The 230,686-nt window shown below is 63.7% G+C and carries 185 protein-coding genes and 6 pseudogenes (2 of these 191 running past the window's edge); 105 read left to right on the plus strand and 86 right to left on the minus strand.

Features of this window, described 5'->3' with window-relative positions; translation table 11 throughout:
* Both ACZ1JV_RS03890 and ACZ1JV_RS03895 read left to right on the plus strand, forming a co-directional pair.
* Nucleotides 1-14,568: the 3' portion of a hypothetical protein gene (locus ACZ1JV_RS03890; protein WP_465149671.1), read on the plus strand. 3,615 nt of this gene lie to the left of the window's left edge; 14,568 of the gene's 18,183 nt are visible here — the last part of the coding sequence; the start codon falls outside the window, past its left edge; the stop codon is at nt 14,566-14,568.
* Nucleotides 14,569-14,682: 114 nt separating this feature from the next.
* Nucleotides 14,683-20,109, plus strand: coding sequence for a hypothetical protein (locus tag ACZ1JV_RS03895; RefSeq protein WP_465149672.1), 5,427 nt, complete (start codon nt 14,683-14,685; stop codon nt 20,107-20,109).
* Nucleotides 20,110-20,176: 67 nt separating this feature from the next.
* Here the strand turns inward: ACZ1JV_RS03895 and ACZ1JV_RS03900 are convergent, their stop codons facing one another.
* The 12 genes from ACZ1JV_RS03900 to ACZ1JV_RS03955 form a co-directional block, all read right to left on the minus strand.
* Nucleotides 20,177-21,412 carry a ComEC/Rec2 family competence protein gene (locus ACZ1JV_RS03900; protein ID WP_465149673.1) on the minus strand — a complete coding sequence of 412 codons (1,236 nt, stop codon included), beginning with the start codon at nt 21,410-21,412 and terminating at the stop codon, nt 20,177-20,179.
* Complete coding sequence (locus tag ACZ1JV_RS03905) at nt 21,412-23,235, minus strand: hypothetical protein (protein ID WP_465149674.1); 1,824 nt, start codon at nt 23,233-23,235, stop codon at nt 21,412-21,414. Before ACZ1JV_RS03905 ends, ACZ1JV_RS03900 begins: the two co-directional genes overlap by 1 nt.
* Before the next feature lie 86 nt (nt 23,236-23,321).
* A complete protein-coding gene (locus tag ACZ1JV_RS03910) occupies nt 23,322-23,738 on the minus strand; it encodes a Dabb family protein (protein WP_465149675.1) in 417 nt (138 codons plus the stop codon).
* A gap of 28 nt (nt 23,739-23,766) precedes the next feature.
* The gene (locus ACZ1JV_RS03915) at nt 23,767-24,804 is read right to left on the minus strand and encodes a LacI family DNA-binding transcriptional regulator (RefSeq protein ID WP_465149676.1); all 1,038 of its coding nucleotides are present in this window, start codon (nt 24,802-24,804) and stop codon (nt 23,767-23,769) included.
* Nucleotides 24,805-24,883: 79 nt separating this feature from the next.
* Complete coding sequence (locus ACZ1JV_RS03920) at nt 24,884-26,566, minus strand: GMC oxidoreductase (RefSeq protein ID WP_465149677.1); 1,683 nt, start codon at nt 26,564-26,566, stop codon at nt 24,884-24,886.
* 23 nt (nt 26,567-26,589) lie between these two features.
* A complete protein-coding gene (locus ACZ1JV_RS03925; RefSeq protein ID WP_465149678.1) occupies nt 26,590-27,426 on the minus strand; it encodes a sugar phosphate isomerase/epimerase family protein in 837 nt (278 codons plus the stop codon).
* Between the two features lie 2 nt (nt 27,427-27,428).
* The gene (locus tag ACZ1JV_RS03930) at nt 27,429-27,995 is read right to left on the minus strand and encodes a gluconate 2-dehydrogenase subunit 3 family protein (protein WP_465149769.1); all 567 of its coding nucleotides are present in this window, start codon (nt 27,993-27,995) and stop codon (nt 27,429-27,431) included.
* Nucleotides 27,992-28,819: a 3-keto-disaccharide hydrolase gene (locus ACZ1JV_RS03935; protein ID WP_465149679.1), complete on the minus strand. Its 828-nt coding sequence runs from the start codon at nt 28,817-28,819 to the stop codon at nt 27,992-27,994. The genes ACZ1JV_RS03930 and ACZ1JV_RS03935 overlap by 4 nt, the downstream gene beginning before the upstream one ends.
* 16 nt (nt 28,820-28,835) lie before the next feature.
* Complete coding sequence (locus ACZ1JV_RS03940) at nt 28,836-29,756, minus strand: hydroxypyruvate isomerase family protein (RefSeq protein WP_465149680.1); 921 nt, start codon at nt 29,754-29,756, stop codon at nt 28,836-28,838.
* Nucleotides 29,753-31,057 (minus strand): MFS transporter, encoded by a 1,305-nt coding sequence (locus tag ACZ1JV_RS03945; protein ID WP_465149681.1) that lies wholly within the window; start codon nt 31,055-31,057, stop codon nt 29,753-29,755. Before ACZ1JV_RS03945 ends, ACZ1JV_RS03940 begins: the two co-directional genes overlap by 4 nt.
* Nucleotides 31,058-31,136: 79 nt before the next feature.
* Nucleotides 31,137-32,180: a sugar phosphate isomerase/epimerase family protein gene (locus tag ACZ1JV_RS03950; protein ID WP_465149682.1), complete on the minus strand. Its 1,044-nt coding sequence runs from the start codon at nt 32,178-32,180 to the stop codon at nt 31,137-31,139.
* A gap of 14 nt (nt 32,181-32,194) precedes the next feature.
* Nucleotides 32,195-32,575 carry a c-type cytochrome gene (locus ACZ1JV_RS03955; RefSeq protein WP_465149770.1) on the minus strand — a complete coding sequence of 127 codons (381 nt, stop codon included), beginning with the start codon at nt 32,573-32,575 and terminating at the stop codon, nt 32,195-32,197.
* Between the two features lie 117 nt (nt 32,576-32,692).
* Between ACZ1JV_RS03955 and ACZ1JV_RS03960 the strand changes: the two genes are divergently transcribed.
* The 12 genes from ACZ1JV_RS03960 (at nt 32,693) to cobA (ending at nt 50,839) form a co-directional block, all read left to right on the plus strand.
* Nucleotides 32,693-33,835, plus strand: a complete 1,143-nt coding sequence (locus tag ACZ1JV_RS03960; RefSeq protein ID WP_465149683.1) for a Gfo/Idh/MocA family protein — start codon at nt 32,693-32,695, stop codon at nt 33,833-33,835.
* A gap of 175 nt (nt 33,836-34,010) precedes the next feature.
* Nucleotides 34,011-34,532: a 2Fe-2S iron-sulfur cluster-binding protein gene (locus ACZ1JV_RS03965; protein WP_465149684.1), complete on the plus strand. Its 522-nt coding sequence runs from the start codon at nt 34,011-34,013 to the stop codon at nt 34,530-34,532.
* Nucleotides 34,529-35,515 (plus strand): FAD binding domain-containing protein, encoded by a 987-nt coding sequence (locus ACZ1JV_RS03970; protein ID WP_465149685.1) that lies wholly within the window; start codon nt 34,529-34,531, stop codon nt 35,513-35,515. The genes ACZ1JV_RS03965 and ACZ1JV_RS03970 overlap by 4 nt, the downstream gene beginning before the upstream one ends.
* Entirely contained in the window at nt 35,512-37,845 is a 2,334-nt protein-coding gene (locus ACZ1JV_RS03975) for a xanthine dehydrogenase family protein molybdopterin-binding subunit (protein WP_465149686.1), read from the plus strand. Before ACZ1JV_RS03970 ends, ACZ1JV_RS03975 begins: the two co-directional genes overlap by 4 nt.
* Nucleotides 37,846-38,085: 240 nt before the next feature.
* Nucleotides 38,086-42,312, plus strand: coding sequence for a molybdopterin-dependent oxidoreductase (locus ACZ1JV_RS03980; RefSeq protein WP_465149687.1), 4,227 nt, complete (start codon nt 38,086-38,088; stop codon nt 42,310-42,312).
* A gap of 70 nt (nt 42,313-42,382) precedes the next feature.
* Nucleotides 42,383-42,964, plus strand: a complete 582-nt coding sequence (locus ACZ1JV_RS03985; protein ID WP_465140024.1) for an ANTAR domain-containing response regulator — start codon at nt 42,383-42,385, stop codon at nt 42,962-42,964.
* A complete protein-coding gene (locus ACZ1JV_RS03990; RefSeq protein ID WP_465149688.1) occupies nt 42,961-44,175 on the plus strand; it encodes a CmpA/NrtA family ABC transporter substrate-binding protein in 1,215 nt (404 codons plus the stop codon). Before ACZ1JV_RS03985 ends, ACZ1JV_RS03990 begins: the two co-directional genes overlap by 4 nt.
* Nucleotides 44,176-44,385: 210 nt before the next feature.
* Entirely contained in the window at nt 44,386-45,648 is a 1,263-nt protein-coding gene (locus tag ACZ1JV_RS03995; protein ID WP_465149689.1) for a nitrate/nitrite transporter, read from the plus strand.
* 74 nt (nt 45,649-45,722) lie between these two features.
* On the plus strand, nt 45,723-46,952 hold the full coding sequence (locus ACZ1JV_RS04000) for a hypothetical protein (RefSeq protein WP_465149690.1): 1,230 nt from the start codon (nt 45,723-45,725) through the stop codon (nt 46,950-46,952).
* A gap of 220 nt (nt 46,953-47,172) precedes the next feature.
* Nucleotides 47,173-49,701 carry a nitrite reductase large subunit NirB gene (gene nirB, locus ACZ1JV_RS04005; RefSeq protein WP_465149691.1) on the plus strand — a complete coding sequence of 843 codons (2,529 nt, stop codon included), beginning with the start codon at nt 47,173-47,175 and terminating at the stop codon, nt 49,699-49,701.
* Between the two features lie 5 nt (nt 49,702-49,706).
* Entirely contained in the window at nt 49,707-50,042 is a 336-nt protein-coding gene (gene nirD, locus ACZ1JV_RS04010; protein ID WP_465140019.1) for a nitrite reductase small subunit NirD, read from the plus strand.
* The gene (gene cobA, locus ACZ1JV_RS04015) at nt 50,039-50,839 is read left to right on the plus strand and encodes a uroporphyrinogen-III C-methyltransferase (RefSeq protein ID WP_465149692.1); all 801 of its coding nucleotides are present in this window, start codon (nt 50,039-50,041) and stop codon (nt 50,837-50,839) included. Before nirD ends, cobA begins: the two co-directional genes overlap by 4 nt.
* Before the next feature lie 122 nt (nt 50,840-50,961).
* Here the strand turns inward: cobA and ACZ1JV_RS04020 are convergent, their stop codons facing one another.
* From ACZ1JV_RS04020 to ACZ1JV_RS04030, 3 genes are all read right to left on the minus strand, one after another.
* Complete coding sequence (locus tag ACZ1JV_RS04020) at nt 50,962-51,639, minus strand: Fe2+-dependent dioxygenase (RefSeq protein WP_465149693.1); 678 nt, start codon at nt 51,637-51,639, stop codon at nt 50,962-50,964.
* 72 nt (nt 51,640-51,711) lie between these two features.
* The gene (locus tag ACZ1JV_RS04025; protein ID WP_465149694.1) at nt 51,712-54,018 is read right to left on the minus strand and encodes a catecholate siderophore receptor Fiu; all 2,307 of its coding nucleotides are present in this window, start codon (nt 54,016-54,018) and stop codon (nt 51,712-51,714) included.
* Between the two features lie 366 nt (nt 54,019-54,384).
* The gene (locus tag ACZ1JV_RS04030) at nt 54,385-55,653 is read right to left on the minus strand and encodes a phospholipase A (protein WP_465149695.1); all 1,269 of its coding nucleotides are present in this window, start codon (nt 55,651-55,653) and stop codon (nt 54,385-54,387) included.
* Nucleotides 55,654-55,914: 261 nt separating this feature from the next.
* Between ACZ1JV_RS04030 and ACZ1JV_RS04035 the strand changes: the two genes are divergently transcribed.
* From ACZ1JV_RS04035 to ACZ1JV_RS04045, 3 genes are all read left to right on the plus strand, one after another.
* Nucleotides 55,915-56,886, plus strand: a complete 972-nt coding sequence (locus ACZ1JV_RS04035) for a hypothetical protein (protein ID WP_465149696.1) — start codon at nt 55,915-55,917, stop codon at nt 56,884-56,886.
* Nucleotides 56,887-56,978: 92 nt separating this feature from the next.
* Nucleotides 56,979-58,409: a basic amino acid/polyamine antiporter gene (locus ACZ1JV_RS04040; protein WP_465149697.1), complete on the plus strand. Its 1,431-nt coding sequence runs from the start codon at nt 56,979-56,981 to the stop codon at nt 58,407-58,409.
* A 34-nt stretch (nt 58,410-58,443) separates the two neighbouring features.
* The gene (locus ACZ1JV_RS04045; protein ID WP_465149698.1) at nt 58,444-59,685 is read left to right on the plus strand and encodes an arginine deiminase; all 1,242 of its coding nucleotides are present in this window, start codon (nt 58,444-58,446) and stop codon (nt 59,683-59,685) included.
* 8 nt (nt 59,686-59,693) lie between these two features.
* Here ACZ1JV_RS04045 and ACZ1JV_RS04050 read toward each other — a convergent pair whose 3' ends face one another.
* On the minus strand, nt 59,694-60,329 hold the full coding sequence (locus tag ACZ1JV_RS04050; RefSeq protein ID WP_465149699.1) for a helix-turn-helix domain-containing protein: 636 nt from the start codon (nt 60,327-60,329) through the stop codon (nt 59,694-59,696).
* 97 nt (nt 60,330-60,426) lie between these two features.
* Between ACZ1JV_RS04050 and ACZ1JV_RS04055 the strand changes: the two genes are divergently transcribed.
* Both ACZ1JV_RS04055 and ACZ1JV_RS04060 read left to right on the plus strand, forming a co-directional pair.
* A complete protein-coding gene (locus ACZ1JV_RS04055) occupies nt 60,427-60,618 on the plus strand; it encodes a hypothetical protein (RefSeq protein ID WP_465149700.1) in 192 nt (63 codons plus the stop codon).
* A gap of 69 nt (nt 60,619-60,687) precedes the next feature.
* On the plus strand, nt 60,688-62,931 hold the full coding sequence (locus tag ACZ1JV_RS04060) for a TonB-dependent siderophore receptor (RefSeq protein ID WP_465149701.1): 2,244 nt from the start codon (nt 60,688-60,690) through the stop codon (nt 62,929-62,931).
* A gap of 87 nt (nt 62,932-63,018) precedes the next feature.
* Here ACZ1JV_RS04060 and ACZ1JV_RS04065 read toward each other — a convergent pair whose 3' ends face one another.
* Entirely contained in the window at nt 63,019-64,716 is a 1,698-nt protein-coding gene (locus ACZ1JV_RS04065; protein WP_465149702.1) for a GGDEF domain-containing protein, read from the minus strand.
* Between the two features lie 82 nt (nt 64,717-64,798).
* On the opposite strand from ACZ1JV_RS04065, the gene ACZ1JV_RS04070 reads away from it, so the two are divergent.
* Together ACZ1JV_RS04070 and ACZ1JV_RS04075 are read left to right on the plus strand one after the other, a co-directional pair.
* A complete protein-coding gene (locus ACZ1JV_RS04070) occupies nt 64,799-65,116 on the plus strand; it encodes a hypothetical protein (protein WP_465149703.1) in 318 nt (105 codons plus the stop codon).
* A gap of 12 nt (nt 65,117-65,128) precedes the next feature.
* The gene (locus ACZ1JV_RS04075) at nt 65,129-65,785 is read left to right on the plus strand and encodes an RpiB/LacA/LacB family sugar-phosphate isomerase (RefSeq protein WP_465149704.1); all 657 of its coding nucleotides are present in this window, start codon (nt 65,129-65,131) and stop codon (nt 65,783-65,785) included.
* Between the two features lie 67 nt (nt 65,786-65,852).
* Here ACZ1JV_RS04075 and bglX read toward each other — a convergent pair whose 3' ends face one another.
* The 8 genes from bglX to ACZ1JV_RS04115 all read right to left on the minus strand — a co-directional run bounded on the left by bglX (nt 65,853) and on the right by ACZ1JV_RS04115 (nt 75,325).
* Nucleotides 65,853-68,171 carry a beta-glucosidase BglX gene (gene bglX, locus ACZ1JV_RS04080; protein WP_465149705.1) on the minus strand — a complete coding sequence of 773 codons (2,319 nt, stop codon included), beginning with the start codon at nt 68,169-68,171 and terminating at the stop codon, nt 65,853-65,855.
* Between the two features lie 52 nt (nt 68,172-68,223).
* On the minus strand, nt 68,224-69,390 hold the full coding sequence (locus ACZ1JV_RS04085) for an acyltransferase family protein (RefSeq protein WP_465149706.1): 1,167 nt from the start codon (nt 69,388-69,390) through the stop codon (nt 68,224-68,226).
* A gap of 65 nt (nt 69,391-69,455) precedes the next feature.
* Nucleotides 69,456-70,484 (minus strand): LacI family DNA-binding transcriptional regulator, encoded by a 1,029-nt coding sequence (locus ACZ1JV_RS04090; RefSeq protein WP_465149707.1) that lies wholly within the window; start codon nt 70,482-70,484, stop codon nt 69,456-69,458.
* A 91-nt stretch (nt 70,485-70,575) separates the two neighbouring features.
* Complete coding sequence (locus ACZ1JV_RS04095; RefSeq protein ID WP_465149708.1) at nt 70,576-71,193, minus strand: pyridoxamine 5'-phosphate oxidase family protein; 618 nt, start codon at nt 71,191-71,193, stop codon at nt 70,576-70,578.
* 73 nt (nt 71,194-71,266) lie between these two features.
* Nucleotides 71,267-72,244, minus strand: a complete 978-nt coding sequence (locus ACZ1JV_RS04100; protein ID WP_465149709.1) for an alpha/beta fold hydrolase — start codon at nt 72,242-72,244, stop codon at nt 71,267-71,269.
* 127 nt (nt 72,245-72,371) lie between these two features.
* The gene (locus ACZ1JV_RS04105) at nt 72,372-73,250 is read right to left on the minus strand and encodes a LysR family transcriptional regulator (RefSeq protein ID WP_465149710.1); all 879 of its coding nucleotides are present in this window, start codon (nt 73,248-73,250) and stop codon (nt 72,372-72,374) included.
* A 114-nt stretch (nt 73,251-73,364) separates the two neighbouring features.
* The gene (locus ACZ1JV_RS04110; RefSeq protein ID WP_465149771.1) at nt 73,365-74,639 is read right to left on the minus strand and encodes a dipeptidase; all 1,275 of its coding nucleotides are present in this window, start codon (nt 74,637-74,639) and stop codon (nt 73,365-73,367) included.
* Nucleotides 74,639-75,325, minus strand: a complete 687-nt coding sequence (locus ACZ1JV_RS04115) for a helix-turn-helix domain-containing protein (RefSeq protein WP_465140000.1) — start codon at nt 75,323-75,325, stop codon at nt 74,639-74,641. Before ACZ1JV_RS04115 ends, ACZ1JV_RS04110 begins: the two co-directional genes overlap by 1 nt.
* A 128-nt stretch (nt 75,326-75,453) precedes the next feature.
* Here ACZ1JV_RS04115 and ACZ1JV_RS04120 point away from each other — a divergent pair, with 128 nt between their 5' ends.
* From ACZ1JV_RS04120 to ACZ1JV_RS04155, 8 genes are all read left to right on the plus strand, one after another.
* Nucleotides 75,454-77,520, plus strand: a complete 2,067-nt coding sequence (locus ACZ1JV_RS04120; RefSeq protein ID WP_465149711.1) for a serine hydrolase domain-containing protein — start codon at nt 75,454-75,456, stop codon at nt 77,518-77,520.
* Nucleotides 77,520-78,518 carry a dipeptide epimerase gene (locus ACZ1JV_RS04125; protein WP_465149712.1) on the plus strand — a complete coding sequence of 333 codons (999 nt, stop codon included), beginning with the start codon at nt 77,520-77,522 and terminating at the stop codon, nt 78,516-78,518. The genes ACZ1JV_RS04120 and ACZ1JV_RS04125 overlap by 1 nt, the downstream gene beginning before the upstream one ends.
* The gene (locus tag ACZ1JV_RS04130; protein WP_465149713.1) at nt 78,515-79,807 is read left to right on the plus strand and encodes a peptide MFS transporter; all 1,293 of its coding nucleotides are present in this window, start codon (nt 78,515-78,517) and stop codon (nt 79,805-79,807) included. Before ACZ1JV_RS04125 ends, ACZ1JV_RS04130 begins: the two co-directional genes overlap by 4 nt.
* A 93-nt stretch (nt 79,808-79,900) precedes the next feature.
* Nucleotides 79,901-82,126 carry a TonB-dependent receptor gene (locus tag ACZ1JV_RS04135; RefSeq protein ID WP_465149714.1) on the plus strand — a complete coding sequence of 742 codons (2,226 nt, stop codon included), beginning with the start codon at nt 79,901-79,903 and terminating at the stop codon, nt 82,124-82,126.
* A gap of 27 nt (nt 82,127-82,153) precedes the next feature.
* The gene (locus ACZ1JV_RS04140) at nt 82,154-83,197 is read left to right on the plus strand and encodes a DUF1611 domain-containing protein (RefSeq protein WP_465149715.1); all 1,044 of its coding nucleotides are present in this window, start codon (nt 82,154-82,156) and stop codon (nt 83,195-83,197) included.
* A gap of 13 nt (nt 83,198-83,210) precedes the next feature.
* Nucleotides 83,211-84,311, plus strand: coding sequence for a YkvI family membrane protein (locus tag ACZ1JV_RS04145; protein ID WP_465149716.1), 1,101 nt, complete (start codon nt 83,211-83,213; stop codon nt 84,309-84,311).
* Nucleotides 84,308-85,900, plus strand: a complete 1,593-nt coding sequence (locus ACZ1JV_RS04150; protein WP_465149717.1) for a serine hydrolase — start codon at nt 84,308-84,310, stop codon at nt 85,898-85,900. The genes ACZ1JV_RS04145 and ACZ1JV_RS04150 overlap by 4 nt, the downstream gene beginning before the upstream one ends.
* A complete protein-coding gene (locus ACZ1JV_RS04155) occupies nt 85,897-87,621 on the plus strand; it encodes an N-acyl-D-amino-acid deacylase family protein (RefSeq protein ID WP_465149718.1) in 1,725 nt (574 codons plus the stop codon). The genes ACZ1JV_RS04150 and ACZ1JV_RS04155 overlap by 4 nt, the downstream gene beginning before the upstream one ends.
* Before the next feature lie 12 nt (nt 87,622-87,633).
* Here the strand turns inward: ACZ1JV_RS04155 and ACZ1JV_RS04160 are convergent, their stop codons facing one another.
* Entirely contained in the window at nt 87,634-88,371 is a 738-nt protein-coding gene (locus ACZ1JV_RS04160; protein ID WP_465139991.1) for a FadR/GntR family transcriptional regulator, read from the minus strand.
* Between the two features lie 202 nt (nt 88,372-88,573).
* Entirely contained in the window at nt 88,574-89,674 is a 1,101-nt protein-coding gene (locus tag ACZ1JV_RS04165; RefSeq protein ID WP_465149719.1) for a family 43 glycosylhydrolase, read from the minus strand.
* Between the two features lie 171 nt (nt 89,675-89,845).
* Here ACZ1JV_RS04165 and ACZ1JV_RS04170 point away from each other — a divergent pair, with 171 nt between their 5' ends.
* From ACZ1JV_RS04170 to ACZ1JV_RS04185, 4 genes are read left to right on the plus strand one after another with little or no spacing between them, the layout of a single operon-like run.
* Nucleotides 89,846-91,441: a sodium/sugar symporter gene (locus ACZ1JV_RS04170; RefSeq protein WP_465149720.1), complete on the plus strand. Its 1,596-nt coding sequence runs from the start codon at nt 89,846-89,848 to the stop codon at nt 91,439-91,441.
* Nucleotides 91,438-92,307: a 2-dehydro-3-deoxygalactonokinase gene (locus ACZ1JV_RS04175; protein ID WP_465149721.1), complete on the plus strand. Its 870-nt coding sequence runs from the start codon at nt 91,438-91,440 to the stop codon at nt 92,305-92,307. Before ACZ1JV_RS04170 ends, ACZ1JV_RS04175 begins: the two co-directional genes overlap by 4 nt.
* On the plus strand, nt 92,304-92,936 hold the full coding sequence (locus ACZ1JV_RS04180; protein ID WP_465149722.1) for a 2-dehydro-3-deoxy-6-phosphogalactonate aldolase: 633 nt from the start codon (nt 92,304-92,306) through the stop codon (nt 92,934-92,936). Before ACZ1JV_RS04175 ends, ACZ1JV_RS04180 begins: the two co-directional genes overlap by 4 nt.
* Nucleotides 92,936-93,973, plus strand: coding sequence for a glycoside hydrolase family 43 protein (locus ACZ1JV_RS04185; RefSeq protein ID WP_465149723.1), 1,038 nt, complete (start codon nt 92,936-92,938; stop codon nt 93,971-93,973). Before ACZ1JV_RS04180 ends, ACZ1JV_RS04185 begins: the two co-directional genes overlap by 1 nt.
* A 90-nt stretch (nt 93,974-94,063) precedes the next feature.
* On the opposite strand, the gene ACZ1JV_RS04190 is transcribed toward ACZ1JV_RS04185, so the two are convergent.
* The 5 genes from ACZ1JV_RS04190 to ACZ1JV_RS04210 form a co-directional block, all read right to left on the minus strand.
* Nucleotides 94,064-95,083, minus strand: a complete 1,020-nt coding sequence (locus tag ACZ1JV_RS04190; RefSeq protein WP_465149724.1) for an SGNH/GDSL hydrolase family protein — start codon at nt 95,081-95,083, stop codon at nt 94,064-94,066.
* Nucleotides 95,084-95,098: 15 nt separating this feature from the next.
* Nucleotides 95,099-95,254: a hypothetical protein gene (locus ACZ1JV_RS04195; protein ID WP_465149725.1), complete on the minus strand. Its 156-nt coding sequence runs from the start codon at nt 95,252-95,254 to the stop codon at nt 95,099-95,101.
* Nucleotides 95,255-95,294: 40 nt separating this feature from the next.
* The gene (locus tag ACZ1JV_RS04200; RefSeq protein WP_465149772.1) at nt 95,295-96,389 is read right to left on the minus strand and encodes a cellulase family glycosylhydrolase; all 1,095 of its coding nucleotides are present in this window, start codon (nt 96,387-96,389) and stop codon (nt 95,295-95,297) included.
* A 67-nt stretch (nt 96,390-96,456) separates the two neighbouring features.
* Nucleotides 96,457-97,581 carry an aldose epimerase family protein gene (locus ACZ1JV_RS04205; RefSeq protein WP_465149726.1) on the minus strand — a complete coding sequence of 375 codons (1,125 nt, stop codon included), beginning with the start codon at nt 97,579-97,581 and terminating at the stop codon, nt 96,457-96,459.
* Nucleotides 97,582-97,649: 68 nt separating this feature from the next.
* A complete protein-coding gene (locus ACZ1JV_RS04210; protein WP_465149727.1) occupies nt 97,650-99,428 on the minus strand; it encodes an IlvD/Edd family dehydratase in 1,779 nt (592 codons plus the stop codon).
* Nucleotides 99,429-99,674: 246 nt separating this feature from the next.
* On the opposite strand from ACZ1JV_RS04210, the gene ACZ1JV_RS04215 reads away from it, so the two are divergent.
* The 3 genes from ACZ1JV_RS04215 (at nt 99,675) to ACZ1JV_RS04225 (ending at nt 103,584) form a co-directional block, all read left to right on the plus strand.
* On the plus strand, nt 99,675-102,383 hold the full coding sequence (locus tag ACZ1JV_RS04215; protein WP_465149728.1) for a TonB-dependent receptor: 2,709 nt from the start codon (nt 99,675-99,677) through the stop codon (nt 102,381-102,383).
* A 191-nt stretch (nt 102,384-102,574) separates the two neighbouring features.
* Nucleotides 102,575-103,198 (plus strand): MarC family protein, encoded by a 624-nt coding sequence (locus tag ACZ1JV_RS04220; protein WP_465149729.1) that lies wholly within the window; start codon nt 102,575-102,577, stop codon nt 103,196-103,198.
* A 65-nt stretch (nt 103,199-103,263) separates the two neighbouring features.
* Nucleotides 103,264-103,584, plus strand: coding sequence for a hypothetical protein (locus ACZ1JV_RS04225; RefSeq protein ID WP_465149730.1), 321 nt, complete (start codon nt 103,264-103,266; stop codon nt 103,582-103,584).
* Nucleotides 103,585-103,675: 91 nt separating this feature from the next.
* On the opposite strand, the gene ACZ1JV_RS04230 is transcribed toward ACZ1JV_RS04225, so the two are convergent.
* A complete protein-coding gene (locus tag ACZ1JV_RS04230) occupies nt 103,676-104,620 on the minus strand; it encodes a pyridoxamine 5'-phosphate oxidase family protein (RefSeq protein WP_465149731.1) in 945 nt (314 codons plus the stop codon).
* A gap of 276 nt (nt 104,621-104,896) precedes the next feature.
* Between ACZ1JV_RS04230 and ACZ1JV_RS04235 the strand changes: the two are divergent.
* From ACZ1JV_RS04235 to ACZ1JV_RS04245, 3 genes and pseudogenes are all read left to right on the plus strand, one after another.
* Nucleotides 104,897-105,289 (plus strand): annotated as a pseudogene (locus tag ACZ1JV_RS04235) (TonB-dependent receptor plug domain-containing protein); the annotation flags it as partial.
* A 551-nt stretch (nt 105,290-105,840) separates the two neighbouring features.
* Complete coding sequence (locus tag ACZ1JV_RS04240) at nt 105,841-107,028, plus strand: TonB-dependent siderophore receptor (RefSeq protein ID WP_465149732.1); 1,188 nt, start codon at nt 105,841-105,843, stop codon at nt 107,026-107,028.
* 338 nt (nt 107,029-107,366) lie between these two features.
* A complete protein-coding gene (locus ACZ1JV_RS04245; protein WP_465149733.1) occupies nt 107,367-108,695 on the plus strand; it encodes a glycoside hydrolase family 1 protein in 1,329 nt (442 codons plus the stop codon).
* 53 nt (nt 108,696-108,748) lie between these two features.
* Here the strand turns inward: ACZ1JV_RS04245 and ACZ1JV_RS04250 are convergent, their stop codons facing one another.
* Nucleotides 108,749-109,345: a TetR/AcrR family transcriptional regulator gene (locus tag ACZ1JV_RS04250; protein WP_465149734.1), complete on the minus strand. Its 597-nt coding sequence runs from the start codon at nt 109,343-109,345 to the stop codon at nt 108,749-108,751.
* Nucleotides 109,346-109,443: 98 nt separating this feature from the next.
* Between ACZ1JV_RS04250 and ACZ1JV_RS04255 the strand changes: the two genes are divergently transcribed.
* Nucleotides 109,444-111,771: a TonB-dependent receptor gene (locus ACZ1JV_RS04255; protein ID WP_465149735.1), complete on the plus strand. Its 2,328-nt coding sequence runs from the start codon at nt 109,444-109,446 to the stop codon at nt 111,769-111,771.
* Nucleotides 111,772-111,803: 32 nt separating this feature from the next.
* Complete coding sequence (locus tag ACZ1JV_RS04260) at nt 111,804-113,102, plus strand: metallophosphoesterase family protein (protein WP_465149736.1); 1,299 nt, start codon at nt 111,804-111,806, stop codon at nt 113,100-113,102.
* Between the two features lie 87 nt (nt 113,103-113,189).
* Here ACZ1JV_RS04260 and ACZ1JV_RS04265 read toward each other — a convergent pair whose 3' ends face one another.
* Entirely contained in the window at nt 113,190-113,783 is a 594-nt protein-coding gene (locus ACZ1JV_RS04265; protein ID WP_465149737.1) for a TetR/AcrR family transcriptional regulator, read from the minus strand.
* Nucleotides 113,784-113,832: 49 nt separating this feature from the next.
* Here ACZ1JV_RS04265 and ACZ1JV_RS04270 point away from each other — a divergent pair, with 49 nt between their 5' ends.
* Nucleotides 113,833-114,678 (plus strand): oxidoreductase, encoded by an 846-nt coding sequence (locus ACZ1JV_RS04270; RefSeq protein ID WP_465149738.1) that lies wholly within the window; start codon nt 113,833-113,835, stop codon nt 114,676-114,678.
* A gap of 127 nt (nt 114,679-114,805) precedes the next feature.
* Here the strand turns inward: ACZ1JV_RS04270 and ACZ1JV_RS04275 are convergent, their stop codons facing one another.
* Nucleotides 114,806-115,558 (minus strand): SDR family NAD(P)-dependent oxidoreductase, encoded by a 753-nt coding sequence (locus ACZ1JV_RS04275; RefSeq protein ID WP_465149739.1) that lies wholly within the window; start codon nt 115,556-115,558, stop codon nt 114,806-114,808.
* Nucleotides 115,559-115,719: 161 nt separating this feature from the next.
* Between ACZ1JV_RS04275 and ACZ1JV_RS04280 the strand changes: the two genes are divergently transcribed.
* Nucleotides 115,720-115,797: a hypothetical protein gene (locus tag ACZ1JV_RS04280; RefSeq protein WP_465149773.1), complete on the plus strand. Its 78-nt coding sequence runs from the start codon at nt 115,720-115,722 to the stop codon at nt 115,795-115,797.
* A 60-nt stretch (nt 115,798-115,857) separates the two neighbouring features.
* Here the strand turns inward: ACZ1JV_RS04280 and ACZ1JV_RS04285 are convergent, their stop codons facing one another.
* A complete protein-coding gene (locus tag ACZ1JV_RS04285) occupies nt 115,858-116,658 on the minus strand; it encodes a FadR/GntR family transcriptional regulator (RefSeq protein WP_465149740.1) in 801 nt (266 codons plus the stop codon).
* Between the two features lie 93 nt (nt 116,659-116,751).
* Here ACZ1JV_RS04285 and manD point away from each other — a divergent pair, with 93 nt between their 5' ends.
* A complete protein-coding gene (manD, locus tag ACZ1JV_RS04290; protein WP_465148596.1) occupies nt 116,752-117,960 on the plus strand; it encodes a D-mannonate dehydratase ManD in 1,209 nt (402 codons plus the stop codon).
* A gap of 57 nt (nt 117,961-118,017) precedes the next feature.
* Here the strand turns inward: manD and ACZ1JV_RS04295 are convergent, their stop codons facing one another.
* Nucleotides 118,018-119,538: a GH39 family glycosyl hydrolase gene (locus tag ACZ1JV_RS04295; protein ID WP_465149741.1), complete on the minus strand. Its 1,521-nt coding sequence runs from the start codon at nt 119,536-119,538 to the stop codon at nt 118,018-118,020.
* Between the two features lie 32 nt (nt 119,539-119,570).
* Entirely contained in the window at nt 119,571-122,252 is a 2,682-nt protein-coding gene (locus tag ACZ1JV_RS04300) for a glycoside hydrolase family 2 TIM barrel-domain containing protein (protein ID WP_465148504.1), read from the minus strand.
* A 686-nt stretch (nt 122,253-122,938) separates the two neighbouring features.
* Between ACZ1JV_RS04300 and ACZ1JV_RS04305 the strand changes: the two genes are divergently transcribed.
* Nucleotides 122,939-124,243: a cation:proton antiporter gene (locus tag ACZ1JV_RS04305; protein ID WP_465148505.1), complete on the plus strand. Its 1,305-nt coding sequence runs from the start codon at nt 122,939-122,941 to the stop codon at nt 124,241-124,243.
* Nucleotides 124,244-124,320: 77 nt separating this feature from the next.
* A complete protein-coding gene (locus ACZ1JV_RS04310) occupies nt 124,321-125,829 on the plus strand; it encodes a tryptophan halogenase family protein (protein ID WP_465148506.1) in 1,509 nt (502 codons plus the stop codon).
* Nucleotides 125,830-125,905: 76 nt separating this feature from the next.
* On the opposite strand, the gene ACZ1JV_RS04315 is transcribed toward ACZ1JV_RS04310, so the two are convergent.
* Nucleotides 125,906-127,663 (minus strand): chloride channel protein, encoded by a 1,758-nt coding sequence (locus ACZ1JV_RS04315; protein WP_465148507.1) that lies wholly within the window; start codon nt 127,661-127,663, stop codon nt 125,906-125,908.
* A gap of 87 nt (nt 127,664-127,750) precedes the next feature.
* Here ACZ1JV_RS04315 and ACZ1JV_RS04320 point away from each other — a divergent pair, with 87 nt between their 5' ends.
* Both ACZ1JV_RS04320 and ACZ1JV_RS04325 read left to right on the plus strand, forming a co-directional pair.
* Nucleotides 127,751-128,155, plus strand: a complete 405-nt coding sequence (locus ACZ1JV_RS04320) for a MarR family winged helix-turn-helix transcriptional regulator (RefSeq protein ID WP_465149774.1) — start codon at nt 127,751-127,753, stop codon at nt 128,153-128,155.
* Between the two features lie 98 nt (nt 128,156-128,253).
* A complete protein-coding gene (locus tag ACZ1JV_RS04325) occupies nt 128,254-128,505 on the plus strand; it encodes a hypothetical protein (protein ID WP_465139967.1) in 252 nt (83 codons plus the stop codon).
* Between the two features lie 45 nt (nt 128,506-128,550).
* Here the strand turns inward: ACZ1JV_RS04325 and ACZ1JV_RS04330 are convergent, their stop codons facing one another.
* Nucleotides 128,551-130,131 (minus strand): winged helix-turn-helix domain-containing tetratricopeptide repeat protein, encoded by a 1,581-nt coding sequence (locus ACZ1JV_RS04330; protein WP_465148508.1) that lies wholly within the window; start codon nt 130,129-130,131, stop codon nt 128,551-128,553.
* A gap of 109 nt (nt 130,132-130,240) precedes the next feature.
* On the opposite strand from ACZ1JV_RS04330, the gene ACZ1JV_RS04335 reads away from it, so the two are divergent.
* Nucleotides 130,241-131,122: a class I SAM-dependent methyltransferase gene (locus tag ACZ1JV_RS04335; protein WP_465148509.1), complete on the plus strand. Its 882-nt coding sequence runs from the start codon at nt 130,241-130,243 to the stop codon at nt 131,120-131,122.
* Between the two features lie 53 nt (nt 131,123-131,175).
* On the opposite strand, the gene ACZ1JV_RS04340 is transcribed toward ACZ1JV_RS04335, so the two are convergent.
* Nucleotides 131,176-131,424, minus strand: a complete 249-nt coding sequence (locus ACZ1JV_RS04340) for a hypothetical protein (protein ID WP_465139965.1) — start codon at nt 131,422-131,424, stop codon at nt 131,176-131,178.
* Nucleotides 131,425-131,613: 189 nt separating this feature from the next.
* Here ACZ1JV_RS04340 and ACZ1JV_RS04345 point away from each other — a divergent pair, with 189 nt between their 5' ends.
* The gene (locus tag ACZ1JV_RS04345) at nt 131,614-132,135 is read left to right on the plus strand and encodes a hypothetical protein (protein ID WP_465148510.1); all 522 of its coding nucleotides are present in this window, start codon (nt 131,614-131,616) and stop codon (nt 132,133-132,135) included.
* Nucleotides 132,136-132,154: 19 nt separating this feature from the next.
* On the opposite strand, the gene ACZ1JV_RS04350 is transcribed toward ACZ1JV_RS04345, so the two are convergent.
* Both ACZ1JV_RS04350 and ACZ1JV_RS04355 read right to left on the minus strand, forming a co-directional pair.
* Nucleotides 132,155-132,376, minus strand: a complete 222-nt coding sequence (locus tag ACZ1JV_RS04350; protein ID WP_465148511.1) for a DUF1214 domain-containing protein — start codon at nt 132,374-132,376, stop codon at nt 132,155-132,157.
* A gap of 150 nt (nt 132,377-132,526) precedes the next feature.
* Nucleotides 132,527-133,408: a VOC family protein gene (locus tag ACZ1JV_RS04355; RefSeq protein ID WP_465148512.1), complete on the minus strand. Its 882-nt coding sequence runs from the start codon at nt 133,406-133,408 to the stop codon at nt 132,527-132,529.
* 348 nt (nt 133,409-133,756) lie between these two features.
* On the opposite strand from ACZ1JV_RS04355, the gene ACZ1JV_RS04360 reads away from it, so the two are divergent.
* The 4 genes from ACZ1JV_RS04360 to ACZ1JV_RS04375 all read left to right on the plus strand — a co-directional run bounded on the left by ACZ1JV_RS04360 (nt 133,757) and on the right by ACZ1JV_RS04375 (nt 137,826).
* Nucleotides 133,757-134,254: a TetR/AcrR family transcriptional regulator gene (locus ACZ1JV_RS04360; protein WP_465148513.1), complete on the plus strand. Its 498-nt coding sequence runs from the start codon at nt 133,757-133,759 to the stop codon at nt 134,252-134,254.
* A gap of 113 nt (nt 134,255-134,367) precedes the next feature.
* A complete protein-coding gene (locus tag ACZ1JV_RS04365) occupies nt 134,368-135,135 on the plus strand; it encodes an SDR family NAD(P)-dependent oxidoreductase (RefSeq protein WP_465148514.1) in 768 nt (255 codons plus the stop codon).
* A gap of 25 nt (nt 135,136-135,160) precedes the next feature.
* Entirely contained in the window at nt 135,161-136,366 is a 1,206-nt protein-coding gene (locus ACZ1JV_RS04370) for a cytochrome P450 (protein WP_465148515.1), read from the plus strand.
* A 143-nt stretch (nt 136,367-136,509) separates the two neighbouring features.
* Nucleotides 136,510-137,826, plus strand: a complete 1,317-nt coding sequence (locus ACZ1JV_RS04375) for an MFS transporter (RefSeq protein WP_465148516.1) — start codon at nt 136,510-136,512, stop codon at nt 137,824-137,826.
* Between the two features lie 42 nt (nt 137,827-137,868).
* Here ACZ1JV_RS04375 and ACZ1JV_RS04380 read toward each other — a convergent pair whose 3' ends face one another.
* The 7 genes from ACZ1JV_RS04380 to ACZ1JV_RS04410 form a co-directional block, all read right to left on the minus strand.
* Nucleotides 137,869-138,807: a DMT family transporter gene (locus ACZ1JV_RS04380; RefSeq protein WP_465148517.1), complete on the minus strand. Its 939-nt coding sequence runs from the start codon at nt 138,805-138,807 to the stop codon at nt 137,869-137,871.
* Between the two features lie 262 nt (nt 138,808-139,069).
* Nucleotides 139,070-140,425 carry an MFS transporter gene (locus ACZ1JV_RS04385; RefSeq protein WP_465148518.1) on the minus strand — a complete coding sequence of 452 codons (1,356 nt, stop codon included), beginning with the start codon at nt 140,423-140,425 and terminating at the stop codon, nt 139,070-139,072.
* Between the two features lie 78 nt (nt 140,426-140,503).
* Nucleotides 140,504-140,851: a cupin domain-containing protein gene (locus ACZ1JV_RS04390; RefSeq protein ID WP_465148519.1), complete on the minus strand. Its 348-nt coding sequence runs from the start codon at nt 140,849-140,851 to the stop codon at nt 140,504-140,506.
* An 11-nt stretch (nt 140,852-140,862) separates the two neighbouring features.
* Entirely contained in the window at nt 140,863-141,105 is a 243-nt protein-coding gene (locus ACZ1JV_RS04395; RefSeq protein WP_465148520.1) for a hypothetical protein, read from the minus strand.
* A complete protein-coding gene (locus tag ACZ1JV_RS04400) occupies nt 141,102-142,526 on the minus strand; it encodes an aldehyde dehydrogenase family protein (RefSeq protein WP_465149775.1) in 1,425 nt (474 codons plus the stop codon). The genes ACZ1JV_RS04395 and ACZ1JV_RS04400 overlap by 4 nt, the downstream gene beginning before the upstream one ends.
* The gene (locus tag ACZ1JV_RS04405) at nt 142,523-143,704 is read right to left on the minus strand and encodes an aromatic ring-hydroxylating oxygenase subunit alpha (RefSeq protein WP_465148521.1); all 1,182 of its coding nucleotides are present in this window, start codon (nt 143,702-143,704) and stop codon (nt 142,523-142,525) included. Before ACZ1JV_RS04405 ends, ACZ1JV_RS04400 begins: the two co-directional genes overlap by 4 nt.
* 72 nt (nt 143,705-143,776) lie before the next feature.
* Nucleotides 143,777-144,670, minus strand: coding sequence for a LysR substrate-binding domain-containing protein (locus tag ACZ1JV_RS04410; RefSeq protein WP_465148522.1), 894 nt, complete (start codon nt 144,668-144,670; stop codon nt 143,777-143,779).
* Nucleotides 144,671-144,824: 154 nt separating this feature from the next.
* Here ACZ1JV_RS04410 and ACZ1JV_RS04415 point away from each other — a divergent pair, with 154 nt between their 5' ends.
* The 18 genes and pseudogenes from ACZ1JV_RS04415 to ACZ1JV_RS04500 all read left to right on the plus strand — a co-directional run bounded on the left by ACZ1JV_RS04415 (nt 144,825) and on the right by ACZ1JV_RS04500 (nt 161,655).
* Nucleotides 144,825-146,162 carry an NAD(P)/FAD-dependent oxidoreductase gene (locus ACZ1JV_RS04415; RefSeq protein WP_465148523.1) on the plus strand — a complete coding sequence of 446 codons (1,338 nt, stop codon included), beginning with the start codon at nt 144,825-144,827 and terminating at the stop codon, nt 146,160-146,162.
* A gap of 2 nt (nt 146,163-146,164) precedes the next feature.
* Nucleotides 146,165-147,106 carry a PDR/VanB family oxidoreductase gene (locus tag ACZ1JV_RS04420; RefSeq protein ID WP_465148524.1) on the plus strand — a complete coding sequence of 314 codons (942 nt, stop codon included), beginning with the start codon at nt 146,165-146,167 and terminating at the stop codon, nt 147,104-147,106.
* A gap of 242 nt (nt 147,107-147,348) precedes the next feature.
* Nucleotides 147,349-148,695 (plus strand): hypothetical protein, encoded by a 1,347-nt coding sequence (locus tag ACZ1JV_RS04425; RefSeq protein WP_465148525.1) that lies wholly within the window; start codon nt 147,349-147,351, stop codon nt 148,693-148,695.
* 242 nt (nt 148,696-148,937) lie between these two features.
* Nucleotides 148,938-149,360, plus strand: coding sequence for a c-type cytochrome (locus ACZ1JV_RS04430; protein ID WP_465148526.1), 423 nt, complete (start codon nt 148,938-148,940; stop codon nt 149,358-149,360).
* A gap of 1 nt (nt 149,361) precedes the next feature.
* Nucleotides 149,362-150,165, plus strand: coding sequence for a COG4315 family predicted lipoprotein (locus ACZ1JV_RS04435; RefSeq protein ID WP_465148527.1), 804 nt, complete (start codon nt 149,362-149,364; stop codon nt 150,163-150,165).
* Between the two features lie 71 nt (nt 150,166-150,236).
* Nucleotides 150,237-151,388: a hypothetical protein gene (locus ACZ1JV_RS04440; protein ID WP_465148528.1), complete on the plus strand. Its 1,152-nt coding sequence runs from the start codon at nt 150,237-150,239 to the stop codon at nt 151,386-151,388.
* Nucleotides 151,385-153,076 (plus strand): DUF1588 domain-containing protein, encoded by a 1,692-nt coding sequence (locus tag ACZ1JV_RS04445; protein ID WP_465148529.1) that lies wholly within the window; start codon nt 151,385-151,387, stop codon nt 153,074-153,076. The genes ACZ1JV_RS04440 and ACZ1JV_RS04445 overlap by 4 nt, the downstream gene beginning before the upstream one ends.
* Before the next feature lie 16 nt (nt 153,077-153,092).
* On the plus strand, nt 153,093-154,433 hold the full coding sequence (locus ACZ1JV_RS04450) for a DUF1552 domain-containing protein (protein ID WP_465148530.1): 1,341 nt from the start codon (nt 153,093-153,095) through the stop codon (nt 154,431-154,433).
* Entirely contained in the window at nt 154,430-154,921 is a 492-nt protein-coding gene (locus ACZ1JV_RS04455; RefSeq protein ID WP_465148531.1) for a VOC family protein, read from the plus strand. The genes ACZ1JV_RS04450 and ACZ1JV_RS04455 overlap by 4 nt, the downstream gene beginning before the upstream one ends.
* Complete coding sequence (locus ACZ1JV_RS04460) at nt 154,918-155,241, plus strand: high-potential iron-sulfur protein (protein ID WP_465148532.1); 324 nt, start codon at nt 154,918-154,920, stop codon at nt 155,239-155,241. Before ACZ1JV_RS04455 ends, ACZ1JV_RS04460 begins: the two co-directional genes overlap by 4 nt.
* Nucleotides 155,238-155,897, plus strand: a complete 660-nt coding sequence (locus ACZ1JV_RS04465) for a cytochrome b/b6 domain-containing protein (protein ID WP_465148533.1) — start codon at nt 155,238-155,240, stop codon at nt 155,895-155,897. Before ACZ1JV_RS04460 ends, ACZ1JV_RS04465 begins: the two co-directional genes overlap by 4 nt.
* Nucleotides 155,894-156,439: a MarR family winged helix-turn-helix transcriptional regulator gene (locus ACZ1JV_RS04470; RefSeq protein ID WP_465148534.1), complete on the plus strand. Its 546-nt coding sequence runs from the start codon at nt 155,894-155,896 to the stop codon at nt 156,437-156,439. Before ACZ1JV_RS04465 ends, ACZ1JV_RS04470 begins: the two co-directional genes overlap by 4 nt.
* Nucleotides 156,440-156,704: 265 nt before the next feature.
* Complete coding sequence (locus tag ACZ1JV_RS04475; RefSeq protein WP_465148535.1) at nt 156,705-157,688, plus strand: 3-oxoacyl-ACP synthase III family protein; 984 nt, start codon at nt 156,705-156,707, stop codon at nt 157,686-157,688.
* Nucleotides 157,689-157,717: 29 nt separating this feature from the next.
* Nucleotides 157,718-158,689 carry an NAD-dependent epimerase/dehydratase family protein gene (locus ACZ1JV_RS04480; RefSeq protein ID WP_465148536.1) on the plus strand — a complete coding sequence of 324 codons (972 nt, stop codon included), beginning with the start codon at nt 157,718-157,720 and terminating at the stop codon, nt 158,687-158,689.
* On the plus strand, nt 158,682-159,527 hold the full coding sequence (locus tag ACZ1JV_RS04485; RefSeq protein ID WP_465148537.1) for an MBL fold metallo-hydrolase: 846 nt from the start codon (nt 158,682-158,684) through the stop codon (nt 159,525-159,527). The genes ACZ1JV_RS04480 and ACZ1JV_RS04485 overlap by 8 nt, the downstream gene beginning before the upstream one ends.
* The gene (locus ACZ1JV_RS04490) at nt 159,524-160,621 is read left to right on the plus strand and encodes a DUF3419 family protein (protein WP_465148538.1); all 1,098 of its coding nucleotides are present in this window, start codon (nt 159,524-159,526) and stop codon (nt 160,619-160,621) included. The genes ACZ1JV_RS04485 and ACZ1JV_RS04490 overlap by 4 nt, the downstream gene beginning before the upstream one ends.
* Nucleotides 160,622-160,710: 89 nt before the next feature.
* A pseudogene (locus ACZ1JV_RS04495) lies at nt 160,711-160,845 on the plus strand (Rieske 2Fe-2S domain-containing protein); the annotation flags it as partial.
* A 69-nt stretch (nt 160,846-160,914) separates the two neighbouring features.
* Nucleotides 160,915-161,655, plus strand: a complete 741-nt coding sequence (locus ACZ1JV_RS04500; RefSeq protein WP_465149776.1) for a hypothetical protein — start codon at nt 160,915-160,917, stop codon at nt 161,653-161,655.
* Here ACZ1JV_RS04500 and ACZ1JV_RS04505 read toward each other — a convergent pair.
* Nucleotides 161,646-162,929: a F390 synthetase-related protein gene (locus ACZ1JV_RS04505; protein WP_465148539.1), complete on the minus strand. Its 1,284-nt coding sequence runs from the start codon at nt 162,927-162,929 to the stop codon at nt 161,646-161,648. The genes ACZ1JV_RS04500 and ACZ1JV_RS04505 overlap by 10 nt on opposite strands.
* 103 nt (nt 162,930-163,032) lie before the next feature.
* On the opposite strand from ACZ1JV_RS04505, the gene ACZ1JV_RS04510 reads away from it, so the two are divergent.
* Nucleotides 163,033-164,103 (plus strand): DUF3419 family protein, encoded by a 1,071-nt coding sequence (locus ACZ1JV_RS04510; protein WP_465148540.1) that lies wholly within the window; start codon nt 163,033-163,035, stop codon nt 164,101-164,103.
* Nucleotides 164,100-165,197 (plus strand): hypothetical protein, encoded by a 1,098-nt coding sequence (locus ACZ1JV_RS04515; protein WP_465148541.1) that lies wholly within the window; start codon nt 164,100-164,102, stop codon nt 165,195-165,197. Before ACZ1JV_RS04510 ends, ACZ1JV_RS04515 begins: the two co-directional genes overlap by 4 nt.
* Nucleotides 165,198-165,322: 125 nt before the next feature.
* Here the strand turns inward: ACZ1JV_RS04515 and ACZ1JV_RS04520 are convergent, their stop codons facing one another.
* From ACZ1JV_RS04520 to ACZ1JV_RS04540, 5 genes are read right to left on the minus strand one after another with little or no spacing between them, the layout of a single operon-like run.
* A complete protein-coding gene (locus tag ACZ1JV_RS04520) occupies nt 165,323-166,093 on the minus strand; it encodes an energy transducer TonB family protein (RefSeq protein WP_465148542.1) in 771 nt (256 codons plus the stop codon).
* Nucleotides 166,090-166,389, minus strand: coding sequence for a hypothetical protein (locus ACZ1JV_RS04525; RefSeq protein ID WP_465148543.1), 300 nt, complete (start codon nt 166,387-166,389; stop codon nt 166,090-166,092). Before ACZ1JV_RS04525 ends, ACZ1JV_RS04520 begins: the two co-directional genes overlap by 4 nt.
* Nucleotides 166,386-166,679, minus strand: coding sequence for a DUF3325 domain-containing protein (locus ACZ1JV_RS04530; RefSeq protein WP_465148544.1), 294 nt, complete (start codon nt 166,677-166,679; stop codon nt 166,386-166,388). Before ACZ1JV_RS04530 ends, ACZ1JV_RS04525 begins: the two co-directional genes overlap by 4 nt.
* Nucleotides 166,676-168,241, minus strand: coding sequence for a PepSY-associated TM helix domain-containing protein (locus ACZ1JV_RS04535; protein WP_465148545.1), 1,566 nt, complete (start codon nt 168,239-168,241; stop codon nt 166,676-166,678). Before ACZ1JV_RS04535 ends, ACZ1JV_RS04530 begins: the two co-directional genes overlap by 4 nt.
* 4 nt (nt 168,242-168,245) lie before the next feature.
* The gene (locus ACZ1JV_RS04540; protein ID WP_465148546.1) at nt 168,246-169,829 is read right to left on the minus strand and encodes a TonB-dependent siderophore receptor; all 1,584 of its coding nucleotides are present in this window, start codon (nt 169,827-169,829) and stop codon (nt 168,246-168,248) included.
* Between the two features lie 70 nt (nt 169,830-169,899).
* Here ACZ1JV_RS04540 and ACZ1JV_RS04545 point away from each other — a divergent pair, with 70 nt between their 5' ends.
* Nucleotides 169,900-170,382 (plus strand): hemagglutinin repeat-containing protein, encoded by a 483-nt coding sequence (locus ACZ1JV_RS04545; RefSeq protein WP_465148547.1) that lies wholly within the window; start codon nt 169,900-169,902, stop codon nt 170,380-170,382.
* A 26-nt stretch (nt 170,383-170,408) separates the two neighbouring features.
* Here the strand turns inward: ACZ1JV_RS04545 and ACZ1JV_RS04550 are convergent, their stop codons facing one another.
* Nucleotides 170,409-170,636 (minus strand): hypothetical protein, encoded by a 228-nt coding sequence (locus tag ACZ1JV_RS04550; protein WP_465148548.1) that lies wholly within the window; start codon nt 170,634-170,636, stop codon nt 170,409-170,411.
* 75 nt (nt 170,637-170,711) lie between these two features.
* Here ACZ1JV_RS04550 and ACZ1JV_RS04555 point away from each other — a divergent pair.
* Nucleotides 170,712-171,529 (plus strand): annotated as a pseudogene (locus tag ACZ1JV_RS04555) (IS5 family transposase).
* 400 nt (nt 171,530-171,929) lie between these two features.
* On the opposite strand, the gene ACZ1JV_RS04560 reads toward ACZ1JV_RS04555, so the two are convergent.
* Complete coding sequence (locus ACZ1JV_RS04560; protein WP_465149777.1) at nt 171,930-172,289, minus strand: EndoU domain-containing protein; 360 nt, start codon at nt 172,287-172,289, stop codon at nt 171,930-171,932.
* Nucleotides 172,172-173,749, minus strand: coding sequence for a hypothetical protein (locus tag ACZ1JV_RS04565; RefSeq protein ID WP_465148549.1), 1,578 nt, complete (start codon nt 173,747-173,749; stop codon nt 172,172-172,174). The genes ACZ1JV_RS04560 and ACZ1JV_RS04565 overlap by 118 nt, the downstream gene beginning before the upstream one ends.
* A gap of 227 nt (nt 173,750-173,976) precedes the next feature.
* On the opposite strand from ACZ1JV_RS04565, the pseudogene ACZ1JV_RS04570 reads away from it, so the two are divergent.
* Nucleotides 173,977-174,794, plus strand: a pseudogene (locus ACZ1JV_RS04570) (IS5 family transposase).
* 517 nt (nt 174,795-175,311) lie between these two features.
* Here the strand turns inward: ACZ1JV_RS04570 and ACZ1JV_RS04575 are convergent.
* The gene (locus ACZ1JV_RS04575) at nt 175,312-176,328 is read right to left on the minus strand and encodes an IS110 family RNA-guided transposase (protein ID WP_465149778.1); all 1,017 of its coding nucleotides are present in this window, start codon (nt 176,326-176,328) and stop codon (nt 175,312-175,314) included.
* 260 nt (nt 176,329-176,588) lie between these two features.
* Nucleotides 176,589-177,296: a DUF899 family protein gene (locus ACZ1JV_RS04580; RefSeq protein ID WP_465148550.1), complete on the minus strand. Its 708-nt coding sequence runs from the start codon at nt 177,294-177,296 to the stop codon at nt 176,589-176,591.
* Between the two features lie 140 nt (nt 177,297-177,436).
* Between ACZ1JV_RS04580 and ACZ1JV_RS04585 the strand changes: the two genes are divergently transcribed.
* The 4 genes from ACZ1JV_RS04585 (at nt 177,437) to ACZ1JV_RS04600 (ending at nt 179,793) form a co-directional block, all read left to right on the plus strand.
* Entirely contained in the window at nt 177,437-177,925 is a 489-nt protein-coding gene (locus ACZ1JV_RS04585) for a VOC family protein (RefSeq protein WP_465148551.1), read from the plus strand.
* A gap of 409 nt (nt 177,926-178,334) precedes the next feature.
* Nucleotides 178,335-178,628, plus strand: coding sequence for a hypothetical protein (locus ACZ1JV_RS04590; RefSeq protein ID WP_465148552.1), 294 nt, complete (start codon nt 178,335-178,337; stop codon nt 178,626-178,628).
* A gap of 24 nt (nt 178,629-178,652) precedes the next feature.
* On the plus strand, nt 178,653-179,264 hold the full coding sequence (locus tag ACZ1JV_RS04595; RefSeq protein WP_465148553.1) for a hypothetical protein: 612 nt from the start codon (nt 178,653-178,655) through the stop codon (nt 179,262-179,264).
* A gap of 265 nt (nt 179,265-179,529) precedes the next feature.
* Nucleotides 179,530-179,793 (plus strand): hypothetical protein, encoded by a 264-nt coding sequence (locus tag ACZ1JV_RS04600; protein WP_465148554.1) that lies wholly within the window; start codon nt 179,530-179,532, stop codon nt 179,791-179,793.
* Nucleotides 179,794-179,946: 153 nt separating this feature from the next.
* Here the strand turns inward: ACZ1JV_RS04600 and ACZ1JV_RS04605 are convergent, their stop codons facing one another.
* The 6 genes from ACZ1JV_RS04605 to xth form a co-directional block, all read right to left on the minus strand.
* Nucleotides 179,947-180,123, minus strand: coding sequence for a hypothetical protein (locus ACZ1JV_RS04605; RefSeq protein ID WP_465148555.1), 177 nt, complete (start codon nt 180,121-180,123; stop codon nt 179,947-179,949).
* 80 nt (nt 180,124-180,203) lie between these two features.
* The gene (locus ACZ1JV_RS04610; protein WP_465148556.1) at nt 180,204-181,148 is read right to left on the minus strand and encodes a TIGR03557 family F420-dependent LLM class oxidoreductase; all 945 of its coding nucleotides are present in this window, start codon (nt 181,146-181,148) and stop codon (nt 180,204-180,206) included.
* 170 nt (nt 181,149-181,318) lie between these two features.
* Complete coding sequence (locus tag ACZ1JV_RS04615; protein WP_465148557.1) at nt 181,319-181,492, minus strand: hypothetical protein; 174 nt, start codon at nt 181,490-181,492, stop codon at nt 181,319-181,321.
* A 70-nt stretch (nt 181,493-181,562) separates the two neighbouring features.
* On the minus strand, nt 181,563-182,072 hold the full coding sequence (locus ACZ1JV_RS04620) for a hemerythrin domain-containing protein (protein WP_465148558.1): 510 nt from the start codon (nt 182,070-182,072) through the stop codon (nt 181,563-181,565).
* Nucleotides 182,073-182,247: 175 nt separating this feature from the next.
* Nucleotides 182,248-182,718: a cupin gene (locus ACZ1JV_RS04625; RefSeq protein ID WP_465148559.1), complete on the minus strand. Its 471-nt coding sequence runs from the start codon at nt 182,716-182,718 to the stop codon at nt 182,248-182,250.
* Between the two features lie 9 nt (nt 182,719-182,727).
* Nucleotides 182,728-183,531 carry an exodeoxyribonuclease III gene (gene xth, locus ACZ1JV_RS04630; protein WP_465148560.1) on the minus strand — a complete coding sequence of 268 codons (804 nt, stop codon included), beginning with the start codon at nt 183,529-183,531 and terminating at the stop codon, nt 182,728-182,730.
* A gap of 757 nt (nt 183,532-184,288) precedes the next feature.
* On the opposite strand from xth, the gene ACZ1JV_RS04635 reads away from it, so the two are divergent.
* Together ACZ1JV_RS04635 and ACZ1JV_RS04640 are read left to right on the plus strand one after the other, a co-directional pair.
* Entirely contained in the window at nt 184,289-184,495 is a 207-nt protein-coding gene (locus ACZ1JV_RS04635) for a hypothetical protein (RefSeq protein ID WP_465148561.1), read from the plus strand.
* A 32-nt stretch (nt 184,496-184,527) separates the two neighbouring features.
* Nucleotides 184,528-184,824: a plasmid stabilization protein gene (locus tag ACZ1JV_RS04640; RefSeq protein WP_465148562.1), complete on the plus strand. Its 297-nt coding sequence runs from the start codon at nt 184,528-184,530 to the stop codon at nt 184,822-184,824.
* 79 nt (nt 184,825-184,903) lie between these two features.
* On the opposite strand, the gene ACZ1JV_RS04645 is transcribed toward ACZ1JV_RS04640, so the two are convergent.
* Both ACZ1JV_RS04645 and ACZ1JV_RS04650 read right to left on the minus strand, forming a co-directional pair.
* Nucleotides 184,904-185,161 carry a hypothetical protein gene (locus ACZ1JV_RS04645; RefSeq protein WP_465148563.1) on the minus strand — a complete coding sequence of 86 codons (258 nt, stop codon included), beginning with the start codon at nt 185,159-185,161 and terminating at the stop codon, nt 184,904-184,906.
* 59 nt (nt 185,162-185,220) lie between these two features.
* Nucleotides 185,221-185,721, minus strand: coding sequence for a DUF4126 domain-containing protein (locus ACZ1JV_RS04650; protein WP_465148564.1), 501 nt, complete (start codon nt 185,719-185,721; stop codon nt 185,221-185,223).
* A 375-nt stretch (nt 185,722-186,096) separates the two neighbouring features.
* Here ACZ1JV_RS04650 and ACZ1JV_RS04655 point away from each other — a divergent pair, with 375 nt between their 5' ends.
* Nucleotides 186,097-186,264 (plus strand): DUF1328 domain-containing protein, encoded by a 168-nt coding sequence (locus tag ACZ1JV_RS04655; protein WP_207080913.1) that lies wholly within the window; start codon nt 186,097-186,099, stop codon nt 186,262-186,264.
* A gap of 282 nt (nt 186,265-186,546) precedes the next feature.
* Here ACZ1JV_RS04655 and ACZ1JV_RS04660 read toward each other — a convergent pair whose 3' ends face one another.
* The gene (locus ACZ1JV_RS04660) at nt 186,547-186,816 is read right to left on the minus strand and encodes a hypothetical protein (protein WP_465148565.1); all 270 of its coding nucleotides are present in this window, start codon (nt 186,814-186,816) and stop codon (nt 186,547-186,549) included.
* Between the two features lie 120 nt (nt 186,817-186,936).
* Between ACZ1JV_RS04660 and ACZ1JV_RS04665 the strand changes: the two genes are divergently transcribed.
* Entirely contained in the window at nt 186,937-188,139 is a 1,203-nt protein-coding gene (locus ACZ1JV_RS04665) for an IS256 family transposase (protein ID WP_465149753.1), read from the plus strand.
* A gap of 5 nt (nt 188,140-188,144) precedes the next feature.
* Here ACZ1JV_RS04665 and ACZ1JV_RS04670 read toward each other — a convergent pair whose 3' ends face one another.
* On the minus strand, nt 188,145-188,684 hold the full coding sequence (locus tag ACZ1JV_RS04670; protein WP_465148566.1) for an SDR family NAD(P)-dependent oxidoreductase: 540 nt from the start codon (nt 188,682-188,684) through the stop codon (nt 188,145-188,147).
* A complete protein-coding gene (locus tag ACZ1JV_RS04675; protein ID WP_465148567.1) occupies nt 188,681-189,127 on the minus strand; it encodes a pyridoxamine 5'-phosphate oxidase family protein in 447 nt (148 codons plus the stop codon). The genes ACZ1JV_RS04670 and ACZ1JV_RS04675 overlap by 4 nt, the downstream gene beginning before the upstream one ends.
* 56 nt (nt 189,128-189,183) lie before the next feature.
* Here ACZ1JV_RS04675 and ACZ1JV_RS04680 point away from each other — a divergent pair.
* Nucleotides 189,184-190,277 (plus strand): annotated as a pseudogene (locus ACZ1JV_RS04680) (zinc-binding metallopeptidase family protein).
* A 137-nt stretch (nt 190,278-190,414) separates the two neighbouring features.
* On the plus strand, nt 190,415-190,594 hold the full coding sequence (locus tag ACZ1JV_RS04685) for a hypothetical protein (RefSeq protein WP_465139655.1): 180 nt from the start codon (nt 190,415-190,417) through the stop codon (nt 190,592-190,594).
* Nucleotides 190,595-190,698: 104 nt separating this feature from the next.
* On the opposite strand, the gene ACZ1JV_RS04690 is transcribed toward ACZ1JV_RS04685, so the two are convergent.
* Nucleotides 190,699-191,880, minus strand: a complete 1,182-nt coding sequence (locus ACZ1JV_RS04690) for an NAD(P)/FAD-dependent oxidoreductase (protein ID WP_465148568.1) — start codon at nt 191,878-191,880, stop codon at nt 190,699-190,701.
* Nucleotides 191,881-191,927: 47 nt separating this feature from the next.
* On the minus strand, nt 191,928-194,078 hold the full coding sequence (locus ACZ1JV_RS04695; protein ID WP_465148569.1) for a catalase: 2,151 nt from the start codon (nt 194,076-194,078) through the stop codon (nt 191,928-191,930).
* Between the two features lie 302 nt (nt 194,079-194,380).
* On the opposite strand from ACZ1JV_RS04695, the gene ACZ1JV_RS04700 reads away from it, so the two are divergent.
* The 9 genes from ACZ1JV_RS04700 to ACZ1JV_RS04740 are packed head-to-tail and all read left to right on the plus strand — an operon-like array spanning nt 194,381 to nt 204,843.
* On the plus strand, nt 194,381-196,243 hold the full coding sequence (locus tag ACZ1JV_RS04700) for a methyl-accepting chemotaxis protein (RefSeq protein WP_465148570.1): 1,863 nt from the start codon (nt 194,381-194,383) through the stop codon (nt 196,241-196,243).
* Between the two features lie 4 nt (nt 196,244-196,247).
* Nucleotides 196,248-197,660 (plus strand): chemotaxis protein CheW, encoded by a 1,413-nt coding sequence (locus ACZ1JV_RS04705; RefSeq protein ID WP_465148571.1) that lies wholly within the window; start codon nt 196,248-196,250, stop codon nt 197,658-197,660.
* A 2-nt stretch (nt 197,661-197,662) separates the two neighbouring features.
* Complete coding sequence (gene cheB / locus ACZ1JV_RS04710) at nt 197,663-198,781, plus strand: chemotaxis-specific protein-glutamate methyltransferase CheB (RefSeq protein WP_465148572.1); 1,119 nt, start codon at nt 197,663-197,665, stop codon at nt 198,779-198,781.
* Nucleotides 198,774-199,625, plus strand: a complete 852-nt coding sequence (locus ACZ1JV_RS04715) for a CheR family methyltransferase (RefSeq protein WP_465148573.1) — start codon at nt 198,774-198,776, stop codon at nt 199,623-199,625. The genes cheB and ACZ1JV_RS04715 overlap by 8 nt, the downstream gene beginning before the upstream one ends.
* Before the next feature lie 8 nt (nt 199,626-199,633).
* On the plus strand, nt 199,634-201,586 hold the full coding sequence (locus tag ACZ1JV_RS04720; protein WP_465148574.1) for a chemotaxis protein CheA: 1,953 nt from the start codon (nt 199,634-199,636) through the stop codon (nt 201,584-201,586).
* Nucleotides 201,583-201,849, plus strand: a complete 267-nt coding sequence (locus ACZ1JV_RS04725; protein ID WP_465148575.1) for a hypothetical protein — start codon at nt 201,583-201,585, stop codon at nt 201,847-201,849. The genes ACZ1JV_RS04720 and ACZ1JV_RS04725 overlap by 4 nt, the downstream gene beginning before the upstream one ends.
* 35 nt (nt 201,850-201,884) lie before the next feature.
* Entirely contained in the window at nt 201,885-202,268 is a 384-nt protein-coding gene (locus ACZ1JV_RS04730) for a response regulator transcription factor (RefSeq protein WP_465139646.1), read from the plus strand.
* Nucleotides 202,265-202,909 (plus strand): chemotaxis protein CheX, encoded by a 645-nt coding sequence (locus ACZ1JV_RS04735; RefSeq protein ID WP_465148576.1) that lies wholly within the window; start codon nt 202,265-202,267, stop codon nt 202,907-202,909. Before ACZ1JV_RS04730 ends, ACZ1JV_RS04735 begins: the two co-directional genes overlap by 4 nt.
* Nucleotides 202,909-204,843, plus strand: a complete 1,935-nt coding sequence (locus tag ACZ1JV_RS04740; protein WP_465148577.1) for a hybrid sensor histidine kinase/response regulator — start codon at nt 202,909-202,911, stop codon at nt 204,841-204,843. Before ACZ1JV_RS04735 ends, ACZ1JV_RS04740 begins: the two co-directional genes overlap by 1 nt.
* A gap of 479 nt (nt 204,844-205,322) precedes the next feature.
* On the opposite strand, the gene ACZ1JV_RS04745 is transcribed toward ACZ1JV_RS04740, so the two are convergent.
* On the minus strand, nt 205,323-206,243 hold the full coding sequence (locus tag ACZ1JV_RS04745; RefSeq protein ID WP_465148578.1) for a LysR substrate-binding domain-containing protein: 921 nt from the start codon (nt 206,241-206,243) through the stop codon (nt 205,323-205,325).
* 96 nt (nt 206,244-206,339) lie between these two features.
* Here ACZ1JV_RS04745 and ACZ1JV_RS04750 point away from each other — a divergent pair.
* A pseudogene (locus ACZ1JV_RS04750) lies at nt 206,340-207,209 on the plus strand (aldo/keto reductase family oxidoreductase).
* A gap of 34 nt (nt 207,210-207,243) precedes the next feature.
* Here ACZ1JV_RS04750 and ACZ1JV_RS04755 read toward each other — a convergent pair.
* The gene (locus ACZ1JV_RS04755; RefSeq protein ID WP_465148579.1) at nt 207,244-207,888 is read right to left on the minus strand and encodes an alpha/beta hydrolase; all 645 of its coding nucleotides are present in this window, start codon (nt 207,886-207,888) and stop codon (nt 207,244-207,246) included.
* 367 nt (nt 207,889-208,255) lie between these two features.
* Between ACZ1JV_RS04755 and ACZ1JV_RS04760 the strand changes: the two genes are divergently transcribed.
* Both ACZ1JV_RS04760 and ACZ1JV_RS04765 read left to right on the plus strand, forming a co-directional pair.
* On the plus strand, nt 208,256-209,239 hold the full coding sequence (locus ACZ1JV_RS04760; protein ID WP_465148580.1) for a hypothetical protein: 984 nt from the start codon (nt 208,256-208,258) through the stop codon (nt 209,237-209,239).
* Nucleotides 209,236-209,964, plus strand: coding sequence for an ATP-binding cassette domain-containing protein (locus ACZ1JV_RS04765; RefSeq protein WP_465148581.1), 729 nt, complete (start codon nt 209,236-209,238; stop codon nt 209,962-209,964). Before ACZ1JV_RS04760 ends, ACZ1JV_RS04765 begins: the two co-directional genes overlap by 4 nt.
* 295 nt (nt 209,965-210,259) lie before the next feature.
* Here ACZ1JV_RS04765 and ACZ1JV_RS04770 read toward each other — a convergent pair whose 3' ends face one another.
* Genes ACZ1JV_RS04770 through ACZ1JV_RS04785 form a run of 4 tightly spaced genes read right to left on the minus strand, consistent with a single transcriptional unit; the run spans nt 210,260 to nt 215,926 of the window.
* Entirely contained in the window at nt 210,260-211,507 is a 1,248-nt protein-coding gene (locus ACZ1JV_RS04770) for a TolC family outer membrane protein (RefSeq protein WP_465148582.1), read from the minus strand.
* Nucleotides 211,500-213,920, minus strand: a complete 2,421-nt coding sequence (locus ACZ1JV_RS04775) for an ABC transporter permease (protein WP_465148583.1) — start codon at nt 213,918-213,920, stop codon at nt 211,500-211,502. The genes ACZ1JV_RS04770 and ACZ1JV_RS04775 overlap by 8 nt, the downstream gene beginning before the upstream one ends.
* Before the next feature lie 11 nt (nt 213,921-213,931).
* Nucleotides 213,932-214,609, minus strand: a complete 678-nt coding sequence (locus ACZ1JV_RS04780; RefSeq protein WP_465148584.1) for an ABC transporter ATP-binding protein — start codon at nt 214,607-214,609, stop codon at nt 213,932-213,934.
* A gap of 15 nt (nt 214,610-214,624) precedes the next feature.
* On the minus strand, nt 214,625-215,926 hold the full coding sequence (locus ACZ1JV_RS04785) for an efflux RND transporter periplasmic adaptor subunit (protein ID WP_465148585.1): 1,302 nt from the start codon (nt 215,924-215,926) through the stop codon (nt 214,625-214,627).
* Between the two features lie 24 nt (nt 215,927-215,950).
* Here ACZ1JV_RS04785 and ACZ1JV_RS04790 point away from each other — a divergent pair, with 24 nt between their 5' ends.
* Nucleotides 215,951-217,249, plus strand: a complete 1,299-nt coding sequence (locus ACZ1JV_RS04790; RefSeq protein WP_465148586.1) for a sigma-54-dependent transcriptional regulator — start codon at nt 215,951-215,953, stop codon at nt 217,247-217,249.
* Complete coding sequence (locus tag ACZ1JV_RS04795; RefSeq protein WP_465148587.1) at nt 217,191-218,402, plus strand: sensor histidine kinase; 1,212 nt, start codon at nt 217,191-217,193, stop codon at nt 218,400-218,402. The genes ACZ1JV_RS04790 and ACZ1JV_RS04795 overlap by 59 nt, the downstream gene beginning before the upstream one ends.
* Before the next feature lie 100 nt (nt 218,403-218,502).
* Here ACZ1JV_RS04795 and ACZ1JV_RS04800 read toward each other — a convergent pair whose 3' ends face one another.
* Nucleotides 218,503-219,135, minus strand: coding sequence for a tyrosine-type recombinase/integrase (locus tag ACZ1JV_RS04800; RefSeq protein ID WP_465139753.1), 633 nt, complete (start codon nt 219,133-219,135; stop codon nt 218,503-218,505).
* A 330-nt stretch (nt 219,136-219,465) separates the two neighbouring features.
* On the opposite strand from ACZ1JV_RS04800, the gene ACZ1JV_RS04805 reads away from it, so the two are divergent.
* The 3 genes from ACZ1JV_RS04805 (at nt 219,466) to ACZ1JV_RS04815 (ending at nt 222,447) form a co-directional block, all read left to right on the plus strand.
* Nucleotides 219,466-220,611 carry a DJ-1/PfpI family protein gene (locus ACZ1JV_RS04805; protein ID WP_465148588.1) on the plus strand — a complete coding sequence of 382 codons (1,146 nt, stop codon included), beginning with the start codon at nt 219,466-219,468 and terminating at the stop codon, nt 220,609-220,611.
* Complete coding sequence (locus tag ACZ1JV_RS04810) at nt 220,604-221,611, plus strand: GlxA family transcriptional regulator (RefSeq protein ID WP_465148589.1); 1,008 nt, start codon at nt 220,604-220,606, stop codon at nt 221,609-221,611. Before ACZ1JV_RS04805 ends, ACZ1JV_RS04810 begins: the two co-directional genes overlap by 8 nt.
* Nucleotides 221,612-221,680: 69 nt before the next feature.
* Nucleotides 221,681-222,447, plus strand: a protein-coding gene (locus ACZ1JV_RS04815; RefSeq protein ID WP_465148590.1) for an IS5 family transposase whose coding sequence is annotated in 2 segments (ribosomal slippage) — nt 221,681-222,002 and nt 222,002-222,447 — 768 coding nt in all. Because the reading frame shifts where the segments join, the coding sequence is not laid out codon by codon here.
* Between the two features lie 2,963 nt (nt 222,448-225,410).
* On the opposite strand, the gene ACZ1JV_RS04820 is transcribed toward ACZ1JV_RS04815, so the two are convergent.
* From ACZ1JV_RS04820 to ACZ1JV_RS04830, 3 genes are all read right to left on the minus strand, one after another.
* Entirely contained in the window at nt 225,411-227,168 is a 1,758-nt protein-coding gene (locus tag ACZ1JV_RS04820; protein WP_465148591.1) for a TolB-like translocation protein, read from the minus strand.
* Between the two features lie 313 nt (nt 227,169-227,481).
* Nucleotides 227,482-228,531 carry an NAD(P)H-dependent amine dehydrogenase family protein gene (locus ACZ1JV_RS04825; protein ID WP_465148592.1) on the minus strand — a complete coding sequence of 350 codons (1,050 nt, stop codon included), beginning with the start codon at nt 228,529-228,531 and terminating at the stop codon, nt 227,482-227,484.
* Nucleotides 228,532-228,616: 85 nt separating this feature from the next.
* A complete protein-coding gene (locus ACZ1JV_RS04830; protein ID WP_465148593.1) occupies nt 228,617-229,369 on the minus strand; it encodes an SDR family NAD(P)-dependent oxidoreductase in 753 nt (250 codons plus the stop codon).
* A 255-nt stretch (nt 229,370-229,624) separates the two neighbouring features.
* Between ACZ1JV_RS04830 and ACZ1JV_RS04835 the strand changes: the two genes are divergently transcribed.
* Complete coding sequence (locus ACZ1JV_RS04835) at nt 229,625-230,437, plus strand: SDR family NAD(P)-dependent oxidoreductase (protein WP_465148594.1); 813 nt, start codon at nt 229,625-229,627, stop codon at nt 230,435-230,437.
* 60 nt (nt 230,438-230,497) lie between these two features.
* Here the strand turns inward: ACZ1JV_RS04835 and ACZ1JV_RS04840 are convergent, their stop codons facing one another.
* Nucleotides 230,498-230,686, minus strand: the 3' end of a protein-coding gene (locus ACZ1JV_RS04840) for a FadR/GntR family transcriptional regulator (RefSeq protein ID WP_465148595.1). 612 nt of this gene lie beyond the right edge of the window; the window shows 189 of its 801 coding nt (coding positions 613-801); the start codon falls outside the window, past its right edge; its stop codon occupies nt 230,498-230,500.

The following is a 230,686-nucleotide window of genomic DNA, read 5'->3' on the forward strand; positions in this document are numbered from 1 at the left end:
AACGGCGGCTTCTCGGCGGCGATTTCCGGCGGCGGCATTGCCGCGGCGGGCCTGTCGATGGGCGGCGCGGGCGCCAATGGCGGCGATGGCGACGACGTTTCGGTCACTTCGGACGGTGGCATCTGGACGCAGGGCGCGGCGGCGGCCGGCATTCTGGCGCAATCGGTCGGCGGCGGCGGCGGCAATGGCGGTCTGGCGATTTCGGCCAGCGGCGGCTGGGCCGGCGGCGCCTCGCTGGCGTTCGGCGGCGGCGCGGGCAATGGCGGCACGGCCGGCAAGGTCACGCTGGTCAGCACCGGCAATATTCTGACCGAGGGTGACAGCTCGCAGGGCCTCTTTGCGCAGTCAGTCGGCGGCGGCGGCGGCAATGGCGGCGGCGCCATCGCGGCATCGGGCGGCCAGGGCGGCGGCATCTCCGCCTCGTTCGGCGGCAAGGGCGGCGACGGCGGCTCTTCGGGCGATGTCAGCATCGACAGCACCGGAGACATCCAGACGCTCGGCAACAATGCCGATGCGATCTTCGCGCAGTCGCTGGGTGGCGGCGGCGGCAACGGCGGTTTTGCGATTTCGGCGGCGGGCGGCCAGTTCGGTGCGGTCAGCCTCTCGATGGGCGGCACCGGTGGCGTAGGCGGTTCGGCGGGCGACGTTTCGGTCGATTCCGATGGCGACCTGACGACTTCGGGCGACTTCTCGGCCGGCGTGCGCGCGCAGTCGATTGGCGGCGGCGGCGGTAACGGCGGCTTCGCGATCTCTGCATCGGGCGCCCAGTTCGGCGCCGTTGCCCTCTCCTTCGGCGGTGACGGCGGCACGGGCGGCGCGGCGGGTGACGTCACGCTCATTTCCACCGGCGATATCTGGACCGAGGGCAACTATTCGCAGGGCCTCTTCGCGCAGTCGGTGGGCGGCGGCGGCGGTAACGGCGGCTTCTCGGTCAGCGCGGCGGGCGCGCAGTACGGTGCGGCGGCGATCGGCTTTGGCGGCAAGGGCGGCACCGGCGGTGCGGCGGGCGACGCGGACCTGACCAATACCGGCGACATCGTCACCAAGGGCGACTTCAGCGCGGGCGCGCAAGTCCAGTCCATCGGCGGCGGCGGCGGCAATGGCGGCTGGAGCGTCAGCGCGGCGGGCGGCCAGTACGGCGCGGTTGCCATCGGCTTCGGCGGTAATGGCGGCGCGGGCGGCACGGCGGGCGACGTAACGCTCACTTCCACCGGCCAGATCGCCACGCAGGGCGACCAGTCGAGCGGCCTTGTCGCGCAGTCGATCGGCGGCGGCGGCGGCAATGGCGGTTTCTCCGCCAGCGTCGCGGGCGCGCAGTACGGCGCGGCGGCCCTGTCGTTCGGCGGCACCGGCGGCACCGGCAACGACGCGGGCACCGTCACCCTTGCCAACACCGGCGACATCTATACCGAAGGCACGCTGTCCAACGGCATCTTCGCCCAGTCGGTGGGCGGGGGCGGCGGCAACGGCGGCTTCTCCGTCGCGGTTGCGGGCGCGCAGTACGCCTCTGCAGCACTGGCGCTGGGCGGCAAGGGCGGCTCCGGCGGCAAGGGTGAGGCGGTTTCGGTCGTCTCCGCAGGCAACATCACCACGCTGGGCGATCAGGCGGACGGCATTCTGGCGCAGTCGATCGGCGGCGGCGGCGGTAACGGCGGTTTTGCCGTTTCCGGCACGTTGACGGCCAGCAGCGACGGCATTTCGGCCTCGGTCGCCGTGGGCGGCCAAGGTGGTTCGGGCGGCGAGGCGGGCGACGTCTCGCTGATCAGCACCGGCGATATTTCGACGAGCGGCGCCAGCTCGGTCGGGCTCTTCGCGCAGTCCGTGGGCGGCGGCGGCGGCAATGGCGGCTTCGCCGGCGCGCTCTCTCTCTCGGTCGGCAATGCCGTGGCCGTGGGCATCGGCGGTTCGGGGGGCACCGGCAATACGGCCGGCAACGTCACCCTCGGCTCGACCGGCAACGTCTACACTTCGGGCAACCTTGCGGCGGGCATCCAGGCCCAGTCCATCGGCGGCGGCGGCGGTAACGGCGGCTTCAGCCTGACCGCGTCGGCCACGGTAGAGGGCCAGTCCATCGGCAGCAGCAGCGGCGGCACTGGCGGCAGCGGCGGCCTTGCCGGCAATGTCGATGTGACCAGCCTCGGCACCGTGCAGACCACCGGCGAAATCGCGAATGGCATCTTCGCGCAGTCGGTCGGCGGCGGCGGCGGCAATGGCGGCTTCTCGATCAGCGCCAGCCTCTCGGCCAAGGGCGATTCCGATACGCAGAGCGTCGGCGGCAATGGCGGCACCGGCAACGATGCCGGCACGGTCAGCGTCTCGGCCACGGCGGGTGCCAATGCAGGCATCGCGGACTATTCCGTCGTCACATCGGGAACGGGTTCCAACGGCATCCTCGCGCAGTCGATCGGCGGCGGCGGCGGTTCCGGCGGCTTCTCGGTCGGCGGCGCATTCTCGGGCGAGGGCGATGCGTCCTCCAACCAGGTGGGCGGCAGCGGCGGCGCGGGCGGCAATGCGTCGACCGTCGATGTCGTCAACGTCGGCAAGATCCAGACCACCGGCAATATCGCCAACGGCATCTTCGCACAGTCTGTCGGCGGCGGCGGCGGTAACGGCGGCTTCTCCGTCGGCGCGGGCGTTTCGATCAAGGGCGACGCGGAATCGAGCGTCGGCGGCGGCGAAGGCGGCGCGGCGGGCAATTCGGACGATGTCAGCGTAGACACCACCGGCGCGATCTACACCGAAGGCGCCGCGTCCAACGGCGTGCTGGCGCAGTCGGTCGGCGGCGGCGGCGGCACCGGCGGCTTCTCGGTCAGCGCGGGCTTCAGCGCGGAAGGCGATTCCACCAGCGACAGCGTTGGCGGCGGCGGCGGTTCGGGCGGCAACGCCGGCAACGTCACGGTCGTGGCGCGCGAAGGCATCACCACCAAGGGTGACGGTTCCAACGGCGTCTTCGCGCAATCTGTCGGCGGCGGCGGCGGCTCGGGCGGCTTCGCCGTGGGCCTCGACGTATCGCTGAAGGGTGATGCGGAATCGAATGTTGGCGGCGGCGACGGTTCGCTGGGCGGCACGGCGGGCGACGTTTCGGTCACCACCGAAGGCACGATTTGGACCGAAGGCGCAGCGGCAGCGGGCATCTTCGCCCAGTCGGTGGGCGGCGGCGGCGGCAATGGCGGCTTCTCGGTCGGCGCGGGCTTCTCCAGCGAGGGCGGCTCGTCCTCCACCAGCGTCGGCGGTGCCGGTGCGGGCGGTGCGACGGCGGGCAACGTCACCGTCCATGCCGACAGCGACATCCAGACCAAGGGTACCGGATCCAACGGCATCTTGGCCCAGTCCATCGGCGGCGGCGGCGGTAACGGCGGCTTCGCCGTGGGCCTTGGCGTTTCGATCAAGGGCGACGCGGATTCCAAGGTCGGCGGTGGCGGCGCGGGCACTGGCTCGGACGCCGGCGATGTGACCGTGACCGGAACCGGCACGATCGTCACGCTGGGCGACCAAGCCAACGGCGTCTTCGCCCAGTCGGTCGGCGGCGGCGGCGGCAACGGTGGCTTCTCGGTCGGCGCGGGCCTCAGCCTCGATGGCGCGGCGACCAGCGACAGCGTGGGCGGCTCCGGCGGCGGCGGCGGCAATGCCGGTACCGTCACCGTGGACCGCACGGGCGACATCGGCACCAGCGGCGCCAATGCGAACGGCATCCTGGCCCAATCAGTGGGCGGCGGCGGCGGCAACGGCGGCTTCGCCGTGGGCCTTGGCGCATCCATGAAGGGCGACGCGGAATCGAGCGTTGGCGGCGGCGAAGGCGGCACGGCCGGCGACGGCGGGGACGTGTTCGTGTCCGACGTGGGCACGATCGTCACCAGCGGCACCAATTCGAACGGCATCTTCGCGCAGTCGGTCGGCGGCGGCGGCGGTTCGGGCGGCTTCTCGGTCGGCGCGGGCTTTAGCCTCGAAGGCGGGGCGACCAGCACCAGCGTCGGCGGTTCGGCCGGCGCGGGCGGCAGCGCCGGCACGGTTTCCGTCAGCCATGACGGCGATATCCAGACCACGGGTGCATCGGCCAACGGCATCTTTGCCCAGTCTGTCGGCGGCGGCGGCGGTGTCGGCGGCTTTGCCGTGGGCCTTGGTGCGTCGATGGATTCGGATGCCAAGTCCAGCGTCGGCGGCGGCGCGGGCGGCGCGGCCGGTTCGGCTTCGGACGTTACGGTGGACCAGACTGGCACGGTGATCACTTCGGGTGCAGCAGCCAATGGCGTGCTGGCCCAGTCGATCGGCGGCGGTGGCGGTGTGGGCGGCTTCTCGGTCTCTGCAGCGCTCTCCTCCTCGGGCGGTGCGGCTTCGGATTCGACCGGCGGCGCGGGCGGTTCCTCGGGCGATGCCGGTTCGGTCAGCGTTTCTGTCGATGGCGATATCCAGACCGACGGTGCGCAGGCGCGCGGCGTTGTTGCGCAGTCGATCGGCGGTGGCGGCGGTTCGGGCGGCTTTGCCGTCGGCGCCGGTGCCTCGATCGAAGGCGATGCGGAATCGGCGACCGGCGGCGGCGCCGGTGGCTCCTCGGGCAATGCGGGTAACGTCAGCGTTGCGGTGGACGGCAATGTCGTCACCAAGGGCGCGGCATCGGTGGCGCTGCTGGCGCAGTCGATCGGCGGTGGCGGCGGCGCGGGCGGCTTCGCCGTGGGCGCGGCGCTGTCCAGCAGCGGCGGCGCCACGGCGGAATCGACCGGCGGCGACGGCGGCTCGGCAGGCGATGCGGGCGACGTTTCGGTCACTCACACCGGCGGGATCGAGACGTTCGGCGCGCAATCGGGCGCGATCCTGGCGCAATCGATCGGCGGCGGCGGCGGTTCGGGCGGCTTCTCGGTCGGCGGCGCGCTGAGCGTTGAGGGTGAGGCGAACTCCACCATCGGCGGCGGCGCGGGCGGATCGGCCGGCAATGCCGGCACCGTGGACGTAGCCAATACCGGCGACATCTTCACCCACGGGGCCAATTCCACCGGCATCGTCGCCCAATCGATCGGCGGCGGCGGCGGTAACGGCGGCTTCTCGGTCTCCGCGGGCCTTGCGCTTTCGGGCGCGGATGCGGTTTCCAGTTCCACCGGCGGCGCGGGCGGATCGTCCGGTTCGGCCGATGATGTGAGCGTGACCTCGATCGGCAACATCAAGGTCGATGGCGATCACAGCCGCGGCATCGTCGCGCAATCGATCGGCGGCGGTGGCGGCACCGGCGGCTTCTCGGTCTCCGGCGCGATTGCCGCCAAGGGCTCGGGCGCTTCCGACAGCGTTGGCGGCGCGGGCGGCGCGGGCAATGCGGCGGGCAATGTCACGGTCGTTTCGGCCGGCCAGATCCTGACTTCGGGCGATGCCACCAATGCGGTGCTGGCCCAGTCGATCGGCGGCGGCGGCGGCGCGGGCGGCTTCTCGGGCAGTCTGGCGGCGGCGCTGGGCGGCGGCGCGGCGGTCAGCTCGGTCGGCGGTGCGGGCGGCATCGGTTCCGACGCGGGCAATGTGGACCTGACGCTCAGCGGCGCGCTCGGCACGCTGGGCAACGGCTCGGCGGCGGTGGTCGCCCAGTCGATCGGCGGCGGCGGCGGCGTGGGCGGCTTCTCGCTCGGCCTGGCGGCAGCATCGGACGGTGAGGGCGCCAGCGCCGTCACCGGCGGTTCGGGCGGCGACGGCGGCGTGGGCGGCAATGTCCTCGTCTCCACCAGCGCGCTGATCCAGACGCACGGCGCCCTGTCGGACGGCGTATTGGCGCAGTCCATCGGCGGCGGCGGCGGTTCGGGCGGCTTTGCCGTGGCCGGCACCTTGGCGCTGGGCGAAAAGGCGGCCTCCAGCGCCACGGGCGGCGCGGGTGGTTCGGGCCAGAACGCCGGCACGGTTACCGTGCAGAACACTGGCGACATCTACACCTTCGGCGCGGCGTCGAACGGCGTCGTGGCGCAGTCGATCGGCGGCGGCGGCGGCGTGGGCGGCTTCTCCGGCTCGCTCTCGATCTCCTCCACCTCGGAATCCGTGGCCAACAGCCTTGGCGGTTCGGGCGGCGTCGGCGGCGATGCCGGCGCAGTGAAGGTGGTGACCACCGGCAATATCCAGGTGCTGGGCGATCGTTCGATGGCGATCGTTGCGCAGTCCATCGGCGGCGGCGGCGGTTCGGCTGGCTTCTCGCTGGGCGCGTCCGCTTCCAAGGCGGCATCGGCTAGCGACGCGGTGGGCGGCAGCGGCGGCGCGGGCGGTGACGGCGGCACCGTGGAAGTGGCCAATGGCTCGACCGGCACGGTCGTGACCACCGGCAACTTCGGCTACGCCATTCTTGCCCAGTCGATCGGCGGCGGCGGCGGTTCGGGCGGTTTCGCCACGGGCGGCGCGCTCTCGCTGTCCGAAGGGGCAACCTCCTCGGTCGGCGGCGGAGCTGGCGGCGCGGCGGGTGACGGCGGCAATGTCGGCGTCAACAACTACAGCCTGATCCAGACCAGCGGCGACGGCGCCGTGGCGGTCTTCGCGCAGTCGATCGGCGGCGGTGGCGGCTCCGGCGGCTTCGCGGTGGGCGCGGGCCTTGCGGGCGGCAGCGACAGCACGCTTTCCAATGCCATCGGCGGCGGCGCGGGCAGCGGCGGTTCGGCCGGCACGGTCTCGCTCTACAACGACGGCACGATCCTGACGCAGGGCGCCAACGCGACGGCGGTGCTGATGCAGTCGATCGGCGGCGGCGGCGGCAACGGCGCCTTCGCGGTCAGCGGCGCGCTGGCCAAGGGCGGCGCGGCGAACAGCTCCATCGGCGGAGACGGCGGCACGGCGGGTTCGGCGGGCGACGTTACGCTGGTCAACTCGGCGAACGCCACGATCGTCACCGAAGGCGCGATGTCCATCGCGGTGCAGGCGCAATCGATCGGCGGCGGCGGCGGTTCGGGCGGCTTCTCGGTCGGTGCGGGCCTTGCCCTCGAAGGCGATGCCAGCTCCACTGTGGGCGCGGGTTCGGGCGGCGCGGGCGGTTCGGCCGGCGTAGTGTCCATCGACAACGCGGGCGACATCGGCACACGCGGCGACGGCTCGCTGGCGGTACTCGCACAGTCCATCGGCGGCGGCGGCGGTTCGGGCGGCTTTGCCGTTTCGGGCGGCCTCAGCGTCAAGGGCGGCGCGGCCAGCAATGCCGTGGGCGGACAAGGCGCGGGCGGCGGTGACGGCGGCCTCGTTTCGGTTACCAGCAGCGGCACGATCCAGACGCTGGGCGCCAATGCGACCGCGATCCTGGCCCAGTCGGTGGGCGGCGGCGGCGGCGCGGGCGGGTTCTCCGCCGGTGCGGCAGCGGCCAGCGCCGATGCGGCCTCCAACCTCGTCGGCGGAAGCGGCGGCGCGGCAGGTGCGGGCGGCGACGTCACGATCGCCAACAATGGCGGCACGATCACGACCGATGGTGACTTGTCCTACGCGGTCTATGCGCAGTCGGTCGGCGGTGGCGGCGGTTCGGGCGGCTTTGCAGCCGGCGCGGGCCTCAGCCTCGAAGGCGATGCCGAGTCCGGTGTGGGCGGCGGCAGCGGTGGCGGCGGCGGCGCAGGCGGCCTCGTCAGCCTCGACAACACCGGCACGATCGCGACCAAGGGCGCAGGCTCCGTGGCAGTCTTCGCCCAGTCGGTGGGCGGCGGCGGCGGTGCCGGCGGCTTCGCGGTGGGCGCGGGCCTGACCGCACAGGGCGGCTCGGCTTCGGACGGCGTTGGCGGTTCGGGCGGCGCGGGCGGTGCCGGCGGCGTGGTTTCGATCACGACCGATGGCCTGGTCCAGACCGAAGGCGCCAATGCGACCGCGATCTTCGCGCAGTCGGTCGGCGGCGGCGGCGGCAAGGGCGGCTTTGCCGTGGGCGCCTCCGCATCGAAGGCGGACAGCGCCTCGACCGTGGTCGGCGGCAGCGGCGGCGCGGGCGGTGACGGCGGCGAAGTCTCCGTGGCCAATGGCGCGAACGGTGCCGTTATCACGCTGGGCACGCTGTCCTATGCGGTCTTTGCACAATCGGTCGGCGGCGGCGGCGGTCAGGGCGGCTTCTCGGCCGGCGCGGCGCTGAGCCTTGAGGGCGATGCGAATTCGTCGGTCGGCGCGGGCGACGGTGCCGGCGGCGGCATCGGCGGCGTGGTTTCGCTGAGCAATGCCGGCAAGATCGGCACGGCCGGAGACGGCTCGATCGCGGTCTTCGCCCAGTCTGTGGGCGGCGGCGGCGGCGCCGGCGGCTTCGCGGCGGGCGGCGGCCTCACGATCGAAGGCGGCGCGGCTTCCAACTCGGTTGGCGGCGTCGGCGGCGCGGGCGGTGCCGGCGGCGTGGTGTCGCTGGTCAACACCGGCTCGATCCGCACCGAAGGCGCCAATGCCACGGCGGTCTATGCCCAGTCCGTGGGCGGCGGCGGCGGTGCCGGCGGCTTCTCGGTCGGCGCCAGCGCCTCGAAGGCGGACAGCGCCTCGAACGCGGTGGGCGGCAGCGGCGGAGCCGGCGGTGACGGCGGCGAAGTCTCCATCGGCAACGGCGCGGGCGGTTCGATCACCACACTGGGCGACTTCTCCTACGCGGTCTTCGCACAGTCGGTCGGCGGCGGCGGCGGTTCGGGCGCCTTTGCGGCTGGCGGCGCGCTCAGCCTTGAAGGCGACGTGGACTCCAGCGTCGGCGGCGGTTCGGGCAGCGGCGGCGGTATCGGCGGCAATGTCACGCTGAGCAGCCTCGGCGCGATCCAGACGGCGGGCGAGGGCGCGATTGCGGTCTTCGCGCAGTCCATCGGCGGTGGCGGCGGTGCGGGCGGCTTTGCAGCCGGCGGCGGTCTCTCGGCCGAAGGCGGCGCGACCTCCAACACGATCGGCGGTTCGGGCGGCGCAGGCGGTTCGGGCGGCACGATCACGCTGGAGAACGGCGGTTCGATCCTGACGCAGGGCAGCAATGCCACGGCACTCTTCGCCCAGTCGGTGGGCGGCGGCGGCGGAGTCGCCGGCTTCTCGACCGGCGGCGCGGCGTCCAAGGCCGGCGCGGTTTCGCAGGCGGTCGGCGGAGACGGCGGCACGGCGGGTGACGGCGGTGACATCACCGTCAGCAACGCGGCCGGCGGCAAGATCGAGACCGATGGCGCGATCTCCTACGGCGTCTTCGCGCAGTCGGTCGGCGGCGGCGGCGGTGCGGGCGGCTTCGCGGCCGGCGGCGCGCTGGCGCTGGGTGACGACGTGGAGAACGGCGTCGGCGGCGGCATCGGCGGAGCCGGCGGCCTTGGCGGCACGATCGCCATCGACAATGCGGGGCAAGTCGTCACGCTGGGCGACGCCTCGATCGCGATCTTCGCGCAGTCGATCGGCGGCGGCGGCGGTGCCGGTGCCTTCGCGGCGGGCGGTGGTTTCTCGGCCGAGGGCGCTTCGGCCAGTTCGTCGGTCGGTGGAGCCGGCGGCGACGGCGGCGCAGGCGGCAATATCACCGTTAGCAACAGCGGCCTCGTGGCGACGGCGGGCGATCAGGCGGTGGCGATCCTTGCCCAGTCGGTCGGCGGCGGCGGCGGCGTCGGCGGCTTTGCCGTCGGCGGTGCGGCTTCGCAGATGGATGCCGCGTCCGACACGATCGGCGGCAGCGGCGGCGCGGGCGGTATCGGCGGTGACATCACCGTAAACACCAGCGGCGCGGTCTACACCGAGGGCGCCTTCGCCTATGGCATTCAGGCGCAGTCGATCGGCGGCGGCGGCGGTAACGGCGGCTTTGCGGCCGGCGCCACCGTGGCGCTTACCGGCGATGCGCAGTCGACCATCGGCGGCGGTGCCGGCGGTGGCGGCGGTCTTGGCGGTGCGATCACGCTGACCAACAGCGGCACCATTGAAACGCTGGGTGCCGGGGCCGTTGCGGTCTTCGCCCAGTCCATCGGTGGCGGCGGCGGTGCCGGCGGCTTCGCAGGCGGTCTGACCGGATCGGGCCAGGGTGCCTTCGGGTCGACCATCGGCGGGGCCGGTGGCGATGCCAGCCAGGGCGGCGATATTACCGTCAGCAACAGCGGCCAGATCCATGCGGCCGGTGCCAATGCGGCGGGCGTTTTCGCCCAGTCCGTGGGTGGCGGCGGCGGCCTTGGCGGCTTCTCGCTGGCGGCGAACGGTGCGGTTTCCAGCATCTCCAACACGCTTGGCGGTTCGGGCGGAGCCGGCGGTAACGGCGGCGCGATCAGCGTCACCAATGCCGCGGGCGCGACCATCGTGGTCGATGGCGATCTGTCTTACGGCGTCTTCGCGCAGTCCATCGGCGGCGGTGGCGGTTCCGGCGGCTTCGCGGTCGATGGGACCATTGCCACCGGCGGTGCGGTCAATTCGACCCTCGGCGCTGGTTCCGGCGGCGGTGGCGGCAATGGCGGCGCAATCACGCTGACCAATGCCGGCAACGTGCTGGCACAAGGTGCGGGTTCGGTCGCGGTGTTCGGCCAGTCGGTCGGCGGCGGCGGCGGTTCGGGCGGCTTCGCGGGCGGGCTTTCCGTCGGCGCAGGCGGCGCGATCAGCCAGAGCATCGGCGGCGCAGGTGCCGGCGGCGGCAATGGCGGCGACATCGCGGTGACCAACAGCGGCGTGATCCAGACGCTGGAAGCCAACTCGATCGGCGTCTTCGCGCAGTCGGTCGGCGGCGGTGGCGGCCTTGGCGGCATGTCCATCTCCGGCTCGCTCAGCACCGGCAGCTCCACGACGACGAGCCTTGGCGGTTCGGGCGGCGCAGGCGGCGACGGCGGCACGATCACGGTCAGCAACAGCGGCGTGATCGATGCCAAGGGCGATCTGTCCTACGGCGTCTTCGCGCAGTCCATCGGCGGCGGCGGCGGCACGGCGGGAATGGTCGTTTCCGGCACGCTCAGCACCGGGCTTGGCGGCATGACCTCCGCACTCGGCGGCAGCGGCGGCGCGGGCGGCAATGGCGGTGACATCACCGTTACCAACAGCGGCACGATCCTTGTGGAAGGCGCGGCCTCGGTCGGCATCCTGGCGCAGTCGATCGGCGGCGGCGGCGGTGCGGGCGGCTTCACCGGCTCGCTGGCGGTCACCGGCGGCTCGCTGAACACGCAAGTGGGCGGCACCGGCGGTGCGGGCGGCGATGGCGGAGACGTTACCGTCACTTCCACCGGCAGCATCGTCACCCTCAAGGACGATTCCATCGCGGTCCTCGCGCAGTCCATCGCGGGCGGCGGCGGCCAGTCGGCCTACGCCATCGCCGCGCAGGCGGGCGCCTTCGACGGCGTGAACCTGACGCTGGGCGCGCAGGGCGAAGGGATCAGCGGCAAGCAGGGCAAGGTCGTCGTCAACCTCTCGGGCGGTGTGCTTCAGACGGCGGGCGCGCTTTCCTACGGCCTGCTGGCCCAGGCCATCGGCGCGGGCGGCGGCAACGTCGCGCTCTCCGTGCCCGATCCGCTTGAAGTCGGCTCGAACGGCCTGACCCTGCAACTGGGCAGCACCGGCGGCGTCGCGGGTGACGGCAACGTCATCGATGTGACCAACGCCAACGAAGTCCAGACCAAGGGCGCAGGCGCCATCGGCTTCGCGGCGCAGTCCATCGGCGGCGGCGGCGGTACCGAGGGCGTTACCGGGGACGTGGTGTTCGGCAGCGGCGATGCCGGCTGGTCCACCATTGTCGGCGGCAGCGGAGACTCGGCCGGTTCGGGCGCGGCAGTGACCATCGCCAATAGCGCGACGATCGTTACCGAAGGCGACGGGGCCCTTGGCCTGCTCGCCCAGTCGGTCGGCGGCGGCGGCGGTGTCGGCACCATGGCGCTCGGCCTTGCCGACGGATCGCTGGCGGGGGCTTCGCTCACCGTCGGCGGTGCGCAGACGACGGCGGGCAACGGTGGGGACATTACCTTCACCAGCTCCACGGGCGCCATCGGCACTTCGGGCAATCTCGGCTCGGCCCTCGTCGTGCAGTCGATCGGCGGCGGCGGCGGTGTCGCCACTCTGTCCTCGATGGAAGGTGGCGCGCTGGGCGACATCACCCTTGCGGCCGGTGCGACCGGCGGTGCGGGCGGTGACGGCGGCAACATCGTGCTCGACCAGAAGGCGGATGTCGTCACCAGCGGCACCGGTGCCAATGCGGTGCTCGTGCAATCGATCGGCGGTGGCGGCGGTCTGGCGACCCTCGACAATACCGGCGGTACCGGCACGGTCACGAACGTGGACCTTGGCGGCGCGGCCAGCGGTTCGGGCGGCACTATCGACTTTACCCTCGATGGCCGTGTCCAGACCACCGGCGCGGGCGCGGCGGGTGTCGTCGTGCAGAGCATCGGCGGCGGCGGCGGTTACGTCAGCGCCGTGGGTGCCAATGCGGACGGCCCGCTGACCCTGGGTGCATCGAACGGCGCGACCGGCAGCGGCGGCGACGTTTCGGTGGCGATCAACAAGACGATCACCACCACCGGCGCGGGATCGACGGCCCTCCTGGTGCAGTCGATCGGCGGCGGCGGCGGCGCGGCCACCGTGGTCGGCGCGGACGGCACGGTCCAGACGCTGGACGTGGTGGATGCCGGTGCGGTCAGCACCCTGCGTGCGGCGCGCATGGCCTCCATCGCCCAAACGGCGGCGATCACCAACGGCGTCGATGCCGGCGTGGTGGACGTTACCGTGGGCGCGGCGATCCGCACCAGCGGCGCCAATGCCAACGGCGTTGTTGTCCAGTCGGTTGGCGGCGGCGGCGCGGCCGTGGGTTCGGGCACCGGCGTGCTCGGCAGCTCCGGCATCGGCAATGCGGTGAACCTTACCGTGAACGCCGATGTGGTGACCACCGGCGCGGGCTCCAGCGCGCTCGTCGCACAGAGCACCGGCGGGCTTGGCGGCAGCGCAATCGCGCTGAACATCGGCGCGGTCAACGTCGTCGGCGGTCTGGGCGGCCATGCCGTCTCGCTGCTGGGCGGCGCGGACAACACGGTGACCACCTCCGGCAACCTGCAGACCATGGACGGGCAGGAAGGCCTGGTCATCTATGCGGAGGGCGGCAACAACACGATCGTCAACTCCGGCACCATCGTCGGCTCGATCGACCTGGGTGACGGCGTCGGCAGCTTCACCAACGTCAATGGCGGGATCTTCCTGGCCGGTTCGCTGGTCAACGTGGGTTCGGGCTCGTTCGTGAACTCGGGCATCCTCAATCCGGGCGGTGGCGGCGTCGTGTCGCAACTGGCGGTGAGCGGCGGCCTGACCCTGACGGCGCAGAGCGAATACAACCTCGACCTTGATATGAAGTCGAACACTGCGGACCGGGTCGTCGTATCCGGTGCGGCAGTGCTGGCGGGCAAGGTCACCACCAATCTCCTCAATCTGGGCTATGCCCGGACCGGGGCGAACGAGGCGGTGATCCTGGAAGCGGCCGGCGGCATCACCGGGCAGGATTCGGTCACGCTGGTCGCGCCGAATTCGGCGGTGGCAAGCTTCGCGCTCGACTACCCCTCGGCCACGCAGCAGGCGATCCGTTACACGATCGAATTCGCACCGGCCGGGCTCAGCGCCCGCCAGTCGATGATCGGCGGCGTGCTCGACCAGATCCAGCAGACCCCGACCGACGCCTTCGCGCCGACGGCCGCCGCGATCATCTCGATCCCGACGGTGGGCGCGCTGGGCACGGTCTACGACAGTCTGACCGGCGAAGGCGTGGTTGCGGCGCAAAGCGCGGCTTTGACCGCAGTAGGCAACAACCACGATGTGATCGACAACCAGATCGTCAGCCGCGTGGGCACTTTCGCCGCGCCCTGGCGCAAGGAACCGCTGGGCAACTTGTGGATGTCGGCACAGGGCGGCCGCCAGCGGCTCGACGGGACCGATGGGGCGCATGATACGCGCACCGACGGCTATGTCGTGCAGGGCGGCTGGGACTATCGTCCGGACGCGCGCAGCGTGATCGGTGCCAGCTTCGGCTTCGATCCGCAGAGCTTCTCGGTTCCGGGGGCAAGCACCTCGGGCAAGGCGAAGGTCTACACCGTGGGCGCCTATGGCGGCTTCCACCCCGGTGCCTGGACGCTCAGCGCGGACCTGCTCTACAGCGTGGCCAACACCGACTACTTGCGCGACATGTGGCTCTATGCCGACGGAAACGTGCAGGCGCGGGGCAGCTTCAAGATGCACGCATGGTCCGGCCGTGCCCAGGTTGCCCGCCAGTTCGGCAATGGCAATGTGGTGTTCCAGCCGTTCGCCGCCATCGAGGCCACCCGCCTGTCGCTGCCGAACTTCGTCGAAAGCCATGGCGAGGATCAGGACAACGCCACCTTGGGCCTGGCCTTCTTCGCGAAGGACTGGACGCGCGTACGCAGCCTGCTGGGCACGAACGTGGCGAACCGCGTCGATCTGTCGCCGGGCAAGGCGCTGGTCACCACGCTGCGCGCGGCCTGGGTCCACGACTTCGATCCGGATCGTTCGATTACCGCGGCTTTCGACGGGGCGACGAACTACCGCTTCACCACTTCGGGTGCACAGGCGGCGGCCAATACCGGGCGGATCGACCTGCGATCGACGTTGCAGATGCGCAATATCGACCTGCAGGCCAGCATCGGGGCCGATCTGGGCAGGGGCTACAACGACGTGACGGCCATGGTCGGCGTCCGGTTCCACATGTGATCCGCGACGTCAGGACTGCGGCCGTGCCCACGCCTCTTTCATTCCACTTTTCACCGAATTCGGCCGGGTCTGCGCAGACCCGGCCCACGATACTGCGCTAACAGGAGAATTGCCTTGAAGACCAAGCTCATGGCCGGCGCGTCGGCGCTGACCCTCGTTATGTTCGCACCCGGCGTCGCCCACGCGGTGGTGCCGACCAGCTGCGGCGTGCCGAACACCTCGGCCGATCCCAATGTGGCCTCGTGCATCAGCGACAGCACCGATTTCGCCAACGGCATCAGCTACGATCAGACGACTTATGGCACGCCCGCCAATCTGAAGATCGACATCTACGCCACCGCCGTCGTCAATGCGACGGGCACGACGACCGCCGTCTCCATCAACGGATCGGTGGATCACAACGCGCTGATCGGCGTGCGCAACGGGGCGAAGATCAGTGGCACGCAGACCGGCCTGGAGGCGCAGACCTCCGGCACGGGCAACGCTGACATCATGAACCACGGCACGGTCAATGCCGGCGCTCTGGGTGCCGTGGTCGCCGCAACGGGCACCGGTGCGGCCACGATCACCAACGCCGTAGATGGCACTGTCACCGTGACCCAGCCGTCGAGCGCAGGCTCCACTGTCGGCGCGGGTCTTGCCATCACCGGCACGAACGGCAGCATCGTCAATCTGGGCAAGGTCACGGTCAATTCGGCCGGGGCCGGTCAGTTCTTCGGCCTTCGGGCAGAAGGCCTCGGCGGCGGCACGCTGACCGCGACCAATTCCAACCTCGTGACCGTCAGCACGGACGGTGCCGACGCGGTGGGCATCGGCACCCTGCCGAGCGCCGGCAACTTCGTCTTCACCAACAACGCGGCGCTCACCGTATCGTCGAACACCGGCAGCGCCACCGGCCTTGCCGTCACCGGCAACGGTTCGGCTGGCACCAGCACGCTGACGAACACCGGCGCGCTTTCGGTTACCTCCACCAGCGGCAGCGCCACGGGCATGTCGGTCGATCAGGGCACCGATGTGACGATGGCCGCCACGCGGGCCAATGCCGGCAGCACCTTTGCGGTTACCGGCGCCGATGCGACCGGCTTTGCGGTCACCAACGCCACCGGCGCGGTGAGCGTGACCGGTTCGGGCCAGGCTGTCGACGTTAACGGCGCAACCTCGGCCACTGGCGTTTCGGTTTCCGGCGGCACCACGCAGACGGTGGCCTTCGCACCGGCGACGGTGAGCGGCACCGCCTATCTCGGCGACCTGAACGTCCAGGCCGCTGGCGATGCCAGCGGTGTTGTGCTCAGCGGGGCTACGGATGCCGTCTCGGTCGGCTTCACCGGCGCCAGCCTCAAGGTCACCAGCACGGCAGGCGGTGCGACCGGCATTCAGGTGAGCGACGGCACTTCGGTGGAAATCGCGGTGAGCGGCACCGGCGCGGCGCTGACGGTTTCTGCTGCGGGCGGGGATGCCACCGGCGTCAGCACCTCCGGCGCGAGCGGCGCGCAGGATGTGAGCTTCGGCAATCGCCTGAACGTGACCAATTCGGCAGGTACGGCCACCGGCGTCTCGTTGGCAGACGGCACCGACCAGACGGTGACGCTGACCAATGGCGCGACGATCGTCGGCGCGACCGGCGCCATGGGCGTAAGCCTGGAAGGCGGCAGCGGCGCGCTGTCGGTAACCGGCACGGGCGCGCTCACTGTCGATGGCGGCGCCGGGCAGGGCAGCGGCGTTTCCCTGACCGATGGTGCCAGCCAAGCCGTTACTCTGAATGGCGCGCTGACAGTATCCGGTGCCGGGCCGACCTACGGCGTGCAGGCGCAGGGCAGCCAGGGCAATGTCTCGATCGACGCCGCGGATGCCTTCGCGGTAACGAGCACGGGCAATACCGCCATCGGTGTCGCAGCGTCGGGCGACGGCGATGTCGCGGTGAATTTCGCAAAAGGCCTGAACGTTCAGGGCGGCACTTATGCTGCTGGCGCCTTCGTGAGCGGCAACGGCGCGCTCTCGCTGACTTCGGCGGATGACGTCTCGGTCACCGCGGGCAGCAACCTGGTCTTCGGGACTTACATGATGGGCGGCACGTCGCAGGACGCGCGCTCTGACGGCGATCTGGCCGTCTCCAGTTCCGGTGGCGGCTTCGGCATCCTGCAGGTCGATGCCACCGGCCCCGTCTCGCTGACCGTCGCGGGTGATTTCACCGGTACGGAACTCCAGCAGGGATTCGTGCAAAGCGAAGGTACGGTGCAGACCATCGATCTCGACGGTGCCTTCGATCTGACGGGAGCATCGGGCAGTCTGGTTGGCGTGCAGCAGGTGGCCGCGTCGGACAGTTCCAGCCTCAACGTCGGCGGCACCTTCACCGTGGCCGCCACGGGTGGTTCGGCCTCCGGCGTGATGCTGGACGGCAATGACGCCGCCGTTTCGTTCGCGAAGAACGTGACGGTTTCGGCCAACGGCGCCGATGCCACCGGCCTGACCGCGAACCTTGCGAGCGATGCGCAGATTGCCTTCGGCGGCGCCCTGAGCGTGACCAACGATCCCGCGTCCGCCGCCGGCACCGCCACGGGCGTGGCGATCGCCAGCACGGGCGCGCAGACGGTTTCGTTTGCCGGTCCGGTCACCGTTTCGGCATCCGGCGCGGCCACCGGCATCGATCTGGCGGGTGACACCGGCGCGATCGAGCTGACGGCGAACGCCCTCGTTTCCGTAACCAGCGCCAGCGACACCGCATTCGGCCTTTCCATCGACGGCGGCACCGACCAGAGCGTGACGCTGACCGGCGGCCTTGCCTTAAACGGTGCGGGTAGCGCCACGGGCGTCGCGTTCGGCAACGGCTCGGGCACGGCCAGCCTCGACCTTGGGGCCGGCCTCACCGCCACCAGTGCCATTGCGGATGCCACCGGCATTTCGGCAACCAACGGCGCGGGGCTGGCTATCGACGCCCTGACTGGCGTGACGGTTTCGGCAACGGGCAATGCCACCGGCGTCCAGTCCAGCGGCATGACCGGCGTGCAGACCGTGCAACTCGGCAATGTCACGGCCAGCGCCACGGGCGGCCAGGTTCTTGGCGTCAGCCTGTCGGGCAGCGGCGCAATCACGCTGGCGGACACCGGCTCGGTTGTCGTCGACGGCGTCGGCGGCGCGGGTGTTTCGGTTGCCGGCACCGGCAATGGCGCGATTTCGGTCTCGCTGGCCAATGTTCAGGCGTCGGGCGATAATGTGGCGGGCGTGACGCTCGCCCAGATCGGTGCGGGTTCGAATGGGAACCTGACCGCCAGCCTCGGCACGGTCACCACCCAGGGCACGGGCGCCACGGGCGTTTCGGTGCAGGGATCGCAGTCGGGCTCGACGTCGGTTACGGTAGGAGCCAGCACGGCGCCTGTCGCGGCCAGCGTCACGACCGCCGCCGCTGCCGTGACCGGCGGCGTCTCCACCCAGGGTGACAATGCCAATGGCGTCACCTTCGCGGTCGTCGACGGTGCGGGCACGCTGACCAATCTCGGCACGATTTCGACCAGCGGCGCCAATTCGCTGGGCATTGCGGCCAGCGCCAGCGGTGCCGGATCGATCACCATCAACAGCGCCAGCGTCGCCACCAGCGGGGCAGGTTCGGATGGCGTGTCCGTCCAGACCGGATCGGGCGCGCAGACGCTGACCGTAAGCACCGTTGCGGTTACCGGCGCGGGTTCGCGCGGCGTTGTCGCCACGTCGGACAGCGGGGCGATCGCGCTGACCGCCGGCAGCGTTTCGGCGGCATCGGGTGATGCCATCAGCCTGACGTCGACCAGCGGCAATGTCTCGGCCACGCTGGCAAGCGGCGGCATCGTTGTCTCCAAGACGGGTGCGGGCCTTGCCATCACCACCGGCGGCACTGCCACGGTGGCGCAGGGCAGCACGGGCAAGCTGCAAGGCGCAACTTATGGCTTGGTTTCGGATGCGGCCGGTGGCCAGACCATCGTGCTTTCGGGCACGGTGGGTGCGGACAGCAACCATGCCGTCGCGCTTTCGGGCGGTGCGGCCACGCTGACCAACAATGGCACGATCAACGGTTTCATGACCTTCGACACGGCCTCCACCGCGCTGACCAACGGCGGCACCTGGAACGCGCAGGGCGGCGACAGCACCTTTGCTGGCAATGCCACGGTGACCAACAGCGGCACGCTGAACATCAACGCAGCGGCTGCCGCTGCGGCGACCATGAAGCTGACCGGTGTCACCACGTTCCGCAACAGCGGCACGATCAGCCTTGTCAACGGCCACACCGGCGACGTGCTCGATCTGGGCAACGCGGCCTTCGTGGGCAGCGGCAATTCGCGCGTTGTGCTGGAAGCAAACCTCGGCTCGACGGCAGTCGGCGCCAGCGCGGCACAGTCGGCAGATCAACTGAATGTCGGCGCCGTTACCGGCACGACCACGATCGCCATCAAGGACCTGAGCGGCGCCACCGGCGCGAAGTTCAACTTCGACGGTATCCGTCTGGTCAATGCCGCATCGATCGCCAATGGCGCCTTCGTTCTTGAAGGCGGCGCGGTGAACAAGGGCTTCGTCGATTACCAGCTGGTCACTGACGCGGCGGGCAACCTGGACCTTGTCGGCGTGCCCAGCACGCAGGCCTTCGAACTGGTTCGCACCGGTGCCGAAGTGCGCCATTACTGGCGCCGTTCGGGCGATGCCTGGTCGGAACAGATGCGCGCGCTTTCGCCGCAGCAGGGCATCGCCCTCTGGGGTCAGGTGCTGGGCGGCAGCGAGACCAACCGCTCGCGTCCGCTCTATTCGGCAACCGTGCTGGGCACCGCGACCAGCTTCGCACCGAATCTGGACGTGCGGGACACGTGGTTCGGCGGCCAGTTCGGCCTCGACTGGGGCCGTTCGGCAGCCAACGGCACCGGCTGGGGCCTGGGCGTGACCGGCGGCTACGTCTCGCAGGACGGCAAGGTGAAGTCGACGGGTGACAAGATCAAGCTGAGCGGCGGCAACGTGGGCCTCTATGCCCGCTACCGCAGCGAGGATGGCCTGTTCGCCCACGCGCTGGCCAAGCTGGATCGCTATTCGCTGAAGTACGACCTTGGCAACGGCGCCAGCGCGCCGAAATCGAACGGCACCAGCTACGGCGTGGAGATTGAGGCGGGCTACCACATCCGCACCGGCACCATGTTCGTGGAGCCTTCGGCCAGTGCCTCGTGGACCAATGCCGATCTTGACGGCTTTGCCGCGACCGGCGGCGTCGGCGCGAAGTTCGACCATGTTCAGAGCTTCTACGGACGCGGCGGTGTGCGTGCAGGCATCGAGACGCAGGCCGGCGACTGGGCGCTGCAGCCCTACGTCGGCGTGAACTACGAAGGCGAACTGAACGGTCGCCCCGGCGCCACGCTGTCTTCGGGCGGTGAGGACCTCTACTTCCGCGATGCTTCCGAAGGTGGCCGCGCGCGTTGGGAAGCGGGCATTCAGGGCTCTTCGCAGGGCCTGTCCGCCTTCGCCAAGGTGGAAGGCGTGACGGGATCGGGCTCCAGCGGCGTTGCCGGCCGTGCGGGTGTCGCCATCCGCTGGTAATTCGCGGAATCGCAACAGGATGGGGCCGGCGCACTTAGGTGCGCCGGCCCTTTTCCGTTTCAGATCGTCAGAACGGCACTTCCAGCACGATCACATCGGTATCGGCGCTGTCGACGCCCTGTGCTGCCGCCGGTTGGTCGCTGCGGATCACGTTCATGGTCCGCGGGCCTTCCATTTCGTCGACCAGACCCTTGTAAGGCACATTCGAATAGGCGGCGGGATCGACAGAGATCATCGCCGGTATGTCCTTGGGCAGCAGCGTGTCGATCAGGGTAACGGGGGATGCGTTGTGGCTAGCGTGGTGGCCCACTTTCAGGAACGTGGTCTGGCGGAGCAGGTCGCACCAGTGCGCATCGGCCAGGATCGACTTCCAGTTGCCCCACTGCGCATCGGCGCAGAACAGCAGCCGCGCGCTGCCGATCTCGATCATGATGACAAGGCTGGTGTTGTTGATCGCCGCGTCGATCTCGGCAGCCAGTCCGACAAGGTCCACCTGTTCTGAAAAGCCCTTGATCGTCGCCTTGTCCTTGTCCGACAGGCGCGCGGCCAGCGCCTTGCGCTGCGCCAAGGGAAGGGCGGCGGGGTCCAGCCGCAATTGGGGCGGGAACGGCGTGAGCGTGTCGGTTTCCGCGCTGTCCTGCGCCAGGGCAAGGCGGCGGAAGGTTTCGGCGCGGGGCGGATCCATCACCGCCAGCGCGGCGGCATCGCGGGATGGGCCCATCACGTGCAGCCGCAGTCCGGGGCAGCCCGCCAGCCCCAATGGCTCGGCCGGGGCGGCGGGATTGGGCAGGTAGCGGCGCACCGGATTGCCGGCAAACCCCGAATAGAGCGTGTCCATCGCCGCCTCGTTGCTGAGCGCCAATGAGAGCATGGCATTGGCCGCCGCCAAAGCCCCGCTATCACGGGCCGGCGCGGCGGCCAGAGCGGGGGAGAGGGCCAGACTGGCCAGCGCGGCGCTGCGCACCTGCCGTTCCGCAATGCCGCGCGCGGCGGGATCGCGCGGGTTTTCCGTCCACGGCATCCACACTTCGCCGACCTGCACCTTTTCCCAGCCGGCAGAGGCAAAACCGCTGACATGATCCTTGTGACGATGCGTGCCGACCACCAGATCGATCCGCGCGACGCCGTCTCCATCGGTGGCGGCGGCGATCACGCGGTCCGCCAGTTTCTGGTTCTCCACTTTGCCGCCCTTGTGCCGTCCGCAATCGAACAGCACGCGGCAGACCTTGTCCCCCGTGGGGATGGCGACAAGGAAGCAATCGCCAAAGCCGACGTTGAACATCGAGATTGCGATCCGGTCCATCAGCTTTCTCCCGCGTGCAGCGCGCGCAGGCTGGTGCGGGCCATCATGCGGCCCGGTACTTTTAGCGGATCGCGATAAGTGCTCATCGGATCGGCCAGATCGCACTGCTCCACGAAACCGGCGATGGCTGCCACCCGCCGCGCGCCGGGATCGTCGGGGCCCTTCGCATCGGGTTCCGGCAGGCGTTTGCCGATCACGTATCGGATCCGCCCGTCCGCACTGGCAATCACCGTGCAGCCGCCGCGCACAGGCAGCCCGCCGAAGCGTGGATCGGCGGCGGCATCGGCGTCCTGCTGTTCGAGGCGGAAGACGATCTCGTTCAGGATGCGCCCGTCCTGGCTGACGCGGGCAACGCGGTGGAAGCTGCGCACTGCCACCGGCAGAGTGGGATGCAGGCCCAGTTCGGCGCGGACCCGGGCGGTATCGGCATAGGCGTGGATCGCCTTGGCCGCCTTGGTCTGCAAATCCTCATAGCGGGTGTCGCGCACATGCTCCGTACTGTCTGCCTGATCGCGCGAACGCTTGCGGCGGAGGGGATCGAGGCTGGAATAGACCGCGTCGTAATGGAACCAGTCCAGCGCGTCGGTCAGGTCGATCGGCGTCAGCGCCGGATCGGCGAGCGGCCAGGTGACGGAGCCTTCGGACAGCGAGAGCACGCCTTCGGGATAGATCGCGCGGGCACGGAATGCCTCGATCAGCGCGGCGCGCAGGCCAAGCCGGTCGTCGGGCGCGACGGCCGCGTGCGAGGTGACGGTGGCACGCAGGAAATCGCCGAAGGTCATGTCCATCGGCGGCATGTAGTCGAACGCGCGCACGATCATCGTCAGCGTCTCGTCCGCGATGCGCGCGGCGGCTTTGGCTAGTTCGTCCACCAGTTCGGGATGAAGCTCGCCCGCAGGCAGGATGCCGGTGCCGCCGGTTGCCAAACGAACGAGCGGCCCGGTTGCCTCCACATAGGCGGCCTTGAAGGCATCGAACACCGCCGCCAGCAACACGCCGCCGCGTGCGTGCGGCTCGGCAATGGCGGGCGAAAGCTTGATGTCCGGCGCGCGCATTGCCGAACGCAGGGCGTTGCCGGTGCGCGTCGCCTGCCCGAACTGCACCGCGATCTGGTTCAGGATCGAATCCGCGCCCACATCGCCGCGCGCCTGCCGCACCAGCGCGCGCAGCGTTACCGGATAAGTGAAATGCTGGAACAGTGCGACCAGATCGGCGAAGCCTTCGTGGAACGCCAGGATATCGGCATTGGTCGGCTCCAGGAAATGCGGGCGCAGGCGGTGGATCAGCGCGTGAGTCACTTCATGGACGATGATGTCGTGCGACAGGCAGGTGAAGATCACCTGATTGGGCAAGTTGGCGCCCGGATCCTGGGGATCGGCGCGGAAATAGCCGAAGAGCACGGCGTGCAGCGCGGGATCGTAGAAGGCATTGGCGCCGACGAAGGCATGGGGGATCAGCTTCAGCTTGGGCTTCGTCCGGTCCCGATAGAGTTTCAGCCGGCGGCCCAGCGCCTTGTCGAACGTGCGCACCGTGCGCATCGCCACGGCATAGACCATCTGCTGGTGGAATTGCGGATTGGCTTCCGAGTGGGCCAGCCCGCCCTGCATCAGCACCGAGGAATCGTCCAGATTGCAGGGCTGGTAAGTGCAGTCGTTCCCGCCATCGTAATCGACCACGACCACCCGGTCCCCCTCCGGACCGGGGCCCAACGGTTCGAAATCGACGTCGATCGAGGTCTTGTTGCCGGGAAAGCTCGTGAATTGCGGATCGAGCGCAAAGATCTTCAGCGGCCGCGTTGCGGGCATGTCCTGATTGGCGGCCATCTGTTCCCCTTCTTCGACGCATGGAGAGATGTTCTCCATGCGCAGGGTACTATGGTTTTGATCGCAAGTCTTTTGAAGGACGCCCGCTATTCGGGAACGACGGCCATGTCGTATACCACGACCTTCGCCCAAAGGGGCTCACACGCCTTGACGAAGGCCTTGTGGATGGGGTGATCCTGATAGGCTTTCTGATCCTCCACACTGTCGAAGAACATCAGTTCCGAAACGTCGTAGCTCGCATCGACGACGTCGCGGTTCTCGGTGCTGGCGGGTATCCCGATTTCCAGCCGGCGGATGACCGGAACCTCCCGCAGAGTGCGCAGGCCGGCAATCAGCTTTTCACGGTCGGCCTGTGATCCGGGCTGCTTCAGCCAGAAAAAGACGTGATGGACTAGCCGGGGTTGCTCGGGCGCAGGCGGGGTGCCGGCCTTTGCCGAGGAAACGGCAATGCCGGCGCTTCCCAGCGCGATCATGGCGGCCAATTCGCGTCTGCTTGCTTCCATGGTGCAACTCCGTTTGATGGGTAGATTGTCAAAGCCCGCCGAATTGTGCGACGGATTCGCGCTCTATGATCGCGTGATCGAAAATTTCGTCGCTGACTCCGCGCTCTTCCTTGCCCAGGGCGGCGATCAGGCATTGCGCGGCCCGAAAGGCCATCTCCTCGACGGGTTGCCGAACCACGGTCAGCGGCGGCCAGATGCGCGAGGCCAGAATGGTGTCGTCGAAGCCCGTTACCGTCAGTTCTCCGGGCAGTTGCAGGCCAAGGCGGTTGGCCTGCGCAACCACGCCGGCGGCAAGATCGTCGCTGCTGCAGATGATCGCAGTGGGTCGGTGCCGACGGGACAGCAGCGTCCGGGCGGCCGCCTGGCCCGATTCATAGTCGAACTCTCCGTGCCGGACGATCAGGTCTGCGTCCTCGGCCAGCCCGGCCTCTTGCAAGGCCGCCCGGAACCCTTCGAGGCGGGCCGCCACCACGCTGTAGTGGTCGGGCCCGGCGACATAGGCAATGCGTCTGTGGCCACGGGCGATGACCTGCCGGGTGATGGATAGCATCGCGGCGCGATTGTCGATCCGGACGGTCGTGACGTCAGCCATCGCGGTTCCGGTGGCGATCGCCGCCAGAGGCACGCCCAGCGTGGACAGCACGCCCGATCCACTGAGCTGTTCGGCGAAGGGGGGGATCAGCAGCAGGGCGTCGGCGCCGGACCGAACGATTTCCTGTGCCATGCGCTCCGCTTCGTCCCGGTTGGCGCCGTCTCCGTCGCGCAGGATCAGTTGCAGGCCGTGCGCATTGGTCGCCCGCAAGGCGCCCACCAGCACGGCGTCGAGAAACGGCGTGCGCCGGTCGCTGTAGAGCAGGCCCACGGTCGTCGCGCGTGATTTGGCCAGCCGCCGCGCGGCCAGATTGGGCACATACCCCAGCTCCGCGATCGCCGCCTGCACCGTCGCCACCGTGGCCGCGCTGGCCCGCCCGGCACCGTTGAGGACATTCGATACGGTCATCGCCGATACCCCGGCACGCTGCGCCACCGCGCGGATCGTTACGCCGTTTTCGTTTCGTCTCGCCATCAGGTTGTGGTCCCCATATCTCCTGATAGCGCGTTTCCAGCGCCATGATAGCGCTGGAAACGGCGGTTTTGCGCCTGCGTCAGATCGCGCCCGACTTCATCGCTTGGACGGCGTGATCCACCGCGCGCGCGGTGAGGGCCATGAAGGTCAGCGACGGATTGACGCAGGAGATGGAAGCCATTTGCGCGCCGTCCGTTACGAACAGGTTGGTGGCATCGTGCGCCTGGTTCCACTTGTTGAGCACCGATGCGCGCGGATCATTGCCCATGCGTGCGCCGCCCATTTCGTGGATGGCGTCGCCCGGCACGTGCTCCTTCACCTTGCTTTCGATATTCGTCAGCCCGGCCGCGCGCAGCATCTTTTCGCCCTGTTCGCGGGCGTCCGCCATCATGCGCATTTCATTGTCGCGGAAGGTGACGTTGAACTGCATCAGCGGCACGCCGAAACGGTCCGATTTGCTCGCGTTGAGGGCGACATGGTTGTCTTCGTAAGGCAGGCATTCGCCGAAAGCGCCCATCTGGAATTTCCAGCCGCTGTACCGGCGCATCCCTTCCTTCATCGACGCGCCGAAGCCCACCGGCTTTGACGGTTCGCGATAGGCGCCGCCCTGATAGCCATAGCCGCGCCGGAAGCCGAGACCTTCGTCCTTGCCGATATTGCGGAAGCGCGGAACATACGTGGCGCCGGGGCGGCGGCCGTACTCGACGAACTCCTCCATGCCGGGAATGTCGCCCTTCACACCGACGCGGAAGATATGGTCCATGACATAGCGGCCCAGCGTGCCGCTGCTGTCGAAATGGCTGCGATCGCTGCCCTGCGGGCGCGAGTTCATGAGGATCTGCAGTGAGCCCATCGTCGAAGCGTTCAGGAACACTGCCCTGGCGCTGACAACTTCCGCCTGCCCGGTCTTGGCATCGATGAAGCGAACGCCGGTGACTTTCTTGGTGGCGGGATCGTATTCCAGATTGGTGACGACCGCGTCGGAGCGAACCGTCAAACGCCCGGTCGCACGGGCAGCGGGCAGGGTGACCGCCTGCGTGGAGAAATAGGCGCCGAACGAACAGCCGTTGCTGCACTGGTTGCGGAACTGGCACTTGGTCCGGTTCTGCTCCGGCTTGTCCTCGGTCATGTTGGAGAGGCGCGCATTGATCAGCTTGCGTCCGGGAAACGCCGATTCCAGCCGCGGCTTCATCCATTTTTCCGCGACGTTCATCGGCATCGGCGGCTGGAATTCGCTGTCCGGCAAGTAATCGAGGCTTTCGCGCGATCCCGATACGCCGATATACTTTTCGACATAGCTGTACCACGGCGCCACGTCGTCATAGCCGATCGGCCATTCGCCGCCGATACCGTCGCGCTTGTTCGCCTCGAAATCGGCGGCGCTCCAGCGGAAGCACCACCGGCCCCAGATCAGCGACTTGCCGCCGAACGCACCGGGACGGATCCAGTAGAACTTGCTGCCTTCTCCGAAGTCGTAGGGGTTCAACCGGTCGTTGTTGTAGAACGACTGGTTGCTGGGGGTGACATAGCCGTGCTGCGCGATGAAGTAGTCGCTCTCACGCAGTCCATCCGGCATGATGTTGCGCGCGGGTACCTCATAGGCGGGCTTGCCGTCATAGGTGTAATCCTCGCCATGCTCGACCATGTGGCCACGGTCGAGCATCAGCACGCGCATACCCTTTTCGGTCAGTTCCTTCGCGGCCCAGCCTCCGCTGATGCCCGAGCCGATAACGATTGCATCGAACCTGTCCGTAGAAGCCATGGTAATCCTCTCCCGGTCGATGATCAGAAGCGCAGGGCGCTGAGCGTCTGGAAGCTCTTGGTGATGTCCGGCAGGAAGGGGGCGGGGGCCTGGTCGTTTTCGACGTAGAAGTGCCGCGCGCCGGAAATGCCGTTCAGCTTGAAGATGCTGGCGAAGTCGATCTTGCCGGATCCTACCGAGGTCATGCTGCGATCAGGGCGCATGTCCTTCACGTGATAGGCATAGATGCGGCCCGGCAGGCTGCGGATCAGCGCCTGCGGATCCTGTCCCGCATAGATGGCCCAGTAGAGGTCCAGTTCCAGCTTCAGCAGCGCCGGATCGGTGCCCTTCACCAGCCGTTCGTAAAGGCTGACGCCATCCGGCTTCACGGTGAATTCGAAATCGTGATTGTGGTATGCGAAGCCCATGCCGGCCGCTTTCAGCTTTTCGCCGATGCGGTTGATATTGGCGATCGCGGCATCCCAGGCCGGGCCGTTGCGGTGCTTGTCGACCATATAAGGCAGGATCACCGTTTCGGCGCCCAGCGTCCTCGCCATGGTCAGGCTGGCGTCGAAATTGTCCAGCAGGGCGTCGTAGCCGACATGGATGGACGGGCTTTTCAGGCCGAGGCGGTCCATGGTCTTGCGCAGCAGCGCATGGTCCATGGTGTCATAGCCGCCACCGCCATATTCAACCTCGCGATAGCCGATCTTGGCGACCGCTTCGAGGGTCGCAACCGGGTTGGCGGCGAAGAGTTCGCGCACGGTGTAGAGCTGCAGTCCGATGTTGCGGATCTGCGCGGCGCGGGCGAGCCCGGCAAGGAAGGGCTGCGTCGCCAGCGCGGCAACGCCGCCGGCCAGCATCATGGAACGACGATTCATGTTCATGCTGAATAGACCTTGTTGACCTGAGAATAGGGGAAGGCGCCGTTGTATTCGCCGGGAACAGGCAAGTATTCGCGTTCCTGCGTCATGCCGATTTCGGACGTGTAGTAGCCGACGATGACCATCTGCCGGAACGCCTCGAAGAACTCTTCTCCGTCCGGAAGTTCGTCATGCATCGCCAGCGTCAGCAGCGCGTCCTGCTGTTCTGGTTTGGCCTGCACGGCGGGCACCTTGTAATCCTGCCGGCTGCGGGCATCGATTTCGGCAAGGCCGGACAGGATCGGCAAGCGGTCTTCCGCAACCGCCCAATCGGCCAGCAGCTTTTCGACATAGTCCGGCACGCCGGCGGCGATAGCCCCGGGGGTGTCGGTCGTCGGGATGACCCGTTCGCACAGCGCCGTCATCAGCGCGCGCTGCTCCGGCGTGAAGACGCGGACACTGGGCGCGCCCTGATCGATCACCGGAATGGCGGCCGGGGCGAGCCCTGCGGCACGGGCGAGCGGGGCGAAAATCTGGGCGCCGAACAGGGCGACCATGCCGGCAAGCGCGTTTCTGCGGTCCATTATCGTGCGCCCCCTTTCAGATCCTGCGCGATGGCCTCTTCCGGAAGCGGGCGAACCCAGATGTTACGGAAGGAAACCGGGGAATTGTGATCCTGCAACTGGATCGGCGCCTTGTCGCCGTGCGCCTGATATTGCGCGACCTTGCGCCAGACCGTGGTGCCCAGCATGGCCTGATGGTTCTGCACCAGCACGCCGTTCAGCAGCACGGTGGCGTAGGCCGGGCGGACCAGTCCGCCCTTGGCATCGAAGCGCGGGCGTTCGAAGACGATGTCGTAGCTCTGCCATTCGCCGGGCGGGCGAGACGGATTTACCAGCGGCGGCTTCCACGCATAGACCGCGCCCACGGTGCCGTCCGCATAAGTCGGGTTCTGATAGCCGTCGAGGATCTGGACCTCGTAGCGCTGCATGAACCAGATGCCGCTGTTGCCGCGATCCTGCGACGTCTTTTCGGGCGGGTTGGGGGAGCGGAATTCGAGGTGCAGCTGCACATCGCCGAATTCCTGCTTTGAGATCAGATTGTTCTCTCCGCCGCTCTGTTCGCGCGAGGGAATGGTCATCACCCCGTTCGCGACCGTCCACGGCGCACGCTCGCCATGCCAGGCATCGAGCGAGGTGCCGGAGAACAGCACTATCGCATCGGACGGCGCCCCGCCCGGAGCGGATGCGGGCGTAACCACGGTCGGTGCCGGGCGGTCAGGATCATGAACGTGCCAATTGCCTCCCGGCAGGATGGGCGTGTCCTTGAAACCCGGCTTGTCTTCGGCCTGGACGAGCGTGCCGGTCAGGATAGCCCCCGCCATAAGCACGCCGATCGGGATGTACTTCATCCTCTCGCTCCCCTTCTTATGTTCTGTCGATGGTCCGATAAGCGGCGATCAGCCGCTCCTCACCCTCTCGCCCGTCTATCGAGTTGCCATGTTCCATGCCGATCACACCGCCGTAGTTTCGGGCGCGCAGCCAGCTGACGATATTGGCGAAGTTGATTTCGCCGGTTCCCGGCTCCTTGCGGCCGGGATTGTCACCGAACTGGATGTAGCCGATCTCCGCCCAGCAGGCGTCGAGCGTCGGGATCAGGTTCCCGGACTGGATCTGCTCGTGATAGAGGTCCGCCAGAATCTTGACGCCCGGGCTGTTGGCCCCGCGCGCCACGGCATAGCCCTCGGCAATGGACTGCATGAACACGCCGGGGTGGTTGGTGCGCGTATTGAGCGGCTCCATCACCAGCGTCAGCCCGTGCGGCGCCACGATGTCTCCGGCGCGGCGCATGCAGTCGATGATCCGCCCCGTCTGGATCGCGACGGGCACCTTGCGGTCCATGAAGCCGGTAACGACCGTCATGTGCCTGGCATTAAGCCGTTTCGCGACTTCGATCGAAGTGCGAATATCCGCCAGAAAGGCATCGCGATCGGCATCGTCGTTGCTGCCCAGCACGGGACGGAAATCCGACCACTTGGGCATGCTGGCAACGAAGACGCCCATGGTCATGCCGCGCTGCGCCAACGCGCGGGCCATGGCTTCCTGCTGTTCGACCGGCCGCTTGCGCGCCTCATTGTCTTCCCAGGCGCGAAAGCCCTGATCGGCGGCGAAGGCGATCTGTTCCAGCAGATCCCCGCGACTGGCGAAGCTGCCCTCATGCGGCGCATAGCCAAGCGAGAAGTGCGCGGCGTTCGAGCCACCCTTGCCTGTGCCCGTGGCCGCCGAGAGCGCCGGCGCTGCCGCGACTGCCAGCCCGGTGGCGATCACCGAGCGTCGCGACATGCTCATGCGACGCCCTCCGCAACGCGGTTCGCCTTGCGGCCGGCGCGGCGTTCGGCCAGCCAGATCAGGCCGAACACGATCAGCAGCGTCAGCGGCACGAAAGTCAGTCGCGCGAAGGACTGCGAGGCGGCGGCATCTTCCACCGCGCGCAGTGCGGCGCCGCTCAGCTGCGTGAAGGCTTCGGGTCCGCCGGCAATCTCCACTTTCGCCTGATCGAACATCTCACCCAGGCGCGGCAGCACGAAGAAGCTGGCCAGTGCGCCGGCCGATCCCACCAGACCCAGCGCCCAGGAGTCGCCGCGCGGATAGCGTTCGGCAACGGAAGCCAGCATCGTCGGCCACATGGCGCAGACGCCCAGCCCCCAGACGGTCGATGCAAGGATCGCGGACATCGGCGACTGGGCCTGAGACAGCAGGAACAGGCCGATGGCGGCGAGCAGGCTCGATACCCAGAGCAGGCCCGGATTAGACAGCCGCCCGGCGATCCGCCCGGCGAAGTGGCGGAACACGAACATCAGCGCGCTGACGTAGACCAGCAGCAGGATACCGCGCATTCCCACGCGGTTGGTGAGGGCGACGTCGATCCACTGGCCGGGGGCCAGTTCGGAGGAGGCGGTAAGGAACATGGCGCCGAACCACACGAAGAAGCTGGGGCGGCGAACGACTTCCAGCATCATCTCCTTCATCGCGCGGCCACCGGCCGTGGCGGGCGGTTCGGGAAACCGGGTTGTCGCGGCGATCACGATCACGCCGATGGCGGGCAGGAACACCAGCGCCATGATCGCCTGCCAGGGCAGCAGCGGGGCCAGGAACACGCCGGCGAGCCCGCCGACGATTAGCCCGCCCGGATACCAGGCGTGGAGCACGTTCAGCCGATGCGTCGTGTCTTCGGGGTAAAGCCGCGCCGTCAGCGGATTGATCGAGGCTTCGGCAAAGCCCCAGCCAAGGCCGCTCAGCAACATGCCCAGCCACACCAGATGGTAGACCGCCATGCCGGTGGCGAAAACGCCGGCGCCCACGATCAGCGTGGTTCCAATCAGAAAGGCGACGCCGCAGCCGATCAAGACGCGGCGGATACCCACCCGGTCCAGCACGGCGCTGACGACGAAGACCGTGATCGAGAAGCCAAGGAACGCAGAGCCGAGCGCGGCCCCGATCATTTCACCCGCCGAAATCGGCGCGATGGGATCGATCCATTGCGCCTTCAGGCTGCTCGCAATCGCCGCGCGTAAGGACGCGCTCATGGACGCTGTGAAGAGCGCCAGAACGCTCAGCCAGAATAGCCTTTTCCGGTTAATGCCCGTCATGCCCGCTCCTCTACCCCTTTGCCCCGTGCGATGTTTGTTATCGGGGTCGTTCGTTATCGGGTTCGTTGTGCCGCTGCTGTCAGGTCAGACCCAGCCAGCGCCGGTTGTTGGCGGGATCGCCGCCCCCTGCGAAATCGTCGAATGCCCGTTCCGGCCGGCGGATCATGTGCGCCTCGATGAAAGGAGCCCCTTCACGCGCGCCGTCCTCCGGATGCTTCAGGCAGCATTCCCATTCCAGCACCGCCCAGCCGTCGTAGCCGTACTGCGTCAGGCGCGAGAATATGCCGGTGAAATCGACCTGACCGTCACCCAGCGAACGGAACCGGCCGGGGCGATCGACCCAGTCGGCATAGCCACCATAGACGCCGGCGCGACCGGTGGGATTGAGTTCCGCATCCTTCACATGGAACATCTTGATGCGGTCGTGATAGATGTCGATGAACTGGAGGTAGTCCATCGCCTGCAGCACGAAGTGGCTGGGGTCGTAGAGAATATTGGCCCGCGCATGGCCGCCGACGGCGTCCAGAAACCGCTCGAACGTCAAGCCGTCGTGCAGGTCTTCACCCGGATGCAGTTCATAGCAGAGATCGATACCCTCTTCGTCGTAGGCATCGAGGATCGGCTGCCAGCGGCGTCCCAGTTCCGCGAATGCCTCTTCCACCAGCCCTGCCGGACGCTGGGGCCACGGGTAGAAGAACGGCCATGCGAATGCTCCCGAAAAGGTTGCGCAGGCCGTCAAACCCAGTCGCCGGCTCGCCTTGGCTGCAAGCTTCAGCTGATCGACCGCCCAGACTTGCCACTCTGCCGGTTTGCCGCGCAGTTCGGCCGGTGCGAAATTGTCGAACGCCGCGTCATAGGCGGGGTGAACGGCAACCAGCTGCCCCTGCAGGTGGGTGGAGAGTTCGGTGATCTCCACGCCCGCCTCGCGGCAACGCCCGGCCAGCTCGTCGCAATAATCCTGGCTTTCCGCCGCGAGCGAAAGGTCCATGCAGCGGGGATCGTTGCTGGGCACCTGAATACCCTTGTACCCCGCCTGCGCCATCCACCGCGCGGCATTGTCCAAAGTGTCGAACGGGGCCGCGTCGCCCATGAACTGCGCCAGAAAGATTGCCGGACCGCGCATAGCCGATTGTCCCGTCACTTCAGGCTTTTGAGATAGGCGATGATCGCGGCGCGCTTGGCCGGATCGGGCGTGGCGATCGGCATGCGGGTGCCGGGCACCTTTTTCGCCGGAGCCGCCAGGAAGGCGTCGAGCGTCTGGTCGTCCCAGCTCAGCTTGGAGCCCTTGAGCGCCGGGGAATAGTTGAATCCGGGGGCCGATGCCGCCTGCCGGCCGGCAACGCCGTTCAGATTGGGGCCGATGCCGCTCTTCCCGCCCTTGTCCACGCTGTGGCAGGCGCGGCAGGCGTTGAACGGGGCGGGGGCCGTCTGCGCCATGGCCGACTGGGCAGTAAGGGGTACGGCAAAAATCACCGCCGCCGCAGCAGCGATAGGTGTCAGGCTGAGGCTTGCTGTCATGCGCATCCTCGACTCTCCATCTTATTTCTTATTGCCTTACGTTTACCGGTAAATCATATCGGATCAAGACCTGAATTTATGGCTTTATCGCCAGCAGAAAAAACAAGGAGAGCGGTGATGAAACGGACCCTGCGCCTCGCCATGGTCGGAGGCGGCGAAGGCGCCTTCATAGGCGCCATCCACCGGGCGGCAGCCGCCCTTGACGGCGATTGGCGGCTTGTGGCCGGCGCGTTCAGCAGCGACCCGGAACGCAACCGGCGCTCCGGCGAAATGCTGGGGATCGCGCCCGAGCGGACATATGCCTCGCTGGGTGCATTGCTGGCGGCGGAAGCGGCCTTGCCGGCCGACCAGCGAATCGATGCGGTGTCGATCGTGACGCCCAACCATCTGCACGCGCCCATGGCGATTGCGGCATTGGACGCGGGCTTTCACGTGTTCTGCGAAAAGCCCATGGCGCTCGACATGGAAGAATCGCGCCTGATCGCGCAGGCAGCGGCGCGGTCGGGATGCCAGTTCGGGCTTGCCTTCACCTACAGCGGCTATCCGCTGGTGGAAGAGGCCCGCGTTCGCGTGGCGCGCGGCGATTTCGGAAAGATTCGGCTGGTGCAGGTCGAATATTCGCAAGGCTGGCTGAGCCAGGCGATCGACCGGGATGGCAACAAGCAGGCGGAATGGCGCACCGATCCGGCGCGCGCCGGTTTGGGCGGGTGCCTTGGCGACATCGGCACGCACGCCTTTCATCTGGCGGAGCATGTCTCCGGATTGCAGGTGCAGGAACTCTGCGCGGATCTTGCGACCCACGTGCCCGGCCGCCGGCTGGACGATGATGTCAGCGTCCTGCTTCGCCTGAACGACGGCGCGCGCGGGACGCTCAAGGCGACGCAAGTGGCGGCGGGTGACGAGAATGGGCTGAAGCTGCGCATCCACGGCGAACACGGCGGGCTGGAATGGGCCCAGATGGAGCCCAATACGCTTACCTTGCGCTGGCTGGATCGCCCGGCCGAGATCATCCGCGCCGGTGGACCGGGGCTGGCCGATTCCACCCTTCGCCGCCTGCGGACCCCTTCGGGGCACCCGGAAGGCTATATCGAAGCCTTCGCCAACCTCTATCGCGCCTTCGCCAGCCGGATCGCGGACGGTGAGAGTGAATATGGCACATATCCGTCCGTCGAAGCCGGGCTGCGGACGATGGCCTTCGTCGAGAGCGTCGTCGCCAACGCCGCATCGGACCGCAAATGGACGGCGCTCGCCGGCGGGTAGGTCCCGAACCTGATCCGGAAACCGGAGGCTGCATCTCGCGGCCTTCGACGAAACGATCCCTGTGCCCGATGACCGGCGGCGGTCATCGGGCACTATGTGGCGGTGACCGAGTTGACCTGTAAGTGCGCCGGTCCGATTGGCCCGATCTGACCTTGCGCCTGAAAGGTCGATAGCCATGAGCCTGACCGTAAACGGCACCCTTGTAGACATGCCGCAGGATGCGCGTGTTTCGCTTCTCGATTATCTCCGCGAATATCTCCATCTGACCGGCACCAAGAAGGGGTGCGATCAGGGCGCGTGCGGCGCCTGTACCGTGCTGGTGGATGGAGAGCGGATTCTCTCCTGCCTGGCGCTGGCGGTGCAGTTCGGCGGGCGATCGGTCACCACGATAGAGGGGTTGGGCCAGCCGGGCCGCCTGCATCCTTTGCAGCAGGCTTTCGTGGACCATGACGGTTTCCAGTGCGGCTACTGCACGCCGGGCCAGATCTGCTCTGCGGTGGGCATGGCGGCGGAGATCGCGCGCGGCGTGCCCAGCCATGTGACGGCCGATCTGAATGCGGAGACCCTGACACTCACGCACGATGAGGTGCGCGAACGCATGAGCGGCAACTTGTGCCGCTGCGGCGCCTACAACGGCATCGTCGCCGCTGTGACCGAGACCTATGCCGACGAAAATCTGCAGGAGGCTGCGGAATGAACCCGTTCGACTACGCCCGCGCTGCCGATGTATCGGATGCGGTTCGCCGGGGCGCCGCCGGGGGCGCAAGATATCTTGGCGGTGGCACGAATCTGGTCGACCTCATGCGCGAGACGATCGAAAGGGCGGACAGTCTCGTCGATGTGACAGGGCTGTCGAACACGATTGAGGAATTGCCGGATGGAGGGCTGCGGATCGGGGCCGCGGCGCGCAACACGGCGGTGGCCGAAAACCGGCAGGTGCGCCGGCGCTATCCGCTGCTTGCCCGGGCCATAGTGGCAGGGGCCAGCGCGCAGATCCGGAACATGGCGACCGTGGGCGGCAATCTTCTCCAACGCACGCGCTGCGCCTATTTCTACGACGATCAGGGATCGCGCTGCAACAAGCGCAAGCCGGGCGCGGGGTGCGACGCGGTTGCGGGTTTCAATCGCAACCACGCCATTCTGGGCGCATCGCCCGCCTGCGTTGCGGTGCACCCTTCCGACATGTGCGTCGCTCTCGCCGCGCTGGATGCCGTCGTCCATATTCAGAGTGCCGGCGGCGCGCGCCGCCTGGCGTTCAATGATCTTCATCGTCTGCCGGGAGAGCGGCCGGATATTGAGACCATGCTCGAACCCGGCGAACTGATCACGGCGGTCGATCTCCCCCCGCTTTCGTTCGGCGCCCGGTCCGCCTATCGCAAAGTGCGCGACCGTTCGAGCTATGCCTTCGCGCTGGTTTCGGTTGCCGCGGCGCTGGATGTCGAGGGCGGGCAGGTGCGCGATGCGCGCATTGCCCTGGGCGGTGTGGCGCACAAGCCGTGGCGCGCGGCGCGGGCCGAGGCGGTGCTGCGAGGCGCGCCGGCGTGCGCGGAGGCATTTGCGGCGGCGGCCGACGCCGAACTGGCCGATACCCGGCCGCTGTCCGGCAATGCGTTCAAGATCGAGCTTGTGCGCCGCACGCTCGTTGCCGTGCTTGCGCAACTGGCGGGAGAGCGCGCATGAGCATCGTGAACGATGCCAAGAATGCGGTGCAGGGCGCCCTTCAGGGGGTGATGGCCAAGGCCGTTGCTCTCGCTCCCGACAGCTGGATCCCCGGCGGCGAGCCCGATCCCCTGATCCGGGAGCGTTACGGCCACGTCGGCAAGCCGCTTTCGCGTATCGACGGTCCGCTCAAGGTGGCCGGGCAGGCACGATTTGCGGCGGAATTCCCGATGGAGGGGATGGTTTACGCGGCGCTGGTGTTCAGCACGGTTGCCAGGGGCCGCATCGCCGCGATCGATACGACGCAGGCAGAGAATGCCCCCGGCGTCGTGGCAGTGATGGATCATCGCAACGCACCCCGTCTTGCCCCGCCGCCCGTCTTCATGTCGGCCCCCAAGGCCGCAAACGGCGATAGCCTGCCGATCCTGCAGGACGCCGAGATCCACTGGAACGGGCAGCCGGTGGCGGTGGTTCTTGCCGAAACGCAGGAGCAGGCCAATCATGCGGTCTCGCTCGTCCGGGTGGAGTATGAAGAGGCACCCGCGCTCACATCCCTGGAAAAAGCGCGAGGAGGGGGCACGCGTCCAGCCATGTTCATGGGGCAGCCGCTCCATGACGAGCGCGGCGATGCCGAAGCGGCGCTGTCCCAGGCGGACGTTGCCGTGGACGCCACCTATCGGACGCCGCGACACAATCACAACGCCATCGAATTGCACGCCGTCACCGTCGCATGGCAGGGCGATGTCCTGCGCATCCACGATGCGTCGCAACTGGTCGCGCATACGGCCTGGTCTATCGGCAAGATGTTCGACATGCCGGAAGACAAGGTCGTCGTCACGTCCCCCTTCGTGGGCGGCGGATTCGGCGGGAAATGCCTGTGGCAGCATCAGGTGCTGGCGGCGCTGGCCGCCAAGCTGTGCGATCGGCCGGTGCGTCTCGTCCTCTCGCGAGAGGGGGTCTATCGCCTGGTCGGCGGGCGGTCGCTCACGGAACAGCGCGTCGCCCTCGGCGCGGATCGGGACGGGCACCTGAAGGCACTGATCCACACGGGCCTCACCGTGAAGACAGCCACCAATGCCATGCCGGAACCGTTCATTCTCCCGACGCGCAGTGCTTATGCGTCAGAGACGATGAAGCTCGATGTGCAGACGGTGGAACTGGACATGCTGGCGAACACCTTCATGCGCGCGCCGGGGGAATCCGTCGGCACTTTCGCGCTGGAAAGCGCGATGGACGAACTGGCTGCGGCGCTGGGTATCGATCCGATCGAACTGCGTATCCGCAACGAGCCGGAGAAGGATCCGCTTTCCGGTCTGCCGTTCTCCTCCCGCCAGATCGTCGAGGCATGGCGCGCCGGTGCGGTGCGCTTCGGCTGGGACCGGCGCGATCCCCGGCCGCGAATGCGGCGTGAGGGGGAATGGTGGGTGGGCATGGGCTGCGCCACGGGGACTTATCCCTATTACCGTATGCCCGGCGGCGCTGCGCGGATCACACTGACCGCGGAAGGACGGGCCGTGGTCGATATCGCCGCGCACGAAATGGGCATGGGCACCGCTACCGCCCAGACCCAAGTGGCGGCCGAACGGCTGGGCCTGCCGATCGAGGCCGTCGCGTTCAATTATGGCGATTCCACGCTTCCCGGCGTCGTTCTGGCGGGGGGATCGCAACAGACGGCGTCGATCGGTGCGGCAGTGGGCGCGGCGCACCGCGAACTTGTGAAGGCGCTGCTCAAGCTGGCCGGCAACGATTCCCCTCTGGCGGGGCTCAAGCCGGATGAGGTTATCAGCCGCGACATGGGCTTGTGCAAAGCCGGCGATCCTGCCCGCCACGAAAGCTATGCGTCCATCCTGTCCCGCGCGCGGCAGGACGCGGTAAGCGTCGTGGCCGAGGGCCCCCCGCCGCTGGAGACGATGCACTGGTCGATGCACAGCCATGCCGCGATGTTCTGCGAAGTGCGGGTAAACGCCGTGACCGGCGAACCACGGGTCAGCCGCTTCCTCGGTTCGTTCGATTGCGGCCGGATTCTCAATCCCAAGACCGCGACCAGTCAGTTTCGCGGCGGCATCATCATGGGGCTGGGCCTTGCGCTGATGGAAGAAACGCAGTTCGACGAGCGCACGGGCCGCGTGATGAACCCGAGCCTTTCGGAGTACCATGTGCCCGTGCACATGGATGTGCCGGAGATCGACGTGATCTGGACGGACGTACCGGACCCGCACGCCGCGATGGGGGCAAGGGGGATCGGCGAGATCGGGATCACCGGCACCGGCGCGGCGGTTGCCAATGCGATCTACAACGCCATCGGCACGCGTGTGCGCGACTTGCCGATCACGCTGGATAAATTGCTTTAGCGCCGTGAAAGCGCAGCGGCCAAGCCGCTTCCGGCCGGTGTGGCGGGAGCGATTGTGCAGCGCAAAAAGCCTCTTGCGAGTCCCGGCCTCATCTGAGTAATGTACGCCTGACTGAGGGCCGGCCCGCAACGACGCGGGGATCGGTTTCCCGGATTATCATCATTTCAAAGTGGCAACGGCGCCATCGATCCATCCGTGCGGGTGGTGATCGATGGCGCTTTTTTCGTGCGGAAGGCAGGCGTGAACCGCAAGACCGTCAAAAGCGTGTGCCCCTATTGCGGCGTCGGCTGCGGCATCGTCATGGATGTCGCCGATGGCCGGATCGTCAAGGTAACGGGCGACAAGAGCCACCCGACCAACTTCGGCCGGCTCTGCACCAAGGGCGCCAGTTGCAACGTCCCCGTCACGGCACCGGGGCGGGCCGACGCGGCCTATATCCGTATTGCCGGCAGCACCGATCAGGGCGTCATTCCCATGGCGGAAGCGATCGACCGGACGGCCAGCGGCCTGCGCGCGATCATCGACAGGGATGGCCCCGATGCGGTGTCTTTCTACGTTTCCGGGCAGATGTCGCTGGAAGCGCAATACCTGGCCAACAAGCTTTGCAAGGGATTCATCGGCACCAACAATATCGAGAGCAATTCGCGGCTCTGCATGGCAAGCGCCGCCAGTGGCTACAAGCTGTCGATCGGCGCCGACGGTCCGCCGGGATCCTATCAGGATTTCGACAAGGCGGATCTGTTCTTCGTCATCGGCGCCAACATGGCGGACTGTCATCCGATCCTGTTCCTGCGCATGATGGACCGGGTGAAAGCCGGCGCGAAGCTGATCGTCGTCGATCCGCGCCGCAATGCCACGGCCGACAAGGCGGACTTGTTTATGCAGGTGCGGCCGGGCACCGATCTTGCACTGCTCAACGGCCTTTTGCATCTGCTGGCGGTCTCCGGCCGGATCGATACCGACTTCATCGATCAATTCACGCAAGGCTGGGAGGCGATGCCGGATTTTCTGGCGGACTACGCGCCCGACCGCGTCTCCGAAATTACCGGCATAGCCGAGGCGGACCTGCGCCGGGCCGCCGAGTGGATCGGTGCTGCGGGCGAGTGGATGACCTGCTGGACCATGGGCCTGAACCAGAGCACCCACGGCACCTGGAACACCAATGCGATCTGCAACCTGCATTTGGCGACCGGCGCGATCTGCCGGCCGGGCAGCGGGCCATTCTCGCTGACCGGGCAGCCGAATGCGATGGGTGGGCGCGAAATGGGCTATATGGGACCGGGCCTTCCCGGCCAGCGGGCGACCACCAGCGAAGCCGACCGGCATTTCGTGGAGGATGCCTGGGGCGTGCCCCGGGGGACGCTCCGCACCGAAACCGGCGCGGGCACGGTCGCGATGTTCGAGGATATGGCCGCAGGGCGCATCAAGGCGTGCTGGATCATCTGCACCAACCCGGTAGCCAGCGTCTCCAATCGCCAGACGGTGATCGCGGGCCTGCAGGCCGCCGAACTGGTGATCAGCCAGGACGTCTACATCGACACGGAAACGAACCGCCATGCCGACATCATCCTGCCCGGCGCGCTCTGGGCCGAGGCGGAGGGGGTGATGATCAATTCCGAGCGTAATCTGACGCTGATGCAAAAGGCTGTCGATCCGCCGGGAGAGGCGATGGCGGATTGGCAGATCATTGCCCGCGTGGCCTGCGCCATGGGTTACGCCGATGCCTTCACATACGCCTCTGCCGCGGAGGTTTTCGAAGAAATCCGCCAGTTTCGCAATATGAGAACGGGCTATGACATTCGCGGCGTCAGCCACGAACGTCTGCGGCAGGGCCCGATGCAATGGCCCTGTTCGCCGGAGGTCGATAGCGATCGCAATCCGATCCGCTACCTCAATGACGGCGTCTCTCAAGCCCTCCGTGTGGAGCCGGATGGCACGCGGCCGCGCATCGCTTTTCCCACGGAAAGCGGGAAGGCCCATTTCCTGCTCCGGCCCCATATGTCGCCCGCCGAGATGCCGGACGATGACTATCCGCTGGTGCTCAACACCGGCCGTCTGCAGCACCAATGGCATACGCTGACCAAGACCGGGAAAGTGCCCACGCTGGGCAAGCTCAATCCCGGCCCCTTCGTCGAAATCCACCCCGAGGATGCGGCATCGTTGGGAATTGCAGAGCGCGATCAGGTGGAAGTGCGCTCGCGCCGCGGCCGGGCCGTGCTGCCGGCCGTGGTCACGGACAGGGTTCGCCCCGGCAATTGCTTCGCGCCGTTTCACTGGAACGACGTTTTCGGCGACGATCTTGCCATCAATGCGGTCACCAGCGATGCGGTGGACGCGATTTCCCTGCAACCGGAATTCAAGTTTTCCGCCGTGGCGCTGATGCGGGTTTCCGGCCCGGCCGAGAGTGCGGCCGCAGAACAGCCATCCGAAGGGCAAAGTGCCGATCTGGCGCCTTCGCCATCGCTTTCGGGGTATTCACCCATGCATCAGGCCGCCGTCGATGTGTTCGAACGCGTGATGGGGCTGGCGGTCGCCCAGCCGCCGCGTCTTTCCGATGAGGAAAGGGCCTATCTTACCGGCTTCACGTCGGGCCTGCGTTCATTGGAAACGATGCCGGCGCGCGAAGTGCCTCTGGTTCCGCAAGGTTCGCCGTTCGATCCGGAGCGACGGCACTATGTGAACGGATTGCTGGCCGGCCTTTTCGCGCGGGCACCGCTTCCCGATGGCGGCGGAGCGATTGTCGCCTCACCATCGGTGCATTCGCCCTCACGCGAAATCCTGCTGCTCTGGGCCTCGCAAACGGGGAATGCCGAAGCGTTTGCGGAGGCTTGCGCTGACGCGTTGAAACAGGCGCGGTACGATGTTCGGCTACTGGCCATGGATGCGGTGAAGCCCGCCGAACTGGCAAGTGCCGATGCGGTGCTGCTGATCGCCAGCACATTTGGAGACGGCGATGCGCCGGACAATGGCGGGCAATTCTGGTCGGCCTTGACCGATGCAGCGGCTCCGCGCCTTGAGGGCCTGCGCTATTCCGTTCTGGCGTTTGGAGATTCCAGCTACGATCAGTTCTGCGGCTTCGGGCGCAAGCTGGATGCGCGGCTGGAGGAACTGGGGGCGGCAAGACTGGCCCCGCGCATCGATTGCGAACCCGATTATGAGGACACCGCTGCGACCTGGATGGCAAGCGCCCTTTCCGCGCTTCAACCGGATCCCGGCGGCGGACAATACCCGGTCGCGCAATCCCCGGTCGCGCAATCCCCGGCCGCACAATCCCCGCCCGCACAATCCCTGGAAGTGGCGGCGGCCGATCATGCCCCGATCGCGGCGGCAGCCACGACGCCGATCGCCGCCTATTCCCGAAAAGCGCCGCTTCGCACGGCGCTTTCGCGAAATGTGCTGTTGAGCGGGGCTGGTGCGACAAAGGAGGTGCGCCAGCTGGGTTTCGATCTGGCCGGGCATGATTTCGCCTACAAGGCCGGGGATTCGCTGGGCGTCTGGCCGGTAAACTGCCCCGCGCTGGCCACGGAGATACTGGACGTTCTCGATCTCTCCGCCGATGCGCCGGTCACCGTCAAGCAGGTCGGCGAGATGACGCTGGCAGAGGCGCTCATGCGCCATTGGGATATAGCCCGTCTCAACCGCAATATTCTCGAACTGATCGCGGAGCGCTGTCCGGACGCGGCCTTCGCGCCGCTGCTCGATCCGGACCGCAAAGCGCAATTCGACCAGTGGCTGTGGGGGCGCCAGATTGCCGACGTTCTGCACGAGACCGGCGTTCGTCTGAGCCCGGGCGATCTGGGGCAGGTCATGCGCCCGCTGCAACCGCGCTTCTATTCGATCGCGTCCAGCCCCCACGCGCAGCGGGACGAAGTGCAACTCACCGTCTCGACGGTTCGATATTCCTGCCAGGGTCGCGGGCGCCACGGCGTATGTTCGGCGTTCATGGCCGACCGGGCGCAGGATGCCGACGTTGGCATCTTTCTTCAGGCGGCGGCCCATTTCCACCCGCCGGCCGATCCGGCGCGCGGCGCGATCATGGTTGGGCCGGGCACCGGCATCGCGCCTTTTCGCGGTTTTCTGCATGACCGGCAGGCCCGCGGCGCCAAGGGGCGCAACTGGTTGTTCTTCGGCGAGCAGCACGCGGAGACCGACTTCTATTATCGCGACGAGATCGACGAATGGCGCCGGAACGGCCATCTCGACCGGCTCAGCCTGGCGTTCTCGCGCGATCAGGCAGAGAAAGTCTATGTCCAGCACCGGATGCTGGAGGAAGGCGCGGAACTCTGGCGGTGGCTGGACGACGGCGCCCATTTCTACGTCTGCGGCGAGGCTGGCAGGATGGCCAAGGATGTCGACAGGACGTTGAAGCAGATCGTTGCCCGGCATGGCGGAATGAGCGGCGAGGACGCTAACGACTATGTCGCGCAGATGCAGAGCGAAAAGCGTTATGTCCGGGATGTCTACTGATCCGCGCGGTCCTCGTTGACATGGCGCGCGCACTCAACGATCAGCGACGGCGCTATGCCGGGGGCGGGAAATGAGAATCGTCATCATCGATGACAGCGGCCTGCGCGCCACCGTCCTTGAGGAAGGGCTGCGCGAGGCCGGCTACGACGATATTCACATCGTCCCCCCGCGCGGCGCTTTCGTCGCGCGGTTGGAACGCATGGCGCCCGATGTCGTGCTGATGGATCTAGGCAGCCCCAGCCGCGACACGCTGGAGGAAATGCTGTCGGTCAGCCGCGCGCTGGCGCGGCCCATCGCCATGTTCGTCGACCAGTCGGACGAGGCGATGATCGGCGCCGCCATAGATGCGGGCGTTTCGGCCTATGTCGTCGATGGCCTGCGCAAGGAGCGCGTGAAGCCGGTGCTGGAACTGGCAGTGCGGCGCTTCAACGCATTCTCCAGAATGCAGACCGAGCTGGAGGAAGCGCGCACCGCGCTGGCCGACCGCAAGGTGCTCGACCGCGCGAAATCGATCCTGATGAACCAGCGCGGCCTTTCCGAGCAGGACGCCTATGGCCTGCTGCGCACCAGCGCGATGAATCAGGGCAAGAAGATCGTGGACGTGGCGCAGGCGCTGATTACCGCCAGCGACCTTCTGGGAGGCGGACTATGACGACCAACCTTCGCATCGCCTTCCTGCCGCTGAACGATGTGGCCGTGCTGGCGGCGGCGCGCGAGCGCGGTTTTGCCGAAGAAGAAGGCATCGCGCTCGACCTCGTACGCACGACGAGCTGGGCTACGCTGCGCGACCGTCTGGTCTACGGGCAAGTGCAGGCCGCGCACATGCTGGCGCCGCTCGCAGTGGCTGTGACGCTGGGGCTCAGCCAGCAGCCGGCCGCCTTGGCCGCGCCGTACAAGCTGGGCGTCAACGGCAACATGCTGGTGATGGCACGGGATTTTGCTGCCGCGCTGGAGCCCGATCCGGCCCGGCGGCTTGCCGATCCTGTCGCGACTGCCCACGATTTCGCCTCAGCCATCGGGTTATGGCGGCGCAAGCCGGTGATCGGCGTGGTGCACCGCTTCTCCAGCCATGCCCTGATGCTGCGATACTGGTTGGCGAGCGCGGGCATCGACCCGGACCGTGACGTGGTGCTGCGGGTACTGCCGCCTTCGCTCACCGTCGAGGCGATCCATGCCGAAGAGATCGATGGGTTTATCGCCGGCGAACCCTGGGGCAGTGCGGCGATCGATTCCGGCCGAGCCGAGGCCGTCGCCATCGGGGAGCGGATCTGGCAGCGCGGGGTGGAGAAAGTGCTGGCTTTCCGCGAGACATGGCTGGACGAGAACCCCGAAACCGTCGATCGCCTGCTGCGCGCGCTGGCCCGAGCCGCCGCCTGGTGCGACGAGCCCGCCAATCATGAGACGCTCGCCGATCTGCTGGCCGACGCGCGCTATGTGAACCAGCCTGCCGATCTGATCCTGCGCGCTCTGTCGGGCCGGATCATTCCGCGCGCAGGGGATACTGCGGTCGACGCCCGCGATTTCGTGCTGTTTTCGCGCGAGGCGACGTCCTTCCCCTGGCGCAGTCAGGCGCTATGGATCTACTCCCAGCTGGTTCGCTGGGGCATGGTCGAGCATTCTGCCGAAAACGCCGCGAAAGCCGGGGCGGTGTTCCGCCCCGACGTGTTCCGCCGCGCGCTTGCCGGCAGCGATGTGCCGATGCCGGGGGCCAGCATGAAACTGGAAGGCGCGGTGGCCAGCCCGCTGGCCGTCGGCTCCCGCAAGGGCGACCTGACCTTGGGCGCCGATCGCTTCTTCGACGGGCGCGTGTTCGATCCCGACCGGATTGACGAATATCTGAAGGGCTTTTCGCAGTCGCACTGAAAGCGGCCGAAATTTTGTGCCTTGCAACATGAGCCGAATCGGCTGATGATGCAGATCTCACGCGAAGGCGCGTGACCATATTCGGATGCGCTGCTTCAACGGTGGAGCGCCATCCTCACCGAAATTCGCAGCAAAGCCGCTGACCGGTCTCACCCAAGGGTGACGTCCGGCCTGCGGCTTTTTTCGTGTCCGTTTTACGGGGGACTTACGATGGCAACCGCTTACTGGGAACGTGACGGAGAGGCCGCTTCGGCCGAAAATGCACCTGCGGCAGCGCCCGCGACCAGCTTCTGGAAAGCCGGCCATGTGCCGACGCTGATCGCAGCCTTTCTCTATTTCGACCTCGCCTTCATGGTCTGGGTCTTGCTGGGCCCGCTGGCGCCGGAGATTTCCAAGACGCTTGGCCTGACGCCTGCCGAAAAGGGCCTGATGGTCGCCCTGCCGACGCTTGCCGGTGCGGTACTGCGGGTGGTCAACGGGCTGCTGGTGGACCGCATCGGGCCCAAGCGTTCGGGCGCGATCAGCCAGCTGATCGTGATCGCGGGATTGTTCACCGCATGGCTGGTGGGCGTGAACAGCTTCGGCGGGACGCTGGCGCTGGGCGTCATCCTCGGTTTCGCAGGCGCCAGCTTTGCCATCGCCTTGCCGCTCGCCAGTCGCTGGTACCCGGCCGAGCATCAGGGCAAGGCCATGGGGCTGGCCGGTATGGGCAATTCGGGCACGGTGCTGGCATCGCTGTTCGCGCCGATGCTGGCGAAGATGTTCGGCTGGAACGCGGTGCTGGGCCTTGCCTGCATCCCGCTTTCGCTAGTCTTCGTCGCCTACCTGATCCTGGCCAAGGATGCCCCGAACCAGCCCGCGCCGCGCCGGCTGGTCGATTATTTCGAGCCGCTCAAGCAAGCCGACGCCTGGTGGCTGATGGCGTTTTACGCGGTGACGTTCGGTGGTTTCGTCGGCCTTGCCGCCTCGCTGCCGATCTATTTCACCGAACAGTTCGGGCTGACCACGATCATGGCCGGCTACTGCACGGCGGGCTGCGTCTTTGCAGGATCGCTGGTTCGCCCGATGGGTGGGGCCCTGGCTGACCGCATCGGCGGGGTGAAGGCGTTGATGATGGTCTACGCGTTTGCCGCCTTCGCGCTCGTCGGCGTGGCGCAGGCGCATTCGCTGCCGGGAGCGCTGGGCATGTTCGTGCTGGCGATGCTGGCGCTGGGCACTGGCAATGGTGCGGTCTTCCAGCTCGTACCGCAGCGCTTTCAGGCGGAGATCGGCGTGATGACCGGGCTTGTCGGCATGGCAGGCGGGATCGGTGGGTTCTACCTCGCCAGCTCGCTGGGCCTTGCCAAGCAGATCACCGGAAGCTTTGCTCCCGGTTTCCTGATTTTCGCCGGGCTTGCCGTGGCCGCGCTCACTGCCGTGGCCTGCGTCAAGACACGCTGGCGCGCGAGCTGGAAGACGGCCGCGCGGATCTGATTGGAGAGGAGGCGGCGGCCGGATCGAGAGAGATCCGGACCGCCGCTCAAATCTGGTCGCAGGGGGATTTTCAAATGCGGTATAGGATTGGAACGGCGGCCGGGCTGGCCGCTGCGATGCCATGCGTCGGCGTCGCGCATGCCGAAGACGTGGTGCTCAAGCCCGTGGTCGAGGCGCGTGCCCGCTATGAACATGTCGATCAGGATGGACTGGACCAATCCGCCGATGCCCTGACACTGCGGGTTCGCGGCGGGGTTTCGGCAGCGAGTGGCCCCTTGAGCGCCACGATCGTTGCGCAAGGTACATTGGCGGCCATCGACGATTACTACGACGGTTTGCACGGCGCTGTAACGCGGCCGCTGGTGGCCGATCCGCAGAATGTGGCGCTCTATCTTGCGCAGCTGCAGTACCGGAGCCCGGCCATTGCCCTCACCGCCGGGCGACAGAAACTGGCGCTGGATGACGAGCGCTTCGTCGGCAATGTCGGCTTTCGCGACAATGCGCAGACGTTCGATGCAGTACGGGCCGAAGTCACGCCGCTCAAGGGGTTGAAGCTGGATCTGGCCTATGCGTGGAGCGTGCGCACGATCTGGGGCGTGGACGGGCACGGCGCGCGGCAGCAGGCGGTGGACGGAAACAATGTGTTCGCGAACCTGTCCCTGGCGACACCTGTCGGGACATTGACCGGCTTCGGCTACCTTATCGATCAGGATGAGGCGGCCGTGCAGGGATACAGACTTTCCAGCCAGACTTACGGCGCACGGTTGGCGGGCAGTCGTGCCCTTTCCACGGCGGTGAAACTCTCCTGGCAGGCAAGTTACGCCCGCCAGTTCGATTGGCGTCGCAATCCGAACGACTATCATGCCGATTATTGGCTGGCGGACGCCACGCTCGATGCGAAGGGCTGGAAACTGAATGCCGGATACGAAGTGCTCGGCGCTGGCGGCGGTCCGGATGGCGGCAAGCCCTTCACCAGTTTCCAGACCCCGCTCGGCACCAATTTCAAGTTTCAGGGCTGGGCGGACAAGTTCCTGACCACACCTGCGAACGGCGTGCGCGATCTCTATTTCGGCGGCGGTTATGGCTGGAAGCAGTTTGGCCCGCTTTCGGCCGTCACTTTGCAAGGTACCTGGCACCGCTTCGACAGTGACCGGCTTGGCCAGCACTACGGCAACGAGCTTGATCTTCTCGCATCTGCGAAGCTGCGCAGGACGGCGATTTCGCTGCGCTACGCCCGTTACGATGCCCGGGAAATGGCGACCGACACGTCCAAGTACTGGATTCAACTGGATTGGGCTTATTGATCGACAGGCGTGACGGAATCGCTTGAGCCCAAGCGCGTTTCCCCATATGGTGCAGTGCAAAGGACGACGTTGTCCTTCTTACATCACCGAAGCGACCCATTGGCGGGTTGCGGAGGCCCGAACGATGGCAAGGCCGCCATCCAGACTTTCGGTTTCGAACCGAGGGTCCGGATGGCGGCCTTTTCTCGTTTCTCCCTTTGCTTTTTGCGGAGTCTCGCGAATGGAATTTCAGGACGGGATCGAACCCCAGCAAGCCACGGCGGTGGATTACGACGACGCCCTTGTCGTGCCGTCGGACGACGTGCGCGAGCATCTTGTCGTCGTCGGCAACGGCATGGCGGGCTGCCGCGCGGTGGAGGAACTGCTGGCGCGTGACGCCGGGCGTTATCGCGTCACCATTTTCGGCGCCGAACCGCATGTGAACTACAATCGCATCATGCTGTCGCCGGTGCTGGCGGGAGAGAAGACGTTCGACCAGATCGTCATCAATCCGCGCGCGTGGTACGACGATAACGGCATTACCCTGGTCACTTCGGACCCGGTCGTCGCCATCGACCGCGCGGACAAGACCGTGACGTCGCAGTCGGGGCGTAAGGTCCGGTACGACCGGCTGCTGATCGCCACCGGTTCCGACCCCTTCATCATTCCAGTGCCCGGCAAGGATCTGCCCGGCGTCATCTCCTTCCGCGACATGAAGGACGTGGATACCATGCTGGCGGCGGCCGATGCAGGCGGCGATGCCGTGGTGATCGGCGGCGGTTTGCTGGGCCTGGAAGCGGCGCATGGCCTGACGCTGCGCGGCATGAAAGTCACCGTGATCCACCTGATGCCCACGCTGATGGAGCGCCAGCTGGACGAGGCAGCGGGTTGGCTGCTCAAGACCGCACTTGAAGCGCGCGGCCAGACGATCCTGACCGGCGCGGACACCGCCGAAATCTATGGCGAGGGCAAAGTCGAAGGCGTGCGGCTGAAGGATGGGCGGGAGATTCCGGCCAGTCTGGTGGTGATGGCCGTCGGCATCCGCCCGTCCACTGCGCTGGCGCGCGATGCCGGGCTCGATGTGGGCCGCGGCATCAAGGTGGACGATCACATGGTGACGAGCGATCCGCATGTCCTCGCGGTGGGCGAATGCGTCGAGCATCAGGGCAATGTCTACGGCCTTGTCGCGCCGCTCTGGGACATGTGCCGCAGCCTTGCCGATGGGCTGACCGATCGGCACAGCGGCTATCGCGGCTCGGTCACTTCCACCAAGCTCAAGGTCGCCGGGCTTGACGTGTTTTCCGCCGGTGACTTTTCGGGCGGAGAGGGCTGCGAGGATATCGTGCTGCGCGATGCGTCGCGCGGGGTCTACAAGCGGGTCGTCGTCAAGGACGGCAAGATCGTCGGCGCCGTGCTTTACGGCGATACGGCCGATGGAAACTGGTACTTCGATCTTCTGCGCAAGGGTGAGGACGTATCGGAAATCCGCGATAGCCTGATCCTGGGGCAAGCCTTTGCTTCGGGCGGCAGTGCGGATCCCTTGGCGGCTGTCGCGGCAATGGCGGACGATGCGGAAGTGTGCGGCTGCAACGGCGTATCGAAGGGGCAGGTCGTCGCTTCGATTGCATCGGGCGCGTGCAGCCTCGATGCGGTGCGGGCCACATGCAAGGCCTCGGCAAGCTGCGGCTCCTGCACCGGGCTGGTCGAGAACCTGCTGGCGCTGACCCTGGGCGATGAGGTCAAGTCCGGCCCCAAGACGATGTGCAAGTGCACCAGCTTCACCCATGACGATGTGCGGCGGGAGATCGTGGCGCAGGCGATGAATTCGATCCCCGAAGTGATGCACAAGTTGCACTGGTCCACGCCCGATGGCTGCTCCTCGTGCCGCCCGGCGCTGAACTACTATCTGCTCTGTGCGCTTCCGGGCGAATACGAGGATGACCAGCAGAGCCGCTTCGTCAACGAGCGGATGCACGCCAATATCCAGAAGGACGGCACCTATTCGGTGGTGCCGCGCATGTGGGGCGGCCTCACCAACCCGCGCGAACTGCGCGCCATCGCCGATGTCGTCGAAAAGTACGATGCGCCGATGGTGAAAGTGACGGGCGGGCAGCGGCTCGACATTTTCGGCATCAAGAAGGAAGACCTGCCCGCCGTCTGGGCCGATCTCAATGCCGCAGGGATGGTCTCCGGCCATGCCTACGGCAAATCGCTGCGCACGGTGAAGACTTGCGTCGGCTCCGAATGGTGCCGCTTCGGTACGCAGGATTCCACCGGCCTTGGCGTGAAGACCGAGCGGATGACCTGGGGATCGTGGATGCCCCACAAGTTCAAGATCGCGGTTTCCGGCTGCCCGCGCAATTGTGCGGAAGCGACGATCAAGGACTTCGGCGTCGTCTGCGTGGATTCCGGCTACGAACTCCATGTCGGCGGCAATGGCGGTATCCACGTCCGCGCTACCGATTTCCTCTGCAAGGTCGCTACCGAGCAGGAGGCGCTCGATTACTGCGCCGCCTTCGTCCAGCTCTACCGGGAGGAAGCGCGCTATCTGGAACGCACCGCGCCGTGGATCGAACGTGTCGGCGTCGAATACGTGAAGCAGCGGATCGTCGAGGATGAAGTCGGCCGCGAGGCGCTGCGCGCCCGGTTCCTCTATTCCCAGAGCTTCAGCCAGGAAGATCCCTGGGCCGAACGCGCGGCCGGGCAGCAGGCCGAACTGCACCAGCACCTTGAACCTCTGGCACCCCAGGACATGATCGCAGCGGAGTGAATGACATGAACGACTGGATCGATATCGGCACCCTGTCCGACATTCCCTTGCGCGGCGCGCGCACCGTCCGGCTGGAGGGTGAGAAGGAGATCGCCGTGTTCCGCACCGGCGACGACAAGGTCTTCGCACTCGTCAACGAATGCCCGCACAAGAAAGGCCCGCTCAGCCAGGGCATCGTCCATGGCCATTCGGTGTCCTGCCCGCTGCACAACTGGAACATCGCGCTTGCGAACGGAGAGGCGCAGGGCGAGGACAAAGGCTGCACGCCGACGATCGCGGTGAAGCAGGACGGGGATCGGATCCTGATTGCCCATCCGCAGACCCTGCAGGTGGCCGCTTGACCGCGCCCCGACCGCTTCGTCAGGCGCCAATTGCGCCGGGCGAGGTCTGGCTGGTGGGGGCCGGGCCGGGTGATCCCGACTTGCTCACGCGCAAAGCCGAAAGGCTGATCGAAGCGGCGGATGTGGTGTTCTACGATGCGCTGGTGGGCCCCGGTGTGCTGGAACTGATCCCGCCCGGTGTAGAAACCGTCAGTGTGGGCAAACGGTCCGGCCGGCATAGCAAGGCCCAGGGATCGATCAACGATCTGCTGCTGCAGGCCGCACTGGCCAGCAAGCGGGTGGTACGTCTGAAGGGCGGCGACCCTTCCGTGTTCGGCCGTTCCGCCGAAGAGATGGACCATCTGGTGCAGGCGGGCGTGCCGGTGCGGGTTTGCCCCGGCGTCACCACGGCCAGCGCGGCCGCCGCCAGCGCCAATGCCTCGCTGACGCTGCGCGGTGTTACCCGTTCGATCACCTTGCTGACGGCGCACGCCCGCGCTGGCGAGGCGCTGGACTTGGACTGGGAGGCGCTGGTCAGGGCAGGCGGCACTCTTGGGGTCTATATGGGCCGCGCGGCGGCCGGCGAAATCGCCCGTTCGCTGATCGCGGCGGGCTGCGATCCCGAAACCCCGGTGATGGTGGCTGTGGAAGTGTCGTTGCCCGGGGAGCGGCTCATTCGCGGCCCCCTGTCGGCACTGGCGTTTCTGGTCGCCGCGGTGAGCGACGACGATCCCACCCTTCTGCTGATCGGCGAGGCGGTTGGCCAGCATCGCCGGGCCCATGCGTCCGCCTCCGCTTTCGCACAGGGCACCGTATGACGGGATCCGGCCCTGCGGCCTAGAGCGGTTTCCGATCCGATTGCATCGGATCGACCGCTCTAAGTTTTTGGTTTGTCGCATTTTCCGAGTCATCAGGTGATTCCACCTGATTAGAAAATGCTCTAGATCTCCGACCAGCGACGCAGGAGGTTGTGGTAGACGCAGGTGAGCTGGAGCACGGCGTCCTGATCGGCGTTGTCGAGCGTCAGCTTCTGGATCGAGGTATCGAGTTCGAACAGCATCCGCCGCTCCGCATCGTCGCGGACCAGGCTTTGTATCCAGAAGAAGGAAGCGATACGCTCCCCCCGAGTCACCGGCTCGACCCGGTGCAGGCTGCTGGACGGATAGATCACGGCATCGCCCGCGGGCTTGGCCACGACATGTTCGCCGTAGGTATCGCTGATGACGAGCTGGCCGCCATCATAGTCTTCAGGGTCGTTGAGGAATACCGTGCACGAGATGTCGGAGCGAAGCTGATCGTCGCCGCCCAGGCTCATCACCGCGCCATCGACATGAAATCCGTATTCGCCGCCGCCTGCATACCGGTTGAAGCGCGGCGGCAATATCCGCCGCGGTAGGGCGGCTGCAAAGAACAGCGGACTGCGCTTCAACGCCCGCAGCAAGGCATCGCCCAGTTCCGCCTTGAGCGGCGAATCGTCCCGCAGCTGTTCGTTGCGTTTGACCTTGGCGCCCTGTGCACCGACGGTTTCCCGCCCGTCCGTCCAGTCTCCCCCATCCAGCCTGCGCCGGAATTCGGCCACTTCGTCCGGAGTGAGAACCTGGGGTATGTGCAAAAGCATGGCGAAAGTCCGCTGGTAAAAAACTGACGGCGGGAGTCGAAACTCCCGCCGTCCGGATGTGGCCGACTTTGTTTAGAACTGGAAGTCGGCGCTGAACAGGAAGGTCTGCGGTGTGCCCGGGGTATAGCGGTAGCCGCTCTTGTTGATCGCCTGCACGTAATGCTTGTCGAACAGGTTGTAGGCGTTGGCGCGGAGCTTGATGTTCTGCGTCAGCGCGTAGGACAGGATCGCGTCCACCACGGTGTAGCCGTCGGTCTTCACCGGGGTGCCGACAGCACCGTCGGTGCCGCGGTGCAGGCCGCTGACATAGCGGACGCCGCCGCCGGCCTGGATACCGAACGGGAAGCTGTAGGTGGTCCACAGCGTGGCCGCGTTCTTCGGCGTGTAGGTGATGAAGTTGGTGCCGTCCTGCGCCACGTTCGGGCCATTGATGACCTTGGCGTCCTGATAGGTGTAACCTGCCGAGAGCTGCCATTCGGGCGTGAGGTTGCCCACCGCCGAGAGTTCGACGCCCTGGACCCGCTTCTTGCCGGTCTGCGTCGGGTTGCCGTTATCGTCGAGATCGCTGCTGTTGATCTCGTTGCTGATCTTGGTGCGGAACACGGCGCCGTTCAGCGCGAGGGCACCGTCGAATGCGCTCCACTTCACGCCGGCTTCGAAGGTATCGGCCTTCTGCGGGTCCATGTTCGGATTGGCCGCGTTGTTGAGTGCCGAGCTGAGCGTGAAGTTCGCGCCGCCCGGAGGCTGCTGCGAAAGCGCGTAGTTGACGTAGAGGCTGACCGCCTGCACCGGCTTGAACACGGCGCCCAGCTTCCAGTTGAAGAGGGTGTCCTTGTCCTTAAGGTCGGTCGTGGTGAGGATCGTCCCGGTCGGCGACGTGCCGCAAGCGGCCGCGGTGGCGCAGGGCGCGTTGACGAAATAGGTCAGCTTGTAGTGATCGACGCGGACACCGCCGGTCACCAGCAGCATGTCATCGAAGAACTTCGCCGTGTCGAACGCATAGAACGACTGGGTATTGGTCTTACCCTTGGAGTGCCCGCCCGTGTACGAGGCGACATAGCTGTTCGCATCGTTCCAGTTGGGATCGTAAAGGCTGGCGCGCGGCAGGGTGCCGGTGCCCGCCATCGTGCGCTGGTACTGCTGCTCGCTGGTGAATTCGACGCCGACGCTGAGGTTGTGCTCGATCGATCCGGTCGCGAAATCGGCGCGCAGGTTCAGCTGGTCGGTCAGGATCTTGTTGGAGATATCCTTCAGCGTCGCGTTGCTGCGGGCCATCGTGTAGGTCGACAGATCGTTGATGTCGGTCCACTTAATGTTGGCCGCCGTCGTCATGAACGAGGTGAGCTGGTAATCCTGATCGGTGCGGCCCCAGCGCGCGCTATTGGTGAGCTTCACCGAGTCCGAGAAGTCGTGCTCAAGGATGAAGGTGGCCATCTTCGCGGTCACATTGTCATGATCCTGACGCGTGCCGTAGAAGTTGGTGGAATCCACCGGATGGCCGGCAAGCTGCTCGATGCCCGCCTGCGGTTCCCAGTACTTGATGCCGATGGTCGGCACGAAGCCGTCCGGAATGTTGTTCTGATCGACATACATCAGGTTCAGGTAGGCGCGGGTCGAAGTGCCCAGGCCGAAGCCGAACGAGGACGCAATGCCGACGCGGCTGTTGTTGACATGGTCGCGGCCGGCAACGTCGCTGTCCTGCCACATCACGTTGAAGCGGACGGCGGCGTTGGGAATGCCGCCGATCGCCTGGTTGAAGTCCGCCGTGCCGCGCTTCTGGCCGTCGGTGCCGACCGTGGCGGTTCCGGAAACCGCCGTGTCCATATTGGCGCGCTTGGAGACCATGTTGATCGAACCGCCCGCCGAAGTGCGGCCGTTGTCGGTGCCCGCGGGGCCCTTTTCGACTTCGACCTGTTCGGTGTTGAAGGTATCGCGCGAGATCGTGCCGATGTCGCGAATGCCGTCGACGAAGATGCTGCCCGAGCTATCCACGCCGCGCATGTAGATGGCGTCGCCGGTCGAGGTATTGCCGTTCTCACCTGCGTAGAAGGTGCCGACGCCGGGGCTGTTGCGCAGGGCTTCGGTCAGCGTGGTCGCGCCCTGCTGGTTGAACAGCTCCTTGCTGATGACCTGGATCGTCTGCGGCGTATCCTGCAGCGGCTGGGTGAACTTGGGCGAGGCGACATGGTCGACCTTGATGCCGTCATCCTCGACCGCCGTGTCGGTGACGGTCACGCCGCCAAGACGGGCAGGCTTCGCGGTGCTTGCTGCGTCCTGCTCCTGAGCGAGGGCGGGGGAAGCAGCAAGGCCAAAACAGCTGAGCGCGAGATAGGCGGGCGAGGCGCTGGCCAATGAGCCGCGCAGACGTGAGATGGACATTATTTCCCCCTTGTTTCCGAAGAGTGGCTTAATTCGGAGGCGCTAATGCGACTGATTCGCGATAGCCGCAAGGGGCGGGTCAAGATTTTCGCATAGTGTTGCAAATGCATCGCACTTGCGACGTTTGTCACAGGGCTTGCTGCATATGGAAGGCCTAGCCGATCCAACCGTCTGATATGCGCGATATTTCACGGGATTTTCAGCGCCGCCCGCTCGCCCGGCCGTGGCGGGATCTGGCGGCGGTGTATTCGCATGCGTGGTTCACCGGCGCGTGCCAGTCGGCTTCTCGTCCTGCCAGAAGCCGGACCAAGGCGCGATGGCGGCCGGGCGGAAAGGCGCGACGAATTTCGCCTCTCGCCTCGCTGGTCAGCGGATCAGCGCGAATCCGACCCGCAGCCGCGTGATGGAACGATTGTAGTCGAGCAGATTCTCGCCATAGCCCGCGAAGCCCTGGACGATCAGATAGAGGTCGGGGCCGCCCCCCAGCAGACGGGGCAGGGGGTAGGACACCTCTGTATTGATGGCGCCCTTGCCGGAAGAGAAATTGAAGCGGGTGTTGGTGGAGGCGCGAATGCCGTCCGGATCGCCGACTTGCAGGAAAAGCCCGGCGTGGCCCCGATAGCGGACGATGTCGGGATTGTCCGACTTGTCGCCGATGTAGAAGGACAGTCTTGGCGCCACCAGCACGCGCCAGTCGCCGCGCAAGGGAATGGCGGCCATCGGCGCGATGTAGAACGAATTCACGCTGCGGGAATCGTCGCCGTCGCGGCCGTTCGATTCGTGGCGCAATCCGCCCTGTAGGGCGGCCGTCATGCCGTTGTCCCAGGCCTTGGCGGGCGTGACGTAGATGAGTTCCGGCTGATAATCGATATTGCGGAACGGCTTGGATGCGGCCCGCAGATCCCAGAACATGCGTTGCGTGTAGGCCAGATGCAGCCCGTCACGCCAGGATGAGGGCAGGTCGTGGGCGCTGCGTGATCCGAACAGACGGTACTCGAAGCTGATCTGTATCCGCGCCTCGGTATTGGTGCCGGGGCCGTAGACCGCGTAGATCGGCTCGTAGGGGGCAAGATTGCCGACAAAGGCATTGCCCACGCTGCGATCCGCCGGCGGACCTTGGTTCGGTTCCGCAGGCATCGGCTGCGCGGACGCGGCGACCGCCGCGACGGGTCGAACGGACTGGCCGGGCTGGGCGGGCGCCTCGGCCAGTCTGACATCCGCAGGGCCGTGCAGCGCGATCTCGGCGGTGCGCCATTGCGGGATGGACAGGGTCATGTCCTTCGGCGCGAAACCGGGCGGCAGGCGGTAACGCACCCGGGCGAAGCCTTGCGGGGCGAGGATGATCGACCTCGGGATCTCCGCCGAACGATCGAGCGGTACGGTTTCCGGGTTCCCCGAGCCTGCCAGCCTTGCCGCCACTTGCTCCGGCAAAATAACCGTGGCGGGTGACGTGCCGGGATTCAGAAACCGCAGTTCCACGGAAATCCTGCCATCGGCATCCGGCGCGGCCAGCCCGGAGATCAAGGTTTCCACCACCTCGTCCGCGTGTGCCGGGGGCGATGCCAGCAGCAGGCTCAGCGCCGCCAATCCCAGCATGGGGCGGCAGCGGAGCCGCGTGGGGAGAGCATCCATCATCGTTCCATTCCCGTGGCGACTTTGCTTCGCATGCTGAACGGCCGCATCTATGGCGTTTCGGCAATCGTTTGAACAGCTAAAGCCCGCAAGTGTAACTACCTTGGCGCACGGGTTTTTCCCGATATGCCGCGCCGGAAAACGGGCGCACCATTCCCTGACAGTCCATTCCGGCGACCATCACAGTGATGAGGGTGGCGGGTGAGGGCCTTCTATGGTTTTTATAAATATCTAATAATAAAGGAAAAATAAGTTCCGCAAGTGTTGGGTGAGGCTGCGGCAAACCTGTTCAGCTTCCGGGTTCAAGCGGAGGGTTCAGTGAAATATCGGGCAATCCGAGCGATCGGATTACTGTCAATGGCTGTTTCACCTCCCGTTCTGGCGGAGCCACCGGCCCCTGCACGCGATGAATCCCAAACGTTCCAATCCGATATGCGTGGGCCGCAGGACGAGATCGATCGGCTGCATATTCCCGGTTACGACGGAACGGCCGTTGGCGCGTCGGCGATCGAGTTGGAATTCGCTCCCGAAATCGCCTCGCACAATCCGCTGGGTTCGAATTCGCGCACAAGCACATCCACAAGCACGGCGCTGACGTTCGTCACCACCCAGCCCTTGTCCGACCGGCTGGAAATGGAATTCGATGCCGGCCCTTCCATGCTTCTGGAGCACGGAGACATCACGGAATCCGCCGTTGCCGCTTCGCTTGAGCTGCGAACGCATCAGAGCGCATCCGGTTTTGCCGGCTTTGCGCGCTACGAACTGGCTCATGTGATGGACAATTTCTTCGGCAGTGGGCTGGCCACCGACCAGACCCTGACGGCAGGGATACGGTACGGCGCGCAAGTCGGCGCCGGACAGGTCGGCGTCGAACTGGCCCCGCGGTGGCTGAATTCCAGCGATAATGCAGACGATTACCTTGCGACCGAGCTTTTCATCGACGCCTACTACCCCGTGCTGGATGACGGCATCGGGCTGATCGGCGAAATCTCGATCGATCGCCGGTGGTACCGGCAGGACGATGGCGCCGTGCCGGGCAAGCGCAGGGATTGGCGCTTCGAAGGCTTTGCGGGGATGGATATCGCGAATTTGCTCGCCCCGCCGCCGGGCCGTTTCAACCCGCTGCGTGCGCTGGGGGTCGGGGTGCTCTGGCTGGAAGTCGATTCCAATCTGAAAAGCGCGGACCGATCCGCATTCAAGGTGCTTCCCGCAATCACGCTTCGCGCGGATTTATGAGGGGAAACGCGGAGTCCAGATGATCGGGCCCCCGATTATCAAGTGAACGCGCAAGTCGCCTGCCACCGAAGTTATCATGCCGGGAGACCTAGATGACGAGCCAGGATAACAAGATCTCGCTGTTTTCGCTCACGTCGATGGTCGTCGGCTCGATGATCGGGGCGGGCATCTTCAATCTGCCGGCTCGGTTTGGGACTGCGACGGGACCTTTCGGGGCGATCATCGCTTGGTTGATCGCCGGTTCCGGCATGTACGCGCTGGCCCGCGTCTTCCAGGCGCTGGCGGCGCGCAAGCCGGATATCGATGCGGGCGTGTTCGCCTATGCCAAGGCCGGCTTCGGGGACTACATGGGTTTCCTGTCCGCCTTCGGCTACTGGCTGGGCTCCATTCTCGGCAATGTATTCTACTGGGTGCTGATCGGCGCGACGCTCGGCAAGTTCTTCCCGATCTTCGGCGACGGCAGTTCGGCGGTCGCGATCGTCGTCTCGCTGATCGGCATATGGGCTTTCCACTTCATGATCCTGCGCGGGATCGAGCAAGCCACCTTCATCAACTTCGTCGTCACCATCGCCAAGATCGTTCCCATCGTTACGGCCTTGCTGCTTATGCTGCTGGCATTCCACTGGGATACTTTCGCGGCCAACTTCTGGGGCGGGGAGGGGATGCCGGAGAAGACATTGGTGGCGCAAGTGCGCGACACCATGCTGATCACCGTGTTCGTCTTTCTCGGGATAGAGGGCGCCAGCGTCTATTCGCGCTTCGCAAAGACACGCGCCGACGTGGGCACGGCAACCATCCTGGGCTTCGTGGGCGTGACCGGTTTGATGGTCGCGGTGACGCTGCTGCCCTATGCGGTGATGCCGCAGGCAGATGTCGCCGGGCTGCGCCAGCCTTCGCTCGCCAGCGCGCTCGCCGCTGTCGTGGGGCCGTGGGGCAGCGTGTTCATCTCGATCGGGGTGCTGGTCTCGGTGCTGGGGGCCTATCTCGCCTGGTCGCTGATCTGTGCCGAAGTCCTGTTCGCGGCCGCCAGGTCGCACGACATGCCTCGGCTCTTTTCGGGAGAAAATCGCAATCGGGTGCCGGCGAATGCGCTTTGGCTGTCCAACATTCTCGTCTCGCTCTTCGTCATTTCGACATATTGGTCGCAGGACGCCTTCAATCTGATGCTGGACCTGACCAGCGTCAGCGCCCTGCTACCCTATCTGCTGGTCGCCGGTTACGGCGTGCTCATCGCCCGCCGCGGGGAAGGCTATGAAGCCGCGGCGGGTGAGGCCAGACGCGATCAGGTCATTGCCTGGGTAGCCGTGCTCTACTCCCTCGTGATGTTCGTTGCGGCAGGACTGGAGCACGTCATGCTCGTGGCCATCCTGCTGATCCCTGGAACGGTAGTTCTCTACGTCTGGGCCCGGCGCGAACGGGGCGAGCGGCTGTTCAATGCCGTGGAGCTGGTGATTTTCCTGGTCGTTCTGGTCGCCGGCCTGCTGGGGCTGGCCGGGCTGCTCAGTGGCCGCATCGTCGTGTGATTTGAAAAATCGGGCTATTCAGAAGGAGTGCCGCATGTCCACAGACATCCCATATGGCGTCTATTCCGAAGTCGGCAAATTGCGCAAGGTCATGGTCTGCGCGCCGGGCCGCGCGCACCAGCGGCTCACGCCGTCCAATTGCGACGACCTGCTGTTCGACGATGTGCTCTGGGTGGATGCGGCCAAGCGCGATCATCTCGATTTCCAGCAGAAGATGCGCGACCGCGGCGTCGATGTCGTCGAGATGCACGACCTGCTGACCGTGACGGCCGGCATCCCTGAGGCGCGGAAGTGGATTCTGGATCACCGGGTGACCGAAAACGAAGTCGGTCTGGGCCTGCTGACCGATGTGCGCAGTTATCTGGAGGGCTTACCCAACCGCGAACTGGCGGAAATCCTGATCGGTGGCCTGTCGGTGGAGGAGTTTCCGGAAAGCCACTCCGGCGCGCTGATGGAACTCATTCGCGAGACTCACGGAATCGGGCAATATCTCATCACCCCTTTGCCCAACACGCTCTACACGCGCGACACCACCTGCTGGATCTACGGCGGTTGCACGGTCAACCCGCTCTATTGGCCCGCGCGCAAGGACGAGACGCTGCTGACCACGGCGATCTACAAGTTTCACCCCGATTTCGCCGGCAAGACCAAGATCTGGCACGGCAACCCGGAAGAGGATCACGGCCTTGCCACGATCGAGGGCGGCGATGTCATGCCCGCGGGCAATCGCACCCTGCTGATCGGCATGTCCGAACGCACGTCGCGCCAGGGCATCGCCTTGCTGGCGCGATCGCTGTTCCAGCAGGATGTCGTCGATCAGATACTGGTAGCGGGGATGCCCCGGCTGCGCGCCGCCATGCATCTCGATACGATCTTCACGTTCGCCGATCGGGACTGCGTGCTGATCTATCCCGACATCGTCAACACCATCACGCCCTACATGATCCGGCCTGGGGCGAATGGCGGATTCGATGTGCGGCAGGAGGAAGGCGGCTGGGTTGCGGCAGTCGCCCGCGCGCTGAAAGTCGATAACATGCGCGTGGTGGAGACCGGAGGCACGCACTACATGCGTGAGCGCACGCAGTGGGATTCCGGTGCGAACCTCGTTTGCCTCTCGCCAGGCGTGGTGATTGCCTATGACCGCAACGTCTATACCAACACCCTGCTGCGCAAGGCCGGGATAGAGGTCATCACGATTTCCGGCGCCGAACTGGGCCGGGGCCGTGGCGGCGGCCATTGCATGACATGCCCGATCATTCGCGACGCTGCCGATTAGAAACCGCTCTAACTGCCGGTCCGAAAGGGCGCATCGGACGACAGGCTGTGCGCCCCGAAAGCGCGATTGTAGGCGCGGCCAAGGCTGGAAACGCCGCTGTAACCCAGCTGGAATGCGGCTTGTTGCAGCGACAATCCCTGCGTCAGCAGACCATCGACATGATGCATCCGCAATTGCTGGTGCCATTTGCCCGGCGACAGTCCGGTTTCTTCGCGAAAGGAGCGCGTAAAGCTTCTTCGGCTCATCCTCGCGTCGGCAGCCCAGGCGTCGAGGTCCAGCGGGCTGGCTGGATCCATGTAGAGGCGGTCGCACAGCGTTCGCAGACGGGCGGACTGCGGCATCACAGGTGCGGTGGCGCCGATATCGGCCGATCGCTCTATTTCATCGAGAATGAGTCCGGTCATACGCGCATGACGCTCGGCATCGGCCAGGGGATCTTCGTCCAGCAGGCATTCCACCAAAGCATGAAGCAAGGGCGAAACGGCGATCACGCGCACGTCCGGCAGTTGCGGCGCGGCCATGCGGTCGACGTAGAAGGCATTGTAGGCTGCCGGTCCGCGGCAAGTCACTTCGTGAACGACGCCGGCGGGAATCCACACCCCGCGTCCGGGCGGCAGGAAAATGCGCCGTCCGGGCGCCTGCACGATCGAAAATCCTTCGATACGATAGGAAAACTGGCCGCGATCGTGCGTGTGCGGTGGGTCGTATTAGCCGTCGCTCTGGCGGCCCCGGAACGCGACGATGGCGCTGTCACGCTTAAGGCTGGCGCTTTTGATCGCCACGGCAGGCAGGTGGTCGGCTCTGGATTTCGCGCGGTTCATGGCAATCGTGAAATGGGCCTGGATGGGGGACTTGCTGCCCGATCGGGCCAAAGAAGTGCCGATCGGGCCAAACCGGCATCGCATTATTGCGAATGCCTCGCAAGATAAATAAGGCGCAGCTGATCCCCGCCGGTGCGACATGGCGGGGCGGCGACAGCACAATTTCCCAACAGGAGGACCGATGTTCACAACGATGAGGCGCGTCATCGCGCCCGGCAGCGCCCTGATCGCGCTTGCCGCGTCCAGCGCTTATGCACAGACCGGCGACCGAACCGGAAAAGCGGAAACGGCAGAAAGCCACATCGACGAAATCCTCGTCACCGGCCAGAGCGACGGATACCAGACCGGCGACACCAATACGGCCACCAAGCTGCCGTTGACACTGCGCGAAACGCCGCAATCGGTCACTGTCATTACCCGTCAACGGATCGAGGATTTCAACCTCATCACCGTGCAGGACGTGCTGGAACAGACGCCGGGCGTCTCTGTCCAATCCTACGACAGCAATCGCACCCGCTTCCAGGCGCGGGGCTTCACCATCACGAATTTCCAGCTCGACGGCGTGCCATCGAACTTCAACGTCGGTGCCAGCGGCAACAGCGTCATGCCCGATACCTCGATCTTCGAGCGTATCGAAGTCGTGCGCGGCGCCGCGGGTCTCGTCACCGGGACGGGCGATCCTTCGGCCACGATCAACCTCGTGCGCAAGCGGCCGACCAATGACCTGAAGGCGAACGTCAGCCTCAACTACGGTTCCTGGGACTATGTCCGTGCAGAGGCCGATGTCGGCGGCCCGGTGATTGCCGGCGGCAGGATCCGCGCCCGCGCCGTCGCGGCCTATACCAGCCGGGACAGCTACCTCGATTTCCAGCACGACACCTCTCCCAGTCTCTACGGCGTCGTCGAGGCGGACATTACCGAAACGACCCGCCTGCGCGCCGGCGTCGATTATCTCAAGACGGACAGCGAGGGCGGTTCCTGGAGCGGCGTCCCGCTGTTCTTCAGCGACGGTACGCGAACCGACCTGCCGCGTTCCTACAGCGCCGCCGCGCGTTGGAACCGCTGGGAGCGCGAGAATACCAATGCCTTCGGGGTTCTTGAGCAGGAAATCGGCCGCTGGGTTGCCCGCGCCGCCTACAATCACCGCTGGACCGATACGGAAAGCCTGCTGGTGGCCGGTTCCAACAGCACGTTCTTCCCGGATCGCGAGACGGGCCTCGGCCTCAATGTCGTCAACACATACGGCATCTCGCATACGCGTGAGGATTCGTTCGATGGCTATGCCACCGGCCCGCTGCGCCTGCTGGGCCGCGACCATGAACTGGTCTTCGGTGTCAACCACTACGACCGCGAACTGGAAACCGTGGCGACCACGCTGACGCCCGCTTACGGTCTGTCGACCTTCAAGGTCGGCACCACGACCTACACGGCATTCCCCAGCATCTTCAGCTGGGACGGCGCCGTACCGCGCCCCACCACCACCGATCGCGGCTTCCCGTCGAGCACCGATCGCACGCGGCAGACCAGCATTTACGGTGCTGTGCGCCTGAACCCCTTCGATGGGCTGAAGGTCATCCTCGGCGGTCGCTATACCGATGCCGACACGACGACGCGCACCTACAACACCACGACCAATCCCGGCGCGCTCACGCGCACGGCGAACAGCGGAGGCAACAAGTTCTCGCCCTACGCCGGCGTGGTGTGGGATCTGACATCGCAGATATCCGCCTTCGCCAGCTATGCGCAGGTCTTCACCGTGCAGAGCCAGCGCGACGTCAACAACGACCAACTCGCGCCGCTGACCGGCACCAATTACGAATTCGGTTTCAAGGGGGAGTTCTTCGACAAGAAGCTCTATGCCGCGCTCAGCGGTTTTCACATGAAGCAGGACAATGTCGCCGAACTGCTGACCGGCGCGGCGCCGCTACCGGACGGCAGCACGCCGTACCGGGCGGTCAGCGGGGTCAAGACCTGGGGCGCGGAACTGGAGATCGCCGGTTCGATCACGCGCGATTGGCGGGTCGCCGGCGGCTATACTTACGTGCACAGCGAAAATGCGGACGGCAGCCGCTTCTCGCCCGACACGCCGGAGCATCTGGGCAAGCTGAACACCACCTACAAGATCGGCGCGCTGACTTTGGGCGGCGGCGGAACCTGGCAAAGCCGCATCTATCGCGCCATGCCGATCCCCACCGGCGCCTTCCAGGCGAACGGGCAGCCGGTCACCGCGACCGGCAATGTCTCGCAGAGCAGCTATTTCCTGCTCGACCTGCTGGTGCGGTACGACCTTTCGCCCAATGTCAGCGTGGGCGTGAACGCCACCAATGTGCTGGACAAGACCTATTACCGTAATGTCGGGTTCTTCAACTCGGGCTGGTACGGTCAGCCGCGCCGGGTGCTGGGCAACTTGCGCTGGCATTTCTGATGGTGCCGCTTGCCTGCGCGCGAGGTGCGCAGGCAAGCGGTTTCGACGCATGGCCGGGGTGTGAGCCCCTGCCTTGCTCTCCGCCGATCAGTCCCCCAGCGCATCCTGGTCAAGATCGTCGGCGCAAGGTTCGGGTGCGTCCAGCAGGCGGATCGCAATCTGATTGCGTCCGCCGCGCTTGGCTTCGTAAAGCGCTTCGTCGGCCAGACGATAGAGCGCGCGGAAATCGGCACGCGTTCCGGTTTTCGCGATCCCGATGCTGATCGTGACCTGGCGGTTGTCTATGACATCGCCGTGCGCGTAGCCGCTTACCTGCTGACGCAGGGAATCGGCAAAGCGCATCAGTTCGAAGCCCTCCAGCCCGGCGACCATCATTGCAAATTCTTCGCCGCCAAGCCGGGCCACGGTGCAGGACGGGCTTTCGTAAGGCGCAATGCAGCGGGCAATCGCCGCGAGCACCACATCGCCCGCTTCGTGGCCGAAAGCGTCGTTGATCGACTTGAACCAGTCCACGTCGATCAGCAGCAGGGCCACGACCTGACCGTTGCCCTGCGCATTAAGGACAGCGCCGACCCGTTCGATGAAACCGCGCCGATTGGGCAGCCCCGTCAGGGCATCGCGGCGTGCCAGTTCATGTGCCTGCGCCTCGGCCTGGCGCGCCATGTCGCGTTCCACCCGCAGGCGGCCATGCGAGCGCGAAGACGCAACGGAAAGCCACAGCGTCTGCCACGCTGCCGCGAACAGCACGAGGACCTGCGACCCACCGCCCCAGAACATGGAATCGGCATCGAAGAAACTGGTAGATGCCAGGACGATCATCGGCACCGCCCACGCGCCCGCGAAGCTGCGCGCGTCGCTGCTTCCGCGCCGCCAGGCCTGCCCCATGCACAATGCCACGGCCACCAGATTGGCGAGAACCAGGATGTTCAGCGCGCTGCCGAGCACGTCGATCGGCCCGTAGCGCATCATCGAAAGCGGAATGCCGAGCGCGAAGACGCAGGCCGTCAGCCAGAGCGTGGCGCGCCTCAACCAGCGGCTGACGTAGCCTTCCTCAAGCGCGGTGACGGCGCTCAGCGTGGCGAGCGAGATGGCAAGGCAGGAAAGGCCGGTGCAGATCTGCGCGGAAACGGCGCCCGCCATGGCGGGAAAGAAGAACAGATGGAGCTGCGACCAGCATGCGCCCCATGCGAACATGCACGCGGCCCATGCCGCCTGCCAGGCCGAGAATTGTCGGCGCACGGCAAGCGCCAGCGAGGCATTGTAGATTGCGCCCGCCAGCAGCAGCACGAGCGCCGCACCGATGGAGGTGGCCAGTCCCGTGGTCTGCGTGCTTTCCTCGCCCCGCCCGACCAGCCTCATCCGTAGCAGGCGTGCGCTTGCCACGCGGTCGAACCGCATGGTCACGCCGGTCAGCGCCGCGTCGCGGTGCGGTGCCCGGAACGCGAGTTGCCCGCCAGCCCGCCAGTGCGTGCCGAAATCGCCGCTGCGCACCTCCTGCCGTTCCATCGCGCCGTCGGCGTAGGAGAATGTGACGAGCAGGCGATCGAACCGCGAACTGTGGACGATCAGGGAGAGATCGTCGTGCCCGTCCGTTCCCGGCGCCAACTGCGCGTGAAGCCAGAGCGTGCCCTTCTGGTAGCCCACCGGCTCGCCGTTGCAGACGAACGCGGGATCTTTGCCACCGTCCTCGGCCACGGTCCGGCTGACCGAATGGCAAAGCGAGCTTCCGATCCGCAGAACCTCTGCAGAGGCAGGTGCCGACCAGCCGAGCCCGACCAGCCCCATGCACACCATCAGGCAAGAGGCGATCAGGACCTTTCGCAAAAGGTGCAGATATGGCGATTCGCAAACCATTGCGGCGCGGCCTATGGCACAAATGCAATCCTGCGATAAACAATCAAAAAGCACCGCGCCGCAAAGCTTCGGTGCAATTGCGCGCAGATGGCCGAGATGCTTTTTAAATTGCAAATCACGTGTTTTAGTGTTGCCGGCGGGGCTGGCGCATGCGGTAGTTCTCGACCTGCTCGGCGCTATTCGGATTCCGCATCCGCCGCGCATTTCGTGGACGTTTTGCGCCATTTCGGCCGCCCCATGGATCCACTCATGGATTTTTGCCGCCATTGCGACGGCGTCCCTATTGTGGATCGTGGTAACCGGTGTCAAAAGGCTGGCGATCAGGGCTTGAGAGGAATGCCAGATGAAAATTGCACTTGTGATCGAGAACAGCCAGGCCGCGAAGAGCGAGACCATCCATTCCGCGCTGACCGCCGTGGCAGAGCCGCTGGGCCATCAGGTCTTCCATTATGGCATGTACACGCCCGAGGATAAGGCCTCGCTCACGTATGTCATGAACGGGCTGCTGACCGGCATTCTGCTGAACTCCGGCGCGGCCGATTTCGTGGTTACGGGCTGCGGCACGGGCATGGGTTCGATGCTGGCCTGCAATGCCATGCCGGGCGTGTTCTGCGGGCTCGTGATCGATCCCACGGATGCCTTCCTGTTCGCGCAGATCAACGATGGCAACGCGATTTCGATGCCCTATGCGAAGGGTTTCGGCTGGGCTGCGGAACTGAACCTGCAGGACGTCTATGCCAAGCTGTTCGAGGGTGAGCGCGGGCTCGGCTATCCGAAAGAGCGCGCGCAGATCATGGCCAAGAACCGCGGTATTCTGAAGGGCCTCAAGGATGCGACCTGCAAGGACATGGTTACGGCGCTCAAGTCCGTGGATCAGGACCTGCTGAAGGCGGCGATCGCGGGCGATCGCTTCAGGGACTACTTCTTCGCCAATGCGCAGGATGCGGCCATCCGCGATTACATCGAAAGCGTCCTGAGCGCGGTCCCGGCAGAGGCCTGAGCAGGCGCCGCCGGGCGTATATCCGGATGATGCCTGGCGCATCATCCGGAAAACGGCAGCGCAAGCGTCAGTCGGTCACCTCGAACGAGCTGGCAAGCGAAGCGGTGGAACTGTCGCCGGCATAGATATCGAACGTGCTGGCATCCTGCACGAAGCTGCGCGTCGATGCCGCCCAGTAGGTCAGGTCTTCCGGACGCAGCGTGAAGCGCACGGTCCGGGTCTCGCCCGGCTCCAGCGTCACGCGTTCGAAGCTCTTCAGTTCCCGTACCGGGCGGGCGGCCGTGCCGTAACGCTGGTGGATGTATAGCTGCGCCACTTCGTCCGCCCGGCGAGTGCCGGTGTTGCGGACATCGACCGAGACCGGCACCGCTTCGCCCCGCGCCACGCGGGCCTTCTCTACCTTGAGGTTGGAGAACGCGAAGGTGGAATAGCTGAGGCCGTAGCCGAAGGGATAGAGCGGCGTATTGGATTCGTTCCAGTAACGCTCCTCCACCGTCTTGGGCTGATGCGTGGTCAGATGCGCATAAGGCAGGGGAAGCTGGCCGATGTTGCGCGGCCAGTTGTAGGGCAGCTTGCCGCCTGGCGAGACTCTGCCGAACAGCAGGTTGGCCACCGCCGTTCCGCCCTGCGTGCCGGGATACCAGATGTCCATCAATGCGGCGGGCTTGCTGCCCTTGAGGTCCAGCGGACGCGCGCTCATCAGCAGGACGACGACCGGCTTGCCCGTGGCGATCACCGCGTCGAGCAGTTCCTGCTGGCGCCCCGGCAGATCGAGCGAGGAGCGCGAGGCATTCTCGCCCACCATGATCTGGCCTTCGCCCAGCACCAGCACGGCCACGTCGGCATCCTTGGCGAGCGCCACCGCGCGCTGGATTTCAGGCGTATCATCGACGTTCTGCGCCTTGCCTGCCGCGAATTGCGCGTCGGACTGGAAGATCGATTTGTTGACGCGCGCCGGCATCGTCACGCCCGGCGAATAGGAAACCTTCACGCCGCTGCCGGCTTCGGCCTTGATGCCGGCAAGTACGGTGACGGTTTCCTTGTCGTCCTGATCGAACACCCAGGGCCCGACCGTATCGCGCGCAGAATCGGCCAGCGGGCCGATCACCGCGATCGACTTGAGCGCGCCGCGGCTGAGCGGCAGCGTGCCGCTTTCGTTGCGCAGCAGAACGGCGGTGCGTTCGGCCGCCATGCGGGCAACCTCGCGGTGCCGGGGATCGGCCAGAACGCGCTTGGCTTCCTTCAGGTCGACATAGGGCTTTTCGAAAAGCCCCATGCGGATCTTGGCTTCGAGGACATGGCGCACCGCATCATCGAGTTGCGCGGTGGAGATCTTCTCCGCCGCCAGCGACTGCGGAAGGGTCTTGAACGCCGAAATGCCAAACGGCGGCGCCATTTCCATGTCCGCGCCGGCAGTGAGTGCACGCACGCCTGCATCCTCGTTGCTGGCGGCGAAGCCGTGGGTCAGCAGGTCATGCGCGGCGCCGGCGTCGGTGACGACGAAGCCCTTGAAGCCCCAGGCCTTGCGCAGAACATCGGTGAGCAGCCAGCGATTGCCCGTCGCCGGCACGCCGTTCACGCCCATGTAGGCGCTCATGATGTTGCCGGCACCGGCATCGACGGCGGCCTTGAAGGGCTTCAGGTAGACGTTCCAGAGTTCGCTGTCCGAAAGGTTCACCTCGTCGTAATCGCGCCCGCCGATCGAGGCGCCGTAACCGGCGAAGTGCTTGGGGCCGGAAATGATGTGGCCGGGGCTACCGATGTAGGCGCCCTGGAAACCGCGCACTTGCGCTGCCGCCATGGCGCTGCCGAGGTAGGGATCTTCGCCCGCGCCTTCGATCAGGCGGCCCCAGCGCGGATCGCGCGCGATGTCCAGGTTGGGTGCGAAGGCCCAGTGGATGCCCACGGCGCGCGCCTCTCGCGCGGCGACGGTCTGTGCCTGCTGCGCAACGCCCGGATCCCAGCTGGCGGCGACGGCGATCGGTACCGGCATGATCGTGCGCAGGCCGTGAATGACGTCATAGCCGAACAGCAGCGGAATCTTGAGCCGGGTCTTCTCGACGGCGATGTGCTGCAGCCGGTCGAGTTCGGCGGGATCGTGCACGAACAGCAGCGAACCCGCCCGGCTTGCCGCCATCTCGTCGATCACGCGCTTCGATTCTTCGGGAGAGTCGGAGAAGTTGAAGTACTGGGTGATCTGGCCGGCCTTTTCCTCCGGCGTCATCTGGGCAATCAGCGCATCGGCGCGGGCGCGGACCACGTCATCGCTGAGCGGCGTGCCGGACGCGGCCTTGCTCTGCGCCATGGCCGTGCCGGACGCGGCCAGCGTTGCCGCCAGCGCGGCGCCGGTGAGCGCCTTGCGGCGGAATGTGCGTTTCGATGTCATCGGGTATCCCTGATCGGTTTTGTGGGGGAGAGGATTCGAAGGAGCCTGCGGGCTAGGCCCGCTTCAGAAAGGTGGCGCGCAGACGGCTGCGGATGGGTTCATCCCAGAACTTGTACGCTGCCCAGGCGACCAGAATGAGGAACGGCACCAAGGCCACGCCGATGGCCGCCATCCGTGCCGGAGAGGGTTTCTCGTTGGCGACGTAGTTCATCCAGATGTAGAGAAACGGGAAGTGGGTGATGTAGATCGGGTAGGATATGCGCCCGCTGGCTTTGCACAGACCCATCATTCCGGGGCCGGCGCTGGAATGACTGCCCGCGTGAACGATCAGCGGGAACAGCAGCACGACGCAAGACGCTTCGTAAAGGCCGTTAAGCGGGATGCCGCCGATGGGCTTCAGCGTCGGGAATGCGGCAATGCCAATCAGCAGCACGGACAGCGGCACCCATCCCAGCCGGATCGCAGGCAGGCTATCGCGGACGCGGTAGAGCCACAGTCCGGTCACGAAGGGAAAGCACAGGCGAACCGGCGCCATCCAGAGTGATGGCCAGGCCGACCCCTGATCGATACTGTCCAGCATGGCGGTGCAGACCACCAGCAGGGCGCCGCTCAGCACTGCCACTATCCCCAGTGTACGTGCGCGCATGTGGCGCAGCGCGAAGGCATAGGCCAGATTGCCGATGTATTCCTGCAGGAGGCTCCAGCACGGCCCGTTGAACGGATGCGTGTCTCCCCAGCGATTGGGCAGCATCGGTGAGGGCAGCAACAGCAGCCCCAGCGACAGCGCAACCAGCAACTCGCGAAGAGGGACGTTCTGCGCGGTGCCGGCGAACGGGTCGATCAGATAGCTGATGAAACCCAGCAGCGTGCCCAGAATGACCAGCGGATGCAGCCGGATCAGCCGCAGCGTCATGAACTGTTTCGCGGTCATCTGGTCCCAACGGTCGTCATAGGCATAGCCGATCACGAAGCCGGACAGCATGAAGAAGAAATCTACCGCCAGGATCGCGTGGTGCAGGATGATCCGCGCCCCCTCCCAGGATACGGTGATGCCCTGGATGTGGAACAGCACTACCAGCATGGCAGCCGTTCCGCGCAGGCCGTCCAGAACTTCGAAATGCTGCTTCCCGCTTGCCGTTCTGTCGTTGGTCGCGCCCTGATCCGCACCGTTCCGCTCGATCGGCGCGCCCACCGCATCCAGCCTTGCAGCTTGCTCCACTCACCCACTCCCAATTTCGCTGCGGCACGACTGGGTGATTTATCGTTAAACCACAAGGCCGAATTTTACACCGATCCACGCTCTACCACTTCGAATGCAAGCACCGTGTCCAGCGGCTCCGTTGCCTGCTGCGGGTGCCGCACCGCGCCTGCCAGAAATTCCATCGCGGCTGCCGCCATCGCGCGAACCGGTTGGCGCACGGTGGTCAGCGGCGGCCAGACGCGCGTGGCCAGCACGGTATCGTCGAAGCCCGTCACCGAAAGATCGCCGGGCAGGGCAAGGCCGCTGCGATGGGCGATCCATAACACCGCCGCGGCCATGTCGTCGTTGCCGGCGATGATTGCATCGGGTCTGTTCTCGAGGTCCAGCAGGTGCTCGGCCGCGGCCAGGCCGGACTGGAAGGTGAAATCGCATTCGATGCACAGCGCCGGATCAATAGGCAGGCCGCTTTCGCGCAAGGCATCGCGATAGCCCTCCACGCGGGCGACACTGTCGGAATGGCCCAGCGGCCCGCTCAGAACCGCGATCCGGCGCCGGCCATGGGCAATGACGCGCTTGGTCATGGCCTTGGCGGCAGAGCGATTGTCGATCCGGATGGTGGCGATATGGGGCAGGGCATGGGCGGTGGCGATGGCCGCGATCGGCACGCCGAGCGAGGCCGCATCGGGATCGCTTCCCAATACTTCGGCGTAAGGGGGAAGCAGAAGCAGGGCCTGCGCACCCTTGGCCACGAGATCGCGGGCGAGGTCGATCGTGGCCTCTGCCGACAGCTTCTCGGCCGATCGGATCTGCAACTGAACCCCGCACTCCGCCGCGACGACCGCCACGGCCGCCAGCGTCATTTCCACGAACACACTGTCGACATCGGCGCAGATCAGCCCCACGCAGGCGACCCCGGCGCCCATCAGCCGGCGGGCCGACTGGTTGGGAACATAGCCCAGTTCCTCGATGGCGGAGAGAACCCGCTGGCGGGTGTCCGCGCTGGCGCGCCCGGTGCGATTGATCACGTTCGATACCGTCATCGCGGAAACGCCGGCGCGCGCAGCCACGGCATGAAGCGTCATGCGGCTGCGGTCATTGTGCCGACGGCTCATGAAGAGGGCGCTTGCTGGCAGTGCATGCGCCCTCATGATCGACCGCAGGATCGTGTGCAAGCGCCCTCGGATGAAACCGCGTTTCTCCGTTTCACCCGTGGAGTTGACCGCGCAAGGCGGCATTTTCCGCTTCTAGTTCCGCCACGCGCTCATGCAGCGGGCGAACCGCCTGTTCGATCTCCCGTTCGGTGAAGCGGGGGGTGATGTGCTGGGGGCAATTCCAGTCGAACGCCTTCAGCCGCAAACGGAAGATCCGTTCGGGGCGCGCTTTGTAGCCGGCGTCCAGAACGCGTTCGGCCAGTGCCGGATCCGCGTCCATCGAAAGCTTGTCGACATGGGCGTAGATCTTGAGCCGCATGCGCCGGGGATAGTCCATCAGGATCAGGCAGGCCCGGTCGTTGGCCGCGAAATTGCCCGTGCTGATGTACTGGCGATTGCCGCGATAGTCGGCGAAGGCCAGCGTGCCGTCATCCACCACCTTGAGGAACCCCGCCGGGCCGCCGCGGTGCTGGACATAGGGCCATCCGTCTTCCGATACCGAACCGATGTAGAAACTGTCGCGCGCGGAAATGAAGGCGGCCTCGTTCGCGGTGAAGCGATCGAACTCGCGATCGCCCTCGAAATGGGCCCATTGCCGGTCCGCGCCCATCTCCGCCTGAGCCGCGCGGACGCTGGGCGTCATGGCGATATCCAGAAATCCATAAGACATGATGCATCTCCGATATTGGGTCCGATATTGGGTCCGATAGGGGAGGCCGTGGCGCGGCCTCCCGATCAGTCGGTCAACGCGGCGCGACTTTGCGATCCAGGAAGTCGCGAATGAGCGGCGCCATCTCGTCCAGCTTGTCCTCGAGAGCGAAATGCCCGGTGTCCAGGATATGGAGTTCGGCCTCGGGCAGGTCGCGCAAGTAGGGGTGGGCGCCCGGTTCCGGGAAGATCTTGTCGTTCTTGCCCCAGACGATCAGCGTCGGCGGCTTGCGCTCGCGGAAGAACTGCTGGAACTGCGGGTAGAGCGGCACATTGGTGCGATAGTCGTAGAACAAGTCCAGCTGGATATCCTTGTTCCCCGGCCGATCGAGCAGGGCCTGGTCGTGCACCCAGTTGTCCGGGCTGATGCGCGACAGATCGCTGACGCCGTCGGCATATTGGAATATGGTGGCCTTTTGCGTCACCAGCCAGGCCTGCGCCTCGCGGTCCTTCGCCGATCCGCTTTTCCAGTAAGCCTTGATCGGGTCCCAGAAGGCGCCGAGCCCTTCGTCATAGGCATTGCCGTTCTGGACGATGAGCCCGCTCACCCGTTCCGGATGCTTGATCGCCAGCCGGTAGCCGACAGGGGCACCGTAATCCATGACGTACATGGCGTAACGCTGCGCACCGAGCCGGGACATCAGTTCATCCACCATGTCGGCATAATGGCCGAAGCTGTAAACGAACTGCTTGTGGTCGGGCGCATCGCTTTGGCCGAAGCCGGGATAATCGGGCGCGATCACATGATAGCGATCGGCCAGAAGCGGGATCAGGTTGCGGAACATGTGCGAACTGGTGGGAAACCCGTGCAGCAACAGCACGACCTGGCCGTCGGCCGGGCCGGCTTCGCGATAGGCCATCTTCACGCCGTCGATCGTCGCGCTGCGGTAGTGGACCGTTACCGGCGCGGTGCTGGTGGCCGCGCTGTCATGCGTGGGGGCCGCCATCGCGCTGGCCGGTGCGGCGATGCCGGCAGTCGCCAGCATCAGGGAAAGGATCAGTTGCTTGGTCATGTCTTCCACCCTGTTCAGTGCCGCCGCGCCATCTGCGTCAGCCTCTGGTGGAAGATGTAATTCCTACGCGCGTTCTCGTTAACTCACTCGTTTTGGAAGTCATTATTCCTGTCGTTGGAATAATCCGTCACTGCAGAAGGCTGTTGGCGCGCAGGCGTTCGGCGGCGAGATCGACGAAAGCCCGCACTTTTGCGGTGGCGTGTCGCCCCTCGGCATGAACGACGTGAACGGGAATGGGGCTCTCCTCGTGGTCATCCAGGACCGATTGCAGCCGGCCCTCCGCCAGCGCCGGCGCGATCTGGTAGGATAGGACGCGGGTAATCCCCCATCCTTGCTCGGCTGCCGAAATGGCCGCTTCGTTCGTATTGCACAGCAGGCGCGGATGCACGGTGACGCTGGTTCCGCCGTCCGGGCCGAAGTGCCATTCGGGGGACACCCAGGCGCCGGTCGGCATGATCACCCGGTGATCGGCAAGATCGCCGGGCGAACGGGGCACGCCGTGCTTTTCGAAATAGGCCGGCGATCCGCAGATCGTCCTGCGAACCCAGCCGACCCGCGTGGCGCTGAGGCCTGAAGGCGGGAGGTTGCCGATCCGGATCGCGACATCGATGCCTTCCTCGATGATGTTTACCGGCCGATCGACGAACAGGGTCTGGCCGGTCACGTTGGGAAAGCGGTCAAGATATTCCAGCAGCACCGGCAGCACATGCATCTGCCCGAACATGACCGGCCCGGTGACGGTCAGCATCCCGGCGGGGTTGCCGTGCGATCCGGCTGCCGAGGCTTCGGCATCGGCAATGTCGGCCAGGATGCGGCGGCAATCTTCGAAGTAGCGCTGTCCCGCCTCGGTCATCTTTACCGAACGGGTCGTGCGGGTGAGCAGCCTGACGCCGATCTCGTCTTCCAGGAAGGAGATCGCCCTTGTCACCGCCGGCGGGCTGAGGCGCATCTGGCGTGCGGTTTCCGCAAAGCTGGCAGTCTCGGCCACCCGCACAAAGATTTTCATGGATTGCCAACGGTCCAATCCCGCCCCCTTCAGGCTGCAAATTACAGGGGCGACACTGGGCGAAAACGGCTTTCCCGGTCAATGTCGGGCAAGGCTTTGGATCGTCCCGCCGCTCTATCCGGGCCTGCGGGCCTCACCTGCGACTTTTTCGGCGGCTTCCATCACCCGCAGCACATTGCCCCCGGCCAGCTTGGCGATATCGGCATCGCTCCAGCCCCGGCGCATCAGTTCCGCCAATAGGGCCGGATACGTCGAAACATCCCCAAGCCCGACCGGCAGTTCGTTGCCCACCCCGTCATAGTCCGAACCGATGCCGACGTGGTCGACGCCGGCGATCTTGACGATGTGCTCGATATGATCGGCCACTTCGCCCAGAGCGACCGGCGGCTTCGGGTGGGCCTTCAGCCATGCCGCATAATCGGCCGCCGCCTTGTCCGGCTGGCCGATGTCGAGCCCGCCGTAGGGCGGCGAATTGAGGCGGATCTTCTCCGCCGCCGCATCCGCAGACCAATGGCGATAGGCGTCCGAAACGTAGAGCGAGGCGTAGTTGACCATGACCACGCCGTCATGCGCGGCGATCAGGCGCAGGACATCGTCGGAGACATTGCGCGGATGGTCGTTCACGGCGCGTGCGCTGGAGTGGGAGAAGATCACCGGCGCTTTCGATGTGGCGATGGCATCGCGCATGACCGCCTCGCTCACGTGGCTGACGTCCACCAGCATGCCGAGCCGGTTGAGTTCCAGCACGACTTCCTTGCCGAACGGCGTCAGCCCGTTGTGTTCCGGATTGTCGGTGGCGGAATCGGCCCAGGCGATATTGCGTGAGTGGGTCAGCGTCAGATAACCGGCGCCGAGCGCGGCATAGCTGCGCAGAACGGAGAGGCTGCCGTCGATCTGGCCGCCGCCCTCAACCCCGATCATAGAGGCGATGCGCCCCGCCGCATGGGCCTTGCGCACATCCTGAGCCGTGCGGGCCAGCGCGAAAGTGTCCGGATAGCGCGCGACGATGGAGCGGACGAGGTCGATCTGCTCCAGCGTTTCCAGCACCTGCCGGTCCCCCGGCAAGTCCGGTGAAACCCAGACCGACCAGAACTGGCCGCCCACCATGCCCTTGCGCAGGCGAACGACGTCGGTGTTGTAATGCGCCGGGCTGGCCGAAAGGTCGCGCAAGTCCATCGTCCAGCGCTTGTCGCCTTCGGTTTCGCGCAGCATTTCCGGCCAGTCGTTATGGCCGTCGATCAGCGGGGTGGTCCGCAGAACCTTGGCGACCCTGGCGGCATAATCGGCGGAAGGCTTTGCGGCGGTGTTCGCCGGAGCCGCGGAAGCGGCGCCGGAAATAGCAGTGGAGGCAAGCAGCAGGGTCGCGAACAGGGCATTTGCAGCGCGCATCATTTCACCTTCTTGGTGCGGGAGGGACGGGCGGGAGGGGCATCCTCGTTCGCCGCGTTTTGCCGCTGTTCCTCGTGGATATGCAGCATGGCTTCCATCAGGGTGTCATCCGAACTGGACATTACGCCCAGCACTTCGGCCTCCTCACACCCTTCCGCCGCCAGATAGGCGTGGCCCATGCTCGAATCGATGTAGAGCGACTGGCCGGCCTCCAGCGTGATCGGATCGTAGAATTCGGTTTCCACGACGATACTGCCGCTCAGCACGTAGATGAATTCCTCGCCCGAATGGCGCACCAGTTCGCCGAACTGCTGCGCCGAACGCGCGCGGATCTTGGTGATCACCGGGATCATCCGCTTCCGCCGCAGTTCCGTGCAGAGGTAGTAATAGTCGTAGTTCGCGGTTTCGACCCGAACCGACTGTGCGATGTCGCCGATGCTGCGCCGCGCGGTGACCGGCTGGGCGGTATCCTCGCCTTCCTCGGCAAAGAGTTCGGACATGCGCATGCCCAGCCGCTGGCCCAGCAGCTGAAGCTTGTCGTAGGTCAGCGTAAGCCTGTCATGCTCTACCTTGGAGAGGGTGGAGACGGGGATTCCGCTCCGCGCGCTCATTTCCTTCAGCGTCCAACCTTCCCGTGCCCGCAACCCGCGCAGCAGGGTTCCAAGCGTCGACGGCGTATCGGGCAAACTGGATTCCTTTCAGCCCATTGACGAATTTTCCAATCAGGATAACAATCACCCGATTGGAGAAACTTTCCCCAACTGTATCGACGCATCGCGTCGCGCGCAACGGGGATACGAAAAGGGTGGGGCCAATGAACCGGGGACGTACGAAGGGAATTCTCGCAGCAGGGCTGATCGCCGCGCTTGCCGCCGGCGGCGCGATGGTGACGGCGCAAGTGCCTGAGACGAAAAGCGGGCTGCCTGTCGGCAAGCCGGCCCTGCCGACGGACGGCGCCACATCGGCCGCATTGCCGTCCGCACCGATCGTGATGCCCCCTGCCGGCCCGACCGGCGCGCGCGATCTGAACGCCGCCGATGTCGACGCCTGGCTCGATGGCTACATGCCCTTCGCCTTGCGCAGCAATGACCTTGCAGGTGCCGTTGTGACCGTCGTCAAGGACGGTCAGGTCATCTCTGCGCGCGGTTACGGCTATGCCGATATCGCCCATCGCAAGCCGGTCGATCCCGCCACCACGCTGTTCCGCCCCGGCTCGGTTTCCAAACTGGTTACCTGGACTGCGGTGATGCAGCAGGTGGAAGCGGGCAAGATAAACCTCGACGCGGACATCAACACCTACCTCGATTTCAAGATCCCGCCCCGCAATGGCAAGCCGGTCACCATGCGCCAGATCATGACGCACACGGCGGGCTTCGAAGAGGCGATGAAGGACCTCATCACCGACAAGCAGGACGGCCTGATCCCGCTGGGCGCCTACCTGAAGCGCTGGACGCCGACGCGGATCTTCGATCCCGGCACCACGCCCGCCTATTCCAACTGGGCCACTTCGCTGGCCGGTTACGTGGTGGAGCGCACGTCAGGCATGGCGTTCGACGATTATGTCGAAGCCCATGTCTTCAAGCCGCTCGACATGAAGACCGCCAGCTTCCGCCAGCCGCTGCCGGCCAGCCTGAAGCCGCTGGTGGCAACCGGTTATCCGCGCGCTTCCAAGGATGCGGAGCCGTTCGAAGTGGTAATCCCGGCACCGGCCGGCTCGCTGTCCGCTTCCGGGCTGGACATGGCCAAGTTCATGATCGCCCACCTGCAGAACGGCAGGGGCCTGCTGAAGCCGGAAACGGCAGCGATGATGCACAACAGCCCGCTCGACAAGGTCAATCCCGTCTCGCTGGTGCCGCCGCTGAACCGCATGCAGTTGGGCTTCTTCCAAACCAACATCAACGGCCGCGAAGTCATCGGCCATCTGGGCGACACCAACAATTTCCACACGTCCCTCCACCTGTTCATGAAGGAGGGCGTGGGCTTCTACGTCTCGTTCAACAGTGCCGGCAAGGAAGGCGGTGCACATAACGTGCGCCTGCAATTGTTCCAGGATTTCGCCGACCGCTATTTCCCTGCGGCACCAGCCGCGAAGGCCGCAAAGGTCGATGCTAAGACCGCCGCAGAGCACGCCAGATTGATTTCCGGACTGTGGGACAGCAGCCGCCGCGGTCATTCCAACTTCGTCGACGTGCTGAACCTCTTTGGCCAGACCGAAGTCGGCGTGGACAAGGACGGCGGCCTGCTGGTGCCTTCGCTGAAGACCGCCGGCGGCGGGCTTGAGAAGTGGGAGGAGGTCGAACCCTTCGTCTGGCATGAGCGGGGCGGCCACGATCGCCTTGCCGCGCAAGTGGTGGACGGCAAGGTCGTGCGGTGGAGCTTCGATCTGGTTGCGCCCTTCACCGTGTTCGATCGGGTATCCGCATGGCGGTCCTCCGCCTGGCTGATGCCGGCAATCTACGCCAGCCTTGCAATCCTGCTGCTGACCTTCCTGTCGTGGCCGGTTACCGCCTTTACGCGCTGGCGCTTCGCCGCGCCGCTGAAGGTGGCGGGCAAGGCCCGCATGGCCTACCGCGCCACGCGGCTGGGCGCCTTGCTGACGCTGGCTGCGGTCGGCGGCTGGACCGCCTTCATCATCAGCGCCTTCTCCGACCTTTCGGTGCTGAGCGCCGCCAGCGACGGCATCCTGTGGTTCCTGAAGGGTGCCAGCGCACTGGCCTTCTTCGGCATGGTTGCCGCTGCCGTGTGGAATGCCGTACTGACTTGGCGCGACGGCCGCCGCTGGCCGGCCAAGACCTGGAGCGTGCTGGTCGTCCTGGCCGCACTGGTTCCGCTCTACGTCGCGTTGGTCTTCCACCTCCTCGTACCCTCGGTGATGTACTGATGCTTCGGCTTGACGTCGAAACCGATACGCTGCGGCTGGCCGAACCGTTCCGCATCGCGGGCTATGTCTTCGAGACGGCGGACGTCCTTGTCGTCACGCTGGGCGACACCACGCATCGCGGGCACGGGGAGGCTGCCGGGGTCTATTACCTCGGCGACGATCTGGCCCACATGCGCGGCCAGATCGAGGGCGCGCGGGCGGCGATAGAAGCCGGGCCAAGCCGCGAGGAATTGCGCGCGATCCTGCCGCCCGGCGGCGCGCGCAATGCGGTGGATGCGGCGCTCTGGGATCTGGAAGCGGCCCGCGCCGGAAAGCCCGTCTGGGCACTGGCGGGGCTGGACGAAGCGCCCCGCCCGATCGTCACCACTTTCACGGTCAGCGCCGATACGCCGGAGGCGATGGCCGCCAAGGCGAAGAGCTATGTCGGCGCCCGTTCGATCAAGGTCAAGCTGACCGGCGAAGTCGAACTCGATCTGGCCCGCGTCGCCGCGATCCGCGCCGCGCGGCCGGATGTCTGGCTGGGCGTGGACGGTAATCAGGGCTTTGCGCGCGGCGATCTTGACGCTTTGGTCGCCGGTCTTGTCGAGCACGGTGTTTCCCTTCTGGAACAGCCGCTGCCGCGCGGCGCCGAGGCGGAACTGGAGGGCTTCGTCTCGCCCGTGCCCATCGCCGGGGACGAGAGCCTGATCTGCCTTGCGGACGTGGCCGGCGCAAAAGGCCGCTTCGATGTCGTCAACATCAAGCTCGACAAGTGCGGCGGGCTTACCGAAGGGCTGCTGATGGTGGCGGAAGCGCGCCGCCTTGGCCTTGGCGTGATGGTCGGCACCATGGTCGGCACCAGTCTGGCGACGGCGCCCGGCTTCGTGCTGGGCCAGATCGCCGATCTTGTCGATCTCGACGGGCCGACTTTCCTGGAGCAGGATCGCAGGCCCTCGGTGACTTATGCTGACGGCACGCTTTTCGCCTCCGAAGACGTCTGGGGCTCCGGTCGGGCATGACGGGGGCGGGAACGGGGGCGGTATCAGGGCCGGGGGCAAAGACGCGCACATGGTTCGGCCAGCCGCGCGGGCTGACCGTGCTGTTCCTCACCAATATGTGGGAGCAGTTCTCCTACTACGGCATGCGCGCGCTGCTGGTCTATTACATGACCCGCGAACTGCTGCTGGGGCAGGAAAAAGCCTCGCTGATCTACGGAATCTACACCGCCTGCGCCTACTTCACGCCGATCGTCGGCGGGGTGGTGGCGGACCGTTACCTCGGCAAGCGGCGGGCCATCGTCATCGGCGGCTCGATCATGGCGCTCGGCCATTTCATGATGACGTTCGAGCCGCTGTTCTACCTTGCGCTCACCACCATCGCGCTGGGCAACGGGCTGTTCCTGCCCAGCCTGCCCAGCCAGATCGACGACCTGTACGAGCCGGGCGATCCGCGCGTGGGATGGGCCTACAACGTCTACTACGTCGGCGTGAACATCGGCGGTTTTCTGGCGCCGCTGATCTGCGGCACGCTGGGCGAGCTTTACGGCTGGCACTGGGGTTTCGGCGCGGCCGGGATCGGCATGGTGCTGGGCCTTTGCATCTACCTCTGGGGGCAGCGCCACTTGCCCGAGCAGGCGCGGCATCCCGTGGTTGAACGCCACGCGCTGCCGCGCGCCCGGTTTCCGCGCGGCACTTTGCTGCTGCTCCTGTCCGTTGCGCTGTCTGTCACCGTGTTTCGCGGCGCTTACGAGCAAGTGGGCAATACCGTCGCGCTCTGGGCCGACAGCGGCGTGGACCGACGGTTAGGCAGCTGGACCATCCCGATGACCTGGTTCCAGTCGCTCAACCCGCTGCTGGTTATGGCGATGACGCCTTCGCTGCTCGCCTTCTGGCGCCGCCGCGCGCAGGCGGGGGGCAGTGAGCGTCCCGTCCGCCGCATGGCTGCCGGCGCACTGATCGTGGGCGGGGCCTACCTGCTGCTGGCCGGAATCGCAGCCATGGGTGGCACGGCCTATTGGCTGTGGCTGGCGCTGTTTTTCGTCATCCTGACCTTGGGCGAACTGTTCATTCTGCCGACCGGACTGGGCCTGTTTGCCCGGCTTGCGCCGGAAGGGCTGGGGGCCACCACGGTTGCCGCCTGGTACCTGGCGACATTCGCGGGAAGCCTGTTCGCCGGGCTGGTCGGCACATTGTGGAGCGGCATGTCGCACGCGCTCTATTTCCTGCTGTTGGCGGCCCTTGCGGCAGCGGCGGCGCTGCTGCTGGCAGCGATCGATCGGCGGGGGAACCGCTTTATCGAATCTGTTTGACAATTTTCTGAATGAGACAATAATTTTCTAATTGAGATCATTTGCACCGGCGCGGCCGGGCAGGGCATCAGGGTTCTAGGGGGAACACAGGCAATGAAAACCGTTCGGCTCGTTCTGTCGATGTCATGCAGTGCTGCGGCGCTGTTCGCTGCAAGTGTCGCCCATGCCGAGGAAGCGCCCGGTGCAACGGACGATCCCGGCGAAATCATCGTCACCGCGCAGAAGCGCGCGCAGAACCTGGTGGACGTGCCGCAGGCTGTCTCCGTCGTCACCGGTGACGCGCTGGATCGCAATGGGGCGGTGACCTTCCAGGACTATCTCAAGCTGGTCCCCGGCCTGCAGGTTTCGCAGAGCAACCCCGGTGAGGCGCGCGTGGTGCTGCGCGGCATCAATACCGGCGGCGCCACTGCCACGGTCGCCACCTATGTCGACGAAACGCCGTTCGGTTCCTCCAGCGGACTGGTGAATTCGGCCATCCTGTCCGGCGAACTCGATACTTTCGACGTCGCGCGGATCGAGGTTCTGCGCGGTCCGCAAGGCACGCTCTACGGCGCCAGCTCGCTGGGCGGCGTGATGAAGTTCGTGACCACCGAACCGCAGACAGACGGCTTCGCCGCGCGCGCCCGGGGCAGCGTGGAAAGCACCGACGGCGGCAAGGCGTCCTACATGGGATCGGCCCTGATCAACGTGCCCGTCTCGAACAATCTGGCGATCCGCGCCTCCGGCTTCTATCGCAGCTATGGCGGCTTCATCGATTCCATCGGCACCGGCGGTTCCGATCTGGCGAAGAACATCAACGATTCGAAGAGCTATGGCGGCCGCGTTTCGGCACTGTTCAAGCCGAACGACGGTTTTTCGGTGCGCCTGACCGCGATCCTCCAGAATCTGGACAGCGACGCCGCCAGTGTGGTGGAAGCGGATCCGGCGCGAATGAAGCCGCTCTACGGTGGGCTCACTCAGTCGCAATTCGTGCCCGAATTCACCAATATCGCCTACCGGCTCTACAACGGCACGATCAGCGCCGATCTTGGCTTCGCGGACCTGCTTTCGACCACCAGCTACAGCACGCTGAAGGAGCATCTGCGCGACGACTACACAGTGCAGTACGGCACGCTGCTGGGCCTCTACGACCCGGTCGCAGGGGCGGCGGCCGACATCGGGCTGGAACAGAACACCAATGTGAAGCGCGTGACTCAGGAACTGCGCCTGTCGTCGAAGGGCGAAGGCATGTTCGAATGGATGGTCGGCGGCTATTACAACCACGAAAAGGGCGCGATCCTGCAACTGTTGCAGGCTTACGACGTCGGCACCACGACGCCGATGGCCGGCTTCCCCCTGCTCGCGGACATCTTCCTGCGTTCCAAGTATGAGGAATTTGCTGGCTTCGCGAACGGCACTCTGCATCTGGGCGAACGTTTCGACTTCACGTTCGGCGGACGCTACAGCCACAACGACCAGAGCGCCTCGCAAGGCGGAGAGGGTCTGCTGGCGGCCGACGCCCTCAGCGCCAAGTCGAAGGAGGGCGTGTTCACATGGTCGGCCGCGCCCAAGTTCAAGCTGAGCAAGAGCGCATCGATCTACGGCCGCGTCGCCAAGGGCTTCCGCCCCGGCGGCCCCAACCTGATCCCGCCGGGCGCACCGGCCGGCACGCCGTCCACTTACGATTCGGACTCGCTGATCAGCTACGAACTGGGCGTGAAGGCGGAAACGGCGGACCGGACTTTCGCCATCGACATTGCCGCCTTCCACATCGACTGGAAGGACATTCAGTTGCTGGCCGTGATCAACGATTATGGCGTCAACACCAATGGCGGTTCGGCCAAGAGCGACGGCTTCGAATTCACCGCCAGCATGCGCCCGGTACGCGGGCTGACCTTCTCGCTGAACGGCGCCTATACCCACACCCGCCTTACCGCCGATACCGATCCGCTGCTGGTCGGTGGCAGCAAGGGCGATGCGCTGCCCTTCGTTCCCAAGTGGAACGTGAGCCTCAACGGCGATTACGAATGGACGGTGGGCGCCAATGCTTCGGCTTTCGTGGGCGGATCGATCCGCACGCTCAGCCAGCAGAGCGGCAACTACAACCCGGCCTACCTTGCCACCTTCGGCCGCCAGATCAGCCTGCGCGCCTATGACGTGATCGACTTGCGCGCCGGTGTCGATTTCGGCCGCTTCTCGGTCACCGCCTATGCCAAGAACCTTGGCAACAGCCATGGCCTGATCAGCGCGGACTATACCGGCGGCTATCCTAATGGTGCGGCCGGCGTGGGCGTGATCCGTCCGCGCAGCTTCGGGCTCACCCTTGACGCCACGATGTGAGATCGAAGTTCCATGGTGAATTCCGCAATGTCCGTGGGGGGCCGCGAGGGGAGTGCCGCGCTGACGCACGCGCTTCCCTCGCCTTACCTCCTGTTCCTGGGTGATACGACCATCGCCGGGTTCGCCAAGACCGCGTTCGGCCTGCGCGACTGGGCGGGCGAGCGCTGCATCGGTGAGTATGCCTTGCCCACCGCCACCGTCAGCACCGGGCTTACGCCGCTCACGCCGCAAGAAGCGGCGGCGCGCGGGGCCGGCGCGATGGTGATCGGTGTCGCGAATCAAGGCGGGGTGATCCCCGATAGCTGGATGCCGGCACTGCTGGACGCGCTGGAGGCGGGGCTGGACCTCGTGGCCGGAATGCACGCACGGATGGCCGATATTCCCGCGCTGCGCGATGCGGCGGCGCGGCTGGGGCGGAACCTGCACGATCTGCGTACACCCCCGCCCGGGCTGCCGATCGCCAGCGGGCACAAGCGTCCGGGGCGCCGCATCCTGACCGTGGGCACGGACTGTGCGCTGGGCAAGAAGTACACCGCGCTCGCCATCGCACGCGGCCTTGCCGCACGCGGTCTGGACGCCAGTTTTCGCGCCAGCGGTCAGACCGGCATCATGATTGCCGGCGAGGGGTTGGCGCTGGATGCGGTGGTGGCTGACTTTGCCGCCGGTGCCGCCGAATTGCTCAGCCCCGCCGCCGCGCCCGATCATATCGACGTGATCGAGGGGCAGGGGTCGCTGTTCCACCCAGCCTATGCTCCGGTCTCGCTGGCGCTGCTGCTGGGCAGCCAGCCCGATCTCTTCGTGGTCTGCCATGAGCCGGGCCGCACCGCGATCCTGGGTCATGCGCACTATCCGGTGCCGTCGATCGCCGAAGTGATCGAGCAGACGGTCATGGCGGGCAAGCTGACCAATCCGGCGATCCGCTGCGCCGGGATCAGCCTGAACACCGGCACACTGTCCGAAGCGGAGGCGGCCCGCGTCATTGCCGAGACATCGCAGGCACTGGGCCTGCCGACGGCGGATCCGATGCGCGGGGGCGCTGCCTTCGAGCAATTGCTTGACGCCTGCAAATGATGGAGATGCAGGAGTGAGCCGCGCCGCCGATCGCTTTCGCCGCTTCCTCCTGCCCGGGCTGGCCTTCAAGGCGGTGATTATCGGCGGCGGCTATGCCACGGGGCGGGAAATCGCCCAGTTCTTCCTGCCGGCAGGGCCATGGGGCGGGCTGGCGGCGATGGCATTGGCGATGGCGATCTGGTCGCTGGTCGCTGCTGCAACCTTCCGTCTGGCCCATGCGATCGGCGCGCGGGATTATCGCCATTTCTTCGAAGCACTGCTGGGCCGCGGCTGGGTGCTGTTCGAGATCACGTATGCAGTGTTCATCGTGCTGATCCTTGCCGTGTTCGGCGCGGCGGCGGGCGCCATCGCGGCGGCCACGCTGGGCGTGCCGGCGATCCTGGGCACCTTGGCCCTGATGTTCGCGATCGTCGCCTGCGTCGCTTTCGGCAACCGGGGGGTGGAGCGGGTCTTCCTGTGGGTCTCGATCCTGCTCTACGCGACATATGCGGTGTTCTTCGTGCTGATCCTGTCCGGCACGGGTGAGCGGATCGGGGCGGCCTTTGCCCATGCCTCCGGGCCGAGTGGCGATTGGGCCACCGGCGGCGTGATCTATGCCGGATACAACATCATCGGCGCGGTGATCGTATTGCCGGTCACGCGCCATTTTCGCAAAGGCAGCGATGCCGTGGTCGCCGGTCTGCTCGCCGGCCCGCTGGCGATGATCCCGGCGCTGATCTTCTTTCTGGCGATGACTGCCTTCCTGCCGGGCATCGCCGATGCGGTGCTGCCTTCGGACTACATGCTGACGCGGATCGGGCATCCGGCCTTCCATATCCTGTTTCAGTTCATGATCTTCACCGCCCTGCTGGAAAGCGGCACCGGCGCGGTTCATGCGGTGAACGAGCGGATTGCGCGCACCGGTATCGTGCTGGGCCCATGGCTGCGTGCCGGCGCGGCGCTGGCGGTGCTGGCGCCCTGCATGTTGATCGCGGACCGGGTCGGCCTCGTGACCCTGATCGCCTCCGGCTATTCCGCGCTCGCATGGGCCTTGATCGCTCTTTACGTCGTTCCGCTGCTGCTGGTGGTCCTGCTGCGCCGCCGGCCTGCCGCCCCTTTGGAGATCGCCCAATGACATTCAGATATGCCGCCGCATTGGGCGGATTGCTGCTCGCCGCCCAGCCGGCCCTTGCCGCGCCGCCACCGAACCTGGACGCGCGGATCGAGGAGATCCGCGAAAAGTCCGGCACGCCGGGCATGTCGGTGGCGATCGTCGAGCATGGGCAGGTCGTCTTCGCCAAGGGCTTCGGCGTCCGCAAGCTGGGATCGCCGGAGAAAGTGGACGCCGATACGCTGTTCATGATCGGTTCCACCGGCAAGGCCTTCACCAGCGCCGCACTGGCCCGGCTGGTCGATGCGGGCAAGCTGAACTGGGATGACAAGGTGATCGATCACCTGCCCGATTTCCGCATGTACGATGCCTGGGTCACGCGCGAAATGACGGTGCGCGATCTGCTGGTCCATCGCAGCGGGCTGGGCCTTGGCGCGGGCGACCTGCTGATGGTTCCGCGCGGCAAGCTGTCGCGTGCGGAGATCGTCAAGCGGTTGCGCTATATCAAGCCGGCCACCAGTTTCCGCTCGGCCTATGCCTATGACAACATCCTCTACATCGTCGCGGGCGCGGTGATCGAGGCGGTGAGCGGGCAAAGCTACGAAGACTTCATGCGGGACAATGTCTTCAAACCCGCCGGCCTGCCGGATGCGACGGCCGACATGGCGCTCCAGCTTTCCGCGCCGGACCGCGCGCACCCTCATGCCCGCTATGGCGAACTGGTGCGCGGCACCGGGCCGATGAAGCTGCTGGACGAGCATGACCGGCTGGGGCAGGCCGGCGCACCGGCGGGGCTGCTGGCCGCCAGCGCCAACGATCTGGCACGCTGGCTGCAGATCCAGCTTGCCCACGGCGCGCTGCCGGACGGCAAGGGCCGCCTGTTCAGCGAAGAGGCCGCGAAAGAGATGTGGACGCCGGTAACGCCGATCCCGATCTCCCCCATGCCCGCGCCGATTTCCGGCATCACGCCGGGCTACGATGCCTATGCACTGGGCTGGGAAGTGCGCGACTACAAGGGGGCAAAGCTCGTCTGGCATTCGGGCGGCCTGTTCGGTTTCACCACGATCGTCGTGATGATCCCGGACCGCGACGTGGGCTTCTCCATCACCGTCAACAGCGAGGAACTCGAACCCCGCATGGGCCTGATGTTCGAGTTGATCGATCACTATATCGGCCAACCCGCGCAAGACTGGCCAAGCCGCTTCGGCGAATTCCGCCGCACCCGCATCGCCGGCGCGCAAGCGGCAGTGCAGCAGAAGGGCGCCGCGCCGGCAAAGGTCGGCCCATCGCTGCCCGTGGCCCGCTATGCCGGCAGCTACGCCGATCCCTGGTACGGCACGCTGAAGGTGGCGCCGGTCGGCAAGGGCCTCTCAGTCGATTTCACGACGACGCCGGGGATGACCGGCAAGTTGACGCATTACCAATACGATACCTTCATCGCGAAGTTCGACGATCCGGCGATCGAGCCGGCCTATCTGACCTTCAATCTCGATGCGGAGGGGAAGGTTTCGCAGATCACCATGAAGCCGGTTTCCCCCATCGCCGATTTCAGCTTCGACTATCAGGACCTGCTGTTCACGCCGCAAGCTGCCTCCCCGGAGGCCGCCCGATGAAGCGGCCATTGCTGGCCCTCGTCCTTTCCGCCGCCTCGATCGCCCTGATCGGTGCTGCGCCGCCGGAAGCGTACGACCTGATCGTCCGGAACGGCACGATCTACGACGGTTCGGGCGGCACACCCTACCGGGGCGACGTCGCCATTCGCGGTGACCGCATCGTCGCGGTGGCGGCGCATGTGGACGGGCCGGCGAAGGCGGAACTTGACGCGAGCGGCAAGGCCGTGGCGCCCGGCTTCATCAACATGCTCGCCCATCCCGAACAGAGCCTGCTGATCGACGGCCGGGCGCTGTCCGATCTGGCGCAAGGCGTGACGCTGGAGGTCATGGGCGAAATCTCGATGGGCCCGCTGAGTCCGGCGATGAAGAAGGACATGACCGACCAGCAGGGCGACTATCACTACGATGTCGACTGGACGACGCTGGGCGAATACTTCAAGCGGCTTGAGGCGCGGCCGATCGCGCCCAACGTCGCCTCGTTCGTCAGTGCGGGCACGGTGCGCGAAGCGGTGCTGGGCGCCAATGACGTGCAGCCCGACGCGGCGCAGATGGCGACGATGGAACGCCTTGTGCGGGAAGCGATGGAGCAGGGCGCGCTGGGGCTTACCGACGCGCTGATCTACACGCCGGCGACGTTCGCGCATACGGATGAGTTGAAGGCGCTGGCCAAGGTCTCGGCCCAATGCGGCGGCATCTACACGGTGCACATGCGCAGCGAGGGCGACCGCATCGAACAGGCGGTGCAGGAAACCATCGATATTGCGGAATATTCGGGCGCACCTGCCGAAATCTATCACTTCAAGCTGGCCGGCCGCGACAACTGGGGCAAGTTCGACAGCGTGGTGGGCATGATCGAGGCGGCGCGGGCGCGGGGCACGCGCATTTCCGCGAACATGTACAACTATACGGCAGGCGCCACCGGCCTCGACGCCGCAATGCCGCCCTGGGTACAGGCCGGGGGCTATCAGGAATGGTCGGCGCGGCTGAAAGATCCCGCCACGCGCGCCAAGGTCGCCGCCGAAATGCGCACCGCACACCCCGCCAGCTGGGAAAACCTCTATGCCGGGGCGGGGGCGGAAGGCACGATCCTGCTGGCCTTCAAGAATCCGGCGCTTAAACCGCTGACCGGCAAGAGCCTTGCCGAAGTGGCCAGGATGCGTGGCAAGAGCCCGGAAGAGACGGCGATGGACCTCGTCGTCGAAGACGGCACGCGGGTCGGCGTCGCCTATTTCCTGATGAGCGAGGACAATGTCCGCCGCTCCATCAAGCTGCCGTGGATGAGCTTCGGCTCCGATGAGGAAGCGCCGGCGCCGGAAGGCGTGTTCCTGCTCTCCAAGCACCATCCGCGCGCCTATGGCAACTTCGCGCGCCTGCTGGGGCATTACGTGCGCGATACCAAGGACCTGACCTTGGCGGAGGCCGTGCGCCGGCTGACCAGCCTGCCGGCGGATAACCTGTCGCTTACAGACCGCGGCCGGCTCAAGACGGGCATGTTCGCCGATGTCGTCGTGTTCGATCCCGCGACGATTACCGACCATGCGACTTACGACCAGCCCGAACGACTGGCGACGGGGGTGAGCGACGTGATCGTCAACGGCGGCTTCGCTCTGCGCGGCGGCAAAGCAACGGGCGCCGGCACAGGCCGCGTCCTGCGCGGCCGTGCGGGGCAGGCTGGCGGCAGTTGCCGGGCCGCCGCCGCCGACTGGACATGGAGTTCCTGAGGAAGTGCAGGCTCACTCTTCCAAAGGCGAGCGATCCTCGATCAGGACGAGCACGTCCCCGATAATGCGGCGCATCGCGACCCGTGCGGCCTGGGGATCGCGCGCGGCGATCGCATCGCGGACTTTGGCATGCTCCGCCACATCCGCCGTGCGGCCCTTGATGCGGTTGGTGAAGCGAATGGAGGTGCGTAGCGCCGTGCTCACAACGTCGCGCAGCTGAATGTAGAAAGGGTTTTTCGACGCGCGCAGCACGGCCACGTGAAACGCGATGTCCGCATCCAGCGCTTCGTCGAGCCCGCGTTCGGCCGCCTGCATGCGTTGAAGACCTTCGTCGATCCGCTTGATGTCGTCCTCGTCCGCCACTTGTGCGGCCAGTGCGGCAGCCTCGGGCTCGACCGCGACACGCAGTTCGTTGAACTGGCGAAGCAGGTCCACCGAAAGCTGCCGTTCCAGCATCCAGCGCAGCACATCGGTGTCGAACAAGTTCCAGGAAGAGGTCGGCTGGATCGTGGTTCCCTGCCGTGGCCGCGCGCTTAGAAGGCCCTTCGCCGTCAGCATCTTCACGGCTTCACGCGTAACCGAGCGGCTGACGCCGTGCTGTTTGGCAAGTTCCGCTTCGGTGGGAAAGACAGCGTTGTCAAACTTGCCCGTCACGATCGCGCGCCCGATGCTGTCAAGCAGACCGTAAGTAAGGTTGCGACCGAGCTGCGACGCCGGCTCGTCGATGATGAAAGGAGAAGGGGCTACCAAAACGCTGTCCTTAACTTGAACTGCCCGATCGCCACAGCGGGTCAGGTGAGTGCCGCAAGTCCAGACAAGGGCGTTTCGCGGCCCAAGTCAATTCATATGATAATTCCTATAGACCGATTACACGGAATTCATGCGGCAGTGGCGGCCCGGCCCACCCTGCGCCGCACTGCCTGCGGAGCAAGGCGGGCCGGGCCGATGCGGGTCATTTCACGCCCGGAAACGCCTTCAGCAGCGCATCGTACTGCGCCTTGCTGATTTCGATCATGGAGCCGTGGCGAAGCCCTGCGGGCATCTCGTAACGGTTCCATTCGGGAACGCCGGAATTGCCCGAAACCTGGAACCACGGCCCGGCCAGGCGCGGCGCCTTGGACAGGCCGTAGCTGGTTCCGGCATATTGCTCGTAGTACATCAGCCAATCCTCGCCGTTGGGCGCGCGGATGACGGTCGGCGCTTCGCGGAAGTTGGGGCTGATCGGCGGGCCCGGCGGGGGATAGGGGCCAAGCAGGTCCTTCGCGCAGGAAATGCGCACGGTCTTCCCGGTCGTCCAGTTATAGCTGGGGTAGCGTTCATCCTTGATCACGGCGCAATAGCCGCTGCCATCGGCTTCGGGCTGAATGAACGTATCGATCGTCGCCATGTCCCAATCGAACAGGCGGCGCGGTGCCTTGTCGAAGCGCTTGAGATCGGGCGAGAGGGCATAGAGCGTGCGCTGACTGGCCCAGTAGCGCTCAGGATCTTCCGGCACGCCGGGTACGGTGGCGGTGTGCCAGGTCAGCAGGAACTGGTTCGATCGTTTGTCGAAGAACAGCTTCGGCGCGCCGATCCGCTGCATCGCATGCGGCAGGCCGGGAATGTTCGAAAGGTCCGGGCGATAGGTGCCGTAAGGCTTCCAGTTGACCAGATCGTCCGAGACCCAGAAGCGGATGAACGGATCGTCGTCGCTCTTGTTGCCGACCAGGTAATAACGGCCGTCACCGCCGCGCGCGATCGATGCGTGGCCGTGGTAGTCTGCGGACACCGGATTGCCGCCGTTGATCTGCTGCCAGTGCAAGCCGTCGCGGCTGACCGAATAGTAGAGCACGCCGTAGTGCTCCTTCGTCATGTGCGCGAAAAGGTATGCCTTGTCGGGATCGACGTAGGGCGTTTCCGGCGCCCCCGGCACCACTTCGGCGCGTGGCGCCTGCCCTGCCGGCGCTTGCTGGCCCTGCGCTATGGCAGGCGTCTGCAGCAACGAAAGCATCGCGGCAGCCGATGCCGCCGCAAGCCTCGCCGTGGCGGCGAAGCGCGATTTGCCCCGAACCAAATTCCTTCTCCCTTTGGTACTTTGTTGGCCCCAGCAGATCGCGTTCGACCCTCATTGTCAAGATTGATATTATAAATAGGTGTTTTATGGATAGGCCAACGGGCGAGGTCGGATCGGCGCGATTCGGACCTGCGCTGCCCGGCGCTCAATAGCCGGGATCGGGGAGAGAAGATGGAACTGGCGACGATCGACATAGCCGTGGTCGTGATCTACGCGATCGGAATTTTCGGCCTTGCTCAATGGGTAAGCCGTGAAAAGGCGGGGGCCGGGCCGAAGAATTCGACCGACTATTTCCTCGCATCCAAGAATCTGCCGTGGTGGGCCATCGGGGCATCGCTGATCGCCGCGAACATTTCTGCAGAACAGATCGTAGGCATGTCTGGGTCCGGCTATGCGATCGGGCTGGCCATCGCGTCCTACGAGTGGATGGCGGCGGCGACTCTGCTGATCGTGGGCAAGTTCTTCCTGCCCATCTTCCTGCGCAACGAGATCTACACGATGCCGCAGTTCCTGGAGCGGCGATACGGCCCGGGCATTCGCACCTTGATGGCGGTGTTCTGGCTGGTGCTCTACGTCTTCGTGAACCTGACGAGCATCATCTGGCTGGGCTCCGTTGCCGTGACCAAGGTGGCGGGCGTGGACCAGAACGTGGCCCTGATCGCGCTGGGCGTCTTCGCGCTGCTCTATCAGCTGCGCGGCGGCCTGAAGGCGGTGGCGCTGACGGATATCGTGCAAGTCACGCTGCTGGTGCTGGGCGGGCTGGTCATCGCGGTGCTGACGCTGGGCCAGATCGGCGAAGGGCAGGGCGTTATTGCCGGCTTCTCGCGCCTGATGGCCCGGGCGCCCGATCACTTCGAAATGATCCTGGACAAGAGCAATCCCCACTACATGGACCTGCCCGGACTGTCGGTGCTGATCGGGGGCATGTGGATCGCCAACTTGTCCTACTGGGGTTTCAACCAGTACATCATCCAGCGCGCGCTGGCGGCCAAGTCCATCGACGAGGCGCAGCGCGGGATGCTGTTCGCGGCGTTCCTCAAGCTTATCATGCCGATCATCATCGTGCTTCCCGGCATCGCGGCAGTCGTGCTGGCCCCCGATCTGGCCAAGCCGGACGAAGCCTATCCCACGATGATGCGGATGCTGCCGCCCGGGCTGCTTGGCCTCGTGTTCGCGGCATTGGTGGCCGCGATCGTCGCTTCCACTGCCTCCAAGATCAATTCGATCGCCACGATCTTCACGCTCGACGTGTGGAACAAGTTCCGCAAGGCGGCAGATCAGGAGGACGATCAGGCCAGGGGGGCGCAGGAGCGCAAGCTGGTGCTGGTGGGCCGCGTGGCCGCTGCAGTGGCGATCGTGCTGGCCATCCTTACTGCCCGTCCGCTGGTGGGTTCCAGTGCCCAGGCATTCCAGTTCATCCAGGAATTCACCGGCTTCTTCACCCCGGGCATCACCGTGATCTTCCTGCTGGGCCTGTTCTGGCGCCGCGCCAACGAGCCCGGCGCCATCGCCGCCGCCATCGCGTCCGTGGCGCTTTCGTGGGCGTTCAAGGTATGGACCCCCGGCATCCCCTTCATGGACCGCATGGGCATCGTGTTTCTTGCGGCCCTGGCGCTGGCCATCGTGGTATCGCTGGCCACGCCGGCGCGGCGTGACAGGGACACGATCTCTACCGGCGACGTGCGCTATGCCACTTCGGCGGGGTTCAATGCGGGCGCCATCGCGGTCGTGCTGGTGCTTTGCGTTCTCTACGCGGTGTTCTGGTGAGCGGGGCTGCCTTCATTGCGGTTGACTGGGGAACCACGAACCGCCGCGCCTACCGGATCGAACACGGGCAAGTCGTCGCAACCGAGCGCGACGATCTGGGCATCCTTTCGGTGCGGTCGGGACGCTTCCTCGAACTCGCGGCGTCGCTGCGTGGGCGGTACGACGGCCTGCCGATGCTGCTGGCAGGCATGGTGGGATCCAATCGGGGCTGGAAGGATGCCGGCTACGTTGCCGCGCCCGCCTCGATCGCGGACCTTGCCGCGCGGCTGGTGCCGGTGGCGGACGGAATCGCCATCGTTCCGGGCGTCTGCCGTGACAGCGGCGGGCGGCAGGACGTGATGCGGGGGGAGGAAGTACAGCTTCTTGGCGCCGTGGCGGCAGGCCTGGCGCCGGGCGACGCGCTCCTGTGCCAACCGGGCACGCACGCCAAGTGGGCGACCATGCAAGGCGGGGCACTGATCGATTTCACGACCGCGATGACCGGCGAGATGTTCGCCCTGCTCAAGGCCCATGCCCTGATCGGGGCTGAGATGGCCGGAGAGGTGGACGCGGATGCGGATTTCCACGCCGGTGTCGAGGCCAGCGGAGACCGGGACCTGCTGGCCGCGCTGTTCGGCGTGCGCGCCGCGTCCGTGCTGGGCAAACGTCCGGCTGGCGCGGCGGCAGCCTACGTCAGCGGGCTGTTGATCGGTTCCGACTGCCGCGCCCGCATCCGGCCCGGCCAGACAGTCTACCTGCTGGCCGACGGCCTTCTCGCACGGCTCTATTCCGCCGCCATCGCCATCGCCGGGGGAGAGGCTGTCGTGGTCGATAGCCATGCGTCCTTCGTCGCCGGCATCACCCGTATCTGGGACTTAGCTTCATGATCGATCTTGCCACTGCACTTGCCGCGCTTCCGCTCGTCGCCATCTTGCGCGGCATCCGGCCCGATGAGGTGGAGGCCGCCGCCGACGTCCTTGTCGAAGCCGGTTTCCGCCTCATCGAGGTGCCGCTGAATTCGCCCGATCCGCTGAACAGCATCGAGAAGCTGGCGCGCCGCGTGGGTGAGGCGGCGATCGTCGGCGCCGGCACCGTCCTGACCACCGCGCAAGTGGCACAAGTGCAGGATGCGGGCGGCGCGATGATCGTTTCGCCCAACACCGACGTGGCCGTGATTGCCGAAAGCGCGCGCCGCAACATGGTCTCGCTGCCCGGCTACTTCACCCCGACCGAGGCTTTTGCCGCGCTGGCGGCGGGGGCAAGCGGTTTGAAACTGTTCCCCGCCGAGGCGGCGACACCGGCCGTGGTCAAGGCGCAGCGCGCGGTGCTGCCCAGGGAAGTGCCGCTGCTGGCGGTGGGCGGCATCGCGCCGGACAATATGGGGCCGTGGCGCGCGGCGGGCGCGGACGGTTTCGGTCTCGGCTCCGCGCTTTACCGCGCCGGTGCGACGACAGAGGAAATTGCCGCAAACGCCCGCGCATTCGCGAAGGCCTGGGCAGAGATGGAGGTGCGCTGATGATCGCCAAGATGAATACCCGGATTTTGTCCTCCGCAGCGCTGGCGCTTGCGCTCGCAGGCTGCGCGACGACTGGCACCAAGACCGCAAGCACACCGGCCATGCTGACCAATCCGCTGCTCACCAGCGGACCCGATCCGTGGATTGTCCATCACGGCTCCACTTTCTATTTTCTGGGCACCAAGGGCGATCGCATCGCGATCCGCCAGACCGACGATCTTGGAAAACTGGCCGAGGCGCCCGAGCATGTGATCTGGACGCCGCCGGCAACCGGGCTCAACGCGATCTCGATCTGGGCACCGGAACTGCACCGGCTGGATGGCAAATGGTATGTCTACTACACGGCGGCAGAGGCCGGGCATGACGACGACGCCCATCGCGGCGTCTTCGTGCTGGAGAATGCCAGTCCCGATCCGCTCAAGGGCGAATGGATCGACCGGGGGCGCATTAACACGCGCATGACCGGGCTGGACGGCACCGTTTTCGAGCATGACGGCAAGCGCTACTTCGTCTATTCGGCCTATGACGGACCGGACAGTGTGCTGGCGATTGCGCCGATGACGAACCCGTGGACGCTGGGGCCGGGGGAAACCGTGATCGCCCGTCCGGACCTTGCCTTCGAACGCCAGGGCGGCCGCCAGATCCTTGAGGGGCCGGAGTTCCTGCCCGGGCCCAACGGAGACCTGTTCCTTTCCTATTCGGCCAGCGCCTGCTGGTCGGACGACTATGCGCTGGGTCTGCTCCACGCGAAGCCGGGCAGCGATCCGCTTTCGCCGGAAAGCTGGACCAAGTCGCCGCGCCCGGTGCTCGCCAAGGCGCCGCAGAACAATGTCTATGCCACCGGGCACAACGGCTTCTTCACCACCGATGGCGGCAGGAAGACCTGGATCGTCTATCACGCGAACGATGGAGCGGACCAGAAGTGCACCGCGGCGCGTTCGCCGCGCGTGCAGCGCATGGATTGGGCCAAGGACGGCACGCCGGTGTTCCCCGTGCCCTCGCGCGCCGGCGATCGTGTAGAGGCGCCGAGGCCGTAACGACTGCCCTCCGGATCTCCCTCCTATCAGGGGGATCCGGCGGAGCCGGGCGGACGGAACCGTCTGCCCCGGCCCTATCTGGGCGGGGCCCTATCTCGCCGGGGCTAGCAGCGACAGGTTCACGGCATCGCCCATTGCGCGCAGGCCTGCATCATTCGGGTGCAGGTGATCGCCCGGGTCGAATTCGGGCCTGAGGTCCGTGGGCGCGGTCGGATTGCGCACCGCCGCTTCGAAATCGACGACGCCGTCGAAGATACCGCCGCTGCGGATCGCCGTGTTGACGGCCTGCCGGGTGCGTTCCTTGGCGGGCGACATGTACCCGGCGTGCAGGGCAGGGGTCATGGTCCCGCCGATCACCTTGATGCCCAGCGCATGGGCGCGCGCCACGAACTGGCGATAGCCCTGAATGAGCTGCTCGGGCGTGACGGCATCCGCGCCTTGCTCCGCGCCGGCGCCGATATCGTTGATGCCTTCCAGAAAGATCACGTGGGTAACGCCCGGAACACTGGCGACATCGCGCCAGAAACGGTCCAGCGCGGGCGTCGCGCGGCCCGGTTTCAGAACGCGATTGCCGCTGATGCCCATGTTGACGACACCGCACCGCTGCGAAGCGGGCAGCGCGGCCATGCGTTCCGCCAGACGGCCCGGCCAGCCGCGCGTCACGGGCGAGAGGCCGAGGAAGCCGTCGGTGATCGAATCCCCGAACGCCACCACCGTACAGGGCGCCCTTGAAGTGCGGACTGACACGAGCGAGAGATAGGGGCGCACCTTGATCGGCGTGAATGTCGGGCTTGTCCCGGCCGGCGCGAACGCCATTTCAAGGCCAAGGTTGGTTTGCCCCGGCCGCGTGGGCGTTGCGAACGTGACGCTGACGATGACATCCTGCCCGATGCGGAAGGGGGCGGCCAGAGGGTCGCTCAGCAAAGTCTGCCCCTTGGCGAGGGCAAATCCGGGCTTGCCCGAAAAACTCACCGCATGGATCGAATCCGCGGCGACTTCGGTGCCGCTCGGGCCGGAGGGACTGGCCACGCTCACTGTCGATACGGCAAGGGGCGTCGCGCCTTCCGCATTGCTGATCGTCAGCTGCAATGCGTCACCGGCCTGGGTCAAGCGGACGCGATAACGCTAGGTGCCGGCCGGCTGTTCGGGATCGCCCGAACCGCTGTCGGCAGGGGCATAACCCCATGCTCCCGCCCAGGCCGAGGCGGCCTGGGCGGGAACCGCAAGAGTAAGGCCGCTCAGCGCGGCGCAGAAGGCGACAGGAAACGTGAGGTTACGCATGACGCCTCTCTTGTCGGAGTAAAAGCCGGGTTGTCCAGCCTTACTTCTTGGCGGCCGGCACCACGCCCTTGGGCGCCTTGGCCAATGTGCGGATCAGATCGACCTCGGCCTGGCGATACGGCGTGCCGTCGCCCCGGAACACCTCGTGGAACCAGATCGTCGGTTCGTCCATCGTGTAAGGCTTCTTCCACGAATCCCACGGCAGGCGGGTCTGGGTCTTGCCGTCCACGAAGCCCCAGTTGATCATCGCCACGTTCTCGCGCTTGCCGATCGGCAGCGAGCCATCGAAGGTCGAGCCGTTGCCGCGGGCCATGAACTCGGTGCAGAGGATCGGGCGGCCGTAAATCTTCAGCTGGTTGACGCGGCCCTGGAAAGTCTCCGGCCAGTTGTAGTCGTGGAACGAGATCACGTCCGACTGGGTGAGCTGCAACTTTTCCATGGGCGAAAGCTTGGCTTCCGTTGCCCAATCGTCATGCTGCCAGACGCCTGACGTCAGCGGCTGGGTCGGCTCTGCGGCGCGGGCCCAGTCGAAGGTTTTCGCCAGCAGGGCGCGGACCAGCGGTTCCTTGCCTTCCTGTCCCCGGTACTGGTCGGCGCCATTGTCCGGCTCGTTCCAGAGATCCCAGCCGAGGATGCGGTCGTCCTTTGCGAAGGCGCCGATGACGCCCTGCACATAGGCCTTCAGGCGCGGTTCCTGCGAAGGATCGCGCAAGGCGGGCAAGCCGGGGGCCTGCACCCAGCCCGAGTTGTGGACGCCCGGAATCGGCGGACGCTGCGGGCCGAGCACGGGATTGGGATCCCAGCAGCTGTCGAACAGCACGAACAGCGGCTTGATCTTGTGCTTGGCGGCAATCGTCAGGAATTCGTCGATCCGCTTCTTGAAGCCTTCCGGATCCTGCTGCCACAGCTGATCGTGCAGGAAAACGCGCATGGTGTTCATGCCGATGTTCTCGGCAAGACCCAGTTCGTAGTCGATCCGCTTGGGATCCCAGGTAGCTTCCTGCCACATCTCCATCTGGTTGATCGCGTTGGCAGGGGCGTAGTTGGAGCCGACCAGCCAGGGCTGTTTGGCGTACCATGCCTTTGCCTCTGCCGGCGTCCACTGGGGGCGGGCTTCGGCCGGAACGGCGGTCATTGCGGTGATGCCCAGAGCGGCAGTAACCAGCAGGCGGGTTGCGAAGGCTTTCACAGGATTTCTCCCCTTATTCTGCGATGAAGAACTTGTAGGTCATGACATTCAGGTAGGTCTTGCCCGGATCGAGGCGTACCGACGGGAACTGCGGCTGGTTCGGGCTGTCCGGAAACAGTTGCGGTTCGAATACGAGCGAGTCGCCCTGACGGTAGATCTGGCCGGACTTGCCGATGATCGTTCCGTCCATGAAATTGCCCGAATAGAACTGGAGTCCCGGCTGGTTGGACCAGAGTTCGAAGCCCCGGCCGGAAGCAGGATCGGATACGCGGGCCATCAGGTGCTGGTCGGGCGTGACGGCATTGCCGATCACCCAGTTGTGATCGTAGCCACGTCCATAGCGGATCTGCGCATCGCTGCCTTTGCGCACGCGCGCGCCGACGGGGGTCGGCTGGCGGAAATCGAACACGGTTCCCGCGACGTTCTGGTGTTGCCCCACCGGAATCGAGGTTTCATCGGTTGGGGTGAAGCGGTCGGCGGGGATGGTCAGGACATGGTTCATCGCCGTCTGACCGGGCCCTGCCAGGTTCCAGTAGGCATGGTTCGAGATGTTCACCACGGTCGGCTTGTCGGTGCTGGCCGTGTAGGTGATCGTCAGATTGTTCTGTTCGTCCAGTGCATAAGTCGCATCGGTGGTCAGCGTGCCGGGATAGCCCATGTCGCCGTCCGGGCTGACATAGCGCAGGGTCACGCTGGCCTTCTGGCCCTGCTTCACGTCACGCACGGCCCAGACGACCTTGTCGAAACCCTTGGTACCGCCGTGCAGCGAGTTGGGGCCGTTGTTGATCGGGACCGAATAGTCCTTGCCGTCGAAAGTGAACTTGCCCTTGGCAATGCGATTGGCCACCCGGCCGACGGTGGCACCGAAGAACTGGCCATCCTTCACGTAGCCGTCCAGATTGTCGTAGCCGACGGCGATATCCACGGTCTTGCCGTCGCGGCCGGGCATCATCACCGACTGGATCGATGCGCCCAGCGTCATCACGCGCACGGACATGCCTTTCGCGTTGCTGAGCGTGATCGCTTCCACGGCCGTGCCGTCGGGCATCCTGCCGAAGGGTTCGCGCTTCGCTTCCGCAGCCAACGCGGACGTGGATACCGTGCCCAGCAGGGCAACGGTGGCTATGGTCCTGAGCATCGTCTCTCCTCTCGAAACTTCAGTCTTTACAGGCTGCTGGGCTGGCCTGCAGGGTATCTTCGACCGCATCAATGGCTGTCGCGCGGCAAGCCGCGCGTCTGGGCAATGCGCTGGTACTTCTCGGAGCCTTCCAGGATCGCCCCCGTCGCGAACTGACCGACGAGGCCGCGCTGGATCTCCTGCCACGGGGTTTGCGATTCCGGTGTGACAGCGCGCTCGATCTCTGCCAGATCCGCGCGGCGCCGGGCCACTTCGGCGTCGTCCACAAGCATGTCGGCGCGGCAGTTGGCCAGATCGATCCGCACCCGGTCGCCGGTGCGGAGCAGGGCAAGGCCGCCGCCCACCGCCGCTTCGGGCGAGGCATTGAGGATCGACGGGCTGCCCGAGGTGCCGGACTGCCGCCCATCGCCGATGCAGGGCAGCGCGTGAACGCCGGCACGGATCAAGGCGGCCGGCGGGCGCATGTTCACGACCTCCGCCCCGCCCGGATAACCAACCGGGCCGGCGCCGCGGATGACCAGGATGGTATTCTCGTCGATGCCGAGATCGGCGTTGTCGATGCGGTGATGGTAGTCTTCCGGACCGTCGAAAACGACGACGCGGCCTTCGAATACATCCGGCTGTTCGGGATTGGACAGGTACCGGCTGCGAAACTCTTCGGAGATCACCGAAAGCTTCATCACCGCGCCATCGAACAGGTTGCCGGTGAGCACGGTGAGGCCGGCCGCCTCTTTCAGTGGCCGCTCGAAGGGGCGGATGACGTCTTCGTCGACGATCCTGGCATCCACGAGGTTTTCGGCCACGGTGCGGCCATTGGCCGTTAGCGCGCTGCCGTCGATCAGCCCCGCCTTGTTCAGTTCGGCCATGACGGCGGGCACGCCGCCGGCCCGGTAGTAATCCTCGCCAAGATATTCGCCGGCCGGCTGGAGATTGACCAGCAGCGGCACGCTGGCCCCATGCTGCTGCCAGTCCTCCAGCGTCAGTTCGACGCCGATATGGCGGGCGATGGCATTCAGGTGGATCGGCGCATTCGTGGAGCCGCCGATCGCGGAATTGACCCGGATCGCATTGAGGAAGGCCGAACGGGTCAGAATGTCGGAGGGTTTGCGATCAGCCGCTACCATCTCCACGATCGCGCGGCCCGTTTCCCACGCGCATTCCTGGCGATCGCGATAGGGCGCGGGGATCGCGGCAGAACCCGGCAGCGACATGCCAAGCGCTTCGGCCAGCGAGTTCATCGTCGTGGCCGTGCCCATCGTATTGCAATAGCCGGTGGAAGGCGATCCGGAGGCGACCAGCTTCAGGAAACCCTGATAGTCCAGCTCACCCTTGGCCAGCATCTCGCGCGCTTTCCAGACGATCGTGCCGGCGCCGGTGCGCTTGCCTTCGTGCCAGCCGTTGAGCATGGGGCCGACCGACAGCGCGATCGCCGGGATGTTCACGGTTGCCGCCGCCATCAGCGCGGAAGGCGTGGTCTTGTCGCAGCCGATCGTCAGCACCACCCCGTCCAGCGGATAGCCGTAAAGCAGTTCGACCAGGCTGATATAGGCAAGATTGCGGTCCAACCCGGCCGTCGGCCGCTTTCCGGTTTCCTGCAAAGGATGGCTGGGAAACTCGACGGGAATGCCGCCGGCATCGCGAATGCCCGCCTTGATCCGTTCGGCCAGTACCAGGTGATGGCGATTGCAGGGCACAAGATCGCTGCCCGATTGCGCGATCCCGATGATCGGACGCCCCGATTGCATCTCTTCTATCGAGAGGCCGTAGTTCAGATAGCGTTCCAGATAGAGCGCGGTCATGTCCGGATGGGTGGGGTCATCGAACCACGCGCGGGAGCGCAGCTTCATGGTGCGGCCGGCGCTGGCGTCTTCAGCGGATGATATGTTCGCCTCCCCATAGTTTGCCCGATGCCTTCGCGGGTGCCGCAGGAAATGTGCGGATCCCGCGCGGGGGCGTTGCCTGGATGCCGCTACCATCGGGCATTTTAACGTGCAACCTATTTATCGTACAAATATGTCTTGTCGGACAACATTGCCGGAGTTATGAGCGCTTTCAAGGCTCGCTGAAGGAGCCGGTTGTTGTGAGGGAGGATCATGAACCACTTTACCCGCTCGCTCGTCCTGTCGTCGTCGGCGCTGGCATTCCTTGCCTGTGCGCCCGCCTATGCGCAGGAAAGCATTTCGCCGTCGCCGGAAGATGCCGGCAACGAGATCGTCGTCTCCGGCCAGCGCGCCAGCCTTGAAGCCGCGCGCAACATCAAGAAGAATTCGGACAACGTCGTCGATTCGATCGTCGCGGAAGATATCGGCAAGCTGCCGGACACTTCGGTCGCCTCGGCGCTTCAGCGCGTTGCCGGCGTGCAGGTGCAGAACGGCTTCAACAACGAAATCCAGTCCCCGATCATTCGCGGCATCGGCGATATCCTGACGACCCTGGACGGTCGCGAGATCTTCACCGGCGTGGGCCGTGGCTTTTCGTTCCAGGATCTGCCGGCGGAAGCCGTCAGCGGCATCGACGTCTACAAGTCGAACACCGCCAACCTGATCGAAGGCGGCGTTGCCGGCGTCATCGACATGAAGCTGCAGAAGCCCTTCAACTTCGACAAGGGCCTTACCGTTGCCGCCAACGGCCGCGTCTATCACGGCACCGTGTCCGATGAGACCAGCTATACCGGCGGCGTTCTCATCTCGAACCGCTGGGATGCGGGCGACGGCGAAATGGGCCTGCTGGTCGATGCGTCCTATGGCCGCAACAACTTCAGCCGCCCGATCTCGTTCAACTGCGATCCGCGTTCGAGCAACCACGGCCCGGCCGGCGCCGCCGACATGGTGCTGCCGACTTGCGTGGGCGGCCTGACCGACACCGGCCACAACACCCGTCCGCAAGTCAATGCCGCGTTCCAGTGGAAGGTGACGCCGGAACTGGAAGTCTATCTTGACGGCCTTTACACCGGATACCGTTCGAAGTTCGCCACCAACTTCATCTTTGGCGACCTGTTCGCGGGCAATTCGATCACCAACGCGGTTGCCGGCAGCGATTGCTTCTCGGCTTACGTGGACGGCGCAGGTTTCGCCAATCCCAACCCCGGTCCGAACGATGTGCCGGAGAACCTGTGCATCGGCCAGTCCGCGACGTTCAACGGCGTCGATGCGCTGACCAGCACCCAGGCGAAGAAGCAGAGCACTGACCAGTATGTGCTGGGCGGCGGCGTGAAGTGGAACACCGACACCATCCACCTCGTCTTCGATGGCAGCTACATCCAGTCGAAGAACGCGAACCGCGCGATCATCGTCGACATCGCCAAGCACGGCACCTCGATGGACGTGCTGGTGAACGACAATGGCCACGGCACCACCGTGATGCAGGGCGATCCGCTCAGCACGCCGGATGGCTTCGTGTTCGCCAACACGTTGTTCCAGGACCTCAACAAGTCCAACAGCCGCCAGTACGCGTTCAAGCTGGACTCCACCTTCGACATCGACAGCAACTTCCTGCGCGAAGTTCAGATCGGCGCTCGCTATTCGGACCGTGCCGGCACGTTCCGCGCCGTCGCCGGTGGCCCGGCTTTCCCGGGGCCGGATCGCGGCACGCTGGTCTCTTCGGTCGCCGGCCTGCCTTCGGACTTCCTGGTGCGTTCGCCTGACTCGATCCCGTACATCAACAACGGATCGCACTGGTACACGCCGAATCCGGACTACCTGCTCAACAACACGGACGAACTGCGCGCGCTTTACGGCGCCCCGGCGGGCGACCCGGCTTGGGATCCGACCCGCAACTACGACGCCAAGGAAAAGACCTTCGCGGCGTACATGCAGGGCAAGTATCAGGTCGATCTGGGCGCTTCCTCCATCGACGGCCTTGTCGGCCTGCGCGTCGTGCGCACCAACCGCACGATCGATGGCACCTCGCAAGTGGGTAACGTCTTCATCCCGGTGACGCGTGATACCACCGACGTTTACGCGCTGCCGAATGCCAGCATCCGCTTCCGTGCGACGCCGTCGCTGCAGTTCCGCGGTACGTACGCCAAGACCATGTCGCGCCCGGCCTTCGGGGATCTCAACCCCGGCCTGACGCTGGCCTCGCCTGTCGGCAATCCGAACATCCGTTTGGCGGGTTCGGGCGGCAACCCCGATCTCAAGGCGCAGATTTCGGACAATTTCGACCTGACGGCCGAATACTACTTCGGCCGTTCCAGCTACATCACCGTGGCGGGATACTATCGCAAGCTGAAGGATCGCGTGGCGCCGTCGACCTCTATCCAGGAGATCAATGGCTACACCTACCTGATCACCCAGCCGCGTAACGTCGGTTCCTCGAACCTGAAGGGCGTCGAAGTCGCCGGCCAGGTGTTCTTCGACTTCCTGCCCGAGGGCTTCGACGGTCTGGGCGCGATCGGTACCTTTACGCTGGCGGACAGCAAGGTCACCACTCCGGACGACCCGCTGGAAGGCAAGAATCTGCTGGGCGTTTCGAAGTACAGCTACACCGCCGGTGCGCTTTACGAGAAGTACGGCATCACCGCGCGCATCGTTTACACCTGGCGATCGGGCTACAACGAAACGCTGTTCGGTGTCGGAACGCTTACGGGTTCGGACTTCACCAGCCAGTTCAACAAGGTCAAGTCGAACGGCCGCCTCGATTTCTCGATCGGCTATGACGTGACCCCGAATATCACTGTCAGCGTGGACGGCGTGAATGTGAACGGTTCGAAGTACTACAGCTACTTCGACCGCCCCTCGTTCCCGCATGACATTCGCATCGACGACAAGTTCTACGGTGCAAGTGTCCGCGTGAAGTACTGATACCTCCGGGGGTCCATCCCTCCTCCAGGATTCCCGGACCCATGGGGCGGGGCGGCTGCGGCCGTCCCGCCTTTTTTTGTGCCTGAAAGTTCGCCTGGCCATTCATGCGCGGTCAGCGGCAGATGCGGGGCGCGCGCCGCGGCCGGATTGCGGTATAGTCCGCCAGGACCGGATCGAAGGGGACTGGTGCGATGCTTCAGGATTACCTGCTGCTGATCACGCAATTGACCACGCTGTGGGCGGTGATGGATCCGATCGGCCACGTGCCGCTGTTTCTGGGCGCCACCGCCGGTCTGAATGCGGCCGAACGGCGCCGCGTGGCGCTGATCGGCGTGGGTGTGGCCTATGGCCTGCTCGCCTGCTTCGGGATGCTGGGCCAGATCATCCTTCACGCCATGGGGATTTCGCTGCTGTCGTTCCAGATCGCAGGTGGCCTCATTCTCTTCGTCTTCGCGATCACGATGGTGCTGGGAGGCCATGCACCACCTGTGACGACGGGAGACGGCGACCTGTCCGTCGCGATCTATCCGGTGGCGACGCCGATCATCGCCGGGCCGGGATCGCTGCTGACGATCGTTCTGCTGATCGATAACCAGCGCGGCCACTTTTCCGCTCAACTGGTGACGCTGCTGGCACTCGCCGTGATCTGCACTCTCCTGCTGTGCGCCTTGCTGATGAGTTCCTTGATCCACCGCGTTATCGGCACGGGCGGCGCCAATCTGCTGCGGCGGGTGATGGGGCTGATCCTGGCGGCGCTGGCGGTCAACATGGTGCTGAGCGCCTTGGCCATCTGGCTGCATCTTCCCGAGATTTGAAGTGCCAGCCGATCCTCTTGTATGCAAAACTGTATGCAAGACTGCCAGGAAGCTGGGAATTGCCGATGTCCGATCCGAAACTTGACGAGCGTACATGCCGGATGATCTGCCCGATCGCGGCGGCCATGGTGGGCGTCTGCCTTACCGCCATCGGCATCCTGCAAATCAAAATCGCGGTTCAGGGCACGCAGACGTTTGCCGACGATCTGCTCTCCCTCGATGCCATCCTGTTTCTGGTCGCCACGCTGTTCGCCTACTTTGCTCTCCGGTCCGTGCCCGAACGCCGGCTCCACGTATTCGAGCAGATCGCAGACGTAAGCTTCATATTGGCGATGGCGCTGATGGTGGGCGTGTGCCTGTTCATGACTTATGCGATCAGCATGTAAGGGGTGAAATTGCCGATCCCATGATTTGTCCAAGGCGCAGTGGATGCACGATGAGGCGGTTCATGGCTATACTGGGCTGCCGAAGATCAGGTCAGTACAGGTTGTCCTTGTAGTCCTGATCCAATCCCTTTTGCATCAACCCCTTCATCCCCGGCACGCCCATGGTGGCCCGTGCCAGAGCGGCGCCGATGCCTTTGGTCTTGTTGAGTTTTATATGCTCGACGAACAGGTCCGTCGGCTTGATGCCCTCTTCGGGAGTGACGGGCCATAATGCCGCGCGCGACAGCGCCGGGCTCCGGTAAAGCTCAAGGTCTTCGATATCGACACCGATGGCCAGCAATGGCGTCTTTCCCTGAACGGCAAAACGATCTCGAACGACCGGGTCGGTCGAAAGACGCGCGCGTCCATGCGCACGGACGATCGTTGCGGAGCCCGGTACCAGAAGCGCCAAGGCGACACGCGGCTGTTCGATGATATTGCGAAAGCTGTCCACGCGGCGATTGCCCGGGCGATCGGTGAACCATAGCGTGTCGCCATCCAACTCGGCCATTCCGCCTGCAGGATCGCCTTTCGGGCTAAGATCGGCCCAGCCTTGCCCGCTCATGGTTGCCAGCGCGACGAAGCGGGACGCATCGACGAATGGTGCCGGCATGTCGGGCGTGTCGATGGGCGCCGCGTTCCAGAACTGTGATCGGATCATCGCCTTCGCACAGTGGCCGTAGCATTCATGCACGGCGATGTGCGCCGTTTCTCCGTCGACGGCCGTCGCTCTGCCGTTCACGCGCAAAGTCTCGCCCACGCCGGGCAGCAAGAACAACGCGCCCATCGCAGTGCCGGGTATCGCCAGAGCCGGATTGTCGAGCATAGCAAGCGGCAGGCGCAATTCATGCCGATCGCCGCCGCCAAATCCCGCCGCTCCGCCGCCTGTCGTGATCTGCAGCCGATCCCCGCTGCCAAAGCCGGCAAAGACCACCGGCGAGCGCGAGATCCACCGGAGGGCGCCCGCATCGAGGTGGTCGATCACCTTGAGATGCATGGCGGGCGGCGTCGTGCCGACTACGGCTTCAAGCGCGGCGACCGTCTCTATGTGGCCTGGAAAGGTCATGATCTTGCCCCGATTGCGATGCGCATTTTGCCGCTCTCCAGCTGATCGGCATCCAACGCAAAACGCGTCTTGCCGTCAAACCCGGCGCCGCGGCCTTCCCAAGCTGGCGGAAATCCGCGGCGGTGAGGGGGCTATCCTAGCGGCGCTCGCCATTATTGCAATTAATTCGCATTACCTGTAACGAGCTGGCAAAAATGAGGGGAAGTCATGAAATATTTAGCTCTGCTCGGCCTGTCCGCATCTGCGATCGCGTGCGCATCGGCTGCCCACGCACAGGAAGCGGACTCAAGCGAGCGTGGGTCCATCCTGGTGACCGGCACGCGCCTCGATGCGCCTGTCGAGGCGGGCAAGAGCGACATTCCGCTGCTGGAAACGCCGCAGGCCATTTCGGTCGTCTCCGCCCAGGACATCGAAGCGAGGGGCGTCACTCGCCTGTCCGAAGCGCTCCGCACCGTCGCCGGCGTATCGCGCAGCACGACGTACGGGTTCTATGACGCCTACACGATCCGCGGCTTCGACGCGGCCTATGGCAGCGTCTATCTTGACGGGCTGATCAACGAGGCCGGTGTCGGCCTGAATCAGGAGCTGTCCGCGGTCGAACAGATCGAGGTGCTGAAGGGCCCATCCTCGATGCTCTTCGGGCAGGCTCCGCCGGGCGGCCTCATCAATCTGGTCAGCAAGCGTCCGCAGAACGATGCCTTCGTGAAAGCGACCGTCTCGACCGGGTCGTGGGATCTGATCGAAAGCACGGTCGACGCCAATGCCCCGCTCAACAGCAGCGGAACCCTGCTGGCACGCATCAACCTGACATATCGCGATGCCGACAGCTTCGTGCGCAATTCCGGCATCAACCGCATCTTCGCCGCCCCCGCCGTGACCTGGAAGCCCGGGCCGGACACGACGCTGACCGTGCTGGGACGCTACCAGCGCGACCACGACAATCCGATATCGCCGGTGCCCGCCTACGGCACGGTACTGCCCGGCGTGGTTCCCATTCCCGAAGACTTTTCGATCAACAACGCCGGCAGCCAGCGCGTCGTCAACAATCGCAACCGGTACCAGATCGGCTACATCTTCGATCACCGGTTCAGCGATGCCATCAGTTTCTCGCAGACGCTGCGTTACACGCATCGCAAGGAGTACTGGAACCGATGTTCGCCGCCGGGTTCATCGATGCGGACGGCAATTATTCCGACGCGCCGACCGACACCATCGGCCGCTACTTCTACGGCCCCTATAACGCCACGGACAAGGATTTTGCGGTCGACAGCCGCCTCAAGGGCACGGTCAGGACCGGTGGGATCACGCACGAATGGCTCGCTGGCGTGGACTATCGCCAGAATCGCAGCACCTACTTCAGCGCAGGCGATTACGATTCCACCCACTTCCCGTTGAACATCGCCAATCCCGATTACGACCAGATCCTGGACACCAGCTTCGTGCAGGGCGCTCCCGGCGGCAGCAAGGCCCATCAGACCGGGATCTACTTGCAGGATCACCTGAAATTCGGCGATCTCGCCACCCTTACGCTCGGCGGCCGCTATGACTGGGCCGAGGCGTCGGGCCAGAAGGACCACGCTTTCAGCCCGCGCATCGGCGCGACGGTAAAGCTGACGGATGGCGTGAATGCCTATGCCAGCTGGTCCAAATCGTTCGTGCCGCAGCTCTACAGCCAGCAGGTCGTCGGCTTTGACGCCAATGGTAATCCGATCGGTGGCCCTGTACCGCCAGAGCGCGGGAAGAACATCGAACTGGGCCTGAAGTTCGCGCCGAAAGGCACCAGCCTCAGCGGCAGTCTGGCCATCTATCAGCTTACCCGCCAGAACGTGACGACGGCCGATCCGGTCTATCTCGACTTCTCCGTGGTCACCGGCGAGCAGCGATCGCGCGGTGTCGAGGCGGAGCTGCAATGGCAGCCCTTCACCGGGTTCAGCCTCAACTTCGCCTACACTTACGTCGATGCGAAGGTGACGAAGGACAACTTCTTCACGGTGGGCGCGCCGCTTTCCAACGTGCCGAAGCACAACATCGGCGCCTTTGCCCAGTACGAGGTGCCCGAAGGTCCGCTGGCCGGGCTTGGCGCGACCTTGGGCCTGACCTACAACAGCAAGCGTAATGGCGACATCTATTCGATGCAACCGGACGGCTCCGTGCTGCTCTGGCTGCCGGAATACACGCTGGTGGATGCCGGCCTGTCGTACAAGCGCGACGGCTGGGGCGTCCAGGTCACCGTCGCCAACCTGTTCGACAAGCGCTACTTCCCGGATACCGGCGGGATCGATCGCGTAACCCCGGGTAATCCCCGCAACTGGCGCCTGACGCTATCGCGCGAGTTTTGAGCCGCATACGATGCTGGCCGGTACACGCTGCCCTTCTGCGTGATTTTGCGCGCAGAAGGGCAGCGTGTACCGGCAGCTCAGCGCGCCATTGCGGTTATTCTCGGTCCCTATGCGACAGCTAGAGCATTTTCCAATCAGATGGAATCATCTGATGACTCGGAAAATGCGTCAAACCAGAAGCTTAGAGCAGTTGATCCGATGCAATCGGATCGGAAACTGCTCTAGAAAGTGGCCGGTCGAGGATGCCGAGAGCGCCGTTGTCCGGCTAGACAGAATTAGAAATATTGTTCTAGTATGGTTGTGAGAGCCGATATGGCCGAACAACGGGAGAGACCTTTATGGACCGTCGCGCCGCGTTAACGGCCGCTGCAGCAACCGCCGCAAGCATGATCGCGTCAGCGTCCAAAGCCGCACCGCTCCTGCCGCAGGGCGGAAGTTTCCCAAACGGCTTTCTCTGGGGCGCGGCAACGGCGGCGCATCAGGTCGAAGGCAACAACGTCAACAGCGACGTCTGGGCGATGGAGCATGCGACGCCGACGGTCTATGCCGAGCCGTCGGGCGACGCGGCCAACAGTTTCATGCTGTGGCGTACCGACCTCGATCTGGTGAAGGGCCTGGGACTCAACACTTATCGCTTCAGTCTGGAATGGGCGCGGATCGAGCCGGTAAAGGGCCAGTTCTCCATTGCGATGCTCGATCACTACAAGGCGATGATCGACGGGTGCAGGGCGAGAGGTCTGACCCCCTTCGTCACCTTCAACCATTTCACCACGCCGGCATGGTTCGCGGCGCAAGGCGGCTGGTCGAATGCGGAAGCTCCCGCACTGTTCGGGCGCTACTGTGAAAAGGCTGCCCGGCACCTTGCAAGCGGCATAGGCTATGCCACCACACTTAATGAGCCCAACCTGAGCGGACTGCTCGACGTCGTGCTGCCTGGCGATATCGGCCAACGCCTGCTTGGCGCGGATCGTGCCATGCAGGAAGCCGCTGCAAAGGAACACGCAGTCGCACGGTTTCTGCCGGGCAATCCGCTTTATGTCGCCGATCCTCAGGTTGTGCAGGCGAACCTGCTGGCCGGTCACAAGCGGGGCCGCGAGGCGATCAAGAGCGTGCGCGGCGATCTTCCTGTCGGCGTCAGCCTTGCCATCATCGACGATCAGGCGGCCGGGCGTGACAGCCTGCGCGATGTCATGCGCGGCAAGCTCTATCGGCCCTGGCTGGAAGCGGCGCGCGGTAACGACTTTGTCGGCGTTCAGAACTACGAACGCGCGGTCTGGAACCAGAAGGGACGCCTGCCTCCGCCGGCAGGCAGCGAGACCAACGACGCGGGTGCCGAAGTCTATCCGCCATCGTTGGCGGGCGCCGTGCGATATGCGCATGAGGTGAGCGGTGTGCCGGTGATCGTGACCGAGCACGGCATAAACTCCGCCGATGATCGCAAGCGCGTGGCGCTGATCCCCGCAGCGCTGAGCGAGCTGAAACGCGCGATGGACGACGGCGTGCCGGTGCTCGGCTATATTCACTGGTCGCTGGTGGACAACTTCGAGTGGGTCTTCGGCTACAAGCCCCAGTTCGGGCTGCACAGCCTGGATCGCACGACGTTTGCGCGAACGCCAAAACCATCAGCGAAGGTGCTTGGCCTTATCGCGCGCAACAACGCGGTCTGATTTGCCCGCCCGCTCCCCCAAAATTCGCGTTTCGCGAATTTTCAAACGGTCTCTCATCCCGGCTCCATGTCCAGCAATGTCAGCGCGCCGTCGACGAGGCGGATGATCTGCCGCTCGGTCGGTGTCGTGCGCAATACGGCGACATGAAAGATGATCGCGCCGATCAGCGTATTGAAGGCAAAGTCGCGGACCTGCTCGCAAGTGCCCGGTCGCGCGCGTTCGAGTTCGCGCAAGTAGAAGGCCTGCTCATTGGCCCCATGCCGGGCCAGCGCGGCGGAGAGATCGTGATGGTGTTCGGCACTGACCGACATCATCAGCATGGCGGGCCCGCGCACGCCCGCCATATAGGTGCAGAGCGCGCTTGAATGCGCGATCAGCACCTCGCGCGGGGTCATCGTTTCATCGGTCTTCGGCTCGATCCGCCGCGAGGTCTGGCCCAATATCGCTTCGACCAGTTCGGCCTTGTTGGCAAAGCGCCGATAGAGCGTGGAGCGGCTGCATCCGGCCAATTCCGCCACGCCTTCGAAGGTTAGCCCTTCATACCCTTTTTCCGCCAGAATCCGCCATGTGGCCTCGGCAATGGCCACATCCTTTTCCTCGTCACGCGGGCGCCCGCGGCCACGCGATTGCGTTTCCGTTTCATTCGTCATCGCTTCCCCCTTTACGCGATCCAGTCTCACAAATCTGTCACAGAATAACGATACACGCTCGTCCCGTATTTCGGAATTGTAAAAAGGGGATTCGGGTCGTGATCGGAAAATTCGCCGTGTTTTCAAGTTTCCTAGCCCTGAGCGTGGGCCAGGCTTACGCCGAGGAGGCGCCTGCGGCGCCCCTTCCGGCCGACAGTGGTTCCGGCGGCGATATCGTCGTCACCGCGCGTAAGGTGAAGGAGAAGATCGGCGACGTTCCGCTCGCCATCACGGCCATCGGCGGCGACGATCTGCGCCGCAACGACCATATCCGTCTGGAGGACCTCAACCAGCTCGTCCCCAGCACCAATGTCGTCGTCACCAACGGCCACCAGACCAGCATCTCGATCCGCGGTGTCGGCAACAATCCCGGTAGCGACGGCCTGGAGAACAGCGCGGGCGTCTTCATCGACGGCGTTTATCTCGGCCGCCCGGGCATGGCGGCCACCGACCTGATCGACATCGCCCAGGTCGAAGTGCTGCGTGGCCCGCAGGGTACGCTGTTCGGCAAGAACACGACTGCCGGTGCGATCAACATCACCACCGAACTGCCGCAGTTCGATTGGGGTGGCCGCGCGGCAGTGACCTACGGGCGCTTCAACTACCAGCAATATCAGGGCACCGTCACCGGTCCGATCAGTGACAATCTCGCCTTCCGGCTGACCGGGTACGACACCACGCGCGACGGTATCGTCCGGAACATCACCAATGGCGAGAAGGTCAGCGATCTGGGGCGGCGCGGTGCGCGTCTGCAGCTTCTCTACAAGCCCTCTGCCGATCTCAGCATCCGCCTGATCGGCGAATATGCGCGTGAGCAGCAGAGTTCCGGGGCGGTCACGGTGATCCCGAGCTGGGGCCTCACCCCGTCCGCGATCAAGACCAAGCTGGACGCCACCGGCGCCACTCTCGCCATCGATCCGGACGGCCTGACCACCGCGGCCGGCGGCCCCTACAGCACCGGCACCCGTCAGGCCGCGGGTTCGGCCGAGGTCAACTGGAACTTCGGCAGCGGCTTCACGCTGACCTCGCTCACCGCCTATCGCTACTGGCAGTACGACAGCGCATCGGACACCGAAGGCAGCAGCGCCGATGTCATGTACGGCGGCTATCACATCAAGAACGACCAGTTTACGCAGGAAGTTCGGCTGGCCTTCCCGCGCATGGGTAACTTCGATGCGGTGGCGGGTGCCTATTACTTCTACCAGAAGGTCGATACCACGCAGTACGTCTCCTATGGCCAGGATGCTGCCGCGTGGCTGGCGGGCATGCCGACTGCGACGATCAGGGCCTATGCGCCTTACTCGGCCGCACTGGCCACTCTGCTTGCCTACAACGGTACGCGCTGGGACACGCATGCCGCGCCGGAAACCAACAGCATTGCCGGCTTCGGTCAGGTCAACTGGCACGTGACGCCGCAGTGGAACGTGACCGGCGGCCTGCGCGTGACATACGAGACCAAGCAGGAGGAGGTGACCCGCCCAGTGCCGGTCAGCACGGCGACCGGCGATCCGGTTGCCGCGCTCGCATCGCAGGCGGCGGGGCCGATCCATGCGCGGATTTCCAACACTGCGCCGTCGTTCCTGATCAGCACCGACTACCGCTTCAACCCCGAGGTGATGGTCTACGCGCTGGTTTCGCGCGGACAGAAGGCGGGCGGCCTCAACACCACGCTGCCGCCTTCGGGACTGGGCGCCGACGCGCTCAAGGTGAAGCCGGAGACGGCGACCAACTATGAAGCCGGCATCAAGGGCGATTTCCTGAACCATGCCCTGACCGTCAATCTCGACGTGTTCCGCACCGATATCCGCAACTATCAGGCAAACGTGCTGATGGAAGTGAGCGGTCAGGTCGTTCAGCTTCTGACCAACGCAGGCAGTGCCCGGACGCAGGGCGTGGAAGCCGAAGCGACGCTGCGGCCGGTGCAGGGTTTCACGCTCCACGGTTTCGTTGCCTACAACGATGCCAAGTACCGCGAATATACCGAAGGCCCATGCCCGGTGGAAACGACCGGACAGGCCACCTGCGACCTTTCGGGCCGCCCGATCGCGGGCGCGCCGAAGTGGACCGCCGGCATCAACGGCTCCTACGAGCATGAGATCGCATCCGGCCTCGTCGGCTATGCCAGTGCCGAATACTCCTATCGGTCGAAGTACTTCGGTTCGCTGGACGATTCCGCGCTGACCCGCACCGGCGGCTACGGCCTGCTCAATCTGCGCGCGGGTGTGCGCCTCAACGATAACTGGGATCTCTCGGTCTGGGGTCGCAACGTCACGGACAAGAAGTACGCCACCAACTACTTCAACTACGGCTCTGTCCTGCCGGGGACTTACGTCGCGTTCTTCGGCGATCCGGCGACTTACGGCGCGACGCTGCGCTTCTCGTTCTGACATTTCCTGACATGCATCGGAGCCATAGACTCATGAACACGCTTTCCCGCCTGCTCGCTCTTTGCACCTGCCTGACCGGCGTCGCCCTTACGTCCGCGCCCGTTTCGGCTGCGGACAAGGCCGACGACAGCTTCACCATCGCGGTGATCCCCGACACGCAGAACTATGTCGATTACACGCATCAGACTGGCGCAGGCTTTGCGTTCGATGCCAGCAAGCTGTTCCTCGACCAGATGGCTTTCGTTGCTGCCAACCTGAAGAGCGCCGGCGGCGATATCGCTTTCGTCGACGGGCTTGGCGACAATTGGCAGCACCAGTCGCTGATGATCGATCCGGACCACGCCGCACGCGGTTTCAAGCGCGCACCGAACCCGATGATGGATGCGCACTTCGCGCCGACGGAAAAGGTCCATACCGTCGAAATGCCGACCGTCGGGCAGGGCTGGGACATGATCGCGGGCAAAGTGCCGTTCTCGGTCGTCCCCGGCAATCATGACTATGACGCGATGTGGACGGATTCGAACCATCCGCCCGCCGCGCAGGTCCGCAGTGCGGCCGATGTGGGGATGCTGCATTCGGGCGGGCTGTCCAACTGGAAGAAGGTGTTTTCGGACCAGTCGAAGTACTTCAAGGGCCAGTCCTGGTACGTCGCCAGTCATGACGACGGTGCCGACAGTGCCCAGATCTTCACGGCGGGCGGCTATCGCTTCCTGCACATCGGCCTCCAGTTCGATGCGCCCAATGACTCGCTGAAATGGGCGGCGGAGATCATCAAGCGTTACCCCGGCCTGCCGACCATCGTGTCGATGCACGACTTCCTCGATACCGCCGGCAACCGTCTGCCCAATCCGATCATCGACAATGCGGCGGTGGACCCTGAAGACAACAGCCCGCAGATGATCTGGGACAAGTTCATCAGCCAGAACGACCAGATTTTCATGGTTCTTTGCGGCCATGAACACGCGCAGGCTTTCCGGACGGATGCCAACCGGTTCGGCCATCCGGTCTATCAGGTGCTGGCGGACTATCAGGACCGCGCGCAGACCGCCAAGGCCGCCGGAGCCAAGCTGGAGCCCGGCATGGGGATCGGCGACGGCTGGTTGCGGCTGATGACCTTCGACATGGGCGCCAAGGTACCCCAGGTGAAAGTTCGGACTTATTCGACGCACTACAAGGTCAACAGCGTCGACGCGCCAGACTACGCCAAATGGTACAAGGCAGAGGAAAAGCCTAAGCTGACCGACGCCGAATATATGAAGGCCGACGATTTCACGATCGACCTTACCGATTTCCGCACACGCTTCCGTAAATCCGGGGGAGCCGCGAAGTAAGCGATCCGCAAGCGTGATGAGCAGCGAGGGCGTGCGAAACCGCAATCGCCTGCCCATCACGCGCGTTCCGGGGAAGGGCGTCTGGCCTTATTGACGAACGAAGCGGGACAGCAATGTATCGGCCAAATCCTCGGCCTCCCGGCTGAGAGCGTCATCCGCCAATTCCCCTGCGGTCCAGAACGAGAGGACGCCGCGAAACGCGAAGGCAAGCTGTCGCGGCAGCAGACGCAGTGCTTCGTCCTTGCCTTGCGTGGGCATTCCTTCGCAGGCGCCCAGCGCCAGTGTCCAGAGAGCCGCCGAATTGGCAAAGACCCGCCCCGGCGAAGGACTGGCGGTGCCGATCCAACTCATCACGCCGCGATTTACGGTCGGCTCCTCCAACATCACGGCAGCGGCGGTCCTGGTGGCAAGCAAAACTCTGTCCCGAACGTCTTCGAGGGGCGGCGCCTGGCGGAAGCGCTCTATCATCGTGTCGATCCTGCGCGCCGAAAGGGCATGCATGATCGCCACTTTGCTGCCGAACTGGTTGAACGGCGTGGCAAAGCTCACTCCGGCCTCGGCCGCGAGATCGCGCATCGAGAAATCGGCCTTTCCTTCGCGCATCAGGCGTTCGGCAGCATTGAGAACGCGGTGACGCAGCGGTTCGCCTCTCAGGGGCGAGGGGGCCTTGATATCGGTCATGGCAAATTTATATCATGATATAGTTGATTCGAACAGTCTGGAGTGAACGATGGCAGATGCCCGCAACAAAACCTTCCTCATCACGGGTGTCAGTTCCGGTCTGGGGCAGGCGTTTGCCGAGGCCGCGCTGGAAGCGGGCCACCGCGTGATAGGCACCGTCCGGCGGGATGAGGATGCCGCGGCATTCGGAGCGCTCGCAGCTGATCGCGCATTTCCGTTGAAGCTGGATGTTACGGACCTCGCGGCGATCCCCGCAGCCGTGCACGAGGCCGAGCAGATGGCCGGGCCGATCGACGTATTGGTGAACAATGCCGGCTATGGCCACGAAGGCGCGCTGGAAGAATCCTCCATGGACGATCTTGAGCGCCAGTTCGCGGCGAATGTCTTTGGCCCGGTCGCCTTGATGAAGGCCGTACTGCCAGCCATGCGAGAGCGGCGCAGCGGCCATATCGTCAATGTCACCTCGATGGGCGGCTTCATCACGATGCCGGGCCTATCGTTCTATTGCGGGAGCAAGTTTGCGCTTGAGGGCATTTCCGAGGCGCTTGGCAAGGAAGTGACGGGCTTCGGGATCCGGGTAACCACGCTCGCCCCGGGACAGTTCCGTACCGACTGGGCGGGGAGGTCGATGGATCGCACGGCACGCAGTATTGCCGATTATGACTCCATGATGGATCCGCTTCGCACCGCTCGCCAGGCAAAGAGCGGCCATCAACCCGGTGATCCGGTCAAGGCTGCGCAGGCATTGCTGGCGCTGGTCGCTGCCGAAAACCCGCCGGTACGCCTGTTCCTGGGAGAAGATGCGCTGGGTCTGGTCGAGCGCAAGCTGGACGATATCAAGGCGGAAATGGGTGCCTGGGATCAACTCTCGCGATCGACCAGCTTTGCCGCTTGAACGCTAATGGAACAGGCGCTGTCCGATGCGAAACGCGTCAGCGCGGCGGAGTCACGGCAGCGGGCGTGAGGACGGCCCCCGGCGAGGCGAGCGGCCTTGCCGGGGTGCTATCGCCGGAGACCCGCCTTTATCCGATGAACATGCCGCCATTGACGGCGAGTACCTGGCCAGTGACGTAGCTGGCGCCATCCGAAGCGAGATATTCGCAGGCCGCTGCAATGTCGTCCGGCGTACCGGGTCGCGGGATCGGGATGTGCTGGGAAATGACTTCCAGTGGCGGGAAGGTTCCGGCTGCAATACCGGCCTCGGCCATCGGCGTGGCGACGACCGAAGGGGGGATGGTGTTGACGGTGATACCCTGGCCGGCGAATTCGCGGGCAAGGGAACGGGTCAGCCCGATCACGCCGGCCTTGGCGGCGGAATAGTGCGCGCGGTCTGATGCCCCGGACTGCGCCGCCTGCGACGAGATGGTGATGACACGGCCCCAACCGGCATCGACCATGTCGGGCAAGGCGGCCTGAACCGTATGGAAAACGCCGGTCAGGTTGATGTCGATCATGCGCTGCCAGGTTTCGACCGTCACGTCCTGAAAGCGAATGCTTTCGGAAATGCCGGCATTGGCGACCACGATCGCGATCGGGCCCAGTTCTTCGCGAACGGCGGCGTAGGCGGCGTCCACACTCTCCCGATCGGAAACGTCCACCTTTCGCGCGACAATACGCCCGCCTTGCGCCCGAAGCGCTTCACTTTCGCGCTCCAAAGCTTCTTGCTGGACGTCGAGCATCGCCACCGGGTGGCCCTTGCTCGCGAATAGCCGCGAGACGCCGAGCCCGATACCCGACGCTCCGCCCGTGACGACGACGACGCGATTGGCAACCATTCCTTCCCTCCCATTTGTGGCGCTCGGCAAGAGTTCGCCTGCCTTTTCGTGCCCGGCAACCGATCTTCATCGCGCTAGTTTATGAGACATTGTGGCGCATAAGCTGAAGCCTGTCCAGCCGGCTGGGCCGGGTCAGCTTCGCTGATGACATCGCCCAGGCCATTCTTTTCTGCGCATCGGACATGGCCATGTTCATGACCGGCAGCACATTGCTGCTCGACGGCGGAATGGCGGCCTGAATGGTGGCGGGTCCCGGAGCACAACGCATCTGGGGCCCGCAGTTCGGAGAATTGATGCGGCTACACTTCCTTGGCGGAGCGCAGGAACCGTTCGCGCGTGGCGGCAACCGACTGGCGCGCAGCAGCGACCGCCTCTTCCTCGACAGCGAAGAGAAGGTGCTGAAGCACGGCATTGAGGTGCGCGTGCATGGCCTCACGCGCGGCGACGGGATCGCGCTGTCGCAGCGCGGTCAGGATGGCGCGGTGTTCCTCTACGACCGGCTTAACATTGGCCGTCCGGGCTTGCTCAAGCAGCAGTCGGCATTCCGGCGAGGTGGACCGCAGGGTCCAGAGCTGTTCGACAGTCCGGGCAATGGCACTGTTTCTGCCGGCCCTGGCGATCGTCATGTGAAAGGCCATGTCGGCATTCTCGCCACCATTTTCCTCGGCGTTCTCCTGCTGGATGGCTTTGACGAGTTCTTCCAGTCGCTGGAGTTCCTCATCGCTGATATGGCGCGCGGCCAGCGCCGCAGCCTCGCCCTCGATGAGCAGCCGGGCTTCTACTAGTTCGAATGGGCTGACCGCGAATTCCGGTTCATTGTCGATTTCGCCGGGAAGGCGGATCACGAATGTGCCAGCACCCAGCCGGGCCTCGACAAGGCCCAGTACTTCCATCGCGAGCATGGCTTCGCGCACGACGGGCCGGCTTACGCCCATGCCGATGGCAATATCGCGCTCCGCCGGCATACGGTCGCCCACGGCATAAGTTCCCGATTGCAGTTCGGCGATCATCGCCTTGGCCACGCGGCGGTATAGCCGACCGTCATCGTCGGCCGCCGGATCCGCTCCAAGCGGCGGCTTCGCCCCCATGATACCTGCCATAGCTTTCCACCTTATCGTTGTGGTAAGACCAATATTATCTAACTGGTCAACGCAATCTAGCGTGCTTTAACCTAGCCGGGATCAAGTCGACACATGAAAATTCAATCGGCCAAAGTGATCGTCACGTGCCCGGGGCGCAATTTCGTCACACTCAAGATCGAGACCGACCAGGGCGTCTACGGGATCGGCGATGCCACGCTGAACGGGCGTGAGAAATCGGTGGTCGCCTATCTTGAGGATCACGTGGTGCCCTGTCTGATCGGCATGGACCCGCGCCGGATCGAGGATATCTGGCAATATCTCTATCGCGGCGCCTACTGGCGTCGTGGCCCGGTGACGATGCGCGCGATCGCGGCAGTGGATGTGGCTTTGTGGGACATCAAGGCCAAGATGGCGGGCATGCCGCTCTACCAGCTGCTGGGCGGCCGCAGCCGCGACGGCGTGATGGTCTACGGCCATGCCAACGGCAGCGACATCGCCGAAACGGTTGAGGCGGTGGGCCAGTATATCGACATGGGTTACAAGGCGATCCGCGCCCAGACCGGCGTGCCGGGGATCCGCGATGCCTATGGTGTGGGCCGGGGCAAGCTCTACTATGAGCCCGCCGACGCGGCGCTGCCTTCGGTAACCGGATGGGATACACACAAGGCGCTGAACTACGTGCCGAAGCTGTTCGAAAAGCTTCGCGAAACATACGGGTTCGATCATCACCTGCTGCATGACGGGCATCATCGCTACACGCCGATGGAAGCCGCGCGGCTAGGCAAGGCGCTGGAGCCGTTCCAGCTGTTCTGGCTGGAGGACTGCACCCCTGCCGAAAACCAGGAAGCCTTCCGGCTGGTGCGCCAGCACACCACGACACCGCTGGCCGTGGGCGAGATCTTCAACACGATCTGGGACGCCAAGGACCTGATCCAGAACCAGCTGATCGACTATATCCGCGCCACGATAGTCGGCGCCGGCGGGCTGACGCATCTGCGCCGGATCGCCGACCTTGCGGGCCTCTACCAGATCCGCACCGGCTGCCATGGCGCCACCGACCTCTCACCCGTCACCATGGGAACGGCGCTGCACTTCGATACGTGGGTGCCCAATTTCGGCATCCAGGAATACATGCGCCACTCCGAAGAGACCGACGCGGTGTTCCCGCACGACTACCGCTTTGAGAAGGGCGAGCTGCTCTGCGGCGAGACCCCCGGCCACGGCGTCGACGTCGACGAGGCGTTGGCAGCGAAGTATCCGTACAAGCCGGCCTATCTTCCCGTGGCGCGCCTTGATGACGGCACGATGTGGAACTGGTGAGATGAAGCGCCTTCCCCCGGCACCATCCCTTCGCGGGCCGATGCCGGGGCGCACGGGTCAGGCGAGTTCGACGAGGGCGAGACCTTCAGGAGGCAGTTCGAGCGTGAGCGTTCCGTCCGCATTGAGGCGGCGGGTTTCCACGACCGGACGAGAGACCTGACGCAACTGCGCGATCTGGGGGCGCGAGGGATAACGGGGCGAGCCCATCGCCCGCCAGGTCGGCATCGGTGATCCGCGCTCCCAATCGACGAACCGGACTTCGGCCGTCTTGCGGCCCTTGATCCCGTCAAGCTGCAGCGTCAGCCTCTTGGGGCCTCCCGTGATCTTGCGCTCCGAGGTCATGCCCGGGATTCCGCCCGGCTGGTCGACTTCGGCAAGGTTCCAGACGAGTACGGAAATCCGCCCGTTCTTGTCCTTTGAAGCCAGTGCCGGCCCCTTTGCAGCAAGGCGCTCTGTGCCGAGGCGATGCAGCAGGCGATAGGTGTTGAACGAGGGCTTGGCGATGCCGTCGATCATCATGCTCCATCCCATAGAGCCTTCCTTGAGCATATAGTCGTCGACGCCGAGTTCCTCGTACATGCCGCTGAGGGTCCACTGCGACATGCCGGCGCAGTGGACCATGCTGTTGGCGATGACGTGGGCAATCATCGCCGGGCTATCGGACGACCATTCGGACAGCCACATCGGCTTGCCCGCGAATGGCCCGGCATCGATCGTGCGCCGGGCATTGGCAAGGGCCTCGGGGATGACGTCGTTGATGCCGCGTCGGGGGCTGCCCTTGCCGAAGACGTCGTCCTGATCGTCACCCGCATAGACATGGGTGGCGAAGAAATCGACCGGGGCGTTGTTGGCCGCGCACCATTGCCCGAAATCGCCGATCCAGGCCGTTTTAGAGGTTGCCGGTCCGCCGACCTGGATGCGCGGATCGACCGATTTTATGGCGGTCGCGGCAGCCTTGTACATCTCGAAGTAGCGCTGCTTGTCGGCGGTCCAGAAGAAGGAGAGGTTGGGCTCGTTCCAGACTTCGAACGGCCAAGATCGCACGGTCTCGATGCCATAGCGATCCACCATCGCCGCCGTGAAAGATTTGATGAAGGAGGCGTATTCCGCGTCCGAGGTCGGCGGTGTGATGTTGCCACCGTAAAAGCCGAACTGGCTCTTCCCGGAAGCGAGCTTGCCGGGCATGAAGCTAAGCTCGACATAGGGCGAAACCCCGAGATCGAGCAGGCCGTCGTAGACACGGTAGACATTGAGCCAGTTCGGCCCGCCGTTCCGGCGCATCTCCAGAATGCTCTTGCCGAAGACGCCGAGCTCATCGTTGAAGATGCCGTGGAACCGGGCGCGCTTGATGCCGGCTTCGGTCACCGCCAAGCGCATGTCCTGCCGCCATTCCTCGCGCATGGTGATCGCCGCGCGGTCCGATCCGACGCATTCCTCCCAGACATGCGGCAGCGCGCCGGCAATCGTGCGGGTATCGACCCGGACCGTTTCACCGGGAATATCGGCGGCCTTCACGCCGCCTGCCGAAAGCGCGGCCGCCGCCGCGCTCGATGCCAGAAATGTGCGCCTGTCAAACATGCTTCTCTCCAAGGAATTCGGGCTTGCGGCGTTCACCGCGAAATCTCGATCCCGGCCAAGGCGGCATTTCCCGAGACGCTAGAAAAATCGAGGATCAGGCGTCCGTCGGCGACGGTGACCGGAAAGCTGCGGACCAGTTCCTTGAGCGGGGCACCGGCTTCCTTCAGGATATTGAGGCCCTGGATGACAGCCTGACCGTTTGCCTTCACGGTAAGCGCCTGATCGGGGGAGACGGTCTTGCGCGGTTCGAACAAGTGCAGGGTTACCGTCCACCGGCCGTTGGGCAGCGGGATGTCGTAGGCGTAAGCGTCGCCATCGCGCCAGTAGTCGAACAGAGCCGGGTCTGCCGCCTGCACCTGCCGGATCGGCGCCATCGAACGGCCGCCGAAACCCACGAGGTTGAGCACGACAGGCTTGCCGCCCTTCACGAAAGTGTCCGAGCCGAAATGCCGGGTGCCAAGGTCCAGCCCGGCAAGACTGCCGGCATTGATCCGCAGGCCATTGCGTTCGAGATCAGGGCCGTTCCAACTGGCCGTGTCGCGCAGGGTCTTGCCGTCCGTTGTCGTGGAGACCACCGCCTCATTGGCGCCGGGGAGAAGGGCGACATTCCTCCATTCGCATACGAAATCGCTGCAAGGCGCCGTGCCGATCGATTTGCCGTTGATCGTCAGGGTCGCGGTCGGGGCGGTCGAATAGGCTTTCACATCCATGACCGGATAGGCCCGGTCGACATAGCGCTTGCCTGCGAAATGCAGGGCAGGGGTATCGCTCCAGGCGACCTTGTAGAACCAGAATGCGTCCTTGCGTTCCTTGCGGTCTGCAGTGACCAGCCCCTTGTCGTTGAGATCGACACTGTCGCCTTCGTCGCGCAAGTCGCTGGAGAAATCGAACATCGCCCAGATCCAGCTGGCGAAGACGAAATCGCGCTTTGCGATGCTTGGCCATGTCTGTTCGTGGACCCATGCCTGGTATTCTTCGGGGTGGGGGCGGCCGACGAAATTGACGAAGCCGCTCAGCACGTCATCGCTGTGCTGGCTGATCGCACCGCCCGCGCCATATTCGCTCAGCGATAGGGGCAGGGCAGGATGCTCGCGGTGGAGCTTGTCGAGCGTGTCGCCAAGGTCCGCCCGTGCCTGCAGCGGGTTGGGGTAGTACCACCCGTAATAGCGGTTGTAGCCGATAAGATCGGCAGTCCCGGCGAGTTTCTCCCCGGCGGTCTGGATGAGGCCTAGGCCCTCGCAGCAGTCTGCAAAGGTCGTCGGGCGATCGGGGTCTTCCTCCTTGGCGATCGCATTGAGGTGCTGGAGCAATGCGAGCGGCTGCGGCGGCGCGCCCTTCTGGCCGAAGCCCTTGGCGGAATCCACTTCGTTGCCGACCGACCACATCAGGATGGAGGGATGGTTGTAGTTCTGCCGGATCTGTTCGCGCAGTTGCTGTTCGGCGTTGGCCCAGAGTGCATCCGAACCTTTTCCGCCCGTTACGCTGGGTGTGGTGACGTAAGGCAGTTCGGCCCAGACGACCATGCCGGCCTTGTCCGCCAGATCGGACCAGGCATCGGCATGCTGGTAATGGGCCTGACGAATGGTGTTCGCACCAAGTTCCTCGATCAGCGCCATATCATCGGCATGCTGTTTGGGTGTGAGCGCCCAGCCTGCGCCAAGCGCGTCCTGATGGCGGGAGACGCCCCGCAGCTTTACATGCCGATCGTTGAGGAAGAAACCGGCATCTGCATCGAAGCGGAATGTGCGCAGGCCCAGTGGCTGCGTCACGCGATCTAGCTGTGTCCTGCCGTCCGAAAGGGTGGAAGTGACCGAGTAGATGTAGGGATCGGCTCTGCCGTCCCAGCGATGGGGGCGGGCGATATCCAGCGCTGCGCGTTGCTCGCTGGATCCGGGTGCCAGAATGACGGGCTGAACCGTTCGGGCCACGATCTTGCCACGCGCGTCGCGGATCTCGGTTGCAAGCGTGAGGTTTCGAGGCGCAGCGCCTGCGTTACGGAGCTTCGTGCGGACTTCAACGGCTGCGCTTTCCGGTGTGATCCTTGTGGCGTGCGCGTAGACCCCGGGGCCGCCGAAATCGAGCGGGTCGATCGCGGCTGCCGGAAGCTGGAGCAGCGAAACCTCGCGGTAAATGCCTCCATGCACGAAGAAATCGCCGGACAGCGGGATGACTTCGGAGGTCGAACTGCCGGGCTCCACTTTGCTGTTGTCGGCACTGACCACGACCAGATTGCGCTGGCCTGGCTTCCATGCGTCGGTTACGTCGAGGCGGAAGCGGGCGAATGCGCCCTTGTGGGTGCCGACATGGCGGCCGTTCACCCAGACTTCGGCCAGCTTGCCGACCGCGGCAAAGTCCAGATACTGGCGATCGCCCGGCTTCGCCTTGGGCGCATCGACCCAGAGGCGGTACCAGCCCACGCCCTGTCGATTGTCGGTCTCGGCGCCGCGCGTCAGGGCGTAGGCGCCGATGTGGTTCCAGCTGTGCGGGACGGAGACCTGCTGCCAGTCGCGGTCGTCGAAGTCGCTTCCCGTGACTGACGCAGGTTCATCGCAGAAACGAAAGCGCCAGCCATGCGACAGGTCGATTGCGGGCCGGGCGGCGGTGGTTTGGGCCGCAGTGCGATCCTTGGCAACGACAGAAGGCGAAGCGAATGCCGCGCTCACGATGGCCGAGCCCAGCAGCATTGTTTTCAGTACCCGCTTGATATCGCCCACTTGCCTTTCTCCCGGTTAGTTGAGGGGCCGCGCTTGCGGCCGGCCGACTTGTGTTCATTCGGAATTACCGGTTGTTCAGCAGCCGTACCGGGCCGAGCAGACGAAAAAGATGGTTGTTCGCCATATCCGTTCTTCGTCCGAGGTTCGCATCAGCAGGATGCGCATGGTCGAAGCGCATCCCGCCATCTCCAACATCGGTTATTTGTGCGATACGGTGGCGCGTATAATTGCAGCCCCGCACCGTGAATTTGGTCAGACCAATTTGAATTGAGAATAGCCGGGGACGAAACCGAATTCATCAGGTTTCGGGCCTTGAGGGCCCTTGAAGATACATTGGACGGCATGGATCGCTGCGGCGATCGAACCTGCCGGGACTTACGACGATCACTGTCAGTGCGCCGGACTTGCATTGATGGGGTTCTCATCCTTCGCACGCGTCTGTGGCCGCGCGGGTGGCGGGCACCCTGTGCGCAAGCATTTCCGGCTCGGTATGACATCGCAATCAATGATGCATTTCCGGGACTTGTGGCGCATCGGCAACATACCGCCGCCAACCTCCGAAATTCGGTTCCGGAGAACGCTGCTGCCGAGGAAATTGCTTGCGTGTCGGGTCAACCCCGGCTCACTTCCCCGCCCGAATGGCCGCGCAACCAAAGCGCGACGGCCGGGGTATTTGGGAGACGTGCATGAGTCCTGCGGAATTGAGCGTCGCGTTCTTCTTGCAGATGTTCGTGATCATCGCCGCATGCCGCGCGGCTGGCTGGGCCATGAAGCGCTTCTTCGACCAGCCGCAGGTCATCGGCGAAATGATCGCCGGCATCCTGCTCGGCCCCTCGCTTCTCGGGCTACTGTCCCCGGACATCCAGCATTTCCTGTTTCCCAAGGAAACGAAATCCGTCCTCTACGTCTGTGCCCAACTGGGCGTGGGGCTTTACATGTTTCTCGTCGGCCTTGGTTTCAGGACCGACCATTTCCGCGTGAACGCCCGCAGCGCCTTTGCCGTGTCCCTCTCCGGCATGGCGGCGCCTTTCCTGGCTGCCGTGGCGATGACCCCCTGGCTGTTCGGCATGAACCTGTTCGGGCCGCAGGTCAGCACCTTCCAGGCGACGTTGTTCATGGGCGCTGCCATCTCGATCACCGCCTTCCCCGTCCTTGCCCGCATCATTCAGGAGCGCGGGCTGGCGCGCACGCCGCTCGGCTCGCTTTCGCTGTCGGCTGGCGCGATCGATGATGTGGGCGCATGGACGGTGCTGGCGATCGTCCTTGCCAGCTTCGGCGGCGGCCCGGCCGTGGCGCTCAAGGCCGTGGTGGGCGGCGGACTGTTCGCGCTGTTCATGCTGACCGCCGGGCCGCGCCTGCTGGCGCCGCTGGCACGCTGGGCAGAGCGCGAGGGCCGCATCGCGCCGCCGCTGCTGGCAACCATCGTCGCCCTGTTCATGCTCAGCGCCTGGGCCATGGACGCGGCGGGTCTCCACTCCGTGTTCGGCGGTTTCCTGCTCGGCGTGGCGATGCCGCGCGGGCTGCTCAGCCGTGAACTGAAAAACCAGCTGGAACCCTTTACACTGGCGCTGCTGGTGCCGATGTTCTTCACTTTCTCTGGCCTCAACACGCAGCTGACGCTGGTGAACAGCATCGCGCTCGTCGGCATCGCGCTGGTTATCCTGATCGGCTCCATCCTTGCCAAAGGCGTGGCCTGCTGGGCCGCAGCCCGGCTTACTGGGCAGGACAATGCGACCGCGCTTGCGGTTGGCGCGTTGATGAACGCGCGCGGATTGATGGAACTGATCATCATCAACATCGGCCTGCAGAAGGGCATCATCGGGCCTGCGCTGTTCTCGATGCTCGTCGTCATGGCGCTGGTGACGACGCTGATGGCCTCTCCGCTGTTCGAACTCGTCTACGGCCGCCGCGCCCGGGCCAGTGGCGCACTGGGCGCGTTGAACGAGGATGGGGAGGAAGTGCCGGAACGTCCCGTAGTCCCGGCGATCTGAATCGTCCGCTAAAGCCGGACGCAACCTTTCGAATATCGTACAATGCGGCCCCGATGCCGCCATCATGGGAAGTGGAAATGCAGCAGGATCCTTCTTCGGACCGTGTGGTGAAACGCGTCGTGGTCGCTGGCGGCGGCACCGCCGGCTGGGTTACAGCCACGGCGCTGGTACGCCATTTGGGGCCGCTGATCGATGTAACCCTGATCGAATCGGAAGAAATCTCGACCGTCGGCGTCGGCGAATCCACCGTGCCGACCTTCAAGACTTTCCATGACCTGATGGGGATCAAGGAAGCCGAGTTCATGGCCGCCGCGCAGGCGACCTTCAAGCTGGGGATCGAGTTCAGGAACTGGGGCCGCGCCGGCGATCGCTACATCCACCCTTTCGGCACGATCGGCTCGCGCGTGTCCTGGATGGCGGAATTCCATCACTTCTGGCTGCACGCACAATCGCGCGGATTTGGCGGCGAACTTGGCGAATACTGCCTGGAATGGGTGGCGGGAGAGGCCAACCGCATGTCGCTGAGCGCCGCGCCGAACATGGGCTATGCCTATCATGTCGACGCCAGCCGCTACGCCCGCTTCCTGCGCGCCATTGCCGAGCCGGCCGGCGTGAAGCGGATCGAAGGAAAGATCCGCAATGTCGATCTCCATCCCGAAAGCGGCTTCATCGATGCGCTGACGCTGGAATCCGGAGAGCGGATCGAAGGCGACCTTTTCGTCGATTGCACCGGTTTTCGCTCGCTTCTTCTGGGTCAGGCCCTTGGTGTAGAATTCGAGGATTGGGGGCGCTGGATCACCACCAACAGCGCCGTCGCCGTCCAGTCGCGATCATCAAATCCGCCCCAGCCTTACACCGGCGCCTACGCGCACGAGGCGGGCTGGCGCTGGAAGATCCCGCTGCAGCACCGGGAAGGCAACGGCCTCGTCTTCTGCAGCGAGTTCATGTCGGACGACGAAGCGCGGGCAAAGCTGCTGGAACAGATCGACGGCGAGCCGACGATTGAGCCCTGGCTCCTGCGTTTCAAGACGGGCATGCGGACAAAGAGCTGGTTCCGCAATTGCGTGGGCCTGGGGCTTGCCGGCGGCTTCATCGAGCCGCTGGAATCGACCAGCATCCACCTGATGATGGCGGCCGTCACCCGGCTGATCCAGGACTTCCCCTTCAACGGTTGCAACGAAGCGCTGATCGACCATTTCAACGAGAAATCGCGCCTGGAATTCGAATCCATCCGCGATTTCATCATTTTACACTATCACGTCACCGAGCGGGACGATTCCCCCTTCTGGCGCCGCTGTCGGACGATGGACATTCCGGATTCGCTGAAGGAGCGGCTGGACCTGTGGCGCGAAGACGCGCGTGCCTTCAAGCTGGAGGATGAACTGTTCCGCGTCGATAGCTGGACCTCCGTGCTGCTGGGGCAGCGCCTCGATCCCCTCGGCTACCACCGCCTTGCCGAAATGATGCCGGAAGCCGCATTGCGCAGTCATCTCGATCGGATGCGGTCCGAGATCTCCCAAATCGCAGCCAGCATGCCATCCCATCCGGATTTCCTCAGGTCTTATTGTCCGGCTGAGGCGTTCTGACGATGGGGCTGGTCACTTGGGGCTGGTCACTGGGGGCCGAAGTTCGGTGCATGGTGTTCCGATCTTCGACGGAGAATCAAGCGAAGCGTGAGCGTGCGACCTCCGCCACTCGGGATGCGCTGCGAACTTTGAGGAGATCCTGCCGTGAGAGCAGGCCCACCACCATACGGCTGCTTTGGTCCACGATTGGAATCCGGCCGTTTCCTGTCTCGACGATAAGGTCAGCGACCCGACCTGCAGGTGTTTCCGGAAAAGCCACTGGCAAGTCGGCATCGGAGATCGTCTCGCCCAGGGAAACGTCCTGCGTGCCTGCTGTCGTTTGCCAGCGCAGCGCATCCGAACGTGAAACGATCCCGACAAGGCGGTTGTCCGCGTCCACCACGGGATAACTGCGGTGTCGGGCTTCTTCGGCGAAAAACGTCACGGCCTGCGCGGTCGTCATCGTGGCGGGAAGGGTTTCCGGTGCAGGGGTCATGATTTGGCCGGCCTGCAGCAGGTCGAGCGTATCGACGGTATATTCCTGAAGGACGTGCCGCCCGCGCCGGGCGATCTTTTCGGTCAGTATCGATCGGCGCATGAACAGTACGCTGACGGCATAGGCACCGGCGGCAGCGGCGATCGTGCAGGGAATAGCCTCGAAATGGCCCGTGAGTTCGACCGCGAACAGCGCGCCGGTCAGCGGCGCGCGCATTGCGCCGCTCATGATGCCGGCCATGCCGATCATCGCCCAGAACGACGGTTCTCCGGGCAGGAACTGCCCCAGCAGGAACCCCGCCGCGCCGCCCAGGATCAGAAGCGGTGCCAGCACCCCGCCCGATGTGCCCGAACCCAGGGCGATCAACCACACCAGCGCCTTGATGACGAGCAGCGAAACGACCAGTTTCAGCGCCAGCGAACCGTTCAGCAGCGCATCGATGTTGGCGTAACCGGCGCCCAGCACGCGGGCGTCCACAAGGCCGCCAAGGCCGACCGCTATCGCGCCGATCGCCGGCCACCACATCCAGTGCAGCGGCAGCCTGTGGAACAAGTCTTCGACGCGGTAGAGCGAGGTTGAGAGCAGCATGGCTTCGATGCCCACCACCACGCCAAGCGCGGCCGAGGCAAACAGATGCCAGGAGGTTCCGGGCAAGGTTGCGGTCATGGCGAACATCGGCCCCGCGCCGAGCAGAAACGGACGGCAGGAATAGGAGATGATCGCCGCCACCACGACCGGCACGAAACTGCGGGGCTTCCATTCGAACAGCAGGACTTCCACGGCCAGCAGGATCGCGGCGAGCGGTGTGCCGAATATGGCGGTCATGCCCGCTGCTGCGCCGGCGACCAGCAGAGTCTTGCGCTCGGCAGCGCTCAGATGAAAGCACTGGGCGAAGAGGGAGCCGATGGCGCCGCCCGTCATGATGATCGGCCCCTCCGCGCCGAAGGGGCCGCCGCTGCCGATCGAAATCGCGGAAGAGAGCGGCTTCAGAATGGCGACCTTCAGGGACAGGCGGCTTTCGCCGTAAAGAATGGTTTCGATCGCTTCCGGAATGCCGTGGCCGCGGATCTTGTCGGAGCCGAAGCGGGCCATCAGACCGATGATCAGGCTGCCGATCACCGGGATCGCGATCACCATCAAACCCACCGAGGCGTCGGTAATGGAAACGGTATCGGCCGAGAGGCGCGCGAACCAGAACAGGTTGGTGGCCACTGCGATCAGCTTGACCAGAACCCAGGCGCCCAGCGCTCCGCCAGCGCCAACCACCGTGGCCATCACGGCCAGCAGCGGCATCCGGCTATCGACGCTGTGATCGCCGAGTGGATGGCTTTCGCCGGAGCGAATGGGTGTACCTGACATCTTCTGCTATCGCCTTGCTGCCGCGCTTGGCGGAGCAGATATATCGCAACGCGATATAATACAACCTTGGAGACCGCCGTGACGGCGATGGATATCCCATTGGACGATGCCGACTACGCGGCGCTGGCCGAATTCCGGCACACGATCCGCCGGTTTCTGGCGTTCAGCGAGGAGCATGCCGCGCGCGTCGGGTTGACGCCGCAGCAGCACCAGGCCTTGCTGGCAATCCGCGCTGCCAGACCCGATCAGGCAACCGTCGGCCATATCGCCGAGCAACTGGTGCTCAAGCCCCACAGCGCGACGGGATTGATCGACCGGCTGGCGGCACTGGGGTTGATCACGCGGGAAACGGCCGAAAATGACCGTCGCCGTGCCTTGCTCCGCCTGACGGACAAGGCTCTCGGGATCCTGGAAGAGCTGTCAGCCGCGCACCGTGACGAGATCCAGCGTCTGCGTCCGGCGCTCTCGGATATTCTCAGCCAGTTTGATTAGCGAGGTAGCTGGTGAATAACTGGTTTCGGGAACTGTCGGTAGTGCGGGTGAATGCATTCGGCCTTTGCATTCGCCATAACCCGCGATAGGCGCGCCTCATGATGAACATTCCCTGGGACCAGCCCGCAACGCTGATTGATCTGGACGGCAAGACGCCGGTGATCGGATCGATGCTCGAATGCGTGATGCACTTCTCGCTCTTCAAGCCTTTCGCCAAGGAGCAGGCGCGCATCCTGCTGACGCGGCCGGTGTTCCGTGAAGGCCGCAAGACCCGCACCTGGATTCTCAATCCCGACGAGATCCAAAAACTGGTCGAGCGGCTCAATGCCGAAAGGAACGCGGCCCAGTAAGCCCGCGCGTCATGATCGAGGACCGTGGGCATCGATCCGGGCCGGTCAGAGCCCGCTGCATGTGAGCGCCTGCAACGCTTTCTCGAGATTCTCGCGCCCTTCGGAAGGCGCAAAAGGAAAGGACTGCAGGAACCGGTCTGCGGAAATGTCAGGATCGGCTTCCCGCGCCTTTCGCACCCAGTGCGCGGCCCGCTGGCTGTTGCCGCCGGCCTGATTGGCCAAAGCTGCGATAAGCGAGATATGCTTGTGGGCACCGGGCGCATGCGCGGCTTTCTCGCCCCACCCCGCCGCAGCCTCAAAGTTGCCTTGTAGCAACGCGCTGACCGATCGGACCCCCAGCATGGCGTAGCGCAACGGATCGAGCGGGCTCAGGCGCAAGGCGAGCGCGGCGTCCTGATCGCTGCGATCCGCCTGGCCCAGTATCATTTCGGCCCAGGCCCGCGAATAGATTGCCTGCGCATAGCTGGGCGAAAGCGCAATGGTGTCGGAGAGGATTTCGATGCTCTCGACCGGCGCGGCAGCGAGCCAGAGCGAGCGGCCAAGGCACAATTGCGCGAAAGGATCGAGTGGGTCGCATCGGACGGCTTGCTCGGCAAAGCCATGGGCCAGATCGTTGGCTCTCGCCCAGTCTTTCGAGTACTGGAGAAAGCTGTCCTGAAATGCCGTGAACGAAAGGCCGGCATAGGCGCGCGCGAAGCCCGGATCCAATCTGGCCGCTTTCTCGAACGACGCCTGCGCACGCGCATTGTCGGATCGATTGAAGCGGAACATGTGGTCCAGCCCAAGGTGGTAGAAGGCCCATGCGTCGAGGTCGGCTTCACCCAGCTGGCGGGCACATGCAACCTCGTGCTGGATTATCCGCGTTTCCAGATTGGCAGCCGTATTGGCGACGATTTCGGCGCGCAGGGTTCGGAACTCACCGGGGGAAGCCGTGTAGCGTTCAGACCATAACACGACCTCGTCCGAGGTGCGGAGCAGGCGGGTCGTGACGATGACGGAAAGGCCCGCTTCTTCGAATGTCCCGGTCAGGCAGTAGCGCGCGCCGAGGGCCGGGCCCACGACTTCGGTGCCCAGATCGCTGCCCTGGAAGCGAAACGTCGATCCCCGGGCGATCACGAGCAGCCAGTGGAGCCGCGAAAGATCGGTTATCAGCTCGTCCGCAAGTGCCTGCGCCACGAAGGCCAGCGGGCCCGGCGGACCCACGATGCGAAATGGCAGGACGGCGATGGCCGGGCGCTCGGAAGTAGCACCCGCCGTGGCAGGTTGGGGGAGGGGCGCCGCCGCGTTCGGTGCTTTCGTTACCGGTGCGACCGATCCGACGAAGCGGAAACCCTTTCCGTGGACGGTCCTGATAAATGCCTGCCGCGTCCCGTCGTCACCCAGCGCCTGCCGGGCTGCCTTGACGCGAGAAGCAACCGCAGCTTCGGAGACCGCTCTTTTGCCCCAGATCTTTTCGACGATCTCATCCTTGCTGACCAGGCGCTCTGCATTGCTGACAAGCAGTAGCAGCAGCGACAGAACTTGCGGCTCGACATGGCAAGCCTTGCCCTTTGCGCGCAGTTCGAACTTGCCGGTATCCAGTTCGAATTCGGAAAAGCAAAAGACAAGATGGGCGTCATTGGACAAACCTGCACTTCTCCATGAAATATCCATGAAAAGGTCAAGCATGGCCGACTGGTGCGTACTATCCTCGGCAAATCGGCCCGCAAGATGGCCTACCAGATGGAGAGTAAGGATGCAGCCCAATACTGCGCAGGATGTGCGGGATAAAGCCCAGTCGTCGTTTGAAAAGCCCGCCATGCCCCCCGTCAATGCCAACAAGGCATTATGGGAAAAGGGAGATTTTACGCGCCTTGCCGCAGCCATGCGGGAAAGCGGCGATGAACTCGTTGAATGGATATCCCCGGCGCCGGGGATGAAGGTGCTCGACCTTGGCTGCGGCGACGGAACGACTGCGGTTCCCATGGCCCGCCGGGGCGCCGAGGTCCTTGGCGTCGACATCGCCGCCAATCTCGTGGCCGCAGGAAATGTGCGGGCCCGTGATGAGGGGCTTGCCAACCTGCATTTCGTGGAAGGGGACGCCAGTGCGCTGACCGGTCTGGAGAATGTACGCTTCGATCTGGTGGTCAGCATGTTCGGCGCCATGTTTGCACCGCGCCCGAACGACGTTGCCGCGGAAATGGTTCGGGTTTGCCGGCCAGGCGGCCGGATCGTGATGGGGAACTGGATCCCGGGCGACCCGACGCTGGTCGCGCAAGTCCTGAAGATCAGCGCAGCCTTCCTGCCGCCTCCTCCCGAGGGTTTCGTAAGCCCGGTAAGCTGGGGGCAGGAAGACGTGGTGCGAGAACGCTTCGCCGCCGCCGGCATCGCGCCCGATCGGATCCGGTGCGAGCGCGCCACTTACACGTTCCGCTATCCCGGCCCGGCCAGCACGTTCCTCTCGGTATTCCGGGATTACTACGGCCCGACCATGAACGCGTTCGAAGCGGCTGGAAAGAACGGGAGGCGCGAGGCGCTGCAGAATGAACTGCAGGCACTGTTCGCCGCGCAGAACCAGGCAGGCGGAGACGCCACGGTGATCCCCGCGACGTATCTGCGTGTGACTGTCGCGCGATAGGGCTGATCAAGCAAGCGATCCTGCGCGGAGCCCGCATCCGCGCAGGATCGTTCCTATATCTCGCGGCCGATCGGATAAGTCGCCATCTCCTCGATCTTGAATGGCGAGCGCGCGACGATCCAGGCAAGTCGCGCTTCGGCAATCGAGATCGCAGCGAAGCGGTCCGGATTGTTGGGCTTCCCCAGCATGCCGGGAAAGAAACCCCAGGCAAGGAACGAGTCCATCGCCTCCGGTTCCAGCAGCGCAGCCGCAAGCAGGCCGCGCGGCAGGTCGTAGGGAACACGCAGCGTGCCGGCCGGCATCGTTTCCCGCCGGCGGATCACTTCAGCGGCGCGTGCCGGGGCATTCTCGCTCTACCTCCGCGTCTATCGGGGAGCAGATTCCTATAGCGCTCAAGATTCATCGAAATTAGAAGGTGTAAGCCCCATTCTCGAAGATGAGACGCTCGTATGCCTCTGTTTTCTCGCGTCATAGCTTTTGCGGCTCTCGCCATGGCTTTCACGTCGTCACCCTCTTTCGGCCAATCTACGGGACTGGAGGATATGGTGGGAGCGCGCGCCGGGCAGGCCGAGGCGGAATTGCAACGTCGCGGGTATCGCAATGCGGGTGGTGAGAAGGGCGACGATCGCAGCTATTCCTATTGGTGGAGCAAGGACCGCCACCAATGCGTGAGCATCGCGACCATGGACGGACGCTACAGTTCGGTTACGCCGACGCTGCCAGCCGACTGCCAGAAGGGTGCAGGCCCGAATGATCGTCGCGCTGCCGATTATGATCGCGGTGGCTCATCTTCGCGCGGCTACGTCGCCGGCGACGAACTTTCCCGGATTTGTCGCAATGAGGCCAGTGCCCGCTTCGATCGCCGTCCCAGTGAAGTCACGGCCAATCCCCCGATCCAGCAGCGCAGCGGCTATATCGTGCAGGGCTGGTACGACCGCCGCGACGGAAGCAAAGGCACCAAATTCTTCAACTGCCGCTTCGATGCGGATGGCCGGTTTCTGGGTGTGTACTGACGCTGGTCAACGGGACGAATTAACCCGATTCAGCTGCTGCAGGGTCCTGACGGACGAAATCCGGTAACGCCCAACTGGCATCGAAATAGGCTTGGATCGGCTCGTAAAGGCGGAAATAGGCGAACCAGCCGCGGCCTGGAACCGTGGGTATCCAGTTCTGCTCAAAGCCTTCGGGCGCGGGATTAACCCGAACGACAGCGGAACGTGCCGAATTTGGTCCGCGGGCGCTGCCAATTTTCATGTCGCTTCAGCAAATCGGGCCATCAGCCTGATACTCGAACACTTCGATAGACGCTAAAATGGCGCGGCTGGGCAGGCTCCTCCTGCCGGAAATAGACGAGATTCTTGAAGGCGCTGGGGCCGGGACGGGCGCCGCCCGGTCTGGTGCGGTTCAAAGCGCCGCGCGGGCCTTCTGGCGGCTCGCCAGCGCATTGGCGAAGCGCTGCTTCACCGGTCCCAGCGCCTTCACGAATTCGAGCTGTTCGCCCTCCGGCCCCTTGCAGTAGATCAGTTCCCATCCATCCGACGGGGCGACAGTCACCTTGTTGGTGTTGCTGCTTTGGGGCGCGGCCTTGCGCTCGGCCTCGCTGTGCACGCGGATGATGCGATTGGCGCGCACCTGCGTCATGCCGCGCCGGGCGGACTCCGCCTCCAGATCGGTGATGAACTGATTGAAGTCGACATCGTCGCGCACATAAAAGCAAATGTGCATCATCCGAGGGAAGGCCGGGCTCATATGCTGGACAGGTTCGGCAAATGCCTTCGCCCCGCCCATCGGCTGATCGGCATCGCGATATTGCAGCAACTCGATCACGACATTGTCGAACTGGATGAAGCGGACGTCGAGCCGCTGCGCACCGCCGCGCAAGTCGGGAACACCGATGGTGCAGGGGTTGACGCCCAGTTCATTGGCGACGATTTCCTGATCGGCCAGTAATGTATTCTGGACCGCATCGCCCGAAAAGTCGCCATGCCGGAACACTTCGGTACCGCCCAGCACCTGGGTGTAGAACTCGTAGGCTCGCTCCATATTCTGAACCGTCAGCCCGAAATGCTGCACGCCCTGAAGGCGGCCGCCGAGCGATGCCCGGCTGGCCGTGGCGGGCAATGATGCGCCGCTATCCTGGGTCTGGGCCTGGGCCTGGGCCTGGGCCTGGGCTGGGGCCGATGCGGCAAAGGGGGCACCGGCGGCACCGGTGAGGATCGCAGCACCAGCCGCGTGCAGCATGTCGCGACGCCCAAGGGCCATCGCGTCCTTGTTCAGATCGGTCATGGTCATTCTCCCTCTTGTCGATATCCGCCGGAAACGCTCGCTGGTTTTGGTCCAGGCGTCGCACTCGTCACCAAGGACAACCTGAATCTCGGCCTCTTACCATCCCGCAAATTGGGAGCGGCTTCCACTCCCATTCCGGTGCGGCACGCCTTGGTTGGCGATTTTGACCCCAATTTCGGATAGGTCCGTCGACCCTCGTTGAATCCGCGCAAGCAACGGCTATGCACGGTCACGACGCAAGCCGACGCATGCATGCCATGGCACGATCCATTTGCGGGAGATTTCAGACCTATGGCGAGCACCTCAAGGCCGCGAGAGAAATCGCCCGTAATGGATCGCGCGTCATGGGTGGCGGCGGCGCTCAAGATGTTGGCGAAGAACGGCATCGATGGCGTGCGCGTGGAAGTGCTGGCGCGCAAACTGGGCGTTACCAAGGGAAGTTTCTATTGGCATTTCAGGGATCGGTCCGATCTTCATGGGGCCATGCTGGATCATTGGCGCCAGCATGTCGTCACGCAGATCATCGACCGGCTGAATGCGATAGAGTGCCCGCAGGAACGCTATCATCGCATGATGCGCCTTCCTTTCGACCGGCATCCGCCGGACTTCGATATGGAATTGGCCATCCGTTTGTGGGCACGACGCGATGCGCGGGCCGCGGCCGCGCTGGCGGATGCCGATGAAACCCGCATTCGCTTTATCGTCGACGTATTGCTGGCTGCCGGCGCGCCCGCGGACAGTGCGCGCAGCAGGGCCGTGCTGATATTTTCCTTTCTTCGTGTGGGGGCACCGCTGGCCGATGAAGTGACCCTTCCTCAATGCGAAGCCTTGCTGATCGCCCCCTGACCGCCCGACCGTTTCGCGCGCGATGGAGCAATCTTGTGGAGCAGCTACGGAAATGCCATACGGAACCGTATGGAAACGATTCCCAAAGGGAACGATAAGGGCGGGGAAAACAGATGCAGACAGATGGTAGCGGGAATGCCCGTTTCGCTCTGGTTACCGGCGGCGGCTCGGGCATTGGCGAAGCTGTCTGTCACCGCCTGTCGCGTGACGTTGCCGGCGTGGCCGTTCTCGATATCAACATCGATGAAGCGCAGCGCGTCGCGCAGGATATCGGCCGGGCGGGCGGCAAGGCGATTCCCGTATACGGCGACGTAGCCGACAGCACAGCGATCGCCCAGGCAATGGCCCAGGTTCGTGAGGAACTTGGGCCTGTGACGGTGCTGGTCAACAACGCCGCCACCGAAGGGTTCCAGCTTTTCACGGAGATCGAGGAAGCGAACTGGGACCGGATCATGGAGGTGAACCTCAAAGGCCCCTACCTGATGACCCAGGCAGTGCTGCCCGACATGTTCGCCGCGGCATGGGGGCGGATCGTCAACGTGTCCTCGCTCGCCGCGCAGATCGGCGCTTTCAAGATGGCGCACTACAGCGCCTCCAAAGGTGGGGTGACGTCGCTGACCCGCACGCTTTCGATCGAACTGGGCGCGCGGGGGATCACGGTCAACGCCGTGGCGCCCAGCTTTATCGACACACCGATGGCACGCCGCGCCATCGCCGCCAACGACCTGCCGATCCCTTTCGAGGAAATCCTGAAAAGCTACCCCATCCCCCGGTTCGGCCGGCCGGAAGAAGTGGCCGCGGCCTGCGCCTTCTTCGCCTCCGAAGAGGCATCGTACATCACCGGCCAGCTTTTGGGCGTCAACGGCGGCGCCGCGTTCTGACGGGCGATCGAACAGGGAGGCGGATATGGTGACATATGAGGAACTGCCAGTGCTCCCGGTCGAGCAGCCGGAATTCTGGGCCAACCCCGAACGCTTCATGAAACCGGCCCGCGCGCAACATCCCTGGCTCGCGCGCTTCGCCGCAGGCTATGTGGTGCATGGCTGCAAAGCCAACAAGGATCTGTTCGCCGACGAGCGGCATCTGGAAATGGGCCTGGGCGGCATCGTCGAATTCTATGAGCTGCAGGATACGATGTGGGCCCGCTTCATGGCCGAGATGCTCCTGTCGAAGCAGGGAGACGAGCATAAACGCCTCAGGGCCAGCGTTGCCTCTGCCTTCACGCCGCGCAACGCGAATGTCATCCGTCCCCTGGTTCAGGGCGCCATGACGGCGCTGCTCGATGAATGGGCGCTCCGGGGACATTTCGACTTTACGGAATTTGCTTCCTACTTTCCCGTCACCGTCATGTGCGGGCTGCTCGGCATTTCCACGGAGGTAATCCCAAGTCTGCGCTGGGCGCTGGAAATGCAGGTTGCCGCGATCAGTCTGGACCGCTCGCTGCGGGAGAAGATCCTCGAAGCGTTCGACATCAAATGGAACGTCGCCGATAGGCTGATTTGGGACCGGGAAAGACACGGCCCGGCCGAGAGTGCCCTGCTGCTGGACGACCTCATCGCAGCGCGCGACGCAGGCGGAATGGATGACAGGGAACTGCGGTTCATGCTGCTGGTGTTGCTGGTCGCGGGTTACGATACGTCGAAGAACCTGCTTGGCATGATAATGAACCTGCTTGTCGACCGGCCGGACATGTACGCCCGCTGCGCGCAGGACAAGGCATTCTGCACTCTGGTCGTGGAAGAGGCCCTGCGTCACTCGACCATCGCCACACCCTTCCGGCAAGTTGCCGAGTCCTTTGATTACGAGGGCGTGCGCTTCGAAAAAGGCAAGCTGGTCGCCTTGGCGACGCCGCTGGCCGGCCGCGACCCGGCAGCGTTTCCGGAACCGCTGCTGTTCGATCCGGAACGGCAACACAGCACGCGGCATGTGGGTTTCGGCCGGGGCGCTCATATTTGCCTTGGCCAATATCTTGCCCGCAACCAGTTGGAGGAAGGCATCCACCTCATCGCCCAACGCATCCGCAACCCCCGCCGGGATGGCAAGGTCACCTGGCGGCCCATGCTGGGCGCGTGGGGGCCGCGCACGCTGCCGATCGCTTTCGACGCGGAATAACGGAGACAGGCAAGCGGCCAGGACTTTGCGACACCGCACGATTTTGCGGCCCGAACATGCGATGCCCGGCTACGAACGATTGCCAGGCGTCGCGGGGAAGGTAATCATGCCCCTCATATCGTTCGAAATTGAGTGGGCCGCCCATGCAGGTCGAGACCGATACAGCGGCGCGTGAACATAAGACGCTGTCACGCAAGTCGATGGCGATCGCCGCGTTCTCGACGATCGTCGAGTGGTACGACTTTACCCTCTATCTCTATCTCGCCACCGTACTCTCCCGCGTCTTCTTTGGGGGCGGTCAAACGTCGTTGTTGACGACGCTGGGCGGTTTTGCCGTTGCTTATCTCATGCGCCCGTTCGGGGCGGCGGTGTTTGGCCATATCGGGGATCGCCACGGCCGCCGGCGCACCATGCTGCTGTCGATGGCACTGATGACGGCAGCCATGCTCGCCACCGCCGCAATGCCGACTTATGCCAGCATCGGGCATTGGTCCGGCTGGCTGCTGCTGTTTTTGCGGTGTACAATGGCGTTCTCGGTCGGCGGCGAATATACGGGCGTCGTCGCTTACCTGATGGAAGGCGCGAAACGCCATCAACGGGGCCTTGTCACTTCTTTGGCCGCTGCTGCAAGCGAGTTGGGCGGCCTTCTGGCGGCCGGCATCTCGGCGATTGTCGTCAATGCCTTGCCCTCTGCGGCTCTCGCCGAATGGGGCTGGCGCATTCCTTTCCTGTTCGGGGCCATGCTGGCAGGCGCCGTACTTGTGGCGCGCGCTACATTGGAGGAATCCCCGGACTTCGAGCGCCAGGTCATGTCCTCTACCGTGCCCGACCGCCCCTTGCGGCAGGTTCTGAGCCGCAATCGCATCGCGATCGCCCGGGGGTTTGCCATTTCGGCGCTGGGCTCGATCACCTACTATGTCGGCATCACCTATGTTCCTGTCTTTCTCACGGGCACGGGGATCATGCCCGAAAGTAAAGCGCTATGGCTATCGACCGGGGCCGCATTCGCCGTAATTCTGGTGACACCGTTTGTCGGGGGCCTTTCCGATCGGACAGGACGCCGGAAGATCCTGCTGGCCGCGGCCCTTCTCGCTGCGGTGATGCCTGTGGCTTGCTTCTCGATAATGGGCATGGGTTCCTTCGGCACAATCCTGACCAGCACGCTTCTCCTGGCATCGCTGGGCGGCGCCGTCAGCGCGGTGGGTGCGGTGGCAACGGCAGAGCAGTTTCCCGGCGAAGGGCGCCTTTCAGGCCTTGCTCTCGGGGCGACTACGGCAACGGCGATATTCGGCGGGCTTGCGCCTTTCGTTGCGCAATTTCTGGTTGAAGCAACGGGATGGCAGGCCGTTCCGGGCCTGATGATCGCAATCGTTGCTATCTGCGTGTTGCCCGTGTTCGTGGCCAGCCCCGAGACCCGCCCTTCCGTCTGCCAACCCAATCCATCCGTCGATCCGCACTGAGCCGCCGATGCGCGGGCTGGGTCTCGGCCCAAATGGCGGTGGTCAATGCAGGTGGCTGCCGTTGTATTTCGAGGCGATGATTACGCCGATCAGCGTAATGGCTACACCTACCCCCATTACTGCCGACAATGGTTCGCCGAACATGATTCGCCCCCAGATCATCGTTGCTGGCGGGCTCAAATAGAGAGTGCTGCTCACTATTGTTGAAGAGTGGTGCTTAAGGCAAAGGTAGTACAAGCCGTATGCGCCGATCGTGGCGAAAGCGACGAGCCAGGCGATGCCGATCCAGAAATTTGGCTCCAGAGGCGGGGCTATGCGCCCTTGCGCCGATGTTACTGTCAAGAAGATCAAAGCGCTTGCGAGAGACTGGATCGCTACGCTCTGATGGATTGGCAAGAAACTGGATGGCCAGCGCTGTTGCAGCAGCGTCACGACGGCGATGGAGATCATTCCAAGAAACGGCAATGCATAGGCCCACTTGGGAGCCGTACCGACATGCAGCGAGCCGGCCGACGCGGCCAATACACCGCAAATCGCAAGACCGATGCCGGCCCATTCGCCGCGCGTGACGATCTGGCCCAGGATCGGAATGGAAAGTAGCACGATCGCCAATGGCAGCATGTCGGACATGAGCGCGACGATGCCAGTCGGAACGCCTTCCTCGATAGCGATGCCGCAACCCAGAATGAGGCCGCCCATCGCGAAAATGCCGAAGATTGCTTGAATCAGAACATCGCGGAGCCGTGGGCGTGGACCGATCAAGAGCGCGAACGGCAGTAGCAGCAAGCCGGCGATGAGATTGCGCCAGAATGCGACCAGGGCAATCGGCGCATAATCGACGGTGAAGCGTATTCCGATGAAGCTCGAACTCCAGCACAGCAGGAGCCCCAGCAGCATCAACCACTGCCTGGCCGCGAATGACGGCTTGAGCGGACCTACAGGGACGTCTGCAATCGGCACTAATTGCATTTCCGTGGTCATTTCCGCTCACTTGCCCAGCGTTGGATTGATGGAAGCTCGGCCCTCTGGCGATTTTCGCTGATGGAAGCCAGCAGCAACATCGCATCGGGAAAAAAGTCGGCCCTTGGGCTTTACGCGCCAAGGACCGGCTTTCTCGTCGTCTTTTAGAGCGTTTTCCGAGTCATCAGGTGGCATCACCTGATGACTCGGAAAACGCGGAAAACCAAAAGCTTGAAGCAGTTGATCCGATGCAGTCGGATCGGAAACTGCTCTAAGTGGAGCGTTAGCGACCGCCCGAGTTCGGAGCGGAGGTTTCACTCAGCTGTTTCCCCATGGTTTCCGGCGCCAGCAGCCAGGACACGACGCCGCCGAAGAGGCAGATTCCTGCCGCGATCAGCATCGTTCCGGAAATACCCAGATGGTCGATAGACATGGGCATCAGGAAGGTACCGGCGGCGGCACCGATACGCGAGATAGCGGTGGCGAAGCCGACGCCGGCGCCGCGGATCTCCGTCGGGAACACTTCCCCGGGATAGACGCTGCAAAGCGTGGTCGAGATTGCGTTGACGAAGGCGAAAATGAGAACGCAGGCGACGATCACCACAGGCGACTGGCTGGCAAACGTCACAGCAACCAATACCGCCGCCGAAATGAAGAAGGGGGGAATACCCAGCATTCGGCGGCCCATTTTCTCGACCAGCATTGTGGCGATCACGACGCCTACGAGAGCAAGGCCGTTGAGGGCGATACCTGCGGCGAGCCCGTCACCCAGGCCGAGATGGTTCAGTACGAACGGTGCGAACGTGCTGATCGCAAAGTAAGGCGTCACGTTGCAGACCCAGAACACCGAAACGAAGATCGTGGTCTTGATGTAGTGCGATGAGAACAGGTCGCGCATCCTGAGAGGATTGGAGGCATTCTGCGCCTTGAGGTCCTTGCGGCCTTCCTCACACATATATTCCGCAGCAAGCTGTTCCGCTTCGGCATGGCGCCCCTGACTTTTCAGCCAGCGCGGGGATTCCGGCGTACCGAGCCGCATCAGCAGGACAATAAGGGTGGGAATGGCGCTCAGGCCCAGGATCACGTTCCACGGGGCGCTATCGGAAACGACAAGCGCCCAGCCCATTACGTAAGCGATGAGGTAGCCGGCATACCAACCCACTTCCTGCACGGACATCAGGAAACCGCGCAGGCGGGCGGGAGCGAACTCAGCGAGCATCGGCCAGCCAACCGCGTAATCGGCGCCGATCGCTACACCCATCAGCAGGCGTACGATGAATAGCTGCATCGGATCGGTGACGAAGAACTGTGCAAGCGAGCCGATGAGGAAAATCGCCAGGTCGATCGTGAACATCGGCTTGCGGCCGATCTTGTCGGCCAGGTAGCCGCCCAGCGGGCCGCCCAGGAAAATGCCGATCAAGGCGGAAGCGCCGATCAGGCCCTGCCAGGCCAAAGAGAGATTAAGATCTGCCGTGATGGCCGGCATCACGATGCCGATGCCGCCAAGGATGAAGCCATCGATGAACATTCCGCCCGAAATCAGGACGGTCAGTTTGGTGATGAAACGACGTTGCTGGTTCGACAGCGGCGTGGGCGGCCTGAGCAGCACGGACGGTTCGTGTAGTGCGGTCGTCGACAAGGTTGCATCTCCCGTATATTATTATGCTCGGGCTCTGACGCCCGTGTCATGGATAAAAAGTCCCCCCTCGGCGTGTGGCTATGTACTGCGCAGCTCCGCCCAGTTGCCGGGCTGCACGGCATAGAAAATGTGTGCTGCTTCCCCGCCGTAGATCACGCTTGTGCCCTCTGGGATCCACATGACGTCCCCCGCCTCGGCGCCGTGAATCTTGCCATTCACCTCGACGGTGAATTTCCCGGAAATCACATAGATGACTTCGTCATAGAGGAGGGTCCAGGCGATGGCGGACCCATCGAAACGCCCAAAACCCGCGCCCATGGTGGAAGAAATGCTGCCGTCGATCGCGCGCCCTACTTCGGCGGATCCCGGCGGACCTCCCCGGTGCTTCAAGGCAACGTCCTGGGACCGAATGACCCTGACGCTCATGTCCTGTCTCCTCAATTCCTGCCGTGTGCGACCAGACGCTGGTCAAGCGACACGAACTCATCGGCGCCCGTTTCCAGGGCCAGTACGAAGGCCTGCGTCAGATAGAAGCAGGCCGCGTCCACCCGGCCCTGCGCTTCCATGATGTCCGCAGCCTCAGTGTAGGCGTCGATCATCCCGGCAACGTCTGCGCGGTGGTGCGCGTCCGTCACCTGCTGTTCCAGCAGGCGCCAGACGGCCGGATCCGGGTCGCTCATCGCTTCAGCGAGATCGCGACGTTCTTCGTCCGCACATAATTGAACAAGGCTTCGACGCCCTTTTCGCGTCCAAATCCGGACTTGCCGATGCCGCCGAACGGGGTGGCGATCCCGCCTGCAAACCATTCGTTGACGAACACCTGGCCTGCGCGCAGCCGAGACGCGACCCGGTGGGCCCGGGACAGGTCATGCGTGAAGATTCCTGCGACAAGACCGAATTCCGTGCCGTTCGCGATGGCCACGGCTTCGTCCTCGGTTTCGAAGGGAATCATGCAGAGTACCGGTCCGAAGACTTCTTCGAGCGCAATCTTGGAAGTCGGGCTGACGTCGCGCAGGACGGTGGGTGCCATGAAGTGGCCGGCCCGATCGAGGGGCGCGCCCCCCGCAGCCGCACTGGCGCCTTCGCGGGTAGATGCGGCGACGAGGGAGGCAACGGTTTCGAGCTGCCGGGCCGAGATCAGCGGCGTGTGGTCGGCTTCGTCGAGGCCGTGTCCGACCCGAAGGCTGTTCGCCAAGGCCGCGCACGCTTCAACGGCACGATCGTAAAGACGGCGCTGCACCAGCAAACGGGACATGGCGGAACAGACCTGTCCGGAGTTGAAAAAGATTCCCCAGCGAACGCTTTCGAGCAGGGTATCGAGATCGGCATCCTCGAATGCGATTGCCGCCGACTTGCCGCCCAACTCCATGAGTGAAGGGGTGACGTTTTCTGCGGCTGCGCGCAAAATGGCCTGCCCGGTCGGCACTGAACCGGTGAAGACTATCTGATCGATTTGCGGGCTGGCGACGAGCTTCGCGCCCAGATCGATACCGGTGCCGTTGAGAATGGAAACGGCGCCTTCCGGCACTTCTGCAGCTTCGAGCGCACGCCCGAGTACGGTCAGCGCGAGCGGATCGAGTTCAGGCGATTTGACGATCACCGAATTGCCGGTTGCCAGTGCCGGCGCCAGCGAGCGGGCAGCGAGCGATACCGGGAAGTTCCACGGCACGATTTGCGCCGAAACGCCCACCGGCTCCAGCACGGTGTAATCGACGTAGTTCGGGCCAAGAGGGATGTGCTTGCCCTCCATCTTGTCCGCCATGCCGCCGTAGTAGTCGAAATAGGCCGCCGCCTCGTCGAACTCGGCCTTCGCGTCCGAAAGACGCTTGCCGCTTTCTCGGGTCAGCACATCGGCGCCTTGATCGGCGATCTTGCGGATTTCACCGGCGATGCGGCGCATCAGGTCTGCTCGCTTTTGCGGAACCATCTGCGACAGATCGCCGCGATCGGCACTTTTGCGCGCGGCTTCCAGAGCGCGTGCGAGCGTCTTTTCGGCGGCGATCGGCGCTTCTGCTATGGTCTCACCGGTCGCGGGATCTTCGACGTCCAGCACAGCATCGCCGTCTACCCAGCGCCCCGCGAGGAAATTGCGGTAGCTCATGCGTCCCGGCCTTCTACGCGGCCTTCGGCTACACGCTGGTTGTGGACCTGCGTTGCAACCCACTTATGGAAGATGTGCGTAGGTCCATCCATGGCCGGCGAGAACCTTCCGCCGTCAAATAGCTGGCCATGACGCCCGCGCTGCATGCCTTCGACGACGAAGATGTCTTCCTGAAAGACGACCTTCCAGCGCCGCGCGTTTTCGGCGCGAAGCTCATCCTGTTCTTCGCTGCCACCCGGCTTTTCGGCGTAGTAGAGTTCGACGTGTTCGACTGTCTTTTCGAGGCTGATGGGCTGGAGAACGAGCGCGAAAACGTGATCGCGCTGCACACCAAGCAGCACGTTGGGAAACAGCGAAACGTATTCCGCACCCTCGTTCCAGTACTCGGGAAGCCCCTGGAAATCGGGGAGTCTGGATCCGTTTTCATTTTCGAGCTGACGATAGACCAGCGTGATCTGGCCGGAGTATTCAGCGCGGTGCTCGATGTTCCGGTGGTCTTCGAGGCGGGAATAGGTGTTCAGCGCTGGATGGACCCACGGAAGGTGATAGCTTTCGCAATAGTTTTCGACCGCCAGCTTCCAGTTCGTGTTCACCTCAAGCTTGAAACTCGAAGATTCCCCGCCGTGATACTGCGGCTGCTCGAAGGCGCTCCAGCGCTGGAGCAGATCCGCGTGAACTTCCTCGAAGGGGGGCATGTTGCCGTTGATGTTCACGAAAACGACATCGCGCCAGACGTGGCTCGGGACCTTCACCAGCCCGAGTTCGCCGGCGTCGATTTCATCGTGCGTGTTCTGGCCGGGGCCCCCGATGTGCGGGGTTGTGCGCAAGGCGCCGTCTAGGCCGTAACACCACGAATGATAAGGGCAACGGATCGCACCGCGGATCTTGGTCGGTTCGTCCACCAGGATCATGCCGCGGTGACGGCATGTGTTCTGGAAAACGTTCACCGCACCGGAACGATCGCGGACCAGCAGCAGCGGCATTCCCAGGAAATCGACCGGCTTGGCGTCACCCACTTCAGGCACGTCCTTGCCGAAGCCGACACCAGCCCAGTTTCCGAAAAGCACTGCACGCTTTTCTTCGTCAAAGACGGTCTGGTCGACGTAATGCGCGTTGGGAAGCCCCTGAGCGCGCGCAATGTCGGTATGCACGCCGCTGAGTTGGGTCATAACGTTCATGGTATTTGCCTTGCCTCTCCAAGTTCTCGTTCAGGATCGAGGCAGGCCGTCAAACGCTCAATGTCGGAAAATCTAATCTTCGGATGAGATCATTTCATCCATGGTGTCGAGAAGCCAAGCCCTCAGTTCACGAGCGGATTCGGTCAATTCATCGTCGGGCCGGGTGATCAGGTGGAAGCGGCGAGGGGCAGGAATGCTGTGCCCCCGGATCACTTGCAGGCGGCCGCTGCTCAGGAACGGTGCGATCAGCCGCTTCCATCCGAGGATCAGGCCCACGCCATCCATCGCCGTGTGCAAACCGATCAGGTAGCTGTTCACGCGAAAGCCGTTGGAGTGGGGGCCGACATGCTCCTGCGCTGCGAACCAATCGTCCCAGCTCGTCCAACTGGGATCATTCGATTCGAGGTAGATCAGTCGCTGTTCGGCCAGCGTTTCGAGCGAAGCGTCATGAAGGCGCGCGGCTACCTCCGGCGTCGCAACGGGTACAAGCTCGTCGCGATAAAGCGGCTGCTGGTGCCAATCGCTGCGGTGATCACGGCCGTAGCGGATGTACATGTCGAGATCAGGGGCGATCCCGAACCCTTCATCCGAGACCATCTGATCGATGGTGATATCGGGGTGGGCGTGCCAGAAGGCCGCGAGACTGGACGACGTCCACAGGCTGGCAACGGCCGACGTCGTGCCGATTCTCACCCTGCGTTCCCCCTGCAACTGCCGAAGTTCACGCAATTGGCGAGAAATCGCGCCGAAGCTTTCTGCCAATGTGGCGAAGAGCCGCCCGCCTTCCCGGGTCAGCTCGACCCCCCGGTGTCTGCGATTGAACAACGCCATGCCGAGTTCGCTCTCGAGCTGTTTCACCTGATGGCTGACAGCGCCTGGGGTGACGTTGAGTTCGACTGCGGCATTCTTGAAACTCAGCAGGCGGGCTGCAGCCTCGAACGTCGTCAGCGTGGTCAAGGTCGGCATGTCGTAAGTCCGACGTGACATGGCATCTCTCCGCGATCTTCTATTTTTCGCGGCAAATACACATGAGCTGAGCTCAATCAAGTGTGAGTTTTTGCCGCATTGAACGACTTGTCCGAACGGCCTCTTTTGGCAGGAAATTTCGTGAGAGGATCCGATGTCTTCAGCAGTCACCGTGCGGCGCTTGCCGCTTCCGGACACGCCCGGCGGGTGGGTATCGCCCTCCGAACTGTCGGTGATGGGCACTTTGCCGCCGCCGCCGACAGCGGAATGGGCGGTGATCGGAGCGGGCCTCACCGGCCTTGCTGCGGCGCGCCGGCTTGCGGAACTTCATCCCGATCAGACCATCTTGCTCCTGGATGCCAAGCCCGTTGGATGGGGCAGTTCGGGACGCAATGCCGGTTTCGTCATCGATCTGCCGCACAAGTTCGATCTGGACGGCCAGGACACCGCCCGCATGAACAGGGTTGTGCGGCTGAACACGGCCGCCATCGCGGATCTTGATAGGCTGGTCACGGAGCACGGGATCGCGTGCAATTGGTCCAAGGCCGGCAAGCTGCAAGCTGCAATCGGCGAGACCGGCATGGCCGGGATGGAGAATTTTGCGCGCATTCTCGACAGCATCGGCCAGCCCTATCGCATGCTGGATCGTAAGGATGTTGCCGAAATCGCAGGCACCAGCCACTATCAGGGAGCGATCTTCACGCCGGGTTGCATTCTCATGAATCCGGCCCGTCTCGTGCGGGGATTGGCACGAACGCTGCCAAGCAATGTCGTGCTGCTCGACGGCTGCCCGGTACAGCGCCATCAACGCCGAGGTGACGGGTTCGAACTGTCGATTCGCCGTCAGGGCATACCGATGACCGTTCAGGTCGGCGGGATCATAGCAGGGACCAGCGCCTATACCTCCGAACTGGGGTGGATGCGCCGTCGGATAGTTCCGGTCGCAACTTTTGCATCCATCACCCGTCCCCTCGACGATGCGCAGCTTCGGGCTTTCGGTGGGCGTCTCGACTGGGGCCTGACCCCCGCCGACATCGGCGGCACGACGATCCGCATGACGCAGGATCGCCGCCTTTTCGTTCGCAACCAGTACGACTACGTCGGTTCTTATGCCGCGACGGATGCCGCGCTCGACCGAGTGCGCGCAAGCCATCGTATCGCGCTCGCGCGGCGCTGGCCCCAGCTGGCTGAAATTCCGTTTGAAAGCACCTGGGGCGGAGTCACGGCTCTGGCCCGCAATCGCGTGAGCTACTTCGGCGAAATGGCGCCGCGCGTTTGGAGTTCCAACACAGACAATGGCGTGGGGGTTGCGCGCGGAACCATCTCCGGCCGCCTGCTCGCGGAGATGGCCAGCGGTATCGAGAGCGACCTGCTGGACGACATGCAGGCCGTTTCCGGCATTCCCGTCCAGAACCCGCCGCGCCCGTTCGTCGGGATCGGCGTCAAAGCGCGCCTTCGCTTCGAAGCCTGGCGCAGCCGCAAGGAAATCTGACCATGTCCATCACCGCAAGGCTGAGCCGCAAGACCCAGCTCAGCCCAGATATCGCCGAATTCCGTTTCCAGACGCTGGGAGAGCGTTTCACCGACCTGACGCCCGGCGCTCATATCGACATTCACTTGGGCGACGGCCTGATCCGCCAGTATTCACTTTGCGATTGGGATCCCCAGGGCACCTGGGTAGCCGTCGCCGTGAAACGCGAAGACGCCGGTCGAGGTGGGTCGAGGGCGGTCCACGCGCTCGATGAAGGTGCCGAGTTGCAGATCGGCGGGCCGCGCAATCACTTTGCGCTCCGAAATGAACAGGCGCCCATACTTCTGCTCGGCGGCGGGATCGGCGCTACGCCAATTCTGGCGATGGGCCGTCACCTCGCGGCAAGCGGTGCAAAGGTCCGGATCGTCTACCTGACGCGCTCTCTCAAGGATGCGGCGTTGCACGAGACTTTCGAAGCCCTTGCGCTGGGCGATGCCTACCGGCTGCATTGCGACGATTCCGACGGGTTCTGCGACTTCGATCGTGTGCTTTCGGAACACCCCAGCGACGGCGATGTCTATGTCTGCGGGCCCGAGCCGATGCTTCAGGCCGTTCTATCGGCAGGTGCGCGAAGCGCCCGCCCGAACATCCATTTCGAGCGATTCGCGGCCGCGCCGGACCGCGCAGCGCAGCCCGCGGAAGGATTCGAGGTCGAAGTCGGTTCGACCGGCCAAGTCTTCGCGATATCGCCGGGCCAATCGATCCTGACTGTTCTTCAGGAAGCCGATTTCAATATCGAGTTCGGCTGCTCGGAAGGCATCTGCGGCGCCTGCATGGTCAACGTTCTCGAAGGTGAGATCGACCACCGGGACAGCGTCCTTGCAGACGATGAGCGCGATCAGAACGACTATATGTGCATCTGCGTGTCCCGTGCAAAATCGGGGAGGTTGAAGCTCGACCTATGACGGGCCCCAAACCGAGGAGTGCAGTACCGCCTGCCCGCCACATCGCTCCCCAACCGAGCGAACGCGCGGCACCGCAAGCGCAACGTTAAAAGCAAAACAGGCCAGAGCGATCGGGAAAGATCGCCGGTTCACGTGAGAGGATCCCCCATGGTCTCGAACCCGACCGCGCGCGGCGGCATTTCGCCGCGCCTTTGCTTCGCTGCGCGACACCGACACCGCAGCGGTCAGCGCGAGAATTCCGCATGTTAAGCGCCGCAGCAGTCGTGGCTCTCGCGCCCGCCATTGCTGCGACGCCATCGGCACAGGTGGCCGGCTTGACGGGTTCCGATACCAGCACGGTGTTTGAATTTCCTGTCTCCAGCGCCGGCGAAGGCAGCGATGCGCTGCCGGCTCCGGCCGGACCATTCCCCGACGCTACCGGAGAAGCGGTTTTGCCAGTTGCCGAACCGGCACGGGAAAAGGGGAGGCTCAAACTCGGCGGTGCAATCCGGGCTCGCTACGATCTGCGTTTCAACGACACGGACGCGACCGGTGCCCGGCGCACCTCCAGCCATTTGTCTTTCGACACGCTGCTGCTGACGGCGGACTATGATTCCTCCGTCGTGTTCGGGGCGGCACAGTACCGTTTCTATGGAGGCAGTTTCATTTACGGACGCGCCAACGGCTACGACAATTATCCGGGCGAGGTGAATTTCCCCGTCTATGCCTATGTCGGTGCGAAATTGAACGATAAGCAGAAAGTCACCGTCGGCGTTCAATCGGTTCCGTTCGACGAGCGCTGGTGGGGATCGGCCTTTTTCAACAGCCTCGGGTTCGTCTATGGCATGGAGGAGGTCTACAACGCCGGCGTGACCTTCAGCCACAAGGATGCGCACCTTTCTCTCGATGCCGGTTATTTCCCGACGACCGCGCCCAGCGCATTCGGCATCAGTGATGATAGCGCCCGGTTTTCGGTCAACTTCGTCAAAGGCGATAGCTACGTTCCTGATGGATCCAGAAATGCCGAAAGGGACATGTTCGTTGGGCGCGCGCAGTACCATTTCGACTTGCCGGGAAAGAGCACGCTCACTTTAACGGGGTCTGCCTGGCTCTCGACGATCCACAACTTCGATACGCGCGAGAACGGGTATCGTCGCTCCTATGCGCTAAGCGCGAGTGGCGATAGCGGTCCTTGGCATGCGAAAGTCCTTGCCGCCCGCCAGGTCATCGAACCGCGCAACGGCGGGCGAAGCGACCTGATTACCGTGGGCGATTACGATTCGTCGTACAATATCGCGGCGAAGGGCACGTTGGCGTTTGGTGAAATCGGCCGTAAGATCGAGACCGGGAGCCTTCCGTTCAGCCTCAGCCTTTACGCGAACTATGGCCGGTTCATGAAGGATGGTGCCGGTTTTGCGGATACCGAACGGCTGACTTTAGGGGCGTTCTGGTCGGACAAGGCGACAAGCCGGATACGTGTCTGGTCCGATCTGATGATAGGTCGGAACGATCCATACGTGGGGGCGGGGCAATTTTTGTCCGGGGCCGGTCAGGGCGGTGACGACAGGATCAAGGCCTCGCTGATCATTCTCATGGGCTACTATTTCTGAGCATATGCTGGCCGCGTTCGGGCCGGTCACTGAAACGCCGGTTTCACGGGGCCGTCAGGCAATGTTTGGTTCCGCAGGATATCACGCTCAACAAAGGACAGCGCTCCTAGGCAATTCCGCTTTCTCAAAAAATACGACGCGTAGCGATTGACTAGTTCAAAAATTGAATCAATATTTTCCCCAACGACAAAACAGCCGGACGGGAGAATGCCATGAGAGCCATTTGGCCGATGGGCGCTGCAATGGCGGCGCTTGCGGTTGCCGCGCCCCTGATTGCGGCGCCAGCCGACACGATCCGATCGCGCGTTGACAATTACCGCGAGTTGGGCGCCGCATTCAAAGCGGTGAACGATGGCCTGCGGGGCGACGTTCAGTGGGTGCTGCTCAGCCAGTCCGTACGTCAAATCCGCAATGCATCGCGCGGCCAGTATGAGTGGTTCCCGCAAGGTTCCGGGCCTCAGCCAGGCGTGAAGACGCGCGCCAAAGCGGACATCTGGGCGCAGCCGGCAAAATTCAAAGCCAATCAGGACGGCTTCGCCAAGGCCGCCGATGATTTGCAAAAGGCGGTGACTGCCAAGGATGCCGCCGCCGTCAGGATCAGCGCCCGAAACCTGGGCGGCGCCTGCAAGAGCTGCCACGACACTTTTCGTACGCCGGAGGGTTGAGGTGCGACGGGAGTCTGCGGCGATCCTTGCCGCCTCCAGTGCCGTTCTTGCCATCGCGCCAAGCAACGCATCTGCTCAGCCTTCCGATTTTGCGATCGCAGCGGCGGATGGATCGCCGTTGCCGGCAGGGGTCCGTACCAAGCGGACGGATGGGGGCAGCGTCTATGCCGATTCCCGGGGCGAAGTGCTCTATGGAATGGACATGCGCACGGTCCTGCGCTGGGCACCGGATCCGAGCAAGTATTGCGCAGAGGCTTGCGAACAGGATTGGCAACCGTTGCTCGCTCCGGCTGGCATGGCGCCGAACATCCGATTTCCCGATGGCTCCCGAATGAATGCCGATGATGGTTTCATTGACCCTCGCAAGGCTCCCGACTGGACTGTCATCGAAGGCGCGCAGGGGCCGCAGTGGGTCTACAAGGGCTGGCACCTCGTCTTTACGCGAAAGTCGGGCAATCGCGTTTCGACAGCGTTCGACGGCACGGGCGGCATGACCTGGAACACCCTTAAATACGTGCCGGCGGTTCCGAAAGTCGATGCGCCGGGCAGTGTCACCACCGCTTTCATCGATGGTGCCTATGCGCTGACGGACAAGGACGGCCGCGTCCTGTTCACAGGAAAGTGTGAGCGCGATTGCCGGTGGCACCCGCTGCCTGCGCCGATGGCGAGCAGCGGGTCCAGGGATTGGAAAGTCGCTCTCGCTGGTGATCGCCCGGAATGGACATTGCAGGGAAAGCGCGTGTTCGTGGCGGACGACAGCGATCCCCATGCCGTGCCGCCGGGAGGCAAGATCCTGCGGCCCTGAGATGATGAGGGAGAGGCAAGGTGAATAAACGAAAAACGCGCCGAGGCCTGTTTTTAGGGGGCATGGGCTGCATGGCCATCGCATTGGCCGGCGGCAGCGCCGTGCTGTCGTTGCAGGCGCCGGCGCAGGCCGATGCCGTGGGCGGTAAACTGCCAGCCGCTCCGGCGAATGGAGTGATGGGCTTCGTCGTTCAGGATTTCGTGCCGCCGGTGCTTCAGGATAAGGCTGCCTGTCCGACTGGAACCAGCCCGAAGATCCGCGAAACCTACCTCGCGTCGTTGTCGCCTGACGAGCGGGCGCGGCTGGAACGCAAGGAAAACGAACCCGAATTGACCAAGCGCTGGCAGGCGACCGTGTTCGGGCCGAACGGCACCAACATCTGTTCGCAACCGGATCAGTTCGATCGGCCGCTGCTGAAGACGGTGCAGAGCGCGAATGCGGGCGGGCTCGATCTCGATGGCGATGACCCCAGCCAAAGTTGCAGCCATGAGGCGTTCACCGCGCCCGACGGCCGGACCGGGATCGACAATCAGGAATACCGGGTGATGGGCTGCACGCTGGAATGGCGCGGCAAGGACGGCATCGGCGGGGATCTGCTCACGGGCATGCGCCAGTTCCATGCTTCCGGCGAATGGACGCAGGTGATCCTGCTGCGCGGTGTGGACAGCCTTGAGAATGACGACGATGTCGAGGTGATCTACGGCAATACGCCGGACCGCCCCGGTCTCGACAATCGCGGCAATTTCCTGCCCGGCTATAGCTTCACGATTTCCGACAAGCCGCCGCGGCATCGCAACGTGCTGCACGGGCGGATCATGGGCGGAGTGCTCACGACCGACGCGCAGGATATCAAGCTGACGCAGACCTGGGGGCAGGGCGGGGCCCGCGACATTCGCGGCACACGCACCGCTTACGATCTACGCCATGCGAAGCTGCGTCTGACGTTCCAGTCGGACGGATCGTTGCGCGGTCTGGTCGGCGGGTATCGGCCGGTTTTCGATGTGATCCAGAGCCCGTCGATCGGCGGTGTGGGCGCGGCGCTGGCGGCCGGGATCGATTGCGCGGGAACGCTGGCGACGCTGCGCAAGTATGCGGACGGCATCCGCGATCCCAAGACCGGCAAGTGCACGGGCGTTTCCAGCGCGATGGAACTGCGCGCGGTGCCGGCCTTCGTCAACGACGTGCCCACGGCGGCCCGTCCCGTCAGGAATCAGGCCCTATGAGACCCTCTCGCTTCGTGCCGCTTGGCATGGCCGCGGCTACGCTTGCCGGTGTTTTGTGGTTCGGCGGGGCGGGATCGCCGGTGCCGCGCGTTCATGCCGAAGCGAACGCTTCGCAGACATTGCTGGAAGGCCCGCAAGTCGTCGGCATGCGCCGGTTGACCGAAGCGCAGTACCGCAATTCCATCGCCGATATCTTCGGAACCGATATCCGCGTGGCGGGGCGGTTCGAGCCTATCGTTCGTCCGGCGCATCAATTGATCGCCTCCGGCGCACGCAGCGCGGCGATCTCGCCATCGGGGCTGGAGCAGTTCGATGCGATGGCGCGTGATATTGCGCGGCAGGTCTTCGATGAACACCACCGCGCCCAGTTCGTGGCATGCACGCCGGCCGATCCGGGAAACGCGGACGCCGATTGTGCGCGGCGGACGCTGGCGCCGCTTGGCCGCCTGCTTTTCCGCCGTCCGCTGACCGAGCAGGAACTCGCGCTCTACGTTCGCATCGCGGGAGAGGGGGCCGGTCCGACAAAGTCCTTCGCGAAGGGTCTGGAACTGGCGCTGAGTTCCATGCTGGTTTCGCCCTGGTTCCTCTACGTGGTGGAGACCGCAGAGGCCGATCCGATCAGGCCCGCCATGTTGCGTCTGGATAACACGTCACGCGCGGCCCGGCTCAGCTTCATGCTCTGGAATTCGACGCCCAGTGCGAGCCTTCTGGACGCCGCTGCGACAGGCAAACTGACCGATCAGGCGGGCCTGACGGCAATCGTCCAGCACATGGTCGCCTCTCCGCGCTTCGAGCAGGGGCTGAGGGCATTCTTCTCGGACATGCTGCTGTTCGAGAAGTTCGACGAACTTGCCAAGGACCCGGTGATCTATCCCTACTTCAATCAGGACGTGTTGCAGGCGCTGCCCGAACAGATGCTGCGCACGATCAGCACCCAATTGCTGGACGGGGACGGCGATTACCGGGAGCTTTTCACTACCCGCAAGACCTGGATGAACCGTCCGCTTGGTGCGCTGTACAGAGTGCCCGTCGGCCAATCCCAAGGGTGGGTTCCTTACGAGTTTTCGGCGGATTCGGATCGTTCGGGGCTGCTGGGGCTTGCCGGTTTCCTGGCGATGTATTCCCATTCGGGGCGCAGTTCGCCCACGCTGCGCGGGCGGGCGATACGCGAACTGCTGCTATGCCAGCCGGTGCCCAATCCGCCGGGCAACGTGAACTTCACCGCGGTTCAGGACACCGCCAACAAGGCGATGCCCACGGCCCGCATTCGCCTGGATGCCCATACGACCGATCCGGTCTGCGCCGGGTGCCACAAGATTACCGATCCGATCGGGCTGCCGCTCGAACGCTTCGACGGCATCGGCTCATTCCGGGCCAGCGAGAACGACGCGCCGATCGATGTCTCCGGGGCGATGGACGATGCGCGCTTCACGGGTGCGGACGGCCTTGGAAAGACCATCGCTGCCAGCCAGGACGCGACGATGTGCGTAACCTCGCGCGTGCTGGAATACGCGACGGGCAGACCCAGTGAGGACGGCGAACTGGTCGAGAAGCTGGAAAGCCGCTTCGCCGGCGACGGCTACCGCCTGCGCAAGCTGGTCGAGGCAGTCGCGACTTTGCCTCAAACTTACGAAATTCCCCGCGAAGACCTGAAAGCCGGTGCCACGCAAGTGGCGACGCGGCGCTAACGACAGGAGGACCATCATGGCATTCGACATGTCCCGCCGCTTCGCCCTGAAGGGCATGCTGAACGGCGCCGCCATTACCGTGGGCGTTCCGCTTCTCGACATCTTCCTCGACGGCAATGGGGAGGCGCTTGCCGCAACCGGCGCACCGATGCCGGTTCGCTTCGGCACGTGGTTCTGGGGGCTGGGCGTCAATCCCACCCGCTGGTTCCCGGACAATGCCGGCACGGGATACGACCTGAAGCCCGAACTGGAAGTGATCAAGCCGCATGCGAGCAAGATCAATATTCTGGGCAACTTCAATGTGATGCTGGACGGGGCGCCGAACCTGCCGCACGTGTCGGGTGGTCCGGCGATCCGAACCGGGCGTGCGATCACGGCGGACGGCGGGCTGCCCGGCGAAAGTTTCGATGTCACCATCGGCGACCGGATCGGTTCGCGCACCCGCTTTCGCAGCCTGGAAACGTCGGCGTCGGGCGATCCGCGCAACTCGCTGAGCGGGCGGGGCGGGGGCAATCTCAACCCGTCGGAGGGTTCGGCGGCCGGGCTCTACAAGCGCCTGTTCGGCATCGGCTTCAAGGACCCCAACAGCGGAGAGTTCACGCCCGATCCCGAAGTGATGGCGCGCCGCAGCGTGCTTTCGGCCGTAACCGATCAGCGCCAGTCGCTGGAAGGCGCAGTCGGGGCGGCGGACCGGCAGAAGCTCGATCAGTATTTCACCTCGGTACGCCAGCTTGAGAACCAGTTGGAAGTGGAACTGACCAAGCCTGAGCCGCTACAGGCCTGTCTGGTGCCGAAGCCCGTTGCCGACCGCGCGGTCAACGCAGAGATCGAGAACGTGGTGACCAACCATGCCCTGATGACCGACCTTTTGGTCATGGCACTCGCCTGCGACCAGACGCGGGTGTTCAACATGATGTTCAACAACGGTGCGTCTTCGCTCACGCGGATCGGCAGCACCATCACGCACCACCAGCTTACGCATGAGGAAGCACTGGACAACCGCCTCGGCTATCAGCCTGAAGCGACCTATTTCCTGAACCGCATTTTCGAGGCGTGGACCTACTTCGTCGGCGCGCTCGACAAAGTGCAGGAAGGATCGCGCACCCTGCTCGATAACACGCTGGTCTTTGCCCATTCGGAAACCGAATTCGCCAAGTTCCACACGATCGACAACATTCCGATGATGACGGCGGGCAGCGGCGGCGGGCGGATCAAGACCGGCATCTACGTCGATGGCCTTGGCACCCCGGTCAGCCGTGTGGGCCTTACCCTGCAGCAAGTCATGGGTGTGCCCGTCGACAAATGGGGCGCGAAGAGCATGGAAACCTCGAAATCGATCGCGGAGTTGATCGCATGAGGCGCTGTTCGTCCATTGCGATTGTCGCCGCCGCGCTCGTTTCGGCGTTCGGGGCTGAGGCTTCCAATGCCCAGCAAGCCCCGGCTTCGGCCCGAATGGTGGGCACGGTTCTCAATGCCGCCGCCATCGACAAGGAGCTTGCCTTCTACAAGGCGGCTTTCGGGCTTGAAGTGGGCATGACGCTCGATCACGGCACGCGGCGCGAATACATGCTGCGCTTCTCGAAGGACCCGATGGAAGCCGGGCTGATACTGGTCCACGACAGCGCTCCGGCCAGCCCCTCTCAACTGACGCATGGCAATGCCTTTGACCGCATCGTGCTGCGTGTCAGCGACATGGATGCGCTGGTTGCCCGCCTCGATGCTGGGGGCTTCCCGCACGAAGCGGTGCGCCGGGTTGCGCAGGGGTACTCCGTTCTCCAGCTTCAGGATCCAGAGGGCTATCCCATCGAAGTGATCCAGAGCGCGGCCAAGGAGGATGCGCAATGATCGCGTCGCGCAGACAGCTACTTGGGCAGGCCGTCGCCGTGGCCGGCGCGGCATCCGTGGGTTTGTTCCTCGGCCGCGATGCTTTTGCCCAGAGTGCCGCACCGGCTTGCTACGATCCGGCTTCGCTGCCCTTCACGCAGAAAAGCCGCCGCAAGTCGCTCGGCTACGTCGAGGCTTCGACCGATCCCGCGCGGCACTGCGGAGACTGCGCGTTCTTCACGGCGACTGCGCCCGGCTGCGGCACCTGCCAGATGCTGTCCGGCGGGCCGGTCAATGGCGGCGGAGTCTGCAATTCCTTTGCGAAAAGGGCGGCGAAATGAGCGCTGGAACAGGCGTCCGCGTCTGGGATCTGCCCACGCGGCTGTTTCACTGGCTGCTGGTACTGCTATTCGCGTTCTCCTGGTGGAGCGCGGAAAACCGGCACATGGACTGGCACTATCTGTCCGGTCTGACTTTGCTTGGTCTGCTGGCGTTTCGGCTGATATGGGGCTTCGTCGGTGCCAGCACGGCGCGCCTGCCAGCGCTTTTCGCCTCACCGCGCTCGGCAGTCGCCTATGTGCAGGGGAGGGGAAGTGCACGCTTGGGGCATAATCCGCTTGGCGGCTATAGCGTGATCGTCATGCTACTTTTGCTGGCGGTTCAGATCGGCACCGGCCTTTTCGCGACCGATGTCGATGGGCTGGAATCGGGCCCACTGTCTTTTCTCGTCACCTTTGATCAAGGACGTCTAGCGGCGGAAGTCCACGCGTTCAGCTTCAATCTGCTGCTGGCGCTCGTAGCACTGCATGTCGTTGCCATAGCCTTCTATCTCGTCGTTCGCCGCCGCAATCTGGTCGGCCCGATGGTCAGCGGACGGGACCCATCGATCGACAATTCGCAGCCGCACATGAAGCCGGGGCACCCGGTTGCCTTTGTCATTGCCGCTGCACTTGCTACCTTGCTGGCCTGGTCGGTCAGCAAGGGTTTCGGTTTGTGAAAGGTACGCCACGCGAAGAGCTTCTAAAGCGCGCGTTTTCTCCGCAGGAGGCCGATACCCGGCGTAGTCCACGGTCCGGCGACACCATTGGGTGGGCCGAGATCGCGCCGATCATCGAAGGACTGGTATTTGCCGGGCGCCCGATCGGCGACGCGAATGCCGAGGTTACAGCTCGATATGATCTGGGCCCAAGGGGGTGCTACATTCTGAGCGCAATCGATCGCGGCATCACCTATCCCCAGGACCTGGCCTCGCTCATTCGTATCGGCCGCAGTCTGGTAACTTTCGAACTGAACCGGCTTACATCGGCTGGCTTGGTTGTGAGTACCCCCGGAAAGACGGACCGCCGGCGAGCGGAGCTTAGTTTGACGGACCTGGGCCGAAACGCGAGCGAGGAGGTTCGAAGCAGCCTTGAACGGATCGTAAGGGCTAACCTCGCTGCCTACTCGCTGGAAGAAATCCAACTTTTCGCCCGGATGCTCGCAGACGCAGGGCGATCAGATGGCAAAGCGTCCGTCGAGGCGGGTGGAGAGCGCGACTGATCGCCCCGAGTTATCCACCGCAGATTGGCTTGGGAGCGCCGCGTCCAATGGATGCGGCGAGGTTGCGCCGCCACAGTGCCTATCAGGGCCGCTTTGTTGGCGCTTGGTGAAGATCATCACGCTGACTATTCCCGGCATCCACCAAACATAAATTCCAGAATGTTTACATTTTCAAGTCTGTGCTCAATGACACGGAAAGGGGACAAGTTCCGGCGGTGTATCGGGTCAATCTGGCTTGCTCTCCCTGACAAGGAGAGATTTTGGCGTGGAGCGGCGCTTCAATATTGCCGGCACCGGGACCTACTTGCCGCGTGAACGCGTCGCTGCCAGTGACTATGACCAGCTCACTGGTCTGTCCGCAGGACAAGTGGCGCACCGGTTCGGCGTTGAACAGCGCCACCGCGCGGGCCCGGACGAGACGTCCAGTTTCATGGCTGAACAGGCTGGGCGCCGTGCTCTGGCAGAGGCCGAATGGGATCCGCAGTCGCTGGACGTGATCGTCTCCGCCTGCGGGGTTATGGAGCAGCCGATCCCCAGCACGGCAGTACTGGTACAGCACCGGCTGGGGCTTGGCGCGAGCGGTATCGGCGCTTTCGACGTCAATGCCACCTGCCTGTCTTTCCTGATTGCGTTGGACCGGGTGCTGGCTGGCTTCGCGCTGGGCGATTGGCGCCGTGCACTGATCGTCAGCGCGGACATCGCCAGCGCCGCACTCGATTTCTCCAATCCGGAAGCGGCCGTTCTGTTCGGTGACGGTGCGGCGGCAGTTGCGTTGGAGGCTGACGGGCCGCATCTCTGCGTCGCACACCTGTTCCGCACCTATGGTGAAGGTGCCGCCTTTTGCCGTCTGGAAGCGGGCGGGACACGGCTTCGCCCCGCAGACGGGATTGAGGGCTTTCTTTCCCATGCGCGCTTCAACATGGACGGGCCTGCGCTGTTCAAAGCAACGGCACGCCGTTTTCCGGGCTTCTTGAGCGATTTGTTCGAACGCGCCGGCGCTACCCTCGAAGACATCACCTGCGTCATTCCGCACCAGGCCAGCAGAGGCGCGCTTTCCCATCTTGCGCGTTCGCTGCCAGGGGAGCGGATCGTCGATAATTTTGCCACCGTCGGCAACCTGATCGCGACGAGCCTGCCCTTCACGCTTGACCGCGCGCGCCGGGAAGGGCGGATTAGGCCCGGTGAATTGGCGCTGCTGGTCGGTAGTTCGGCTGGCATCTCGCTGGGCGGGACCATCATACGGTGGTAGGCCCACAGGCGGCGCGCGGGCGCGTATTGGTGACCGGGGCTACGGGCGGATTGGGGATGGTTCTTGCCGCGCAGCTCATCGGCCTTGGTCGCGATGTGATCACCACGGGGCGCGATCCGGCGCGGGGCGAGGAACTGGCGCGTCAGGGCGCGTGTTTCGTGCGCGCCGATCTGGTGCGCGACGATCCGCGGCCGCTGCTGTGTGAGGTCGATACCGTGTTCCATCTGGCCGCGCTGTCCTCCCCCTGGGGTGCCCATGCCGACTTCGTGGCGACAAACCTGACGATGACCCGGCGCCTGCTGGACGCGGCCCGCGCGGCTGGTGCCAGTCGTTTCGTCTTCGCGTCAACGCCATCAATCTATACCTGCACGCGGCATCGGTTCGGGCTCAGCGAAACCTCTCCTCTGCCGGTGAGGCCGGTCAATGCCTATGCCGAAACGAAATTGGCGGCGGAACGGGCGGTGCTGGCAGCCGCCGCGGCCGATTTTCACGCCGTGGCCTTGCGCCCGCGCGCGGTCATCGCGCCGCTGGACACAGTGCTGTTGCCGCGATTGCTGCGCGCGGCACGGCGCGGCGTCATGCCCCTACCCGGCCGAGGCCGCGCCTTGATCGAGCCAACCGATGCGCGCGACGTGAGTACTGCTTTCCTTGCGGCGGAAGCCCGATGTGAGGAAGTGAGCGGCCGGGCTTTCAATATTTCCGGCGGGCAACCACTACCACTTGCCGATTTGGCCGCGCACACGTTTCGTGGATTTGGCCGACGTGTCCGGCCGATCCCGCTGCCGGCAACGCTGGTGCTGGCACTGGCCCATCTCGCCGAGGCGAGCGCGCGGCTGCGCGCCGGATCGCCCGAGCCTGGCCTGACAACTTACGCCGCGAAGGCGCTGGGTTGGTCGCAGACTTTCGACCTGACGGCCGCGCGCACTGCGTTGCGGTGGGAACCCGAGTTCAGCCCGTTCGAGGCGATCGACTGGGCGCTCGCGCGTCGCGCCGATGCGTGAAGTTCGTAGCATTCCCCTGCTGACCGGCAGTTGCCGTCATCCGCAGGCGATGACAATTCGCGGTGGTACCTGGCGGCCGGTGGACTTTCCGGCCGTGGCGATGCTGCTCGTCCATCCCGAAGCAGGGCCAATACTGTTCGACACGGGCTACGATCCAGCTTTTCTGGCTGCGACGCGGCGCTTGCCCGAGGCACTCTATCGCTGGACCACGCCGGTGCATATGGCCACTGGTGCCGACGCAGCGAGCCAATGCCGAGCGCTGGGTCACGATCCCGCCGACGTACGCCATGTCGTGCTGTCGCACTTTCACGGCGATCACATCGCGGGGCTGCACGCCTTTCCTCGCGCGACGATACATTGCGCGCGGGCCGGGTGGGAGGACATGGCAGGCCGCCACCGCGTTGCCGCCACGCGGCGCGGTCTGTTGCCGGCGCTGGTTCCCGCCGATCTGCCTTTGCGGGCGCGTTACTTCGAAGATGCGCCGCGAACTGTGTTGCCCGGCGATTTCGCGCCTTTCGACGCGGGTGCCGATATTCTGGGAGACGGTTCGCTGTTGGCCGTCGAACTGCCGGGGCATTGCCCCGGGCACTGGGGACTGGCGCTGAACGATGCGCGCTGGGGATTGCACCTGTTGGTATCGGACGCGGCATGGTCGTTGACTGCGATCCGGGAAAACCGTCCACCACCGGCGTTTGCGACCGGTTGGCTGGGTAATACCTCTGCGGCGCGCACGACACTCGATGCGCTGCATCGCCTTGCCGTGCGAAACCCCGATTTGCGGCTGACGCCTTGCCACTGTCCGGAACGGGCGGCCGAGATCGGATGTGATCTGCCATGAGCACGGCACGGCTGGATCAGGCGCGAATCTGGTATTCGGCCTGCAACGAGGATGTGGCCAGCGAAATCGCCGCGCTTCATCCCGCCGGCAAGCGTGTGCTGTGTATCACCGCCAGCGGATCGCGCGCCTTCGACCTGCTGCTGGCAGACCCGGCTCAGGTGCTCGCGATTGATCAAAATCCGGCGCAGGGCGCCTTGGCCGAACTGTTTCGCGCAGCGTACCTGCATTGCGACTATGATGCATTCTGCGGCCTGACCGGCATTTCCGACGATCCTCGGCGCTTGGCGCGACTGGAAAGCCTGATGCCGATGCTGTCGCCCCATGCGCGCGATTTCTGGGAACGCAATCGGATGCTCGCGGCAGAGGGGCTGCTCTATTGCGGGCGTTGGGAAGGATTTCTGCGGAAATTCCGAGGCTGGGCGGGTAGGGGGCGACGGGTGCTTGCCGATCGCGTTCTGACCTGTGCCGACCGCGATGAACAATGGGCCTTGTGGCAGGCGGAGTGGGACGATTGGCAATGGCGCCTGTTCCTGCGCGCGCTTGCCTGCCGGTCCTTGTGGCGATGGGGCCTGCGGGAGCCGGGGATCGCCTATGTGCCGCGCGATTTCGACATGACCGGCTATGCCCGCGCTCGTTTCGATCACGCGGCGCGCCACCTGCATCTGGCGAAGTTGCCGTTCGCCTGGTTGCTGTTGAACGGGGGCTATGGGGCGAAGGTACTGCCGGCTTACCTCACCAGAGCGGGGCACGCGACAATTAGCGAACGGATCGACCGCCTGACGCTACGCACCGCCAGCCTGCAAGAAACGCTCGCCGCCAGCGATCCCGGTGCGTTCGAGGCGGTGTCGCTTTCGGACTATTCTTCCTATTGCGACATCGCCGAGCAGCGCCGCGTTTGGGAAGATCTGGCTCGCGTTCTGCTGCCGGGCGCTCGGGTGTGCGAACGCAAGTTCTTCAACAAGACAGGTATGGACATCCCGTGGGTGGCCGGATTCAGCCGCGATCACGGTATGGAAGCGCATCTGAATGCCCAAGACGGCACGTGGTTCTATAGCTTCGTTGTCGCAACGAGAGGGCGCGCGATATGCGCGTAGGCGGCCCATGGCCTGAAGGTCTGGAGCGAGCGTGGCATCCGGTGGCGTATCGGCACGAGGTTGGCGCAAAGCCGCTTGCAGTCACGCTGATGGACCGTCCTCTGGTCTTGTTCCGAAGCGGGGGCGGGTTGGCTCTGCTCGAAGATCGTTGCCCGCATCGTAACGTGCCGCTTTCGCGGGGGCGGATCCTGGGGCAGGAGCACGGTGCCGGAAAAGCGGGGAGCCTGATCGAATGCCCCTACCATGGTTGGCGCTTCGATGCGCAAGGGCGTTGCGCTTCGATAGCCGGTAGCATGACGGCCGCAGGTCACCATGTGGCCGCGCTGCCGGTACGTGAATACGAAGGGCTGGTGTGGACCTCGCTCGCCGAACGACCCGGCGATTTTCCGGATCTTCCATCGGAAGTAAGCGACACCGGCTATGATCGCTTCTGGTGGCGATTGCCTGCATCGCGTGCGGCGATCGGCGATGCGATCGAGAATTTGCTGGACCCGGTCCATGCCTATTTCCTCCATCCCGGCCTGGTGCGTCGTTCCCGCGAACCGCACGGGGTGGAGATCGACTTTGCGGTTATGGCCGATCTGGCCACAGCGTGCTATACCGAACCGCGCGAAGGCATGACCCTGCTGCAGAAGATCACCGAAGGTGACCGCACGGTTTCCTGGGGGCGCTATCGCCCGCCGGCGCAGGTCCAGATCGCTTTCGAGGACAGGCAGGGCATTCACGCTTCGATTTCCGTGGTCTTTTCGCCCGTCTCGGCGGAACGGACACGGCCCTACGCCTGTTTTTCGACCCGCCGAGGGCGTCTCCCCGCATGGGTGAAGCGCATGATGATCGTTGGTTTCCATCGCCGTGTGCTGTCGCAGGACATTGCCATGTTGGAACTTCAGGCGGATTGGCGCAGCCGTTTCGATGGCCGGGCGGACTATCACCACGGTCCGTTGGATATGTTCGGGCCCGTGATCTGGGCGGGCCTCAACGGTATTCCACTTGAACCGGAATGCCGCCAACTGGCGCTGTCCGGTCAGCCTTGAGCCGGTGGCGACCACTGGCGGCTGACCCGCCGCAGCTTGCGCGTGAAGTCGGCGCTCAACCCGCGTATGACAGTGATCTGTGCCGCCAACCCGCGCCGCGCCAGGCAGGCCCGCAGTGCGGCTATGACCTTTGCATCAAGGTCAACGGGCAAATCGGTGTCCAGCGTAATGGCGATCGCGGCGGAACCCGTCTGCACTACGCGAAAATCGCGGATGCGCGGGTCGGCATCGACCAGCGCGTTACGCAGTACGTCCGGCGTAACCAGTTGCAGAGTGTCCGCCGCGTCCGCCAGCAGAAAGGCGTCGTCGCTGCGGCCCTCGATCCGCTTCACCGCCTGAAACGCGCTTCCGCACGGGCAGGGCGCGGGGTCGAGTTCGATCAGGTCATTCATGCGATAGCGGATCATTGCCTGCGCGCGCCGCGTGAAATCGGTGACGATGGGAGAGATCAGCCGTCCGGTAGGATCGGGGCGCGAGAATTCGAAATGGACGACGTCTTCCGCCAGATGCAGCGTGCCGTGTGGGCACGCGACCGCGAAGAGTCCCTCCGTCGCCATGTAGATCTCCCGCACCCGCTGCCAGGTTGCCGTTTCTATGGCGGCACGATCAAGCGGATCCAGCACTTCGGCGCCGGAAAAGATGTGCGTCGCGCGCAGTGCTTTGCGCTCCGCCAGCCAGCGCAGCACTTTGGGCGGCGCTACGATAGTGTCGGGCGCGAAGGCGGACAGGGCATCCACCCAGCTTTCCGGCCCGGCCGCAAGGTCGAAGAAGCGCAAGTCGATCCTGCTGCCGAGCGCGGCGCTTCGATAGAGCCCGGAGAGTGCGGGCAGGGCCAGTGCGACGCGGTGGCGCTGCCACAGCGCATCGGGCAGCGTCTTGGCGAGTATCGTGCCGAGCCAGACGAAGCGCTCGGCTTCGCTGATGACATAGTATCCGCGATTCCCGCTGGTGCCGGTGCTGCAGCCGATCAACAGATCGCCGAGTCGTTCTCGCCCCTCATGCACCGCGGCGCGAACCGCCGGAATCGCAAGGCCGGCACGGTTCATGGTGGCGAAATTGTCCAGCAGGATCGTCTTGTCGATGACCGGCCAGTCCTGAAAAGGTTGGTCGGCAAAGGCGCGGTAGAATGGCAGGTCGTTCGCGGCCTGGCGGCACAACCTCGCCAGTCGCACCTGCTGGTACCGATTGATCGCCGCACGGCTGTTCAGTCGTGCGGCGCGCCAGCGCGCGGCGGAATAGGCCTGGATGACGGTGGAAATCGCGCCGAACTTCATTCCCGTCCCTTGTGCATGGTCGAGACAATTATGGAAAGCATGATCAAATACTTGTCCGCGACCCGTGTGGAATGCCGATTGCCGATCCAGCAGCGAGGGCCGCGTGGCATTCTTTGAGGCGTTGAACTTCACGTCTTCGAACGAGGACGGCGAAACGGAGTTGGCCGCGCTTACGGGCGCGCGACGCATTCTCTGCCTGACGGGCACGGGGACGCGGGTTCTGGACTTGCTGCTTTCCAAAGCGGAGGCGGTGATCGCATTGGATGCGAACCCCGTGCAAAATGCCTTACTGGCGCTGAAAGTCGCAGCGGTTGCGGAACTTGACCGGGACGATTGCCTGGCTTTCCTGGGAATTGCGCAAAGCAAGCAGCGCGGTCCGGCCTACGCCGCGATCCGGCACCGCCTGCCGCCCGATTCCCGCGCCTATTGGGACAGCCGGCCGCGCATGATCGCATCGGGTATTTGGCACGCCGGCAAATGGGAAAAGTTGCTGCGCTGGAACGCGCGCTTCCTTTCGTTGGCCCGCGGACGGGCGATGATCGAACTGATGATGGCCCCCACGGTCGAGCTTCAGGCACGAATATGGAAAAGCCGGTTCGTGCCGGGGCCACTCCAACGGGCAGCAGAGGCTATCGGACGGGATCTCGTTTGGCGGTTGGCCATGCGTGAGCCGGCGGCCGCTTTCCTGCCGGGGGCGAAAGAGGTGAGTGAACGGATGGAGGCCGATTTTGCGCGCGCCGCATCCTCATTCCTGTTCCGGAACAGCGATACGGCCACGCTGGCCATGCGCGGGCGGCACGATCGCGATGGTGCGCTTCCCGTGCACTTACGTGCGGAAAACTATCAAAGCGTCCGCGAAGGGTTGGGCCGCCTGCATATGGTCGAAACCGGTCTGGCCGATCTTGCGATGCTTGACCTTGCGCCTTGCGATGGTTTTTCGCTGTCCGACTTCGGCTCCTATTGTGGCGGGGAGGACTATGCCGCGTGCTGGCGTGGGATCGTCAGTAAGGCGTTACCTGGCGCCCGTTACTGCGAACGCGTGTTCATGAATGAGATGCTGCCCCCATATCCCGAAATCACGATCGATGCGGCGCTTTCGCAGCAACTGTCCTTATCCGATAAGTCGATCATCTATCGCATCCGCACCGGCGCGATTGGCGCCGGCGTGCAATGACGATGCAGGACCTGAACCGCCTTGCGCAGGACTACGTTGCGGCTTTCGCGCGCGATGGCCCGCGCAGTTATATCGCGAACCTCGATACTTCGGTCCGGCTGCATAACTGGGGCGATCATCGCGTGCCGATGACGGTAAATCATGGCGAACGGGGCGGGACTTTCGTTTGTTCGCCACGCGTCGGCTATATCGATTATCCGAAAGAAGAACTGGCACACTTTCCGAACCGCGCCATCGTTCCCGCGCTGCGCACGGTGATTGCTGGTGTCGGTGCGGTGCTTGGTCCGAGCGATGTCGACCGGATCGTCCACATCAACAACTGGATGATGTCCACCAATCTGCCGCGTGCGCTCGATCCCGCCCTGGCCAGCCGGCAGACCCGGCTGTTGGCGGATGCTTACCCCGATCATCTGCTGGCCATGCGATCGCTGACATGGCGGTACAATGCGGACCTGATAAGGGCGCTCGAGGCGGCGGGATGGATTCTGCTTCCGGCCCGCCAGGTTTACCTTGTCGATGATGTGGAGCGAGACAGCTGGCCGCGCCGCGATGTGAAGCGGGACGAGGCGCTGTGGCAAAGCACCGAATACACCTACGAGGAACTGGGGGAGATCGGCGAGGCCGATGCGCAGCGCATCGCGCGGCTTTACGCGATGCTCTATCTTCAGAAGTACTCGACCCTCAACCCGGCCTATACTGCGCGTTTCGTTATGATGACGCAGCGGATCGGCATCATCCGTTATCTGGTTCTGCGCGACGCTGCTGGAATCATCCAGGCATTTGGCGGGATGCATTGGCAGGGTGGACATGCCGCTATGCCACTGCTTGGCTATGACACGGGTGTGGAGCAATCGCGCGGCCTTTATCGCCTCGCATTCCATGCCGGCAGCCGCTTCGCTGCGGAACGGGGCGCTCGGTTCAACATGTCGTCTGGCGCCACCGCTTTTAAGCGGAACAGGGGTTCATACGCGGAGATGGAATTCACAGGATTCTTCATTGGGCATCTGCCGATGAAGCGACGTCTGCCGTTCTCAATCCTGAGACATGTCGCCGATCGAATTGGCGTGCCGATGTTGCGAAAATACAATTTGTGAAAACGCCGGCAGCAGGATGATGTCGATCACTTTAGTATAACCTGAATAGTTTGACCCTGTCGCGAGGCGAGAGGCACGCTTCGGGGAAGCAGATCAAACCGTCTGGCTGCGGCATGGCGCGCTTGTTAACGCATGAAAAACTCGACCGGCACCACCAGTTCGATGGCCTCACCCTTCACGTCCTCAGGAGGCCTGGGCAGGGGTTGTGCGCGTTTGGGTAGGGAGAGCGCTTCCTGATCGAGCGAGCGGAAACCGGACGAGCGCTCCAAGGTGACGGTCAGCACCTTGCCCAGTCGGTTCATCGTGAAGCGGATATAGGGCACGCCCTGCTGGCGAGCAAAATGGGCATCGCGCGGATAGCGCTTCACTTTGTCGAGCGCGGCAAGGACCAAGCCCTGCCAAGTCGGCTTGCCACTCGACATCTGCGGGGCCGGTGGCGCGGGTTTGCTGACCGGCGCGGTGGTCTCCTTGATTGGGGGGCCGGGATCGGGCGGGGCGACTGGCGCAGGCGGTGCTGCCGTCACGATGTTCGCGCTCGGCAGGACGATCTTCGGGGTTTCGATCTCGGGCCTATCCGGCTGCGGAACGGGCTTTTCCTTTTGCACCTGTTCCGGACCCGGCGGGACCTCCCGGAACGGCTCTGGCGGCGCAGCAGGCGGGGCGACGTTGAAGGCCGTGAGTGTCGCTTGCATCGGCGGGGCAGTGTAGGTCTGCCACGTCAGGAGCAGTCCGGCGAGGATCGCGAGGCCAACCCCGCCCGTTCCGCCAAGCCCGATCAGCCGCGTGCCGAGCGACGCGGGTTGGTCGGCATAGCGAAGGGACGAAACGGCCGGTTCGGGCACCAATGGCCCAGGATGGATAATCGGACGCTGACGTGCGGCGAGAGACGTGGTCATGGCAGTCGTCCGGCGGGTAGGGCAAGAATTGCGAGACCACACAGCCCGCTGAAAACGAGCAGCCAGAACCATGCTCGCGCCGGACTGGGGGCATGGAACACCGCCATCGAAACGGCAGCGAAAATGGCGAAACTGGTCAGTGTCGTTCCGGTGACGGCCTCCACTGCATCGACGCCAAGGCGCACCATCGCGCGTGAGGCGGCAACGGTCAGCAACGATGTCAGCGCGTAGGCGCCCAGCGTTCCCGCGAGCGCTCTGGCGGTCGTAGACCAGCGCGTGGATGCGAGCGTTTTCATGGCCGCACCTTACGCATGATCCACTCGCGATTGGTCTGCCCGGTGACGACAACAAGGCTCGCAAGCGTCAGCCAGCCGAACCAGACGACAGCGCCGTAGCCCCAGCCCAACCGTGATCCGGCGTGCAGGAAGGCGAAAGCGAGCAGGCCAAAGCCGCTGCAGCGCAGACGGCGGGAGAAAGGCAGTTTCAATTTGCGTCGTAGCCAGTCCTGCTGGTGGCGAGCCATGGCCATCAGCAGCAGAACAAAGCCGCCGAGACAGAGGATGAAGACGGCAAAGTGATGGATCATGTCATGCTCTCCGTGCCAGCGCGCGATTGGCGGAGGGAACCCTTCGCCTTACGGTTTGCGAGGCGCCATGCCGCAAAGGCCAGCAGACCTGAGGAAGTCAGCATCATCAGATCGAAGCAGGCAAAGACCGGGTCGCCCGCGATCAGGCTCGGCATCAGTCCGCGTGACGTGGTGAGCTCATTGACGAGGGGAACCAGCGCGTAAAGCGCGGCAGACGCCGCCAGTGTCTCGATCCAGGCCCGTGCTGCCGGCCGCGCCAGCGTCCATGCGAGGACGCTGGCCCATACCAGAAACAGGCCATCGATCTCCCATTCGCCGCGCGAAGCGAGGTCCAATGGCAGCAGGCGATTGGCGAGGAAGTAGCCGGCGATCCCTGCGATGGGGCCGACCAGCATGCCTATGTTGAGCCGCTCCACCAGACGAAAGCCGAAATAGGGGCACGCGGGGTCGGGGAGGCGCGGTCGGCGTTTGACGGTCCACAGGACGAGGCCGGTGCCGACCATAGCGGTGCCTAGCGTTCCCGAAACGAAGTAGAGCCAGCGCAGGCCCGTCTCCGCGAAAGTGCCGAGATGGAGCTGGATCATCACCTCCTGCGTCACGCGTGCGACGCCTAGTGCCGGCGCACGGTAGAGCAGGCGACCATCATGGGCGGACAGGATCAAGCGCGGCGAGGGCGAACCCAACTGGTCGCGCAGGGCATAGACCGATACCGTCGCGTCAGCATCGCCGGGATGGTCGATCGACAGGCCGCCGACGTGCCCGCCCTGCCACAGCGCTTCTGCCTTTGCGGCAAGCTGCGGAAGGGGAAGCATTTCGCCGGCACGGCCCGATACCGGAAATTCCGGAGCGTCGGGATAGGCAGCCGCGTTGAATGCCTTGCGTCCGGGGAACTGCGCATCGAGCGCCCAGGGCATGATCGTGAAAAGCAGTGCGGCAAGCCCGGTATAGGTGATCATCAGATGGAACGGCAGCGCAAGCACGGCTGTCACGTTGTGGCTGTCGAGCCAACTGCGTTGACCTTTCCAGAACCGCAGCGTGAAGAAATCCGCGAAAATCTTCTTGTGCGTGACCACGCCCGATAAAATCGCGACCAGCATCGCCAGCGCGGCGATCGATACGAGGCTGCGCGCCCAGAGGCGCGGTATCGCGTAGAGGTCGTAGTGAAAGCGATAGAGGAAGTTGCCGCCCTGCGTGTCGCGCACTTTCACTTCGCGGCCGGTGGCGGGATCGAGCGTGGCCTTGCCTTCTCCTTCTGGCCCCTCCCATGAGACACGCACGACCTGTCCGCCGCGCGCGGGTAGCGAGACGGTCCATTCCTGCGCGCCGGTTGCCCGGTCGCGCAGGAGTGTGTCGGCCGCTGCCAGCGCCTCGTTCGGCAGCGCCCGAGATGACTGGAGGCCAGAGGACATTTCCGGTCGCATCCAGCGCGAAATCTCCTGCTGGAAATAGGCTGTCGTCCCGAACAGGAAGATCAGGAACAGCAGCCATCCCGGCAGCAACCCCACCCATGTGTGGAGCGCCGCCATCGACTGGCGAAAGCCCGGAGATTTCGCGCCCGGCATCGCCTCAGTAGTTCCCGCGCAGGGTCACCATGAAGTTGCGGGGATTGCCGTAAGTCGCCGCGCTGCTGGTGGAGACGCGGTAGGTCTCGTTGGCAAGGTTATCGATATAGATGCCAAGCGTCAGGTGACGGTCGATCTCGTAGTCGGCACTGGCGCCGATCACGGCATAGCCCTTGCGCAAATCGCTGTTACCGAACACCCGGACACCGCCGCCCAGACGCAGACCTTCGAGTGCGCCGGGAAGCTGGTAGGTGCTCCATACGCGGGCCGAATGCTTGGGCGCCCAGAGCAGGATCGGCGTGCCATCGTCTTCCTTGTTCTTGGTGACGTTGAAGGTATAGCCCGCCGAAATCTGCCAGCTGCGCGTCAGCGCGCCTTTCAGTTCGGCGTCGAAGCCCTTGCTGGTCTGAAGCTTCGCCACCCGCTGCATGTAAGTGGTGCCATAGCCGGGAATGACGGCCTGCCCCTGCTCCTCGTCATTCACATAGACGTTGTTTTTCTCGATATAGAATACCGAGACGGCGGCCTGAAGCGCCCCTCCGGCCAGATCGCCCTTGACGCCTGCTTCGTAGTTGCGGCCGGTGGTCGGCTTGTCCGAATAGGTGATCTTGGTCGGGTCTTCGTTCCACTGACCGATCGGCACGATGTTCTGCATCGGCTCGAATATCTGCGAGTAGCTGGCATAGGCCGTCCAGTCGCGAGAGAAGTCGTAGGTCGCGGCGGCGTAAGGCACGAACTTGCCGATGGACTGGCCGCGGAAATTCTCATTGCGGCTGTAACGCCCGCCGACGATCAGCTTGACCGGATCCGCCAGATGCATGCCCAGCGTGCCCCAGAAGCCATAGCGCGTGGTATCCCAGCCGTTGTCGCCATAGACGCTGCCCCATTCGCCATAGCCGCTCCACGTCGCGATCTCGGCCTTGGTGGGCTTGGCGTAGCGGTAGTAGGTCAGGTATTCCTCGACCGTGACCCCGGCGATGCCGCCGATGGGATTGGTCGAATTGGCTTGACTGCGCGACCAGTTGGCACCGACCGCAACATCGTGCTGCTGGCCGAACAGGGTGAACTTGCCCTTGAGGTTGGCGTCCAGCAGGGTCTGGTTGGCATGGCCGTGCGACATCCAGCGCATGAAGTAGCCGCTGGGTGTCTCGGCATCCGAATTGATGCCGATGCCGTAGTAACCGTAGAGTTCGTTGGAATCGGTCTCGTTGCGGGTGGCGTTGACGGTCAGGTTCCAGTCGGCGCTGAAATCGTGGCTGACTTTGGCGAAGTACTGAAGCGTTTGCGCCTTGTCGTAAGCCCATTCGGGCATCCACGAATCCCGCTTGGACAGAATCGGCAGGTTCTCCGGGGTGCCAAGGCTGCCCGCGCGCCATGCCAGCGTGCGTTCGTACTTCTGGGCGTTGAGATCGTCATAGCTCAGGCCCGCAGACAACGTGGTGTCGGGCGTGACATCCCACTCGATGATGCCGTAGCCGAACTTGTCCTTGGTATAGGCGCCGGTGAAATAGGAATCGGCGTCCTGCCAGCCCGCAACCACGCGCGCGCGCAATGTGCCGGACTGGTTGAGCGGCGCGACTGCAATCAACGGCGCGTCGAGTATCCAAAGCTCCGTCCGGTCGGTGATGAACGGACTGACCAATACTGCAGGCGTATCGATGAGCCTTGGTTTCTCTTCGTCGCGCTCGAAGACGACCTCACATGAAACACTCGCTAACGGGTCAATGATCGCTGGCGACAACGTCGCCGTGGTCGCCACCGATGGAAATTTGGCGATCACCGGGTCCACTGTCACCGGCGAGCAATCTGTCTCCTTGGCGGCTAGCGGGGAAATCCTCGTAAATTCGGCACTCAATGAGTCGAGCCAAAACTGGTCATCCCATTCATCGGGTGCCAGCCTCGGGCTCTCGATTGGCGTGGGCATCGTGGGTGGAGCGAGTGCAGGGGCGAGCGCTAGTCTCTCATCGAATAGCGGTTCTGGGCTGTCGACGCAGAGTACAAATACCAACAGCGTGATCGACGGTGGGAACCAGCTAACAATTGTTTCGGGGGGTAATACCAGCCTCGTTGGTGCCAACGCCAGCGCGACAAATGTCACTGTTCGCACGGGAGGTGATCTGATTGTTGCTAGGCGGCGTTGACAAATTAAGGGTGCGAGGCTCGGCGTTTATCTGGGTTGATCGCCCGTCGCAAATTGCACGACGAAGAACAGCACTGCGCACCCGCACCAAAAGATCGCCCATGCCGTGAAGGCCCTGCGGAACGTCGATGGGTATTCCGGTTTTTGGATGAACCAGACAAAGATATAGGGGCACCAGAGCGTCAGAAAGCCCATGACCGCCAGCTTCAATGTCGATGCCTTGGGCACAGCTTCGTCTATTGGCGTGGCTATCATAGGCACCTTATCTCGGAAAGCAGCGGCTTTCGCAATCGAACCGCTGGAAAGGCGCGCAGCGATTGACGTAAGGCGATGAAGTTGATTCAAGGCTGCTTTTTGGAGGCAGGCTTGAGCAGGGGCGATCTTACCGAGGCGGAATGGCGCATCCTAAAGGACTTGCTGCCGATCGAGTCCGAGAACCGTGGCAGAGGCAGGCCGCCCGAGCAGAACCGATCGATCATCAACGGTATTCTTTGGCGGCTTCGCTGCGGTGCTCCGTGGCGCGACGTGCCGCCCAAATACGGCAGTTGGAACACGATCTATCGCCGGTTCCGGCGCTGGAGCGAAGCCGGGGTTTGGGAAATCGTGGCGGTGACGCTGGCCGAGATTATGGCGGACAGCGGCCACTACAGCATCGACAGCACAACAGTCCGCGCCCACGTCTCGGCAGCGGGCGGAAAAGGGGGACTCATCGACGCGCTCTTGGCCGCTCGCGGGGCGGGTTCACCAGTAAGCTTCACTGCCTGGCTGATGCCCTCGGGCGACCGCTTGCCTTCCACCTGACGGTCGGGGAAGCGGCAGACTGCAAGGCGTATGATGCGCTCATAGCTTTGCCCGAGCGCACGCCCGACGCCCTGCTCGCCGACAAGGGCTACGACGCCGATTCCATCCGTGCCGATCTCGCCAAGCGGAAAATCGAGGCCGTCATTCCTGGCCGGTCAAACCGCCGCGTGAAAATCGAACATGACCGGGCGCTCTACGTGCAGCGCAACCGCATTGAGCGCATGTTCGGCCACCTCAAGATCAATCGCGCCATCGCCACCCGCTACGACCAGCTTGCCAACAGCTTCCTCGGCATGGTTCATATCGCTACCGCCAGATACTGGCTCAAATTTGTCCACGCCGCCTAATACGTGTCAATATGGTCTGCATTATATTATATCAATAGTGAATTTTATCTCACAATGCTGCATATAACAAAGCTCATAATATTTTGTAAAAATCACAATATCTATTATCGATATGGAAAATGATTTTTTATCAATAATATCTTCAAATTCCAAGAAGTTCCCGCACTTTTTTATAGCGAAATTCTCCGTCTCGACGACATCGCCATCCGCACAGTCGCGGATTTTCTCAAATACATAGATTCCATATTGGCCCCAAACAGAATCTCCCATGCAAAATGTATGGAGCATCTTCAAGGCATCAGATGTCCCAGAAGCGATTAAAACTGTTTCGTCGCATGAGCGCCCTGATGCCGACGCCCAGTATAAATGACATTGTTCCCTTTGCACTTTCGACCTCGATTCACTGCGGCCAAGCCGGATAGGTTTGAACTACTTCACCCGTCAAAGATTTACGCACAAATATCCTCACGCCAGCGGGTGACATGAGAATCCCTTTATCACCATTCGCGATATTTCCTGCAACCGATGATATTTCATCAAGTATTTTTTCCGAATCCCAATTTTCTGGAAAAAATGTGGAAATTCCTTTTCCTTGAGAACTATTTCCTTTCTCCAAAAGGTTTCCGTTCGGGTCCTCAATTTCTACACGAGCCTGAAAGACGCCGTTACCCGAGGGATCCATTTCAATAGTACTCGTATCGATTTCAACGTTATTAGAATTCGCATAGTGCGCACCGGTCGCCTCCCCCTTTTTATTAATATTTCCATCGATGATATGAGTTTGCTTCGACGCATCGATGTCGGTTCGTGACGAGTCCGGCACATATTTTTCAGGTCGCGCAGGAATAGCACCGTCCCCAAGGCCTGCCTCTGCATCGGCAAGGGCTGCTTGACTACCTGTTTTGGCAGATTGATGGCATCCTGATCGATGGCGCTGATCGTGACCCGTGGCTTGAGGGTGTTTTTAAGGATGCTGCCTGAGAACGTGGTCACGCCCAGAAGCGTACCAGCACCGGCGGTCAGGTTGAGCGCATAGTCCATATCTCCCGGAATCCCACCGAAGCGATCGGTCGTGTCGTCGAGAGTTTCACTGATGCCGCCATCTCGAAGGAACTGATATCCATAGGATCCGGCGTAGGCGCTCACATTCCCCAGCACCTCACCAATCCCGGATTGCTGCAAGAGCAAGTTCGACCCTTGATCCATTCCATAGATCGCGAGGGCTCCCAACGGCCCCTTTACAGCAAGCGAGCCATAATGGATCGCCGTCGCCCAATCAGCGTTATCGTTCAGGAATTCCTGAGCCCCTTCGACGACATCCGCTGTCTTTGTGCCCAGATTTGTAACACCATTGACGGGAATTTCGGGGATCGTTTGCGAGTCCGCGGCCCCATCATTCCTACGATCTGGGTTGTTGGCGGTATAAGACGCGACAAGCGTCGGTATATCAGAAATGCCGTTGCTCTGGGCATATGCGATTAGTTGCCCTTGGAGAGCGACAGCCTTCGAAAGGTACGAATCTGGATCCTCAAACTGCGCGGCAACCTCCGCAAGGTCTCCTTTGTCACCGTATTGAGCATCCGAAGCAATTCTGCCCTTGAGAATGTCAGCTATTTCTTCGGGGCTTTTTCCTTGTAAATCCCGGTCGTTGACCAAAGATGCAAATTGACCATTCTGTGTAACTGTATTGCCCGACACGAGTTGGGTGATGTTTGTAAACAGTGACTCGAGCGCGCCGCTGTCCACCAAGCCATCCGTCAAAGAATGGATCTCGCCCGCGGCCGAACGCACAACCATCAAGGGGTCGTTTGCTAAGGTTTCTACCCCTTGAAGGATGACGCTATTTTTGGTGTCCCCTTTAACGAGTGCCGCAATTTCCTTGATCGCACCTGGATCGATGACCACGTTGAACGAAGTTTCATCGTCCTTTGTGACCACGCTGGTCTGACCAACATCCCGGTTAATGAGATCAAGCGGAGTGCTGCCGTCTGGCGATTTTACCGCAATCGTACCTTGCCCGATGACGCCAAATTGCGTCGCCGCATAATCAGTGCTTGCGTAAGATCCCGACAGTGCCCCAGGCGTAACACTTGCCGTCGATTTGCTAGGCGGCGTTGACAAATTAAGGGTGCGAGGCTCGGCGTTTATCTGGGTTGATCGCCCGTCGCAAATTGCACGACGAAGAACAGCACTGCGCACCCGCACCAAAAGATCGCCCATGCCGTGAAGGCCCTGCGGAACGTCGATGGGTATTCCGGTTTTTGGATGAACCAGACAAAGATATAGGGGCACCAGAGCGTCAGAAAGCCCATGACCGCCAGCTTCAATGTCGATGCCTTGGGCACAGCTTCGTCTATTGGCGTGGCTATCATAGGCACCTTATCTCGGAAAGCAGCGGCTTTCGCAATCGAACCGCTGGAAAGGCGCGCAGCGATTGACGTAAGGCGATGAAGTTGATTCAAGGCTGCTTTTTGGAGGCAGGCTTGAGCAGGGGCGATCTTACCGAGGCGGAATGGCGCATCCTAAAGGACTTGCTGCCGATCGAGTCCGAGAACCGTGGCAGAGGCAGGCCGCCCGAGCAGAACCGATCGATCATCAACGGTATTCTTTGGCGGCTTCGCTGCGGTGCTCCGTGGCGCGACGTGCCGCCCAAATACGGCAGTTGGAACACGATCTATCGCCGGTTCCGGCGCTGGAGCGAAGCCGGGGTTTGGGAAATCGTGGCGGTGACGCTGGCCGAGATTATGGCGGACAGCGGCCACTACAGCATCGACAGCACAACAGTCCGCGCCCACGTCTCGGCAGCGGGCGGAAAAGGGGGACTCATCGACGCGCTCTTGGCCGCTCGCGGGGCGGGTTCACCAGTAAGCTTCACTGCCTGGCTGATGCCCTCGGGCGACCGCTTGCCTTCCACCTGACGGTCGGGGAAGCGGCAGACTGCAAGGCGTATGATGCGCTCATAGCTTTGCCCGAGCGCACGCCCGACGCCCTGCTCGCCGACAAGGGCTACGACGCCGATTCCATCCGTGCCGATCTCGCCAAGCGGAAAATCGAGGCCGTCATTCCTGGCCGGTCAAACCGCCGCGTGAAAATCGAACATGACCGGGCGCTCTACGTGCAGCGCAACCGCATTGAGCGCATGTTCGGCCACCTCAAGATCAATCGCGCCATCGCCACCCGCTACGACCAGCTTGCCAACAGCTTCCTCGGCATGGTTCATATCGCTACCGCCAGATACTGGCTCAAATTTGTCCACGCCGCCTAGGCAAGCTCGACTCTCTGACCAGACATAGCCCTCTTGCCGCGTTACGTTCTAATGCCTCGAACTCGATCCCGCTGACAACGCGGTTATTTTATTTTATGCGCAGCAACTCGCTCTCTGGCCGCGTTGTCTCGTCATACTACGCCTCGTGGATCACAACTGCCGCGCTTGGTGCACCTCATCGGTTAACGACGGGGTGGCATATCCGATGGACTGTATGGGGCGTGATCAGAGAGTTTTGGCATCGTCGTGAATGACATCTGTGGACGCCCCTTCGGATGCAAGCAGTAAATCGGGGTTTGTTGGCACCTAGTCGGATGCTGTCATCTGTCCGGCCTCGATGAGCAGCGCCATATGCTGCGGGCCAGTATGGGAGTTCGCGGACCGGATCCATTTCAGCTATGCGCGCTTGGCTAGCGCTCTGCCATTCCCTGGTTCTTCCAGCCCCGTCTAGCCGACTGTTGTGCCATACCCTCCTTCGACCGCCTACGTCCCCGACGCCTCTGGCCGCTGCCTTGACTTACGCCGTGACCGCTGCCGGAGCTCTGTAATCTTCGTTCTTTGTGAGCAACGCCCAGACCATGCGCGCCATCTTGTTGGCGAGCGCTACCGAGACGAGCATGCGCGGCTTGCGCTCCAGCATCCGCTCAAGCCACGAGCCGGCAGGCGCGCCAAACCAGCATGCCTGGCGTACCATTGAGCTGCCGCAGATGATCAGTAGTCGTCTGATCGTCCGCTCGCCCATCTTCGATATGCTGCCGAGCCGCTGTTTGCCGCCGGTCGAGTGCTGACGGGGGGCGAGGCCAAGCCAAGCCGCGAAGTCGCGACCCTTACGGAACGTCTCGACCGGCGGGGCCAGCGCGATGATGGCGGTCGCAGCGATAGGACCGATCCCTGGAATGGTCATTAGCCGCCTGGCTGCTTCATCCTCCTTGGCACGCTGCGCGATCTCACGGTCCAGCACGGCAACCTGCTTGTCGAGATCGGCCAGCATGTCGACCATGAGCTTGAACATGGGCCGTGCCGCTGCAGGCAGACTTGAAGTCATTTCCTCATCCTCGAGCAGGTCGGCGAGCATTGTCATATGCGCTGTGCCGCGCGGTGCTACCCAACCATACTCCGCTAGGTGCCCGCGAATGGCGTTGATCAACTGAGTGCGCTGCCGCACCGCTAGGTGACGTGTGCGGAACACGAGCCCTGCGGCCTGTTGCTCTTCGCTTTTCACCGCCACGAAGCGCATGCCTGGGCGCTGCGCAGCCTCGGCAATCGCTTCAGCATCAATCGCATCGTTCTTGTTCCGCTTCACGAATGGCTTCACGTAAGATGGCGGGATCAACCGCACATCGTGCCCCATCGTCTGTAGCTGACGCGCCCAATGATGGGCGCCACCGCACGCCTCGAGCGCTACTATGCATACCGGCTGACCTGCGAAGAACTCGAGCAGCTTTGCTCTCGTCAGCTTGCGGCTGAAAACCATCGCACCCCGCTCGTCAGCGCCATGCGCATGGAAAACGTTCTTGGCGATATCCAGACCGATTGTGGTAACGGGAGCAGTCTCTGTGAGGTCGCCACTTCCTTGCCGCTCAAACTCTCATTTTCCGGTTCTTGCTGCGATGGGTCCACTCTTCCCTTCAGGCAGACCAAGACGAGGCGTCCGCGGCTCGGCGGATTTGTAGACGCCTTGGACCCTTGGCAGATTATGATGAAGTGATTTGCCCGTTGAGAGCCGTCGGCGCCAGATACCTCGGCGCCCTTTGTCACGAACGTTCGGGGATCATGGCGAAAACGGGATTAATCTCAATCGTAGGAGTGCTTCGGATACCAATCCGCCCCCCGACCTTCAGGCGTGAGATCGAGTAGGTTCCAGAGCGACGCTATGTCAGGCGCAGTCCGTGGGTCCTGTCCCGGATCGGCTGCCTCCGCCGGCATCTCAGCCGAATAGAAGGCACGCACCGCATCGCCGTCGCGCTGGTATACGACCAAGGCGGGATACTCGTCACCCTCGGGCGTAAGTACACCCAGATCGAGTGCATAATCGTCTCCAACCGTCTGGATGAAATCGAGGTTCCGCCATCCGCGCTCGTCGGCGAAGGCTTGTTGGCGTGCGACCGGGCTGCGACCCAGGATCTTGAGCGCGGCTCGCTGCTTCAAGTCAATGGCGTTACCATCGACGCTTCCCAGCCAGTTCGTGCACATCGGGCAGGGGCGATCACGCTGTGGTCCGAACATCCAGAAGTAGGTGATCAGCGCGTCGTGGTCGCCGAACAGGTCGATCAGTCCGAGATCGACCCCCGCCGCGTCGCGAAAGCGATAGTCCTTCTCGATCAGCGGACCGGGCGGCAGCGCCCTACGATGCTCGGCCAGACGGGTCATCCGGCGTCGAAAATCGATCTCCTCTGCCAGTAGCCTCTCGCGGGCTTCAGAATATTCCGCGCTCTCATTGGGAAACGCCGCCTTGCGATGCTTGGCGAGTTCACCAGCCGGTTTCAAGTTGGCCTCGTCCACCCTCACTCTCCTCGAATAGCGTGCCGGCATCGTTGGACATCGGCGCGTTCCGTTCCGATGTTCTTATAATCACCACGATGTAGCCAAGTTCCTCCCAAGTCTGTCAAGCGTGCACTAACAGCGTCGATCTAGGCTTGATCGTGAAACCGACTGACACCTATGGTGTTTTGTTCACGGCCATTTGGCGATCGATCGAAGAGGCGAGCATGCAGCAGCAGGTCTCCGTCATTACCCTGGGCATTCGCGACCTTGAGCAGTCGAAGCGCTTCTATAACGGTGGCTTCGGATGGAAGCCGGTCTTCGAGAACGAGGAGATCGCATTCTACCAGATGAACGGGTTCGTGTTTGGGACTTGGCTCCAAACCAAGCTGGAGGAGGATATGACCCGCAGCGGACTACACCGGCCCGGCGCGTTCGCCCTCGCCCATAACGTGTCGTCCAAGGAAGAGGTGAAGTCGGTCATCGCGCGACTGGCCGGGGCGGGCGGCAAGATATTGCGCGAACCGGACTCGCCGGAGCACGGTGGATTTCGGGGTTACGTCGCGGATCCAGACGACAACGCATGGGAGATTGCCTGGAACCCGGCCTGGGAAATCGACGAGCGGGGCCTCGTAACTTTCGGATCCTGAACACAGCCCCATGATAGGGCGCTCACCTGTTGGCAATGCTGGCGCTCGGACTACATTACGGACCAGAAACCTCTTCCCATACTCCACTAGCACGTCGGCAATCGCCCTGTGCTCTGGCGGTGGCGCCGGCTCGGCGTTCACCCTGGTCAAGAAGCGGGCGTTGAAGGAGCATCCTTGCCGAGCACTCAACAGCAGGAGAATGGCGGGTTCTGGTCATTTTAGGCATCCAGAATGCGTAAGCGGACGGGCTCCTCCTCGGAACGGAAAATCGGGGCTTGAACGGCAAAGACGGGGGCGGAAGCCCCTCTGCAGCAGGAACCGACGAGACGGCAAAACGTTTCTCCGCTGCGACCTCTCCGGGCAACCAACAACGCAGGAATTCGTTAGGTCAGCAGAGAGGAGAAACACCATGAAAATCGTAATTGCCGCGGCACTTGCTGCCGCGCTGGGGTCTTCTGCTGCCTACGCGCAGTCCCACAACCCCGCGGTTAAGGACCCCACTGTAGCCACCACCCGAAACGCTGCGAAGGGGCACAACTCTTTCACAGAGGATCAGGCTCGGGGTCGGATTGCCAAGGCCGGCTACACGAACATCGGCAAGCTTACACAAAATGAGAATGGCGTCTGGCAGGGAAAGGCCATGCGGCACGGCAAGCCCGTGATGGTTGCACTCGATTACAAGGGCAATGTCACCGTCCACTGACCCCCACCAGCGCGGAGAAAGATCATGACAAAGACAATCACTCGTCTCTTCGACAATTATGCGGATGCCGCAGAGGCAATTCGCGAGCTTGAAAGCATTGGCGTGCCCCGCGACGACATCAGTGTCATCGCCAACAATGCTCATGGAGAACACGTCCGCGAGGGTGTGAGCGAGGGCGGTGCAGTCGCTGCAGGCACCTCCGCCGGCGCCGTGCTGGGTGGTGCTGGCGGCGTTCTTGCTGGATTGGGGATGTTGGCCATTCCTGGCCTCGGACCGATCGTTGCTGCGGGGTGGCTGGCCGCTGCAGCGGTTGGTGCAGGTGTTGGCGCGGTGGGCGGCGCAGCAGCTGGTGGTATCGTCGGTGCACTCACGCACGCCGGACACAGCGACGAAGAGGCGCAGGTCTATTCCGAGGGCGTGCGCCGCGGCGGAGTGCTGCTCAGTGCAAAGGTTGACGATGCCGAAGTGGATCGCGCCAATGCCGTAGTCGATACCGTCGGTTCCGTCGATATTGCCGCACGCGGAGCCAGCTACCGGGAAAGTGGTTGGACGCGATTCGACGAAAATGCTCCTGCCTACACGCCTGAGGAGGTCGAACAGGAAAGGGTGCGATACGGGCTCTCGCCTCGCTATTGATTGACCCACTCAAGCGGATAACTTGATCCCGGACTGTGACAATTCGCTCCTGAGGGGCGAACTGTCACGTCGCGTAGTAACGGGGGCGATGTGCGCCATCCTCAACGGTGAGGCCGTGCATCCCCTGCGTCCTGAAAGCGATCGCTCTTAGGGGAACACGTGGAATTGCTTGCGGATGGAACAGGTCGCGCATGTCGAGAACGTGGGACTCGCCACATAGAGCGTGGCGGCAAGATCAGCGTCGTTCCGCGCGGAAAGGCTTGAGATGCCCGATTGGTCGCGAGATGCGCTTCAATACTACGGCGCGGGCGCAGCCGTAGTCGCATCGCTGATTGTATCGCTCAATTTGGGCAGGCTGTGGACCGGGTGGGCAATGGTGATCTTTGTCTCCAGTTCACTTGCTCTTATCGCCTGGGGTTTCCTTAATCCGGACAGCGAAGGTATTGGCTGGCAAAACCTGGTGCTGCTCGCAATCAATGCGGTTGGTGTATGGCGCTATCTTATCGTCGGGGCGCGAACCGGAGCATGATCAACCCACCAAGCCACATGGTCTCCAAGCCAAAAGTGCCATGTCGCCGGTAGACGTCGATGATCAAGAGCACCGCTCATTTGCAGCATTTCCCCTGGTCCGGCGGGTGACTTATCGAGGAGGAAATGAACATTGCGTCCTGGCCTCCTGTTTTCAATCCGCCTTCCGCTCCTGTGTTTTCTGTTGCGCCTCGCGGATGCGGCGCACGCCCTCGCTCTGTTCCTTTTCGCCTTCCACCACAAGGTCGGGCCGCGGCGCTATTTCTCCTGCGAGTCGCTTTGCATAGCCCTTGACGATTGAACCGACGCCCTGCGCGGGGTCCTTTTCCATTTTATCCGTCATGTCGTTTCATCCTCTAACTGGAACCTTCGCGGCTGCTTGCGCCTAAATCGCCGCTGGTGCGGAGCCAATTATCCAACCAGTCGCGAACGCAGGCTTTCCTCGAAAAAGCGCTGAAACCCGGCCTGATCCGGGCCAATTCCTGTCAGCACGATGTGGTCGAAGCCAGCATCAAGGGCTTTCCGTATGGCTTCAAGGTGCTTGTCGACGTCGGGGCCCGCGGGGATCTTGTCGGCGAGGTCGTCGGGGCGCACGAATTTCGTTGCCGTTTCGAAGCCCTCCACCGTGGGGATCTCGCTGTTGACCGACCAGTCGAACGCCGAAAAACGGAAGCGCTCGTGCGCAACCTTGCGTCCCTCTTCCTCACTTTTCGCATAAGCGAGAGCGACCTCGACGTATCTCGGGCCGTCGGGAGAGGTTTCGGCAATCTCCGCCTTAGGATCGGTTGTCATGATGCCGTCCGCCTTGGATCTTGCCAGTTCGAGCGACGCCGGGCCGCTCACTCCCAGGATGACAGGGATCGGCTCGCTCGGAAGGTCGAAGATCTGGGCATGGTCCAGCGTGAAATACGCGCCCTGAAAGCTATGAGCCCCATCGGACCACAGCAGCCGAAAAATATCGATGGCCTCTTCCAGCATGGCATGCCGCTCCGGGATGGAGGGCCACAGATTTCCCGTAACATGCTCATTGAGCCGTTCGCCGGCACCGATTGCCAAGGAGAAACGGTTGTCGCACATGATCGCAATCGTCGCGGCGGCTTGTGCAATGATCGCCGGATGATAGCGGATAATCGGGCAGGTCAAACCTGTCGTTATGCCGATCTGCGAGGTTGCGTGTGCGATTGCTCCAAGCACGCTCCAGGCGAAGGAGGCGTGACCCTGCGCGAAGAGCCATGGGTGGTAATGATCGGAGATAGAGACAAAGTCGAAACCCGCACGTTCGGCCGCTATGGCATTCTCGATCAAGGCCTTTGGACTGTGTTCTTCGCTCATGAGCTTGTAGCCGAAGCGCGCCATCTTACCTCTCCTCATCGTTCGCGTTTTGAGCACCCGGCCAGTCGGATAGGCTCGCGCGTTATCGTCCAACGGATGTGCGATCTGCGGCGGGGCGGCTATCCGGCGAGGTTGCTTCCGTTACGCGGCACACCGCCGCCTCGGGCATGGGCAATGCCGGAAAAACTGCTAGATTAATTGAGGCCACTTTGCTCTTTGACGCCGGTTTCCTGTTCTTGATCCAGCTTTTCAGCATGCCAAACATTACGTCCGGCAAAGACCAGCACGATCACCGCGAGAATAACCACGACGACAAAGATGCCGGCGCGGCTAAGTCTTCGGGCGCTTGGTTTGTCTGGAGTGCTCATCGATTTGGGGTGCCTTTAAGAGATAACCCAAGCGTTTGTTCGACCGACGATCGGCTGGCCGTCAGATTTCTTAGGCAGCGATAAGATTGACCGCTGTCGGCTTCGCAGCGGGCAGGCTACCGCCTCTCGCCGCGGCAAGCAGTTCGTTCTTGCGAGCCAGCATCCGGTCGCGCAGCTCGACGAGGTCGACGTCTGCCTTGCGGCACTGCGCGAACATCCCCTCAGAGGGCATTTCCTCCTCATGGACGTGATGCTTGATTTCTTCGGACAGCACTTTGACCTTTGCTGCGAAGAAGTTGTCATCCGGCGAGGCTGCCTCGATGTCGTTAATCAGAATCTTGGCGCCGTCATGTTCGACATAGGCTTCGTCGAGTGTGTCGTCCTCGATTTTTCCCCGAAAACTCGGGTAAAAGATCTCTTCTTCGATGGCCGTATGGATCTTGAGCTCGACACAAATTTCGTGCGCAAGTGATTTCTTCTGGGATGACGTGCGCGCGGCTTCGAACTTTTGGAACAGGTCTTCGACCTTCCGGTGGTCGGCCTTTAACAGCGCGATTGCGTCGGTGAACTCGTCTGCCATGGAATCCTCCGTTTTCGGGGCTTGCAATAGTAAGTGCGCCGTTGACGGGTTCGTTCCCCAGCTATTCGTTCCTCAAGTGCTGTCCGAATAGGAAAGGCCACGGAGCTTTTGCTTTTTGAGACGAGTGGAGGTCGAAGCGTGAAGCCGGGCGATTCCTGTTCGCGCAACTTCGCGATCATCCACCAGAAACGGGATCTTGCTTGGTTGCTTCCATCGTCTGGATGCGCTCGAGTGCCGCCTTCGATGGCGAGTCCTGGCAAATATCCCAAACCTGCCCCTCGGGGTAGGCGCCCACAACCAAGAAATCTTCACTGGCCTCGATCAGGCAATGGCCGGTGCCGACCGGGAGCACGAGTGCATCACCCGCTTTGACACTCACGGTCAGGGCGCCTGGTCCGCCCAGCATCAGCGAGGCGCGGCCGCGCGCCACGCCCAATGCCTCATGAGCCGTCGAGTGATAGTGATGATAATCGAATATCGTGTCGCGCCATTTCGGCGGCCAGCCATGCTCTGCGAAGCGTCTTTCGAAGGCTTCGGCGATCTGTTCCGCCTCGCCGCCTTCCACGCCTCGGTATATCAGCACCGGCAGGCGTTGATTGTTGGGCACCCAGTCATTGGCATCGAGCAGGAATTTCTCCGGGATCATATCGTGCTCCTATGCTTTGCGCCGAGACTTGCGAACCGTCTCATTGCCAAGCTCGATCCAGACAGGTGCATGATCGCTGGTCTTTTCCCAGCTACGCGCGCGCCGGTCGACCTCGGCAGCCACCAGAAGCCTGGATGCCACCGGGTTGAGAAGGACGTGATCGATCCTGAGGCCTGCATCGCGCTCGAAGGCACCGCGCCAGTATTTCCAGAACGTGTAATTGGTTTCATGCGGGTGGAGATGCCGAAGCGCATCGGTCCATCCCTGCTCAAGAAGGCCGGCGTAAGCCGCCTTCACCTCCGGCGCGAAAAGCGCATCGTCGCGCCAGCGCTCGGGGGCATAGACGTCGAGATCCGTTGGCATGACGTTGAAGTCTCCCGCAACAATCACCGGAGCTTCCAGCGCGACAAGTTCGGCAAGCCGATCCCGCAATCGCTCGAACCATCTCAGTTTGAATTCAAACTTGGTGCTTGGCCTCGGATTGCCATTGGGGAGGTAGAGCCCGGCAATGAGCATACCGTTGATCGCTGCTTCGATATAGCGGCTCTGCGTATCTTCAGGATCGCCAGGAAGCCCGCGACGGGTCTCGTGAATTTCGCCGATTTTGCTGAGGATTGCCACTCCGTTCCAACGGCTCTGCCCATGCCAGATAGCCTGGTAGCCCGCTGCCCCAATCGCGGTCTCGGGAAACTTGTCCTGCGGCGCTTTCAATTCCTGCAGGCAAACGATGTCCGGTTCGGCGATTTCAAGCCAGCGCAAAAGCACTGGAAGCCGTCCATTGATGCCATTGACGTTGTAGGTCGCGATTTTCACAGGTCGGGCCTCTCCTGAGCAGCGGCAGAAAATCCGACCGGTATCTTTGCCAATGCTGGGCGTAATACGCCGGCAGCATCGGCGATCGAGAAACCCAGACCTTGCCGATCGTTTTCATTTCCGTCCGGCTGATTGGCTCATCCACCAGCGCACCCCCGCGTTCTGGCCATTTTTCCGGAGGCAACGGCTCTCGCGCGGCCGTCGCCCAGCGATTTTCCGAAAACTATCCCTGTTGGCTGGGGTTGCCGCGGGGGCTTCCCGCTTGAACACCCGTTCGGGTGTCGAGGGGAATATCCTTCGCCGCTCCGCCGCCATGGTTATCGGTCGGCCGGGCTCCGACGCCGCCGGTACCTTGGGTATCCTGGCCGGGCGCTGCGCGTTGATGGTCATGACCAGACGTGTCGCGGATCGGAGGATAGGTGTTTCTTGTATCTGCCATGACGGTCACCTCACTTGCCCTCGTATCGCTACAACGGATGCGGAGCATATCCCGTTCCGGAGGACACAGTGATTGTGTCACCGGAGAATACAGAGCTGTTTCGGCGAGGAACGATAAACGGCCGACCCTTGTTTAGGACAAACATGCAGGTGCCGAGCGTCACGCTTTGAAGGAGATGCATCATGAGCGAAAGCCGATCGCGGCCCAAGAACCATGAGGTCGAGAACGAGATGATCCGAACTCCGGCCGTCGAGGGTGATCCGCCGGCACCAACGACGGCACCGAACAAAAAGGACGAGAGCGCGGGTAGACCCAAGGATGGACCGGCTCCGCCGGGAAATATTCGGGAAGTCGGCCGAAAAAGATGATGCCGGCGAGAAGGGAATTCGGCCGGCACTCGTCGAAGGCAACTTCCTGAACAGATTAAATTGTGCATTCTGCTTCGGTTACGAGCCCGAAACTCTGCCCTTTCGGCAGTTTGGCGTGTCGAAGCCGTTCACGAAGCCTTTTGAGGCGAATTCCTGACGCATAAGAACGCTTGTCAAAGGAGAGAGGCTGTGCCGCGAGGTGACAAATCCAGCTATACGGACAAGCAAAAGCGCAAAGCCGAACATATTGAAGAAGACTACGAAGACCGTGGTGTCGGCCACAAAGAGGCCGAACGACGGGCTTGGGCAACGGTCAATAAGGAGTCCGGCGGCGGTAAAAAATCCGAATCGGGCCGGGGAAAGAAGGAAAACCACGCGGCGTCCAAGAAGGGAGGTCGCATTGGCGGAAAATCGCAGAGCCGTGCCTATCGATCCGCCGCAGCCAAGAAAGGTTGGGAGACGCGACGCAAGCGGTCCGGAGGCTGATACGGTACAAGTACTTCGATCGCCCTTTCAACGCGACGAAATCGTCTGGCTCTCGGGACGGGCAAATTCGCAGATCGGCTCAGTCTGCCGGCGGCGTTGGGCTTTGCATCCCGGGTTGATCTTGCGGTGCCGCGTAACCCTGTTCTACCGCTTGGCGGGTATCGTTGATGCTGCCTGTATCCTTGGGGGCTTGAACGGCGCGTACGATCCAGATCATTGACAGGGCAGCGACCACTAGAATCAAGCTGATGAGTAGCACATACCGGACAACTCCAGGTGTTGTTCCGGCGCGGGCATCCTCGTTTGGAACCTCTATTCTTTCGTTGTCGGGGCTCATCATTCCTCTCCTCAAATTAATCTCGAACGATCCCCGGGCATCGATCGCAAACGCTAGATTCAGGCATTGCGAACATGTCGAGTGAGTAATCCGCCGGTCTTCTGTCCCGCGATCAGATCAGGGTTTGCCACGAGAATACCGGAACCAAGGACCATGGCATCTTCAACGAAGCCGGTTGCCGTCTGTCCATAGCGCCGCATCGCCGCGCACCGCAGCCGCCAGCCAATGTACGAAGACACCAGTGCGGTGGCCGACGCTACGATCGCACCTGCCGCGCGGCTTCCGCGGGGGGCAAGCGCAGCCCCGGCATATGCAGCGGTGACTGAACGCACGGCCAATCCTATAGGCACAATGCGATCCGGGGCCGATTTCATCTTGTCGCCGGCCATCTCTGCAGCAGCCAAGGCCGCCGTTCCTGCCGCAACAATAGGATTTTTTAATAGCGCCTGAAGGGGAAGGGCCGGCGGAATAGCACCGCGGCGCGTTCCAAGTGCGATCGAGGCTAGCGGCGATATTCCACGTTGTCCGGCCACAAGACCGATAAGGATTGAACGGATCATGATCGGCTTTCATCCTGAATCGTGAATGGATGGAATGCGCGCCGCCGAGGATTTGATCCCGTCATTTACGGTTGCCATGTCAATCTGTTGGATCGCTGCGCCAGACTGTTAGGACTCTTGTCCCGCTTTCCTCAGGGCAAACAAATTCGTCAAACACGTCGATCGGTCGCATCCTCGGCGGCCACCGCCTTGCGATAGTACGCGCCGAGCAGGAGGGGCTCGGGATGGCGCCGAACACAAACGGGAACCTTACGAGTTCAAATGCCTTGCCAACGGCCATTCCAGCAGTTCCCGGAACATCGGGGTAGGTCGAATGTTTCAGAACTGAGCTGTTCGAAAAGGTCGATGCAGCGTTCGTATCTAGGGAGAGGCCTCATGTTTCGCTGGGCCATCATTTTTGCCGTTGTTGCACTCATTGCAGCACTTCTGGGATTTGGCGGTGTAGCAGGTCTTTCCGCCAGCCTTGCCAAGGTATTCCTGCTTGTTGCGGTCGTGATCCTAGTCCTTGGCTTCTTTTTCGGACGAGGCCGAAGGGTGCCTTGAAGCGCCTTGGATCGAGCCGAGGCACAAGCGCTGAACCGCGTGCCCTAGCTTGAAGTCCCGGATTCTGCGGCGCAGCGGCTCACTGCAAGAGGCCGTTGCGCCGTTGGAACAAGAACGCGTCCAGCGGGAATGGGCGCGGCCTTTGTTGGCGGCAAGGGTCCTCTCTCATGCCGACCGATAGAGTGCATCCCCCGTGGCGGACGAGAATAACCCTTTTCCCGAGACTGAAGCTTCGCTGTTCTCAAGTCGCACGCTTCGACTAGCGCTAGAGCGGTTCCTCGATCATTCCTGCGCCTGTTCGCGGGGCGCTATCGTTATTTGTTGGACCACGGCTCGTCTCGGCTGAGTCAGGAGGTAGTGGACGCCTACCGCGATATCTTCGGCGCGGAGCATCGTTTCCTCCGCAATCATGGCGCGTTGCTTCTCCGCCGGAATGTCGGGGTACTGGAAGTCCGCACCGGTCTTTCCAGGCTCGACCAGACCCACGTTTATTCCCTTGGGCCCGAGTTCGCGGCGAAGGGCCTCGGCAAAGCCGGCGATGCCTGCTTTCATGCCGGCATAGACGGTTGATGATCGTGTCCCAGGACGTGGTGTAGCTGAAGGCTGAGGTGGTCACCGTGATTTTCGGGTAGGTTTGGGTTGCGAAGCTCAAACTTGACGGAAGGAATCACGATGACCGATCCGATGATGCACTTGCGTTCGCTGGTAGAGAAGACCCCGGATGCAGATATTCTGCGCGAGATGATCTCGTTTGCCGCCGAGCGGCTGATGGAGATGGAAGTCGGCAACCTGACCGGTGCCGGCCATGGCGAGAAATCTGCGGCGAGGCTGGTCCAGCGCAACGGCTACCGCGAGCGCGACTGGCAGACGCGAGCAGGGACGGTCGAACTGCGCATCCCCAAGCTCAGGAAGGGAAGCTACTTCCCCGGCTTCCTCGAACCCCGTCGCATGGCCGAGCGGGCGCTGACCGCGGTGATCCAGGAAGCGTATATCCAGGGCATCTCCACCCGCTCGGTAGATGACCTGGTGAAGGCGCTGGGTATGGATGGGATCTCGAAAAGCCAGGTCAGCCGGCTTTGCGAGGAACTCGACGAGAAAGTCGGTGCCTTCCTCGAACGCCCAATCGAAGGCGACTGGCCGTACCTATGGATTGACGCCACCTACGTGAAAGTGCGGCAGAACGGGCGTATCGTCTCGGTGGCGGTGATCGTCGCGGTGGGCGTCAACAGCGATGGCCGCCGCGAGGTGCTAGGTATGGATATCGGTCCTTCCGAGGCCGAGCCGTTCTGGACCGCTTTCCTGCGCAAACTGACGCGCCGAGGACTGCGTGGCGTCAAGCTGGTCATCTCCGATGCGCACGAAGGCATTAAGGCGGCGGTCTCCAAGCTGCTGTGCGCGACCTGGCAGCGCTGCCGCGTCCACTTCATGCGCAATGCACTCGCCCATGCCGGCAAGAGCGGCAGGCGCGTGGTCTCCGCGTTCATCGCCACCGCCTTCGCCCAGGAAACCCCAGAAGCTGCGAGCCAGCAGTGGCGCTCGATCGCCGACCAAGTGCGGCCCAAACTGCCCAAGCTAGCCACGCTGATGGACGACGCTGAGCCCGATGTGTTGGCCTACATGACATTCCCGCGCGAGCATCGCGCCAAACTACACAGCACAAACCCCATCGAGCGCCTCAATGGCGAAATCAAACGGCGGACCGAGGTCGTTGGGATCTTCCCAAACGAAGCCGCCATCACCCGTCTCGTCGGAGCCATCCTCATGGAACAGTCCGACGAATGGGCCGTCCAGCGCGCACGTTACATGACGCTTGAAACGATGGCCCCGCTCAGCGACAATCCTATTGTCATGCTGTCGGCAGTACCTGGCTCATGATCGGCTCAGGCTGAAGCCGAAAAGCAAGGTGGTCCAGAAAAGCTACACCACCTCTGGGGACACGATCCGGTTGATCCGGGCCCAAGAACATGCGCCGACATGGAACCTATCAACACGATATCGCCCTTCTCGGCCAATATCTCCTGCGCGGCCTTTGCGCTGAGGATGTAAGCGGTGAAATCGACTTCCACCGCGTAGCGTATTTCGTCAGCGGACATTTTGGAGAGGGCTTGGGCGGTAACGGCGGCATTGACGATCACGACATCGGGAGAGCCGAGGTAGTTTTGGGCTTCGTCGAAAAAGCGGTCCAATTGCCCAGGTTCGGCAAGATCGAGAGCTATGCCGCTGCCCTTGCCGACTTCGCTTACTCTTGCGAGTGCGTCGGCAAGGTGCTCAGACGAACGGCCGCAAATGAAGACTTCCGCGCCCTCACTCGCCAACAGGACTGCAATAGCCCGCCCGATCCCGGTCGTCCGACCGGTGATGATCGCCTTGCGACCGGCGAGCGGCGAGACTGCAGTGTGAGCGTCCGAGAGCGAGGTCATGACGATGCAATTCCCAGAACGATTTCGCCTTCTTCCTCTCCATCCAAGTAACGTGCGCGCTCGCCTTGGGCTTCGATCAGCACGAGACCGGGGGTTGCAGGTCCTTCGGGCCACCAACGATCGAGACCGTCCGTCCAATGCTTGGCAAGTGCAGTTTTGTCGCGAATGAGCCTGGCATGGCCCTCAACAGCGAGGAAAAACGGGCGCTGGCCGAGCAGCCCCGACTTGCCCTGATAGGACAGCGTGATTTTGGGATCGGCCTCAATATCGGCCACCATCAGCGCGCTCTCCTCGGTGAAGAACCAGGCGCTGCCTTGATAGTCTACCTCTCGGTTATTGCTCATCGGCCGCGCCGCGATCGCTCCGCCCCTGGCGTGGGTCGCGAGCATTGCGAAATCGATGTCCTTCATTTTATTGGAAAGCTCTGCAAGAGACCATGTCATTGGGGCGATCCTCACCTGTTTGCATCTGAGGAGGCAACGCATGAGGCCGCCGTTCGATGCGTAACCGCTGGCGGGAATTCCCATGTCCGAATTGCAGCCGCCTGCTTCATTTCGAGGCGCGGCTGTGTCCCGATTGTTCCGCTACGCTGGGATATGATGCGGCGGCGGATATATTCCGTTTTCTGGCCGACAATGCGACCCGGTGGCGCGATGGAACCGGCGCGGACGCCGAAGTGGTCGTTTGCGCCAACAACGACGATTTCCAGATCTGCAACTGGTTGGTAGAGAAGGATGCGCTCAGTGCGCTGTGCCGGGCCTGCCGCCACAATCGCACGATTCCCGACCTCTCCGAACCCTCTGTGCCGGCGCGATGGGCGCGGATCGAGGAAGCCAAGCGAAGGCTGTTCCATACGCTGCTTAAATTGCGATTGCCCTTGGAGACCAAGGTAGACGCGCCGTGCGGCGGGCAGGGGCTGGCCTTCGATTTCCTTCACGATCGCGCCGCGGAAGAGGCGGGGACGCCGGAAGTCCTCACCGGCCACGATGGCAGCGTGATCACGCTCAGTTTTGTGGAGGCCGACGATGCCGAACGGGAGCGCATCCGACATGCGATGGCGAACCTTATCGTAAGGTGCTGGACCGTTTCCGGCACGAAGTGGGGCACCATTTCTGGTCCCGCCTCGTCGGCAGCGATCCGGATGAAGTCGAAGCGTTCAGGGCGGTCTTCGGGAACGAAAGGGCCGACTATCAGGCAAGCCTGCAGGCCCACTACGCCGAAGGCGGCGGCAAAGTCTGGACCGACGATTTCGTCAGCTACTATGCAGCCTCGCACCCCTGGGAGGACTTTGCGGAGACCTTTGCTCACTACCTTCACATCGTAGACGTGCTGGCGACGGCTGGAGGGTTTGGGCTCTCCCTGTCGTCGATCGACGAGTGGGCGGACCGGTCCCCGTCGCTGGGGTTCGATCCTTACGCGGCCGATGCGGCGCAGCTTGCAGGAATGATCGCCTTTTTCTCGTTCAGCATGGACGCCATGAACCGGTCGATGGGGCAGCCGGACCTCTATCCGTTTCACCTCTCTGCCGCGATCGTTGGCAAGCTAGATTACGTTGCGCGGCTGGTGGCGAAATCGGCGGTTCCGCTCGGATGAACGCAATGCGCGTCTGCCGCGTGCGGGCAACGCTCCATCCCAGCGGCAGGCGAAAACGCGCCGAGGACCGGAGCTTATGCCGCTTTCGCGCGCTTCCTTTGCACGAGCCAGGCATGGCAAAATCACAGGAGACATCGATGAGCATCAAGGGTGAAATCAAGGAAGCGGCCGGCTACGTGAAGGAAGAAGCCTACGAGCACGGCAAGTCCGCCAAGAGCCAGCAAAAGGCCCAGGAAGGCCGCGATCTTCGCAACGAAGGGCGGATCGAAGACGGCAAGGCGCCCAAGTCGGGTGCGCCGGGTTCCGAAAAGCCCTGAGCCTGACGGGCTGAGTGCGGCGGCCTGAAACGGGCCCGCCGGTCATAGGCGCCGCCGCCATCTTCGGATGGGGCGGCGCTTTTGCGTTGGCGAGCGGAAGAGCATCATTCACGGAACCGATAAGGATCGAAGCATTCGGCATCCCGATCCGGAGAACCATCGAGCGAGGCTTCGAGAATTTCGGCGGCAAGTGCCGCGAAGGCTATGCCATTGCCACCGAAGCCTGCGGCGATCCAGACATGCTCCATCGATTGCGCGGGTCCGATGGCCGGCAATCCATCGGGCGAACTGCCGAAGGTGGCCGTCCAAGCGCAATCCCAGTCGATCCTCTCGCGCCCCAACGTTGCGGCCAGTCGGGCGGCGATCCGGCCTGCTTTGCCTTGCAGCAAATCGTCGCGCGCTTCGGCTTCGGAAATCTCCACATCTTCGCCGCCGGCGATAATCCGACCTTCGCCGCAGGATCGGACGTAGAGATAGGGATCGCTCGCTTCCCAGATCATGGCGTCCTCTTTCCATAGCGGTGCGGTGCCGGGTTTGGTGGCGATGACGTACGTGGACAATAGTGAGAAGGCCGGCGGCAGGAACAGGCGCGCGCGCTCATATCCGGTGGCGAGGATCACGTCGCTTGCAGTGAAGCTGCGGCCGTCCGCCAACTCCAGTTCCACGCCCTGGGCAGAGCGGTGAAGGGCGACGACATCCACCGGATAGGTCAAGGTGCAGCCGTGCTTCTGCGCGCGGGCCAGCAGAGCGTGACAGGTCCGGACTGGGTCGATGGCATAAGTGCCGGTAGAAACGATGCCGGATCGCGGGACCGCACCGAAACGCTCCGCAACTGCGGCGGCCGGGAGAAAATCCGAGGGAAGGCCATGCTGCCGGTGGAGATTGGCTTCCGCTTCAAGACCGTCCGGATCCAGGAGATCGCCAGCCAGATAGAGCGTCGGCGCGTCTCGCTTCACAGGTTGCTCAAGTCCATCGAGATGCTTGCCGAAACGTTCGACGGCGGCAAACACCCGCTTCCACCGCCGCGCCGCCTCGTCCTCACCCAGTTCGTTGGATAACGAGATCAAAGGGACGTCCATGGCCCACATGATTTGCGCGGTGGAAGCAGCGGTGCTGCCGGTGGCAGGTGCGCGCCGATCGCAGATGGCTACAGCCCGTCCGCTGCCAGACAGCCGCTCGGCAAGGATCGAGCCCATGATCCCGCTGCCCAGTATCGCAACGTCGACATGCGCCGCCGGCAGCGGACCTGAGTGGGGAGGGCTCCATTCGGTGTCGCGCCATGGCACTCTACCGGTTCTGAGGTCCCTCGCCTCGGTAAGCGGGATGGACGCGCTCACGCCAGATCGCGCACCGTCGCCTCGCGCGACCAGTGCCGCTTCGCACTGACTTTCGCGAAATCTTCCACCGGGACGACGCCGTCGTCCTTCTCGACGCCAGCCTTGTCGAGGATCACTTGGGTGCCCGGGCAGTGGGCAATCGTCTTGCAATGCCCGTAAGCGTCCATGAACCATTGCACCGCCGCGCCTTGAGAGGCCAGCTTCTCAGCCGCGTCCGGCATCAGGATCGAGGCAACCGCATCGAACACGACCGAGGGGGAGCCCGCCAGCTGGCCATCGGCCTCCAGCGTGCCGCCCTTCACGGCAATGCCGCCCACCTTTGGCGCGACGAGGAACGGCGTGCCGCCTGCCTTCTCGATCTGCGCCTTCAGCTTTTCGATAGCGGCCTTGTCCGACCCTTCGGCAAACAGGATGCCGATCTTGCGCCCCTCCAGCGTATCGAGCGCGTTCTTCTGGATGTAGAGGGCATCGGACGGCTTCATCGCAACCGGTTCGCGCGCCGGCTTGGCTTTTGCGGGAAGGCCGATGGCAAGCCCTTCGGCAATGCGCTTGGCCAGATCCTCATCGACATTGCGCAGGCGGGCAACCACGCGCTCGCGGATGTGCGGGATGGCGACTTTCGACAGCTCGAACACGATGGCCGAAGCGATATGCGCCTGCTCGTTCTCGGTCTGCGAGTGATAGAACAAGGCCGCCTGGCTGTAGTGATCGGCGAATAGTTCCGATCGGATTCGCAGCTTCTCTGCCGGATCGTTTCGCTCCGCATTTTGCGGAAAGGTGGTGAAGCCGGTTTCCGGATCGGCGCGCGGGCCGGCATCCTCACCGGCCTCTGCCAGACTGTTGGGTTCGTAGTTGGCCCGTCCGGTCGGGACCATGGTCTGCATCAGCCCGTCACGCTGGAAATTGTGGAACGGGCACTTGGGCGCGTTGATCGGGATCTGGTGGAAATTGGTGGTGCCGAGGCGCGACTTCTGCGTGTCCAGATAGGAAAACAGACGTCCCTGAAGCAGCGGGTCGTTGGTGAAATCGATGCCCGGGATCACATTGCTGGGCAGGAAGGCAACTTGCTCGGTCTCGGCGAAGAAATTGTCGACATTGCGATCGAGCGTTAGCCTGCCGACGATGTCCAGAGGAACATCCTCTTCGGGGATCAGCTTGGTGGCATCCAGCACGTCGTAGGGCTGCTTCGCGGCCCAATCTTCATCGAACACTTGCACACCCAGGTCCCAGGCCGGATGGTTTCCGCCGGCAATCGCCTCGAACAAGTCGCGGCGGTGGAAATCGGGATCGGCTCCGGCGATCTTCACAGCCTCATCCCAGACCAGTGCTTCCATGCCCAGCACCGGGCGCCAGTGGAACTTCACGAATTTGCTTTCGCCGCTCTCGTTCACGAAGCGGAAGGTATGCACGCCGAACCCCTCCATCATACGCAAGGAACGCGGGATCGCGCGGTCCGACATCGCCCACATGACCATGTGCAGCGCTTCGGGCATCAGTGAGATGAAATCCCAGAACGTGTCATGGGCCGACGCGGCCTGCGGATAGCCGCGATCGGCCTCCATTTTCACCGAGTGGATCAGGTCCGGGAACTTGATGGCGTCCTGGATGAAGAAAACCGGGATGTTGTTGCCGACCAGATCCCAGTTGCCGGTATCGGTGTAGAATTTCACCGCAAAGCCGCGCACGTCGCGGGGTGTATCCACCGATCCGGCGCCCCCGGCGACGGTCGAGAAGCGGACGAAGACCGGGCAGGTCGCGCCGTTTTTCTGGAAGATCGATGCCTTGGTCAGTTCCGGTATCGCCTTGGTGCATTCGAACACGCCGTGCGCGCCGGACCCGCGCGCGTGGACGATGCGTTCGGGAATGCGCTCATGATCGAAATGGAAGATCTTCTCACGCAGGACGAAGTCTTCCAGCAGCGACGGTCCGCGCGCGCCTGCGCGAAGGCTGTTCTGATTGTCCGAGATGCGATGGCCGAAATTGTCCGTCAGATACGCTGCGGGATCGCTGCTCGCGCCGGCCACCTCCTGATGCAGTTCGCCCCCATTTCCCGCGGTGGTCTTGCTCTCGTTGCGACCTGAGCCGGCCAGAACTTTGCCGAGAGCATTGTTTACGGCGGGGCTGCGGTGGTCCTTGGGGGAGGGCATGCGAACATCTCCTGAGAAGTGACCGAGCCGGCACGCGGGAACTCCGCCCAGCTTTTCAATGAAAGCTTCCGGGGCGCGTAGGCGTTCCCTCATGACGGTTCGCCTCGTCGCGCCGGACGCGCTACCCGGCGCGGTCATTTCATGCGTGGATCGTCCGCTGTATCGCCGGGGCCGTGGGGCACTAGCGGGCATCGGTTGCATGGCGTATGCCCGCCTGCGTTGACACAGAATCGAGAGAACCCATGGCGCTGGTGAAGAAATCGACCCTCGGATCCCGCACCAAATCGCCTGCATCCGCTGCGGTGCCACATCCTCCGGCGCCCGCCAAAACCGCGCCCCAGCCGCGCCGCCGCGCCAAGGCGAAGCCGGTCTCGGCCGCCGACCGCATCGATGAGGCCACTCAGGAATTGGCCAGCAGCCTTGCCGAAGCATCGGCAGCATCGTCGGAGCTGCAAAGGGCGATGGACCAGATTTCCAGCGGCGCAGAGGAAGCTGCCGGTGCGGCGCAGGAATCGCTTGGCCTGATTGCGTCTCTGGGATCCGGTTTTCGCGAGGCGCGCATTCGGGCCGAGGAGTCAAAACGGAAGGCAGAGGCGGTGCAGGGCGGCTTTGCCGATATCAGTGCCCAGATCACCGCCTCGGTTTCCGCCATCGAACTGAGTGCACAGCGTCAGCTTGCCACCGCAGGCTTAATGATGGCGCTGGAGGAGGCGGCGGCCCGTATCGCGGACATCGGGGCGAGTGTCGTCGATGTTTCGGATCAGACCAGCCTTTTGGCGCTGAACGCGGCGATCGAGGCGGCGCGGGCCGGCGATGGCGGCGCGGGCTTTTCCATAGTGGCCGACGAAGTCCGGTTGCTGGCAGAAGATTCCGAAGCGCGTGCGAATGAGGTCCGCGCGCTGGCGTCCGGCATCGGTGAGGAAGTGGTGCGGATCGCGGAGCGTGTGCGATCTTCTTCCACCGCCGCGAGCAGCGAAGCCCAGTCCGGCCATCAGGTTGTGGCGCGGCTGCGATCGGCGTCCGAAAACCTTCAGGCGCTGGCCCTCGGGGCACAGGAAATTCTCGAAAACGCCGTGGAGGCAGAACGCGCTGCCGGCGAGGCTGGACGAGGCGCCGAACAGATCGCGCGCACGGCGGAGGAACAGTCCGCTGCGGCGGCGGAGGCGCAGCAGGCGGTCGAGCAGCAAAGCACCTCGCTGGACGAAAGCCAGCAGACCGCGGACGCGCTGGGTGATCTGACCGCGCGATTGCAGGCTGGCGATGTCGGCGGCGCCGCCGTGGACGTGGCGGCTGCCGCGGAACAACTTTCGGCGACCATCCAGGAATTGTCCGGCGCTTCGGGCCAGATCCTGGTCGCGCTGGAGCAGATCGGTCGGGGCACGCACATCCAGGCTTCGGCCACTGTCCAGGCCAATGCCGCCATGGCGCAGATCGAACGCGCCGCTGAGATTGCGCAATCGCGCGCGCAGATCGCCGATACGGCCATCGACGGCATCGTCGGCTCGGTTCAGGACAGCGAGCAAATGGTCCAGCGCTTGGCGGAGGGCGTGGGTGCTGCGCTCAGCGACGTGAGCGGTGTACTCGGGCTTTACCGCACGCTGGCTGAGACGACCCGCCGGATCGAGCGCATGGCGGAGAATCTTTCGCTGATCGCTGTTCAGACGAGCATGCTCTCCGTCAGTGGCGCGGTGGAGGCAACGCGCTCCGGCGAGGCGGGGCGCGGGTTCGCGACCGTGTCGGCCGATATCCGCAAGCTGTCGCGCGAAGCTGCCGTGAGTGCGGAACGCACGAAGGAAACCGCGCTGCAGATACAGGACCAGATATCCACTGTCCGCCGCGATTTCGAACAGGTTCTCGGTGCGGCGGAGACCGAAATCGGGCGCAACCGGGCGATTATCGATCGCTTTTCGCTGGTGACGCAGGAACTGAACGAAGTCCGCAATGTGAACGGCGCGATCCTTGCCGGAGCCGAAGACATGTTGCGATCGGTGCGCGAAGTCAAAAGCGGCACGGACCAGATCGCCCAGGCTGCCGATCTGGCGGCCGTTGCCGCCAGAGAAGCAAGCTCCGCCGCGCGCCAGCAAGCCCAGGGCGCGGAATCGCTGGCAGCGTCGATCGAAGACATCGCCTCCATCGCGTCCGTGCTTGCCACTGGGGACGTTTGAGCCGGTGGAGGAGGTATCTGCCCTGACGGGCCGAACGCTGACATTCAGCGTGGGCGAGCGTCGCCTGGGATTGCCGGCGTCGCTCGTGCGGGAAATCGCGCCGCCCAGCCGACTCTCACGTGTGCCGCATGGGCCTGCCGCGCTGCTCGGGCTTGCCAACCTGCGCGGGACGGTGGTTCCTGTGCTTTCGGTGGCGCGCCTGCTGGGCGAGGCGGATGCAGAGGTCGGGCGGATCATCGTGGCCGATCTGGATGGGCCGGTTGGTCTTGCCGTCACGGCCGTTGCGAAGGTGGTGGGGGATGATGCCCCCCCGGAAGTGTCGAGGTTGGACCTTGCTGCCCTGATGAAGCGTGCCGTGCCGGAGAGGCGCCCGCAGGGCACCCGGCAGCGTGCTGCGCCAATCGGTCAGGATCAGGCGGAAACCGCCGATAGAGCTGATGACGGCGAAACCCATGCGCTGGTCACGTTTCTGGCCGGAGGGCAGGATTTCGCGCTTCCCCTGGATTCGGTGGTGGAAATTCGCCGGCTTCCCGCCGAGATAACGCTCATGCCGCATGCGGACGCAGCCGTGGTGGGTACAATGCCTCTGCGCGGTGAAGTTCTGCCGCTGCTGTCGCTGTCGGCGCTGCTGGGGCTTCGCGCGTGGGATAGGTCTCACGCGGCACGTGTTGTCATCGTGCATGTGGGCGGCCACCAAATCGGGCTCGTCGTCGAAGCCATGAAAGCCATAGAGCGTGTGTCGGAAGGGCAGATCGACCTCGTCCCGCAGGCGCTCAAGCGCGGAGGTGAAGCGCAGATTCAGGCCATTTGCCGGATGGACCAAGGAACCCGATTGCTGTCGGTGCTTTCCTGCGATCAGTTGCTGCGCGAAGATATCACCGCAAGGCTGCACCAAACCGCTTCCGGGGACCAAGACGAGATGAACGGCGGCCAGACCATGGCGCAAGGGGAACGCTTCGTGCTGTTCCGCATCGGGTGCGACCGCTTCGCCTTGCCGGTGCGCGAAGTGCAGGAAATCAGCTCCTTGCCGGAACGCCTCGCTCCTTTGCCCAAGGCGCCTGCCTTCGTGAAAGGCCTGATGAGCGTGCGCGGCGAAGTGATTCCGGTGATCGATCAGGTTCGGCGCTTCAACGGCGCGGAAGCGGTGGCTGGGGACAAGCCGCGCGTCATCGTCGTCCGCATCGGCACGCTCACTGCGGGCTTTATCGTCGATGCCGTGTCGGAAGTGATCGAAATTGCAGAGGCGAACATTCGCGAGGCTCCCGATCTCGGCAGTGAGGAGGCGCGGATTTTCGACCGGGTCGCTCAATTGGCGACCAGCGAGGATCTAGTGCTGATCGTCGATCCGCAGGCGCTGCTGGACCGGGCGGAACGCGATCTTCTTGCCGGTTTGAGCGCAAAGGCTGCGAAGGCCTGACCGTGACGCGATTGCTGGTCGTCGACGATTCCGCGCTTATTCGGCGCCTGCTCAGCGATATCTTCGGATCGACCGGCGAGTTCGAAGTGGCGACGGCGCGCGGCGGGACGGAGGCGCTGCAGATGCTTACGGACTTCGCGCCGGACGTGATCACGCTCGACGTTCACATGCACGATATGGACGGGCTGACCTGTCTCGACCGCATCATGGTGCTGCGCCCGACACCCGTCGTCATGGTCTCCTCACTCACCAGCGAGGGCGCCGAAGAGACGCTTGAGGCCATGAGCCTGGGGGCGGTCGATTTCGTCGCGAAGCCGCGCGGCGCACTCTCACTGGAGATCGACGCGATAGCGGACGCGCTGGTGGACAAAGTGCGGGCCGCTGCGAAGGCGCATGTCCCGCGCGCATTGCGCTTGCGGGAAAGAGTTCGGGCTCTGCACGCCGGCAAGCAGGCGAATCCATCTGCCGGCGCCATCACTCGCAAGGTGACAGGATCGCGGTCCGTTTCGCCCCCTGTTTCCACTCCTTCGGAGCATCTGTCCCAGGCCGGCGTGGTGTTGGTGGGTTGCTCCACCGGCGGCCCTCAGGCGCTGGATGTCCTGCTTGGCGACTTGGCCGAGGCTTTCCCTTGGCCGGTAGTGATCGCGCAGCATATGCCCGGCAGCTTTACAGGGCCCTTGGCGCGAAGGCTCGATCGCATTGGCGGTCTTGCGGTTCATGAGGTGACCCAAACCACGCCCCTTGCACCGGGCAACGCCTATATCGGCAAGGGCGATGCCGACCTTATTCTGTCTCGCCGAGGCGGAAAACTCGTGGCCATGCCGGCGCCGTCCAGTGCCGCATATTTCTGGCATCCCAGCGTCGACCGTCTGGTCGAAAGCGCCATGCGCGTGGTCGCGCCGGAAAAGCTGATCGGCGTCTTAATGACTGGTATGGGGTCAGATGGAGCCTCGGCCATGAGCACATTGCACGCCATGGGCGGCCAAACCATTGCGGAGGCGGAGAGTACGGCGGTAATCTGGGGAATGCCGGGTGCTCTGGTGGCGCGCAGCGCCGCGTCATGCGTCTGCCCGCTGGACGATATTGCCGCCGAATTGTCGAAACGACTTCTCGGTGCCTGACGAGCGCGCAAATTCGCAGCAGAAGGTTTCGCTGACCGCGGGAGAAATCGCCCGTGTCGGTGAGCTTCTGTATCGTTGGACCGGAATGGTCTTCGGGGAAAACAAGCGGTACTATATCGAGCGCCGGATTGCCGACCGTATGCACCGCAACGGAGTTTCAAGCGCCGCCGGTTACATCGCCTTGCTAGGCACCCACCTTGAAGAACGTGAGGCGCTGATCAACGCCTTCACGATCAACGAGACCTATTTCTACCGCGAGGAGCAGCAATTGGCCGCCCTTTCGAACGATATTCTTCCCGAGCTGGTTCGGGTACGGCGGCCCGGCGATCTGGTTCGCATATGGTCGCTGCCGTGCTCCACGGGGGAGGAGCCTTACTCGATTGCGCTTTGGTTGCTTGAAAACTGGGCTCTGGTGGATGCCTACAACATCGAGATCGTCGGATCGGATATAGACACGCATGCACTGGCGAGGGCGCGCGAAGGGCACTTTGCCGAACGTTCTTTGGCCCGGCTTCCGCAGGCGGTTAAGCAATCCTATTTCGAGTCCGAGCACGGACACCGGCGCCGCATCATTCAGGATATTCGCGAATCCGTGCGGTTCACGAGTGCAAACATCGTTGATCCGGCGGACATGGCCCGTCAGGGCAAGTTCGACGTGATCCTCTGCCGCAATCTGCTGATCTATTTCGACGATGCGGCGCGGCTGGTCGCGGCTGACAATATCCACGATTGCCTGAATCCCGGCGGTTTTGTCTGCCTTGGGCATAGCGAATCGATGGGGCGGATTTCCAACCGCTTCACGCTCACTCGCCTTCCCGACGCAATAGTCTATCGTCGCGATTGATGGACGACATGCTCGAACAGTTCCTGATCGAGGGGCGCGAACTTGTTGCGCAGGCCGGGAAAGACCTGGCTGCGCTCGCGCGGGATCCGTCCAGCAGTTCCCACATCGACAGCGCCTTTCGCACAGTCCACACCCTGAAGGGATCGGTTGCCGTCTTTTCGCTGCTTCCGGCGGAGCGGATGCTACATGCCGCCGAGGATCTGCTCGATAGGGCGCGCAAAGAGCCCGGTGTGCTGAGCGAAGACACGATTGCAGGGCTGCTGGGATGCATCGACCAGACTGATCGCTGGATCGACGACATGGAGCGCGTCGGCCGATTGCCGGACGATGCGGAAGACATGGGCCGAGCGGCAGTGGCACGGTTGCCGGTTGGGGGGGCTCATGCGCCACTGGCGCCAGTGGGAACGAGCGATGGCGGGGCCGAGTGGGTCGAGACGCTGCGAACTCGCGAAAGCGCGGCGATTGCGGGCGCTGCCGGTCCCTTGGTCGCCTTCCGCTATACACCCGATGCAGATTGCTTCTTTCGCGGCGAGGATCCGCTGGCCGTTCTGGAAGGTGTGCCCGAGCTTGTCGCGCTGACGGTGCTGCCAGCCGATGCCGACTGGCCGGATATTTCCGAGCTTGAGCCGTTTTCGTGCTTCAGCGTGCTCGAAGGCTTGAGCGCCGCGCCTGAGGATGCGCTCCGCAGCGCGTTTCGCCTTGTACCCGGGCAGGTCAGCTTAGCGCCAATTCCGGTCGCGCATGGTCATGTGGCGTCGGGTACTCCTGCAGCGGACCTACTGGCGTCCGAACCGTCAGCCAACGGATCCTACTTGCGCGTGGAGGGGCGACGGCTGGACCTACTGGCTGATGGATTGGGCGATCTGATTGTGGCGATCAACGCTCTGGGGCCCATTGCGGAAGAAGCCGTGCGGCTGGATCCTGCGCTGGGCGCGCGGCTGCGCGGCGCTCAACTGGCTATCGAGCGTGCCAGCGGCAGGCTGCGCAGCGATCTCGGCGCGGTGCGGATGGTTCCGCTAGAACCCGCGCTTCGGCGTCTCCCGCGCATGGCGCGCGAAATCGCCGAGAGCTTGGGGAAGCGTATCCAACTCACCATCACCGGCGATGGTCTGGAAGTCGACAAGCAGATCGCGGACAGCCTTTTCGAACCGCTGCTCCATCTGGTGCGCAATGCCGTTGACCACGGCATCGAAGCGCCGGACATTCGGCGCGCGGCCGGGAAGGAAGAGCGCGGAGGCGTCGCATTGTCGTTTCGGCGTGAGGGCGACAGGATCGCGGTCACGCTCAGCGACGACGGCGCCGGGATAAACGCGGCAGCGATCCGGAGCACGGCCGTCGACCGGGGCCTTGTCGCGGCCGAACGCGCCGAAACTCTGGACGACTGCGAGGCATTACGGCTGATCTTCGCACCCGGATTCTCGACGGCGGCAACGGTCTCGCAAGTTTCCGGGCGCGGCGTGGGAATGGATGTCGTGCAGAATGCGGTCACCGCTCTGCGGGGCACTATCGAAGTCCGCAGCCGGATCGGCCTTGGCACCGATTTTCACATTCATCTGCCAGGTAATGCGCTTACCACCGGCTTGCTGGTCGTCGAAGTGGCGGCGGAGCGTTATGGGCTCTCGCTCGAACAGGTGGTCGAAACCGTTCGGATCGATCGAACCGCCTTGCTTCCGGTGGGTGGCGGGCTGGCCTGCGTTCTGCGCGACAGGACGATCCCGGTGCTTCATCTCGGCAATTTGCTGGATGCCGAGGCATGCGAGAGTGCGTATGCCCGGCTGGTCGTCACCCGAATGAACGGGGAGGCCGTGGCGTTGCAGGTCGATGGTTTCGGGGAGCGGATCGATACCGTGCTGCGACCGCCGAGCGGAATACTTGCGGCGATGCGCGGGGTCATGGGATCCGCGCTGACACCCGACGGCGATGTCCTCATCGTCCTCGACATACCGGAGCTGGTGGCGTGACGGTCAGGCTTGGAGACGATCGCATCGTACTGGAAGGGCGATGCTCCGCCGAGGATGCCGAAGCCTTGCTCAGCGCGCTCGAAACGCAGCGCCGCAGCCCAGTGGATCTATCCGGGGCCACGCGGATGCACTTTGCCGTGGTCCAGATTCTGTTTGCGCTCCGCCCGGCGATCCTCAATCTGCCCGCAGAGTGCCCCCTGGCCGCCGGTCTGCTTTCCCCTCTGGCGTCCCACGGCGCCGACGATGGCAATTTTCATAACTGACAGGTCCGCCTAAGGCGGCCATCCCGGAGTTGCATATGTCCGTTACCGTATTGATCGTAGATGACAGCAAGCTAGCGCGGATCGTCGCCGGAAAGGCGCTGGCCGAACTCCAGCCCGAATGGAAAAAGGTAGAGGCCGGAAGCGCTGCTCAGGCCCTTGAGATCATCGAGGAAACGGCGCCCGATCTGGCGCTGATAGATTTTAACATGACGGAGAAGGACGGACTAGAACTAGCGAGCGAGTTGCGCGTTCTCCTCCCCGACATGCCTATCGCCATCATCACAGCGAACATTCAGGACGAGATAGTCGCGCGGGCGAGAGAGATCGGCGCGGGCTTCGTTCCCAAGCCGGTAACCGCCGATGCGCTTGAGCCGTTCCTATCCGGCGCTGCCCTGCGTTTCCGGGCAAAACGGGCATGACGCCTGACGCCCTTGTCCTGGCCGAGCTTGAGCGCGATGCACTGACGGAGATCGTCAACATCGGCGTTAGTCGGGCTGCCTCTAGCCTGCGCAAGATGATCGGCGATCAGGTTCTGCTTTCGGTCCCCTCGATCGAGATCGTGAACCAACAGCGCGCGGCCCGCCTCATCAGTGAGCGCGAGGTCAGCGATCTGGTGGCCGTGCGGCAGGACTTTTCCGGCCCATTTTCCGGCCGGGCACTCCTTATCTTCCCCGAGACGAACAGCCTTGAACTGGTACGAGCGGTTACCGGCGACGCGCTTTCACCGGAAGACGTTCTGGAAATGGAGAACGAGGCGCTTGCCGAAACCGGCAATGTCATCCTCAATTCCTGCCTGGCGACGATGGCCAACATGCTCAAGCGGTCGCTGACTATGACCATTCCAGAAGTGCTGCGTGGCACGGGGGCCAGCCTTTTCGAGACCACCGATCAGGGCGAGGGGGAGGGCCTCGTCCTGTTCCTCTATATCGACTTTGCCGTCCGCCGCCGGGACATTCGCGGGTATATTGCCATGATAATGGACCTTCCTTCGCTCGCAACGCTAAAGGATCTGCTGGGTGAATTCATCGAGCGCGTGGTCGGCGAGGACGTCGGGGAATAATGAGCGAACCCGCGATCAGCCTGCTTTCGATTGCTCCCGGTGCCAGCGGCACCTGGGATTGGGATATCGTTGCCGATCGTTTGACCGTCGACGCAGGCTTTGCGGAGCTTTACGGCATCGATCCCGAAACCGGCATTGCGGGCCTGCCCACCAGCGCATTTTTCAAAGCAATCCATCCCGAGGACCGCGCGCGGGTTCGCATTGCGGTTGCCGGCATTCTTGCGGGCGCCGAGTTCTTTTCCAAGGAATTCAGGGTCGTTGCGCCCGATGGGACGACCCTATGGGTCCACGCCCGTGGGCAAGGCCTGATCAGCGACAGCGATGAGCCGATCAGGTTCACCGGCCTCCTCGTCGATGTGACCGAACGCAAGCGCACCGAAGAAAGGTTGCGCATCGCCCAGTCTGCAGGCGGTGTCGGCACGTTCGAGTACATGGACGGTTTTGCCACGGCGATGGTCTCGGACGAGTTCTGCCGGCTCCTGGGTCTGCACCCCGCGCCGGTTCTGCCCGTGCAGACGATCAACAGCGTTCATCTCGACGCGGGGGAACGGCTTATTCCCGGCCCTGATGATGACATCGTCGAGGACGGGTTCGATGCGGAATTCCAGATCTCCCGCCGCGACGATGGCAGCCACCGGTGGATAGCCCGGCGCGGCGAAGTTTTCCGGGAAGGGGCAGGCTATCGGCTGGTCGGCGTGATCTACGATGTCACTGCCGCCAAGGAGCAGGAAGCCGCGCTACGTGAACTGAACGACACTTTGGAAATGCGGGTCCAGCAGGAAGTCGCCACGCGGCACCGCGCGGAAGATGCCTTGCGTCAGGCCCAGAAGATGGAGGCCATCGGCCAACTGACTGGCGGAATCGCGCACGATTTCAATAACCTACTTATGGCGATAACCAGCAGTCTGGAACTGCTACGAAAGCGCGTTCCTCTCGATGAAGCCGCAGTCCGCCTGATCGGCAATGCCGAGCAGGGTGCGCGCCGAGGGGCCGCACTTACCCAGCGGATGCTGGCTTTCGCCCGCCGGCAAGATCTCGTCACCGAACATGTCGATGTTCGCACGCTGGTCTTCGGCTTCCGCGACCTCATCGTACGGACTCTAGGCCCGCCATGGCAGCTTGAACTGGCCATACCTTACGGTTTGCCGCCGGTTATGGTCGACACCAACCAACTCGAAATGGCGCTGCTCAATCTCGTAGTGAATGCCCGCGATGCCATGCCTGCTGGCGGACCGGTGCGGATTGAGGCCGGGCAAAAGCTGCTGACCGATGGAGAGTTGAGCGAGGTGGCGGCGGGATCGTTCGTGACCCTCTCTGTTGTCGACACCGGGCATGGCATGGATGCCGATACGCTTTCCCGCGCCACGGAACCTTTCTTCACGACCAAGGGCGTGGGGAAGGGGACAGGCCTTGGCCTCTCGATGATTCATGGCTTCGCCAAGCAACTTGGCGGCGGCTTCGTGATCGAGAGCACCCCCGGCCAAGGCACGGTAGCAACGCTGTGGGTTCCCGTTACTACGCCACATTTGGAGGCGCCCGCACCCATCGCTCCGGTTCGCGCTATCCCTACTGAGACGAGAAAGCTGAAGGTGCTTGCGGTCGACGACGATGGCCTGATCCTGATGAACACCGCTGCAATGCTGGAAGACCTGGGGCATGAAGTCTTTGAGGCGCATTCCGGCCAGCGAGCGCTCGAACTTCTCCAGAAAATACCCGACGTGGACCTGATGATCACCGATCAGGCCATGCCGAACATGACTGGAACCCAACTGGCCGATCTAGCCATAGATCTGCTGCCCGATCTGCCGATCATTCTTGCGAGCGGTTATGCCGAGCTACCGGCCGGTGCACCATCGCGCATGATCAAGCTTGGCAAACCATTCGGCCAGCAAGATCTGAAACAAGCCGTGGAGCTGGCGACGGCGAGAGGCTGAACTTTGAGCTACTGCCCGACGGTCGACGCGACGGTGACCTCGAGAACGGAGGAATCCTAAAAGGCAGTTTTTGTGCGTTGCGACTACGCCGCGCCCGTATTGGTGGAGAGAGCATGCATCCATATTTTGTTCCTCGCGTAGTCCTGCTTCGCGATCCGGAATGTTGATGGTCATGGGCTCCTCACAACCGGCAGATATCGATGCTGAGGTTTTGTCCTGCGTGATATCTGTCGTCTCATGGAATGGCCGCTTTTGGTGACCTGATCAGGCGTTCTGGACGGCAGCAATATAGGCGTCTGCCGTCAGGCAGCTTTTTTCGCCGGAGGGGCACGAGGCCAGTCAGAACGAATGACCGCTTTCGAGCGGCGGGACAAATCCGCTCCACGGCGGCATTGCCGCGCGTTGCCGACCAATCGAGGTCATTCAGATCAGTGCGGGCGAAGGCCCTAATTGCAAATCTTGCTGCAAGCGGACGGTCGTTAGCCTTGCGCTTGCGGTGCAGCTGGCTCCTTCCGGGTGAAGTCGATGAAGGCCCTGAGCGGAGACGGAAGCTGGCGGCGGCCGGAATAATACAGCATCGGCCCCGAGAACGGCTCGTCCCATTCGTTGAGTATCCGTTCCAAGGCCCCTGATTGCATGGCCGGGGCAAGCCAGTCCTCGAAGAGCCGTACGACACCGAGCCCCGCCATCGCGGCCTCGACCAGCAGGTCGCAAGCCATACCAGGCTGGATAAGGAGAGGGCCGGGCGGGTCGATTCGGATCACTTCGTCGCCGCGCTCGAATTCCCAGATGGCCCGCGCGCCGCTGGAGAAGCGCAGGCGCAGGCACGCGAGGTGAAGAAGGTCGCGGGGATGCGCAGGGCGGCCATGGACATCGAGATAGGCCGGAGCCGCCGCCGTGATTATCCGCTGCGACCGTGGTCCGATCGGTAACGCGATCATGTCCTGCTCCAGCCGTTCCTCGTAGCGGATGCCGGCGTCGGCCCCGGAAGCGAGAATATCGACGAAGCTGTCTTCCACAGTCACTTCCACCCGGATCTGCGGATGCGCTTTCAGGAATGTTGGCAGGATGCCGGGAAGGACGGTTCTGGCGACATTCGCCGGGACGTTGAGCCGTAGGGTGCCGGCCGGCTGGTCGGTCTCGGCATGGACGGCGTCGAGTGCGGCATTGATCTCGTTCAGGGCGGGGGAGAGGCGCTCGAACAGCCGGGTGCCCGCTTCGGTGGTCGAGATGCTGCGCGTCGTGCGGTGCAGCAGGCGCACGCCCAGCCGCGCCTCCAGCCGTCGAAGCGCTTCGCTGAGACCGGATGCGGAAACGCCCGATACCCGTGCGGCCTCGCGAAAACCGCCTGCGCGGGCCACGGCTACGAAAGCCGATAGATCGTCGAGTTCAGTCGCCATTGTGCAAATTCTCGTACAGCCTGTGCTGATTTGCACGGCTTATCGATCGTTGGCAAGCTGTCCATATGCCTGGTCGCACCTTCAGGAGATTTGCACATGACCGACCTTGTACCCGCGAAGACCTTTGAACTTGGCGACCGTACCGTCAGCCGGATGGGCTATGGCGCCATGCAGCTTGCAGGGCCTGGCGTGTTTGGCCCGCCGCGCGATCGCGCCGCCGCCATTGCGGTCCTGCGCGCCGCAGTAGAGGCCGGGGTCAACCATATCGACACGAGCGACTTCTACGGACCGCACGTCACCAACCAGATCATCCGCGAAGCGCTGCATCCCTATACCGATGGTCTGATCATCGTGACCAAGGTGGGCGCGGTACGTGGCGACGATGCCGCGTGGCTCCCGGCGCAAAGCCCAACCGAACTGACGCAGGCGGTGCACGACAACCTGCGCAATCTGGGCCTGGAGCAGCTCGAAGTCGTCAACCTGAGGCTGATGGGCGATGACCACGCGCCGAGCGAAGGATCGCTCGAAGTACAATTCTCCACGCTTGCGCAATTGCGCGAGCAAGGCCTGATCCGGCATCTTGGCCTCAGCAACGTCACGCCTTCGTAAGTGGCCGACGCGCAGAGGATTGCGCCGGTGGTCTGCGTCCAGAATCAGTACAATCTCGTCCACCGTGCCGACGATGCGCTGTTGGAAGACCTAGCCGGCCAGGGGATCGCCTATGTCCCGTTCTTCCCGCTGGGCGGGTTCAGCCCGATCCAGTCGGATGCCCTTTCCCGGATCGCGGCGCGGCTCGATGCCAGCCCGTTGCAGGTTGCGCTGGCGTGGCTGCTGGCGCGTTCGCCCAACCTGCTCCTGATCCTAGGCACCTCGAGCGTTGCGCATCTGACCGAGAATATGGCGGCCGCGAACCTGCGGTTGTCGCAGGATGTTCTCGACGAGATGGACGTCGTGGCGGGCACCTGAAATCTGCCACCGTCAAAGGGTGGACGCGCGGTGTTCAACAGATCACGGTCCGGGCGAATGCCGCAGCTGCCTCAAGGCCATCCTGCCCAACGCTGTGGCCTAGCCCTGGCGAGACGTGCATCTCGACGGGCACGCCGGTTGCCGTGAGTGCGGCGTTGGCCAGATCCATGGAACGGAACGGCACGACCTCGTCTTCCGTACCGTGGATCAGCAGGACCGGAGGACGGCTGCGGATATCCGCTTCCAGCAAATCCGGTGCGACCAGCATGCCTGAAATCCCGATGATCCCGGCGACGGTTTCTTTCCGGCGCAAGCCGACGTGGAGTGCCATCATCGTCCCCTGACTAAACCCAATGAGTAGCAGCCGGTCGCCGGTCAACCCGGCCGCTTCGAGTTCTGCAGTAAGGAAAGCATCAAGAGCCGGCGCCGCAGCCGCCGCGCCGACCGCACGTTCCGCCGTCGAGAAGGTCTCGATCGGCCACCACTGGTAAGCGGCTGCCATGTGAGGGATCTGCGAAAGGGCATTCGGCGCCACAAAGGCCGCATCGGGCAAGGCGGGCTGGATCATGCGCGCCAGCGAGATCAGATCTTCGCCATTGGACCCGTATCCATGAAGCAGGACCACCAGTCCGGTGGGGGCCGTGCCGGAGAGCGTTGCGAGGCGGGGGCCGTTGAGCATCAGGATAATCCTTTTAGATTGGCGATCTCAGCATGAATGCCTGCATTGTGAAATGCGAGGATCCGACCTATTGAAGCCCTCCCGCCGTCGACCGTTCCGGTCACTCCATCGCCGATTTCTATTTTCCAGGATCAGACAGGCCGCTTTTCTATCCTACATGCGCAGCGCTGGGAAAGCCGCTGACCCGTGATTGTAGGTGCTACATAAGGGATTGTTGCCAACGCACTCCACCGAGCTAAGTTGATGCAATGATTGAGTTTGGGATTCACGAGGGCGCCCAGAAAATAATGAGTAGGTTTGCCCGGATCAGGTCTGGAGACGTGCTGAGCCGCAAAAGGTATCAGCCGCTTATCTTACGGAATACGAAGTGAACCGCTTGTTTCGGCAAGACAGGATGATCGGGTGGAACACGCTACGGATAACGTTCGCACTATGGCGTGATCGGGCGATTGCTGTCGTCATGCTACTTGGCGCTTTGGCGGTGGCACGCTCCTGGTTTGCCGACCAGTCTTGGACGGTTGCGGCGTGGGTTGCATTCGCGGCTGCTGCCATGACCGGCCTCGGGGCGAGCCGCCTTGTGTTGACGCGTCTCGCGTTCCAGGTCTCTGACGGACTATTCGCGGCCGATGCTCTGCATCCACGGACGCGCCGAAGCTATATGGCGGCATGGCACTGCGTCGGAATGGCGCTACTGATCCTGGTAACGCTGGCTGCCCGGCCGTCACTACTGGTCGTGAGCGTTCCCGCCTATTTAGGTGGGGCGCTACTCGCCGGTCTGACGAACTGCTTCAGGACACCGAAGCGCGTCACCGGCACGCCCCGCCCCGGATGGACAATTCGAGCTTGGCTGCACCGTCCGATCGCCGGGGTCATTGCGGCTGTGATCTTGTTTCTGTCGGTGCTGCCAGCGTGGGGACTGGACACCAACGCACTGACGGTTGTCGTCGGCATCGAAGCGATACTGCTCACCCTAACATTGACCATGGTCGATGACAGTGCCGTCCGTTTCATGACCATCGTTGGGCATGGATCGTCGCACATCATTGTTCTCCATAGCAGGGGTATGGCGTCATTCCTTGCTGTAGCGATGCCGGGAAGTTGTCTCATCGTCGGGCCGGCCGCAGCTGGCGTCGTTGTTGCCGCATGCGCTGCGGCGCTGTTTCTCCTGACTTTACGAACCCTTGCATACCGGCAGCACGGCAAGCGGCTTGCCGATCTCCTCGTCTCCCTATTCGCAGCACTGCTCATGTTCGTTGCTTTTTTCATGCCGATTGCTTTCCCCATCGTTGCCTTCGCCATGCTCTGGCAGCTGCAACGCAAGGGCCGCGCAAACACATGGTTGCTGGCATGAAATCCGCGATCCATCTCGTCGATGTAGCGGTCGAGCGTGATGGACGGCGGGTCATACAAGGCGTCGATCTGACGGTCGCGCGTGGATCATGGTTCGGCCTTATCGGCGCAAACGGATCGGGCAAGACCAGCCTGCTGCGGGCCCTCGCCGGAAGATTGCCGTTCACATCCGGATCATGTTGGGTGAACGGCGAGGAACAAACTTGGGATCGAGCCGGGCGCGCGATGTTTTTCGGCTTTTCTCCTCCGGCCGACAAGCTTCCGGATGCATTGCGAGGGCGCGATGTTCTCGAACTCGTCGGAGGAAATATGGACGATGTCCGCGTCCGCCTTGGCGCACTGCATGAAGCATTGGGCTTGTCCCCATTGCTCGAGCGCTGGATTGGCGATTGCTCCGCCGGGATGCGGCAAAGGATCGCAGTCGCCGCAGCGTTCGCTGGTTGTCACCGGCTCGTTATCTTAGATGAGCCGTTCAATTGGCTCGATCCCGTCGCGATCTTCGATCTTCGCGAGGTACTACGGCAAATGGTTGATGGCGGCCTTACACTGATAACCGCCCTCCATGACCTTGGAACATTGGCCTCCGCCTGCGATGCTGGCCTCATGCTCGCGGGTGGCAAGATCGCGTTGACGCTGGATGAAGATATGTTGCGGACTGCTGCCCGAAATCCCCTAGCCTTCGAGCGGCAGACGATCGACTTCCTTCGGTCCGGAGCGGCCGGGTAACTGGCGGAATAATAGCGATTAGGCAGGAACGGCGCGCGTAGTAGCGCGTTGCCGCGCTCGACCCTTTAGGGACGTTCAACGGACGATTTTCGCTTCCCAAGTTCGGACCGGCAGCTTTTCCAATCGGGACGCCCAGTACCGGCCGATTCCGGAATGTCTCGTGTGGGCAAGTGACCGCATTAAAGCCCCTCTGCCCCAAGGCGGGTGCCGCAGGCAGCACCGATCAGCCTCAGGAGCCAACAGGTGGTTGAATGGCCGTTGTGCCAACCTCCGCGCGTCATAAGGTCTCATCGTTCTACTCGTACGCAGCTCTGTCGAGCCGGCCCGTCACGCGCAGCAAAGCGGCCTCGGCCGCCAACACGTCGGACCTAGCTAGAGCGACGGCGAGCTGCGCCGCGCGAAAACTCTGGTCGGCCACGAGAATGTCGACCGTCGAACGCAAGCCGAAACCATATTCTGCTCGAACGCCTTTGAGTGCGAGGTCGGCGGCGGCAAGTCCTTCGCCATTGGCGCGAAGCCTGCCTTGAGCCGCTGTCAACATTGCCCAAGCCGTGTCCACACCGCGTAAGGCCTCGCGCTCGGCTGCGTCGGCCAGGAACCGCTCCGCCCGATTGTTCGCCTCCGCTTGCCTGAAGCGCGAGGAAACGAGGCCGCCGGTCAGCAAGGGCACCCGCAGCGTCATCCCGACCGAGGCGGCGTTCTCAAAGTCGCGTACACTGCCGCTCGAAAGCTTTTCGCCTCGCCCGTAGACACCGCCAAGATCAATGGAAGGCGCACCCTCCGCCCGTGCCTGATCGATACGTGCCCTGGAGGCTTCAACCGCAAGGCGCTGCTGGAGCAGCAGGGGATTGGACGCTTCCGCTGCCCGGCGTGCTTCGTCTTTGCTGGCGGGCAGCGCGGCGGGTGGCGGGACTTCCGCCGTTAGTGTGCCGGCATCGCGCCCCACCGCAGCCCGGTAGGATGCCGCGGCTGTGGCTAGTGCGCCTTCAGCATCGGCCAGGTTGGAGATGACGGTGGAGCGCTGTGCCTCCAGTTGCGCCACGTCGGTGCGGGTCGCTTGCCCGAGATCGTAGCGAGCACGGGTTTCGGCTACTTGCGTGTCGAGCCGTTCGATGCCGACGCGGGCCACTTCCACTGCCTGCTGGTTGTAGAGGAGCGCGGCATAAGCGGAGACGACCCCTTGCAGGATTGCAGCTTCGGTGTCGCGCAGCCCTTCCTCTCCTGCCGATACATCGCCGTTTGCGGCACGCACCGCCGAGGAGACCCGGCCGCCGGTCCAGATCGGTAAAGCAACATTCGCAGTCAGCGATGCTGCTTTGCCATAGCCCTGACGGTCGTAACCGGTGTCGCCATCGACCGACAGCGTCGGGCGGGCCAGCGCGCGCTCCTGCTCGGGCGTTTCGGCTAAGGCTTCCTGCCGAGCACGGGCGGCGGCAAGCTGCGGATTGGTTTCGTATGCTGCCGCGATAGCATCACCCAGTGTCTCCGCCGAGGCCGGAGAGGCGATCAGCAGGGCAACCAACCATACCGCTCGCTTATTCATGACGAAGCGCCCAGGCCGGAGCCGCACGACTGGCGCGAAGCGATTGCCCCAAAACCGTCAGCACCGCGATCACTGTCGCCAACAGGCTTCCCCCGATGAAGAAGAGCGGGGAAAGCGCGATGCGGTCGTCAAACCCGGCCAGCCAGGTCCGCATCGCCGCGAAGGCAAGCGGCCAGGCAAGCAGGTTGGCCAGCAGCACTGGACGCAGGAACTGGCCGACCAGCAGTTTGGCGATATCGCCGGAGGACGCGCCCAGCGTCTTGCGGATGCCGATTTCCTTGATCCGCATCTGGGTGTTGTACGAGGCCAGCCCCCAGAGCCCCACGCAGCCGATGAGCACGGCAAGGCCTGCGCCGATGGCGAAAAGCCGCGTCGCCCGCTCGTCCGCCTCGTAGAATTTGCCAAGTTCGGTGTCGGCGGTTGCAGAGTCGAACGGCACTTGCGGGGCCATCCGCTGCCACAGCTGGCGCAGGCGTTCCATTGTCTCGCGCGGATCGCCCTGGAAACGCACGGAGACGACCGGCGTGCTGAGTCTCTCCGGCTCGCGATAATAGATATAGTAAGCCGCGCTGTTGGGCTCGCGCGGGGAGAAGAAACGCATGTCCTCGACGACGCCGATGATCGTGCGCGGGGTGCCGCCGCCGACGGTCTTGCCCACGGCATCCTGCGCGGAGCGGAAGCCCAGCGTGGAGATGGCACGGCGATTGATGACGATGTTGTCTGTTTCGCCGGAACCGTGGGAGCGGACATCGTCGTCGCGGTGCGCCTCGTCGAACAGCCGCCCGGCGAGCAGCCTCGCGCCGTAGACCGCGAAGAAATCAGGGCCTGTTGCGATCCAGCGCAGCGAAGGTCCGGATCCCGCGACGCCGGGCAGCGGGACATTGATGGCGTTGTTCTCGCCGCTGCCGCCTGCCGCGCTGTTGGCGATGGCGACGCCGCGAACTCCCGGCAAAGCGCGCATCTCGGAAACAATCGCGCGGCGCTGCGCAGCGTCCAGGAGATCGGTGGCGAACGAGCGCACCACCAGCAATCCCTCGCGCTGGAAGCCGAGATCGGACTGGCGGACATGGCGTGTCTGCGTAACCAGCACGGTCGTGGCGATTATGAAGGCTATCGCGAGGCTGAACTGGAGAACGACGAGCGCTTCGCGCAGGCGGATTCCGGATCGTCCTCCGCCGGGGCTTCTGGCCGAGGCGAGGACCGCTGCGGCGGGGAAGCGGGAAAGCACGATGGCAGGGTAGAAACCGGCAGCCAGTCCCACGACAATGATCAGCAGCGCCAGCGCGGGAACAACCTGCCCATAGGGAATGGCGAGCGAGAGCCCGCCTGCGGCATTGACCAGCGGCAGGCCGAGTTCGGCGAGGATCAGGCCGAACAGCGCCGCCACGGCAACGGTCAGCATGGCTTCGCTGAGGAACTGTCGCACAAGGGCATTGCGGTCGCCGCCGAGGACCTTGCGCATGGCGACTTCGCGTGCGCGCATATTGGCCCGAGCCGTGGCCAGATTCACATAGTTCACGATGGCGACCAGCAGGGTCAGCAGACCGACGATGGCGAGGGTGACGACGGTAATTTTTCCCGAAGCGCTGGCACGTCCTTCAGGCTCCAGATGTGCCTTGGCGATGGGAAGAAAGGAGAGTTGCAGCGTTTTCCATGCATCCTTTCCCAAGTCCTTGAGCGCGCGGCGGTCTACAAAGGCTGGCAGCTTCTGCGCGAAGGCGCGGGCATCGGCGGGCGTGCCGAAACGCAGGTAGGTTTTGACGGACGTGCCACCCCAATTGTACCAATTATCGTTCAGCGCTCCCTTACGCATCGGCACGAGAACGGAGAGCTTCAGGTCGCTGTTCTTCGGCAGATCGTGAAACACGCCCGCAACACGGAAGTTTTCGGTTCTGTCGGTGCCGATCGTCAGCACCTGGCCAATAGGATCGCTTTCTCCGAAATAGCGCCGCGCGAGGGTCTCGCTGATCAGCGTATTGCCAGGTTGTTCCAGGGCCTTCCCACTGCCGCTTAGCATGGGAAGATCGAACACCTCGAAGAACGAGGGATCGACGAGGGCCAGATCGACGGTATGCGCCGCGCCGCCCCGGATGACGGCGCCGCCGCCCTCGCCGCCGAGAATGCGGGTGCCGACGATACCGGGAAAATCCTCGCGCATCTGTTCCAGCAGACCGCCCATCGTATAGGAATAGGCGCCGTTGAACGGGCTTTCCGGTATGTTCCACACGGTCTGCACCACATAGATGCCGTCATGGCGGGGCAGCCATTTTTCGTAGCTGGTCTCGAACCGGGCATAGAGGCTGAGGACGAGGAACACCGCGATCCCCACCGCCAGTCCGCCGACGTTGAGCGCGGCATAGAGCTTGTGGCGAGTGAGCGAGCGGTAGAGCGAAAGCAGGGCGAAGCGGTTCATCCTTGGCCCCCTCAGATCGATCGCATGGCCGAGGCGACGATGCGCCCGTCGAGCATGTCGATCCGGCGCTTTGCCATGTCGGCATGGCTGGGCGAGTGGGTGACCATGACGATGGTCGCGCCCTCGTCGTTGAGGGCCTGGAGGATATTCATCACCTGCTCGCCATTGGCGGTATCGAGGTTGCCGGTCGGTTCGTCCGCGAGGATCAGCTTGGGATCGCCGACGATGGCGCGGGCGATCGCCGCACGCTGTTGCTGGCCGCCTGAAAGCTGGTGCGGGAAGTGGCGTGCGCGATGGGCGATGCCGACTTTGTCCATCGCCGCCGAGACGCGTGCGCGGCGGTCTCCGCCATTGGCGCGGTAGGCGAGGCCGAGGGCGACGTTCTCCTCGATGGTCAGTTCGTCGATCAGGTTGAAGCTCTGGAACACGAAGCCGAGCGTGGAGCCGCGAAACTTCGCCAGATCCTTCTCGCCCATCGCGGCCAGATCTTGTTCGCCGAACAGATAGCGGCCGCCGGTGGGCCGGTCGACCGTGCCCAGCGTGTTGAGCAGGGTGGACTTGCCGCAGCCCGAAGGCCCCATGATGGCGAGGAATTCGCCAGCAGCGACCTCAAGGTCGATATCGCGAAGCGCGGTCGTCTCCACGTCGTCGGACACGTAGCGGCGCTGGATATTTTCCAGACGGATCATGAGCATAGTTCCCTGTTAGCGGAGATTGAGGATGTCGCCGGTGATCGACGAAGTATTGGAGGTGACGATGCGTTCGCCTGGCTGAAGGCCCGAGAGGATTTCGACCTGTTCGGGATTTCGGCGACCGGTTTTCACCGCACGGCGGCGAGCATGGGCGCCATCGGCGTCGAGCACGAAGACCGAGGTGCCGCCGCCCGTTTCCAGCCAGCCGCCGACCGGAGCGACCAGCGCAGGCGCGGTGCTGGCCAGAGTGATGCGGATATCGAGCGTTTGTCCGCGATTGAGCCCGGCGGGCGGCGCGCCCGTGAAGTCAAGCTCTGTCCGGAAACGGCCGTCCTTCACGGCGGGTAGGACTTTCGAGACGGTCAGGCGGGCGCCGTCCACGGCGGCTTTCTGGCCCACGGCCACGCGGCGAAGGTAATATTCATCGACATCGGCGGTCAGCTTCCACGAGCCTTCGCTGTCGACTTGCCCGGCCGGATCACCCGGTTTCAGCGCCTGTCCCGGCTGGATCGTGAAGTTGGTGAGGCGGCCGCCCATCGGCGCGCGGATCGTCAGCGCATCGAGGCTGGCGCGCACGGCGGCGAGATTGCGTTCGAGGCGGCTGCGGGTGTCGTTCAGGCGCGCGCCTTGCGTGGCGGTAATGCCCGCCTCCCGCGCGCTGCCCGACTGCAACTGGGCCAGTCGCTTCTGCTGGTAGTCAGCCTCTTCGGCATAGCTGCGCACCCCGGCATCGGAGAGATAACCCTGATCGTAGAGTTGCTGGCGGATCGCCAGTTCGCGCCGCGCCTTGATGAGATCGTAATTGGCCTGCGCGACCTGTCCGGCGCGGTCGATGCTATTGCGCTCGATGCCGAGGTTTTCGCCCGCCACGCCGCCAAGCTGGCTGGCGATCTGCGCCTCGCGGGTCAGCACGTCGAGCCGGAGTTCGGGGTTAGCCAGCGAGGCCAGCGGCTGACCTTCGGAAACCATGGCGCCGTCCTGTACGAGCAGTTTCTCAACCTGCCCACCTGCGAGCACGCCGACCAGCGTGGTGACTTTCGGTGCGACCGTCGCGCGCACCGGCAGATAGTCGGCGAAAGGCGCGCGGCTTACGGTGCCGGTTTCGATCTGGGCAGCAGCAATTTCGGTCGATCCGCTGGCGGGGAGCAACTGCCAAAGCAGCACCGCAGCCACCACGCTCCCGGCAATCGCCAGAACGGCGGGCCGCCGCCATAGCGGAGCGCGGCGGCGCTCAACTTTGCGATCCATCTCCGCGCCGGGGGAAACGGTTGCATGTACGGGCTGTTCGGTCATCATGGAGGCAGTGTCACTCATCTCCGCCGGAAAGCCTAAACACCGATGAATGCTGGAGTTTTTGAACATGCCGGTTCCGATGACCGTCCGCTGGCGAACACACTGTCCGCAAATGGACAGTCGGGCGGCCTGTCAAGCGACGGTGCGATTCTCCTGATCGACGATAACCCTGCCGTGGCTGGGGCCATGGCGATCGCATTTCGCATGGCCGGGCGCCGGCTCGATACTGCCGGCGGACCGGAAGAGGCGCTATCGCGCCTTGCCAGTCGGCGGTTCGACGCCATCCTGCTCGACATGAATTTTACCCCCGGCCAATCGAACGGAGAGGAAGGGCTCGCCTTGCTCGCGCGGATCATGGCGGACGATCCGGCAGCCTGTGTTGTCGTCATTACCGCGCACAGCGGCATCCGGATCGCGGTTGCGGCGATGCAGGCGGGGGCGCGGGACTTTGTCATGAAGCCTTGGCGGAACAGCGAACTCGTGGCCAAAGTGGAGGCTGCCGTTGCGCGTGAGGCACCTGCCGGCCCCGTCCCGACTTTCACGGCGGTCGATGCAGAACCCGTTCGCTTGCTGGGTGAAAGCACGGCGATGCAGGCTCTGCGCGAACTTATCCAGCGCGTTGGGCCGACGCCTGCCGGGGTGACGGTAACCGGACCGTCCGGTAGCGGACGCACGCTTACGGCAATGGCTGTCCATGCAGCTTCGGGGCAGGCCTTGGGGCAGCCGCCAAGGATCGATCTGCGCGATGAGAGTGCGTGGTCCCGTTTGCAGGACAGTAGCGGTACAGTGATCCTGCGCTATCCTGACAAGCTCGGTGAAGTGGCACAGGCGCGCCTGTTGGATCGTCTGCCGCCTTCCGTCCGCTGTATTGCGATTGCTGACGATCTCACCGCGCTGACGCCGGCCTTGCGGCGGCGCATCGCGACTATCGAAATCCCTATGCCGCCGCTCGCCCAGCGAGAGGGCGATAGCGTCCTGCTGGCCCGGCACTTTGCGCGCCTGGCGGCGGAACGCTTCGCGCGGCCCACGCCCCAGCTGACGGCAGCGGCCGAAGAGGCGATCCGCGCGACGGTGTGGGAGGATGAAGTGCGCGGTCTTGCTCTGGCCATCGAACGCGCGGTGCTACTGGCGGAAAACGGCACGATCGATGCTGCCGCGCTGGCATCGCCCGTGCTGCAGGTCGCTGGCGGCGTGGTGGAAGCCAGTTTCGACCTTACCGATGCCGAAAAGTCGATGATCGAGGCGGCCCTGCGCGAACACCGCCACAATGTGACGCACGCTGCCAGTGCTCTGGGGCTCAGCCGCGGGGCTCTGTATCGCCGCATGGCGCGCTATGGGCTCTAGGTTACGAGCGATCCTGACCGGTATCGCGCTTGCGCTCAGCGGTGTGGTGGCGAGCGAGGCCTGGCACCGGGGCATGTGGGGCACGCTGACCGGAGCCGGGTTGGTCGCGGTCTGGATCGTGCTGCTTCACGCCTGGCGTTCCGGCCTCGACGGAGCGCCCGTAGCCATGACAGCGGCGCCCTTGGCAAAGCGGATCGATTCACATCGCCTTTTGCTCGATGCCGCACCCACGCCGATGCTCGCCATTGAGGGCGGGAGTGCGCGGGCGCTGAACCGGGCGGCGCGACGGATTTTCGCGACCGACGACAGAGTACTGCCCTTGCCGACTGCGCTGACCGATGGCGAGACCAGCCATTTCCGCCACGAAGGACGCAGTTGGCGGATCGATCGGGTCCAACTGCCGGCAGAAAACCACGCCGTGGTTACCCTTATCGACATCGAGCAGGAAGAACGCGCGGCGGAAGCGCGGGCGACGGCAGAAATGATCCAGGTCCTCGGCCACGAATTGCTGAACGGCCTCGCCCCGGTCGCCTCGCTGGCCGAAAGCGGTCTTGCCGCCATCGATCGTCCGGTTACGGACAAGCCGCTGCTGCGCGAAATCATGGGCACGTTGACTCGCCATGTGGAAGGGCTTCAACGTTTCGTCGAAGGTTACCGCCTGCTGGCGCGATTGCCCGAGCCGAGCATCCGTCCGGTCCCGGTCATGCAACTGGTCGGGGACATTGCCCGGCTGTTCGAGGTCCGCTGGCCGCAAGTGGCGCTTTCACTTGATGTGGCGGATGTATCGTCATGGCCGGTAGACCGCGATCAGGTCAGTCAGGCTCTCTGGGCGCTGATCCAGAACGGCGCGGAAGCGGCGACGACCGATCGCGGCGGCGGTGCACGCATCGAGATCGCCGTGCACCGCTCGGACGCGGGTCTGGTAGTCGAAGTGCGCGATAACGGTAACGGCATCCCGCCCGGCAATGAAAACGCGATTTTCCGGCCGTTCCACACGACCAAGGTTGAAGGCACCGGCGTCGGCCTCAGCCTCGCGCGCCAGATCGCCCATGCCCATGGCGGGACACTCTCGATGCACCGAGCCGACCAAACGATATTTCGTTTATTTTTGCCAGAGCGAACTCATTCTGTTGATCGGCCCCATTTTCCATAACCGGCGGATTTCAAGATCGATTACCCAACCGCTGAATGGCTGAGAATAGGCGGTAGCGGCAAGGGCCTGGCTCCTCGCACCCGCAAGGAGCCAGCCAATCTCAGATTTCAGTGCCTTCTGCGAGCGTCAAAGCATCCTCCACGTCCATGCCGAGGTATCTGACCGTGCTTTCGATCTTCGTGTGCCCAAGCAAAATCTGGACGGCGCGGAGATTTCCAGTCGCCTTGTAGATGATCGACGCCTTGGTTCGCCGCAGAGAGTGGGTGCCATAATCTTCGCAGGGCAGTCCGATTCCCGTGACCCATTCGTCAACAAGGCGAGCATATTGCCTGGTGCTTATGTGGGCCGCGTGATCGGTTCGGCTAGGGAAAGCAAAGTCCTCCAAGGACCCACCCCGCAGTTCCAGCCATTTGAGTAGGCTGGCACGAGCATCGTCCATCAGTTCAAACTGTACTGGCCTGCCGGTCTTTTGCTGAACCACCGTTGCCCGCGTCCGAATTTTCCGGTCACAAACGATGTCGCTGATCCTGATCTTCACCAGATCGCATCCGCGCAATTTACTATCTACGGCGAGGTCAAAGAGGGCTCTGTCCCGAACTCGTTCATGCTGATCGAGAAAGAAACGGATTGCCCAGATTTGACGGGGTTTGAGCGCTCGCTTCGCGCCAACCTTCCGCCCAGCGTTCCATGATACCCGGTCGCGAGCGGCGGGATCAAACTCTGATAGTCCCATGACACATCTCCTAGGGCCATGATGGCCACAGGTAGAACGCGTGAGAGAAGGGCCGACCCATTCAAGACTTTCAGCCCTTAATTTTCGACTCTTAGGTGCAGCCCGTCCGCTTTGCGATCCTGGGTGCTCAAGATGGCCGTTTTCTGCGCGACAGCTTTTCGCCCGGGATATGTGCACAGGTGCCATTCCGCTGCCATCCGAAGTTGAGCTTGATCTGTTCCGCCGTGGTTGTGGCTGACCACACTGGCAGAAAATGACGGAACATCGGCATTTGAGCGGTCCGTGTTTAAGCCCATGAGAGTAGCTACTTTCACTCGGAACGGCTCTATCATGTATTTCAACCGCAGTGTTCGCGCCTCAATGGCTCTCTTCTCCGCAGCAAGCCTGATCATCGGTTGCGGTTCAATGGCAGCGAGCGCAACGGCCAAACAGAATCGTGCCGCCCCGCAAACAGTCGACGAGCGTATCACGCCCTATCAGGCGCGCATTGGCCGCACGCGGCCTGTCATCGCCGTCGTCGGAGAGAACAGTGGAACCGAACTGACCGACTATGTCATCCCTTACGGAATTCTGCGCGAAGCCGATATCGGAGAGGTTATCGCGGTTGCGACCAAGCAAGAGCCGATGACGATGCGACCTGCCCTACGCCTTCAGCCGCAGGCCTCCACGGCCGAATTCGATGGGCAATATCCGGAGGGGGCAGACTATGTGGTGGTCCCGGCGGTATCCCGGCGCGATGCCCCTGCCTTGCTTGCCTGGATCCGGGAGCAGGCGGCGAAGGGCGCTACGCTGGTGAGCATCTGCGACGGCGCACTCGTGCTTGCTGGCAGCGGCGTGATGGACGGACATCGCGCCACTGCGCATTGGGCAACGGCAGGCTATCGCCGCAAGCAATATCCAAATATTCACTGGGTCGATAACCGCCGCTACGTTGCGGATGGAACGATAGTTTCCAGCGCGGGGATCAGTGCCGCCATACCCACGTCACTGGCACTGGTCGAGGCGATTGTGGGGCATGAGCGCGCCGCTTCGATTGCATCGAAGATCGGCGCATCGGACTGGAGCCTGGTCCATGACAGTCGGCGTTTTCATCCAAAACTCGGCCGCAATCTGTCGGCTTTTGCAGTGACAGAATATTTCAATCGCTGGTTCCACAAGACGCAGGCCTTCGGGTTTCCGGTCAGCACGGGCGTGGACGAGGTCGCTTTGGCGTTTGCAGCTGACGCTTATAGCCGCACCGGCCGGGCGCGGGCTTATGCAATCGGTGCCGGTCAGGCGCCCGTGCAGACACTGCACGGCTTGACCGTTCTGCCCGATGCTCCTGCCGAGGGACAGAATATGCGCACCGTAGCAGTTCCCACCGACAAGCCTGCACTCGCCCTGGACAACGTACTGACCGATATCGCCCGGTCATACGGCAGGCAGACGGCCTATGGCGTAGCACTCGGATTCGAGTATCCCGGCTTCCATGATTGACGCTGCCATCGACATGCCTGTTGGACGCACGGCACGATCCTTGCGGGTGGTCCTCCTCGCCCATGACGGTATGAACCTTCTAGACCTTGCCGGACCGCTACAGGCGCTCGTCACTGCCAATCGGAGCGCCGCTGTGGGAGATGTCGCCCGCTATGAGACGATTGTCGCGTCAGGTTTCGGTGGCGCGATCGTCACCAGTTCGGGGCTGCCCGTGGTCACGGTCTCGACTGCGTCTCTCGCAGACTTGCCGATCGACACGCTGATCGCACCGGGCGGGTGCTGGGGTGACGAATACGACGTCGACCCGGCGCTGCGCGACTTCATCCTCGCTCGCGCGGACTCGGTACGGCGTCTGTGTTCGGTGTGCACCGGTGCGTTTCTATTGGCGGCGGCAGGTCAACTCGATGGTCGCAAGGTGGCGACGCATTGGGCATGGCTGGACAAGTTGAAGGGGCGACATCCCACGCTCGAAGTTGATGCGGACAGCATCTTCATTCGGGACGGGTCGTTATGGACATCCGCGGGTGTCAGTTCTGGCATTGACCTTGCGCTTGCCCTTATCGAGGAAGATTTCGGCCCGCGAGTAGCGATCGATGCCGCACGGCAGATGGTGGTGTTCATGAAGCGAGCGGGCGGGCAATCGCAGTTCAGCGTACCCCTTGCCGCGCAGACACGAGACAACGGTTTCGTCGAGCTGCACGCCTGGATGGCCGCCAATCTCGCATCGGACCTGTCGGTTCCCCGCCTTGCGGACCAAGCAGGCATGGCTCCGCGCACCTTCGCGCGCACCTATTTGAAAAAGGTTGGTCAAACGCCTGCCAAAACGGTCGAGCGGATGCGGTTGGAGGCTGCATGCAGGGCCCTTGAAGAGACGAATCTTCCGCTCAAGAGTGTCGCCGTCCAATCAGGCTACGGTGACGAGCAGAAGCTTCGACGCGCATTCCAACGCCACCTCAACTCCACCCCGACAACCCACCGCGCGCGCTTCTCCCGTCACTAGGTCACATACCCATAAATGGGATTCCAAAAGGGGTGGCGATCTGATTCATTCTCCGGGAAGGAAATTGAGATGGCACGGTTCGATTTGACGGATTTCGAGTGGTCGGTGATCGAGCCGTTAATGCCGACGAAGGTGCGAGGGGTTCCGCGTGTTGATGACCGGCGAGTTCTCAATGGCATTTTTTGGCGGTTGCGCACGGGCGCTCCCTGGGCGGATATTCCGGCGCGATATGGACCGCATACGACGTGCGTGAACCGTTTCAACCGCTGGCGCAGGGCCGGCCATTGGGCTCGAATATTGGAAGCGGTGTCAGTGGCTTACGAAGGCGATGTGCAGATGATCGATAGCTCTTCGATCCGGGTTCACCAGCACGGTGCCAATGGTGATAAAAAGGGGGACCCGGTTGCATGGGTCGTTCGCGCGGCGGCCTGACGACCAAAATCCATGCGCTAGTCGATGCCAATGGCTTGCCGATCGCACTCAAACTCACCGCTGGCCAAGCGCATGATGGCCGCAGCGCTGCCGATATGATGGGCACTCTGACCGATGGCGACGTGTTGCTCGCCGACCGTGCCTATGACAGCGACGCGCTCAGGATCGAGATGGCCGCTCGCGGCGTCTGGGCCAACATAAAGCCTATGCCAAACCGCAAGCGCCGTCCCGTCTTCAGCGCCTTCCTTTATCGATATCGCAACCTCGTCGAGCGCTTCTTCAGCAAACTCAAGCAATTCCGCGCCGTCGCAACCCGCTACGACAAGCGAGACGACAACTTCCTCGCTTCAGTCCAACTCGCCTCCATCCGAATTTGGCTGCGCCATAATGAGTCGGTGGCCTAGGGCGCTTTCCTGAAAATCAAACCCGCCCGGGATGGCATGACCTGCCGCGTGGTAACATTTTGCGGTGATAAGGCGCGACAATCAGCGTCGGAATTTACGCCGAGCCGTTCGGACTGGCTAGCCAATTCGCCATTTCAGCCATTCGTCCGGACGCTTCTTTAACAGAACTCACCGTCCATTTTCAGGGTCGGCAAAATGACTGCCGAATGGACGGCTTGGGCGCCTGGAAGCCATTCCCTCGACGGGTACCCTGAAGCCCCTTCCGCACCCGACCGTAAGCGTCCGACCGCAACCGTTGGCGGCAGAAATCGACCCTTTGAGGTCATTCAGCAGCGAGTTTTTCGTTCCCAGGTGCGGACGGACCGCTTTCCCATTCTGGACGCCCAACTCTGTCTGAAACCGGCCTGACCGCTCTCCCGCAAACCATTCGCGTTGGCGCTGCCTAGGCTGCACTGACCGTCCGGTTTCGGGATTGCCGGAAGGGCCGTTATAGGGCTGAAATGCGGGCGCTTGCCGACAGGCAGTTCGAGCTGAGATCGATCCATCAACTCATGGCCGTGAAGAGACTGTCCGGTTCTGGCAGGCGAGATAAAGCAGCCGGCAAACCTGAGGTGGCAGACCAACGATGCGTAGGGTTTCGACGTGCGGCACAACGCTGGTGATCGTGCGACGTACCGTGTCCACCCGCGACGTGTCGCCGCGATGCATCTCACTCCTCGTTATCGATGAACGGCGAGGTCAGGTCGATGATAGCGGCGTCGTTCATCGCCCAAACGTGGTTCGCTTTGGGGAATTTAACGCATTCAGGGATTACCCTAATAAGACATTGCATAAAACTCGATTACATTGTCGATTGTGGGATTAAGTTCTACGGTTAGGGATGTTATATGCCAAGGCAAGAGAAGAAAGGCAGTGTTCGACCGAATCGAGTGGCTGGGACAATTTTGGCGCAAACTGCCACAGGGCCAATTTTTCGATCTAATCAGGCTTATTCAATTCTTCCGCTATCTTGCGTTTTGTCAACATTACAGGAAATTGCCTCGCGCATTGACAATCATGACCGGGTGGTACTGTCGTCACTTGCGCAAAGAGTATCTGGAGATCTCGCGTTCAGCGCATGGGCAAAACTGTCATTGCAGCTTGCCGGACAGCTGTCACGTGCTGGTCCGAGCAGCAAAGTAGCATTTATTCGGGCAGTCGTCGCGCGATGCGATCGCTCCGGCTTCGCGCCAGGACTGGAGAGCGTCGCTTGCAGCGCACTAAACGCGGCTTGGCCGTTCCTGACCGTTAGCGAAATTAGGGTCTGCCTGAACCGTACCGGGAAACTAGCAGCCTCACGCCTTGCCGAACAGAAGCATGTTCCGGTTCTTGATCCGGTCAGCCGATCGCTTTCGATCCTTAAGCCAGGACAGCTTGGGAAAATCGACGGAGACGAATGGATCAGGAACGTCGCTGCAGCTCGGGACCATTTTGCCGAATTACCATCAACAACGTCACTAAATGGGGTGGGGAGTAAGCCGGACCTAAGTGGTCTACCCGGCCATGGGGGCAACGCTGATGCAGGATTGAATAGCTTAGCTGCCGGTCTCTTGGGTTATCGCTCCGGGCATAAAAATACGCCTTCATTGGCAGGCCTTCCGGGCCAAAATGGGGCCGGACAAGACAGCGCCGACAGCACCGTTTCTGGCCTCACTGGCGTTGGCCCGCTCGGAAGGACTGGCAGTCTTTTCGATCCTCTTCCCGGCCAGAACGATGATGGAACTGGAGGCTGGCAAAGCGCCCTGTCTGACCTTCTTGGCAGCGGACCGGGTCGACTTGGTCCAAATGGCTTTGAAGACGCGACACCACCCCTATGCGCCGACCGGCTATCTTGGGCCTCAAGGCGCACAGGGAGCTTATAGCGACTTCATGATCTGGACTGGAAAGGTCATGCAAGGCGCCGGCAGCATGCTAGGGGGGGCCGCGATCGGTGCCTTGATAACTGGTGCCGGTGCGCCCGCTGCGGTTCCGCTCGCAGCTGACGGGTTAGTTCTTGTCGGCTTAGGCGCCGCGCTGGAAGTCCATGGCAGCAATGCGAACGCCCGAGAGCAGGCGGAACAGCAAGCAAGCTCGAATGGCACGCCAGCTCCAACGGTTACGACAACGCCTGGTGCGCCGGCAGGCGCGAAGACGATTACTGTCCCGCCCGTTGTCATTACGGGCGGGAGCTCATCGACAATCACAATCCCCCCTGTGGTAATCGGACCCGACGATCCGCCGCCGCCTGAGCCTCCGAAAGATGATCCCCATGAAGGCGACCTTTACCTCGATCCGGATGGCAACGGAGGTGGACCGACCATGATTTGGGATGAGAATGGCGGGGGAGGCACTCCCAACACTATATGGGATGAAAGCGGAGGTGGTGGAACTCCAAACACCATCTGGGACGAGAATTTCGGAGGATCTGGGCCTAAAACGCGTCCTACCGCTACCCTCGTGGCAGAAACGCTAGTCGGTCCGGGGCTGCGGGCCCAATTCGCGCAGGTTGGACCTGGGACGATCGTCTACTGAACCTAGTTAGGGTAGATAGGCGGCTACCAGCCACCGCGAATCTGACCGACCGCTTTCGGAATCGTCGAAGTGGCTGCCAAACGGCTGAATTGGGGGCGGTTGCTGCCGATGGATTTTTAGCAAGCTGGACGTTGGGAGTGTCTGGTTTCGGGTGTCGGGAACTCAGAACGAGAAAGTCGCGAAGGTCCCAGCCTCAGCCAATCGGGCAACCAGGCGTCAGACATCTAAGAGCAGCAGGTTTTGGCTTGGTTGAGGGCGGTTGACCGCGCGCCCATGTCGGCTCGGAAGCTATTGGTGTTGCATATCCGGGGGAATGTGGGATCGAAGGTTACGGTTTTCTCTCTCGAGGGCGGTGATTACCTGCCGGTGCAACCCAACCATCAATCCCACTGACCGAAATCTGGATCGGTGATTTAAGTTCCCGGAGCAGGTTTCCTGAACGTCTTCCGGTCGATGGTCGTAGTCAGGTCGCCTTCCAACGGCTCTCCTAGAGGGCTGATGACGAAGCCGCCTGGTTCCGAAGTCCTTTTTGTACCGGTTTGTGCGCCGCTTGAACGCAAATTCGAATGCCAGACTATCCGGGGGCGCCCCTCCTGCATCAAGAGTTCGGCGCTCTCCGTTCCATCGATCATGTGAGTGCCATCGTCTGTGAAGCCGCAGTATGTTGCCGAAACATAGGAAATTCGACCATTTGCGGCCTTGCGGATTTCGACAAGAGCCTTGCCGCCCTTCCAGCCTTCCATTGTGAACTTTCCAGCGGGTGCAGAAGGATACCGCTTCGGCATCGGATCTCCTGCGCGATATCGAGTTCCCCAGGGCACAGAGAGCGCTGCCGGTGGAACTTTGCGGCCAAGAGGTAAGGCGGAGCGCTCGGGTAATCGTGCGATCATCAGTCGCGTATGCCTTCCGCCCGGTTCGTTCGAGATCGGGCAGGGTAATGGATTGCCGCCGCCGCAGTCGGGCGAAGTCACTAGCGCCTGCCAATAGACGACATTCGTGCCATCGGGCGACCATGCCGGATCAGCGCGCGCGTTCCAATTGGGATCGCTGGGGCTTCCGGGAGCACCGTCGCCGGCATTAAGCTGCTGACCGCGATAGTCCCCTCGATCGCCCCACCGGTCGATGAGGATCGGCTGGAAGAAGCGGCGCATGCCGTTGCGATAGCCGAACTGAGCACTGAGCATGACCATGCGCGTCAACTCATCGGTCAGCGGTGGGATGCCCTGCATGGCACCGTAGTACATGTGCCGATCAACCGTACGGTTATCGAAGACCACGAACCATTTGTCGTCGGGGGACATCAGGATGGGGTCGGCATAGCCAGGGGCCGATGTTAGCCGCTGAGACTGGCCGGATTGGAGGCTGGTGATGAACATGTCCACATTGCCGGATTCGGGCATGCCCATGCCGACGGCGTTTCTTCCGTCACGCGTCCATCCTCTTGCCTCGCCAATCGCGCCTTTGGGCGGATTATGGATCAGGCGACCCGGCTTCTTGGGGTCTTCGTGAAACGGAGTGAAGTCCGGCGAGGTGGCATTGGTCAGGACCCAGACATCGTCGAGCTCATAGCGTGGTGCCAACGGCAGGCCGCTGCGCGGCGCTGGGTTGAACCTGAGCCTGCCAACGAGACCGTGCTGGTCGATGTCGGGCCCAGTGGCATTCATATGGCTCCACATCAGATGCTGGCCATCCGGATTGAGGCGCAGTTCGCGCATCGAGCCGCCGGGGCCGCTTCCATCTGCCGTCGCATTCCAGCGGATAGGATAGATTAGGATGCGATCGGGCGTGCAGCGGTCGTCCGTCAGCTTGTATGTGCCGCAATCGACGACGTTGGTCCCCGCGACGATCTTTGTATCGCCGGGGAATGCCTGGGGATGGTCCAGGCTCAACCACCCGGCGCTCTGCGGGACGCGGCGCCCGTGTTCGTTGGTGGAAGCGGGGTTCGCGTCGCGGCGGGCCTCGGCCGGCACGCCGCACGTTATGCATTTCCAGGCGTCGCCATTGGAAAACACTGTGCCGTCGGTCTTGATGGCGATGACCTGTGGGCCATCGTAAATGGAGCCAGTGCCCGGTGCCGCAGGCGCCCCGGCGAACTGGACGGTGAGAAGGACGTGCCTGGCATCTCCCATGTAGGCAGGGCCTTCGACAATGCCGTCATCGGCGGCGGTCATGCAGCCGGTTCCTCGCGGATTGACGTCTGACGAGCAGGCACCGGCGGCTTCGGATGGCGCGGTGGGAGGCAAGGGAAGTGTTACGATGTCCACGCGTTCGGGTTTCGGGGGCGGCGGTGCTGCTTCAGAGGCCGACGAGACGGGAATCGACGCAATTCCGGCGCCAAAACAGGCCAATGCAATGGCTATGCTCGCGGGTTGACCGGCCGGTCCGCGCAGGCGCGCACGCTCGGTTCTGGGCATATCGGTTCTCTCCGGAAATCTTTTGGTATTGCCACGCGGTAGTGCGTGGCCAAGACGGAAGGGCGTTTGTTCAACTCAATCGTGCGAGCACCGGCGGCAAGGTCGCAGTCGTGGCGATACCAGGCGAAGCGGCACAGATGCTGGGTATCGCGTTGACGGGGCGATGGGCGGTCAGGTTGGGGAGGGTGTTCTGGCGTTCGCCATGCGGGATGGGAAAGCCGATGCTGATGTCGAGCGGCGTGTCGCCTTCAACCGTGACCCGCCATCCGTCTCCGCGAAGATCCCAGGGCTGATCGAGTTGGTCGGTCACGAACCAGTTGCAACGAAAGCGCATGACGGGCTTTCCGCCGCGATAGCCGGTGGTGACCATTCGCTGCCCCGCAACGGAGCCTGGCGGAATAGTGCTTTCATGGAGTTTGACCGGAACTTTGGCGAGCGCCACTTCACTGGAAACTTCGAACCGCTCGATCTCGATGCCCACTGCTTGTGCGAGGGCGCGCAATGAATGGTTGAAGACTGCATCCCGCTCGTAAAACGGACGCCGGGCAAACACTTCTGGCGTTTCGCCAAAGCCCATAATGCCGACCAGCATTTCCTCCGAGCAGCCGTCGATGCAATTGGCGAACTCATCGATGGTGAGAAGGTCGAGGCGCCGAGCCAGTGACAGGAGGACCAAAGGGAGAGCTTCGGTTATGAAGCCGGGGCTGCTGCCGGAGCTGTGCAACGTCGCATTCCCTGCAGCGCAGGCTGCCTCTATGCGATCGCGAATGGCCGCATCCATGCTGCCGGGATGGAAGAACTCCGCCCGCGTCGACGAGATATTGATGCCGCTTTCCAGAAGAGCGCAGACATCGTCAAAATCGGTGTGTTCGGGCATATAGAGTACGCAGTCTGGCCTGAGTGCCAGTACCGACGCCAGATCGCGAACCGCCTTGATTCCGGTTTGCGGCATTCCGCATAGCTCTCCGGCGTCCTTGCCTTCTTTGGTGGGCGAGTAGACCTTGACCCCGACTAGCTCCATGTCGGGGTGAGTCAGAACGGCGCGCATGGCTGCTGCGCCAACTGTTCCCGTGGCCCATTGCACCACGCGCAGCTTTCGGGCTTCTGATGGCTTGCTCATTGCCTTCTCTCCCAGGCATTTTCAGGTGGAGCGGCGACAGGTCCAAGCGAGAACCTCGCCTGATGCCGTCGCCGGAGACCCGCCTTTATCCGATGAACATGCCGCCATTGACGGCGAGTACCTGGCCAGTGACGTAGCTGGCGCCATCCGACGCCAGGTATTCACAGGCTGCTGCGATGTCGTCCGGAGTGCCGGGACGCGGAATCGGGATGTGCTGGGAGATGACTTCCAGCGGCGGGAACGTTCCCGCTGCAACACCGGCCTCGGCCATGGGGGTGGCGACGACCGAAGGGGGGATGGTGTTGACGGTAATGCCCTGGCCGGCGAATTCGCGGGCAAGGGAGCGGGTCAGCCCGATCACGCCGGCCTTGGCGGCGGAATAATGCGCGCGGTCTGATGCCCCGGACTGCGCCGCCTGCGACGAGATGGTGATGACACGGCCCCAACCGGAATCGACCATGTCGGGCAAGGCGGCCTGAACCGTATGGAAAACGCCGGTCAGGTTGATGTCGATCATGCGCTGCCAGGTTTCGACGGTCACGTCCTGAAAGCGAATGCTCTCGGAAATGCCGGCATTCGCGATCACGATAGCGATCGGGCCGAGTTCTCCGCGAACGTCTGCGTAGGCGGCTTCGACACTCTCCCGATCGGAAACGTCGACCTTTCGCGCGACAATACGCGCGCCCTGCGCCCGAAGCGCTTCACTTTCGCGCTCCAAAGCTTCCTCCTGGACGTCGAGCATCGCGACGGGGTGGCCTTTGCTCGCAAATAGCCGCGAGACTCCGAGGCCGATACCCGACGCTCCGCCCGTGACGACGACGACACGATTGGCAACCATTCCTTCTCTCCCGCTTGTGGCGCTCGGCAAGAGCTCGCCTACGCCTTTTCGTGTCCGGCAAACGATCTTCGGTCATGCCAGTTTGTGCGATATTGTGGCGCACAACTTGAAACCTGTCCAGCCTGCAGATAGGCAAGCGTGCGTCACGATTCGAATGCGCGGTGCAATCGATCCTGGTCAGCAGGAACCTTTTGATGGCGCCGTTATCAACCAACAGTGGAGCCGGGCCGAGCTCCACAAACAGGAGAAATGGGGATGCCAGTGCCAGACGTTTCGGAGCGCTCGCTCGATCAACTGATCTCGCTCAAGGGGCGCAGTTCGGTCGTTACCGGTGCCGCCTGGGGGCTTGGAAAAGCCGCTGCGCGGCGCCTTGCGGAGGCTGGAGCCGCCGTTCTAATTGCCGATATCGATGAGGAGGGCGCTGCCGCAACTGCCAAGGAACTGGCCGAGCGCTTCTCCGTGGATGTAACTTCGACCCGTCTCGATGCCGGCGATACTGCGTCGATCACGGCCGCAGCGGATCTGGCCGAGAGCCGGTTCGGTAAGCTGGACATCTGGGTGAACAACGCGGGCATACCTTCGTTTTCCCCGCTGCTCGACCTTAACGACGATGAGTTCGATAACGTCCTCGCGATCAATCTACGCGGCTCCTTCGTTGGAGCCAGGGAAGCCGCGCGGCGGATGATTGCAAAGGGGCAGGGCGGCGTGATCGTCAATGTCGCTTCGCTGGCCGGTGTCATGGGCATATCTGAAGGCCAGGCCGCCTATTGCAGCTCGAAGCATGGCGTAGTCGGTTTGACCAAGCAACTGGCGATCGAACTGGGTTCGCAAGGCATTCGGGTGCTCGGCATCGCGCCGGGATTCTCGCTGACCGAGAAGACCATGTTCATTGCTGATTGGGACGAGGAAACCATCAAGGCATGCCCGATTCCGGGCATCGGCAGCAGCCGTCTGGGCCGGGTCGGTGTCGCCGACGACATTGCCCGGGCCATCCTCTTCTGCGCATCGGACATGGCCATGTTCATGACCGGCAGCACGTTGCTGCTCGACGGCGGAATGGCGGCCTGAATGGTGGCGGGTCCCGGAGCACAACGCATCTGGGGCCCGCAGTTCGGAGAATTGAAGTGGCTATGCGTCCCTATCGGAGCGCAGGAACCGTTCGCGCGTGGCGGCAACCGACTGGCGCGCAGCAGCGACCGCCTCTTCCTCGACAGCGAAGAGAAGGTGCTGAAGCACGGCATTGAGGTGCGCGTGCATGGCCTCACGCGCGGCGACGGGATCGCGCTGTCGCAGCGCGGTCAGGATGGCGCGGTGTTC

The organism is Novosphingobium sp. BL-S-19, assembly GCF_055521675.1.

Coding starts and splice junctions, on each gene's coding strand:
- ACZ1JV_RS03900 (WP_465149673.1), bottom strand. CDS start 21,412: ATGGACCGGATCGCAATCTCGATGTTCAACGTCGGCTTTGGCGATTGC.
- ACZ1JV_RS03905 (WP_465149674.1), bottom strand. CDS start 23,235: ATGGCCGCCAATCAGGACATGCCCGCAACGCGGCCGCTGAAGATCTTT.
- ACZ1JV_RS03910 (WP_465149675.1), bottom strand. CDS start 23,738: ATGGAAGCAAGCAGACGCGAATTGGCCGCCATGATCGCGCTGGGAAGC.
- ACZ1JV_RS03915 (WP_465149676.1), bottom strand. CDS start 24,804: ATGGCGAGACGAAACGAAAACGGCGTAACGATCCGCGCGGTGGCGCAG.
- ACZ1JV_RS03920 (WP_465149677.1), bottom strand. CDS start 26,566: ATGGCTTCTACGGACAGGTTCGATGCAATCGTTATCGGCTCGGGCATC.
- ACZ1JV_RS03925 (WP_465149678.1), bottom strand. CDS start 27,426: ATGAATCGTCGTTCCATGATGCTGGCCGGCGGCGTTGCCGCGCTGGCG.
- ACZ1JV_RS03935 (WP_465149679.1), bottom strand. CDS start 28,819: ATGAAGTACATCCCGATCGGCGTGCTTATGGCGGGGGCTATCCTGACC.
- ACZ1JV_RS03940 (WP_465149680.1), bottom strand. CDS start 29,756: ATGAGCATGTCGCGACGCTCGGTGATCGCCACCGGGCTGGCAGTCGCG.
- ACZ1JV_RS03945 (WP_465149681.1), bottom strand. CDS start 31,057: ATGACGGGCATTAACCGGAAAAGGCTATTCTGGCTGAGCGTTCTGGCG.
- ACZ1JV_RS03950 (WP_465149682.1), bottom strand. CDS start 32,180: ATGCGCGGTCCGGCAATCTTTCTGGCGCAGTTCATGGGCGACGCGGCC.
- ACZ1JV_RS03955 (WP_465149770.1), bottom strand. CDS start 32,575: ATGACAGCAAGCCTCAGCCTGACACCTATCGCTGCTGCGGCGGCGGTG.
- ACZ1JV_RS03960 (WP_465149683.1), top strand. CDS start 32,693: ATGAAACGGACCCTGCGCCTCGCCATGGTCGGAGGCGGCGAAGGCGCC.
- ACZ1JV_RS03965 (WP_465149684.1), top strand. CDS start 34,011: ATGAGCCTGACCGTAAACGGCACCCTTGTAGACATGCCGCAGGATGCG.
- ACZ1JV_RS03970 (WP_465149685.1), top strand. CDS start 34,529: ATGAACCCGTTCGACTACGCCCGCGCTGCCGATGTATCGGATGCGGTT.
- ACZ1JV_RS03975 (WP_465149686.1), top strand. CDS start 35,512: ATGAGCATCGTGAACGATGCCAAGAATGCGGTGCAGGGCGCCCTTCAG.
- ACZ1JV_RS03985 (WP_465140024.1), top strand. CDS start 42,383: ATGAGAATCGTCATCATCGATGACAGCGGCCTGCGCGCCACCGTCCTT.
- ACZ1JV_RS03990 (WP_465149688.1), top strand. CDS start 42,961: ATGACGACCAACCTTCGCATCGCCTTCCTGCCGCTGAACGATGTGGCC.
- ACZ1JV_RS03995 (WP_465149689.1), top strand. CDS start 44,386: ATGGCAACCGCTTACTGGGAACGTGACGGAGAGGCCGCTTCGGCCGAA.
- ACZ1JV_RS04000 (WP_465149690.1), top strand. CDS start 45,723: ATGCGGTATAGGATTGGAACGGCGGCCGGGCTGGCCGCTGCGATGCCA.
- nirB (WP_465149691.1), top strand. CDS start 47,173: ATGGAATTTCAGGACGGGATCGAACCCCAGCAAGCCACGGCGGTGGAT.
- nirD (WP_465140019.1), top strand. CDS start 49,707: ATGAACGACTGGATCGATATCGGCACCCTGTCCGACATTCCCTTGCGC.
- ACZ1JV_RS04020 (WP_465149693.1), bottom strand. CDS start 51,639: ATGCTTTTGCACATACCCCAGGTTCTCACTCCGGACGAAGTGGCCGAA.
- ACZ1JV_RS04025 (WP_465149694.1), bottom strand. CDS start 54,018: ATGTCCATCTCACGTCTGCGCGGCTCATTGGCCAGCGCCTCGCCCGCC.
- ACZ1JV_RS04030 (WP_465149695.1), bottom strand. CDS start 55,653: ATGATGGATGCTCTCCCCACGCGGCTCCGCTGCCGCCCCATGCTGGGA.
- ACZ1JV_RS04040 (WP_465149697.1), top strand. CDS start 56,979: ATGACGAGCCAGGATAACAAGATCTCGCTGTTTTCGCTCACGTCGATG.
- ACZ1JV_RS04045 (WP_465149698.1), top strand. CDS start 58,444: ATGTCCACAGACATCCCATATGGCGTCTATTCCGAAGTCGGCAAATTG.
- ACZ1JV_RS04055 (WP_465149700.1), top strand. CDS start 60,427: ATGGCGCTGTCACGCTTAAGGCTGGCGCTTTTGATCGCCACGGCAGGC.
- ACZ1JV_RS04060 (WP_465149701.1), top strand. CDS start 60,688: ATGTTCACAACGATGAGGCGCGTCATCGCGCCCGGCAGCGCCCTGATC.
- ACZ1JV_RS04065 (WP_465149702.1), bottom strand. CDS start 64,716: ATGGGGCTGGTCGGGCTCGGCTGGTCGGCACCTGCCTCTGCAGAGGTT.
- ACZ1JV_RS04070 (WP_465149703.1), top strand. CDS start 64,799: ATGGCACAAATGCAATCCTGCGATAAACAATCAAAAAGCACCGCGCCG.
- ACZ1JV_RS04075 (WP_465149704.1), top strand. CDS start 65,129: ATGAAAATTGCACTTGTGATCGAGAACAGCCAGGCCGCGAAGAGCGAG.
- bglX (WP_465149705.1), bottom strand. CDS start 68,171: ATGACATCGAAACGCACATTCCGCCGCAAGGCGCTCACCGGCGCCGCG.
- ACZ1JV_RS04090 (WP_465149707.1), bottom strand. CDS start 70,484: ATGAGCCGTCGGCACAATGACCGCAGCCGCATGACGCTTCATGCCGTG.
- ACZ1JV_RS04095 (WP_465149708.1), bottom strand. CDS start 71,193: ATGTCTTATGGATTTCTGGATATCGCCATGACGCCCAGCGTCCGCGCG.
- ACZ1JV_RS04100 (WP_465149709.1), bottom strand. CDS start 72,244: ATGACCAAGCAACTGATCCTTTCCCTGATGCTGGCGACTGCCGGCATC.
- ACZ1JV_RS04105 (WP_465149710.1), bottom strand. CDS start 73,250: ATGAAAATCTTTGTGCGGGTGGCCGAGACTGCCAGCTTTGCGGAAACC.
- ACZ1JV_RS04110 (WP_465149771.1), bottom strand. CDS start 74,639: ATGCGCGCTGCAAATGCCCTGTTCGCGACCCTGCTGCTTGCCTCCACT.
- ACZ1JV_RS04120 (WP_465149711.1), top strand. CDS start 75,454: ATGAACCGGGGACGTACGAAGGGAATTCTCGCAGCAGGGCTGATCGCC.
- ACZ1JV_RS04125 (WP_465149712.1), top strand. CDS start 77,520: ATGCTTCGGCTTGACGTCGAAACCGATACGCTGCGGCTGGCCGAACCG.
- ACZ1JV_RS04130 (WP_465149713.1), top strand. CDS start 78,515: ATGACGGGGGCGGGAACGGGGGCGGTATCAGGGCCGGGGGCAAAGACG.
- ACZ1JV_RS04135 (WP_465149714.1), top strand. CDS start 79,901: ATGAAAACCGTTCGGCTCGTTCTGTCGATGTCATGCAGTGCTGCGGCG.
- ACZ1JV_RS04140 (WP_465149715.1), top strand. CDS start 82,154: ATGTCCGTGGGGGGCCGCGAGGGGAGTGCCGCGCTGACGCACGCGCTT.
- ACZ1JV_RS04150 (WP_465149717.1), top strand. CDS start 84,308: ATGACATTCAGATATGCCGCCGCATTGGGCGGATTGCTGCTCGCCGCC.
- ACZ1JV_RS04155 (WP_465149718.1), top strand. CDS start 85,897: ATGAAGCGGCCATTGCTGGCCCTCGTCCTTTCCGCCGCCTCGATCGCC.
- ACZ1JV_RS04170 (WP_465149720.1), top strand. CDS start 89,846: ATGGAACTGGCGACGATCGACATAGCCGTGGTCGTGATCTACGCGATC.
- ACZ1JV_RS04180 (WP_465149722.1), top strand. CDS start 92,304: ATGATCGATCTTGCCACTGCACTTGCCGCGCTTCCGCTCGTCGCCATC.
- ACZ1JV_RS04185 (WP_465149723.1), top strand. CDS start 92,936: ATGATCGCCAAGATGAATACCCGGATTTTGTCCTCCGCAGCGCTGGCG.
- ACZ1JV_RS04195 (WP_465149725.1), bottom strand. CDS start 95,254: ATGCGTAACCTCACGTTTCCTGTCGCCTTCTGCGCCGCGCTGAGCGGC.
- ACZ1JV_RS04200 (WP_465149772.1), bottom strand. CDS start 96,389: ATGACCGCCGTTCCGGCCGAAGCCCGCCCCCAGTGGACGCCGGCAGAG.
- ACZ1JV_RS04205 (WP_465149726.1), bottom strand. CDS start 97,581: ATGCTCAGGACCATAGCCACCGTTGCCCTGCTGGGCACGGTATCCACG.
- ACZ1JV_RS04210 (WP_465149727.1), bottom strand. CDS start 99,428: ATGAAGCTGCGCTCCCGCGCGTGGTTCGATGACCCCACCCATCCGGAC.
- ACZ1JV_RS04215 (WP_465149728.1), top strand. CDS start 99,675: ATGAACCACTTTACCCGCTCGCTCGTCCTGTCGTCGTCGGCGCTGGCA.
- ACZ1JV_RS04220 (WP_465149729.1), top strand. CDS start 102,575: ATGCTTCAGGATTACCTGCTGCTGATCACGCAATTGACCACGCTGTGG.
- ACZ1JV_RS04225 (WP_465149730.1), top strand. CDS start 103,264: ATGTCCGATCCGAAACTTGACGAGCGTACATGCCGGATGATCTGCCCG.
- ACZ1JV_RS04230 (WP_465149731.1), bottom strand. CDS start 104,620: ATGCATCTCAAGGTGATCGACCACCTCGATGCGGGCGCCCTCCGGTGG.
- ACZ1JV_RS04240 (WP_465149732.1), top strand. CDS start 105,841: ATGTTCGCCGCCGGGTTCATCGATGCGGACGGCAATTATTCCGACGCG.
- ACZ1JV_RS04245 (WP_465149733.1), top strand. CDS start 107,367: ATGGACCGTCGCGCCGCGTTAACGGCCGCTGCAGCAACCGCCGCAAGC.
- ACZ1JV_RS04250 (WP_465149734.1), bottom strand. CDS start 109,345: ATGACGAATGAAACGGAAACGCAATCGCGTGGCCGCGGGCGCCCGCGT.
- ACZ1JV_RS04260 (WP_465149736.1), top strand. CDS start 111,804: ATGAACACGCTTTCCCGCCTGCTCGCTCTTTGCACCTGCCTGACCGGC.
- ACZ1JV_RS04265 (WP_465149737.1), bottom strand. CDS start 113,783: ATGACCGATATCAAGGCCCCCTCGCCCCTGAGAGGCGAACCGCTGCGT.
- ACZ1JV_RS04270 (WP_465149738.1), top strand. CDS start 113,833: ATGGCAGATGCCCGCAACAAAACCTTCCTCATCACGGGTGTCAGTTCC.
- ACZ1JV_RS04275 (WP_465149739.1), bottom strand. CDS start 115,558: ATGGTTGCCAATCGCGTCGTCGTCGTCACGGGCGGAGCGTCGGGTATC.
- ACZ1JV_RS04285 (WP_465149740.1), bottom strand. CDS start 116,658: ATGGCAGGTATCATGGGGGCGAAGCCGCCGCTTGGAGCGGATCCGGCG.
- manD (WP_465148596.1), top strand. CDS start 116,752: ATGAAAATTCAATCGGCCAAAGTGATCGTCACGTGCCCGGGGCGCAAT.
- ACZ1JV_RS04295 (WP_465149741.1), bottom strand. CDS start 119,538: ATGTTTGACAGGCGCACATTTCTGGCATCGAGCGCGGCGGCGGCCGCG.
- ACZ1JV_RS04305 (WP_465148505.1), top strand. CDS start 122,939: ATGAGTCCTGCGGAATTGAGCGTCGCGTTCTTCTTGCAGATGTTCGTG.
- ACZ1JV_RS04310 (WP_465148506.1), top strand. CDS start 124,321: ATGCAGCAGGATCCTTCTTCGGACCGTGTGGTGAAACGCGTCGTGGTC.
- ACZ1JV_RS04315 (WP_465148507.1), bottom strand. CDS start 127,663: ATGTCAGGTACACCCATTCGCTCCGGCGAAAGCCATCCACTCGGCGAT.
- ACZ1JV_RS04320 (WP_465149774.1), top strand. CDS start 127,751: ATGGATATCCCATTGGACGATGCCGACTACGCGGCGCTGGCCGAATTC.
- ACZ1JV_RS04325 (WP_465139967.1), top strand. CDS start 128,254: ATGATGAACATTCCCTGGGACCAGCCCGCAACGCTGATTGATCTGGAC.
- ACZ1JV_RS04335 (WP_465148509.1), top strand. CDS start 130,241: ATGCAGCCCAATACTGCGCAGGATGTGCGGGATAAAGCCCAGTCGTCG.
- ACZ1JV_RS04340 (WP_465139965.1), bottom strand. CDS start 131,424: ATGCCGGCCGGCACGCTGCGTGTTCCCTACGACCTGCCGCGCGGCCTG.
- ACZ1JV_RS04345 (WP_465148510.1), top strand. CDS start 131,614: ATGGCTTTCACGTCGTCACCCTCTTTCGGCCAATCTACGGGACTGGAG.
- ACZ1JV_RS04350 (WP_465148511.1), bottom strand. CDS start 132,376: ATGAAAATTGGCAGCGCCCGCGGACCAAATTCGGCACGTTCCGCTGTC.
- ACZ1JV_RS04355 (WP_465148512.1), bottom strand. CDS start 133,408: ATGACCGATCTGAACAAGGACGCGATGGCCCTTGGGCGTCGCGACATG.
- ACZ1JV_RS04365 (WP_465148514.1), top strand. CDS start 134,368: ATGCAGACAGATGGTAGCGGGAATGCCCGTTTCGCTCTGGTTACCGGC.
- ACZ1JV_RS04370 (WP_465148515.1), top strand. CDS start 135,161: ATGGTGACATATGAGGAACTGCCAGTGCTCCCGGTCGAGCAGCCGGAA.
- ACZ1JV_RS04375 (WP_465148516.1), top strand. CDS start 136,510: ATGCAGGTCGAGACCGATACAGCGGCGCGTGAACATAAGACGCTGTCA.
- ACZ1JV_RS04380 (WP_465148517.1), bottom strand. CDS start 138,807: ATGACCACGGAAATGCAATTAGTGCCGATTGCAGACGTCCCTGTAGGT.
- ACZ1JV_RS04390 (WP_465148519.1), bottom strand. CDS start 140,851: ATGAGCGTCAGGGTCATTCGGTCCCAGGACGTTGCCTTGAAGCACCGG.
- ACZ1JV_RS04395 (WP_465148520.1), bottom strand. CDS start 141,105: ATGAGCGACCCGGATCCGGCCGTCTGGCGCCTGCTGGAACAGCAGGTG.
- ACZ1JV_RS04400 (WP_465149775.1), bottom strand. CDS start 142,526: ATGAGCTACCGCAATTTCCTCGCGGGGCGCTGGGTAGACGGCGATGCT.
- ACZ1JV_RS04405 (WP_465148521.1), bottom strand. CDS start 143,704: ATGAACGTTATGACCCAACTCAGCGGCGTGCATACCGACATTGCGCGC.
- ACZ1JV_RS04410 (WP_465148522.1), bottom strand. CDS start 144,670: ATGCCGACCTTGACCACGCTGACGACGTTCGAGGCTGCAGCCCGCCTG.
- ACZ1JV_RS04415 (WP_465148523.1), top strand. CDS start 144,825: ATGTCTTCAGCAGTCACCGTGCGGCGCTTGCCGCTTCCGGACACGCCC.
- ACZ1JV_RS04420 (WP_465148524.1), top strand. CDS start 146,165: ATGTCCATCACCGCAAGGCTGAGCCGCAAGACCCAGCTCAGCCCAGAT.
- ACZ1JV_RS04425 (WP_465148525.1), top strand. CDS start 147,349: ATGTTAAGCGCCGCAGCAGTCGTGGCTCTCGCGCCCGCCATTGCTGCG.
- ACZ1JV_RS04430 (WP_465148526.1), top strand. CDS start 148,938: ATGGCGGCGCTTGCGGTTGCCGCGCCCCTGATTGCGGCGCCAGCCGAC.
- ACZ1JV_RS04440 (WP_465148528.1), top strand. CDS start 150,237: ATGGCCATCGCATTGGCCGGCGGCAGCGCCGTGCTGTCGTTGCAGGCG.
- ACZ1JV_RS04445 (WP_465148529.1), top strand. CDS start 151,385: ATGAGACCCTCTCGCTTCGTGCCGCTTGGCATGGCCGCGGCTACGCTT.
- ACZ1JV_RS04450 (WP_465148530.1), top strand. CDS start 153,093: ATGGCATTCGACATGTCCCGCCGCTTCGCCCTGAAGGGCATGCTGAAC.
- ACZ1JV_RS04455 (WP_465148531.1), top strand. CDS start 154,430: ATGAGGCGCTGTTCGTCCATTGCGATTGTCGCCGCCGCGCTCGTTTCG.
- ACZ1JV_RS04460 (WP_465148532.1), top strand. CDS start 154,918: ATGATCGCGTCGCGCAGACAGCTACTTGGGCAGGCCGTCGCCGTGGCC.
- ACZ1JV_RS04465 (WP_465148533.1), top strand. CDS start 155,238: ATGAGCGCTGGAACAGGCGTCCGCGTCTGGGATCTGCCCACGCGGCTG.
- ACZ1JV_RS04485 (WP_465148537.1), top strand. CDS start 158,682: ATGCGTGAAGTTCGTAGCATTCCCCTGCTGACCGGCAGTTGCCGTCAT.
- ACZ1JV_RS04490 (WP_465148538.1), top strand. CDS start 159,524: ATGAGCACGGCACGGCTGGATCAGGCGCGAATCTGGTATTCGGCCTGC.
- ACZ1JV_RS04500 (WP_465149776.1), top strand. CDS start 160,915: ATGACGGCCGCAGGTCACCATGTGGCCGCGCTGCCGGTACGTGAATAC.
- ACZ1JV_RS04505 (WP_465148539.1), bottom strand. CDS start 162,929: ATGAAGTTCGGCGCGATTTCCACCGTCATCCAGGCCTATTCCGCCGCG.
- ACZ1JV_RS04515 (WP_465148541.1), top strand. CDS start 164,100: ATGACGATGCAGGACCTGAACCGCCTTGCGCAGGACTACGTTGCGGCT.
- ACZ1JV_RS04520 (WP_465148542.1), bottom strand. CDS start 166,093: ATGACCACGTCTCTCGCCGCACGTCAGCGTCCGATTATCCATCCTGGG.
- ACZ1JV_RS04525 (WP_465148543.1), bottom strand. CDS start 166,389: ATGAAAACGCTCGCATCCACGCGCTGGTCTACGACCGCCAGAGCGCTC.
- ACZ1JV_RS04530 (WP_465148544.1), bottom strand. CDS start 166,679: ATGATCCATCACTTTGCCGTCTTCATCCTCTGTCTCGGCGGCTTTGTT.
- ACZ1JV_RS04535 (WP_465148545.1), bottom strand. CDS start 168,241: ATGCCGGGCGCGAAATCTCCGGGCTTTCGCCAGTCGATGGCGGCGCTC.
- ACZ1JV_RS04545 (WP_465148547.1), top strand. CDS start 169,900: ATGAGCCTTGGTTTCTCTTCGTCGCGCTCGAAGACGACCTCACATGAA.
- ACZ1JV_RS04550 (WP_465148548.1), bottom strand. CDS start 170,636: ATGATAGCCACGCCAATAGACGAAGCTGTGCCCAAGGCATCGACATTG.
- ACZ1JV_RS04565 (WP_465148549.1), bottom strand. CDS start 173,749: ATGGGCGATCTTTTGGTGCGGGTGCGCAGTGCTGTTCTTCGTCGTGCA.
- ACZ1JV_RS04590 (WP_465148552.1), top strand. CDS start 178,335: ATGAAAATCGTAATTGCCGCGGCACTTGCTGCCGCGCTGGGGTCTTCT.
- ACZ1JV_RS04595 (WP_465148553.1), top strand. CDS start 178,653: ATGACAAAGACAATCACTCGTCTCTTCGACAATTATGCGGATGCCGCA.
- ACZ1JV_RS04600 (WP_465148554.1), top strand. CDS start 179,530: ATGCCCGATTGGTCGCGAGATGCGCTTCAATACTACGGCGCGGGCGCA.
- ACZ1JV_RS04605 (WP_465148555.1), bottom strand. CDS start 180,123: ATGGAAAAGGACCCCGCGCAGGGCGTCGGTTCAATCGTCAAGGGCTAT.
- ACZ1JV_RS04610 (WP_465148556.1), bottom strand. CDS start 181,148: ATGGCGCGCTTCGGCTACAAGCTCATGAGCGAAGAACACAGTCCAAAG.
- ACZ1JV_RS04615 (WP_465148557.1), bottom strand. CDS start 181,492: ATGAGCACTCCAGACAAACCAAGCGCCCGAAGACTTAGCCGCGCCGGC.
- ACZ1JV_RS04620 (WP_465148558.1), bottom strand. CDS start 182,072: ATGGCAGACGAGTTCACCGACGCAATCGCGCTGTTAAAGGCCGACCAC.
- ACZ1JV_RS04625 (WP_465148559.1), bottom strand. CDS start 182,718: ATGATCCCGGAGAAATTCCTGCTCGATGCCAATGACTGGGTGCCCAAC.
- ACZ1JV_RS04635 (WP_465148561.1), top strand. CDS start 184,289: ATGGACCGGCTCCGCCGGGAAATATTCGGGAAGTCGGCCGAAAAAGAT.
- ACZ1JV_RS04645 (WP_465148563.1), bottom strand. CDS start 185,161: ATGAGCCCCGACAACGAAAGAATAGAGGTTCCAAACGAGGATGCCCGC.
- ACZ1JV_RS04650 (WP_465148564.1), bottom strand. CDS start 185,721: ATGATCCGTTCAATCCTTATCGGTCTTGTGGCCGGACAACGTGGAATA.
- ACZ1JV_RS04655 (WP_207080913.1), top strand. CDS start 186,097: ATGTTTCGCTGGGCCATCATTTTTGCCGTTGTTGCACTCATTGCAGCA.
- ACZ1JV_RS04660 (WP_465148565.1), bottom strand. CDS start 186,816: ATGAAAGCAGGCATCGCCGGCTTTGCCGAGGCCCTTCGCCGCGAACTC.
- ACZ1JV_RS04665 (WP_465149753.1), top strand. CDS start 186,937: ATGACCGATCCGATGATGCACTTGCGTTCGCTGGTAGAGAAGACCCCG.
- ACZ1JV_RS04670 (WP_465148566.1), bottom strand. CDS start 188,684: ATGACCTCGCTCTCGGACGCTCACACTGCAGTCTCGCCGCTCGCCGGT.
- ACZ1JV_RS04675 (WP_465148567.1), bottom strand. CDS start 189,127: ATGACATGGTCTCTTGCAGAGCTTTCCAATAAAATGAAGGACATCGAT.
- ACZ1JV_RS04685 (WP_465139655.1), top strand. CDS start 190,415: ATGAGCATCAAGGGTGAAATCAAGGAAGCGGCCGGCTACGTGAAGGAA.
- ACZ1JV_RS04695 (WP_465148569.1), bottom strand. CDS start 194,078: ATGCCCTCCCCCAAGGACCACCGCAGCCCCGCCGTAAACAATGCTCTC.
- ACZ1JV_RS04720 (WP_465148574.1), top strand. CDS start 199,634: ATGCTCGAACAGTTCCTGATCGAGGGGCGCGAACTTGTTGCGCAGGCC.
- ACZ1JV_RS04730 (WP_465139646.1), top strand. CDS start 201,885: ATGTCCGTTACCGTATTGATCGTAGATGACAGCAAGCTAGCGCGGATC.
- ACZ1JV_RS04735 (WP_465148576.1), top strand. CDS start 202,265: ATGACGCCTGACGCCCTTGTCCTGGCCGAGCTTGAGCGCGATGCACTG.
- ACZ1JV_RS04740 (WP_465148577.1), top strand. CDS start 202,909: ATGAGCGAACCCGCGATCAGCCTGCTTTCGATTGCTCCCGGTGCCAGC.
- ACZ1JV_RS04745 (WP_465148578.1), bottom strand. CDS start 206,243: ATGGCGACTGAACTCGACGATCTATCGGCTTTCGTAGCCGTGGCCCGC.
- ACZ1JV_RS04755 (WP_465148579.1), bottom strand. CDS start 207,888: ATGCTCAACGGCCCCCGCCTCGCAACGCTCTCCGGCACGGCCCCCACC.
- ACZ1JV_RS04765 (WP_465148581.1), top strand. CDS start 209,236: ATGAAATCCGCGATCCATCTCGTCGATGTAGCGGTCGAGCGTGATGGA.
- ACZ1JV_RS04770 (WP_465148582.1), bottom strand. CDS start 211,507: ATGAATAAGCGAGCGGTATGGTTGGTTGCCCTGCTGATCGCCTCTCCG.
- ACZ1JV_RS04775 (WP_465148583.1), bottom strand. CDS start 213,920: ATGAACCGCTTCGCCCTGCTTTCGCTCTACCGCTCGCTCACTCGCCAC.
- ACZ1JV_RS04780 (WP_465148584.1), bottom strand. CDS start 214,609: ATGATCCGTCTGGAAAATATCCAGCGCCGCTACGTGTCCGACGACGTG.
- ACZ1JV_RS04785 (WP_465148585.1), bottom strand. CDS start 215,926: ATGAGTGACACTGCCTCCATGATGACCGAACAGCCCGTACATGCAACC.
- ACZ1JV_RS04790 (WP_465148586.1), top strand. CDS start 215,951: ATGAATGCTGGAGTTTTTGAACATGCCGGTTCCGATGACCGTCCGCTG.
- ACZ1JV_RS04800 (WP_465139753.1), bottom strand. CDS start 219,135: ATGGGACTATCAGAGTTTGATCCCGCCGCTCGCGACCGGGTATCATGG.
- ACZ1JV_RS04805 (WP_465148588.1), top strand. CDS start 219,466: ATGTATTTCAACCGCAGTGTTCGCGCCTCAATGGCTCTCTTCTCCGCA.
- ACZ1JV_RS04810 (WP_465148589.1), top strand. CDS start 220,604: ATGATTGACGCTGCCATCGACATGCCTGTTGGACGCACGGCACGATCC.
- ACZ1JV_RS04820 (WP_465148591.1), bottom strand. CDS start 227,168: ATGACCGCCGCCGATGACGGCATTGTCGAAGGCCCTGCCTACATGGGA.
- ACZ1JV_RS04825 (WP_465148592.1), bottom strand. CDS start 228,531: ATGAGCAAGCCATCAGAAGCCCGAAAGCTGCGCGTGGTGCAATGGGCC.
- ACZ1JV_RS04830 (WP_465148593.1), bottom strand. CDS start 229,369: ATGGTTGCCAATCGTGTCGTCGTCGTCACGGGCGGAGCGTCGGGTATC.
- ACZ1JV_RS04835 (WP_465148594.1), top strand. CDS start 229,625: ATGCCAGTGCCAGACGTTTCGGAGCGCTCGCTCGATCAACTGATCTCG.